Consider the following 229842-nt stretch of genomic DNA (forward strand, 5'->3'; position numbering starts at 1 on the left):
CGGACAGCTCGATTTGGTCGTGCACCGCAAAGAAATGAAAACGATGCTGGGCAAACTGATCGGCATGCACAGTAAAAAGGAGGAGCTCTAGACGAATGGCGGGAGAATTAGCGTTTGAGCAGCCTCTGGTAGAGCTGCGCAAGAAGATCGACGAGCTCAAACAGTTCGGACAGGAAAAAGGAATCGATTTCGGCGACGAAATTTCCCGCCTGGAAGAACGTTATGCCGAGCTGCAGCAGGATATTTATACGAATGTCACCCCGGCGCAAAAAATGCACCTGGCGCGCCATCACCAGCGTCCGACCACGCTCGATTTGATTCCGTACGTATTCAGCGATTTCGTCGAACTGCACGGCGACCGCATGTACGGCGACGATATGGCGATTGTAGGCGGTATCGCGCGTTTCGGCGGCCGTCCGGTTACGGTCATCGGCCACCAGCGCGGCAAAGACACCAAAGACAATATCGCCCGTTTCTTCGGCAGTCCCCATCCGGAAGGCTACCGCAAAGCACAGCGCCTGATGAAGCAGGCCGAGAAGTTCGGCCGTCCGGTCGTGACTTTTATCGATACAAAAGGCGCTTATCCCGGCAATACGGCGGAGGAACGCGGGCAATCGGAAGCGATCGCCCGCAGCATGATGGATATGGCCATGCTCAAAGTTCCCGTCATCTGCATCGTGATCGGAGAAGGCGGAAGCGGCGGAGCGATAGCGGTCGGCGTAGGCAACCGCGTGCTGATGCTGGAAAATGCCATCTATTCGGTTATTTCTCCGAACGGAGCCGCTTCGATTCTGTGGAAAGACGCTTCCAAAGCCGACCAGGCGGCGGAAGCGATGAAGATCACCGCACCCGATCTGCTGGATTTCAAGGTGATCGAAGAAGTGATTCCCGAACCGAGAGGCGGCGCACACCGCGACTATGAAGCGACGGGACTTGCGATCCGCGAAGCACTGGAACGCCATCTGGACGAGATCGGCCAACTGGATGCCCAAACGCTGATTGCCCAGCGGTATGAGAAATTCCGCCGGATGGGGCAGTATGCGTCCGGACCGGCTTTACCGAACTCTTGAGCAGTTTTTACCTTAAAAACCTATACAAAACCGTGAATTTAGTGTAGATTTAATTGTTGGTGAGGATTTTATAACTATCCGAAAAACCGACTTCCACACGCGGATTACAGAGGTCGGAGCACCGCAAACCGGCCTCTTTTTGTGCGGTGACGCGGAAGGGTGCGCATGTATTTCCTTTTTGGAACATGCTAGTACCTTGTCAACACTAAAGGTAAGGTTACGCTCCCCTGAATCGCACCTAAAGCGTGTGCGTTTCAGGAAAACGTAAACCTCGGATGAAGAGTTGAAAGGGTACTAGTCGACAGAGAAAGCCTCCATCGAGAGGCCAAGCAGAGATCACAGAGATCAAAAAACGGAGGAACCCAAATGCGTAAAACAAAAATCGTATGTACAATCGGTCCGGCAAGTGAGTCGCTGGAGAACACAAAAAAACTGATCATGGCGGGCATGAACGTCGCTCGAATGAACTTCTCCCACGGTGATTTCGAAGAGCACGGCAACCGCGTTAAAAATATTCGTCAAGCCTGCCAGGAGCTCGGCAAGAGCGTTGCCCTGCTGCTGGACACCAAAGGTCCGGAGATCCGTACCGGCAAAATCGCAGTCGAGCCGCTCGACCTGGTCGAAGACGAGTTCATCACGCTGACGACCGAAGAAATCGCCGGCGACAAAAACCGCCTGTCCGTTTCTTACGTCGATCTCCCGAAAGACGTATCGGTCGGCTCCACGATCCTGATCGATGACGGCCTGATCGGTCTGACCGTTACCGAAGTCGAAGGCACGGAAATCAAGTGCCGCATCGTCAACGGCGGACAAATCAAAAGCCGCAAAGGCGTAAACGTACCGGGCGTAAGCATCTCGCTGCCGGGCATTACGGAGAAGGACACCAACGATATCGTTTTCGGTATCGAGCAGGGTGTAGACTTCATCGCCGCCTCGTTCGTACGCAAAGCAAGCGACGTTCTGGAAATTCGCGAACTGCTGAAAAAGCACAACGCCGAGCATATCCAGATCATCTCCAAGATCGAAAACCAGGAAGGCGTCGACAACCTTGACGAAATCCTTGAAGTTTCCGACGGTCTGATGGTTGCCCGCGGCGATCTCGGCGTGGAAATCCCTGCCGAAGAAGTACCGCTGGTACAAAAGCAAATGATCGAGAAGTGCAACCGTGCCGGCAAACCGGTTATCACGGCTACGCAAATGCTCGATTCGATGCAGCGCAACCCGCGTCCGACACGCGCCGAAGCGAGTGACGTGGCAAACGCGATCCTCGACGGTACAGATGCGATCATGCTGTCCGGCGAAACGGCTGCCGGCAAATATCCGACAGAATCGGTACTGACGATGGCCCGTATCGCGGAAAAAGCGGAGTCCGCCATGGCTAACCGCGAGATTCTGAAGAAACAAAGCGAAGCGCAGCAGAAATCCGTAACCGAGTCGATCAGCCAATCGGTCGCCCACGCGGCATGGAACCTGGACGTCAAAGCGATCGTGACTTCGACCCAATCGGGTACGACGGCTCGCATGATCTCCAAATACCGTCCGATCGCTCCGATCATCGCGGTAACGACGCAGGAACAGACGCTTCGTCGTCTGGCTCTGGCATGGGGCGTTATCCCGGTCAAAGGCGAAGTGGCCGAAACGACCGACGAACTGTTCGAAAGTGCTATCCAGGGCGCCAAAAAGTCCGGTATCGTGCAAGAGGGCGATCTGGTCGTGATCACGGCGGGCGTACCGCTGGGACGTTCCGGTTCGACGAACCTGATCAAAGTCGATCACGTTCACTAGTACCCTTTCAACTCTTAATCCGAGGTTTACGTTTTCCTGAAATAACAATTCCGTCGGAGACTTCGTACACGCTTCAGGTACGAAATCTCAGGGGAGCGTAACCTTACCTTTAGCGTTGACAAGGGCCTGGGCTAGGCCGTACCCGCAGTTCCCTTTTTTGATAAAAGCCGCCTTCCGGCCGTTTGGTCCGTCGCTTTATTCGACGTTCCAAGCCGCCGTACGGGCGGCTTTTTGTTTTGCCAAGGCAGCGACGCGGGACATAGGCCCGGGTTGGCAATCGGGTCCTCTTTTCGTATACAATGAATAGACAAGGCTTAAGGCGGAGGACGAAAGATTCACTTTTCGGCTTCTGTCCGATAACAAGGAGTGGAAAGGCATGAGCAGAAGCAATCCGGGAACGAAAAGTTCCGACTCACCAAGCCGCTGGTTTCGAACGGGCTTGAATGTACGCTACCAGGAAACCGACAAAATGGCGGTCGTTTATCACGCCAATTATTTGAACTGGTTTGAAATTGCGCGGACCGAGATGATCCGCACGATCGGGTTGTCCTACCGGGAGATCGAGGAGCAGGGAATCTATCTGCCTGTGCTCGAAGTTCGCTCCCGCTTCGTCAGCCCGGCGCGGTACGACGACCGAATCTGGGTCTACGCGCGCATCCGCGGATTTTCGCCGCTGCGTCTGGAGTACGAATACGAAGTCCGCCGCTGCGAAGATCCGGCGGCGTGGAGCGTCGAAGCGGCCAAGTTCGGCCCGGAAGAAGACCGTCCCGGCACGCTGCTGAATACGGGAGAGACCGATCATGTCTGGCTCAGCTCCGAATGGAAGCCGGTTCGCTTGAACAAAGCCGCTCCGGATATCTACGGACGAATCGGCAGTTGGCTTTCCACGGATACGAGTATACAAGGAGGAGACCCCCATGAAAAATAGAATGGCTATCCTGTTCATTCTGGCCGTCATCCTCGAAGCGGCCGTGTTCGCCTGGCTGATCGAATATTTCGGCTTTTTCAAGACTTTCGTTCTGGTTCTGGCCACGACGGTAATCGGGATTGCGATGGTACAGTTCGAAGGCAGAAAAGCGATGAACGATCTCAAAGCTCTTGCCGAGAGCGGTCAGCCGCCCGGCCGCAAACTGGTCGACGGCGTCTGCATTATGGCCGGAGGCGCCCTGCTGATCGCACCGGGATTTCTTACCGACCTGATCGGTTTTACCCTGGTCTTTCCGCTGACTCGCCCGCTTTATCACCGGGCCGCCATGCGCTGGATCGAGAAACGGATGAAAAAAGGCGGCGGCATTACCTTTTACCGGCGTTGATTACAGACTTCCTTTCCAAGCCGTTCGCCTTAGGCGAACGGTTTTTGACATTTTACCGAACTTGCAAACGCTTGCTCACTCCTGTAACATATATCACTGTAAGGGGTTTCAAATGTATTTTATCGCCCTGATAAAACAATTTGATTCCTCAGCGATTCATAGAAATGTTCAAAAAAATGACAAAATCCGGTATGATGGCTAAGAGTGAGGTTACATGTCTTGTTGTTTTCGACAAGATATCGAGACCGGGACCCAAACGTTTGTAAGTCGCTAAAAACGGTTACAAATGTCTGGGATGTGTTCCAAACCCGAAGGCCTGCCAAAGTCTGCGGGTTGCAAACACATCGTGTGCTCCCGAGAATTACCGCCTGCATTTATCCGTTCCATTTTAAAAGGAGTGATGTACGATGACAGCGACTAAAGGTCTGGAAGGCATTGTAGCCGCAACTTCTTCGATCAGTTCGATCGTGGACGGCGTGCTTACATATCGGGGGTACAACATCGACGATCTGGCTGAAAACGCTTCGTTCGACGAAGTGGCCTACCTGCTATGGCACGGTGCGCTTCCGAATGAGGAACAGTTGGCGAAATTGAGAAGCAATCTGCAGCAGTATTCGGCCGTTCCGGCGCAGCTGATCGAGCAGATGAAGTTGTATCCAAAAGATATGAACATGATGGCTGCGCTGAGAACCGCCGTATCGGGTCTTGCCCTGTACGATGCTTCGGCGGACGAAATGACCCGTGAATCGAATCTGACCAAAGCGGAGCGCCTGCAGGCGCAGCTGCCGACCCTGGTTGCCGCATTGGCCCGGATCGCCGAAGGTCAGGAGCCGATCGCGCCGAAGGAAGGCCTGGGACTTACCGAGAACTTCCTTTATATGATGAGCGGCGAGCTGCCGGAACAGACAGCCATCGAAGCTTTGGACAAAGCGCTTGTGCTGCACGCCGACCACGAGCTGAATGCTTCGACATTCGCTTCCCGGGTTACCGTGGCGACACTGTCGGATATTTATTCCGGGGTGACGTCGGCTATCGGCGCACTCAAAGGTCCTCTGCACGGCGGAGCGAACGAAGCCGTCATGCGGATGCTGGAAGAAATCGGTTCCCTCGAAAAAGTGGAGCCTTACGTTCAAGACAAGCTGGACAACAAAGTCAAGATCATGGGCTTCGGCCACCGTGTCTACAAGAACGGCGATCCGCGCGCGAAACACCTGATGGAGATGTCGCGCCGCTTGGGCGAGGCCAAAGGCGATTCGTCGCTGTACGAGATGTCGATCAAGATCGAAGAACTGGTGACTTCGCAAAAAGGCCTGAAACCGAATGTCGACTTCTATTCGGCTTCCGTGTACACGCTGCTGGGCATTTCCCGCAAGCTGTTCACTCCGATCTTCGCGATCAGCCGGGTATCCGGATGGACCGCGCATATTCTCGAGCAGTACGAAGACAACCGTCTGATCCGTCCGCGTGCCGAGTATGTCGGCGAGCTGGATCTGACGTACGTGCCGATCGCGCAGCGTTAAACGATTTTTGTCGGGTACCGCCCGGAAGCTTTATAAGCCACGGGCGGTTTTTTTCGGCAAAAGATTCACGTTTTGTTCAAAATTTATCCGTCATAAGCTACAATAGAAGAGATTGCGGGCGCAGGTTGTCCTTATACGGCATGCCCCGAAACCGTACCAACACTTCGAAGGAGGAATTCCATTCATGTCTAAATTTGAAAAATTCACTGCACCGACTGAGGGAGAACAAATTCAGATCGAAAACGGTACACTCGTCGTTCCGAATAACCCGGTTATTCCGTTTATCGAAGGCGACGGCACAGGCCGCGACATCTGGAAAGCTTCCAAACGCGTATTTGACGCAGCCGTTGAAAAAGCCTACGGCGGCAGCAAAAAGATCGCCTGGTATGAAGTGTTTGCGGGCGAAAAAGCTTTCAATACATACGGAGAGTGGCTGCCGGCCGATACGCTGACTGCAATCCGTCAATATATCGTAGCGATCAAAGGACCTTTGACGACGCCAATCGGCGGCGGCATCCGTTCGCTTAACGTAGCGCTGCGTCAAGAGCTCGACCTGTACGTCTGCCTGCGTCCGGTTCGTTACTTCACGGGCGTACCTTCGCCGGTTAAGCGTCCCGAGCTGGTCGACATGGTTATTTTCCGCGAGAACACGGAAGATATCTATGCGGGCATCGAGTATCAGGAAGGCACCGAAGAAGTCAAAAAAGTGCTGGAATTCCTGAAAAACGAAATGGGAGTCAACAAGATCCGTTTCCCGGAAACGTCCGGAATCGGTATCAAGCCGGTATCCGAAGAAGGCTCCAAGCGTCTCGTTCGCGCAGCGGTTCAATACGCGATCGACAACAACCGCAAAACGGTTACGCTGGTGCATAAAGGCAACATCATGAAGTTCACCGAAGGCGCCTTCAAGAACTGGGGCTACGAAGTGGCGGAAGCGGAATTCGGCGACAAAGTGTTCACTTGGGCGCAATACGACGAAATCAAAGAAAAAGACGGTACCGATGCGGCAAACGCGGCTCAAAAAGCGGCTGAAGACGCAGGCAAGATCATCGTGAAAGACGCTATCGCGGACATCGCGCTGCAGCAGGTCCTGACCCGTCCGACCGACTTCGACGTTATCGCCACGTTGAACCTCAACGGCGACTACCTGTCCGATGCCCTGGCGGCACAAGTCGGCGGTATCGGTATCGCACCGGGCGCCAACATCAACTATGTCACAGGTCATGCCATCTTCGAAGCGACCCACGGTACGGCTCCGAAGTATGCGGACAAAGACGTGGTCAACCCGGGTTCGGTGATTCTGTCCGGCGTTATGATGCTTGAGCATCTGGGCTGGCAGGAAGCGGCAGACCTGATCTACAAAGGGCTGGAGTCGTCGATCAACAACAAAACGGTTACTTACGATTTTGCCCGTCTGATGGAGGGCGCAACCGAAGTGAAATGTTCGGCGTTTGCCGACGAAGTCATTCGCAATATGCAATAAGAGCCTTACCGCGTACGGGCGGAAAAGGAGCCTGGAACGGCTCTTTTTCCGCCCGTTCTTTTTTTGGCCGCTTTTGGCCGTGGAACCGATTTATCCATTTTCGAAAAGGGAGGCACAACCGCCATGATCCATACACGCAAAAAAATCACGATCGTCGGGGCCGGCTTCACCGGCGCGACGACCGCATTGATGATCGCGCAAAAAGAACTGGGAGACGTCGTGCTGCTCGATATTCCGCAGTTGGAGAATCCGACCAAAGGCAAAGCGCTCGACCTGCTGGAAGCTTCTCCGGTGCAGGGCTTCGATGCGCGCATCACCGGGACGTCCAACTACGACGAAGCGGCGGACTCCGACCTGGTGATCATTACGGCCGGTATTGCACGCAAGCAGGGGATGAGCCGTGACGATTTGGTAAGCACGAATGCGGGGATCGTCCGTTCGGTCTGCGAACAGATTCGCAGGGTCGCTCCGGAAACCACCGTGTTGATTCTGAGCAACCCGGTAGACGCGATGACCTATGCCGCTTATCAGACGCTCGGCTTCCCGAAGAACCGCGTAATCGGACAGTCCGGTGTACTGGACACCGCGCGGTACTGCACCTTTCTCGCCGAAGAATTGAACGTGTCGGTCGAAGACGTACGCGGTTTCGTACTCGGCGGGCACGGTGACGATATGGTACCGCTGGTCCGCTATTCCAGCGTCGGCGGAATTCCGATCGAGTCGCTGATTGCCAAAGAGCGGATTGCCGAGATCGTCCAGCGCACGCGCGTAGGCGGAGGAGAGATCGTCAATCTGCTGGGCAGCGGCAGCGCCTATTATGCGCCGGCCGCTTCGCTTGTCCAGATGGCCGAAGCCGTATTGAAAGACAAGAAGCGGGTGCTGCCCGTTATTGCGCGGCTGGAAGGCGAGTACGGCTACCGGGACCTGTTCCTCGGGGTACCGGCGGTGTTGGGCGGAAACGGCATCGAGAAGATATTCGAGCTCGAATTGACGCCGGAAGAGCAAGCGGCACTCGACAAGTCGGCCGATTCGGTTCGCGGCGTGATTGCGATTGCCGCTTCGGGACTGCCGGAGTAAACAAACGGTCGAGGAGTCTGCCGCAGGGCGGAACCGGCCTCATGTCTAATTTTTGGCGTCCACAGCGGCAGCGGCAGCGGCGGTGTGGACGTCTTTTTGCCGTAGGCCGGCATAACGCGAAAATCCTATTTGAAAATTGGGGATTTGCTCCTTTTTTTGGATTGAACTGTTTGGCCGTTCGTGCGGGGTGGTAAGTATCCAACGGAAGCTAAAGACAGCTCAAGACCTACACGAAAGGAGTTTTCGATAATGCCAACCAACGAACAGCAAGCCAATGAACAGAGACCCAAAAGTCCTCCTGCCCAACAGCTTGACGGACATGGAACGGAATCGGAAATGACGCCGAGACCGGAGTACATTTCTCCCACTTACAAAGCGGCAGGCAAGCTTGAAGGCATGACCGCCGTTATTTCCGGAGGCGACAGCGGCATCGGCCGCGCAGTAGCCGTCCATTATGCGCGCGAAGGCGCCGACGTGGCGGTTCTGTATTTCAGCGAACACGAAGACGCGGAAGAAACGAAGCGTCTGATCGAAGCGGAAGGCAGACAGTGCCTGCTGATTGTAGGCGATTTGGGCGACGAGTCGTTCGCGCAGGAAGCGATCAAGCGGACGATCGACAAGTTCGGCAAACTTGATATCGTCGTCAACAACGCGGCAGAGCAGCATCCTCAAGAATCGCTGATCGATATCACGGCCGATCAGCTGGAGCGGACATTCAGAACGAATATTTTCAGTATGTTCTTCCTGACCAAAGCGGCGCTGCCGCATCTGAAGGCGGGAAGCTCAATCATCAATACGACTTCGATCACGGCTTATCGCGGCAGCCCGGAACTGCTCGATTACTCGTCGACCAAAGGAGCGATCGTCAGCTTTACCCGTTCGCTGTCGATGAGTCTGGCGGAGCAGAAGATTCGGGTTAACGGCGTAGCGCCGGGTCCGATCTGGACACCGCTGATTCCGTCGACTTTCCCGGAAGAAAAAGTCGAATCGTTTGGCGAATCCCAGCCGCTTGGCCGTATGGGACAGCCTTCCGAACTGGCTCCGGCTTACGTATATCTGGCTTCGCCGGATTCTTCCTACGTCAGCGGACAAGTTATCCACGTTAACGGCGGCGAAGTCATCAACGGGTAAAGCCGCAGCGGCAAAAAAAGATTTTTTTCCTGTACGCCTTTGTTTTCCGAGTACGGCAAAAGCCGTTTCACCCCGCGCAGACGCGCCGGGTGAAACGGCTTTTTTTGTTATTTTTTCGGGAATCGATCCTGAATCCTGCCAGGACTGCGGAAGCGGCAGCCGAAAGCGGATACGCCCCGGGAAACGGTCCGGTTGGGTTCAGCGGACTTCAGGACGCTGCGTTTCCTCGCCGAGCTGGGTCGACAACTCGTCGAGCGTCATTTCGAAAGCCGGGGCCAGATGCTTGAGGAAGTATTCCACTTCCGGCATTGCCGACTCGGCCAGCTTTTCTTCGGTCTGCTGCTTGGCTACCGCAAATTCGCGATTGCCGGCGGCAACTTCCCACGCGCACTTGAGATAGGCGTCGATCCGGTCGGCCGCTTTGACATAGGCATGCAGAACTTTGTCTTCTTCATTGGGTTCGGTCGTGCCGATCAGGGAAGCATAGACCGGCTGCAGCGCTTCCGGCGCCATATCGTTCAGACGCTGGGCTCCCATTTGTTCGATCAGACGGAAGTTGGTCAGCAGCGTCTCGTTGTGATGCTTGACGGGGGTCGGAATATCTCCGGTAAACACTTCGGGAGCATCATGGAACAAAGCCAGCGAGGAGGCGCGGTCCGCGTTGAGCGACTTGCCGTACAATTCGTTGCCGATCGTGCACAGCAGATGGGAGAGCAGCGCCACATGATACGAGTGTTCGGCGACGTTCTCGGTCATCGTACTGCGCATCAGGCTCCATCGTTTGATATGTTTAAGACGGTATAAATAAGCGGAGAACGGATAAATGGTCAATGCAGGCACCCTTCCTTTTGCGCGTTTCGCGACTTTCGGTCTCTAAACTTTGTGGTAAGATGAAGAAGACACGGTATCCATTATAGCAAACCGGAAAGGAAGGAACGCAAGTGAAAATCGCAGGATTGAAGCGGGAGCGGGAGATCCGATGAGAAACGGGGCTCTGGCGTTCAGCGGTTGGGTAGACCGGAATCTGTTCTGGTTGACTCCCTTCATGCTGGCGGCGGGCCTGGCCTTCTCCAAGCCCCTGCTGCCGCTGGTTCCCTCCATCGCCTATCTGTTCGCCTATATCACGTTTGTGATGGGCGTGGGCTGCGGCCGGGATCATCTCAAGCAGGTGTTCGCCCGTCCGCTGCCGATTGTACTGACGCTGGCGCTGAGCCACCTGGTCGCTCCTGTCGCCGCGTTTGGCCTGGGATGTGCGCTGTTCGGCGCCGATTCGCCGTATACGGTAGGTCTGGTGCTGTTTACCGTCATCCCGCTTGGCGTGTCTTCCGTACTCTGGATCGAGCTGTCCGGAGGCAGCTTGGCACTGGGGCTGGCCATGGTTCTGCTCGACTCGGCGCTCAGTCCGATTGTCGTGCCCGGATTGATCCGGATCTTTTTCGGCGCGGAACTGGGTTTCGATACGATCGGGCTGATGCGGGATCTGCTGCTGATGGTCGTTGTGCCGACGGCGCTTGGGGTCGTCATCTACGAACGTTCCGGCGGAAAGTTCAAACAGCGCGCCGCTCCCGTTCTGCTGCCGATTTCGAAAATCTTTTTTATGCTGGTGATTTTGCTGAATGCGGCGGGGATCGCTCCTTACGCCTATGAGCTTCGCGGCGACCTGGTCTCGGTGGTGCCGGCGGTTCTGGTGCTGGTCGCTCTCGGGTATCTGCTTGGCTATTACGCACCGCTGCTGCTTCGCGAACGCACGCCCGAGCTCTCGGTCACGGTCTCGTTTGCAGCCGGGATGCGCAACAACTCGCTCGGACTGGTTCTCGCCCTCGGTTATTTCTCGCCGCAGGCGGCCGTTCCCGTCGTGCTGGCCATTCTGGTCCAGCAGCCGCTTGCGACCCTGCATCAGTTTGTGTTAAGAAAATTCAAACCGTATCCGCTGAAGGAGAACTTTCACTCATGAAACCATTTCGTTCCCGCCTGACGCTGATTCTGCTGGTGCTTGTCGGCGTTTCGGTGCTGGCCGCCGGCCTGACGATGGCCAAAGTATTTCGGGATTCGCATATTCATTCCCTGGAAGACTATATGGGCCGGGAAATCGCTCTGCTGGAAGAGCTGCTGAAACTGCCTGCCGTTCCGCAAAAAGGCGAGTCGATCGCGCCCCTGTTCAGTATCGAAGCGAAGCGGCTTGCCGATCTGACCGATTCCCGGGTGACTTTTATCTCAAAGGACGGAAGGGTCATCGGCGATTCCCAGAGCGAAGCGGCTTCGATGGACAACCACCTGGATCGCGAAGAAATCCGTACATCCGGTCCGGGCACTCCCGGTCATTCCGTACGGTACAGCCAGACGCTTGGACGGGATATGCTCTATGTGGCGGCCCCGATTGTTTCTTCCGACGGCTTCGAAGGGTATATTCGTCTGTCGATGAGTCTGGGCATCGTGGAGGAAGGGCTGCAGCGGGGCTGGATCATCATGGGCAGCGCGTTGGCCGTCCTGTTCCTGTTCGCCGCCGCGGTCAGCTACCGTCTGGCCAAAGGACTTACCCGCCCGATCGAACATATCATGGATACGGCCAACCGGATCTCCAAACTCGATTACGATGCGAGAGTCGGTCCGATGCGCCGCGACGAGATCGGCCAGTTGGGCGCTTCGATCGACAATATGGCCGACAGTCTTCAGGCGCAGATGCATACGATCCGGGATAATGAGAGCCTGCTGCAAAACGTGCTGGACAATATGACCGGCGGCATTATTATGGTCGACGAAGCGGAGAAAATCGGGCTCGTCAACCGCCAGGCGGAGCGAATGCTCGGGATTCGTTCCGACCGGGTCGTGGGACGCCCCTACGTGGAGCTGAAGCGGTTCTACGAGCTGACCCGTTTTATCGAGGAAGGGCTGCATCGCAAGATGCGGATGCACGACGAATTGACGCTGTTCGTGCCGGAAGAAAGGCTGATTACGCTGGACGGAGTACCGATGACGGTCCGGGACAAGTCGTATCACGGCATGCTGTTTCTGTTCCAGGACATCTCGGATATCCGGCGCCTGGAGCGGATGCGCAGCGAATTTGTGGCGAATGTGTCCCATGAGCTTAAAACGCCGGTCGCCGCGGTCCAGGGTTTTGCCGAGACCCTGCTGGCCGGCGGCGTAAAAGACGAAGACACGGCACGCTCTTTCCTCAAGATCATCTACGACGAAGGAGAGCGGCTGAACCGGCTGATCGGCGATATCCTTGATTTGTCCAAAATCGAATCCCGCCGTATCCAGCTCGATTACGCGCCGGTCCATGTGCTGACGCTGTTCCAGTCGGTCAGCAAGGTGCTGGAAGGAGCTGCCGAACATAAACGGATCGAGATTCGACTGGAGGTGCCGGAAGAGCTGTTTATCGAAGCGGACGAAGATCGGCTGCGGCAAATTTTTATCAACCTGGTCGGCAACGGAATCAGTTATACGCCCGAAGGCGGCCGCGTATCGATCAAAGCGGAAGAATTCGCGGACGGGGAATATGAAGACGAGAGGGTCCGGTTCAGCGTATCGGACAACGGGATCGGAATTCCCAAAAAGGATCTGCCGCGGATCTTCGAGCGCTTCTACCGGGTAGACAAGGCGCGTTCGCGCAGTTCGGGCGGTACGGGGCTTGGGCTGTCGATCGTCAAACATCTGGTGGAACTGCACCGCGGATCGATTTCGGTCGAAAGCGTACTTGGCGTCGGAAGCACTTTTAACGTGGAACTGCCGGTGCTTCAGGAAAATCCTTAATTTTTTACACAGCGTTAACAATGCCATGATATGCTGATGGAGGTCAAAACAAGGCGAGGGCATAAACCTGTCGATTCATGCCGAAAAACGGTGAATCCGCTTGCGGGAATTACACCGGATAAACAAACAAGGCAAGAAAGACAGCGGTCTTGTGCAAGCGCCGCAGGCAAACGAAATGGGGGATCGAGCCAATGGCTAGGAAATTGCTCGTCATCGAAGACGAGCCGACGCTGTCCCGGTTGATTTCTTACAATCTGTCGCAGGACGGTTACGAGGTCGTGCTTGAAGAGCACGGAACGGGCGGGTACGAACGGGCTCGCAGGGAAGCATTCGATTTGATTTTGCTGGATTTGATGCTGCCCGGCATGAGCGGAATCGAAATTCTCGAGAAGCTGCGCGCTTCCGGCGTCAAGACGCCGATCGTGATCCTGACCGCAAAAAATGCGGAAGAAGATATCGTGCTGGGATTGAAACTTGGCGCGGACGATTATGTCACAAAACCGTTTGGCGTATCGGAAATGCTGGCACGCGTCGGGGCGGTCATCAGACGTACCTCCGGCGAAGAATCGGAATACGCGGCTCCCGCCGTGTCCGAGTCGAAGATCAGCCTGGGTGCGCTGACCATTTATCCGGATAAATATGAAGTGACGCTCGGCCAGCAGTCGATCAACCTGCGGCCGAAGGAATTCGAAGTTCTGCTCTATCTGGCGCGCAAACCCGGCGTCGTGATGACCCGCGACGATCTGATGAACGCGGTGTGGGGCTTCGATTATATCGGCGGACAGCGCACGGTTGACGTTCATGTCAGCTCTTTGCGCAAAAAGCTGGAACTTGACCCCGGTTCGGTACATATCGATTCCATCCGAGGTGTCGGCTACAAATTGGTCGTGGCTCAAGCGAAAGCGGACTCCCGTTCTTCCCTGTAAGGGGGGACCGGAGTCCTTTTTTTTGCGCATTTTTACCTCGGCTTAACGGGGCGTTAACATCCGTCAAACGCGGACTAGGTATAATGAAGGAAAAAAGACAGGGGAGAAACGTGAATGCCGGGAGCGGGCACGCTGGAAAAGGAAAGTTTGGGTCTGGAGTCGCAAAAGGTTGCCGAGGAACGGGAAGGACAAGAAGAGGAGCGGCTGCCGTTCGAACAGGAAAGCGGCGGCGAGAACGGACCGCTGCTCTCGGATTACGCCAGGCAGGTTCCGATCATAGGTCCCGAACTGACCTGCTTCGAAGCGCTGCAGGTATTCAAACGGGAACCGGGCGCTCCCTGCATCGTGGTCTGCTCGCCGGATGGACGGCCTCTGCTTCTGCTGATGCGCGATGCTTTCTACCGCAAGCTGACCGGCCGTTTCGCTCCCGAACTGTTCTACGACCGTCCGGTGATGGGAACGTCGGGTACCCTTCCGCTGACGGCCGAATCCGTCATGTGTCCGGCCGAACTGATCGATACCGCGCTGACAAGAGGAGACGAGTCCTTCTCGGATTGTGTGGTTCTGACCCGGCAGGGCCGCTGTGAAGGCGTATTGACCGTGCGCGATCTGATTCGGCTGTCCCGGGATCTGCAGGGACGTTCTGCGCTTGAACGCCAGAAGCAGGTCGCCGGCAGCCGCCGGATGCTGGACGGCGTATCGGGCTCGCTTGCCGAGATCCACGATGCGGCGGGCAGCGTGGTGCGGGAAGCGGAGACCATGAACCGCCGCACTAAGGAAGGCCGACGCGCGCTGTCGGAAGCCGAAACGGCTTTTGCGCAGGCTTCGGAAGCCATTGCGCAGCAGCGCGGTTCGATCGGCAGCCTGGTCGCCTGCGCCCGGGAGATCGCGGAAGCGACAGGTTCGATCCGGGGGATAGCCGGAACCAGTTCGCTGCTGGCGCTGAACGCTTCGATCGAAGCGGCGCGGGCGGGAGAGTCCGGCCGCGGATTTGCCGTGGTGGCCGGAGAAGTCCGGACTTTGGCCGAGTCTACGCGTCTGCTGTCGGACGAGATCGCCGCTCTGTTGGAGCGCATGCATACGCTCAGTCTGAATGCGGCGAGCGGTATGGAGGAGGCCGAGACGCGAATCCGGGGAGCGGCAGACCGGATGGGGGCGGCCGACGAAGAGTTCCTTAAGGTGTCGAGATCGGCCGACGGTTCCGAACAGGGAGGGCGGTTTACTTACGGATTGACGGAAAGCGCCCTGCAGGAGATCGGAGCGGTTCGAGAAACGCTGGAAAACTCGCTCGATTCCGCATAAACAGACGCAATAAGCATGTATCGGACAAATTTTACGCTGCGTTTACAATTCTTCTTAACGTCTTTAACATTCCGGGGCTAAACTGGCTTGAGGAGAACCGCGAAGGAGACTCAGAAGAATGGAACCGATTATTCGTACCGAAAAGCTGGATCTGTATTACGAGCAGTTTCATGCACTCAAGAACGTTAACCTGGATATTCCCGAAAAAGCGGCAACCGCCTTTATCGGACCTTCGGGCTGCGGCAAGTCGACGCTGCTTCGGACGTTGAACCGAATGAACGACCAAATCGCCGGCACCCGGATCGAAGGACTCGTATCGCTCGCGGGCGACGATATTTACGATAAAAACATGGAAGTCGAATCGCTGCGCAAACGTGTCGGCATGGTATTCCAGCAGCCGAATCCGTTTCCGAAGTCCATTTACGAGAACGTGGCTTACGGCCCGCGCCTCAAAGGGATCAGCAAAAAGCAGGAGCTGGACGAGATTGTCGAGGAAAGTCTGAAGCAGGCCGCGCTCTGGGATGAAGTGAAAGATCTGCAGAAGCATTCGGCATTCGGACTGTCCGGCGGACAGCAGCAGCGCCTGTGCATCGCACGCGCTCTTGCGGTCAAACCCGACGTTCTGCTGATGGACGAATCCACTTCCGCGCTCGATCCGATTTCGACGGCGAAGATCGAAGAACTGATCCGCGAAATCAAGCACCGCTACACGATCGTCATGGTGACGCACAATATGCACCAAGCGGCACGTGTGTCCGACAAAACGGTCTTTTTCCTGAACGGCGAAGTCATAGAAGCGGCGGAGACGAAAACTTTATTTTCCACGCCGGAAGATTCGCGCACGGAAGATTACATTTCCGGCCGGTTTGGTTAATCACAAATAAAGGAGGTCGTTTCCATATGGTCCGCAGAACAGATTTTGACATGGGATTGAACCAGCTTCGCGAACTGCTTATCAAGATGGGTACGCGCATGGACGAAGCTTTGAAGGAAGCGGTAGAGTCGCTCAAGACTGCCGATCTGGTCAAGGCGGAAGAAGTAATCCGACGTGACGGAGAGCTTAACGTACTCGAAGAGGAAATTCTGGAACTCGGTTCGCAGCTGATTATCACGCAGCAGCCGGTTGCCAAAGACCTTCGGCGCATTATCGTGGCCTTCAAAATTTCGAGCGACCTGGAGCGGATGGGCGATCTGGCCCGAGATATCGCCAAAGTGACCGTACGCCTGGATGGGCAAACGACGGTCAAGCCGCTGGTGGATATCCCGCATATGGCAGGCATCGCTTCGTCCATGATCTCCGAATCGCTTCGTTCTTACATGGACGAGAATACGGATCTGGCTTACAAAATGGCCAAGGACGACGATGAAGTCGATGAGCTGTACGGCTCCATGCTGCGCGAACTGTACGCCCTGCTGCTTGAAAAGCCTGAAGCGGCACCGCAGATGATGCTGCTCCAGATGGTCGGCCGCTATATCGAGCGGATTGCCGATCACGCGACGAATATCGGCGAGAACGTGGTTTTCCTCGTGACCGGACACCGTCCGGATTTGAATTCCTGATCGTCCCTGCATGCTGTTCCCGTAACTTTGTTCAGGAGGCATCCCCCGCCAATTTTCGAACCTGATCGAAACAAAGTCCGCGTACTGCCCGGAGCGCCGCCGCTCCGGGCATACAAGGGCTTTTTTGCATGTTTGGGGATCGAAAGCCCGGCTTTGCCCAATGCGGCGACAATGTCACGCTTATTTCCCCGTCCGGCTGATCTATCTGATCCTCGCCGCGTTGTCGGTAAGAGGCTGCCGGCGAATGATCCGCGAAACCGCGGAGCGCGATATGGTATGATAATCTGCAGACAGGCCCAAGCCGGGCCGATGCGAAACCAAAAGACGGAGGATGGACATGCGGGAAAACAAAGCGGATAACCGGAGCGAAAACTGGCGCTGGTACCGGTTTCGGGATATACAGGAAGCGTCGGAGCATGCGGACTTCGGAGCTTCGGTGAAAGAATGGCTGACGGAAAGCGTAAGCCGTGTACATAACCGGACGCGTGCCGTTTCGCATCTGCAGGAAGGTCCTGTATTGAGCGGAACGCTGGCGCTTGGCATGAACCCGGAGAAGCAGGGCCGGAGGCTGCTGCTGCATTATTATGTGACGGAACGGCAGCTGATGACGATCGGCTCCCTGGACGAAATGCCGGTCCGGATGAATCTCTCCGGGCTGTACGAAGCGGTAGAGCGCTGCCCGCACCCGGTGGAAGGGCTGCTTACCCTTGCCGGCGAAGTGCTGGAGACCTTTTTTATCAAAGTGGACGAAATCGAAAAGCGGGTCACCGAAGTGGAAGAAGCGATGAGCCGGCGCAACGACAAATTCATGCTCAAACGGATCATCGGCCTGCGCAGCGATCTGACCTACTGGAACTCGCAGGCCGTTCCGGTCAAGGAAATCCGCTTTGCGGCGGAAGAAGTCTTTCACGAAACGCTGGGCGAATCGGGAATTATGCACCGTCTGCAGCTGCGCCTGAACCGGGTCGGCATGCTGCAGAAGGAATACGGCGACGAGATCGATTCGCTGCTGCGGGTCGACGACAATCTGACCAACTACCGTTCGAACGATATCATGAAAGCCCTGACCGTCTATACGGTGATGCTGACTCCGACCACGGCGCTGGGCGCGATCTGGGGCATGAATTTCGAACACATGCCCGAGCTCGGCTGGAAGTGGGGATATGCCGCGTCGCTGCTTTTTATTTTGGGTTCCACGGTGGCGACCTACCTCTGGCTGAAGCGCCGTCAGCTGACCGGCGATCTGCTTCGGATGGATATGCGCAGCGGCAAAGACGACTCCGATTTTTGATCGGGATTGGGCAGCGGCGGGTTTCGGCGCACAGCCGGGCGAACGCAGCGAAAAGACCGAACCCTGTTCGGTTTTTTTGTCGTTTGATGGTATCATATAAATACGAAGATTCCAGCGAAACGAGGTTGCGAAGATGACGAAATTGATGATGCTCGATGGCAACAACCTGATTTATCGCGCTTTCTACGGCATTACCGCTCCGTTGACCACCGCCGACGGCAAACCGACCAACGCCGTATACGGGTTCATGCTGATGCTCACCCGTTTGATTGCGGACGAGAATCCGACACATATCATGGTCGCGTTCGACGCGGGCAAAGTTACTTTCCGGCATGGCGATTATACCGCCTACAAAGCCGGCAGACAGAAGACGCCGCCGGAGCTGTCGGGACAGTTCCCGATGCTCAAGGAATTGATCGATGCGCTCGGCATTGCCCGCTACGAACTGGACAGCTACGAAGCCGACGATATCATCGGAACGCTCGCCGCGAGAGCCGAAAGCGAAGGGATCGATACGGTCATCGTCAGCGGCGACCAGGATATGCTGCAGCTCGCTTCGGAACGGGTCCGCATCAATATGCTCAAAGGCAAAGGTGTCGGCGACGTCGTTTCCTACGGCCCCGAAGAAATCATGGAACGCTACGGACTGAAGCCGCAGCAGATCATCGACCTCAAGGGACTGATGGGCGATACGTCCGACAATATTCCGGGCATTCCCGGCGTCGGCGAGAAGACGGCGCTCAAGTATCTGCATGAATACGGCAGTGTCGAGAGTCTGCTCGAACATACAGCGGATATCAAAGGCAAGATCAAAGAAAAGATCGAAGCCCATGCCGAAGACGCCAGACTCAGCAAGAAGCTTGCGACCATTTTCCGCGAAGTGCCGTTGACCCAGTCGCTGGACGATCTGGCGTTTGAGGGAATCAAGCGTTCGACGGCGGTTCCGGAACTGCAGAAACTTCAGTTCGCGTCGCTGATCGACAAACTCAAATATGCGGCGGACGGTGAAGAAAGCGATCCGTTCTCGGATCCTAAACCCGAAGCGGCGCCGATCGACGTGCGGATTGCCGATGAAGGGAATATGGAGGAGCTGGTGGGATTCCTGCCGCAGATCGATATTCTGCATGTGGAGAGCCGGGGAGACAATCCGCACCATGCGGCCGGAATCGGCTTGATTCTGCATGGGGGCGACCGGTATTATTATCTGCCGTTCGAACGGCTCAAATCGCCGGAAGCCGCTCCGATCGTCGCATGGCTGGCCGACGCGGATGTGCCGAAGACCGGCTACGATCTGCATCGGGCCGACCTTGTGCTGCATTGGCACGGCGTACCGTTCGCGGGCGCGTCGTTCGACGTGCAGCTGGCCGCCTATCTGATCGATCCGACGGAGACGGCGCAGAACGTCAGCGGGCTTGCCGCCAAGTACGAACTGCCTGCCCTGACCGACGACGAACAGGTCTTCGGCCGCGGAGCGCGGTTTGCCCTGCCGGACGAGCAGACGCTGAGCATGCATCTTGCGCGCAAAGCGGAAGCGATCGCGGCGATCGTGCCGAAGCAGCGCGAGCTGCTGGAAGAATACGAGATGAACGGCTTGTTCTACGATCTGGAGATGCCGCTGTCGCGTATTCTGGCCGATATGGAAAAGCAGGGAATCACGGTCAATCCGGAAGACCTGCGTGCGCTCGGCCGGGAGTTCGAAGAAGAAATCGCCCGGTTGACGACGGAGATCTACCAGATGGCGGGGACGGAATTCAATATCAATTCGCCCAAGCAGCTCGGGGAGATTCTGTTCGAGAAAATGGGACTGCCATCCGGCAAAAAAACCAAAACCGGTTATTCCACCGACGCCAAAGTGCTGGAGGAACTGGCCGGACACAGCGACATCGTGCGCCTGATCCTGCACTACCGCCAGGTCTCCAAACTGCAGTCGACTTATATCGAAGGGCTGCTCAAGGAAATTCGCGAAGAGACGGGCAAGGTCCATACCTACTTCCGTCAGGCGCTTACCGCGACCGGCCGGCTGAGCAGCCAGTTCCCGAATCTGCAAAATATTCCGATCCGGCTCGAAGAAGGACGCAAGATCCGCAAAGCGTTCGTCCCTTCCCAGCCGGGCTGGAGCATCCTGGCCGCCGACTACTCGCAGATCGAACTGCGCGTGCTCGCCCATATTTCCGACGATGAACGCTTGAAAGATGCTTTCCTGCACGATGCGGATATCCATACCCGTACCGCGATGGACGTTTTCGGCGTATCCGCCGAAGAAGTCGACTCCAACATGCGCCGTTCGGCCAAAGCGGTCAACTTCGGGATCGTCTACGGGATCAGCGATTACGGGCTGTCCCAGAACCTGGGCATTTCGCGCAAAAAAGCCGGCGATTTTATCGATCAGTATTTTACCGTCTTCGGCGGAGTGCAGAAATACATGCACGATATCGTCGAACAGGCGAAGTTGGACGGCTATGTCAAAACCCTGCTCGAACGCCGGCGCTATCTGCCCGAGATCCGTTCGTCGAGCTTCAACCTGCGTTCTTTCGCCGAGCGCACGGCCATGAATACGCCGATCCAGGGCACGGCCGCCGATATCATCAAGCTGGCGATGGTCAAAGTCGATCACGAATTGTCGTCGCGCGGACTCAAGAGCCGCATGCTGCTTCAGGTCCATGACGAATTGGTATTCGAAGTGCCGGAAGACGAAATGGAACTGATGAAAACTCTTGTACCCGAAACGATGGCCCGGGCGCTGCAGCTGGCCGTTCCGCTCAAAGCGGACGTGAGCTTCGGTTCCAACTGGTACGAAGCCAAGTAACCCGTTTTGCAGGCTGCGTTTTCGCGGCGCTTCAAATCCGGTATAATCAAACGGGAACTTCTGCATAAGCCCTCCCGGCCCGATTCGGCCGGGACGAGGCGGGAAAGGTGAGTACGCGCTATGCCCGAATTACCCGAAGTCGAAACCGTCAGACGGACTTTAAATACATTGATCGCAGGCAAACAAATCCAGCGGGTAACCGTCTCCCTGCCGCGTATCGTGCGCCGCCCGGAAGACCCGCTGCTGTTCGCGGCGCTGCTCGAGGGGCAGACGATCCGCGGCATCGAGCGCAGCGGCAAGTTCCTGCGCTTCAATCTGGACGGATGGGTGATCGTTTCCCATCTGCGGATGGAAGGCCGATACGGCCTCTATGACTCGGACGATCCGGTCGAGAAGCACACGCATGTCATTTTCCATTTTACCGACGGAACGGAACTTCGTTATCGCGACGTCCGGCAGTTCGGCACGATGGATCTGCTGCCTTCCGGCGAAGAGTTTGCGGGAGCGCCTCTGCACAAGTTGGGGCTTGAACCGCTGGCGCCGGAATTTACGGCCCAGGCGCTTGGCGCCAAACTCGCAGGCAAAAAGACCCGGCTCAAAACGGTACTGCTCAATCAGGAAGTGGTCGCCGGAATCGGGAATATTTATGTCGACGAAACGCTGTTCCGTGCGGGACTTCATCCCGAACGTGCGGCGGGAAGTCTGAGTTCTGAGGAACTCGAGCGGCTGCACCGGTGCATAGTGGATATTCTCACCGAAGCGGTTGCGGCGGGGGGATCCTCGGTCAAGTCGTACGTGAACGGCCAGGGCGAGTCGGGCTCCTTCCAGGATCAGCACCGGATCTACGGACGCAAAGGGCAGCCCTGCCATAACTGCGGCACTCCGATCGAACGGATGGTCGTGGGCGGCCGCGGCACGCATTACTGCCCGGAATGCCAACGTCCCGGACAAGGAGGGGACGAAGCATGAGGATCGGACTGACCGGCGGGATCGCCACGGGCAAGAGCACCGTATCGAAACTGCTCGAAGCCCGGGGCGTGCGGATTGTGGACGCCGATGTGATTGCTCGCGAAGTGATGAACCCGGGACAGCCGCTGCTTGCCGCCGTCGCCCGGCGGTTCGGAAGCGAATTTCTGCTGCCGGACGGCGGGCTGGACCGCCGCCGGATGGCCGAGCATATATTCAACCGGCCGGAAGAGCGGCAGGCGCTTAACGCGATCGTGCATCCGGCGATCCGCGCGGAGATCCGGCGGCAGGTCGAAGCCTGCGAAGCCGCCGATCCCGAAGCGGTCGTAGCGGCCGATATTCCGCTGCTGTACGAATCGGGGCTGGAAGAGCTGTACGAGCAGATCGTGGTGGTCTATGTGCCGCGCGAAGTTCAGCTTGCCCGTCTGATGCTGCGCGACGGACTGTCGCCGGAGCAGGCCGAAGGACGGCTGAATGCCCAGCTCGATATCGAAGACAAGAAGCGCAGGGCCGACTGGGTGATCGACAATTCAGGATCGCCGGAAGAAACGGAGCGCCAAGTCGATCTGCTGCTGAAGAATCTGGGGCCGCGATGAGAATGTGGAAAAAAAGATTCGCGCTGCCTTTGTTTCTGCTCGTACTGGCCGCCCTGTTCTGGAACAGCGGCTGGATGGCCTGGGTGTATCCGATCGGCTACAAAGAAGATATTCGCGAGCAGTCCGAATCGTACGACATCGATCCGTTTCTGATCGCTTCGATCATTCGCGTCGAGACGAACTTCAAGCCGAGCAAAGAATCCAGAGTCGGTGCGCTGGGCATTATGCAGTTGATGCCGGATACGGCAAACTGGGCAATCGAGCAGGGGCGTCTGCCGCAGGCGACACCCGAGCGGATCAAGCATGAACCGGACACGAACATCCGGATCGGCACCTGGTATCTGCGCAATTTGTCCGATCAGTTCGGCGAGAACCGTCTGGCGGTCGTAGCCGCCTACAACGCCGGGCCCGGCAACGTGAAGAAATGGATAAGGGAAGGGACCTGGGACGGAACGCTGGAAGACGTACGCAGCATTCCGATCGGGGAGACCCGGCACTATATACAGCGGGTCGTTTATTATTATAATCAGTATACGAAAGTTTACGAGACGTTCTGAACCGGAGGAAGAGGCGCGCGGCGCCTTGGCTGCCGATAGAAGGGAAGTGAAGAGATTGAAATGTCCTTATTGCGATTACAGCGGTACCCGAGTGTTGGATTCAAGACCGGCTAACGAAAATAAGTCGATCCGCAGAAGGCGCGAATGCGAAAGCTGCGGCCGCAGGTTCACGACGTTCGAGATGGTGGAAGAAACGCCGCTGATTGTCATCAAAAAAGACGGCAGCCGCGAGGAATTCAGTCGGGACAAGATTCTGCGGGGCCTGATTCGCGCCTGCGAGAAGCGTCCGGTATCCGTCGAGCAGCTGGAGACGATCGTTTCCCGCGTCGAACGCTCGCTGCGCAATACGGCGGTCGCCGAAGTCGAGAGCCGGGGCATCGGCGAACAGGTGATGCAGGAGCTGTATCCGGTGGACGAGGTTGCCTATGTGCGCTTTGCCTCCGTATACCGGCAGTTCAAGGATATCAATATGTTCATGAAAGAACTCAAGACGCTGCTGTCCAGAGACGGCGGTCTGGAACGGTAAACAGCCGCGCGATCCGGCTCATGCCTATTTTTCGAAACGTCTGTTTTTCTCTCGAGGGAGAAGCAGACGTTTTTTGTTTTGCAAAAAAGGTTTACAAGTTGTGTGTTTGTGTGTACTATTTAAGTATAACACTAGTACATGGAGGTTGAGCACATGACTTTGACGCAGCGAAATATGTCACAGGAGACGGAGCGCGCCGATGGGGCCGAAACCGTCCTGCAGTTGGAAAACCTGACCAAGCGGATCGGCCGAAAAACGATTGTAGACCATCTCTCGTTCGAAGTGAAGCAGGGCGAAATCGTAGGTCTGCTCGGTCCCAACGGAGCGGGCAAGACGACGGCGATCCGGATGATGACCGGTCTGATTCGGATAAGCGGCGGCGACGTGCGGATTGCGGGCAAAAGTATCCGCGCTCAATTCAAGGAAGCGATCGTGCATGTCGGCGGAATTATCGAGAACCCGGAATTTTATCCGTACATGAGCGGTTTCGACAATCTGAAGCAGGCGGCCCGGATGACCGATTCGGTGACCGATACCCGTATCCGGGAAGTGATCGCGCTGCTTGGACTAGAGGAAGCCCAGTACAAGAAAGTCAAAACCTACTCGCTGGGGATGCGGCAGCGGCTCGGCATCGCCCAGGCTCTGCTTGATCGGCCCAAGCTGCTTATTCTGGACGAACCGACAAACGGGCTCGACCCGGCAGGCATTCGCGAAATGCGGGATTATCTCAAGCAAATCGCTTGTTCCGAAAGGATTGCCATCCTCGTGTCCAGCCATCTGCTGTCGGAGATCGAGCAGATGTGCAGCCGCGTCGTCGTGATCCAAAACGGCAGGTTGGTGACGGAGCAGTCGGTCCGGCACCGGACAGACTCGCAGCAGCCCGCAATCCGGATTCGGGTAGACAAGCCGGAACAAGCGCAGGAAGCGCTCCGGACGCTGGGACAGGTTCAAGTGCAGGAAGTTCGCGAAGCGGAATCCGAGCTGCTCTGCCGGGTATCCGATACCGATATCCCCGGTATGATCGATACGCTGCGGCTTGCCGGCGTTGCCGTGTACCGGATCACCGAAACAACCAAATCGCTGGAAGACGAATTCCTGCAGTGGACGGGAGGCAGCCAAATTGCGTAATTTCACAAGATTGATCCAGAACGAATGGCTGAAGCTGACGAAAAAAAGAAGTTTTTGGGTACCGGTGGCGATGTTGGCCGCGATTTCGGTCTTGGTGACGGTCATGCTGTACAAGTTTTCGACGAATGTCGCAGAGGTAGACTCGGCTGCGCAGTATCTGGCCTCCATGCTCGGCGCTTCGGGGCTGGGCCAGTTTGCGGCAATCTTGGCGGTTGTCGGGACAGCCGGAATAGTCGCCCAGGAATATTCGCAGGGAACCATCAAGTTTCTGCTGATCCGCTCGCGCAGCCGGGGAGAGATTCTGGCTTCGAAATACATCGCGGCGGCCGGCTATACGCTGATGATGACGCTGGTAGCGGGCGTATCGCTGTATGCCGCGGGCGGATTCGCGTTCGGCTTCGGAGGTACGGGTGCGCAGTGGGCGGATGCCTTGCAATCGGGGATATACGGGTTCGTTTATTCGCTCGTGTACGTAACGCTAAGCTTTATGATGGGGGCGCTGACGCGCTCGACCGGCGTGGCGATCGGGGCGGGACTTATGGGCAGCATGTTCGGCGGAATCGTCATTTTCAAAGACTTTTATAAATACTTCCTGTTTCCGAATGCGGATCTTACGATTTATGAGAAGGTGGGACCGCCTCTGCCCGGCATGTCAATCGGGTTCTCGTTGACCGTCCTGGGGGTGTACATGGCGCTGTTTCTGGCCGCAGGGTATACTGGATTCAAACGCCGCGACGTGGCCGGATAAGGAACGATCGCGGCAGCAGCGGGCGCAGGGCTAGGAGCGCACCGGCAGCGGGAAAGGTGTGAACGTCAGACGTGACTATCGAATTCGACAACAATATGCCGATCTATCTGCAGATTATGAACTATATCAAACTGCAGATCGTAACCGGTAAACTCGGCCCCGGCGAGAAGATTCCTTCCGTACGCGAACTGGCTTCCGAACTGAAGATCAACCCGAATACGATTCAGCGAACGTTTCAGGAACTGGAGCGCGAAGGGGTGGCGGAGAGCCGCAGAGGACTGGGACGGTTTGTGACAAGCGAGGATGAGAAGATCATGACGATCAAAAAGGAAATGGCGGCCGATCTGCTGGAGCGGTTTATCGGCGGAATGCGGGAGCTGGGGTTCGACAACAGAAACATTGTGAAGATCGTGTCCGATTCAGTAGAAGACGGACCGCGGGAAACGGAGGGGAATCAAAGTGGACCAACTGCTTGAGCTGGATTCGGTCAATAAACGCTACGGAAAAAAAGCGGCGCTGAAAGACGTCTCGCTGTCTGTCGGCCCCGGCCGCATCATCGGTCTGCTCGGCAGCAACGGCAGCGGCAAATCGACGCTGCTGCGGATCGCGGCCGGGCTGCTGGTACCCGAGTCGGGCAGCGTGCGGATCCAGGGCCGGCGTCCCGGACCGGGTTCCAAAGCGCTTGTATCGTTTATGCCGGATCGCCCGCAATTCGAATCGTGGATGACCGTAGGCGATGCGCTCGATTTCCAGCGGGATTTCTTCGCCGATTTCGACGTCGACAAATCAAAGCGAATTCTGGAGTTTATGAGACTGTCCCGTGCGGAGAAGACCCTGTCTTTGTCCAAAGGCATGCAGGAACGGCTGCAGCTTGCTTTGGCGCTGTCGCGCCGGGCTTCCTTGTATCTGCTGGACGAACCGATCGGCGGCGTCGATCCGGTGGCCCGGGATCATATCCTGGATGCGCTGGTGGAGTTTTACGAAGAAGACAGCAGTGTGATCGTATCGACCCATCTGATCGCCGATATCGAACGGATCTTCGACGAAGTGCTGATGATCCGGGAAGGAAGTCTGATCCTGCAGGAAGAGGTGGAACAGATTCGTCTGAATTCCGGCAAAAGTATCGATCAGCTGTTCAAGGAGGTCTATGCCGAATGCTGAAATTGTTGAAGTACGATCTGAAGCGCGATTCCTTCATGCTGCTCGGAGCGGCCGCGGCCGTGGTTCTGCTGCAGCTGTGCGTGGAAATCGGCGGCAGGTACTGGGAAATGGGCACCGGTGTCCGCTTCGTATTGAGCATGTTGACGTATATGTTGACGGCTGTCCTGGTCCTGGTTGCAGCGTGCCGGAGTTTTCGCGAAAACATTCGCTTATCCAGCCGCCGGCTTCTTCCTCTGGGCAGTCTGAATTATATCGGCTCGTCGGCTCTGTACACCCTATTGAACGGCTTGGTGTTGATGCTGCTTGTAAGCCTGCAATTTTTGTATTATCGGCAGAGCGGACTTTTACACGAGATTCAACATTTCGGCAAGCTCGATATAAGCGGTGTGAATATGTATAATCCTGCTGCATGGACGGTTTTCCTGGCTGTTTTGACCTTCTTGTGGTCGGTGGTCCTGCTGCTGTCTGTATTGTTTCTGGTCATTTCCGTGATGGAAAGCCTGCAGGTCAAAGCCAAAGGGTTGATCGGGATTCTGCTCTTTTTTGCGATCGGCTCGGTTATGTCCTGGATCGAGGAAGCTTTTTTCGGCGGAGGAGGCAGCCAGGCGATTCCGAGATTGCAAGTGCAAAGTCAATCTTCGCTTACGATGCAGGTGCGGGGGTTGGATGCGGGATGGGGAGCTTTTCTGTTCGAGCTTGCCGTCATGGCAGGGTTCGTCTGGCTGACCGTCCGGTTGATCGACCGCCGGGTACGGATTGCCTGACGCCGCGTGTTCAAACGGCGTCCTATATTCAAATAAACGCGCTTCGAGGTCCGTATGGACTTCGAAGCGCGTTTTGGGTTTGCGGGAAAAGCGATTTGGCGGCTGCCGGACAAGCTGTATCCGCGCATGCGTCCGATTGAACGGAGGCGGGGAAGGGTAAGCGTCTAATGTAAACGAATGAAATAAAAAACATCTTTCGCGGTTGATTTTCACCGAAAAAGATGTTATACTAATAGCTGTCCGTAATTTAGCTGTTTATAAACAAATATATTAAAATCATAGCACGGATTGATTTTATTGTCAAATAATATTTGCGATGAATATGTGGGGATAAAACCCCGAAGAGCAGAGAATCAGACCTCAATTTCTATTGGGAAGGGGAAAATATATATGGATCGAAACATTGAAACCGAAACCGCCCAGATTCCGGAAGAAGCCGTTCTCACCGGTGCCGGAAGCGACGACTCCGTACGCATGTACCTAAAAGAGATCGGGCGTACGCCCCTTCTGTCCGCGAACGAAGAAATTTCCCTTGCGGAACGCATCGTACAGGGAGACGAAGAAGCAAAGCGCAGATTGGCGGAAGCGAACCTTCGTCTCGTGGTCAGTATCGCCCGCCGTTACGTAGGCCGCGGCATGATGCTGCTCGACCTGATTCAGGAAGGCAATATGGGCCTCATCAAAGCCGTAGAGAAATTCGACCATACGAAAGGCTTCAAGTTCAGTACGTATGCGACCTGGTGGATTCGCCAGGCGATCACCCGCGCGCTGGCCGACCAGGCCAGAACGATCCGGATTCCGGTGCATATGGTCGAAACGATGAACAAGTTTATGCGCGTATCGCGTCAGATGCTGCAGGAACTGGGACGCGAACCTTCGGTCGAAGAACTTGCCAAAGCGATGGAGATGACCGAGGAGAAAATCCGCGATATCATGAAGATTGCCCAGGATCCGGTCTCGATCGAGACGCCGATCGGCGACGAGCAGGATTCCAAGCTCGGCGATTTTATCGAAGACAAAGAAGCGATCGCTCCTTCGAAGTTTGCGGAAGCCGGTCTGCTGCGCGAGCAGTTGGAAGAAGTGCTCGACACGCTGACCGAACGCGAGGAAAACGTGCTTCGTCTGCGTTTCGGTCTCCAGGACGGCCGTGCCCGTACGCTGGAAGAAGTCGGCAAGGAATTCGGCGTAACCCGCGAACGGATTCGTCAGATCGAAGCCAAAGCGCTGCGCAAGCTGAGACACCCGAGCCGCAGCAAGATCCTCAAAGGTTACTTGGAGTAGTCTTCGGACCGCTTCCGATTCGGCAGGCACAGGCAAGACCGGGACGAGCCGTCCCGGTCTTTTTGTGTGTCCGGAAGTCCGGGAGCCGCAAGAAGGTTGCGAAAGGTGCAGAAATGTTGGAGATGTGACATAGGCCAAGGAGCGGCAGCGCATCTACAATAAAAAGGAAAGGATTTCAATTTCGGGGAGGGAAAGAGTTGGGAAAAGGAAAATGGGGAATCAAAGTGGGCTTACTCGCGCTGTGCGCCGGGCTGGTGCTGAGCGGATGCGGGGGAGCCGGCGGAGAAAAAGCGGCGGGAAGCGCGGATACGCCGATTATTGAAAACGCATACAAAGAAAAGTACGAGCCGCCCGTTCCGATTACGACCGCTTGGGGTATCAATCCGATCGCCAAATTCAAGAACGGCGAGAGTATCGAGAACAGCGTAGCGACCCAATGGGCCAAAGAGAAATTCGGCATCGACATCAAGTCGCTGTGGTCCGTTACCGATACGAACGGGGCTTTTGTGACCAAAATGAGGTTAGCCATGTCTTCGGGTCAGGAAATGCCGGAGATCGTAACGGTTGGCGACGAACTGCTGGCGCAGGATCTGATCGACTCCGGCATGTATCAGGAAGTCGGACCGCTGTTCGATAAATATGCGTCCGACACCTGGAAAGCCGCGATGGCGCAGGATCCGAACATCTGGAACTCCTACAGCCGCGACGGCAAAAAAATGGGGATTCCGATTCTCGATTATGCGTACAACAACGATTATCTGCTCTGGATTCGCCAGGACTGGCTGGACAAGCTGAAGCTTGAAGCTCCGAAGACCCTGAGCGAGCTGGAGACCGTCATGGAAGCGTTCAAGAACAACAATCCCGACGGTCTGGCACCCGATGAGGTCATCCCGCTCAGTCTAGGCTTCAAGACTTCGATGAATACCTGGATGGGCGATCCCTCCTGGATCTTCGGCGCTTACGGTACGCTGCCGCAGCAGTGGAATATCGGCGCGGACGGCAAGCTGGAATACGGTTCGGCCAATCCGGCAATGAAGCAGGGGCTGACCAAACTGAACGAATGGCTGGGCAAAGGCTATATTCCGCAGGAAGCGGCGCTGTGGGACGAGAACAAAACGGCGGAGCCGGCGGTGGCCGGAACGGCCGGCATCATTCCCGGACCTTACTGGATGAGCGGCTGGCCGCTTCAGGATACCGCCAAAAATGTCCCGGATGCGGTCTGGAAACCGATCGCGATTCCGACCGGCCCGGACGGCACGGCAATGCGGCACGGCACCAAATACTCCAACGGCGTTATTTTGATCAAAAAAGACATGCGGCATCCCGAAGCGTTCTTCACCTACCAGAATTATCTGTTCGACAACTATGCGGACCCCAAACCGGGCAGTCCGTACGATTACGGCCTGTTCGAAGGCTACGACTACCAGCTTGACGAGAAAGGCCAACCGATTCCGGGCGAGAAAATCGACGGCGGTTATGTCAATGTCACCTTGTATCTGCTGGTACACGACGGCGCACGGATTCCGGATGCCCAGATGAAAGCGCTGATGAATCTGGCCGACGGCAAAGAACCGGTAACCAAGCTTGAGAAAGATGTAGCGCTCAACTATGGCCCGGAAACCCCGGCGGCGGCGAAAGTGCTGCTGAGCCAAGAAGAGATTTCCCGCAAAAATCAATTTACCGGACCGACCACCGAAACGATGAAGTCCAGACTCGATTACCTGAACAAGATGGAAAATCAGGTATTCAACGAAATTATTTACGGGAAAAGCCCGATCGACGCTTTCGATACGTTTGCCGAATCGTGGAAATCCGGCGGCGGCGGCAAGATCACCGCGGAAGTCAACGCCTGGTATGACAGCGTCAAGTAATTCCGCAAGCCCTGCCCCGAAAAGCATACAGCTGAATCCGGTACACAAGAATGGAGGACTTACATGTTGACTGCCCGAAAGGCGACATTTATTACGGGAATGGATCTTTCTTTTATGGATGAAATCGAACACGGAGGCGGACGTTATTACGATGCGTCGGGCCGGGAAAGGGAGCTGCTCGAACTGCTTGGGGAAAAAGGCGTCAACGCCGTACGCCTGCGGATCTGGAACGATCCGGCGGGCGGATTCTGCAACCTGGAGCGCACACTTGCCGTCGCCCGGAGGATCAAACGGCAGGGTATGGGCTTTTTGCTCGATTTTCATTATTCCGATAAATGGGCCGATCCGGCCAACCAATGGAAACCCGCGGCATGGGAGAGTTTGCCCGACGAAGAGCTGGGTCAGGCGGTCTACGATTATACGGCGGAAGTGCTGGATGCGCTCAAGCAGGTCGATGCCCTGCCGGATACGGTACAGGTCGGCAACGAGATTACGCCGGGGATGCTGTGGAACGAAGCACGCGTCGACGGCGACGGGTTCGATACGGATGAGCAGTGGAGCCGGTTCGCCGGATTGGTCAAACGAGGCATCGAAGCGGTGCGGGCGGCAAGCCCGGACATCGCGGTCATGATCCATATCGACCGGGGCGGCGACAACGCCTCCAGCCGGAAGTTCTTCGACCGGTTCGCGGAACTCGGCGTCGAGTACGATGTGATCGGCCAATCTTTTTATCCCTGGTGGCATGGCACCCTGGAAGATCTGCGCGGCAATCTGCACGACCTCGCCCGGCGTTACGGCAAGCCGATCAACGTGGTGGAGACCGCCTATCCCTGGACGCTGGAAGAGCCGGAAGGTTCGAAGTGGGTCATGAACGGCAGGGAAAAGCTGCTGCCGCTGCCGGAGTACCCGGCTTCCGTCGAGGGCCAGCGGCGTTACCTGGAAGAGCTGATGGCGATCGTGCGCGAAGTGCCGGGCGGCTTGGGCGAAGGTTTCTATTATTGGGAACCCGCATGGATTCCGTCACAGCAGGAATGGTCGGTCGGCCATCCGAACAATTGGGCCAATCTGACCCTATTCGATTTTGAAGGCCGGGCGCTGGCATCGCTGGACGCTTTGAAGCGGCCGGCGAGATAAGAAGGGTGCGTAATGATCGATGTCCAATAACGGGCAGTCCATGTTTGTAAACGAATTTTGCCTCGGGGAGGATCATACATGAACAACAGAAGATGGCTCAAAACCGCTGCGCTCACGCTGCTGTGCATCCTGCTTCTGCTGCCGGCCTGGACGGTTGGCGGAGCGAACAGAGTTTCGGCCGCTGCGCCGGCTTTTGCCAAAGGAGCCGATATCAGCTGGGTTGCGGGGCTGGAAGCGAAAGGGCAGGCCTGGAAAGACAAAACCGGCAGGCAGAAAGACATTTTGCAAATTCTGCGCGACGATTACCAGATCAACTCGGTTCGGATCCGCGTGTGGGTCAATCCGAATATGAGCGACTACGCAAGCGGATATCTCAATGCGGAGAAAGCGGCCGAACTTGCGGCACGTGCCAAGAAACTCGGCATGAGCGTCATGCTGACGCTGCATTACAGCGATTCGTGGGCCGATCCGGGGCAGCAGACCAAACCTTACGCCTGGCGAAACCTGAATTTCACCCAACTGATGAACGCGGTATGGAGCCATACGGTCTACGTCATGAACACGATGAAAACTAAAGGCGTCACGCCGGATTGGGTACAGATCGGCAACGAGACGAGCGACGGCATGCTGTGGCCCGACGGAAGGGCTTCACAGGGCGGGATGAAAAATTACGCCTGGCTGGTGAATACGGGTCATAACGCGGTCAAATCGGTCAGCAGCGGCACTAAAACGATCGTGCACCTGGCGAGCGGCCACGATTCGGCGCTGTTCGAATGGAATATCGGTGGCCTGACCGACAACGGCGCCGCGTTCGACATGGTCGCGATGTCGCTCTATCCGGCGACGTCCGACTGGGAGGCGAAAGTCAATCAAGCCGTCCAGAATGCGAACAATATCGTCGCCAAGTACAACAAAGACGCGATCGTCACGGAGATCGGACTGGAATACGACCAGGCCGCCGTGACCAAAAGCTTTATCGCGGACATCAAACAGAAGATCCGCAGCCTGCCAAACGGACGCGGCAAAGGCGTGTTCTATTGGGAACCGGAAGCGCCTCCGGGCTACAACGGCGGTTACAACAAAGGCGCTTGGGGAGCCGACGGCAAGCCGACGCAGGCATTGGAAGGATTCCTGAACTAAGATAATCCGTCACAAGAAAAGCGCACGAATCGACCCGATGCGAGAACGGGCGGTTTGTGCGCGCTTTTTGGCTTCCAGGCAGGAGTCACTTAATCAGATCCGCAAAAGACGCCTGCGCCGCCGAAGCCAGATCGCCGGGTGCAAGCTTCACCTGCAGTCCGATCTTTCCGGCGCTGACGGCCAGATATTCCAGCATTTCGCCGCTTGTATCGATAAAGGTCGGGAAATGCTTTTTCATGCCGATCGGCGAGCAGCCGCCGCGTACGTAGCCTGTCCATTTCTGCAAATCTTTCAGCGGCAGCATTTCAATTTTCTTTTCTCCCGCGGACCGGGCCGCTTTCTTGAGATCCAGTTCTTCGCCGACCGGGATCACGAAGACGTAACCGTTGTTTCCCGCATGGGCGACCAGGGTCTTGAATACCGTTTCCGGGGCCAGCCCTATTTTTTCCGCGACGGCCGTGCCGTGGATCTGCCCGTCCTCGTTGTCGTAACTGAATGTTTCGTAACCGTTCCCCAGTTCTTCGAGCCTGCGCATCGCATTCGTTTTGTGCATTTTGGGTGCGGCCATGCCTTATTCCTCCTTCATTTTTCTCTATATCTATTGTAGCCAACCCGTTAGGGCTGCGCAAAAAGGTTTCCCGGCGCCGCGTTTCTTGACATGAAATTTCAACAGTGCTATAAATGGAATTGGATTAGCACTCCGTCAAAACGAGTGCTAACAACGGGGAGTACATCCTAAAGGAACCGGCTCGCCTGTCAACCTATACTTTCGACCCAACGGAGGGGAAATCACGCATGGAAAAGAAGCAGTTCCAGGCCGAATCGAAACGCCTGCTCGAAATGATGATCAACTCCATTTACACGCAAAAGGAAATCTTCCTGCGCGAACTGATTTCGAACTCGAGCGACGCTATCGACAAAATCTATTATCGGGCGCTGACCGACGAGAATCTCTCGTTCGATCCGGAAAATTACTACATTAAACTGTCCGTCGACAAAGAAAACCGTACGCTGACGCTGACCGACAGCGGTATCGGCATGACCCGCGAAGATCTGGAGAACAATCTCGGCGTGATCGCCAAGAGCGGATCGCTTGCTTTTAAAAAGGAAAACGAAGCCAAAGACGGCCACGATATCATCGGCCAATTCGGCGTGGGCTTCTATTCGGCGTTCATGGTCGCGGACCACGTCGCCGTAACGAGCCGCGCGCTCGGCGAGACCCAAGCTTACAAATGGGAATCCGACGGTGCCGACGGCTACACGATCGAACCGGCGGAGAAAGCCGAAGTCGGTACGCAGATCGTCCTGACGATCAAGACCAATACGGAAGACGAGAGCTACGACGAATTCCTCGAAGATTACCGTCTGCGCTCGATCGTCAAGAAATATTCCGACTTTATCCGCTACCCGATCAAAATGGACAATACCGTCCGGGTATCGAAAGAAGACGCCGAAGGCGAATTCGAAGAGCGGATCGAAGAAGAACAAGTGAACAGCATGGTGCCGATCTGGCGCAAAAATAAAAGCGAGCTGACCGAAGCGGACTACGAGAACTTCTATGCCGAGAAGCATTACGGATTCGACAAACCGCTGTCGCACGTACACATCAACGCCGACGGCGCCGTCGTGTACCGCTCGATCCTGTTTATCCCGGAAACGCCTCCGTTCGACTTCTATTCCCGCGAATACGAAAAAGGGCTGGAACTGTATGCGAACGGCGTGCTGATCATGAACAAATGCGCCGACCTGCTGCCGGATTATTTCAGCTTCGTCAAAGGGATGGTCGATTCCGAGAGCCTGTCGCTGAACATTTCCCGGGAAATGCTGCAGCATGACCGCCAGCTCAAACTGATCGCCAAAAATATCGAAAGCAAAGTCAAAAGCCAGCTCAAATCGCTGCAAAAAGACGACCGCGAGAAGTACGACAAGTTCTTCGAAGCGTTCGGCCGCCAGTTGAAATACGGAGTATACAGCGATTACGGCACGCACAAAGACGCCCTGCAGGATCTGCTTATGTTCTACTCTTCGACCGAAAAGAAGCTGGTGACGCTGGACGAGTACGTATCCCGCATGCCGGAAGAACAGAAGTATATCTACTACGCGGCAGGCGCTTCGCATTCCCGGATCGAGAAGCTGCCGCAGACCGAAATGGTCGCGGACAAAGGCTACGAGATTCTGTACTTCACGGACGATATCGACGAATTTGCCGTGAAAATGCTGATGAATTATAAGGAAAAAGAGTTCCGCTCCGTATCTTCGGGCGACCTGGGTATCGAAGAGACCGAAGAAGAGAAGCAGGATGAAGCGGAAGCGGCGGGCGATCAGGAGCTGTTCAGCTACATGAAAGAACGCCTGGCCGGCAAAGTATCGAACGTGCGCGCTTCCAAACGGCTGCGTTCGCACCCGGTCTGCCTCAGCTCCGACGGCGAAGTGTCGATCGAGATGGAGAAAATTCTCAGCATGATGCCGGACAATCCGAACGTCAAAGCGGAGAAAGTCTTGGAAGTGAACGTCAACCACGACGTGTTCGCTTCGCTCAAGTCTTCGCTTGAGAGCGACAAGTCCAAGCTGGATCTGTACACGGACCTGCTGTACAATCAGGCGCTGCTGATCGAAGGACTGCCGATCGAAGATCCGGTCGAGTTTACGAATCAGATGTGCAAAATTATGATTTAAGGGGGAAAAGACCGGGCGGCTCCGGGAAAGATCGGTTCCGGCCGCTGTTTCGATCGGGAAGCTGAATTAGGTTTCGAAGGAGGCTTCCCGATCTCAAAGGCGAACACTGTCGTTCCTGCACCCGATCTTTCCCTCCGCCGCCCGATCTTTTCTTGGATTGGAAAGGGAAAAGAGAAGGGCGGAAGAAAAAAACGGACCGGTTTCCTTCGGGAAACGGTCCGTTTTTTTGTGGGAAAGATATTGTATGGAGGGGCTCCAAACCTGCCTTCGGTTCGATTATCCCGGGAATCCGTAACCAACCGGGCATTTTTGATCGTTTTTCGACAGCAACCCGGACGTAAGACCTCGACAATTCGATCAAACGAGCAAGCTTTGGGACCAAAGCCCGTCGGCCGCGAGGAACTTCTTTTCCCTGGTTGTTTCCCCTATACTGGAAGCAATTAAGAGACGAATGGAAAAGAAGGAGGACAATCCGCATGAGTTTGATGAGGCACGCGATGCTGGGACCGCAGGAATCCCGGATCACCGGTTCGCATTTATCGGCGGCGCAGCGGCTGATCGATTACTATTTGCTGCCTGTCGAAAAAGAAAACTGGAACTTCAGCAAGCAGATGATCCATCTGGAACGGTACGCGGGCGAGGTGGGATTCGAACGGGCGGCTTCCCGGCTGCGCCTGGCGGATTATGCGCTGCACGGATTGTCCTTGTCGATTCTGTTTCTGATTCTGGGCACGGCGGGGCTGGATCTGGTCTGGCCTGCTCTTGAACTGCGCGAGACGGTATTTGCCGGAGTCGCGGCCAACCTGGAAGCGGCCATGCTCGCGGTTGCGGCGCTGCTGATGCTGGTTGTGGCTTTGATGGGTCTGCGCCGTTCCCTGGGCAGGGAACAAGAGAAGCATCTTGTGCTGCTGTGGCAGCGTGTGCTCGAAGTCGTCAATCCCGCGCTCGATATGCCTGCGGATTCGCCTTACGAATTGTCCCAGGCGCTGAACGACTGGATGAACCGTCAGACGGCCCGGGACGAAGTCGCGAACCCGGACAGTCTGTTCTGATCTGTACATCTCTATCGGAATCGGTCACGGCGCAGGCGCGTCCGATTTCGTCGAAGCCTTAAGCGGTTTTCGAACGGGAGCTCCCGTCGGAAGCCGCTTTTTGCCGCGCGGAAACAGAAAAAGACACCCGCTTCCCGGAGCTAAAACAGGCATATGGGCTGCACAGGATGATACGAACACGATGCAAACAGTTTGTTCTTCTGGTACACTGGGACTCAGACTAAACGCGATGGGGGAGAAGCCTTGAGAGAGCGGGCATCGGAAGAACGATGGAACGAAAAGATGATCAAATCGTTGTGCGGGGCAGGTCCTTATCGCAAAGGCGAGACCCTGTTTCAAGCGGGCAAAGTGGAGCTCTGCCGGCTGCCCGAAGAAGGCCCCGGCGTATACGAGGCTTTTGTCCGCGACGGAGAACTTCTGCATATCACGATACGCTTCGGAGCGGACGACGGGTTGTTTGCGGAATGCGAATGTTCGGCGGGATTCGCTTTCGATCGCGGCTGCAAGCATACGGCCGCGGCTTTGCTGCAGCTGCTGCATTTGCGTAGGCAAGGCAAGCCGCCGGGAGCACTCCGAAAAAGCGAAGGCGATTCCGGGCAGGCCGAAGATGAAGAAGCGGATCGGACAGACGATTTCCCGATCCTCCCGGAACGTACGGAGATGCTGCCCGCAGCCGCCCGGACTCCGCAAACCGGTCGGTCCGGATCCGCCGATGCCGACCGTCCCGAAGACCGGCTGGTCGGCCGCGTCATGGATTTGTTCCGTCAGCAGCCGAGAGCGCTGGCCGGCTCGCGTTCGATCTTCGAGTCGCGGCGGGAGCTGACGGCGGAATTCCGGATCTCGCCTTATCCGCACGGACCGCGCCGGGGACTGCTCGGTATCGAACTGCGGGTCGGCTTCGAACGGACATATGCCGTGCCGGATATCCGCGAGTTTTTGGTCCGATTCGAACGGGGAGAAATCTATACGTTCTCGCGCCATTTCACGTACGATCCGTCGCGCGACTGCTTCGGTCTGCGCGACGATGCCGTGCTGCTGCGGTTGGCCGAGATTCGGCGCAGCGAGAAGATGCAGCGCGCTTCCGCAGGTGCGCTGTATACGGGCGAGATCGGCGATCCTCCGTCGCTGCCGCTGCCGCCGCATGCCTGGGACGGACTGTTTCCGCTGCTCGAAGCGGCCCCTTTGTCATCGATTCGAAGCGGCAGCCGTACCTATCCCGGTGTGGAACTTTCAAGCGACCCGCTGCCGCTGCGCTTTGAGTTCGAACGCCGCGGGGCAGAGGACCGATCGCTGCGCATGACCGCACGCGGCATGGCCGATACGCTTGTGCTGGAATCGTACGGACTGACGCTGCATGCGGGGCAGTTTTACCGGTTGGGGACCGCGGAAGCCCGCCGTTTGGCCGATCTGCAGCAGATTCTGCGCATGGAAGAAGAATCGGGAGGCGACGCGGAACGCGTGACGATTCCCCAAGCGCAGGTCGAAGCTTTTATGGAGAGGGTTGTACCGGGCCTGATGAAACTCGGCGACGTCTTCATGGATCACAGCGTGTCCGATCAGGTGGTGCGGATTCCGCTCGAAGCCCGCGTTTATCTGGATCGGGTGGCCGATCGCCTGCTTGCCGGATTGGAATTCCAATACGGCGATATCGCGATTAATCCTCTTGAACGCGGAGGAGACCGGCGCGGGGAGAGACGTATTCTGATTCGCGAAGGCGGCAAAGAACTGCAGATTCTCGAACTGATGGAAAATGCGGGCTTTACCCGGACGGAGAGCGGCTACTATATGCAGGAAGAAGAGCGGGAATTCGCTTTTTTGCATACGATTGTTCCGCATCTCGAACGGCTGGCGAAAGTGTACGCGACCACATCCGTCAAGGAACGGGTCATCCGCGTCAACCCGCCGCCCAAGATCGCGGCGCACTTTGACGAACGCACCAACTGGCTGGAATTCCGCTTCGAGATCGACGGGATCCCGGAAGCGGAAATCCGCGATACTCTCGCGGCCCTGCAGGACAAACGCAAATATTACCGGCTGCGCAGCGGGGCCCTGCTGCCGCTGGAGACGCAGGCTTTCCGCACACTGTTGGAGTTTCTGAACGGAAACCGGCCTTATCTGTCCGAAGAAGATTCGGCTGTATTTCGTCTGCCGGCTGCGGAAGGACTGCATCTGCTGGCCGAAGCATCCGGCACGGCAGACAGCCTGATCCGGGCCGATCGCGGACTGCGGCGGCTGCTGGACAGCCTGCGCAGTCCCGACCTGCTCGATTTCCCCGTGCCGGAATCGATGCTTCCGGTGCTGCGCGATTATCAGCAGACCGGCTACCGCTGGCTGAAGACGCTGGCGCATTACCGGCTCGGCGGCGTACTCGCCGACGACATGGGGCTAGGCAAGACGGTGCAGAGTATCGTCTATCTGCTGTCGGTGCTGCCGGAGATCCGGCAGGGCGGCCGTCCTGCCCTGGTCGTCGCACCGGCTTCGCTGCTCTACAATTGGCGCAGCGAACTGGAACGCTTCGCGCCGCAGATCCGCGCCGCGGTCGCCGACGGAACCAAGGCCGAACGCGAAGCGGTGCTCCGCCTGGCCGGAAGCGGGGAGACGGATGTACTGATCGTCTCCTATCCGCTGCTGCGCCGGGATCTGGCGCAGTATGAGCGCCTGGATCTGCACACGCTGGTGCTCGACGAAGCCCAGGCGATCAAGAATCCTGACACGCAGACGGCCCGCGCGGTCAAAGCGCTGCGTGCCGGCTTCCGCTTCGCGCTGACCGGTACGCCGATCGAGAACTCGCTCGAAGAGCTGCGCTCCGTATTCGATTCGGTCCTGCCGGGGCTGTATCCCGACCGCAGAAAGTTTGCGGAACTGACGCGCGAACAGATCGCGAAGCGGGCGCGTCCGTTTCTGCTGCGCCGGCTCAAGTCGGACGTACTGGGCGAGCTGCCGGAGAAGATCGAGTCGATTCGGGTGACCGAACTGCTGCCCGAACAGAAAAAGCTTTATGCGGCCCATTTGGCGAAGCTGCGCTACGAGACGCTGGAGCATTTGGACAACAGCGAAGAACTCGGCCGCAGCCGGATACAATTTCTGGCCGGGTTGACCCGGCTGCGCCAGATCTGCTGTCATCCTGCGCTATTCGTAGACGATTACGCCGGCCGATCGGCCAAATTCGAGCAGCTGCTGGAGACCCTGGAAGAATGCCGCCGCGCCGGACGGCGAGTCTTGGTCTTCTCCCAGTTTACCGAGATGTTGGGCCTGATCCGGCGGGAACTGGGATACCGCGAGATGCCGTTTCTGTATCTGGACGGCAGCACGCCTTCCAGGGAGCGGGTCGAACTGTGCGATCGGTTCAATGAAGGCGAGCCGGACATTTTCCTGATCTCGCTCAAAGCCGGAGGCACCGGACTCAATCTGACCGGCGCGGATACGGTCATTCTCTACGACCTCTGGTGGAACCCCGCCGTGGAACGGCAGGCCGAAGACCGCGCGCACCGGATGGGACAGACGAAGGTGGTCCAGGTGATCCGCCTGGTCGCCAAAGGCACGGTCGAAGAGAAGATGCACGAACTTCAGCGGAAAAAGACGGCTTTGATCGGCGACGTAATCCGTCCCGGCGAAGACAGCATCACCTCGCTGACCGATGCCGACCTGCTCGATCTGCTGAATACGGACTAACAAAAAGGACGGCGCATAAACGCGCCGTCCTTTTTTGATTCGGTTGAGAGCCATTCGCCTGGCAAAAGGGCCGCGATCAGATCTTGAAGCGTTCGATCGAGGTTTGCAGATCTTGGGCCAGTTTGCTGAGATAAGCGGCGGAACCGGTCACTTCCTGGACGGAAGCGAGCTGTTCTTCGGTGGCGGCCGCCACGCTTTGAGCCATGTCTTTGGAACCCCCGGCGATTGCGGCGGACGATTCTACGGTAGCCAGTACCTGTTCCGAGCTTGCGGACATCTGCTCGGTTACGGCGGAGACTTCATGCAGCTGTACGGACAGGTTGCGCGTGCTGCTCATGATTCCGTCGAATACGCGGGAAACGTCGTTCATGACGACCCGGCCGTTCTCCGCCTGATTGCGGCTGAGCTCCATGCTTTGGAACGCGATTTTGGTCTCCGATTGAATATCATGGATGAGGCTTGAGACGCCGGATGAAGATTCCTGGGTTTGTTCGGCCAACTTTTTCACTTCGGCCGCGACGACCGCGAATCCGCGACCTTCTTCGCCGGCCCGGGCCGCTTCGATTGCCGCGTTCAGCGACAGCAGGCTGGTCTGATCGGCGATCGCTTTGATGGTATCCGTGATCTCGCCGATACTGGTCGATTTTTCGTTCAGCGAAGTGACGACTTCGGACAGGCTTCCGATCGAGCGGTGGATTTGTTCCATTTCGCGAATAGCTTCTTCCAGCTTACGGTGGCCCTGCATGACATTGGCTTCCGAATCCTGGGAATCCGATGCCAATTCGGTCGCCGACTCGGCAATCCGCTGGATCCCTACGTTCATTTCTTCCATCGTGCGGCTCATTTCGACAGTGCCGCGCGCCTGGGCCTCGGTTCCGTCGCTGATATCCTGGATTTGCGAAGAAATATGTTCCGTGGCCTGGGCACTTTGTTCGGAACTTGCGAGCAGCTGCTCCGAGCTTGACGCGAGCGTCACGGCGTTCTCCGAAATTTGCTTGACCAATGCGCCCAGCGATTCGACCATCGTGTTGTAGGACTGGGTCAGGGCTCCGGTTTCATCTTTGTACAAGTGAGTGCCGACGGCCGTAAAGTCTCCGTCCGCCGCCTGCTGCATCAGCTCCTGCAGTTTGCGAATCGGACCGGTAATGGAACGGATAATGATCAGAGAGAGCAGGATCAAGATGATAACCGCCGCAGCTACGCAGACGATGCTGACCGTTTTGGATACGGCACCGGCCTGGATATTCTTTTCATTGCTCTGCTTCGCGGAATCTTCGGCCAGGTTGGCCAACTTGATGTACATGGCTTCGGTCTCGTTCTTTTTGGGCTGCAGTTTAGTCAGATAAAGCTGGTAGGCTTCGGCGTTGCGGTTGTCCAGAGCCGCGTTTGCGACTTCGTCTTCGAACGCGCGGAGTTCTTTGCGGGAACCCATGATCGTGTCGTAAACGGTCTGCTCTTCCGTATTCAGACCGAAATCTTCGTATGAGGTGAGGAGTTTGGAATTTCTGTCGAACGTTTCTTGGAAATGCTGGTTGAGGAGCAGGTTTTGTTCCGGGTCTGTATTTATCATGAGCTGAAGCATGTCGTTCATGATGCTATTGAAATTTGTCATGACCTGGTTGATCGATTTGACTTTCCTCAGGCTTTCTTCGTACATGGCACGCGAATTGGCCGCCATCTGATTGACGTATACAAAGCTCACCGTACCGATCACCAGCAGAAATACGATAGCCGCCGCATTCAAAATGAAAAGCTTGGAACGAAGCTTAAGGTTGCGAAACACATTCATCTTGTCACTCTCCATTGTTTTAAAGTAGGCCGATCCGCAGGCTAACCCCTGCAGACTGCCGGGTTTATTCTCTTATGTCATATTTATCGGTATATACGGGTAACAGGTTAGCGAGGAAGATAGGAGGTTTTTCTTAATTTTGCGAAACGGAACGGACTATTTTTTGGAATCCGGCCATGCAAAAAAAGACGCCGATTGGCGTCTTTTCCGCAAAAACGATATTCTTCATCGTTTATCCGCTTGTCGTCGGTCTGCATCAAAAGAAGAAAGTCCGATCCGCACCGAACAAGATGCCCGCATCCAGGCGAGCCTGCTCGGCCGCTTCCATGACGACAACGGAACGACGCAGGGCTTCCAGGCCATGTTCCCATTGGCCCCCGTGGTACATGGCGGCGAACGCCCGGAATTCTTGGCTCATATGATTGTCCGGCACCTCGAACGCAAACGTTTCTTCGCGGTCTTTCGTTTGGAGGGTGACCGAACTGCACAGATTGGGCGGGCCGTATGCTGCCGCTCAGATAGTCGTCGTAGCGGCCCGAGCGTTTGGAGAAGCGGCTCTGCACAAGGCGGATCGGCCCGATCTGCGGCAGCAGCTCGCGGACGTGCAAATAATCCGGCGAATACGGAGTAACCACGGCTTCGAACACATACAGGGCACGGCTTTCCGCCAGGCGCAGCAGCTCCCGCCGCAAGACTCTGCTCGCGTACGCAGACGGCGGTGACGTTAATCTCTTCGATATACCGCAGGGCATCCAGAGCCACCCGTACGATCATTCCGCTGTCGGTGATTCCAATTTTCATTATGTGTTCCTCTTTTCCAAGAATGGGTGTAGGACTGTCATACTTGCGCGAGTGATCCCGTCTAATCTATTAAAGGAGCGATTGGCCCGATTTGGACGGCCATCTGCGTTCCCAATCCCCTATAGAGGAGTGTTTTCCCATGAAATCCATCCGCAAAATAGTCGCGCTGACCGCTTCTGTGATTCTGGCCGCGCCGTTCGTTTCTTCCGATTCCGGTTTGTTCGCAAATCGGGCCCAAGCCGCGGTGCAAGCCGACTCTTCCGCATCCGTCAGCTCGCGTCCGGAGACCCAATCGTTTTCCTTAATGATCAAAGGGAAAAACGTGGCCCGCAAAGCCCAATTGAAACAAGGAAACGGCTATTCGCTGTATGTGGCCGGGGGATACACGTTCAGTCCCGCGAAAAACAAGCTGTACCTGACCGATTATCCGGCCTACCAAGCGCAGATCGAACCGCTGCCGGCGGGATTCGATATCGACAAGCTGCGTAAGCAGGGCCAAACGGAATTGAAAAAGTACGGCAAAGTCAACAGCTATGCAAACGATCAATTGTTCGAAAGCCCGATGGCTTCGGCGGCTCTTTTTTTGCAGACGAGCGGCACGAAAGGCATTCATAACTACATCGTCTGGACTTCGGCAAAAGGGGATTCGTATCTGCTGCGCGTCAGCGTACCGGAAAGCGGATTTGCCGGAACGTTTAATCAGATCGCTTCGACGTCGCTGTCCACCCTTTTGCGGAACTAACCATCCGCTGTAACCGTCCGTCGGCGCACAAAAAAAGCTGTTCCCGAACCGGTTACCGGTCAAGGAACAGCTTTTTGGTAGGCAGCGGCAGGCTGCTCGGCAGGCCGCTGGTTTATCGAATTTACATTTCTTTGCGGAGGACGGCGGACATCTCTGCCGGAGCGTCGTCAGCGCGGCTCACGCGAATACGGTCTTCGTCCAACGTAACGCGGACAGCCGTCACTTCTTCTTCGTCCAGCAGCAGATCGGTAATACCGTCTTCGACATGCTGCTGAATCATGCGGCGGAGAGGGCGGGCGCCGAAAGCCGGATCATAGCCGAGTTCCGCCAGTTTGCGTTTGGCTTCGTCCGTCACTTCGAGCGAGATGCCGCGCGTCGACAGATTGGCCGAGATCTCGCCCAGCATATTGTCGACAATCACGATCAGATCTTGCTCCTTGAGCGAAGCGAACGGTACGATGCTGTCGAACCGGTTCAGGAACTCCGGACGGAAGTAACCGCCGAGCGAGCCGAGAATCGAACGCGTTTCGTCGGTCTTCGCCGTAAAGCCCATGGTGATCTTCTTCTCGGCGGCCGAGCCGGCATTGGAGGTCATGATGATGACCGTATCTTTGAAGCTGACCGTACGGCCCTGGCTGTCGGTCAGGCGGCCGTCTTCCATCACCTGGAGGAACATATGCTGCACATCCGGGTGGGCTTTCTCGATCTCGTCGAGCAGGATGATGCTGTACGGATTGCGGCGGACTTTCTCCGTCAGCTGGCCGGCTTCTTCATGGCCGACGTAGCCCGGAGGCGAGCCGATCAGTTTGGACACGGAATGGCGTTCCATGTATTCGCTCATGTCGAGGCGGATCATCGATTCGCTGCTGCCGAACAGCTCGTCCGCGAGCGCTTTGGACAGTTCGGTTTTGCCGACGCCGGTCGGTCCGACGAACAGGAAGGATGCGATCGGTTTGCCGCTGCTGCGCAGGCCGGCCCGTCCGCGGCGAACCGCTTTGGACACTTTGTCGACGGCTTCGGTTTGACCGATGACGCGGCTTTCCAGACGAGCGGACAGATTTTTCATTTTGCCGCGTTCGTCCGCCTGCAGTTTGCCGACCGGAATACCGGTTTTGCGTTCGATGATCGCTTGAATATCTTCGACGGATACTTCAAGGACTTCTTCGCCGGAAGGTTCGCCGCCGAGACGTTTGTTCAGGACGGTTTCTTCGTCGCGCAGTTTGGCGGCGCGTTCGTAGTCTTCTTCGCGGGCGGCGGCGTCTTTCTCCAGTTTGATCTGCTCCAGGCGGGCCTGGATCTCGTCGCTGCCGCCGGTGGAAGCGCGCAGGTTCAGCTTGGCGCCGGATTCGTCGAGCAGGTCGATCGCTTTGTCGGGCAGGAAGCGGTCCTGCACGTAGCGGCTCGACAAACGCACGCAGGCTTCAAGCGTCTCGTCGGAATAGCGGACGCCGTGGAACTGTTCGTATTTCGGACGCAGTCCCTGAAGGATCAGGAACGTTTCTTCGGCGGTCGGTTCGTTGACCATGACCGGCTGGAAGCGGCGTTCAAGCGCGGCGTCTTTCTCGATATGGCGGTATTCCTTGAGCGTGGTGGCGCCGATGACCTGGAGTTCGCCGCGTGCGAGTACCGGCTTGAGAATATTGCCCGCGTCCATGGAGCCTTCCGCGGAACCCGCGCCGACAAGCAAGTGGATCTCGTCGATGAACAGCAGGATATTCTGGCGCTGTTCCAGCTCGGCGATCAGCTGTTTGACCTTTTCTTCGAATTGTCCGCGAATGCCGGTTCCGGCGACCAGCGAAGCCACGTCCAGCGAATAGACTTCTTTGTTCAGCAGCTTCGAAGGCACCCGGCCTTCGGTGATCCGCAGCGCCAGTCCTTCGGCGATCGCGGTCTTGCCGACGCCCGGTTCCCCGATCAGTACCGGATTGTTCTTGTTCCGGCGGTTGAGGATCTCGATGACGCGGTCGATTTCTTCATCGCGGCCGATTACGGTATCGATCTTGCCGTCCCGCGCGGCATCGTTCAGATTGCGTCCCAATTGGTCCAGCAGGCCGCCGCGTTTGCCGCCCTGAGCGGAAGGCTGCGGACGCTGCGAAGCGCCGTTCGACGCTTGATTCGACTGCATGAAGCCGCGGAACATTTCTTCGAACGAAGACGGACCGGAAGGACCGAATCCTGCCGTGAACGGTACGCCGCCGTTGACTTTGGCATAGCAGTCTTCGCAGAGAAACATTTTTTCGGATTTATTGTTAACGGTGAGGCTGAGACCGACGGTCGCTTGATTCTGGTTACAGTGTTGACAGCGCATGAAGGCATGCCCCTTTCAGGTTTGGATTTATAAGTGGATGTGTGTGAACCTATCTCGAAAAACGGCCGCTTCCTCCGCAAAAGAAAAAGAAGCAGCCGGAGTAGGGGGAAGCGAAAGTCAAAGGGGGAAGCGAACGAAGATCAGACTCGAACAGACTCGAAGGGTTCTTTTCAAGGGAAGAGTTTGATCTTTCGCTCTGACTTTGACTTTCTTTGACCTTATTATACCGCAATAAAAAGCAGAGTCAATAGTTTTTCGGTTATTTTTAGTAAGTTTATTGTGAAAGGTGGGTTAGGCTTTGAAAAAGGCTTGACCTTAGGTCTGACCCAACCTTTATAGTGAAAGCAGAAGGTCGGCGAAAGGGGTTCGAACATGAGCGACTTTTTGAGTATTCGGGAGTTTGCCGAGATGATGGGCGTATCGATTCATCAGGTGCGTTATTTCGAGGAAAAAGGGCTGCTGCTTCCCGCTTATGTCGAGCGAAACGGATACCGCCGCTACGGGACCGGGGAAATGTACCGGCTGGCGCATATCCTGCTGCTGCGCGAGCTGGACGTTCCCGTGGCGGAAGCCGGCCGGGCACTAAGCGAATACGGGGAGGAAGAATACGAAGAGCTGATCGGAACTTCGCTTGAGCGGGTTCGCGGAGAAATCGCCAGGCTGCGGCGGCTGGAACGATTTACGGAGGAACTGCTGCAGGAACGAAACCGGAGCAGGGTTCCGCAGACCGAGGGAGAGCTGAAGTTTCGTCCGCTTCGGCGGCTGCGGCGCTGGGCGACGCTTGCTGCGGACGGACAGGGGCCGACGGCAAGAGAGCTATTGGAGGCGTCCGAACGTCCGGAGCGTTTGTTCGAGACGGATTTGTTCTATGTAAGGCAGGGGCTGGAAACGGCATTGTATTTCGAACCGACAGACGGCGCTCCGGGCCAAACGGACGATCTGCTGCTGGGAGAAGGGTTATACTGGTGCGAAACTTTTGCGGCGGCGGACGACAGCGAGGTCGAGCTTCGGATCGAAGCGGCCTGCGGGCAGGTCCGCGAACGGTTCGGCCTGCAGCCGGACAGACTTATCCTGAAGGAGAAATCCTATCTTTCCCTGTTCGGAGGCGAAGCCGTGCAGATGGAGCTGGAGATTCCCGTCGGAGCGCGGAAAGGCCAGGAGGAATCGGATCATGGAAACGAATAAACCGTCTGCCGGCAGGGAAGAAGGGCTGTCGGAAAAGGAGCCGACCGGATGCAAGCTTCTCCGCCGCGAATCCGGTCCCGGAGACCCGCCGGCGATGCCATGTATTCGGATTGCGGCCTGCGACGCCCGGAGCCACGAAGAGATCTGCGCCTTGTTGGCCGAGGCTTTTCACGCCAAGTTCCATACGCTGCTGCGTCTGGATCACCGGCGCACGGCGCAGCTGCTCGAGCGGGCTTGGCCGTTTGAACAGACGAACGGAACGCGGCAGTTTGGCGTGTTTGACGGAAGTTCCCCGCCGGAGGACGGAGGAACGCCGCTCGGCACGATCGCACTCAAACGGCACCCTGACAGCCTCAAGGGCGGCAGGCAGGACTTTGTCAAACAACCGGACCTGCTGCCTCTGCTGCGGGAATTCGGACCGGTCGCCGGACTGAGGTTTGCAGCCGGGATGGCGGCACTCACTTACGAACCTCCGGCGGGAGAATGTTATATCGAACATCTTGCCGTACGGCCGGACTGCCGGGGTCTTGGATTCGGAAGGCTGCTGCTGGAACACGCTGCGGATTTTGCCGAAACGGCCGGATTCGGCAGCTTGTCGCTGCATGTGTCGCAGCGGAGCGAAGCCGCAGTCCGGCTGTACGAGAAAGCCGGCTTTGAATCCGTGCGCACCGAACGGCGGAGGTTGTGCGGGTATCTTTTGGGGGAGCCGGAGTGGAAGTTCATGATTCGCGGAATAAGAAAAGAGGAGAGTTGAAGCATGAAGAAAACCGGGAAAAAGAAGCTGTGGATCGCAGGCGCTTCCCTCCTGCTTGCCTTGGCGGCGCTTGCGGTCTGGGCGGTCGTCGGAAATACGTACCGTATGGAAGAACGTCCGGTCGTGATCGAGACGCCGCAAGGCCGTCTGACCGGCACGCTTGCCCTGCCGGAATCGCCGGACGGCCCGGTGGGGCTTATCGTGTTCGTACATGGCGACGGCCCGACGAATTCGACTTACGACGATGGATATAAGCCGCTGTGGGAAGCTTTTGCCGCGGAAGGTTATGCTTCGCTGTCGCTCGACAAACGCGGAGTAGGCGGTTCGGAAGGGGATTGGCTGGATCAGGATATGGAAGACCGGGCACAAGACACGCAGCTTGCGATCGACTGGGCGCGTTCGCAGCCGGAAATAGACCGCTCGAGAATCGGTCTATGGGGCGCCAGCCAAGCGGGGTGGGTGATTCCGAAGATTGTGCGAGGCGAGCCGGATCTGGCATTCAGCATTCTGGTCGCACCGGCGGTGAACTGGATCGAACAAGGGCGTTACCACACGCGTCGGACGATGGAGCGCAGCGGATCTTCGGCGGAAGAAATCGCGGCAGCCGAGCGGAAGAACGCCGACGTGCTGAAGCTGCTGCGGCGCGGGGCTTCTTACGAGGAATATCTGCGGGAAGCCGCTTTGAAGGATACGGAAACTTTATCGAGAGAGCGCTGGACGTTCATTTTGAAAAATTTCGAGTCGGATTCCGCCGCAGAACTGTCCGCATTCAAACATCCCGTGCATCTGGTACTCGGCGGACAGGATCTCAATGTCGATTCCGACGATACCGAAACGGTCTACCGGGCGCATATCCCGGCGGAGCTGCTGAGCGTGACGCAGCTGCCGGAAGCCGATCACTCGATGCTCAAACGCGGCTTGGCCGAGTCGGAGACGCTGACGACCCTCACCGCGATCTGGATGCCAAAAAAATTGTTCGACGACGGATATTTGAGCGATATGCGGCAGTTCCTGCGTACAATGGAAAAAACACAAACCAACTAAACCAAAAAGTATGCCGGCCGGAAAAGCGGCGGCATACATCCTGCTGCTCAAGCGTCAAAATACAGGGCATCAAGACGGACAATACGGTCTTCCCGCGGGCAAAACGGAAGCAGGAGAACGACCGGGCGATGCCGCGCTGCGCGAAGTATACGAAGAATGCGGCGTACAAATTCGGCGTGAAGATTTACGAATGACCGGGGTCATGCAGATCGGTGCGTCGGAACCAAGTCAAGACGAACGAATCGACTTTTTTTTCGAAGCGGAATGCCGGAGCGGAACCCCCGTCAATTGTGAACCGGACAAATGCTCGGAGCTGGCCTGGTTTCCGGCCGAACTTCTGCCTGAAAATACGATACCGTTCGTACGGGAGGCTTGGAATCGTGCGCGCCGGGGCGAATGGTACGGAAGTTACGCAATGGGCAAAAACCTTCCGGGCGAGTCCGGTCAGGAACCGATCGAACCGGGAGGAAGCGTAAAGTAGGCCGATGACTGCTGAAGCCGCGCGGTTAATTCGGGCTCGGCGGCCGGACGGCCGATCAGGTAACCCTGCATTTCGCTGCAGCCGGCCTGTTTGAGGAAATCGAACTGCTCCCGTGTCTCTACGCCTTCGGCAAGCACTTCGATATTCAGACTCTGACCCAGCCGGATAATGGCCCGAACCATATCGTCGGCTTCGCTGTCCTGCTTTCCGATCGGTCCGATAAAGCCGCGATCGATTTTGAGCAGCGACGGCTTGAAGCTCCTCAGATATTTCAACGAAGCGTAGCCGCTGCCGAAATCGTCGATAGCCAGCTGGATTTTGGCCCGGCGCAGCCGGTTCACTTTGTCGATCACCGCGGGAGTATCGCTTACGGCAAACGTTTCCGTCATTTCCAGCACCAGCATGCGGGGATCGATCGCCGTCGATTGGACAATGCCTAGGATCCGCTCGACGATATCGTCGCTCTGCAGCTGGCGCGGCGAAAGGTTGACGCTCATGCGCAGATTCGCAAAGCCCGCCCGGACCCAGCGCTTCTGCTGGCTGCAAGCTTGGCGCAGTACCCATTCCCCGATCGGGTTGATTGCACCGGTTTCTTCGGCAATGGGGATAAAGTCGGCGGGAGAAATCAATCCTTTTACCGGATGCTTCCAGCGCAGCAGCGCTTCGACCCCTGTGATTTTGTGGGTTCCGGCATCGATTTGCAGCTGATAATGCAGAGACAGTTCATTGCGTTCCAGAACCGTGTTAAGGTCGTTTTCGATTTCCATCCGGTGTTCCAGATCGCTTCCGATCGAAGAATCGAAAAATACGACTTTATGATTGTTTTCTTTTTTGGATTGATACATGGCCGCATCGGCGTTTTTAAGCAGTTCGTCTGTGGTGCTTCCGTTGGCGGGATAGACCGCTACACCGATACTGGTCGATACGTGCAGCCTATGATTTTCGATCGGTATCGGCTTTTCAAAACTTCGTCCGATCTCTTCGACTACGAGATCCATCATGGGTCTGCCGGCGGGAGGAGGAATCAAAATCACGAATTCGTCTCCGCCCAGTCTTGCCAAAAAGCAGAATTCGGGCAGGTTTTGGGCGAATCTGCCGGCGGCCTCCTGAAGCATACGGTCTCCGACGGCATGTCCCAGCGTATCGTTGATATATTTGAAGCGGTTGAAATCCATGAACACGACGGCGAATTCCTGCCGATCCTGCTGGGCCTGAAGGACGGTTTCCTGAAGCTTCAGATTAAAAAAGCGGCGATTCGGCAGCCCCGTCAGCTCGTCGTGATTGGCGTTGTGGTCGCTGACTTCCAAATACGTCCCCAGACGCGTCAGCAGTTCGTCGTTTTCGGCCAGCGTCAGAATTTGCCGGACAATAACCAACAGGATGCCGAACAGGCAGCACAGTACGATCATGTTGAAGTAAGGCAGCTGCAGCAGCATGACGACCATCAGCATGCCGAGACTTACATAAGGAAGCATGCGTCTGAACCATCCCCGGTTTTTCGTTTCATCCGATTTGCGGGCGATTTTGGTGAAGACCCGGGGATTGAGAGACTCGATTCCGGCACAGGCAATCGCGATCAGCGACATGCTCCATAAAGGATCGATAAAACTTCCGATTTGGTACGCTTCAATCGAAAGCAGATACAGATAGACCGAGTCGGCCGCGATAAACAGCAGTACGGCGCCTAGCAGCATCTGCTGGACTTTGGCTGCGATCGCATGACCGCTGGACAGCATCAGCAGGGTCAGCAGAAACAGAAAGCTCAAGTCCTGGACCGGATAACTGATATTCAAAATGATGAAAATCAGATCCCCGCTGGCGACGGCCTGCGTGTACAGAGGCTCGATCAACACAATCCAGCTCAAAGCAATCGCGGTCGTCATAAAGATGGAAGCATCCAGAAGAAGACGCAGAGCATGGAGTCCTTTCAACTGACGGTAATTCAACAGCAGAAGGGCGGAAAAGATCAGAAGGCCTTCAATGAACCATAGATAATCCGCCGGTCCCGGCAGGCCAATCTCGTAAGCGGGACTGAGCGCATCCCAAAGCCAAAACATCATGGCAAGCGCATAAGCGGCGCAGCTCAGCAGCATCAGCATCCAGAACGTTCGCAGCGAAGCGGCCGACTTGCGAAAGACCAGCCAAAGAACAAAAGCTCCGACCGCGGCCGGAATCAGATTCAGCAGATTGGCGAGCCAGCCCATGACGGACTCGTTGTGCCGGAACACGTCCAGCAGTACATAATAAGCGGCTAGGTAGCATAAGGTTCCCGCGTAAAAGAAGCGGCGATTTTGGTACATGCGGCGACCTCCGATAGTAGAAATATAGTGAATATGAACCTATGGCCTATATATCGTCATTTGGGAGCCTGAAAAACAGTCTGCTTCCCGACCATTGGCAAGCGGTGCCCTAAGGAAAAACGCACAGAAAAAGCTTTATCCCGACGGACAAAGCTTTTTCTGTGCGTTTAAAAAGGAGATCGACAAACGGCGGGGAGCAAGAAGCGGCCTTTTTTTTCCGTCTCCGACGTATTATCGGACCGGGGATGCGCCAAGTTCCAACGTTTCGCCGTTGCTTGCGATGACCTGCTTGTACCAGTGGAAGCTGTCTTTGCGGGAACGGTTCAGCGTCCCGCGGCCTTCGTTGTCTTTGTCGACATGGATAAATCCGTAGCGTTTCTTCATCTCGCCGGTGCCCGCGCTGACCAGGTCGATACAGCCCCAGGGAGTGTAGCCGATCAGGTCGACGCCGTCGATAATCGCTTCTTTCATTTCCTTGATATGCTCGCGCAGATATTCGATCCGGTAATCGTCATGAATCGAACCGTCCGCTTCCACTTCGTCCACCGCGCCGAGGCCGTTCTCGACGACCATCATCGGCAGCCGGTAGCGGTTATAGACGTTGTTGAGTACCCAGCGCAGGCCCTGCGGATCGATCTGCCATTCCCAGGCGCTCGCTTTGAGATACGGATTTTTGAGACCCATCGACATATTGCCGCCGATTTTCTCCTGCTCCGGATCGGCGCTGACGCATACCGAAGAATAATAGCTGAACGTGTAGAAGTCGACCGTGCCTTCGAGCAGCGTTTGTTCATCGCCGTCTTCCCAGACAAGCTCCACGCCTTTTTCCGCAAAATAGCGTTTCGCGAAGCCCGGGTATTCGCCTCGTACCTGTACGTCGCCGCAGAGGAAGTTGCCGATATTGTCTTTTTGCTGTGCGAGCAGAACGTCATCCGGATTGCTGGTCAGCGGGTACGAACACATATAGGCGATCATGCAGCCGATCTTGAAGTCGGGATCGATGGAATGACCCAGCTTGACCGCTTTGGCGCTGGCGACGAACTGATGGTGCAGCGCCTGGAAGCGGTCCTGCTCGGTGCTGGAATCCGGGTTCGTCAGTTCCATGCCGCCTTCCGGAATCATCGCTCCCGCGAGGAAAGTGCCGAATGGCATCGTCATGATATTGATTTCGTTGAAGGTCAGCCAGTATTTGACGACGCCTTTGTAGCGGTTGAACAGCGTCTCGCAGTATTGGACATAAAAGTCGACCAGGCGGCGGTCCGACCAGCCGTTATAGTTTTTCGCCAACGCGAACGGGGCTTCGTAGTGGGAGATCGTGACCAGAGGCTCGATTCCCTGCTTGCGAAGCTCCGCGAAGACGCGGTCGTAGAACTTCAAGCCTTCTTCGCTGGGCTCCTTGTCGTCGCCGTTCGGGAAGATCCGGCTCCAGGCGATCGAGAGGCGGAACACTTTGAAGCCCATCTCGCCAAACAGCGCAATGTCTTCGGCGTAACGGTGATAGAAATCGACGGCTTCGTGGCTCGGATAATTTTCTTCGGGCAGCAGTTCCGTCGTGATGCGGCGGGGTACCGTATGCGTGCCGGCCGTCATCATATCGGATGTGCTGAGTCCTTTGCCGCCTTCGTTGTAACCGCCTTCGAGCTGATTGGCGGCTGTCGCGCCTCCCCACAGAAATCCTTCGGGAAAACCGGTCGGAACCTTGTTCATATTTGTAATCCTCCTTGGATGAGTTTAGACCACAACGGTCAGCAGATTGTCGGAGTATCCGATACTTTTCTTTTCCGTCTCGATTACGTCCAGATAGCTGCCCGTGTTCGAGATGATGATCGGGGTCGTCAGGACGTAGCCTTCTTTGCGGATCGCGTCCATATCGAATTCCATCAGCAGATCGCCTTTTTTGACCGTATCGCCTTGTTTGACTTTGGGAGTGAAGTGTCTGCCTTTGAGCTTGACGGTGTCCTGGCCGACATGAATCAGAATCTCGACGCCGGTGTCGCTGGTGATGCCGATCGCGTGTCCCGAAGAGAACAGCGAGGTCAGCACGCCGTCGACCGGCGAGTAGACTTTGCCTTCGAGCGGTTCGATCGCGACGCCTTTGCCCATGGCTCCGGTCGAGAACGCTTCGTCTTTGATCGTGGACAAAGCGATGACATTGCCTTTCATCGGGCTGCCGACGGTTTCCTGCTGGATCACGGAATCGGTCTTTTTGACCGGCGTGTCGCCTTCCGCAACCGGATCGTCTTTGAACGTGAACAGGGTAATGGCGACGCCGAGCACGAAGCTGACGATGATACCGATGATCGCGCCGTAGAAGCCGGCATCCAGTCCGTTCGGACCGATATAGGACGGAATGCCGAAGATGCCGAGGCCGCCGATGCGGTAGCCCTGCGTGCCCATGGCGCCGATAATGCCGCCGCCGACCGCCGCCGCGATACAGCTGACGATGAACGGCTTTTTACGAGGCAGGGTAATGCCGTAGATAGCCGGTTCCGTGACGCCGAAGATGCCGGAGATGACAGCCGGGATCGAGAGGGATCTGAGCTTTTGATTTTTCGTTTTGAGCAGGATGGCCAACACGACGCCGGTTTGGGCGAAGGAAGCGCCGAACATGCCCGCGAGAACGGGGTCTTTGCCGAGCAGGGTCAGGTTGTTGATCGCGATCGGAACGAAGCCCCAATGCAGGCCGAAGATGACGAACACCTGCCAGAAGGCGCCCATGATGATTCCCGCCGCGATCGGGCTGAAATTGTATATGGCGAGCGTGCCGTTGCCGATCAGCGTGCCGGCCCAGGTGGCAATCGGTCCGATCAGGATAAAGGTGAGCGGAACGATGACGAGCAGGGTGCAGAACGGAACCAGGAAAGTCCGGACGACGCTCGGGATGGTTCTTTTGAAGAACTTCTCGATCTTGGAACCGACGAAAGCCGCGATAATGATCGGGATGACGCTCGACGAGTAGGTCATCAGAATGACGGGAATGCCGAGGAACGTGATGTAGACGGGCGATTCGAACAAGGTTCCGCCGAATAACGTATACAGCGGCTCGGCTCCCGAAGACGTGATGCCGGAGATATTCGGATACACGAGCGCCGCGCCGATCGCCATGCCGATAAAGTGGTTGCCGCCGAATTTCTTCGAAGCGGTGAAGCCCAGGAAGATCGGGAAGAAGAAGAACAGGCAGTCGCCGATCGCGTTCAGAATCTGGTAGGTGCCCGAAGCTTCGGTCAGCCAGCCCAGTGTCAGGAACAGGGCGTTGAAGCCTTTGATCATGCCGGTTGCGGCCAGCACGCCGAGCGTCGGTGCGAATACGCCGGAGATCATATCGACAAAGCGGCTGAACAGGCTTACTTTTTCGCCGGAACCCGAACTTCCGCTGTCGCCGGATTCGGCGGAAAAGCCGCCGGCGGCGTTCACTTCGGCATAGACGTCCGGAACATGGTTGCCGATCACGACCTGATACTGCCCGCCGCTTTTGACAACCGTAACGACGCCGTCCATATTCTTGAGCACATCGGTTTGGGCTTTGCTCTCGTCTTTCAGTCTGAACCGCAGCCGGGTCACGCAGTGTTCCAGGCTGCTGACGTTTTCCCGGCCGCCGACGTTCTGGATAATGTCCTGCGCCAATTTTTCGTATTTTCCCATTGTTCTCGCTCCTTATTAGGCAGATGGTCATCAAGGAAAAAGATATAAAAAAGGCGAGACCAAGAAAGCGCGCGCTCCGGAGGAGCCTGCTTCCTGTGGGTCTCGCCTGCATAACCAGTCACGATCCGTCATTTTATGAAATTGAATACGCTTACGGGATAGAAAACACTTGCTGCCGGGCAGGAACTTCTTAGGGGACCGCTTCCCGGGTTACGCGGTGGATATGCAGGGTCAGATAGAGCTTTTCCTCGTCGGGCAGTTCGATCTGCAGATACTTCTCGACTTTGAGCATGCAGCCGTACGCCCGCTTGTACTTCGATTTGACCTGTTTCAGCAGAAAGTCGTCTTCGAGTTCGCCGCGCGCCGGCTGGCCGATCCGCTGGAAGAAAAAGCGCAGATGGGTGATAAAGCGTTCATAGCTCAGCGAACTTTCGTCCGGAGCCGAGCCGTAGGTGTACTTGACGATGTTGAGAATATCGCTGATCTTGCCGGTCTGGGCGGAAATGTTCTCTGTCTGCCGCGAGGGCCGGTCGATCTGTGCATTGATCAGATGCATGGCGACGTTCGCCGCTTCGTCTTCCGGAAGTGTTTTGCCGAGCGATTCTCCGATGAATTCCAGAGCTTTTCTGCCGATCCCGAATTCTTTCGGGTAGATGCGCCGGATTTCCCAGCTCAGCGGATTGGTCGTGGTGATGCCTTCGTCGAGCAGCTTCAGCGCATTGTTCATGTGGTCGGTCAGCGTCACATAGATGTAATCGCTCAGCGGCACATCGAGCATGTTCTTGCCGTATTCGATAATGTCGTAGCACAAGGAGATATACTCGGGCGGCACATCTTCCAGCAGCAGTTTGAATTTCTCCGACGCTTCTTTTTGTTGAAGGACAAAAATCTTCTCGACCAGACTCTGGTCTACCGGTTCTCCGACTTTTTTCTTGAATGCGATTCCGCGTCCCATGACCACGAATTCGCTTTTGCCTGTATCGCTTGCGATAATGGCGTTGTTGTTGAAAATTTTACCGATAATCATATGCCGCCCTCCTTATCCAGCGAGATTGCGAAACGGGCAAGATAAGCGTTCACATCGTGAATTGAAAAAAGGGAAAGTTACGAAAAGAAGGCAAAACCCAGCACATGTACTTCTCGTACACGCAGTGGGTTTTGCCTTCTTCAGTAACAATCCCAACGTCATCATAGCAGGAATTGCATCGCTTAACAAGAGAAAAGTATGCGCTTTCTTGAAGAATTTATCGAGAGCGTTTTCGACGGCTTTTGATGCGAAAAAGAACGAAGCGGCGAATCTATGCGTGTTTGCCTTCGTCCATCAAACGCCGAAGTTTGGCTTCGGTGGAGGTGCCGGAGGCCGGGGTATAGATGCTGAGCCGCAGATCGTCCTGCCCGGATGTACTGAGCGAAGTCAGTTCGTAGACCATTCTGCCCGCTTTGGCATGGCGGAATTCGAGATGGACTTCGGGAGCGTAGCTGACCTGCCCATGTTCCCACATCTCCCGGAATTCCGGATATCCGGCCATCATTTCCTGCAAAAAGCGATCGTACCATCCGTCGCCGACATAACGGCCGTAGTAAGAGCGGAACAAGGACAGGAAACTGCCGGCGAACTGCGTCCAATTGACGGCCAGACGCCGGAACTCGCGGCGTTCGAACAGCAGCCGGATCATATTGCGTTCTTCGGCGGGGATCCGCTCGAAGTCCAGGAACACGAACGAAGCGGCCCGGTTCCACGCGACGATATGGCACGTCCGGTCGGAGACGATGACGGGGCAGTCCGTCAGTTCGCCGATGATTTTTTGCAGGGAAGGAGGAATCGGCGAAGCGGCCCGCTCGACCGGATGGGCATCGGAGCCTCCGTCGGATGCGAGCGAATACAAATATTTGCGCTCGTCGGCGTTCATGCGAAGCGCAGCCGCCACGCAGTCGAGGACGGAGGGGGAAGCCTGGATATCGCGGCCCTGCTCGAGCCAGGTGTACCAGGTGGTGCTGACCCCCGCGAGCTGGGCCACTTCTTCCCGGCGAAGGCCGGGGGTGCGGCGCCTTGTTCCGGCAGGAAGACCGACCGATTCGGGCGAGATTTTGGCCCGCTGGCTTTTGAGAAAAGCGGACAGCGCTTGAAGACGGGCGGCGGAATTCATGGACGATTCTCCTCTCGGCCGTCTATACGGGCAGTTCTTATACCCGTATAAACGGTAACTTGTACTAGGATATTTTCCATGCCATTATAGCGGTAAAGGAAGCCTGCGACAAGAAAACGAGAGGAGAAACAGAAGATGGAGAATAAAAGGGAACGGGTTGTAATTACGGGAATGGGCGTGGTAACGCCGCTCGGCAGCGGGGTGGAGAAGTTCTGGTCGCACCTGGTCGAAGGGCAGTCGGGAGTCGGTCCGATCGAAGCGTTCGATACGGCCAATCACAAAGCGAAGATTGCGGGAGAGGTTCGGGATTTCGATGCGGCGGCGCTGCTCGGAGCCAAAGAAGCGCGCAAGCTGGACCGCTTCTGCCAGTTTGCGTTGGCTGCGGCCGACGAAGCCGTCGTCCAATCGGGACTCGATCTCGGGCAGACGGACCGGGAACGAATGGGCGTCTATATCGGATCGGGAACCGGAGGAATCGGCACGCTGATGGAGCAAAGCGAAACGCTGGCCGCACGCGGGCCGGGGCGGGTCAGCCCTCTGCTGGTGCCGGCGATGATTGCCAATATGGCCGCGGCGCTCGTCAGTATCCGCTACGGGGCGCTGGGCCCTTCGCTTGCGCCGATCACGGCGTGTTCGATCGGCAATACGGCAATCGGCGAAGCGTTCTACCAGATCCAGGCCGGTCGTTCGGATATCATCCTTGCGGGCGGCAGCGAAGCGGCGCTGACGGAGATCGCATTGGCAAGCTTCTCGAATGCGACGGCCTTGTCGACGCGTAAGGACGAGCCGCAGCGGGCCAGCCGTCCGTTCGACGCGGAGCGTGACGGATTCGTGATGGCGGAAGGAGCCGGCATTCTGGTGCTGGAATCGCTGAGCCATGCGCGGGAGAGGGGGGCGGTCATTCTGGGCGAAGTGATCGGATACGGAGCAAGTTCGGATGCCTACCATATGGTGGCGACGCCGGAAGACGGAAACGGGGCGGCCCGGGCGATGCGGACGGCACTCCGGGAAGCGGATATAAGCGCGGCGGAGATCGATGTGATCAGCGCCCATGCGACCAGTACGGTGATCGGCGACCGTTCGGAAACGGCGGCGATCAAGACCGTGTTCGGCGAAGACGCGTACCGGATCCCGGTGACGGCAAACAAGTCGATGACCGGGCATATGCTGGGCGCTTCGGGAGCGGTGGAAGCGGTGGCGCTGGTCAAGTCGCTGCAAACGGGACTCATTCCGCCCACCATCAACCTGGAACAGCCCGATCCGCTGTGCGATCTGGATTATACGGCGGGCGAAGCGAGAAAAGCGGAACTGCGGATCGCTATCTCGAACTCGTTCGGATTCGGAGGACATAATTCGGCGATAGTGCTGAAAAAGTACGAAGGATAGCAACATGCGGAACATGAGCACGTAAAGAAAAGTCCAGGAAGTCGGCCCTTGGCCTGACTTCCTGGACTTTTTGCATAGAACGGTTCTGTCGCTTCAACGTCTTCACGCGCGTGCGCGAAGCATCCGTCCGACGAGGAACAGCATTTGTTTGCGGGTGAAAAACCGGGACAGCTGGGAAGAGACATAGTTTTGAAAACCGGGAATGACGTAGACCCGGTTTGCTTGAAGCGAACGGAGAGCCGCCCGAACGACACCGGCGGGCGTGCCTCTTTTGCCGACGGAAGCTTCGTTCGTACCGACAACGTTGAAGAATTCGGTTTCCGTAGCTCCCGGGCACAAAGCCAGAAACTGTACGCCGCGTTTTCGGTTTTCTTCCCACAGCGCCTGCGTAAACGACAGGACAAAAGCTTTGGTTGCGCCGTAGACGGCCATATTCGGCAGAGGTTGAAAAGCTCCGGTCGAAGCGACATTGATGACGACACCGCTTTTTCTTTTTAACATGTCCGGCAAAAACAAGTGCGTGAGATCGACGACGGCCAGCACGTTGAGTCTGATCTCTTCATGCTGCCTCGCCCCAGAGAGCTGTTCGAACAGTCCATAAGTAGCGAATCCTGCGTTGTTGACCAGAATATCGACATTTAGGCCGCGCTCCGTACATTGTTGATACAGGCGAGCCGGTGCATCCGGTTGGGACAGATCGCAGACGACCGCTTCCGCTTGAACGCCGTATTGGTTGTGCAGCTTGGCTGCCAGGTCGATCAGTTTGGCTTCGGAGCGCGCGACCAGAATCACGGCGTTTCCTCTTTTTGCAAATTCATGCGCGAAAGCTTCGCCGATTCCGGAAGAAGCTCCTGTAATTAATACCTGCTTGTTTGTTGTCGATTTCACGAAATGATCGCTCCCCGTATCCATTTTTGAAACAGTGTTTCTATAAGAATCATTGTATTGGAGCTTGTTTTTAAAGTCAATCTAAATATTCGAGTGCCTGAAACTTTCCGAAAGAAGCCGGGCTGGCCGGGTGCAATCTCTTTGTTCGTTGGCATTTTGCGGGAACAGCCGCTAAAATAAAGAGCAGACAAAAATCGGTCTTGGAAAATCAACAAGCTAAGGGTGTGAAATCTTATGCAGGATCCGTCGACGGCGCTTTCCAAAAAGGGACGTACGCTGACAACCTATCAAAAAGCCAAACTTCAGCATACCGAGACATTGAAGTTCAGCATGATCGAAGCGGCGGCGTCCATTTTGCAGGAATCCGGCGCGGAAGCCGTTACGATTCGCAAAGTCGCCGAAAAAATGGAATGTCCGACCAAGGTGATCTACAATTTGTTCGGAAGCAAGGAAGGTCTGGTCAAAGAGTTGTTCCTGGAAGGGTGTACGCTGCTTGCGGCTGAGTTTCAAGCGGTTCCGGAACAGCCGGATCTCAAGCGGTACCTGTATGGCCTGGGCCAGGCTTATTGGGACTTTTCACAGAAATATACCAGCTATTATAGAGTCATGTTCGGCGGGGCATTCAGCGAATTCAAGCCGGAAGAAGAAAGTCTGCAGACCATGGTGACGGCGCTTGAGCAGGTGAACCGCATAGTGGCCGAAGCGACGGAGCGGGGTCTTATGAACGAAGAAGATCCGAAGCTTGCCGTGGAACTGATCTGGGCTTCGCTGCACGGGGTGATCGATCTGTATCTGGGCGGACATCTTCCCGGTGCGGCGGGCGCCCGGGCTTTGTACGACAAATCGATATCCGGCTTGATTCAAACGTTGTTCGTCCAAGCAAACTGAAAAGCGGTGCGAATAAAAGATTCCCTCCAATGCCGCCTTTGCAGGTTCGGATAAAAGGCGGCCTATTTGAGGTGAAAAGAAGTATTGACTCGGTAAACGTTCTATGATATATTATTTCTTGTGAGAAAAATCAGATGCGGGGCCTTAGCTCAGCTGGGAGAGCGCGTCGCTGGCAGCGACGAGGTCAGGGGTTCGAGCCCCCTAGGCTCCATATAAGCAGTGCAGGAATAAACGGCCGTCGAAGGGTGCCAACCTTTCGACGGCCGTTTTTATTTGTGCCGAAGACTGGATAAACCGGTTTCGATCTGTCAAAATAGACAGAAAGGGTAACGCTTTCAGGCTGCCCATCCGCTGCAGATGAACCATTCCGTTTAAAAAGGAGAATTACACGTATGGCACAATTCGATCACCTGTCCGCGCTGCTTCAATCTTTTCCCGAGACCGGTCCTGCCGGCGGCGCCTGCATGATCGCCAAGAACGGCGAAGTGGTCTACGAACATTATTTTGGACAAGCCAATCTGGAAAAAGGTATCGACACGGGACCGGATACGGTATTCCGTCTGTATTCGATGACGAAAGTCATCGTCTGCGCCGCGGCCATGATTCTGTTCGAGCGGGGCAAGTTCCTGCTGAACGAACCACTGCACCGGTATCTGCCGGAGTTCAAAGACGTACGGAAAACGGTGACGGGTCCGAACGGCCAGGTGCATACCGAGCCGGTGCAGAATCCGATCCTGATCCGGCACGCATTCACGATGATGACCGGGCATCCGTATCCGTACGGCGAATCGCTGTCCGTCCGCGAGATCAACCGGCTGCGGACCGAACTGCGCGAACGGACCGGAGGGCGCTACACGCTGCGGGACGAGATCCGGGCGACGGCGCAGGCTCCGCTTATGTTCGAACCCGGCACGCATTGGCTGTACGGATACGGACACGATCTGGTCGCGGGCCTGATCGAAGTCATCTCGGGCCAAAGTATCGGAGAATTTCTCCAAAACGAAATCTTCGGACCGCTCGGCATGACCGATACGGGTTACCGCTACCAAGGGGATATCGAAGAACGCATGGCCGTTATGTATGAACGGGCGGAAGACGGTACGCTGACGCCCGCATCCGAGGAGATGGACGCGCTGCATCGTCCCGATTCACTGCTGGAATACGGGGGACAAGGGTTATATGCGACTACGCGCGATTATCTGAGATTCGCCAGTATGATGGCGCAGGGAGGGACGCTGAACGGGGTTCGCATCCTGGGCCGCCATACGATCGACCTGATGCGCACCAATCATCTGGACGCCGCGCAGATGCAGGACTTCGGAGGTTCCTACTCGGCCGGTTACGGCTATGGACTGGGTGTCCGGACGCTGATCGACCGGGCGGCGGGCGGCAGCAGCAGTCCGCTCGGCGAATTTGGCTGGACCGGCATGGCCGGCACCTGGACTTCGATCTCGCCCGAAACGAATACGGCGATCGTCTATATGCACCAGATGCTGCCGAACATGGAAGAGCACTATCACCTGCGCGTGCGCGCGGCGGCTTACGGAGCGCTGTAGCGGAAGCCAAAGCGTACGCGGCTTGAGCGCGCTCTTTTATCCAAACTTCATCGAGGCTTCAGATTGTTTTCAGGTTGGAGGCTTAAGATGTAATCAATCCCCTCTAGTCATAGAGCTTGACCCCGGCGAAGCCACCTCGCCGGGGTCCTTTTTTGTCTGCTTACGATTCGTTGCAGTCCGGCATGGAAGCGAAGCCGCAGACAGACCAAAAAACCAAACCGCGAAAATGCGGCTCGGTTTTTTCTTGAAAAGGATGCGTCCGATGAAGCCTCGGCGACTCCATCGATTACTATTGAATCGTAGGCGGCATGGCCGGCGGTTCGTTCTTCTTGGCCGAGGACGCTTTGCCGCCCGGTTCAAGCGGAACTTCCAGGATATCGAGCAGGAAGACGAAGATCGGCACACCGACGATCAGGCCCCATGCGCCGAGGAAATGCTCGCCCAGCAGCAGGATCAAGAACGTGAAGAAGATCGGCAGATGCGTCTTGTTCGACATGAATTTCGGATTGAGGATATAGGCTTCGATCGCATGCAGAACGACGATCATGACCAGGATGTAGATGATCATCTTGAAGCCGCCGATGTTGAAGGCAATCGCGCACAGCGGAATCAGCGAGATGACAACGCCCATAACCGGAACAAGGCCCAGTACAAAAATCATCAGCCACAATGCGAACAGATTCGGGAAACCGAGAATCCACAGGAACACGAGCGACAGCAGCGAATTGGTCAGCGAGATCATGAACTGTACCTCGATCACCTTGCCGAACGAAGTCACGAATTTGCGTCCGAAGTACTCAAGTTCCGTGAAGAAGTAAGCGGCTTTGCTGTAGCGGAATTTGGACATCAGCGATGTGACTTTGTCTTTTTCCAGATTGAAGAACAAACTCAGGATAAAAGCGATAAACAGATTCAGGCTCCATTTGCCGATATCGCTCAGCGTGTGCAGCAGGAAATCGAAACCGCCTTCGACGTAACTCGCGATATCGAATTCCTTAAGGGAATTCATGATATAACGGGTGAATGCGTTATCCGGCAGCGCCAGGTTGGACAGATTGTTGTAGAACGAGATGACCTGATTGATGAGCTGCTGGATTTCGTAGATGAATACGGGAAGATAGCGGTAAATCCCGAACCCGAGTGCGAATACGAGCAGAGCGTAAGTCAGGATCAGCACCACTTTGTTGTTGATCTTGATCCGGTCCGTACCTTTGCGAACAAAACGGTGCAGGCGGTTCATCAGGTAAGTAAGGATAAAAGTGATCAGCAGCATGCTGAGCATGCTCCGGAGCATAATAAGCAGCACGACAGCCAGAATCAGCGCCAGCGCCCTGCGAATTCCCGGAATGTAGAAAAAATCTCTGAGGGCCTTCATGAAATCGCGGTTCTCTCCTTCGGAATCAGACTTTTCAATGCCCCGGCGACGCTTCGCCAACAGCAAACACATACCTATAGTTTAGAGGCTGGCGCCCTGTAAAAGCAAGGTCGGAAAGCAGGCGATTTGGCATCGGCAAAAAGAAAAAAAGAAGGATTGACCGTCCGGGCGGAAATGTCTTTATAATAGTCGTATAAACCTTAAATATTTGTATGGATATAACGGATATAACGGATAAAACGGTCAAAGCGGAGAGGAGAACGGCGAATGCGAGAAAACAACCGAATGTGTCGAAGCTGCGGCGACGAATTTGCGGTGAACGAACGTCAAATGGAAAGGCTGCTGGCTTCGCCGGCGTTTGCACCGGAACTCAGAGTGAATCAAGCCGAATATGAAGCGAGGCTGCAAGCCTGCGGCGGCTGCCCCAAATTCCAGGGCGGCACCACCTGCATGCTCTGCGGCTGCCTCGTTCCGGTGATCGCCTACCTAAAAAGCAAAAGCTGCCCGTTTCCCGGGTTGGACCGGTGGGCAGCTTCGGCGGGTTCTTAACGAACGGAGTCGTGATAACGGGTCAGATTGCCTGCCAAATCCTGCATGGATTCGCCGGTCTGCTGCAGACGTTCGATCACATCGGTGAAGGTCGTTACGAGATTGGCTTGTTCCTGGGAAGAAGCAACAATCTGGGAGATCTCGTTTTCCATGACGCGGATCGAATCCTGAACGTCTTTGAGTGCGATTTCGATATCGGCGGTTGCGTTTTTGGAATGGACGGCCAGCTTCCGTACTTCGGTAGCGACGACGCCGAAGCCTGCACCCAGCTCGCCGACGCGTGCCGCTTCGATAGCGGCATTCAGGCCGAGCATATTCGTCTGATCGGAGATTTCCTTGATGAGTGTCGCGACACTGTTGATCTTGAGCGATTTTTGCACGGCGGTCTGCGTATTGGTCAGGATTTGTTCGCTTGTGGCTTGAAGTTCCTGGGCATGGGCGGCCACGTGCTGCACCATATCGACCAGATGGCTTGCGATCGAATGGTTGTCGGCCGCGATACTCTTGAGCTTTTCCTGGTTGGTCTGATCGTATGTTACGGTCAGGACGGCGGCGACTTCGTTTTGTTCAATCAGCGGGATAATCACCGCATGAAGCGGATAGCCGTAACCGAACATATCGGCCGGGTATTCGGCGAGCGAAGGTTCTTTGCGGCCTTTGAGCGCACCGAAATCCTCGAAACCGGGATAAAGTTTGTCTCCGGTCTTGATACCGAGATCGAAATTGCCGGATTGGACATAATAGAGGATGTGGGAATGATCGTAGATCGTGATGGCCGTGTTCTCGCGCATCATTTGACTCAGGTAAGGGACGACCTGCATCATGGAATCGACTATAGTCATGCTTGGGTTCACTTTCCTTTCTGTAAGGGCAAACGGGAAAACAGAGTCTGTCAGTCGCAAAACAATAAATCAAGCTTATGTTCCTAAGCCCTTCGTATCACTCGAATATAGAGACAGCGGACGGAAAATACCATGTAAAAGCTGGAAAAAGACGAAAATTAGTGACAAAGAACTAATTTGGTTACAATTCGAAAGCGTTTCAGTCAAAAAAGAGACCTCCAATGCGCAGCCCGCACGGAGGTTTTTGGTTCGGAGAACGTTCGATTTAGGAAGCGGAACGCGTCTCGTTTGAAAGCGTGCTTTGCGATTCCTGGGAAGACTTGTGGACCGGAGAGATGGTCCAGTAAGCGGCACCCACGAAAAACGCTCCGCCGACGATATTGCCCAGGGTGACCGGAATCATGTTGTGCAGCCAACCGGCGAGCGTGATCGTTGCCGGGTGGCCCGGCAGCAGAAGCGCCGTGCTGAGCAGCGTCATATTGGCCACGCTGTGCTCATAGCCGCTTGCGATGAAAGCGAACAAGCACCACCAGATCAGCATGATCTTGGCTGCGTCGTTCGTGGTCCGGCTGGCCATCCAGATCGCCAGGCAGACGAGCCAGTTACAGAGAATGCCGCGGAAAAACAGTTCCATAACCGGCAGGCTCATTTTTTTGGCGGCCGCGGCGAAGATCAAATGCTCCGGTGCGATGCCTTTGAACAGTCCGGTTCCAAGCACGAGCAGGCTGAGCACGATGGCCCCCGCCAGATTGCCGAAAAAGACGAGCGTCCAGTTTTTGCCGAGATCTTTCATCGAAGTGCGCCGGGCCAAAGTCGAAGCGGTGAAAAACATATTGTTGCCGGTAAACAGTTCCGAACCGGCAAAGATGACGAGGGTGAGGGCAATTCCGAACGAAGCGCCCATCACCAGCGGCTGAAACGGCGACTTGATCGCGGCCAGCGGAGCACCAAGCGAGAAGATCAGGATAATGCCGAGACCGACGAACGCACCGGCCAGCATGGCGCTGATCCAATAACGCAGCGGATGCTCGTTCATGAAATCTCTTTTTTTGACTGCGGCTTCGACAACGGACTTTACGCTTTCGGTAAACATAGGGGTCAGCCTCCTGGGCATGGGAATGGACAACATGGATCAAACGGTGAGACGGACCGGCCGCCGAATCTATCCTCGGCCGGTCCGGGTCAATAGGTAGGGCTACTTGAATACGGCGACCTGGTCGCTCTGCACCTCGACGCGGAACGTATTCACTTGACCGGAATCCGGTTCCTGCACGAGACCTGTTTTCAGATCGATTTTCCAATCGTACAGCGGGTCGTAGATGTAATGGCCGGATACGATCGATTCCGCGAGCGGGCCGCCTTTCGGATGCGGATTGCGGTTCTCGACCGCATAGAATTCGTCATCCGAAGTGCGGAATACGGCAATCTCGGTCTCGTCGAGAAGGAAGACGCGTCCGATCCGGCTCGGAAAGCCGTCGATAGAGTCAAGCGCGATAGGCGCGGCGTTGAAAGATTGAGTCATGGTCAAGCTCCTCTCGAAATCTGTTTAGGCTTGCGGCACGGCCGGTTTGGCCGTTTCGAACAATTCGCTGCGCAGTTTTTTGTCGTTCAATACTTGTTTCCACGGATCTTCGACGAAAGTCAGGGCATGTTCGATGCTGTCGACCAATTTTCGGCGATTTTCGGCGTCGGCAACCGTTTTGGCGTAGATATCTTCCAGCCCGATCCGTTCTACCCATTCCGATGTCCGCTCCAGGTAGTTGCCGGTCTCCCGGTAGTACTGCATCACGGCGGCGACCGTGTCGGTCAGTTCCTCGTCCGTTTTCACTTTGCAGAGCGAGTCGGCCAGGCGGGCTTTGATCCCGCCGTTGCCGCCGACGAAGATTTCCCAACCGCCGTCATTGCCGACGATGCCGATATCCTTGGTGCACGATTCCGCACAGTTCCGCGGGCAGCCGTTGACGGCGATTTTGAATTTGGCCGGGAAGTCGAGCCGTTCGAATTTGCGTTCGAGCATCGCGCCGACCGCCATGGAATCCTGCGTGCCGAAGCGGCAGTACTGCGAACCGACGCATGTTTTGACGGTCCGCAGCGATTTGGCGTACGCATAACCCGAAGGCATATCGAGTTCTTCCCAGACTTTCGGCAGGTCTTCTTTTTGGACGCCGATCAGGTCGAGACGCTGTCCGCCGGTGACTTTAACCGCTTTAACATTGTATTTGACCGAAACGTCGGCGATTTTCTTGAGGTCTTCCGGAGTCGTGACACCGCCGTACATTCTCGGAACAACCGTGTAGGTTCCGTCTTTTTGGATATTGGCGTTCATGCGTTCGTTGACGAAGCGCGATTCTTTCTCGTCTTTATGTACGCCCGGATAGATGACGCCCAGGTAGTAGTTGACGGCAGGGCGGCACTTCGAGCAGCCTTCCGGGTTGTGCCAATCCAGAACGTGCATGACTTCTTTTGTCGTGCGCAGGCCTTTTTCCTTGATGCTGGCCACGATCTCCTGGCGGCTCATCGGCGTACACCCGCAGATACCGGTCTTGACCGTTTTCTGGAAACCGTCCCCGAGAACGAAGCTGAGGATTTGTTCGACAACCGGTTTGCAGCCGCCGCACGAGCCGGTCGCTCCGGTGCAGGCTTTGATTTCGTCGACAGTCGTCAGGCCTTTTTCCGTAATGGCGTCGACGATGGTTTTTTTGGTGACGCCTTTGCAGCCGCAGACGATTTCGTCGTCGGCCATCTTCTCAACAGCCGCCGTCTTGGACTTGCCGCCGCAGTGGCCGCCCGTACCCATCAGATCGCCGTAGATTTCGTCGGTCATCTCCGCGGCTTCACGAACGTATTTTTGCAGCGAAGCCGATTCCGTGACATCGCCGAACAGGACGGCACCGACGATTTTGCCTTGATCGAGCAGGATCTTTTTGTAGGTGCGTTTCCATTCGTCTTTGGCCGCGATAACCGTATGCCGGGGACCTTCGATAAATTCGCCGGCCGAGAAAACGTCCACGCCGGAGATTTTAAGTTTGGTCGAGGTGATCGAACCGTTGTAGCCTTCCGTTTCGATGCCGCAAATATGTTTCGCAAGCACGCTGCCCTGCTCGAAGAGCGGAGCGACAAGGCCGTAGCACATGCCGCGGTGCTCCGCGCATTCGCCGACCGAGTAGACGTCGGGAGCCGAAGTGCGCATAAAGTCGTCGACCAGGATGCCCCGGTTGGTCTCGATGCCGCTGACTTCGCCGATCTGTTTGTTCGGACGAATGCCGACGGCCATGACCACGAATTCGGCTTCGATTTCTTCACCATCCGTGAATACCAGTTTGCGTACGCGGTGGTCGCCCTGCATTTCCGCTGTCGATTTGCCCATCGCGAATTTGATGCCCCGGCGTTCCAGCTCGGTCTTGAGCATGGCGGAAGCCTGGCTGTCCAGCTGGCGTTCCATCAGATCGTCCATCAGGTGGACGACGGTGACGTCCATGCCGAGACCGACGAGGCCTTTGGCCGCTTCGAGACCCAGCAGTCCGCCGCCGATCACGGCCGCTTTCTTGTACTGCTTCGCGGCGTCGAGCATCTGGTCGCAGTCCGCGATATCGCGGAATCCGACGACGCCTTCGCGTTCGCTGCCGGGAATCGGAAGCATCAGCGAATTCGAACCTGTGGCGATCAGCAGCTTGTCGTAAGACCGCGTCAGGCCTGTATCGGTAAGAACCGTTTTGCCCGCCGTATCAATATGAGTCACCGTTGTGCCGGTATGCAGCGTAATGCCGTTCTCCTTATACCAGCTCCAGTCGTTCAGCACGATATCTTCGAGGGATTTGCTGCCTTCGAGAACGTACGACAGCATGATGCGGTTATAGTTGGGATAGGGTTCGCTGCCGAATACGGTAATCTCGAAACGGTCGGTCAGTTTCAGAATTTGTTCCAGCGTGTTGATGCCGGCCATGCCGTTGCCGATTACGACGAGTTGTTCTTTTGCGGTGTTCATAAGAAAAGGCCTCCTTGGCGTTTGAATTCGGTGAGAAGGAGAGACGCTTCCGTAGGAGCAAGCGATTCGCCGGGTTAATGTGATAATCTTCACAAGTTAATTCTTGGGAAACGGCGGGGCCGGAAGATCCGGTAAGCCGCCGCTATTTCAAATTTGATCGAACTTACAATCTTATTATATTTAATTAAAATTCAAAAGATTTGTGATTGTAATCACATTTTTTGTGAATTTTTCTACTTAAAATTGTCACAACTTTTTTGAGTTCCGTCAAAGTCCGGTTTGAAGCGGGATTTACCGGGTATTTCGGACAGAGTTATTTCTAATTTTATAGGTCGGGATCTTTTATAAATTGTTTAAGGGAAACGGATAAAAAATCCCCCTTCTGCCTAAAGCGCTTAAACCGCGGATTTCGCTTGCATTATCAAACAGGCGGCTTTAAAATTTGATTGTACGTACAACTGGGCGGAATCCAGAGTCTGCTTTGCAGATCGACTTGGCTTGCCTAAGCAGGGTTGTTGTCGAAAAGAAGTTCGAACCGCAAATACAGACCGAGGTGAATGAAGATGAACAAGCGGCTTCCCAAATATATGATCTTAAAAAATGAACTCTTGAGCTGGATCGAAAGCGGAAGGCTGTCGCCCGGAGGCCAGGTGCCGTCGGAAAACGAAATCGCTGAACAGTTTTCACTCAGCCGCCAGACCGTTCGCCAGGCCTTCTCGGAACTCGAGCGCCAGGGTCTTCTTGAACGGGTGCAGGGCAAAGGGACGTTCGTCCGAAGAGCCGGCGTTCGGGACGAAGCGGCGCAGCCGAGAACCATCGGTATCGTAACCACGTATATTTCCGACTATATCTTTCCGCATATCGTGCGCGGGGCGGAAGCCGAACTGCGCAGCCGCGGTTACCGGCTGCTGCTGGCCAGCACGGACAACGACAAGGAGAAAGAAATGGAGTGCCTGCGCCTGATGCTGAGCGAACCGCTCAGCGGCTTGATTATCGAACCGACCAAAAGCGCCGAAGGCAATCCCAATCTGCCGTTCTACCTGTCGATGCAGTCGAAGAATCTGCCGTTCCTGATGATCAACGAAAGCTACCGCGAACTGGAAGTGCCGTGTCTCAAAGTGGACGACGAGCTGGGCGGTCTGACGGCGGCCCGTTATCTGATCAAACAGGGACATACGCGGATTGCCGGCTTTTTCAAGACGGACGATCTGCAGGGTGTCAACCGTCTGCGCGGATTCATGCATGCGCACCGGGAAGCGGGCATCCCGCTGGCTCCCGATCATGTCGTCACGTATACGACGCCGCAAAAAGGCGATCTGCCCCTGAAGCGGGCAAGAGAACTGCTCAAAGGTCCGGATCGTCCGACGGCGCTTGTCGCCTACAATGACGAACTGGCCGTTCCGCTGATCCATGCCGCGCGGGAGCTGGGCCTGTCGATACCCGGCGACGTGTCGGTCGTCGGCTTCGACGATTCGGCCCTGGCGCTGGCCTCCGGCATTCCGCTGACGACGCTGACCCATCCCAAAGAAGAGATGGGCCGCGAAGCGGCGAGGCGGCTGATTGCCATGATCGAAGGCGGATCTTTGTACCCGGCAGGCGGTGCGGAAGACAAGCTCTACATTCCGGAATTGATCGAGAGAAATTCGGCGGCGCAGCCGCGGCGCGGATAGAAGGCGTGCCCGGGTCATCGATCGGCATCTGCAGGCCGCCGTTTTCTTGCTTGTCCGATCCCGGTCCCCGTCCCCGCATCGGGCAGAATTCGCTCCCGACAGAGTTCCCTTTGGTAGGAGAAACGATTTTTCTTGCCAAAAGGCTTGCCATCCGCCTGCCGTCTGTGTTATATTATTCGGGCAGGGCAAAACGCCCGGTTCACTATTATGCGGTCGTGGCGGAATTGGCAGACGCGCACGGTTCAGGTCCGTGTGGGCTAACCCCCGTGGAGGTTCGAGTCCTCTCGACCGCATCACGTTTGATCGAAAGCCGTCGGTTTCCTTTTGGGAAATCGGCGGCTTTTTTTGTTTTTTCAGATGGGATGCGGCGGTCCGCAGGCGCCGGCTGATTTCCTTTCCGGCAAATGAGGTAAAGATACCAAGGCAACGGGATCGACTGTCGATCCCGCCGGAGTATGAATCAAATTCGCAGTGCGAACCTTCATTAAGATGAAGCGCCAAGCACCAAGGAGGACCGCCAGCATGAGTGTATCCCATCGTTCCCATTTATCCGAATCCGATCGCGATCCCCTCGATATGATCCGCGTCCGCGGAGCCAGCGAGAACAATTTGAAAAACGTCGACCTCGATATTCCGCGCGATGCGCTCGTCGTGTTTACCGGCGTATCGGGCTCGGGCAAATCGTCTCTCGCGTTCGGCACGCTGTATGCCGAAGCGCAGCGGCGCTATCTGGAGTCCGTCGCACCGTACGCCCGCAGGCTGATCCAGCAGGCCGGAACGCCGAAAGTCGAAAGTATCGAAGGACTGCCGCCGGCGGTCGGGCTTCAGCAGCAGCGCAGCGTTCCGCAGGAGCGCTCCACCGTGGGCAGTCTGACTGCCATCTCCAATGTGCTGCGCATGATGTATGCGCGTGCCGGCGATTACCCGGCGGGGCAATCGGTGCTGTACGCCGAAGATTTCTCGCCGAACACGCCGCAGGGAGCCTGCCCGAAGTGTCAGGGGCTCGGCCGGATCTATGACGCGACCGAAGCTTCCATGGTCCCTGATCCGAGCTTGAGTATCCGGCAGCGGGCGATCGCTTCTTGGCCGGGCGCGTGGCACGGACAGAATCTGCGCGATATCCTGATCTCGCTCGGCTACGACGTGGACAAGCCGTGGCGCGAACTGCCGCAGCAGGACCGGGACTGGATTCTGTTCACCGAAGAGAAGCCGTCCGCTCCGGTCTACCCGGATCTCGATTACGCAGAGATCCAGGCAGCGATCGCAGCCGGGCGGCGGCCGGATTACATGGGCAATTATACCGGCGCGCGCCGGCAGCTGCTGCATATGTACGCTTCCGCCGACAATCCGGGACGCCGCCAGCGGCTCGAACCTTATCTGGTCGTCGGTCCCTGCCCGCTCTGCCACGGAAAAAGATTGAAGCAGGAGGCGCTGTCCGTAACGTTCGGCGGACTGGACATCGCCGATCTGTTCCGGCTGCCCGTCACGGAACTGAAGGACAGACTGGAAAAAGCGGTGTTGGCCCATGAAACGCCGCAGCCCGATGCCGTACACCCAAGAGCGACGGAAAAAGCGCTGATTGCCCGGCGTCTGGTAGAAGACGCGGCGGGGCGGCTGGATCGGCTGATCGCGATCGGCGTCGGCCATCTGTCGCTGGACCGTCCGGCACCGACGCTGTCTTCGGGTGAACTCCAGCGGCTGCGCCTGGCGACGCAGCTGATCTCCAAGCTGTTCGGGGTTGTGTACGTGCTGGACGAGCCGTCGGCCGGTCTGCACCCCGCCGACGGCGAAGCGCTGCTGGAGTCGCTTGCGGCGCTGCGGGACGCGGGCAACTCGGTATTTGTGGTCGAGCACAATCTCGACATCATGAAGCATGCGCAGTGGCTGGTCGATATCGGACCGGAAGCGGGCGAACGCGGAGGACGGGTGCTGTACAGCGGGCCGCCCGCCGGCTTGGCCGACGTGGACAACTCGGTCACGCGGCATTATCTGTTCGCGGAGTCGGCTTCGGCGCTCAGAGAACGCCGGACGCCGGAAGGCTGGCTCAAGCTCAAGGGAGTTTCTTATCATAACCTGAACGGATTGGACGTCGAGATTCCGCTCGGATGCCTGACGGCCGTCACCGGCGTATCGGGTTCGGGCAAGTCCAGCCTGATTTCCGGCGCGCTGCCGGCGCTTCTGGCGCCGCATCTGGGCAGCCTGCCTGCCGAATCGGCGGAAGAAGAGGAAAAAGAAGAACCGGGTGAAATTTCGGGCGAAGTCGGAGGAGACCTGAATTCCCTGCGCCGCCTCGTGCGGATCGACCAGAAGCCGATCGGCCGGACGCCCCGCTCGAACCTGGCGACCTATACCGGATTGTTCGATCACGTCCGCAAGCTGTTTGCCGCCGCGCCGCTCTCCCGGGAGCGGGGGTACAAAGCGGGCCGTTTTTCTTTCAACGTGGCGGCCGGACGCTGCCCGTCCTGCGAAGGGCAGGGCTTCGTCCAGATCGAGCTGATGTTCCTGTCGAGCCTGTACGTGCCCTGTCCGGAATGCGGGGGAGCGCGTTATAATGCCGCGACGCTCGAAGTGACGTGGAACGATTTGACGATCGCGGACGTGCTGGCACTCACCGTGGAGGAAGCGGTAGACGTCTTCGCGGAGCAGCCGGCCATTTCGCGGCCGCTGTCGGTGCTGCTCGATCTCGGACTCGGCTATCTGAAGCTCGGCCAGCCCGCGACGGAACTGTCCGGCGGCGAATCCCAGCGGATCAAGCTTGCGGCCGAACTGCAGCGCACGCAGCGCGGCCGGACGCTCTATCTGCTGGACGAGCCGACCAACGGCCTGCATCCGGTCGATGCCGACCGCCTGCTGCGCCATCTGGACGCGTTGGTGCGCGCCGGACATACGGTGGTCATGGTCGAGCACAATATGCGGATCGCGGCCCAGGCCGACCGGATCCTCGATATCGGTCCCGGAGCGGCTGCGGAAGGAGGGACGGTCGTGGCGGCCGGTACGCCGGCAGAGGTGGCGGCGTCCACAGGCAGCCGGACCGCTCCTTACCTGCTCGAACATCTCGCGGCGGATTCGCCCGCAAGCTGAAGCCGCGCAGCAAGAAGGCGCCCTGTTTTTCGCGGATTCGCCACCTTGTGATACAAGTTAGCTTCTTCGGGGTAATAGAGTAAGGTGAAGACGAAGGAGGGCACGGCCTGGCCGGTGCATCATCCCTTTCCCAAGTCGATTTGTCCAATTCCAAGGAGGTCGAGTAATATGAGTAAAGCACTTGAAGCTGAGAAAAGAACCGGTTTTAAACGTTCCGATATGAGAGTACTGCGCGAGAGCGGACGTGTTCCGGCTGTCGTATACGGCAAGAAAGCGGACGGCATCGCCGTTCACGTTGACGGCAAGGATCTTCTGCGCCACGTGCAAAGAGGCGGCGCCGACATCTTCTCGCTGAATGTAAAAGGCGGTTCGGCATCGCAGGTCATGATCAAAGACGTGCAGCGTCTGAACGGACGGATCATTCACGCCGATTTCATTCAGATCGACAAGAATACGCCGGTTCGCGCATCGATCGCGATCGATTATCAAGGCGAAGCGAAAGGCTCGAAAGAAGGCGGGATCTTCCAGATTCAAGCCAATGAGCTGGAAGTCGAAGCGCTTCCTGACGATCTCCCGCAATCGCTCGAAATCGATGTCACGCACCTGGAAATCGGCGACAAACTGACGGCGGCCGATCTCAAGCTGGACGATAAGGTCAAGCTGGTTTCTTCCGAAGACGAAATTCTGGCTTCCGTCGTGGTACCGCAGGTCCTCGAGGAAGACACGGAAACCGCAGGCGAAGAAGCCGAAGTGGCTCCGGAGCGCGTAGGCGACGAAGAGAAAAGCGAATAACACGAAGGCTGGGGCGGATCGATCCGCCAAGCCGTCTGCAATCAAACGGAGAACCGTTTTCCCCCGGGGGAAAGCGGTTTTCTGTTTTGGCGTACGTTCTGCAAGAAGCCGGGCGCCCCAGCAGGTTTTGCGAGGCCGGCCGCTTTTTTCGGGAAATCGCTTTCCCCGTTTTTGGCTGTAACCGCTCACCTTATGATATAGTTTCTTTGTGAGCTTTTTCTGAAGCCTGAACAGCCCTATACTGCATCGGGAGATGAGAAAATATGATCAGACATATCGTTTTCTTCAAATTGAAAAACCGTTCGCCGGAAAGCGTAGCGGAAGCGGCGGACGTGCTGCGCAGCATGGAAGGCAAAATCGAGCAGGTCAAAACGCTGGAAATCGGAACCGATATTTTGCGTTCGGAGCGTTCGTTCGATATTGCGCTGACGGCAACCGTCGATACGCTGGACGATCTTCAGGCGTATACGACGCATCCCGTCCACCAGAAGATTATCGAATACATCAACGGCGTCAAAGAAATCTCGCTGGCGGTCGACTACGAAGTCTAGTCGGCGTAAGCGTGAAAGACACGGGGGGGACCGGTAGTGTATTACGTGAATCGGGAACAAATCGAAAAAAGGCTGCTGTCGCTGCCGCAGACGATCGAAGCGATGCGTCTGGTCGCGGCCGAATGGGAAGGGTCCCTGCTGCAGGGACTTGCCCAGGAACGGGCTCTGCATCTGGCGCTTGAAGCGGTAACGGACATCGGAAGCTATCTGATCGACGGCTTTATCATGCGCGATGCGGGCAGCTATGAAGATATTATCGATATTATCCACGGGGAGTCGGTGATCGACGACGGGCTGCACGAGCAGATGCGGCAGCTGGTCCGACTGCGCCGCCCGCTGGTACAGGATTACTACGAGTGGGACCGGGCGGCGCTGCATCCGCTGACGATGGAACTGCCCGCCGCACTCGAACGGTTTGGGGACCGGGTCAACCGGTACCTGCTCAGCGAGCTTGCCTAGAAATGCCCGCATTGAGCATGCAGACCCGACAGGACACGGAGGAGGAAGCTGGACTATGGCCGATTCGGCAGGACAACCAAGAGAAGGCAAACGAATGAAACCGGGGTTTCTTCCGGTGTACGCGGTAGAGCTGCTGTTCCGCGAAGAACCGAAGCTCGATGTTTCGAACATTTTGCATAATATTCATCACCGCATCAAAAGAACCGCCATCAATACGGGACCGTTCCGCGAAACGGAACAGGTGGAGAACGAAGCGCTGCAGCGCAAAGAAACGACGGGCAGCGACAATTTCGAGCTGGCGGCCGTTTTTTACCATCCCGATTATTCTATCGCTTTCACCGATGCCGAAGTTCCGGCCCAGACCCGGCTGTTCCAGCCGAGGCCGATCCGCGAAGAATTGAATTGGGACAGCGTGCTCCAGCAGAGTTGGAAATGGGAAGGCGGAGCGAAGCGGCTGGGAGAATACCGCTACGCGGTTACGCTGTGCGACTGGTATGCCGCCATGCTGCCGTTTGTCCGGCGGATGGAGATGTTCCAGGCCGTACTTGCAAGCGTCATCGAGACGACGGGCTGCGACGCCGTGTACTGGCAGCCCAGCGGGCAGCTGGTCGACGCGGGCGCGTTCCTCACGGCCTATCCGACCGAGCCGCTGTACGGGGCGCTTAACGTGCGGGTGTACCAGATGCAGCGCCAGGACGAAGTGCTGGTCGATACGCTGGGCCTGAGTTCGCTCGGGATCCCGGATATTCAATGCCGGGTCGTGGGACTGACGCCCGACCGGGTCATTCCGATGATCTACGGCGCTTCCTATTATCTGTACGGCAGCGGCGGCGAAGTGGCGGACGGCCAACTGCTCGGCGGAGCGGGACTGCGGTGGCTGTGCGAACAGCAGCCGTCCGTATTGGCACCCGAGCGGATCGTCGTCGATCTGAATCCGGGGCACCCGTATTACGCGGGAACGCAGACCGAAGATCCGGTCGGTTTTGAACCGGAAGAGGAAGAAGAAGACGAGGGATCGGGTTACCGGCTGCGCGAAGAAGACGGCACCGAGTTCCGTTCCGAACGCGAATACCGGATACAGGAGCAGAAAGCGTCTCCCCCGGGCAGCCGGAATTCGGAAGAACGGGAAGAAGCGGGCGCTTCGAACGGAAACGACGGACGGCAGTCCTAGATATCCGGCCGCGTCTTCGAACGTTCTCTACTGCGGAGGACTTGGATTTCGTCCGCTTCGCGATAAAGAAAACCCCAAAAAGCCGCTTGCGGCAGCAACAGCGCTTCGCTATGATAGGGATTAGACTTAATTTCAACCCCGGTCCGGACCTGGCGGCAAGGCTGCGCGAAGTCCGGATGCCCGGGAAAACGATATGAAGGAAGCGTGTACTCGTGCAGCAAGCTATTGCGATAATGGATTCGGGAGTCGGCGGCCTGACCGTGGCCAGAGAGGTCATGCGTCAGCTGCCGAGAGAGCAGATCGTCTATTTCGGGGATACGGCGCGTACGCCTTACGGCCCGCGGAATCTCCAGGAAGTTCGCGCATTTACGGAGCAGATCGTCGATTATTTGATGACGTTCAATCCCAAGATGATCGTCATTGCCTGCAATACGGCTACGGCCGCGGCGCTGGAGACGATTACGGCGAAAGTCGATATTCCGGTCGTGGGCGTGATTCATCCGGGAGCGCGCGCGGCCATCAGCAAAGCGAGCAGCGGCATGATCGGGGTAATCGGGACCAAAGGAACGATCGACAGCGGGGCCTACGCCCAGGCGCTGAAGCAGATTTCGCCGTTCGTCAACGTGGTGAGCCGCGCTTGCCCGCCGTTTGTCCCGTTGGTCGAACAGGGACATTTCAGCGGCCGCGCCACTTACGAGATCGTCAAGAACGAGCTGCTGCCCCTGCGTGCCCTGCCGCTGGACTGCCTGATTCTGGGCTGTACGCATTATCCTTTTCTCGCGGACACGATCCAGCGGGTCATGGGGCCGTCCGTCAGCCTGATCAGTTCGGCCGAAGAGACGGCTCGCGAAGTCAGTACCCTTTTATATGAAAAAGGACAGCTGGAAACCGGAGACGCCATTCCCGTACATCGGTTCCTGCACAGCGGCGAATCCGATATGTTCGAGAAAATCGCGCAAAAGTGGCTCGCCGAGTATATCGCAAGAACCAAAGCCATCTGGCAGGTCGCGTCGTTCTGATGCCAAGCTGCCGGATCGGCCTTATTCCATTGCAAGCCTCGGCTGCGGCCGCAGGCGGAAGGAGACTGTCATGAAAGTCAAAATCACGCGCAACGCCGCGAAGAAACTGCTGGAAGAACTGAACAAGGAAGAGAACAAGGATATGAATATCCGCGTTTTCGTGACGCATTCCCACGGCGACCACGCCCACTACGGCATGGATCTCGACAAGCAAAAAGACGGCGACGAACGCGTTTCGACGGACAAGGACATCGACGTGCTGCTGGACGCCAGCGAACCGATGCTCGACGGAATCAAGATCGACTATCTGTACAGCGCCCAGGAAGAAGGGTTCGTGATTACGAATCCCGCCATGGGCAACCACGGCGACCACTAGGGTCTGCCATAGAAGAAGGGAACAATCATGGCCAACGATATTCGCGTTTGCGATAAATGCCAGCATGTACGCATGAAAACGATCGTGCCGAAGCTGAAAAAAATGGCGCCCGACGCCGAGATCAAAGTCGGCTGCAAATCGTACTGCGGTCCCTGCGGCAAGCGGGCGTTCGTCTTTATCAACGGACGCTATGTGAGCGCTCCGACGGAAGACGAAGTCCTGGCGAAAGTGGCTCCTTTTATCAAAAAAGCCTGACCGATTCGGCGCTTGGCGCCGTTTGGTCCGCCCGAACCTACAGCAAAAGCCCCGAAATCCGTTTAGACGGAATTCGGGGCTTTTGCTATAGAGGTTAACAGGGATGAACGGAATCCGGCAGGCCGCCGAAATCGCCGTCTGTCCGCTTAACGGACGGCTTCCCGGTCGCTTTTCAACTCCGGAATCAGATCGCGGGAGATCACATCGTCGGAAATGGACAGCCGTTTCGAAGCTTCTTCGAAGCCCTCGCGTGCCCGTTCGACATCAGTCTGCTGCCGCTTCTTCAGATCGTAGCAGATCCCGTTCTCGAATACGCCGTCCGCGGAAGGGGTGTAATAGATCTCTCCGTCGGTAAAGGCGCCGCTGCGCAGCACGACCAGTCGATTCCCGTCGGCGCGGCGGTCAAGCAGATCGTTGCCCATCAGGAAATAGTCTCCGGCGTCGATCCCGAGCAGCGGGAGCAGCGTCGGCATCAGATCGAGCTGCCCGCCCGGTTGGTCGTACGTGCCGGCCAGCGCGCTGTCCGGCAGATGGACCAGCAGCGGAACCTGTGCCATCAGCTGTCCATAATCGAATTCGGACAGCTCGCGGCCGAGCAGCCGGCCCGCCGCTTCGCGGTCGTCCAGCGAATAATCGTGGTCGCCGTAGAAGACGAAGATCGTGTCGTCCCAGAGTCCGTCCTCCTTCATTCGGTTCACCGTATCGCCCAAAGCCGAATCCACATAATGCACGGACTGGAGGTAGTCGCCGAACGTTGTGCCCGCATATTCGCCGACATCGAGCTTTTCTTCTTCTTTCAGCGCCAGGTTATACGGATGATGGCTGGACAATCCGATCAGGAACGAGTAGAAAGGCTGCGGCGTATCTTCCATAAAGCCGACCGACTGGTTCAGGAAAGAACGGTCGCCCAGCGACCAGCCGAGCGGTTCGTCGATCTGATAATCTTTTTCCGTATAAAAGCGGTCGTAGCCCATCTCCTTGTACATGCGGTTGCGGTTCCAGAAGCTGCCGTCGTAGGCGTGGTAGACGTTGGCCGTGTAGCCGTGCTCCTTGAGGATCGACGGCATCGTATCGAACGCGTTGTCCGCATAGCGGATAAAGACCGAACCCGAAGGCAGCGGATGCAGGGAGAAGTTGGCGGCCAGATCGGCATCGGAGGTGCGTCCCTGACCCGTCTGATGATAGAAATTGTCGAAGTACAGACTGTCGCTCCGGAGCGCATCCAGATTCGGCGTGATCGGCTGCCCGTTTATTTTTTTGCCGACAAAAAAGTTCATAAACGCTTCGCCCTGCACCGTGACGACGCTGCTGCCCGCATATTTGCCGAAAAGTTCGCCCGAATGCGAGCGCTGCTGCCGGCTGGCGGCATACCAATCGCGGATTTCGTCCAGGCGTTCCGCGGGTAGATCCCGGCCTTTGCCGATGGCCGTCTGTGCGTACCGGTAAGCGTCGATCCCGTGAAAAGCAAACAGACCCGTTACGTTGTACAGGGACATGTTCCACCAGTTGTTCTCCAGCAGATTCTTGGCCCAGGTCTGGGAAGCGTGGCGGATCGGGAAAAAGGCGGCGGAGAACCCGATCGCAAGCACCAGCAGGCCGGCGGCGAAGCGCTGCAGGAGCCGCACGCTGCGGCGCGAACGCGTCTGCGTGCCGGCTCCGACAGCGGCAGAGGCGCCGGAGAAGTTCCTCCGTCCGCGGCGCCGGCCCGACCAAGCCCACAGCGCGGCCGCCAGCAGAAACGGCCAGTCGGCGAACAGCCACAGATCCCGCCAGCGCAGCAGTTCGGCGATACTGCCGCCCAGCGATTCGACCTGCCCGGCCTGAAGCAGCACCGGAACGGTCAAGAAGTCGCCGAAGTAGCGGAAGTAGACGAGATCGGAGAAGATCAGCGCCGTCAGCAGCAGGTCGAGCAGGGCCAGGGCAAACAGACGTCCGCCGGGCATCAGCCAGAATACCCAGAACGACAAAGCAAGCAGGCTGCCGGCCGCGATCAGCGTGTCGGTCCCGTTCATGTCGATATAGGGCAGCTGCAGATTGCCGTGCAGCAGGCGCAGCTTGCCGAGCATCAGCAGGACGAACAGGATATAGGCGGCGGAGATATAGAGAAAGCCCGGCTTAAAGCCGGGCTTGTTCCGAGTGTCTCGGATATTCGTTAGGCGCAATGAAAGACCTCCTTGCTCTTAACGGCGCGGAGGCAGCGGTCCCAGGAACTGCAGGAACTGGCACTCGATGCGTCCGTTGTACAGCTTGCGGCGTTTATCGGCTTTTTTGCCGAAATTCTGTTCGAAGTTTTCCGTCGGCGTGATCGCGAAGAACGACCAGTCCTGCAGATCGAGCGCAGCGCGTCCGAGCTGGCGGATCATCTTCTCGACTTCGTCTTCTTCGCTCAGCCGTTCGCCGTAAGGCGGGTTGGTGATGACGCAGCCGTATTTGCCTTCGGCTTTGAAGCGGGCGACCGGCTGCGCGGTAAACGTGATCTCGCTGCCGAGCCCGGCGCGCTTGGCGGAAGCCCGGGCGATCTCGATCGCTTCCGGGTCGATGTCGCTGCCGCCGATGTTCAGCGGGATATCGTCGCGCACGGCGTCGAACGCTTCTTCGCGCGCCTGCGCCCACATCTCTTCGGGCACGAAGTCCCAGCGTTCGGACGGGAAGCTGCGGCGCAGTCCCGGCGCGATGTTCCAACCGATCAGCGCGGCTTCGATCGGCAGGGTACCGGAACCGCAGAACGGATCGTAGAACGGACGGTGCGGACCCCAGCGGCTGAGCAGGATCAGCGCGGCGGCCATCGTTTCCTTGAGCGGCGCTTCGACGGTCGTCTTGCGGTAGCCTCTCTTATGAAGCGAAGGGCCGGTCGTGTCGAGCGTGATCGTCGCCACGTCGCTGAGCAGCGAGACTTCGAGCGTGTACAGCGGGCCGTCTTCGTCGAACCATTCGGTGCCGTACGATTCTTTCATTTTTTCGACGACGGCTTTTTTGGTGACGGATTGACAGGCGGGCACGCTGGACAGCTGCGATTTGTACGAACGCCCGTTGACCGGGAATTCGCCGTATTCGGGAATGAAGCCCGCCCAATCGACGGCTTTGACGCCCTGGAACAGATCTTCGAAGGTCAGCGCGGGGAACTCGGCCATTTTGATCAGGACCCGGTCGGCCGTGCGCAGCCACAGATTGGTGCGGCAGATGTCGGCGGGTGTGCCGGTAAAGGTGACGCGGCCGTTCTCCGTACGTGCGTCGGCGTAGCCGAGGTCTTTCAGTTCGCGTGCGACAACCGCTTCGATGCCCATCGGGCAGGTGGCGATCAAGGTTAAAGTTTCTGGGATTCTCATAAATTCAGCTCCGTTTAATAATAAAGATAAGAGGCTTCGGTCAGCCGGTTCCGGGCAAAAATCATCGGTTCCGCGCTTGTGCAGCCTGCAGGAAAATCGTACAATCGTTAGATGGGAAGTCGGAGGACGCCAGCGATGCGGCCGGACGCGGATACGCGTGTCCGGGGCATTCGCGCGCTCAATGCTCAATCTAGTATAGGGGAACAAGGTTCCCGTTACAATAACGGATACCCACAAAGCTTAAGGGAAAATGGAGAGTGGAAAAAATGAACGACCCGCATATGAACGCCGAAGCGGCCGAGGCTTATACGGAAAGTTTGGCGAACGAAGACGAGCTTCTGCTCAAAATCAAGCAGGCGATCCACGATGCGCGGATGCCCGACGTGTCGGTAGCGGCCGGTTACGGGAAGATGCTGACGCTGCTGGTGACGCTGTCCGGTGCCAAACGCATTCTGGAGATCGGGGCGCTGGGCGGATACAGCGGAGTCTGCATGGCCCGCGGCATGGCGGAAGACGGCACATTGACCTCGCTCGAATTGAAAGCCGAGTACGCGGAGATGGCCGCCGGCCATTTGGAGGAAGCCGGTTTCGGCGGGCGGACCCGTTATCTGGTCGGCCCGGCGCTGGACAGTCTGAAAAAGCTGCGCGAGGACGGAGAGACCTACGATTTCTTTTTCATCGACGCGGACAAACTGAATTACGTCAACTACCTCGACATGGCGCTTGAAATGGCGCGGCCGGGTGCGATTATCGTAGCCGACAACCTGCTGCTGCGCGGCCGCACGCTCAATCCGGAGCGCAACGGTCCCGCGATTCTCCGAGTGCGCGAATTCAACCGCCGCATCGCGGAAGATCCGAGACTGATCGGAACGCTGCTGCCCGCCTATGACGGATTTTCGGTCGCAATGGTGAAGAAAGCGTGAACGTTGGATGATAAAGCCGCCGAACCCGTTTCCAAATGTCCGGTTGGGGTGGATAATTAAATAGGTACAAAATCGTCAACGAATCGACGCAAACTCGCCTTGAGAGAAATGTCTTAAAGGCGCATAATTAAAATTGAATGCTTTTACGAAGAGCGATTATCCGGTATTGGAGGACCCCATCGACATGACTTATAACGATCGTTTTATCCGGGCCTGTTACGGCCGGGAGGTAGACCGTCTGCCTGTGTGGTATATGAGACAGGCCGGCAGATACGATCCGGAATATCGCAAGATCAAGGAAAACTATTCGCTGCTCGAAATCTGCCGGCAGCCGGAACTTGCGGCCGAAGTCACGCTGATGCCGGTGCGCAAGCTGGGCGTGGACGCGGCGATCCTGTACTCGGACATCATGAATCCGGTCGCTTCGATCGGCATCGACTTCGATATCGTGAAGGACGTCGGTCCGGTGATCGACAATCCGATTCGCAGCGCGGCCGATGTGGAGCGTCTGCGTCCCATCGACGTGGAAGGCGATCTCGGCCATGTCCTGGAGACGATCCGTATCCTGGACCGCGAGCTGGACGTGCCTCTGATTACGTTCGCCGGAGCTCCGTTTACGATCGCAAGCTACCTGATCGAAGGGCGACCGTCGAAAAATTACATCCGCACGAAAACGATGATGTACAGCGAACCCCAGCTCTGGTTCTCCCTGATGGACAAATTGGGAGACATGGTGATCGCTTATCTGCGCGCGCACGTATTAAACGGAGGGAAAGCATTCCAGCTGTTCGACAGCTGGGTGGGCGCTTTGTCGCCGCAGGATTTCTCGCATTACGTCCTGCCGACGATCACGCGCATCTTCGACGAGTTGTCGGCGATGCCGGAACTTGCGGACGTGCCGAAGATTTACTTCCCGGGCGTCAGCTCGGGGGAACTGCTGCCGACGCTGCGCGGACTGAAAGCGAACGTGATCGGACTGGATTGGAGAGTCTCGATCGCGGAAGGCCGCAGACGGCTCGGAGCGGGCTTCGCGGTGCAGGGCAACCTCGATCCGTTCGTCCTGACCGGACCGCAGGAACTCATTCATGAGCGCGCCGCCCGAATTATCGACGAAGGCGTGCAGGAGCCCGGCTTTATTTTCAATCTGGGGCACGGCCTGTTCCCGGAAGCTTCGCTGGAGAAGCTGCGCGAGCTGACCGGTTATGTGCATGATTACTCCGCGGAAGCTCTGGCTGTCCGAAGCGCCCGGAGCTGAACGGATCGCGCCCGCCGTTTGCTTGACGCGTTGACAACGAAGCCTTGAACGCAAGAACGAGATCGCGAAGGGAGACACGAACATGAAGAAGAAAATCGGGGTACTCGTCCTGTCTTACGGCACGCCGAAGAGCCTGGACGACGTCGAAGCCTACTATACGCATATCCGCCGGGGCAGCCCGCCCGCGCCGGAGCAGCTCAAAGAACTGAAAGACCGCTACGAGGCGATCGTGGGCGGGGTATTCCCGCTGCGCGAAAACACGGATCGCCAGGTGCAGCGCATGCAGGAAGAATTGAACAAGTTCAATCTGCCGGACGCGGAATTCGTCTGCTACCAGGGCTTGAAGCATACCGATCCGTTTATCGAAGACGGCGTGCGGAACATGGCGGCGGACGGCATTAAGGAAGCGGTCGGCATCGTACTGGCGCCGCATTATTCGACCATGAGCGTCGGCACCTACATCAAGCGCGCCAAAGCGACGGCGGAAGAAGTGGGCGTGCAGATGAGCTTTATCGAGAGCTACCATCTGCATCCGAAGCTGATCGAAGCGTTCTCGCAGCGCGTATCCGCGAAGCTTGATCTGTTCGAAGAGATCGGCGCCAAGCGGGACGAAGTCAAAGTGCTGTTCAGCGCGCACAGCCTGCCGGAACGCATCTTGACGATGGGCGATCCGTACCGCGACCAGCTGCTGGAGACGTCGGAAGCCGTCGCGGCCGCGGCCGGCGTGACGAACTGGCAGTTCACCTGGCAGAGCGCCGGACGGACGGCGGAGCCGTGGCTCGGTCCGGACGTGCTGGAGACGATGAAAGACCTGTCCGAACGCGACGTGCGCTACATGCTCGTATCGCCGCTCGGCTTCGTGTCGGACCATCTGGAAGTGCTGTACGACCTGGATATCGAAGCCCAGGAAGTCGCCGAAGAACTGGACGTGCGCGTGATGCGGATCGATTCGCTCAACACGGACCCGCTGTATATGGAGACTCTGGCCGAATGCGTATTGGCCGAATGCCGCAAGGAGGCGCTTGTTCATGGCTGAACCGCGTAAAGTCGTCATTATCGGCGGAGGCCTGACCGGGCTCAGCGCCGCTTTCTATACCCGGAATTTGCTGCGGGACGCGGGCTTCGAGCCGGTCGTGACCGTGCTTGAAAAAGGGAATACGTGGGGCGGCAAGATCGAGACGCTGCACAAGGACGGCTTCGTCATCGAAAAAGGCCCGGATTCGTTCCTGGCCCGCAAGACGGCGATGGTCGACCTGGCCAAAGAACTCGAGATCGATCATGATCTGGTGACGACCAACCCGGAAGCCAAAAAGACCTATCTGCTTCACAAAGGCAAACTGCACGCGATGCCTCCGGGCCTCGTGCTCGGGATCCCGACCCAGATCAAGCCTTTTCTGGCCAGCAAACTCGTCTCGCCGGCCGGCAAGCTGCGCGCCCTGATGGATTACGTCATGCCGGCCCGGCGCAGCGAGGAAGACGAGTCGCTCGGCGACTTCATCGAGCGCCGGCTCGGGCATGAAGTGCTGGAGAACGTCACGGAACCTCTGCTCGCGGGCATCTATGCGGGCGACACTAGGCATCTCAGCCTCAAATCGACGTTTCCGCAGTTCGGCACGGTCGAGCGCGAACACGGCAGCCTGATCCGGGGCATGACGACCGGACGCAAGCCTGTCGAGACGCATACCGGCACCAAGAAGAGCATGTTCCTGACGTTCCGCCAGGGGCTGCAAAGTCTGGTGCACGCACTCGTCAACGAGCTGTCGGGCACGGTCGATCTGCGTGCCAACACGAGCGCGGCGTCGATCGTCAAGCTTGCGGAAGGCGGCTATACGCTGACGCTCGAAGACGGCGGTACACTTGAAGCGGATTCGATCATCGTCACGACGCCGACGTTCGCCGCGTCCAGGCTGCTCTCGCCGCATGTGGATACGGCCGCTCTCGACGCGATCAACTATGTGTCGGTCGCGAACGTCGTACTGGCTTTCGATAAAAAAGACATCCGGACGACCTTCGACGGCTCGGGATTTCTCGTGCCGCGCAAAGAAGGACGGAACATCACGGCCTGCACCTGGACGTCGGCCAAATGGCTGCACACAAGCGCGGACGACAAAGTGCTTATGCGCTGCTACGTCGGCCGCGCCGGCGAGCAGGAAGCGCTCAAGCAGGATGATGCCGGACTCGTGGAACTGGTCCGCAAAGACATCCTCGATCTGATGGGCATCGACGCGCAGCCGCTGTTCACGGAAGTGACCCGGCTGAACCAGTCCATGCCGCAGTATCCGGTCGGCCACCTGCAGCAGATCGAAGGACTGCGCGAGCAGTTGGCGGAGCGGCTGCCGGGCGTATATATCGCCGGCGCCGGTTACGACGGCGTGGGTCTGCCGGACTGTATCCGCCAGGCCAAAGCGATCTCCGCGGAACTTGCGGCAGCGGCGGCTCCGGCCGCAGCTGTCTCCGCCTTGTAAACGGATCTTATTCTTCTTCGCAGCCGCTTCAGCCGTTCCCGTGATCGCAAGATACGGGAGCGGCTTTTTGCTGTGCCTGCCGATTTTGTGTTCCCGGCTTCTCCTTCTGCCGGATAACCTGCTATAATGAACAATAGTTTTCCCAAGAACGGCCGCAGCAAGTCCGCGGACCGAATGAGCGGAAGGAGATTTTGCATTTTGACTGTTCCTGTCCCTTCAAGAACGACCCGGGCCCGTGCCGCCCGCAAGCACAGGCGCCGGGGACTGCTCGTTGTGAATTTGACGCTGTTGATCCTGATCCTGTCGGGCGGGACGCTGCTCTATGCGCGGGAACAAGCCGCGGATGAAGGGCGTACCGCGTCCGCCCTGCGCGCCGCCGCAGCCCGCACGGAAGCGGTCGCGGCCGAAGCGGCCGGCGAATCCGCTCCGGGTACAGCGCCAAGCTTCGAAGAAGCGGATTCGGCCCCTTCGCATCCGGAACTGACCGCCGGGTCGGCGGTAGGCGCGGCGGTTCCGGCCGCCGGCGGACTCGCCGCGGCGGTCGCGGAGCCGACGGCAGGCGGAAGCAAGTCCGTCAGCTTGAACTTCGCCGGAGATGTAATCTTCTCGGGCAAAGTGCAATCCCTGCTGGAGAAAAAAGGCTACGATTATCCGTACGTTTACGTGCGCGACCGGTTTAAGAACGACGATTTGACGGTTATTAACCTTGAAACGCCGGTTACGGCATTGAACACCAAAAGCGCCGACAAAAGCTTCGTTTTCAAATCCCCGCCCAAGGCACTGGGCCCGCTCAAGAACGCGGGCGTCGATGTCGTCAATCTGGCGAACAATCATACGCTCGACCAGGGAATCCGCGGTCTGCTCGATACGATCGCCAACCTGGACAAAAAAGGCATCGCCCATGTGGGAGCGGGCAGAGACGCTTCGGCCGCTTACGCTCCGGTCATTGTCGAGCGCAAAGGCATCAGGATTGCGATCGTCGGGGTCAGCCGCGTGCTGCCCGAGAGCGATTGGGCGGCCGGGACCGGACATGCCGGTGCGGCCAGCGCTTACGATCCGGAAGCCGCGGCGCGCGCCGTGAAAGCGGCCAAACGGAAGGCCGATGTGGTGGTGGCCGTCGTGCATTGGGGCAAAGAGCGGGTCGACAAACCGGATCCCAACCAGACGGTGCTGGCCCACCGGATGATCGATGCCGGAGCCGACCTGATTATCGGCGGCCATGCGCATGTGCTGCAGGGATTCGAGCAGTACAAAGGCAAGTGGATCGCTTACGGCACGGGCAACTTCATCTTTACCCGCTCGGGCAATGCCAAGACCTGGGAGACCGGCGTCTTCCAGGCGGAATGCAAGAAGAACGGGGACTGTTCGCTTAAGCTTGTTCCTTACTGGGCCGAGCTCGGACAGCCCGTTCCCATGAAAAAAGCAGACGCCCAAAAGCTGCTGCGGCGGATCGACGAATTGTCCCCGGGCGTCCGGATCGGCGAAGACGGGCAGGTCCGTGCGCAGAAATAACGTCTGTTCGGATCGGGAGATGACACCATGTTGGACAATCCTTGCGTGGCCCATCGGGGCTTCTCGGGAATAGCCCCTGAAAATACGCTGGCCGCGATCCGGCTGGCGATGAAGATTCCCGAAGTACAGGGGATCGAGATCGACGTTCAGCTGTCGCGCGACGGCGTACCGGTCGTGATTCACGATTTTACGCTCGGCCGCACAACGAACGGCAGCGGAACGGTCCGGGAACATACGTTAAGCGAACTGAAGCGTCTGGATGCCGGAAGATGGAAAGCGAGAGCGTTTGCCGGAGAGCGGATTCCGACACTCGACGAAGTGCTGGAAGAAGTCCGGGGCCGCCTCCGCGTCAATATCGAACTCAAGACGAACAAACAAACCTATGCCGGACTGGCTTCGGCTGCGGTGGAAGCGGTCAGGCGGTGCGGGATGGAAGAGCGGGTGTACTTCACCTCGTTCGAACCGGGGGCGCTGATCGAGGCGCGGCAGGCCGCCCCTTATATCCGGCGCGGGCTGATCGTCGACACGCGTTCGGCGGATCTGGATCGGCGGCTGGACGAATACGGCTGCACCCTGCTGTCGATCAAGCACGGCAGGGTCGATCCGGTCTTCGTCCGTTCCACTCTGGAAAGCGGGATCGGGATAATGGTCTGGACCGTGGACCGGATCCGCCGCATGCGCGAATTGGCTTCCATGCATCCGGAGCTGATGATCTGCACGAACCGGCCCGACCGCTGGCTGCTGGCGCGCAGGCTGCCGCTTCTGAACAGGCCGAATACCCGGCGCCGCTGGCTGGGATTTTGAAGAAACGTTCCGCTCGACTATACTAACGAGAAGGTGGGCCTTGTCCATGATCGCTGTAACGAACGTATATTGTGTAGGACGCAACTACAAGAAGCATGCCGAAGAGCTGGGCAACGACGTACCGACCGAACCGATGATTTTCCTCAAGCCGTCCCATGCCGTCTGCGCGATGGACGACGAAGTGGTCGAACTGCCGCGGGATCGCGGCGAGATTCATTACGAGGCGGAACTGGTGCTGCGGATCGGCCGCGCGTACACGCCGGGCATCCGGGTCGAAGAGATTGCGGCTTCGATCGCGCTCGGCATCGACTTCACGCTGCGCGATGTGCAGTCCAAGATCAAAGCCAAAGGCCATCCGTGGACAGCCGCCAAAGGCTTCCGCAATTCCGCTCCGCTGACCGGCGAGATCGAATTCCCGGAAATGGGCATGCTGGAAGAAGCCTGGTTCTCGCTGCGCAAGAACGGCGAGACCGTGCAGCGGGGCAGTATCCGCAATATGATCTTCGATCTGCAGACCCTGATCGATTATATCGGCGAGCATTACGGTCTCGGAGAAGGAGACCTGATCTATACCGGCACTCCGGAAGGGGTCGGCCCTGCCGTGCCCGGCGACGTGCTGGAATTGTATTGGAACGAAGAAAAATGGGGCGGCTGCACCGTCGGATAGTACCTTGTCAACACTAAAGGTAGGTTTACGCTCCCCTGAGATTTCGTACCTGAAGCGTGTACGAAGTCTCCAACGGAATCGCACCTAAAGCGTGTGCATTTCAGGAAAACGTAAACCCATGATTAAGAGTTGAAAGGGTACTAGACGGATGCCGCCTGCGTCGGGGAGGCGTATCATCAAGTGGATTGGATCATCGGAGCGGCCGGCGCCTGTCTGGTGGCGGGGGCGGCTTATGCCAAGCGTTCCCTGTCGGCTTCCGGGGCGATCGCGGCCCTTATTATGGGTACGGTATATTACGGAGCGGGCGACCTGTTCTGGTTCGGGCTGCTGCTGCTCTTCTTCGTTACTTCAAGCGCCCTGTCCAAAGTCAAACAGGCGGAGAAGCGTCAGGCGGAGCAGATGTACGAAAAATCGGGCCGGCGCGACGCGGTGCAGGTGCTGGCCAACGGCGGCATCGGCATGCTGCTGTGCCTGGCTAATTATATCTGGCCTGCGCCGGTCTGGTTCGGTCTGTTCGTCGGCGTGATGGCGACGGTAACGGCCGATACCTGGGCGACGGAATGGGGCAGTCTCAGCCGCAGGCCGCCGCGTTCGATCGTGACGGGCAAGCCGCTTCCGGCGGGAACGTCGGGCGGCGTATCGCTGCGCGGGAGCTTGGCGGCGATCGTCGGCGCGGGCATGATCGGCACAGCCGGATCGGTGCTGCTGCTCTGGATGGACAACGGTCCGGATTGGCCGCTGTGGGCCTGGATTCCGGCGGGAGCGATTGCGGGTACCTTCGGCGCTTTTGTCGATTCGTATCTGGGCGCCACCGTGCAGGTCATGTACCGCTGCCCGTCCTGCGGCAAGAGCGTGGAGAGCCGCATCCACTGCGGAACGTCCACCGTTCGCTACCGCGGCTGGCCGCTGATGAATAACGATGCGGTTAATCTGCTGTCTTCGGCGGCCGGCGGAGCGCTTGCGCTTGCCGTGATGATTCTGGCGGGGAGGTGGTTCGGATGAGCGGAGCGCAGCGCGAGAAGCACGAAGTGATTTTGGATTCGGCTTTCGAGATTTTCGGTCAAAAAGGCTTCTACGAAACCAAAATTTCGGATATCACCGAACATGCCGGAATCGCCAAAGGCACCATGTATCTGTATTTCAAAAGCAAAGAAGAACTGTTTATCGCCGTGACCAAACGGGACTGGGAGAAGTTCCTGCGCGATCTGCAGTTCCGGATCAAGCAGGCGGACGGCCTGATGCCCAAGCTGCAGCAGGTCGCCGAACATCATCTGGAATATTATTATGAGCGCAAAGCGCACGGCAAGCTGTTTTTTCATGCGCCCAATAACGATCCCGAGTTGATGCGTCTGATGCACGGTTTTCTGACCCGGTATATGGCGGCGGTCAAGGAAGTGCTGGAAGAAGCGGGCATGCCCGATCCGGACTTCTATGCCAAAGCGTTTATCGGGATGCTCGACCGTCTCAAAATGGACATTTTGTTCGAAAGCGAGTTCACGCGAGAAAAACTGCAGCAGCGGGTGGACCAGACCGTTCGGCTGTTCCTGCAGGGCAGCGAACGAGAATTGAGTTGAAAAGACGTCCGGGCTTCCGCGGACTGCGGGAGTCCGTTTTTGGATAAAGCAATAGGATCGACGAAAGGGGAACAACCGGCAATGAATATCATGACCGTTGAACAGGTATCGAAAAGTTACGGGGAAAAGGTGCTGTTCGACGAAGCTTCGTTCGGTATGGAAGATCAGGACAAGATCGGATTGGTCGGCGTCAACGGCACGGGCAAATCGACGTTTCTCAAGATTATCGCGGGACTCGAACAGCCGGATTCCGGCCAGGTCGTCAAGAGCGGCGGCGTCCGCGTCCGCTACCTCGCCCAGAACCCGGATTTCGATCCGGAACTGACCGTTCTGCAGCAGCTGCTGCACGGCGAAGGCGAAGAACTGGCGGCGGCGCGCGCGTACAGCGAAGCGACTTTGCTGTTCGATACGGACCCCAATTCCGAGAAATTCCAGCAGCTGCTGATGGATGCGGGCCAGGAACTGGATCGTCTGAACGCCTGGAGCCTCGAAAGCGAAGCCAAGAGCGTGCTGTCGAAGCTTGGACTCGATATTTTTGACGCCAAAATGGGGACGCTCTCGGGCGGGCAGCGCAAACGGGTAGCTCTTGCAGCCGCTCTCGTGCAGCCGTCCGAACTGCTGATCCTCGACGAGCCGACCAACCATATCGACTCCGAATCGGTGGCCTGGCTCGAGACCTATCTCAAAAAGCGCCGCGGCGCCCTGCTTATGGTGACCCACGATCGCTACTTCCTGGATCGGGTCGCCGACGTGATGCTGGAGCTGGATTACGGCAAAATGTACCGCTACACCGCGAACTATTCCCGTTTCCTGGAACTCAAAGCGGAACGCGAAGAACGCGAATCCGCAACCGAAGACAAGCGCCGCAACCTGCTGCGCAAAGAGCTGGCCTGGATCCGCCGCGGCGCCAAAGCCCGTTCGACCAAGCAGAAAGCACGGATCGACCGCTTCGAACAGCTGCAGGACGACAAGCCGCAGCAGAAGAGCGACAATCTGGAAATGGCGAGCATGTCTACTCGATTGGGGCGCAAAGTGCTCGAGATCGACCATATCAGCAAAACGCTGGCCGGACGTCTGCTGATCGACGATCTGCATTATATGACCGTGCCCGGCGACCGGATCGGCATCGTCGGTCCGAACGGACGCGGCAAGTCGACCCTGCTGAATCTGATCGCGGGCGATCTGGAACCGGACAGCGGCCAGATCGACCAAGGCTCGACCGTGCGGATCGGCTACTTCCGCCAGGAACCGGCCGAGATGGACCCAAGCATGCGGGCGATCGACTATATCAAGGAAGGCGCCGAGACCGTCAAGACGGACGAAGGCAGCGTAACCGCGTCGCAGATGCTGGAGCGCTTCCTGTTCACGCCGACTGCCCAGTGGACGCCGATCGGCAAACTGTCCGGCGGCGAACGCCGCCGTCTGTACCTGCTGCGCATCTTGATCACGGCGCCGAACGTCCTGCTGCTGGACGAGCCGACCAATGACCTGGATATCCAGACGCTGACCGTGCTTGAAGATTATCTCGACGATTTCCCGGGCGTCATGATCACCGTCTCCCATGATCGCTACTTCCTGGATCGGGTCTGCGACAAACTGTTCGCCTTCGAAGGCGGCGGCAAAGTCGCGATCCACGCCGGCAATTACAGCGAATACATGGAACGTACCGGCGGCAGTTCGCTGCAGGACGGCATGTCCGCAGGCGGCAAAGGCGGCCTTGCCACCTCGGCCGATATGAGCGCCGTCAAAGCGCCGGCGCCTGCCGCGGCGGCTCCCGCAGAACCGGCTGCTGCCGCTTCGGGGAAAAAGGTTAAGTTCACCTACGGCGAGCAGCGCGAATACGACGGCATCGACGCTTCGATCGAAGCCGCCGAGCAGAAGATCGCCGACCTCGCCGCAGAGATGGAACGCTCCGCCAGCGACTCGGCAAAGCTGCAGGAATTGATGCAGCAGCACGCCGCTGCGGAAACCGAGCTTGAAGGACTGATGGAACGCTGGGCTTACCTGAACGAGCTGGCTGAGCAGATTGCGAAGCAGGGGAAGTAAGGGCTGAGTGTGACGGATCGATAGGTCGTTTGGGCAGACGGGTAGGAGCGGAAGGATTAAGGCCTTTAGATGGGTATCCATCTAAAGGCCTTTTTTGATATGGAAATGTGTATACCTTCTTCCATATCGATGATAAAATGGGGGATCAAGCGACTGAGCTTGGAAGATTAAAATAGTCCGGGAATATTCGTAGGGGATATTGGTTATAGGAAGTACGGAAATAAGATATTAGCTGAAATCACTGCAAAATCAATATTTCGAGAAAGTTATTACCTGGAGATAAACCCAGAAATAATAAAAATTTTATCTAACATTCAGTGGTTTAGTAAATGTGGAATAAAAGATTATGAGAGTAATAACATTATATATACTAATAGAAGAAATTGAGCGTAACGAACAGAAGCGAGGCTGCGTTTACCTTTTAAGCAAAGAAGCCTTCCATGAAGCCCTACCTATTCGCTGCTGAACGTAAAAAGGAGGTCCATCCATGTCCAACCATATGACAGCAATCGGCTTCAACGTGCAGTCCGCGGAAGATTTCGAACAGGTGGCCGAGTATGCGTACGAGACGGGCGAGAGCATCGAAACGGCGCGGGGGATTTACCTGCTGGCGCAGGCCGGCTCGGGTATCGAAATATGGCTGCAAATGAATACGGAGAATCAGGTGATCGGGCTCAATCCGCATTACTTCGGTTCCTCCCGCTTCAAGGTCAAACTCACGGATGAAATCATCCGCAGCGAAGGCAGCGAATTGGATGGGACTTTTCATGTCTGGGCGGAATTCGATGGGGAAACGGAGGAGTCGGACTCATATCCGTTTGTATTCGAGATGCCGAACCGGGCCGTGTACCGAGACGTACAGCTGCCCCGGAGCGTGACCATTCAGTTGACCGCTTTTGCCCACGAACTCAGCGTATTTGACAGTGAGGAACAATTCCATGAGTCCCAGCAGCACGAGGAAGTGAAGTTTGCGGCGGAAGCGTTTATTCCTACCGGGTTATTCGTCGAGGAAGGCGAACCGGGTTCGATGGCGATGTTTACGGGTCAAGTGCAGCAGAGTGCCTGGATCACGAACGAATATACCGGAAAATCGTTTCATTGGGCGCTGGTGAGAACGTTGGGCGGCGAGATCGATGTGGTGGCAGATCGGGAGACGTTGGACGAAGAGATCCCGGTAGGCGGAATCGTCTCCGGTACTTTCTGGCTAAGCGCCAAAATCATCGAAGAATAAGCGGGCACAACGATCGGCGGCAAATCCTCCGTATCCACAAGGAAGTAGGAACTTACGATGAAAACACTGTACAGGCCCGTCGGGCTTACCGAAATGCAGTTGATTCTGGATCGGGATCTTAAAGGATTTCCGCCGCGCCTGCCGGATCAACCCATCTTCTACCCGGTGCTGAACAAGCCGTATGCGGACCGGATCGCCAGGGAGTGGAACACGCAGGACCGCTTCTCCGGATTTATCGGGTTCGTGACGGAATTCCACGTGAACAGTCCGTTTATCGATCGGTATGAAGAGAAGATCGTAGGAGCGAGGGAGCACGCGGAGCTGTGGATTCCGTCCGGCGAGTTGGAAGAGTGATCGGTACGGCTCCCATTCTTAACCCAAATCTATCCCGGGAAAAGAGGCCCTCATGAAACGGAGTAACATGATCCTTAATCTGGTTCTATCTTTTCTGACAGGACTGCTGGCCTACTATCTCGTTGCACGGACGATCACGGCAGCTGCCATACTGGTTTGCTTGGGAGCAGTAGGTATCTTGGCGCTGGGATACCTGGTTGTTTATTTGTTTGTGAAAAGATCCAGACCCAAGACGAAGTAACGCGAATCGGATCTTCGCCGAATCCAACAAAAGCTCCGGTCCTACAAGGCTCCGGAGCTTTTTTTACAAACCAATCTCAAACGATCTTTCTCTAACAAATCGGCAATTCCACCGATTTCCTTACAGCTCAATCCGCAGCGTTCCCGGCATCGGCCAACAAGATCCTGTCCCACTATCCGAACAGCAAGGAGGAATGATCATGACCGTCGAATCCGAGAATGGATATCCGCATATTAATGCCGCTGCAAGAACGGTACACATTGGCGGATTAACCCGCTCGCAGCTCAGACAGAGTTTGCAGACGGCCGGTGTTGCCCTGAATGCTTATGCGGAAGAACTGTTCGCAGACGAACGTTTCACGACTTCCGATCAGCCTCATACCGTCGAGACGGTCGAACTCACAGTCGGTGAGCTGGGATTCATGGACGGAGCAGCGGCAGGCGAGCTTTTCAAGCAGGCGAACGCACTCGGTCTTGCGGCGTGTCCGCTGGAACTGGCTCCGCATCTGCGGCTGCAGTACACCGATCAGCCGGAAGGAAGTGCGAAGCGTTCCGTGCAGCATGAGGCGCCGCACGCTTCGATCACGGTAGCATCGGAACCGCTGAGTGACCGCGACGATTTCCCCAAAGGCTTTTACCTGCGAAATATCGACGGCGTATTGTGGCTGCGCGGCTATCGGGCCGATGCGGTTCATGTGTGGAATGCGTGGGACCGGTTTGTTTTTGCGAGAAAGACAGAATGGCAGAGAAATCGTCATGAGTAATAACCGCGTGATCCGAGCATTGGCTAAAGTGACGAGAATCGTGCAAAAAATCGTGAAATTCGTGCTGGTATCCGTACTGGTTCTTTTTCTTGCTTTTTGCTCGCTGTACGTCCTGTTCCCGATATGGAACGAGATTCATGCGTATACGTTCAGCCGACAGTTGAAAAAAGTTCCGCTGCCGGAAGATACCGTCTTTGTCGAAATGGAAACGGCCGTAGGCAAGCTGAACGGCAACGGAAACGGCATCGACTTTTTTGCGGGGATGCTGGTTCGAAGCGATCTCGGCTTAATCGAACTGATCGATTATTACGAGTCGGCTTCTTACTCCGGCGCCAAAGATAAGGATCATACGGTCGAGGTCGAAGTCTTGAAAGCCAAGAGCGACAAAATGGACTCGTATTACGTGGAACATCGGGACCTTAGATTCCATAAGCTGCGATCGACCGAAGATTTCTCCGGGTATTACTTCGTGAACCTGTACGATGGAGGGTATGAGGCGGTATTCGATCTAAGAGGGAATTGAATGCCTCGGCAAATCGGCGCACGACAAAAAACCTTCACTCCCGCCCACAGCGGAAGTGAAGGTTTTTTGGATAAAGACTCTGCCGCGCGCCGCGAAGCTTACTCCTTCGCCGACACCGCGATCATCTGCACGACCATCCGTCCGTCGCCCGGCAGCAGGACTTCGTCCGCGTTCATCTGCGAAGAACCGTCGCCGTCGAGGAAGATGCCTTCGCGTCCTTCGCCGGGAACACCCGCCAGCAGCGCCGCCCGGAAATCGGCAGCGGTGCTGAGCTCCGGGGTGACGACCAGCCACAGCTGCCCCGCATCGTTGTAGACGAGAGCGGAGCGCATGCGTTTATCCCCGGCAAAAGGCAGATACTCCCGCGCACTCCGGTCTTCCCAGACGTCTTCGTCCGCCAGGTTCAAGCTGATCCCGCCTTGGGCAAAATAGTTGCCGCGGTCGGTGACCTCAAGCTCGTCCGCCGACGACACTACCTGAACCGAGAACTTGTGCTTCGCGCCGTCCCAGACGAGCGTACCGCGCGCATATTTGGCGTTGAACCAGCCCGAACCGTAAGCGCCGCGCTCGCCGTTGGCCGGCTTGTCGTCGGTGACGGCGAGCGAGAGCAGCGACTCTTCGTAAAAGAATCCGCCGTTAATTCCGTAAGCCGGAATCTGCTTGAGCGGAAGTTTGTCCGCGCGCAGCACGATATCATCCGGCGATACGGCCATTAGATGCAGCTTGGGCAGTCCGGGAGCCTCGGCTTCCGCGTACGTGTAGCGTTTCGGCAGACCGTTGAACGGCTGCGGAGACTTCGAAGGGAGGAAGAGCAGCCAGGCGGCCGCGGCCGCAGACAAAGCCAGCAGCGCCAGCAGCGTTCCGATCAGACGTCTGCGCAGCCTGCGCCGGTCTCCGGGATTCGGAGGCCGGCGATCCGGATTCTCCCGAATTCCGCTTGGCCCGGCTTTTTGGGATGCGCCTGCGTCGTTACGCCCGGACATACGCGCACAGCAGGCGCGCCGTGCCGATCACCGCGCGCGTATGCGTACGTTCCATCGAATGCGAGGCATGTACGCCCGGACCGATCAGGGCGGCGCGGATATTGCTGCCGCCGCGCAGCGCGGCCGAAGCATCGGAGCCGTAGAACGGGTAGATGTCTACCGCATGTTCGATCTGCTGCGCTTCGCACAGTTCGATCAGTTTGCCGGTCATGTGGTAATCGTACGGACCGGACGAGTCTTTGGCGCAGATCGAGACATCCGTTTCTTTGCACGTCAGGTCTTCGCCCATGCAGCCCATATCGACGGCAATCAGCTCGGCAATATCGGACGGGATATATGCGGTGCCGTGACCCACTTCCTCGTAGTTGGAGATCAGGATCTTGACGTTCCGCTTCGGTTTCCATCCTTCGCGCTTGGCGGACTCCAGCAGGCCGAACAGTGCGGCTACGCTCGCTTTGTCGTCGAGGTGGCGGGATTTGATATAGCCGCTCTCGGTGACGACGGCGCGCGCTTCGAACGAGATATAATCGCCGGTGCGAATGCCCAGCTTCTCGACGTCTTCGCGCGAAGAGACCAGTTCGTCGATCCGCACTTCCATATGTTCTTCCGAACGCTTGAAGTCGCGGGCATCGGCGTACACATGCACCGAAGGATGCTGGGTGAGGATGGTGCCGGTATAGGTCTTCCCGCTGCGCGTATGGATGACGCAGTATTCGTTCTCGATACTGGACATGGCGAATCCGCCGAGCGAAGTGAGTTTCAGCGTGCCGTGCGGCGTGATCGAGCGGACCATGGCGCCGAGCGTATCCACGTGGCCGCTCAGACCGACGGTATACGCATCGTCTTCGCCTTCCATGCTGATGATCGCGCCGCCTTTTTCGTTAAACGTGACCGGGAACCCGAGCGCTTCCGCTTCTTCGCGGATCAGATCGATAATATGATGGGTGTAGCCGGTCGGACTCGGGGTGTCGAGCAGTTTCTTGAGCAGGGTGACCACGTATTGTTCGTCGATATGTACCGTCATGATAGACAAACCTCCATATAAATAGAATGAGAGTAAAATGAGAATAAAATGGGTGCGGCGGCCCCGGAAACGCCGGGCCGCCGCCTTACGTTCAAGAACAACAAACAATCAAGAAGAAAACCGCTCCCTGTAGCGGGCGGCGGTTTTTTTCTTGAAGCGGTTCGACGCTTGTCGGGAATCGGAAGACTTACAGCTTGTTCAGCTTGTCCGAACGGAATCCGCGGGATTCCGGTTCGCGGTCGAGATCGTCCGAGATCGGTTCGAGCGGAGTCGGGTCCGCCGAGACGGTCGGCTCGTTGTAAGCCGGCGGCGTGACCGAAGAAGAGACGGAAGGAGCCGAAGGCTGCGTCCGCAGCTGTTCGTGCTCCAGGCGAAGCTTCTTCAATTCGCGCCGTGTCTGGAACAGGCGGTACACGCCGAACATGCCTACAGCCAGACCTCCGAAGAGCGCGCTGCCCAGAATGAGCAGGACCAGCGGAACATCCGCGTAGCCGAACAAGAAGTTGACTTCGACCGGGTTGACGTTGATGACCGCGAATACGGCCACGATCACGGCGAAGACCAGCATCAAGATCAAAGACCATTGAGCTTTCATGAATGAATAAGTCCCCTTTCAAAACGTTGCTTATTAGAATCATTAGCCGAAAGGAAGAACTTTGACGCAGGAAGCGGTGTCCTTATTCGGACAGCTGTTCCATTTGTTCGATGAGGGCTTCGAATACGCTCATCGCTTCGCGTACCGGCTCCGGAGAAGACATGTCGACGCCCGCTTTTTGCAGGATATTGATCGAATAATCGCTGCCGCCGCTCTTGAGGAAGCTGAGGTAGCGTTCGACCGCCGGTGCGCCTTCTTCCAGAATCTGCTTGGAGAAACTGGTCGCGGCGGAGAAGCCGGTCGCGTATTTGTATACGTAGAAGCTGTTGTAGAAATGCGGGATCCGCGCCCATTCCATCTCGATATCCTTATCGACCACCATGTCCGGGCCGTGGTACTGCACGTTCAGGTCGTAGTAGATGCCCGACAGATCCTGGGGCGTGAGCGATTCTCCGGCTTCGGTGCGCGCGTGAATGATCTTCTCGAACTCGGCGAACATCGTCTGGCGGAACACGGTCGTGCGGAACTGATCGGCGTAATACGTCAGCAGATACATTTTTTCTTTGGGATCGGTCGCTTTTTTGAGCAGGTAGTCCATCAGCAGCGCTTCGTTGGTCGTCGAGGCCACTTCGGCCAGGAAGATCGTGTACTGCGCGTCGCGGTAGGTCTGCGTATTGTCCGAGTAGTACGAGTGCAGCGCGTGTCCCATTTCGTGGGCCAGCGTGAACATGCTGTTCAGGTTGTCCTTGTGGTTGAGCAGCACGTAAGGATGCACGCCGTAAGCGCCGGAGGAATAAGCGCCCGTCCGTTTGCCTTCGTTCTCGTAAATGTCGATCCAGCCTTCCTTGAAGCTGCTTTCGAGCACCTGGAGATAATCGGCGCCGAGCGGCTGCAGACCGTCGATCACGGTTTGTTTGGCTTCGTCGTACGTGATGTCCATTTTGAACTCGTCGACGAGCGGAGCGAACAGATCGTACATATGCAGCTCGTCCACGCCCATGAGCTTTTTGCGCAGGCGCATGTAGCGGTGCAGAATCGGCAGGCTTTCATGGATCGAGCCGACCAGGTTGTCATAGACGGATACCGGAACGTTGTCGCCGTACAGCTTCATTTCCAGCACGGACGGATATTTGCGCGCGCGGGCGTAGAAAATGTTCTTGTTCACGTTGGCCGTGAGCGACGCGCCGATCGTGTTCTTGAGCTTGGCGTACGTGCCGTACACGGCCTGGAACGCCCGGCGGCGCACGTCGACGTTGGCGCTCTCGAGAAATTGAATATAGCTGCCGTGGGTCAGTTCGACTTCATTGCCGTGCTCGTCCTCGATGTTCGGGAACTTGAGATCCGCATTGTTGAGCATGCCGAAGATGTTCTGCGGAGCCTGCGACAGATTGCCGACCTGGGCAAGCAGCGCTTCTTCGGCCTGCGACAGCACATGCGCTTTCTCCCGCTTCATTTCCTGCAGGGTGAAACGGTACGGCTTGAGCGAAGGAGCGTCGATCAGTTGGTCGAGCTGCGCGTCGTCGAGCGACAGGATCTCCGGCGTGATAAAGGACATCGCTTCGCCGGCGTCGACCAGCAGTTTGCGGCCTTTTTGCGTCAGCGCCTGGTAAGTCGGGTTGGCGGTATCCTGGTCATGGTACAGATGCGTGTAGACATAGAGCTGCTCCAGCTTGAGCGAGACTTCGTCTTCGAACTTGAAGCAGGCTCCGATCTGCTGTTCGCCATTTAACTTGCCGCGGAATTGTTCGAATTTCTTAAGCTGTTCCTTGGTCTCGTCGTAGGTCTTGTCCCAGGAGGATTGGTCCGCGAACAAATCTTCCAGCTTCCATTGATGCTCGGCGGACACTTCGCTTCGTTTCGGCAGGGTTTTGGGCGTTGTACTCATTATTCTCATGACCTCCTCGGGAATGTTGGATCGCAGCAAAAAGGCCCGGTTAGGAGCCCATGCTAAACAGCGTATAGGCTGTCAGGATAAAAGAAATCAGCAGCATCAAGGCGGCGGCGGTCGCAAGACCGCGTCTGAGCTTCGGCGGGATGGAGTCTTTGTAAAAAACGACGACACCGCCGAGCAGAAGCGTCAGGATCAGCAGGGCGGCGATGTTGGTCGTGTTGTTCATCGGAACCTACACATCCTTGAGGGCATTCAGAATAGTCTGCCGCTCTTCTTCGCTGCCTTCGAATTTCTCGGCGTCAAAACGGCGTTCCGCCCACTCGATCATGGCCGGACGGCTCATGAAGGTGTGCGTTTCTTCGCCCCATTGGTCGGAGATTTCGCGCAGGACCCGCTGGCGGCCGTGAACTTCGACCGTCATCATGTTCCAGTTGTCGGTTTTGTAGATGGTGTACTTTTTGATCATATCAGCCATTCCTCGTTTCAAATCGTTTCTTATCTAAAATCATACCCTACCCGTCCAGGCAAAAGCAACGCTGAAACAGGGTCCAGTTTTCAATTGCCAAAGGTTTTTTGTTGCAGTATAATAACGGTACTCACCACAGATGGTGATATTTTTAGGAGGTTGTTCACTTGAAAGGTACAGTTAAATGGTTTAACGCAGAAAAAGGTTATGGTTTCCTGTCCGTAGAAGGCGGCGAAGACGTATTCGTACACTTCTCGGCAATCCAAGGCGACGGATTCAAGACGCTTGACGAAGGTCAAGAAGTCGAATTCGAAATCACCGACGGCAACCGTGGACCGCAAGCAGCTAACGTAATCAAACTGTAAGAATTTTTCTTGCCTGATTTGATGACATAGCAAACCCAGGCACAGCTCCTATCCGGAACTGTGCCTTTTTGCATTCGTATACATGGAGAAGCGGCAGAACCGGCCCGGGAATACGCCGCTGCTTGGAGCGTCGGCGCGTTCCCGGGCGAGCATGGACTTCCGGCATAAGCCGTTAGATCTTAGGCTGGCTCAGCTTGGGTTCCCGTCCCATCCGGCGTACCACGAGGAAGATGATAACGGCTTCGGCCAGCAGGCCGACCGACTGCGCCAAAGCGCCGATCATGCCGTTCCAATGCGGCACGATCGCCACAAGCAGGAACAGAAGAGCGATCGTGCAGATCGCGTTGGCCAGCTGGGAGCGCAGCATGACTTTGGTCTGCCCTTCGAGCAGGATCAGGCCGTTGCCGTAGTCCAGCCAAGGCATAACGAGCGGATACAGGATAAAGGCCCGCAGGGTGCGCAGACTTTCTTCGAGCAGGATGCCGTCGACGTTCATGATATGGCCGAATACCCAGTAGCCGAGCGGCGTATAGGCGATCAGCGCGACCAACGTGACCGGAATAAAGCCGATCGCCAGCGAGAACCGGCGCACCATGACCGGATCGATCCGGTAATAATTGAGTACGATCTGGTGGATATACATAAAGAAACTGAGCATCAGCTGCATCAGGCTGCCCGCGACCGCGAATGAAGAAATGGCGAGCGCAACCCCGTCCGTTTTGCCCAGCATGATGTTGAGCGCGGGACCGATAAACATGGCCACGAAGGACGAATACAGCAGCGGCTTGTAGAACCGGAACACGTCGCCGCGCGTTTCCACGGGATGGCCTTCCTTTTTAAGCGGCATGCGTCTTGCGATATTGCGCCCTTCGAGGAAACTGACCGATGCTTCGATCACCATGCCGAAGACGAAGATGACCGCGCCGACGACGCCGCTGTGGACCCCGGCGATATGTACGAAATAAAGCGACATCAGATACATGCCCGACAGACGGATCACCATTCCGATCGTCAGCCACTTGGTCCGGTTGTTCGTGATGATGATGCCCTGGTAAATATTGCGGATGACCGAGAAGACACTGACGAACATCAAGACGCCGTAAACGGCGAGGACGCTCGGCAGAAGTTCGCGGTCCACGCCGAACAGAATGCCGAAGATACCGTTGCCGACCGGCGTGTAGGCGATTACAAGGCCGATCGCCATGACGCAGACCAGGAAGACGTAGGTCACGAAGGTGAGCGCCTTGAACGAGATTTTGTCCCGTACAAGCGCCGAGCAGGTCTGCCTCAGCAGAGTGGACGGGCGTTCGGTGATCGCAAGCAGACTTCCGGCCAGCGCATAGCTGGCGATCACGGTCTCCGGCGAATCGGCATAGGCCAGCGTCCGGTTGATAATGACATGGGACAAAGTGACAAGGGAAGCGGATAAGCCGAGCGGCACGAAGAAGAGCAGCAGGCGTTTCCAAGACAGCGGAACATCGGACATGACGGACTCCTTTCCCGAAAATAAGGTACAGGCACGGACACGTTCAAAAAAATGGTCATTTTCCAGTATAGCATGACTGAAATTGTTTGAAGCCGGCGGCGGAAAAGTTTCCCGAAATTGAACGTTTTTCGTACGCGGCCCCGTCCAAAAAGGAAAGAAGGCGTAAAGCGCCGCAATTTTTGCAGAAAAACGTTGAAAAAAACGCCGGAATATGACGAAGGTTATTTGTATAAAGTAGACCCCTCATATTATAATGGAAGTGAATTTGGGTAGATCTAAGACTGGTATTGGAGGTACGCTTTGAATCGACTCAGAACCGCGCACAACGTTCCCGAAAATCCGATCCGCCTTATGCGATTGGTGTACAAAGTGGTGCTGCCGGACGTCAAGGACGCACTCGGGGGCTGGAAGAGCCGTGCCGAGACCATTCCCGACCCGGAACTGCGTACCCAGGCACTGGCGAGCATCGCCGACAAAGAGTTCCATTGTCAGGGAGGCTCGGTCTACGCGGCCATCCATTTGGACAAAAAAGACGTGATTATTCCGCTGATTGTGGCTCTTCAGACCATCAGCGACTATCTCGACAATCTGTGCGACCGAAGCACTTCGCTGGATCCTCAGGATTTTCGTCTTTTACATAAGTCCATGCTGGATGCGATCGACCCGGATGCTCCGACGGATCACTATTACCGGTTCCGCGATGAGCAGGAAGACGGAGGATATCTGAACGCCCTGGTTGCCACCTGTCAGGACAAGATCAGACAGCTGCCGGGTTACGTTCACGCCCAGCCTTATGTACGCCGCCTTGTCGGACTGTACGGCGACCTGCAGGTTTACAAGCATATTTCGCACGAACTGCGCGAACCTTCGCTGACGGCCTGGAGAGCGGAACACGCCGATCTTGCGCCGGACCTGTACTGGAACGAGTTTGCCGCCGCGACCGGTTCGACGCTCGGCATGTTTATGCTGTTTGCCGGAGCGAGCCGCGACGATTTTGGTGCGGAAGACGCAAGGTCCGTGTACGAAGCTTATTTTCCATACGTATGCGGTCTTCATATCATGCTCGATTATCTGATCGATCAGGAAGAAGACCGCGTCGGAGGCGACCTGAATTTTTGCAATTATTATGAGAGCGGGGAGGCTATGCTCGCACGTGTCGAAGAGATCGTAAACGGCGCGAGGCGGGACGTGGCGGGGCTTCCGCATGCCGCTTTCCACCGTATGATCATCGAAGGGCTGCTTGCGCTGTATTTGTCCGATCCCAAAGTCAGCCAGCAGAAGGACGTGCGAACCGTGTCTAAACGGTTGATGAAGAACAGTCCGCTGATGCGTATGTTCTTTTTCGTCAACAGTGTATGGATCCGCAAACATAAGCAGGACTAACAAGGAGGAAGCAACATGTCAGCAGTAAAAAAAATCGCCGTATTGACCAGCGGAGGAGACTCCCAGGGAATGAACGCCGCGCTCCGCGCCGTTGTGCGCAGCGCGCTTTATCACGGAATCGAAATCTTCGGTATTCAGCGCGGCTATCAGGGTCTGCTCAATAACGATATTTTCTCGATGGATCTGCGCAGCGTCGGCGACATCATTCAGCGGGGCGGCACCGTGCTGCAATCGGCGCGTTCCAAAGAGTTCTACACCGAAGAAGGTCAGCGCAAAGGGGCGGAAATTCTTCGAGGTTACGGGATCGACGGCCTTGTGGTCATCGGCGGCGACGGTTCGTATCACGGCGCGAACAAGCTGAGCAAGCTCGGAATCAACACGATGGGCCTGCCGGGCACCATCGATAACGATATTTCGTTCACCGACTATACGATCGGATTCGATACGGCTGTCGGCGTTGTCGTCGATGCGATCAACAAACTGCGCGATACCATGTCTTCGCACGAACGCGCTTCCGTCGTGGAAGTCATGGGCCGCCACTGCGGCGATATCGCGCTGCACTCGGGTCTTGCTTCGGGCGCGGAAACGATCCTCGTTCCGGAAGTGCCTTATGATCTGGGCGAAGTGGCACAGCGTATGACGCACAACTTTGCCATGGGCAAACGCCACAGTATCATCGTGGTGGCCGAAGGGGCAGGCAAAGGGGAAGATATCGCCAAAGAACTGTCGCGGCATTCGAAACAGATCGATGCGCGCGTCACCGTTCTGGGCCACATCCAGCGCGGCGGCACGCCGACTCCGTTCGACCGCAATCTGGCCAGCCGCCTCGGCGATTTCGCCGTACGCTCGCTGATCCGCGGCGAAAGCGACAAAGCCTGCGGGATCATCAAAGGCGAATTGACGCTTACCGATATCGACAAGGTCGTCAACACGAAAAACGATTTCGACCACGAAATGTACGAACTGGCTCTGCGTTTGTCGCAGTAATCCACTTGTCCGGATACGCCATGAACGCGGGCCGGGCCCCAACCGAACCTTCGCACCGAAACGGCAGACGTTATGCCGTTTCCGCCGCGAAGGTTTGTTTGTTTGCGGGAGCGGAGCCGGGGTAAAAAAGAACGACAAGGAGGGCTGCGTATGATTACGATCGGCTTGACCGGCTGGGGCGATCATGATTCCATCTATACGACCAAAGAAGCGGGCAAACAGAAACTTACCGCCTATGGCAGGCTGTTCGGAACCGTCGAGGTCGACAGCATGTTCTATGCGGTACAGTCCAAGCGCAATATGGAAAAGTGGACGGCGGAGACGCCGTCCGGTTTTCGATTTATCGTCAAAGCGTTCCAGGGCATGACAGGTCACTCGCGCGGAAAAATCCCGTTCGACAGTGAAGAGCAGATGTACGAAGCGTTCCGGCTGTCGATCGGCACGATGGAACAGGCACACAAATTGAAAGCGGTTCTGTTTCAGTTCCCGCCCTGGTTCGACTGTTCGAAAGAGAACGTAGCCAAGCTGCGCGAGATTCGGAAGCGGATGGAAGAGGTTCCCTGCGCTTTGGAGTTCAGGCACCAGAGCTGGTTTCAGCCGGTGATGAGGGAGCGCACCTTGAAGTTTATGCGCGACGAGCGCTGGATTCACAGCGTCTGCGACGAGCCGCAGGCAGGAACCGGTTCGGTGCCGACCGTCGAGCAGGCGACAGACGACGAATTGACGATCGTGCGGATGCACGGACGCAACGAATCCGGCTGGCAGTCGGCCAATCAGCCGAATTGGCGGGAAGTTCGTTATCTGTACCGCTACAATACGCAGGAGCTGGAAGAATGGGCGGAGCGGCTGCGGCGTTTGGAACAGCAGTCCCGGGAAGTATTTGTCGTGTTCAACAACAATTCCGGCGGCGATGCCGCAGACAATGCCCGTGAACTGATGGCGATCCTTGGTCAGCCTGTACCGAAGCTGCCGGGTGAAGACGAGCCGCGGCAGCTGGATTTGTTCGAATTTTGAACAGGCATGCCTGCTCTAACCCGAGGAGTCGAAAAAAGCCGTTTCCCGGAACCGCGGCATGCGGTTCCGGGAAACGGCTTTTGGGTGAAGGCAAGCACAGAGCGGATAGGATCGGCGGCGGCAGCTTCCTATTCGGGCAGGGTACGGTAAGACCGCTGGACTTTGAACAGTCGGAGCAGCAGCAGCACCGCTCCGGCCGCCAATCCGGCGATCAGGCCGAGCCAGTAACCGAAGGGTCCAAGCGGCGTATAGACGGCCAGGCCGTATCCGAGCGGCAGGCCAATCACCCAATAAGCGACCAGCGTAATAAAGAACGCGGGAGTCACATCCTTGTAACCGCGCAGCGCTCCCTGGATCGGTGTAGCCAATGCGTCGGACAGCTGGAAAAAAATCGCGTAGCCAAGAAACTGGACGATCAGCGCCGTGACGGCCGGGTCGGTCGAATAGATCAGGGCGACTTTGTCGGCGAACAGAAGCAGCACGACCGCCGTGACGGCCGCCATGAATACAGCCGAGCCAATGCCGATCGAAGCGTACTGCCGGGCGTCTTTGGTTCGGCCGGCTCCGGCTTCGTAACCGACGAGGATCGTCAGCGCCATACAGATCGCGAGCGGAATCATGTAGAGGGTGGAAGCGAAGTTGATCGCGGCGGAATGGGCCGCTACCGCATTCGTTCCGAACCGGTTCATGAGCAGCGTAACCGCGGCGAAGATCGAAGTCTCGAAAAAGGTTGCGAAACCGATCGGAATGCCGAGTTTGAGCAGTTCGCGCTGTTTGGGCCAGGAAACCGCATGCCAGCGTCGGAAAAACCCGAAATCGGCGAACGGCTGCGTCCGATGCAAGACGGCCAGCGCAATCAGGAAAATAACCCAATAGGTGACGGCGGTTGCCACGCCGGCACCGACGCCGCCGAGCTTCGGAAACCCGAAATTGCCGAAGATCAGCAGGTAGTTGAGGATAAGCTGGACCGGCAGCGAACAGAGCGTGATCGCCATCGACACACGCGTCTGGCCCATCGCATCGATACAGCCGCGCAGCACGGTGTAGCCGAACAGCGGCACGACGCCGAAGGCCAGGCAGATCAGGAATTTGCGGGCGGTATCCGCGACTTCGGCTTCGGCGTTCATGAAGGCGAGCGCCGGATCCAGCAGCAGGCCGCCGACTAGCAGAACCGCCGCGGAGAACAGCAGGGACAGGAGCAGGCCCTGAAACAGATTGAAGCGGATATCTTGTTCCCGTCCGCCGCCCATCAGTTGGGAAACGATCGGCATAATGCCGTTTAGGACGCCGTTCAGTCCGGTCTGGATCGGAATCCATAAGCTGACTCCGATCGAGACGCCGGCCTGTGCGGCCGGACTGACATGCCCGGTCATACTCGTATCAAAAAAAGCCATGGCCGACAGCGCGATTTGGGTGACGAAAATCGGCAGAAAAACGACGAAAAACTGCGAGAATTTTTGTTTGAACGTAGTAGTGGCCTGCATCGGTTCGGGAGATCCTTTCGATAGGCGCGCCGCGCAAAAAGCGCAGGCAAAAACCCGGCCAGGGAAGGCCGGGTTGTCGCCGTAATCAGCAGCCGCGAGAACGCGGCGCTGTCAATCCTGGAAACGGCCGGCTGGACCGAATCAGTCTTTCGGGCCGTAGTTGCCGTCTTTGGTATACCGGTTGGACGCGTTCCAGAGCAGATACTCGTCCACGCCCATATCGGCCATGGCTTTGATCTGGGCATCCATTTCGGCTTTGCCGTATTTGGTATAATGCCCGCTTCCCAGCCAACTTGCCGTGAAGTCCTGAATCCAGGGACGCACGATCGGACGCTGCGATTCCTCTTTGATCTCGTCGAGCTTCTTGAACGTATCGACCATGGATCCTTTGATCGTGACGTAAGGTTCTTTATCCGGATCGGTGGCGCCGAACCAGCCGGTCGAATAATGGCTCGGATAGACCATCGGCGCGATGACGTCGACATTCTCCGAAATTTTGGTGAAGTCTTGTCCGATGCCGTCGGCTGCCGGTACGGAAGCGGCGTAGCCGAAAATGTCGACCGAGACGCGGACGCCAAGCGGAGCCAGTTCTTTGCGCGCGTATTGAACGAATTCCGATACGGCTTCGGTACGGGTGGATTCGCTTTTCTCGTATTTCAGCGTATCGGCGCGTTTCTCGAATCCTTCCGCGAAACGTACATAGTCGAACTGGATTTCTTTGAAGCCCATAGCGGCCGCTTCTTTGGCGATCGCTACGTTATAATCCCAGACTTCTTTGCTGTACGGATTCACGAAAGCGTCGCCGCCGCCGTTTTTCCATACACTGCCGTCGCCGTTTGTGAACGACAATTCCGGATGGTTCTCGGCCAATACCGTGTCCTTGAAGACAACGATTCGGGCGATCGGATAAACGTTATGCTTTTTGAGTTTGGCCATCAGGTCTTTGATGTCCGGAATGAACTTCTGGGCGGTGCCCATCTTGAGCAGTTCTTTGTTTTCCGTTTCGTACGTTATGTACCCCAGGTCGTCTTTGATATCGATGACCATCGAATTCAGCCCGGTGTTGTCGAGCAGTTCCAGCAGTTCTTTCATTCGGGCGCCGCCTGCGCTGTACGCCGTCACGTAGATGCCTTTGACTTTGGGTGCGTCCGGCTGCGGATCGATCTTGACCGGCGGGTTGTCCGCGTCGATGACCACGCTGTCTTTCTGCGCGGTAAGTGCGCTCAGGTTCCAGGCCGATTCGACCGCTACCGTGATCGGATTGGCGTTCACCTGTGCCGGCGGTACGCTTTCCGGATTGTGACTGCCTACCGTAAGAGCAAGCAGGCTCCATAAGATGTCCATTTCATTCTCTCCTTCGTCTGTGCGTGATTCCCGGCTGTAAAGGCCGTTACCAGTATAGCGTTTTTGAAGCTTCTTCGCATAACAAAATTGTCATGAATGCCTGATTATTCCGTTTTGGCACACCTTGTCCTTTTAACCGCACGGAAGCGGGTCGAATCCGTTTGTGTCCAATCCGGCGGTCATAGGTAGGGCCGCCCCTTCCGTTGGGAAGAGAGCGGCCTATGGAGAACTCTTTTGAAAAAGACCAGGCAAATTACTGTAAAATATCCGGAGACTGATGTTCCAAAATGCTGTGGTGGATAATGTCGAGCGCATCTTCGGCTTCGAGAATGCCCATGCCGTCACGAAGGACGATCACGGAATCAAGCTCCTGCTGCTTCAAGAACGAAAGCATGTCGGGGTACCATCTCATCACGATTTGTTCAAGTTTTACGGCTTCCATTTCCATAGTCGTCACCCTTTCTTTTCCGGAATCGTACGTCATTGTCTGACTCGAATACCTGAGAAAAGCAACCATGCGCTGTCTATGAAGCTGAAGCGTGAATCTTGCAACACCGGGAGTCCGGGGAATCCCGGCTGCGGTACGGATTTATTATATCACATCGAATTCCTATTCGCGAAACCGTCCTTTTACATACAATAAAGAAAGCGCCCGCGAGGGACGCATTTTGGGTGGGCATGGGGTCTGCCGGGAAAACGAAGCGGACTTTACCGCAGCCGCAGCGTTCGGTTTTGCGAATAGGAACTCCATGAGAACCAAACAAGTTTCACAACGAGCGCTTCCGGAACGAGCCCATAACGCCGACCGTTTCCACAATATTGACGAAAGCCCGCGGATCCGCTTCTTTAATGACGCGTTTGAGTTCGGCCAATTCGTACATCGTCGTGACGGTCATCAGCATATCTTTTTTCGTGTGGGAAAAAGCGCCTTCGGCTTGAATCCTCGTTACGCCCCGCTCGATTTGAAGCAGACGCTCGAGCAGCGCCTCGGTATCGTCCGTAATAATGAACAGCGTGACTTTGATATGGCTGATATGGATCATGTCGACCACTTTGCCGGTAATATAGATGGAGACCATCGACAGAAGCGCCAGATTCCAGTCGTTTTGCAGATAGCCCATCGCCAAAATGACGAGAGCGTTCAGCGCGACCAGGATGTTGCCGACCGGGAAATCGCGGTAGCGTGTCACGATAGAGCCGAGAATATCGAATCCGCCGCTGGAACCGCCTACGCGAAACGAGATGCCCGCTCCGATCCCGACGAGCACGCCGCCGAATACGGAAGAAAGGATGGCATCGTTGGCCACCATTTTCTCGGGAATCACAGCGATCATGGCCGTGACGGCGGCAACGGATACGATACTGAGCAGAATAAACCGCCGCCCCAGCAGGAACCAGCCGGCGATCAGCATCGGGATATTGTACACGAAGTACAAAACGCCGATACTCAGCGGTGTAAAGTAGCCCGTAAGCATCGACAAACCGGAGACGCCGCCGCTGAGCAGCTGATGGGGAATCAGGAACAGGTTGAAGCCGGCCGCGATCAGCAGGGCACCGATCGCGATCGTAAATAAATGGCCGATACGAATAAACAAAACCACCACTCCTGAAAAACAAAATGAAAAAACCTATTATAAATGAAAAACGTGAAAAAATGTGACAAACCCTTGAAAGGTTTACTGGCTTTTTGATAGTCGCTTATGGTATAATGATTTAGATGTTCTTGAGTAGATCTTTCTCGTCTCCGTAATAACCGTCACCGGCTGAGCGGAAGAAGCGCGAGTAAAAGGTTAAACGGTATATAATAAAGCTTCGGCTTTTTGGCTTCGGCTTTGAAGAAGCTCCTCCCTTGGCCAAGTGTTGTGGTACAGAGAACTTGGCGTTAACAGCATATGAGGAACCCTTCGGTTATCGATCGGTTGCGGCTACTTAAGAATACAGAATCCAGAAGCGGCTTGTCCACAGATAAAGTGGCAGCCCGCCCCTAATAAAAGGAGCATGAATCTATTGGCAAATTTTGCAGACTTCGATTTGGAACCAAAGGTATTACAGGCAATTACGGAAATGGGCTTTGAAGAGGCGACACCGATTCAGTCGCAGGCGATTCCGATCGCTCTGAGCGGAAGCGACATGATCGGTCAAGCACAGACCGGTACAGGTAAAACAGCGGCATTCGGTATTCCGATGATCAGCAAGATCGCCCGCGAAGAAGAGAAAATTTCGGCTCTGATCATGGCCCCGACTCGCGAACTGGCGATTCAGGTTGCCGACGAAATCGAGAAGCTTGCACGTTTCAAGGGACTTCGTTCCCTGGCAATCTACGGCGGACAAGATATCGTTCGTCAGATCCGTGCACTCAAAAGAAAACCGCAGATCATTATCGGTACGCCGGGCCGTCTGCTTGACCACATCAACCGCAAAACGATCAAGCTCGACGACGTTCACACGGTCGTATTGGACGAAGCGGACGAAATGCTCGACATGGGCTTCATGGAAGACATCCAGTCGATCCTGAAGCTGGTTCCGGAAGAGCGTCAAACGCTGCTGTTCTCGGCTACAATGCCGGCTAACATCAAGCGTCTGGCCGAACAGTTCCTGAGAAACCCGCAGCATGTATCGGTCATTCCGAAGCAAATCAGCGCACCGCTGATCGAGCAGGCTTACATCGAAGTGCCGGAACGTCAAAAGTTCGAAGCATTGACTCGCCTGATCGACATGGAATCGCCTGAGCTGGCGATCCTGTTCGGACGCACCAAGCGCCGGGTCGACGAGCTGGCGGAAGCGCTGCAAAAACGCGGCTATTCGGCTGACGGTCTCCACGGTGACTTGTCGCAGAACCAACGCGACGCGGTTATGCGCAAATTCCGTGACGGCAGCATCGAAGTTCTGGTAGCTACCGACGTTGCGGCACGCGGTCTCGACGTATCTGGCGTGACGCACGTAATCAACTTCGACCTTCCGCAGGATCCGGAAAGCTACGTTCACCGGATCGGCCGTACGGGCCGTGCAGGTAAAGAAGGCAAAGCATGGTCGTTCGTAACGCCTCGCGAGCTGGATCACCTGAACTTCATCGAACGCGTAACCCGCCACAAAATCGCACGCAAACCGCTCCCTACCATGAGCGAAGCGATCGAAGGCAAACAACGCATCCTGGCCGAGCGTCTGCTCGAAGTGGTACAGGACGGCGAACTGAACGAATACAAAGCGATCGCGATCCAAATGCTGGAACAGTACGATTCCGTTAACCTGCTGTCGGCAGCGATGAAGCTGATGACCGGGGAGAAGAAAGATTCGAAGATCGAATTGACTCCGGAAGATCCGGTTCGCGCAAAACGTCGCAAGCCTTCGGGCAGCTACGGCGGCGCTCGCAGCGGCGGCGGCGGTTACAAAGGCAGCGGCGGCTACAAAGGCGGAAGCAGCAGCGGCGGCCGTACAGGCGGATACCAAGGACGCAGCAGCAGCGGCGGCGGTGGTTACAAAGGTTCGAAAGAAGGCGGCGGCTATCAAGGACGCAGCACCAGCAAACCTTCGTACCAAGGCCAAAGCGACCGCCCAAGCCCGAAACGCGACAGCTTCGAGTAAGGAAAGTCCGCATTAAACGAATATTCAAGAAGGCGGCGCATCCATGCGCCGCCTTCTTTTTTTTGCGCGGACGGCGGCGAAACGTCGGATAAACGTTTCGAATGCCTTTTCGCAAAGGGTGGTTTTTGCAAGGCGGAATCGGTATAATTGAACTATCAGTCGACATACGGCGTGCCGAGGTACGGCCGAATGGGATTATGCGATTTTTCGAGGAGGAATACCTGTTGGAATTTAGGGGGCTTACGGGGGGGATTTACCGCCTGACCGAGTGGATTATGCGCATCTCGGGAACGAACTTGCTCTGGGTGCTGTGTTCGGCGCCGTTTTTGTTTATCTTGTATATGCGTTTGGCGATCGATCCGCAGTACGTTAATGAAGCGCTGACCTTGAACTGGGCGTTGGGAATTCTGGCACCGGTTACATTGTTCCCGGCCACCTCGGCCATGTTTACGGTCGCCCGCAAATGGGTGATGGGAGAACCGGACGTCAAAATCGCCCGTACTTTCTTCCGGGGATACAAAGAGAATTACAAACAAAGTCTGGTCGGCGGCATTTTCTACACGATCTTGTTCGTCGTCATGTACGTGGATATCACCGTCTATATGGTGCAGTTCCGCAATCTGCAGCTGTTCGGCATTCTGATGCTGATTCTGATGATTCTGCTGTTCGTTTCGCTGTTCAACTTCTTCTCGATGGTGACCCATTACCATATGAAGATCGGCGGCATTCTCAAAAATGCGATTCTGCTGACGCTGCTGCGTCCGTTCCGCGTCTTCTCGACGTTGATCGGAGCGATCGCGATCGTGTACATCTGCTGGCAGATGCCGGTCCTGTATGTAATCGCCGCAGGAAGCGTGATGGCCTGGTTCGCTTTCTTCAACTTCTATGCGACCTTCCTAAAAATGCAGGAGCAGGCCAAGAAGCGCGAAGAAGCCCAGAATGCGGACGGAGAAACGGAACTGATCGAGCTTGGCAAAGAGAAAAAAGAAAAGGGATCTTTTTTGAATAAAAAGAATCGGTAGAGTTTACAAGTGTGGTCGTAAGCGCTATAATAACTCTACATCCTGCGATGCCCGTTTCGGTTTTTCGTTGTTTTGAACCAATGAATAAGTCTCGGGAGACCTATATCGAACGCCGCAATGAAACGCCCTGTCTATATGACATGGGGACTTCAAAGCCCGTTTTGCGGTCACCCACCTGCGATAGCAGGTTCGAGGCAATGTGATCGGACGGCAGAGCGGGATCCCTTTTTGCATGATAATGGAAGTCGGCCGGATAGCAGGCTTGGGCTTCTTGGAACCCGATAGGGATATGACGTCCCCATACCGGAAAACTTCCGGGTATGGGGACGTTTTTGTTCTGTTTTTCTTTTGTTCTGAATCGAACAATGCTACACTAGAAGTAGAAAGATGGGCAACGTTAAAGGAGGAAAGATCTTGTCGTTTAAACGTACATTGGTCGGGATTATTCGCAGTCAGGAAGGTACGAGCGACCGCGCGACCGATCCTAACATGAAAACGAGATATTACAGCCTTTCCAGAGATAAAGCGTGGGAAGAGGTCAGTTCGACGCTCAAGAAAATTCCTGGCTACAAGGTACTGCACGAAGTGGCGGGCGTAGGGGAAATTACCCTGGAGAAGCGCACGAAGTTCGGGCGGACGATGGATATTACCGTTTCCGTTCTTGCGGTGAGTCCGGTCAAGAGCGCAGTCGATATTTATTCGGCATCCCGCGGATCGCTGGGCGATCTCGGCGCCAACTATCGGACCATTATAAGCCTATTCGCCATTCTCGACAAAAAATTGGCCGCTTACAAAACAACAAGCTGAAGCCGGTTTTCGGCTTTATGTAAGCGCACCCGCTACGCGGAACTCCGCGTGCGGGTGCGTTTTTTCGTGTAGGTGTTAAAAGATTGCCGTTACAGCAGCGCTTTGACCGCCGCAATCGCCTGCTCGTAATTCGGAGGGCTGCTCATTTCGCCGAGATATTCCACATAAGCGATACGGTCGTTCTCGTCGAGAACGAAGATCGCGCGCATATCCAGCTGAAGTTCTTCGATCAGGACGCCGTAGGCTTCGCCGAACGAACGGGTCTTGTAGTCGGACAGTGTCACGACCTGATCAACGCCGGCGGCGCCGCACCAGCGGGCTTGAGCGAAAGGCAGATCGACGCTGACGGTCAAAATGACGACATGTTCGCCCAGGTCGGCCGCTTCCGTGTTGAAACGACGCGTTTGCGCATCGCAGGTTCCCGTATCGAGCGAAGGAACGACGCTGATCAGTTTGACTTTGCCGGAAAAGTCTTGCAGAGAAGCTTCTTCCAGCAGGTTACGGTTGAGTTTGAAGTCCGGAGCCGTGTCGCCCACCTTCAGTTCGGGACCGATCAGGGTAATCGGGTTTCCTTTGAACGTGGCTACGCCGGTTCTTTGTTGTGCCATGGTAAATAACCTCCTCGAATTCTCGTACAGCAGCGGGAATTTGGATTTTCCCGTCCCGTTTCATTATAATATTGGGTAGAGATCGTTTGCAAAAAAGAGCATAGCGGAAAAGAGGATAATCATGATTTTTGTACGCTACGAAAAATGGAACCAGTATCTGAAGTTTTATCCGATTACGGCGCTGATGGTCTTGATCAACGTCGTGATGTTTATTGTTCTTGCGGTGAACGGGGCTTACAGCCGAGACGCTTCCGGATCCATTCTGCTTCAGTACGGCGCGCTCTCGAACGTAGTCGGCGTTCCGGGAATAGCCGATGTCGATGCACCCTGGCGGTATCTGTCTTCGGTCTTTCTGCATGGCGGCTTCGAGCATTTGTTGTTTAACTGTTTTGCCATTCTCGTCTTCCTTCCGCCGCTCGAGCGTCTGCTTGGCCATGTCCGCTATGCTTTTTTGTATCTGGCCAGCGGGATCATTGCCAACCTGATCAGCATCGGGGCGTATAACCGTGCCGGCGAATACTTCATTTCCGTCGGCGCTTCCGGCGCGATCTACGGCGGATACGGAGCTTTCCTGTACATGGCGCTGTTCCAGCGTCAGAAAATGGACAAAAATTCCCGTCAGACCGTATACATTCTGCTGTTTATGGGGCTGCTGCTCAGCTTTGCTACGCCGAACGTGAACATTTGGGCGCATTTCGGCGGTGCGATTGCCGGATTCTTCCTCTATGGACTGCTGGTAAGACTTCCGCTTGGCAAAAAAATCGGAGAGTAATCGGCGGTATACAGATTCTTTGCAGAGGTGAAGAATACAATACAGTCGATGCTCCGTATCAAAAAGCCGCTTCCCGGTTGGGAGAGCGGCTTTTTTTGGCACAGAAGAAAAGTCAGCGATAGAACTGCCATACAAGCAGGAGCAGGAGCAGAATCAGCCAAAGCGAAACGGAAAGCAGCAGATTGATTTTGGAGCGTAAGGGAAGGGCCGGGCGGCGTTTGAGTTCAAAAGCGATCAACAGCAGAGCGATCAATCCGGCAGCGGCCAGTACGCTGTTCAGGATAAGCTGCGGCTGAACATCGCTGTACGGGCGTTCGTTCTGGGACAGCATCCGGTAAGCCAGCAGCAGATTGTTGACGGCCAGCAGCAGTCCGCTCCATTGAAGCGCCAGCGTCTTTCTGCGAAGACCCGGCGTACCGTTGCGGGAACGGCGTCTGAACCGGGCAGCCAGAAACGAAACGGGCGGTACGATCAGGAAGAAGAGCAGGGCGATTCCGGCCGCGGCCGCTTGGGCCGTCAACAGCGGCATGGAATGAAGCCCGGACAGAGGCAGGTAATCGGTTGTATAGACCGAAATTCGCTGGATGCGGTCGTTTTCCATATCGATATGCAGGAACGGCCAGGCGCCCAGCTCCGCATCCCCGCTGATTCGCTCGTACAAGTACGGCCGGATCTGCCGGTATTCGCCTTCGAAGCCCGCCAACTTGACGCTCAGGCGGTTGGGCGCTTCGGAGGAGAGATGCAGCATGGACAGATAAGGATAGACGCCCATGAATCCCTGCCCGGCTCGACGGGCCGCGATGAAACCTTCGGAGATCCGGGAAGAGTCGGGTAGAATCGAGTCGGAAGCCGGAATCTGAGGGCTGCCGAGCAGCGCTTGGGCAAGCCCGTGCACCAAGTGGGCTTCACCGGACTGATTCGTCAGGATAACAACGGCAAAATGCTGATCGGGTACCAACTGCAGCGTACTGGAGAAAGCCATCGTATTTCCTCCATGCCCCAGCGTTCGGGAAGCGCCCGGATATTCCCAGAAGCCGTGGGCAATACCGGGCATATACCGATCCGAAGGACGAGAAGGACTCAGCAGGGTCGACAGAGTCTCGGGTTTGTCGAACAGCGGGGTCGCCTGACCGTCTTTCGGCATAAAGGCTGCGGCAAACCGGGCCAGGTCTTCCGCCGTTCCGTTCGCTCCTCCATTGGGATACATGGACATGTAATTCCAGGAGCCTTTGACAAAGTTCCCGGGATCGCCCGACAAGTACCCGAGCGCTTTACGCGCCTGCAGATCGGGACGGCTGCCCAGAACGGATGTGATCTCGGTCTGCTTCATATCCAGCCGCTTGAGAATATGTTCGTTCACATATTCGTTGTAGGGTTGACCGGATATCCGCTCCACGATATAGGCAGCCAGCGAATTGCCGTAATTCGAATACGCGACATTTTCGCCGGGGGGGTAGATTTGCTTCGGTTCGGCCAAGCGAAGGCCTTGTTCGAGCGTCTGGACCTGACCGGGCGAAGTATAGGCCATATCGAACATATACTCTTCGAAGCCTGCGGTATGATTCATCAAATCCATAAAGGTAATCGCTTCGGGATAGGCCAGCCGCTTCAAGAATCCGTCCGGCAGGTAACTGCGGATATCGGCTTCCAGGTCCAGCTTGCCTTCTTCCGCCAGCTGCATCGCCGACGTCCATACAAACAGTTTGCTGATGGATCCCCATTCGAAAACGGTGCCGGGCTCGGCGGGAACCTGCTGGCCGATATCGGCGAGGCCATAGCCTTTGGACAGAATGATCTGTCCGTTCTTGACGACGGCGATCGAGGCGGCGGCTGTCGTCTTGTTGATATAAGGTTCGACAAAATGATCGACGTACGCCTCCAATTCATCGAGGCGGATTCCCGAAGGCATCGTTTCGGCTGCCGGGAGGCTGGCCCCTTCCGCTGAGGATGAATGGGGCATCAGAAACGGCAGCAGAAGCAGCAGCGGCAGGGCAGAAACAAATCTCCGAATCGAACCCCCGGATTTAAGACGTGAGAACATGGACGGACTCCTTTTCAAGGCGGACCGAAATTCGGCGTCCGTCCCCTGGTTGGTTGGTTATGTAACTAACCATATAGCCTTTACCGAATACTGTCAAGGATGTTTCTGCGGCGAATACAAAAAAAGGCACGGCAGCCGGGGTTAAGGGCTGCTGTGCTTTTGGTCAAAGCCGGGAAACCTTAGAGAAAGGTCGGGGAATAGAGAATGAAATCGAACAGTTCGCTCCCTTATCCTGAAATTTGGCGAATCGTGGCAAACTCGATCCGGTTCCGGCCGTTTTTCTTGGCTTCGTAGAGCGGTTTATCGACTTCGGTAAACAGCTGTGTCAGGAAATCTTCCGAATTGTCCGGAAGGCGTTCCTGCTCGAAATCCTCGATCGAGAGAACGCCCAGACTGACGGTGACGCTCACCGGAGCGGGCGCATGTTCCAGAGAAACAAGGTTCGATTCCACGGCGAAGCGTACCTGCTCGGCAATCTGCCGGGCTGTATCCCTCCCCGTGCAGGGCAGATACAGAATGAATTCTTCGCCGCCGTACCGGGCCAGAATGTCCGTGCTGCGAATATGTTTCTTGACGATCTGGGCGGTACGGTACAGCATCTCGTCGCCGGCGACATGGCCGTAACGGTCGTTGATCGATTTAAAAAAGTCGATATCGAACAGCACGAACGAAAAAGGAATCCGCTGCTGCACGTTGTCGATCATTTCCTGCTCCAGCCGCTGCGTCAGGTAATGACGGTTATAGCACTCGGTCAGGCTGTCGGTCAGCGCCATTTCTTCAAGGCGGCGGTTGGCCTGGGACAATTCGAGCCGTGTACGGTCCAGGGAGCGGTTGCGTTCCTGAAGGACGTCGTTCTGCAGATTCAGCTCCCGCACCAGACGCCGTTCATGGGAGACGTCTTGAAAGGTGAGAATATGGCCGATCGGCAGACGCGAGGCATCGAGAATCGGCGAAGCCTGGAGGATGCAGTGCAGGTGGTTTCCCCGCAGAGCCGACCATTCGACCTGGAACACGTCGCTGTCTTTTCTCTTATAGTGTTCGAGGAAGTGCTGGGCGTTGCCGATTACCCGGACGGAAGACAGGAACGCTTCGACATCGAATACATCTCCCGCCTCGATCTCGAGAAACAGACGAAGGGCCCGGTTGGCTTCGACGACCTCCTGCTGTTCATCCAGGACAAGAATGCCGTGCGGAATCGTATTGATGATGTCTTCATGCGCAATCGAGACCAGATCGAACACTTTGTACCGGGTAATGACGAAAACAAAAAACAAATCCGCGATAAAAATGCCGAGCGAAGTCAGACCCGGAATAATAGGCAGAACCTCACGCAGGACCACATTGAGCAAAATATCGAGCAGCGCAAAAAAAGCGAGAGCGCAAATGCCCCAAAGTACGATCCGGATTTGCTTTTTGAGACTTGCGGAAGAAGAAGCCGACCGCAGGGCGCGCAGCAGTACAAACAGCGAAGCGGCAAAATAAACGGCGACCAGAGCCATGACCAGCCAGAACAAAGGACCGTAGAAACGTTCTACGTAGTTGTCGGATGCCGGGCGGGTGAACAAATGGAACGGATTGGAGAAAGTCAGAAGCGAGGCGGCGACCGCGGGCAAACAGATAAACGAGATGGATTTGGGACTCAGCCGCTTATCGTTGCCGGTGAGAAACAAGGTGAACAGCAGCCAGCCGCTGACCAGCATAAGAGTGGCGACGAAAGAGAGCGAAACGTAGAGGAGCTGTCCTTGGGGGGATTGCACGATATGGGTGGCGAATTGGCAGAGCGGCCACAGCACCATGAAAAAGTGGAAAACGAAGTAGACTTTATGCAGATTGGTGATACGTACCGCAAAAAAAATGTAGACGAGCAGGACGGACAATAGAGCGAATAGGAAGAGATCATACCACACTGATAGGCTCACGAACCTTCTCCTTTTGTATGCGAAAGCGGCAGTCGGCTGCAATGCTAAAGTAGATGTATAGTACCATAAAATGAAGAGAATTAGCCAGCATTTATCTGGAGGATCGAAGCTTTACGCGAAAAAGAATGCGTTTATGCCGTTTTACAGCAAAAAACCGGCACGGCGTTACTGCCGGTGCCGGTTGGAGGCAAGAAAGGAATAAGGCCGCCTGCCGGGTAAAGTAGGCTTTTTTATCAGCTGCGGTTATTGAACAATCCGACCAGACGGAGCAGTTCCAGCAGCGAGACCAGCGCGGCGGCTACGTAAGTGAGTGCGGCGGCGTTCAGGACTTTGCCGACTCCGCGTTCTTCTTCGTTCGTAATGTAGCCTTCCGATACCATGACTTCGCGTGCCCGGCTGCTTGCGTTGAATTCGACCGGCAGCGTGATCAGCTGGAACACGACCGTAACGGCGAAGAACAAAATGCCGAATCCGATCAGGTTCGTGAAATCGAACAGGAAGCCGCCAAGAATGAGGAAAGGCGCGACGCCCGACGCGAAGTTGACGACCGGGAAGATCCGGTGGCGCAGCGACAGCATCGGATACGCTTCTTTGTGCTGGATGGCGTGGCCGATCTCGTGGCAGGCGACCGATACGGACGAGATGCTGCTGCCGTAGTAGACGTCTTCGGACAGCGCGACCGTCCGGTTGACCGGATTGTAATGGTCGGACAGCATGCCCGGCACAGGGACGATCTGGACTTCCTGCAGTTCGTTCGTATCGAGCATATGGCGAGCGGCTTCATAACCGGTCATGCCGCTGTGTACCGGGACTTCGCGCCATTTTCTATACGTGCTTTTGACCCGGAACTGAGCCCAGATCGTCAAGATGAACGCGGGAATGATCAGCATATACATCAAAAAATTGAAGCTCATATTCGTTTCCCTCCATATAAGTGTAAGAACATTACATCATCGGGTTTTGTCCAAGCAGAAGTTTGATCGCTTCCATACAGGCGACTCCCTGCGGGACGATTTGGGAAAAGGTTTTGCGGGCCTGCGCAGGATCGAGATCCTGGAGCAGCGGCTGCAGTTCTTTCAATTCTTTTTCCACCTGGGCCAGATGGCCTTCAAGCAGGGTAAGCTTTTCCGATACCCGATCGTCTCCGGTCGCTTCGCTCCATTTGTCGAGCCGCTCGCGGATTTCGTCCAGAGTAAACTTTTCATTTTTCAATTCGTGAATACGTTTCAGCCGCAAAAGCGTCTCGGGACCGTACAGCCGATAGTTGGTCATCGACCGGTCCTGCGGGCAGATCAGGCCCAGCTTGGTATAATAATCGATCGTTCGCTCGCTGGTACCCGCGGCCTTGGCCAGTTCGCCGATTCGGAACAGTTTCATATCCCCATCACGGTCTCACCCTTTCCCAAGTCCCTCATTAAAGTAAGTAAATATAAAAAGATAGTATTGACAAATTCAATTATATCCAATCTAAAGCGTACAGTCAAACGTTATACTTTTTATGAAAACGCGTACTTTGCCGCATTAACGCGCGTACAGCTTTATCGGAAAAAAAAGTCCGAAATAAATTCGATTTTTTTTGGCAAAATCACTTGTCAGCTTTCTTGCCGCGGTCTATAATGACATCAAGAGTTTCACATAATGTTAGATAAAATTACATGAAGAGGGCGTGGGGAATTTGAGAAAGAAGTGGTGGGCAGCGTTTGGAGCACTGACGGCAGCAGCGGCTTTTCCGGTTAGCGCCTATGCGGCGGAAGCGGTAGACGGCGAGGCGTTGACGAACGGCGTGAACATGGCTTTCGTCTTTATCGCGGCGGTACTGGTTATCTTCATGCAGGCGGGTTTCGCTCTGCTTGAAGCGGGGTCGGTCCGGATGAAGAATGCCGGTCACGTAGCGGGCAAGACGATTCTTTCCTTCGGCGTCGCGAGCATTGCCTTCTGGGCTTTCGGTTTTGCTTTCGGTTTCGGCAACGGTAACGGCTTCTTCGGTTTCGAAGGTTTCTTCTTCGGCGGAGAAGGACAAGCTTCTTCCTTCGATTCCGTGAACGGCTTCGGTCTTCCGGTTTCGCTGATGTTCCTTTTCCACCTCGCCTTTGCGGGCGTCTCGCTTGCGATCGCCGGCGGCGGTCTGGCGGAACGCGCCAAACTGAGCGTATATATTGTGTTCGGCGCTTTGTTCACCATCATCATCTATCCGGTTATCGCGCACTGGGTATGGGGCGGCGGCTGGCTCGGTTCGATGGGCATGCAGGATTTCGCAGGCTCGACGGTTGTCCATCTGACGGGTGCTACGGCGGCGTTGGTTGCGACGATTATGCTCAAACCCCGTTTGGGTAAATACGGAAAAGACGGCAAACCGAACAGCATCCTCGGTCACAATCAGGTTCTGTCGGTACTGGGCGTTATTATCTTGTGGGTGGGCTGGTTCGGCTTCAATCCGGGCAGCGCCCTGTCGGTTATGGACGGCTTCTTCGCCTACGTGGCGCTGACGACGAATATCGCGGCGGCAGCGGGCGGCGTAGCGGCTCTGCTGATTTCCTGGATGGTGTTCGGCAAAGCTGACATCCCGAGTATGCTTAACGGCGTATTGGCGGCTCTGGTCGCGATTACGGGTTCGTGTGCTTTCGTCGAGCCTTGGGCAGCGGTCGTAATCGGTCTGGTTGCCGGCGTACTGACGTTCTTCACGGCGCAGTGGTTTGAAAAAGCGGGAGTCGATGATCCGGTCTTCGCTTTCTCGGTACACGGGATTGCCGGGATCTGGGGCGCTTTGAGCACAGGATTCTTCGCCACTCCGGAATTGGCTACCGACAAAGGACTGGGTCAAGCGGGCCTGTTCTACGGCGGCGGTCTGCACCAGCTGGGCGTTCAGGCACTGGGCGTTGTCGGCACGCTTGCCTTCGTAGGCGCCGTGACCTTCATCATCTTCTATGTCATGAAAGTCACGATGGGCATCCGCGTTACGGAAGAAGAAGAAATGATGGGTCTGGATATCAGCGAACACGGCAACTACGGATATCCGGAACAAATGAAGATGGCGGGCGAAACGACTTTCAACGGTCCGACAAACCCGGAATCGGGCAGCAAACGTACACCGGCAAACGCTTGAGGTCGGTAAAATAATCAGGCGGGAAGCGAAGGCGTACCGGCACCGCAGCGGCGGCCGGGCAATGAAAGGGGGAATCCGGTGAAACCGAGGGGCTCGTACACGGACCAAGTATCCGTACAGCGTGAAGATTTATCGCAGATCCGTTCCCCCGAAGCGCTTCGTGCGAAACGGATTGTCATGCAGCGCAGGCTGATCGAAGCGCAGGCCGGCACGGATCCTTTGGACTGGAACGCTTCGGTCAACGAAATGCACGACGATCTGATGCGGCATGCGGTCGAATTATGCGAGCGGGAGATGGGGGAGGCGGGCTTCGGCCAGCCTCCCGTCTCTTATGCTTTCGTTGTTTTCGGCAGCGCGGGCAGACAGGAACAGACGCTTTGGAGCGATCAGGACAATGGATTGGTACTGTCGGATATCGAGCATGAAGACAAAGAAACGTATTTTGCGGAGTTCGGACGTCGGTTGACCGATATTCTGGAGTCGGCCGGGTATGAGAAATGCGAAGGGAAAGTCATGTGTTCGGAGCCGAGATGGCGCCGTACCGCTTCGGAATGGTCGGCACAGCTCCGGGCCTGGAGAAGCGATCTCAGCTGGGAGCCGGTCCGATATTTGATTATCGCTTCGGATTTTCGCTGGATAGCGGGCGACGAACGGCTGGCCGAAGACTGGAAACGCGATTTCTATGACGGACTTCGCGGAAATACGGAGCTGCATGCCGCCATTTTGCGCAACACTGTAAGGCACAAGAAAACGCTGAACGTGCTTGGACAGGTCGTGACCGAACGCTTCGGCGACCATGCGGGAGATTTCGATGTCAAATACGGCATGTATATTCCTCTTGTCAACGCCGCCCGGTTTCTGGCGATCCAGCACGACGTGGAAGAGTCGTCGACCCTGCGCAGGCTTCAGAAGCTTATCCAGTTCGAGGCGGCTTCGCTGCCGCTGCTGGAGCCGGTCTATGAATCGTTTGTCACGGCGCTGCGGCTGCGCGGTATGACGGAATCGACGGAGAAGAGCGGACTGCTGCAGAGCAGCGGTTACTTGACTCAGGAAGAGCTGAAGAAGAAAGAACGGTTTTACGAACTGCGGAGTGGGCTGATTCGGGTGCGCAAGCTGCATCGTGAACTTCAGCGTCAGCTCAGATTCGCGGAAAGGAGACGTGCATGAAGGAACCGGCTGGGTCGAGAAGCGGATTCTGGAACATGCTGCGCAGTGGAGGGGTTCCTTCCGCGGTAGCCTCGGTATTCGGGGGACAAAGTGCCCATCAGATGGCGTTCATCCGCTCGCTCAGCCGGGAACAGCGCAGACCGGAAGCGCTGATCACTCCGCTGACGGAGCTTGAGACCGTCGTGTTCGATCTGGAGACGACAGGGTTCAACTGCCAGAAAGGCGACGAGATTTTGTCGTTCGGGGCGGTCAAGATGCGGGGCGATCAAGTGCTCGAGCGCGAAACGTTCTATACGCTCGTCAATCCGCGGATAGAGATTCCGCCGCATATTACCGATCTGACCGGTATCACGCCGGAGATGGTGGAACAGGCGCCTTCGCTGATCGAAGCGCTGCATGGCTTTATGGCTTTTATCGGCCATTCGGTACTGGTCGCCCATGCCAGCGCGCACGACAAAGCGTTTCTCAATACGGCGCTGTGGAAAACGTCCAAAGCCCATCTGACACATCGGGTGATCGATACGATGATGATTGCCAGGCTGCTCAACCCGGCGAGAGGCGGTTACGGACTCGACGAACTGCTGCAGGAAGAAGGAATCGAGATCAAGGAACGCCATCACGCCCTGGGAGATTCGCTGATGACGGCGAAATTGTGGGGCGGGTATATGAACCGGGTACGCGAAGAACAAATCTCGACGCTGGGCGATCTGTATGCCCGGCTGAGCAATGCTTGATTGGCCGCGGATGGCTTTAACCGGATATCCGCCCAAATTAAAAAGATCCCGCCCCGCAGAAGGGGACGAGATCCGCTTTATATGTAGGGTACATGGGGAAGATCCGGATGTCCCAAGGGGCAAGCGGCGGGTCTGGCGCTACGCGGTAGACCGGGGCTGCCTTCCGGTCTGCATGCCGCCCGCTGCGTTTTACCTGCAGGCCGAGAACGGACGCGTGCTTCGGTGCGCCCCTCAAAGCCTGCTGCCCATGTTTACCCCTCCCATACTGGGCTTTTCGCTGCGGCGGGAAGCCGCTTTTTTTTGTCGTTCGTTTACCGGTTAATGATTGAGCAGTCCCGGACGCGGTTCCAAAGCTGCCGCGCCTGCGGCAGGTTCCTGTCCAAGCAGCGCATAACGCATACTGTCGACAAGGGCTTCCCAGCTGGCTTCGATGACATTGCCGGATACGCCGACCGTACTCCAGGCATTTTCGGCGTCGCGGGATTCGATCAGCACCCGGACTTTGGAAGCGGTAGCTTCCTTGTCGTCGAGCACACGGACTTTGTAGTCGCTCAAGTGCATATCGGTCAGCTGCGGATAATAATGGAGCAGGGCTTTGCGCAGCGCGTTGTCGAGCGCATTGACCGGTCCGTTGCCTTCGCCCGCCGTATAGAGGCTTTCTCCGCCGATCCGAAGCTTGACGAACGCTTCCGAAACGACGGGCTTCCCGGCGGATTTTTCCACCAGCATCTTGAACGATTCGAACACGAACAGTTCCCGGACCTCGCCGCCCGCTTCTCGCAGCAGCAGCTCGAGCGAAGCATCGGCGCCTTCGAACTGGTAGCCGCGGTGCTCGAGATCTTTGATCCGGCCGATCGTTTCCGCGGCCTGCGGGCTTTTGGGATCAAGTACGACCCCGAGTTCCCGCGCTTTGGAGACCAGGTTGCTTTGGCCGGCAAGTTCCGACACCAGAACCCTTTGTTTATTGCCGACAAGTTCCGGGGCGATATGTTCGTAGGTTCGGGAATCGCGCAGAATCGCGGAGACATGGATCCCGCCTTTGTGCGCAAACGCGGCGGTGCCGACGTAAGGTTGACCGGCCGGCATATGGACATTCGCGATTTCGCTTACATAACGCGCCGCAGGCACGAGCTGGGCAAGTTTTTCGTCCGGAAGACAAGGCAGTCCCAGTTTGAGTTGGAGATTCGGAATGACGGAACACAGATTGGCGTTGCCGCAGCGCTCGCCGTAGCCGTTGATGGTTCCCTGGACCTGCAGCGCACCGGCCGATACGGCGCTGAGCGCATTGGCTACGGCCAATTCGCAGTCGTTGTGCGTATGGATTCCGAATTTCGCTTCCGGCATCGCTTCTACCAGCGCGGCCATCGTACTGCGGATCTCGCCTGGCATCGTACCGCCGTTCGTATCGCACAGCACAAGCCAATCCGCGCCCGCTTCATGGGCGGCTTGCAGCACCGAACGGGCATAACCGGGATTGTGTTTGAATCCGTCGAAGAAATGTTCCGCGTCAAAAATGACTTCGAGTCCTCGGCGCTTCAGATAGCGGATCGAGTCTTCGATCATCGCCAGATTTTCTTCGAGCGTCGTCTGCAGGGCGGTATGAACATGGAAGTCCCACGATTTCCCGACAAGCGTTGCCGCCTGGGCGCCGGATTCCGCGATTCGCTGCAAATTTTCGTCCTCGTCGGCAGAGCCGCCTTTGCGGCGGGTGCTGCCGAAAGCGGTGATCTTCGCTTTGAGCCCCAGCTCCTGCACGCGGCGGAAAAATTCGATGTCTTTGCCGTTGCTGCCGGGGTTGCCCCCCTCGATATAATGCACGCCCAGCTCGTCCAGCCTGACGGCGATCTTCAGCTTATCGTCGGCCGAGAGGCTGATTCCTTCCCCCTGTGTGCCGTCTCTCAGTGTCGTATCGAAAATCGTGATGGACCGTGTCATGGAACTGCTCCCTTCCGACCGTATTAATTGTCGATTATAGCATGAACGCGTTAAACCGGTATAGTGGGCAGGTTAACAATTTTGCGTTAAAATAAGGAAACAAACGTTTGGCGCTTGCGCGGGAACAGGAGGGAAGACGGTGACGGGAGAGGTGCAGAGCTATTACCCCGCCAAAGGGCGGGTCATTTTGCATGTCGATATGAACGCTTTTTATTGTTCGGTACATGAAGCGGAAAGTCCGGAGCTGTACCGCGGAAAAAAGACGGCGGTTGCCGGCGACAGCGAGAAGCGGCGCGGCATTGTCGTCACCAGCTCCTATCCGGCCCGCAGCCAGGGGGTGCGAACCGGAATGACGGTCAATCAGGCGCTGAAGCTGTGTCCGTCGCTGATTCTGATCAAGCCGGATTTCAGGCTGTACCGCGCTTACTCCAGAGCTTTCCGCGAAATTCTCTACAGTTATACGCCGATGATCGAAGCGACATCGATCGACGAGTGTTACATGGATATTACCGGTTCCAAGCAGTTCGGTACCCCCCTGGATATCGCGGAAGAGATTCAGCGGCGGATTCAGAGCGAGCTGTCGCTGCCCTGCTCGATCGGAGTGGCGCCGAACAAGCTGCTTGCCAAAATGGCATCCGATATGAAAAAGCCGAGCGGCATCTCCGTACTGCGGATCCGCGATCTGCCTTACACCCTGTGGAGCCGGCCGTGCGGGGAACTATTCGGAGTCGGCGAGAAAACGGCGGAGAAGCTGGCCCGGCTCGGGATCCGGACGATCGGGGAACTTGCGCGAACAGACGAAAAACGGCTTCAGGCCTCATTTGGGGTATTCGGCGCCTGGATGAAGCGGGCGGCGAACGGCCAGGACTTTTCCGAGGTGCAGTCGGTTCCCGAACCGAGCAAATCGGTCGGACACACGACAACGCTGCCGTACGATGTGACCGAGTCGGCCGAAGCGCTGCGGGTTATCTTGAACCTGAGCGATCAGGTCGCAAGGCGCATGCGCAGGCAGCATCTGCTGGCGGGAACGGTGCAGATCACGATCCGTACGCCGGAAATGAAAACGATCACGAGGTCCCGGACGCTTGCCACCCCGACAGAGACGGCCGACGAAATTTACCGTCAGGCGAAAGAGCTGTATCTCAAACACTGGGGCGACGGAAAGCCGGTCCGGCTGCTCGGCGTAGCCGCACAGAGCCTGACGGACAAGAGCGAATCGGTCATCCAGCTCGATTTGTTCGATTACGAAAAGCAGCCCAAAAAAGAAAAATTGACCGAGATTATGGACCAACTGCGCGACAAATTCGGCGAAGATGCCCTGATGACGGCCGGCATGCTCGAAGAAGACGGGACCAAACGGATGAAAGCGGGACGTACGCCCGGGATTTCTTTTCACGGAGAGCGCGGTTCGGGCCCGGAAAACGATTGAAAAACGAATGAAAATGAAACGTAAGAGTGATTGAAATCAAAAAACGTTTATATTATAGTTAGAGGGATAAAGGCTCTTAAAAGAATAAGTTTCTTGACAAGAGAATCGGCGAAGCCGATAGAACGCATATAGGAGGGAACAACGATGAGCAAATATACCTGGGTCGACAAAGATACATGCATCGCATGCGGAGCATGCGGCGCGACCGCTCCGGATATTTACGATTACGACGATGAAGGTCTGGCCGAAGTTATTTTCGACGGCGACGGCAACCACGGAGTCAAGGTCATTCCGGAAGACATGCACGAAGACATGATCGACGCATGCGACGGATGTCCGACCGATTCGATCATGATCGCGGACGAACCGTTTAACAAAGAAGGCTGATTCGACTCGCAAGCGCCGAATACAGGGCAGATCCGAGAAGCGTCTCTCTCCTGAACGTACAGGCGGGAGGCGCTTTTTTACGGAGGCGGAGCATTGGGCGTATGGTTGTGACAAAGGAGCGGAAGAGCCGTGACGCGTTTTCCCCACTTGAAAAAGTATGTGCGCGAGCATCCGGACAACAAAATGGCCTGGTATCTGCTCGGGAAAGAATACGAAGCGGACGGCCAGCCGGGCAAAGCGAATTATTGTTTCAACCAGGCGCAGGAAGTCTACGAAGCCTACGAGCACGCGCATGTGCCCGAAGATATTCTGGTCGAATACGAACAGAAGCTGCATGAAGCGGCAAAAAAGCGCGAAAAACGTACCGCAAGGCGGCGGAAATGGCTGCTGCTGGCGGTTCTGCTTTTGCTTGCCGGCTTTCGGTATGCGGAAGCGCCGGGGATCGACGCGCCCCGTTTCGCGGCGCAGACCGATGCCTCGGCGGGCGCTGCGGCCGGGCTTCCCGCTGTCGTCTTTACGGCGGCGGAACAAGGAAGACCGGCGGCGCTAGGGACGGCCGCGGCGGATTATCTGCGCGACGGGCGCAAGGTGCGCGCGTCGGTACTCGGAATGGAGCGTCAAGGGAAGTGGCTGATCTGGCGGGAAGGCATGCCGGTGGCGGCCGAAGTGGAACCGGGCGAAAAAGCGGGAGAAAGCGTGCTGCGCAGTTATGACCCGAAAGTTTGCGACTGCAAAGCCTCGACTTCTCCGGCGCAGCGCAAAGCGGCCAAAGCCTGGATGTCCGAACAGGAAAGTCTGGCGGCCCTGTCTTCCGCCATCGGCAGCTACCGCTCGGACGGAGGCAAGATTCCGAAAAATCTCAAAGATTTGAATCGTCCGTTCCCGGACAATGTACTGTCGGGTTCCACGCCGGCGATGAGCCGTTCGTTTGCCGCGTTGACGGCCGCCATGAAACGGGAAGCCTACGGGCAGGAGGAGCTTCCGCTCTCGTCTTCTTCCGGCGGCCCGGCTTCGGCTTCTACGCTCGGCGGCAGTCCCTATTTGGAGAAGCCGCTCGAGATTATCGTCGACCGAAGCCGGCACCGGCTTGCCATCGTCAGCGGCAGCGTGCTGCTGCGCAATTACGAAGTAGGTCTTGGCGGCAGCAAAACCCCGACGGGCACCTACGCCATCAGCGACAAAGTGGTCAATCCGAACGGCCGGTCAAACGGCGAATTCGGCAGTCGGGGCATGCAGCTGTCGGATACCGATTACGCCATTCACGGCACGAATGATCCCGGCAGCATCGGCGGCGACGAGTCGCACGGCTGCGTGCGAATGAACAAAAGCGATGTCGAGGAATTGTTCGATCTCGTTCCGGCCGGCACCAAAGTGACGCTGACGGACGATGTGCTGCCGGAAGAACTGTTGATTCCGAAACAGCGCTTCCGCTCGGGAGACCGGCAGGATCAGACAAACGACCAAAAAGTTTATAAATGGCTGAACTGAACGGTACATCTGCAGCCCAATCAGCCGGGATCGCTGCCGATTAGACCGCAAAAAAGCCCCGTACCGGCCAAAAGGCCGGAACAGGGCTTGGTTTCGGGAGGGAGCCGAAACGGTAAGCGATGACCGTCAGAGCTGGGCCCAGACGATCAGGGCGCTGACGACAAGAACGAACAGAGCAAGGCTGCCGCCGATCCAGAGCGCGGCTTTGCGGTTGATCTCTTCCTTTTTCTGTTTTAGGGCGGGAGGTTTGCGTTTGACAGCCATCGTCATCTGCTCCTTTCGAATTATCGGTATCCTCATAATTGTAAATCTCTTTTTGCCGGATTGTAAGAGGGTTTTTGCATTGCGGAATGCTTTCCTTTTAACCGGCTTCCGGGTAAAATCAATAATGTTAGCAGAGAAGAATGGGAGTGAGCCTCTTGCTGTATGAACGCTTTGCCAAACCGCTGTTTTTCCGGATGGATCCCGAAAAGGCCCACCATCTCGTCATTGACGGCATACGCCGCGCAGCTGCTGCGCCCGGCGGTCTTTCTTTGCTGAAGGGACTGTACGGCGTGCCGCGCGACGAATCGCTTGCGACGGAGCTGTCGGGTCTGTCTTTCCCGTCTCCGGTCGGATTGGCTGCGGGACTGGACAAAAATGCCGAAGCGGTACCGGGATTTTCGACCATCGGTTTCGGATTTATGGAAGTCGGGACGGTTACGCCGGCCGGTCAACCCGGCAATGAACAGCCGCGGCTGTTCCGTCTTCCGCCCGACGAAGCGCTGGTCAACCGTATGGGGTTCAACAACAAGGGAGCGGAAGAGATGGCGGTCCGTCTGGCGGCTCTTCGCAGCCGTCCGGTCCCGATCGGCGTGAATATCGGCAAAAACAAGATCACACCCAACGAGGAAGCCCATCTCGATTACGAACGCTGTATCCGGGTACTTTATCCGCACGCGGACTTCTTCATCGTTAATATCAGTTCGCCGAATACGCCCGACCTGCGCAGTCTGCAGCACGGCGAAGAGCTGCGCAGACTGCTCTCCGCCGTGACGGCGGAACTGGCCGATCAGGCGGGTTCCGCCCGGCCGAAGCCGGTGTTTGTCAAGATCGCGCCGGACTTGACCGACGAAGAGCTCGGGCAGACGGTAGAAGCCATTGCGGCCGCCGGCGTATCGGGGCTGATTGCGACCAATACCACGTTGTCGCGGGAAGGACTGGCGCATGACAACCGCAGCGAAGCCGGCGGACTCAGCGGACGGCCTCTGACTTTCCGTTCGACCGAAATTGTCCGGCAGGTGTATGCGCAAACCCGGGGAAGCCTGCCGATCATCGGCAGCGGAGGCATTTTCACGGCGGAAGACGCTTATGCGAAGATTCGTGCCGGCGCCAGCCTGGTCGAGATCTACACGGCTCTGATCTACAAAGGACCGGAAATCAATCGGCAGCTGCATACGGGTCTCAAGCGCCTGATGCAGACAGACGGGTTCACCCATATCTCCCAGGCGGTAGGCGCCGACCACCGCTAAAAGGGTGAAGGAAGACAAGGAGGCACATAGCATGGACGGTAGAAACTGGGAAACATTTTTGCTTCCATATGAACAGACGGTCGAAGAGCTGAAAGTCAAGTTCAAAACGATGCGATCCGAACTCAAAAAGCGCGAGGAATACGCACCGATCGAGTTCGTGACCGGACGAGTCAAACGGATTACCAGCATTTTGGAAAAAGCCGAACGTCTGGATGTGCCGATGGACCGGCTGGAGGAAGGGATCGAGGATATTGCCGGAATCCGTATTATGTGCCAATTCGTGGAGGATATCCGCCGCGTAGCCGAGTACATCCGAGCCCGCAAAGATCTGACCGTTCTGTACGAAAAAGACTACATCACCAATTATAAGGAAAGCGGCTACCGCAGTTTCCATATGATTATCCGCTATCCGGTGCAGACCGCGCTCGAACAGAAAATCGTGTTGGCCGAAATCCAGATCCGCACGCTTGCGATGAATTTCTGGGCCACGATCGAACATTCGCTCAATTACAAATACCGCGGCGGTCTGCCTGGCGATATGCGCCTGCGCCTGCAAAAGTCCGCTCAGGCGGCTTCGGTGCTCGACAGCGAGATGTCCAGTATCCGCGAGGAGATTCTCGATGCGCAGAAGCTGTTCGAAGACGACGCGAATATCGTTTCGACGCTGCTCAAAATGATTCACCGGCTGTATTCCTACCATCTGGTCGGCGAAGCGATCGCTTATCAGGCTTCGTTCGGGGAACTGTTCGCGCGGCGCGACTACGACGGGATGAAAGCGATGCTCGAAGAAATCAAAGCCATTATCGCATCCAAGCATGAGGAAGATCCGGAAGATGACTTTTTATGAGCCGAAGTACGTCGAATTCCTGATTTATTTCAATCGGGACCAAGACTACTTCGAATGTCACGAGGTGCTTGAAGAGCTGTGGCTCGAACGCGGGCGCGATCCGCTGTATTCCGGTCTGCTGCAGATCGCCGTGGCGCTGTACCATTTCCGCAACGGCGGCGTCACGCAGGCGTACGACAAGATCGAGGGGGCGCGCAAAATGCTGCGGACCGCGATACGCAAGCTGTCCGGGTATCCCGCCGATACGCTGGGTATCCGCTTGGACAAGCTGGTGTCGGATGCCCGGCTGTACCTGGATCGATTGGAACGGTACGAGCAGGAACCGTTCGGTTTCTATCCGCTTCAGATCGAGCTTGCCGATCCCGCCTTGACCGAGCGGGTCCGCCTCACAGCCGAGACCCTTGCGCCCCATATCCCGCAGCGTACCGGTTATTCGCGCGGTCCCAAAGCCAAACCGGGAAAGGCGCCGTCTGCCGATCATGATGCCGAGGGCGGATCATATGCCGACTAAGAAGGCCGCGCCGCGCGGAGTGAACGCGATGTTCCCGCCGCGCCCCGCCCGATCGGATCGCCGGCTTCGGCTCCGCTGAGGATTCCTTGAACGACAGGCCCGCTCCGCAGGGCCGCGGCGAACAGCCGCGGGGCGGAGCGGGCCGTTTTGCGCCCGCAAGTCCGGGCAGAGAAGAACGGAGGACAATTGTATGGGCATTCAGCTTCCGCCGCTGTTCGAGTCGCGTATGCGGCAATGGCTCGGCGGCGAATATGAAGAATTTATCGCCAGCTACGATCGTTCCCGCTATGCGGGACTGCGCGTCAATACGCTGAAGATCGGTCTGGACGAATTTCGGGCATCCAGTCCGTTTGCTTTGAGACCGATTCCCTGGTGCGAGACGGGGTTCTACATCGACGAGAATGAACGGCCGGGCAAGCATCCTTATTACCATACGGGACTGTATTATATCCAGGAGCCGAGCGCCATGGAGCCGGTCGAAGCCCTGCGCGTCTCTCCGGGCGACCGGGTACTGGATCTGTGCGCCGCTCCGGGCGGCAAATCCACGCAGATCGCCGCGAAGCTGCGCGGCGAAGGCGTGCTGGTTACCAACGATATCAGTATGGAGCGCACCAAGGCTTTGGCCAAAAACATCGAAATGAGCGGGGTACGCAATGCGGTTGTGCTGAACGAAACACCGGAGCGGATCGCGGAGAAATTCCCTGCCTATTTCGACAAGATTCTGGTCGATGCGCCGTGTTCGGGCGAAGGCATGTTCCGCAAAGACCCCGACGCGGTCCGTCAATGGGAGAAGCATTCGGTGGAAGTCTGCACCGTCATGCAGCGCGATATTCTCGATACGGTCGCTTCGATGCTGGCGCCCGGCGGACGGATCGTGTATTCGACGTGCACGTTCTCGCCCGAAGAGAACGAGGCCATGATCGCGCTGTTTCTCGCACGCCATCCGGACTTTGTCGTTGGCGAGCTGCCGCACTCGCCGCTGTTTGCGCCGGGGCGGCCGGAATGGACGGCCGGGCTGATCGAGAGCGGCGGCGGGCTGTCGCCGCTGCTGCACCAGGCGGCCGAAGACGGGGAGCCGCCGCTTTCTTCGCGGCCCGAAGCGCTCGCGCAGACGGCGCGGGCGGCGCGCATCTGGCCGCATCTCGCCGAAGGCGAAGGGCATTTCGTGTGCGTGCTGGAGCACACGGGAGAACAAGCGGCGCTTTCCGGCAGCGCCGCCGCTTCCCCCGGCCCGGTGATCGGGGCCGGGGAACCGCGGCCGGCCGAGTCTCCGGCCGGCCTGCGCAGAACCGGCGGCCCCGCGGCGCCGGGCCGCACAAGCGACCGCGGCGCTTCGCCGCGCCGCGAAGACAAGTCCGCGCGCCAGGCTCGCGGACGACGCAAGGACGCCTATATCCGCGAGGAGGCGTCCGAAGAAAGCGTGCGCCGCGTATGCCTCGACTTCCTGGCGGCGCAGTTGACCGCGCCGCTGCGCGGCACGCTGCTGATCTCCGGCGGCTATGCGTACGCCTGTCCGGTGGAGCCCGAGCGGCTGCGCGGGCTCAAAGTGCGCCGTTCCGGTTTTCAGCTCGGCATGGTCAATGCGGGCGGACGGTTCGTGCCGTCCAACGCTTTGGCCGCCGCACTGACACCGGGTGAGTCGGTCCGTTCGGTAAATCTGTCTTCTTCCCTGCCCGAAGCCGTCTCGTACCTCAAAGGCGAGACACTGACTTTCGGCGAAGAACGGATATGCCGCGCCGACAAGGCGGACAGCAAAGGTTATGTGCTTGTGGCGATTGACGGCTGTTCCGCCGGTTGGGGAAAATGGGCCGCGGGCGTACTGAAAAACGAATATCCGGCAGGATGGAGATGGAACGGATGAACAAGGAAACAAACCAAAAAAGCGGCAAAAAGCTGCGTGTCGACAAAATTTTGTCCCATCTGGGTCTGGCTACGCGCAGCGAAAGCAAGAAGCTGGCCAAACAGGGACGCATTACGGTCGACGGCCAGCCGATCAAAGACACGGGACTGCAGGTCGATCCCGAAACGGCGGCAATCGAGCTTGACGGTCAGGCCGTGCGCTACCGGGAGTTTGTCTATCTGCTGCTGAACAAACCGCAGGATGTCGTCTCGGCTACCGAAGACAAATGGGATCGGACCGTTATCGATCTGCTTGATCCCGAATATCTGGCTTTCGAACCGTTCCCGGTCGGCCGGCTGGACAAAGACACCGAAGGCCTGCTGCTGCTGACCAACGACGGCCAGCTGGCGCATGAGCTGCTGTCTCCGCGCAAACACGTGCCCAAGACGTATGAGGCGATCGTGCTGGGCGCGGTCGACGAAGCGGATGCGGAAGCGTTCAAAGCCGGCGTTACGCTGGATGACGGCTATCAGACGATGCCGGCGGAACTGGAAATCGTACGGCGCTACGAATCGGAAGGCGAAGACCACGCCGAGATTCGTCTGACAATCAAGGAAGGCAAGTTCCATCAGGTAAAGCGGATGTTCGAAGCCGTAGGCAAACAGGTCGTTTTTCTCAAACGGGTCTCGATGGGCACACTCGTACTCGATCCGCAGCTTGAGCCGGGAGAGTACCGCGAACTCAGCGAAGAGGAGCTTGCGAGCCTGCGCGGGGAATAAGCGTTTGGGAAACAGGTCTACGCCTGCTTACCCTTTACCTTTGGCTTCCTTGTGGGCTATCATCAATAGAAGGAACGCGTGACGCGCGGAAGGGGGAGACTGGCTGTGAGATTGCTTCAAGCTTTATTTTTTCCGCCCGAACAGCCGGGGGGCGTATCATCGATGATCCCGCATCTGCAGGAGAAGTTTTCTTCGGCCCGCTGGGAAATGGAGATTTTTTCGCTGCCCAAGCGGATTCGGGGCAAAGGGCGGGAAGAGGTCGTATTCGAAACCTTCGATTGGAAGCGGTACGCTGACAGTCCCGTCGTGCAGAAATATATGCAGACGTACCGCGATTATTTGTGGTGGACGCGTCTCAGACTGCAGAAGCCTTACGATTTGATCCATGCGCATCATCCGATTGCCGCGCTTGTCATGAAGACGGTATTTCCCGATACGCCGGTTCTGCAGACGACACACTCCAGCTACGAGCGGGAGCTGATCCTGAACGGCAAGATCGAAGAAGGCGGGATCGAACATCAATTTCTGGTTTCCATCTATCGGGAACTTGAGGTCAAGACGCAGCAGCTGATTACCGTATCGGAAGCTTTCCGGCGTTATATGGGACTGTATATCGATCACCCCGAGCGGATCAAGATTATGCCGAACGGGTACGATGAGCGCCGGTTCAAGCCGGTTCCGCACGAGAACGAAGTGCCGCAGCTGATGGCTGTCTGCCGCCTCGTGCCGGCCAAAGGGCTGGATGTGCTGCTTCGGGCCTGCGCGCTGCTTAAAGAGCGAAACAGTCCGTATGTGCTGCATCTGATCGGAGACGGTCCTTCCAGGCAGGAACTGGAGAAGTTGGCCCAGGAACTGGGTGTTTATGACGATACGATTTTTTACGGATACACGCTGCACCCCGAAGAGTTCATGCCCTTTTTCGATATTTTTGTACTGCCGTCGCGGGCGGAAGCTTTCGGTTCGGTATTTGCCGAAGCGGCGCTCTGCTGTCTGGCGCTGGTCGGAACGAGCGTCGGCGGCGTGCCCGAGCAGATCGAACACGGAGTCAACGGGCTGCTCGTGCCGCCGGACGATCCGGAGGCGCTGGCCGATGCGCTCGAGCAGGTCATCGGCGATCCGGCTTATCGCTATGAATTGGCCCGTACAGCCTGCGAAAAAGCCAAATCGCATTATTCGCTCAACCGGGTGGCGATCGAACTCAAACGTTTGTATCTGAGCTACGAAGGACGCAGCCGTCAGCCGATGTGAAGCGCAAAGACACGGATTTCCGGACCGGACATGCGGTGTCATCTTGAAAAAAGTAAAACAAAATGCTATTTTTACGAAAACATATGAAAATGCAGGACCGGGAGGGTTGAGGCTGTGGAAGAGTTAAAAGAACGGATCAAGCGCGAAGGCGTAATTGCCTCGCAGCAGGTGCTGAAACTGGATGCGATTCTGAATCATCAGGTCGATCCCGCGCTGACGATGGAAATGGGCCGGGCGTTTGCCGCCCGCTTTGCGGCAGAAGGAGTAACCAAAGTCGTAACGGTCGAATCTTCCGGCATTCCGGTAGCTTTTGCCGTGGCGCTTGAACTCGGGGTGCCGATGATCTTCGCCCGCCGCAAGAAAACACTGTTGGCGGACCCCGATTCCTATGTGGAACGCGTCCCTTCCTTTACAAAAGGAATCGTGACCGATTTAATGCTGCCCAAACGGTTTATTAACACAGAAGATAAGGTTTTGCTTATCGATGACATTATCGCCAACGGCGATGCTGCACGCGGACTTGTCAAAATTATCCGCTCGTCGGAAGCGACGCTGGTGGGTGTGGGCATTGTAGTGGAGAAGTGTTTCCAATCCGGCGCTCAAAGTTTGCGCGATCAGGGAATCCGCTTGGAATCCTTGGTGCGAATCCAGTCGCTGGGAGAAGACGGGATCGTTTTTGCGGACTGAAGAAATTTGGACCGAAAGCTACATTTCCTGCTTTACCCCTCCGATAATGTTACGTATAATATCTTGTAAGTAGGGAGAGGAGGAAGACGAAGATGAGCGATCAAACGGTAAATAGCGAATTTTTCATCCAAAAAGTCAATGAAGCCAAGGTACATTTCGAACGAGCTCTCGACTGTAAGCATACGGAATTTGATGACCTTTATCCCTATATGATTGAACATCCTCAATTTTTCTGGTACAAGCGATATGTCGCCTGGTCCGAACTTCTTACACTTGCCGATCTGTGCGAAGAACTATCTTTCCCATGGAGAGAAGAGTTTACGACGCAGCAGGTCGAATATGTCGAACAGCGCGTGATGTCGGCCAAAGTGCTTGACTTCTGGTTCGAAAATACGGATTCCAAAGAACATGCCCAGCGCTAACGAACTTTAGGTTCGGGGCTGAAATTGCGGTACGTTTTGTAGAACGGCCCGTTCGCGCCCTGTGCGCGAACGGGCTTTTTGGATTGAAAGAAAAAGTGCGATACAAAGGAGGAATGCACCATGCTCAGCGACGAGCAGTTGAACGCTTACCGGGTGTCCGGAGAGAAAGTGCGGGTCGTACGCGACGGATTAAAAGAAAACGATATCCGGGGCATCGTGGTAGCCTGGGACGATACCCATGTGTTGATTCGCCGACCGAACCGCAATGTGGTCAAGCTGGATCGGAACTATGCGATTCAACCGTCGAAGGAAGAGCGTATCGACCTGCTGGCAGAAGATCCAAAGCCGGGAAAGAGCGAATAGACCCGTCCCGCGTTCGGAGATCGGCAGACGGAGTCTGAGCCGATCTCCGAACGGATGCGATAGATCCACAAAAGCCCGCCTTGCGCCGAAAAATCCGGTACAAGGCGGGCTTTGTCTGGTGAAAAAGGGAGTTTATCTATCATTCCCGTCTGCCGGCTGGCCGCCGGGGGGCGAAGCAGATCGGCAGGCAAGAGAGGGGGATAAGTTTAAGCGTACGCTCCGGCTGAATAAGGGCGGGCAGGTTTCTTGATGCCCTTGGTTCCAACTGCGGAAGAATGGGCATAACTTCGGGTCGGAGCCGCCGAATGGCGGCCGGAATCGGTTACGATCGGAGCCGATTCGAGTCCCATATAAGCCCGCATGCGCAGATCGGCTTCCTGCCGGAAAGGCTCGCGGTCGATATGCATGGCGCCGTGAAGGCCGCGGCAGAGATAATCGGCGTCGACGCCGCTGTCCGTATGCTTGATTTCGCAGATACGGATATGACGTTTCTTGAATTCGCGCCGGATTCCCGATAACAGCACGGCCGCGCATTTCGAAGCGCTCCGGATCATCTCGGTATATAAAGGGGAAGCCTGCATCGGTGCATCGGACTCCAGCTTCTTGGCATCGTTGTCGAATACTTTCAAAATATGAGTCAGCAGCAGATAACTTTTGATCAGTGAAAGTTCGTCTCGGGTCGTCTGTGCAGCGGTCATGCTCTTCACCACCTTGTAGGAACTTGTGTTCTGTTTTCATTATAACCGAACACATGTGCGCTTGCAAGCGAATGTGGTTTTTTTATACATTGACTTTTATTAAAAAGGCATGTTATGATCTGACTTGTCGCCGTAACAGGCGCCATTGAATAAGCGGTCGTGGCGGAATTGGCAGACGCGCACGGTTCAGGTCCGTGTGGGCTAACCCCCGTGGAGGTTCGAGTCCTCTCGACCGCATCACGAACAGAAAGGTCCGTATTCCATGCTTCGGCAGAGGATGCGGACCTTTTTTTGCGCATTTTTGATTTTTGGCCTTTTTTGGGGCGCAGTCCTGTAAAATTCGTCATCTTCCGCCTTCTTCTTTGTCGTATAATAAAAGAAGTTAAAATTCATGCAAAGTCACGAGGTGCATAATGAGCGAGCGCATAATGGAATTGAATCGGATGGTCCGGGTATCTGCCGGCGGACATATTCTATACCTCTACGACGATGCGGAAGCTTATGCCGATAATGCGTCCGCTTATTTGATCACGGGAGCGCAGGGCGGAGACCTGGCCATTTTGATCGACAGACCGGACCGGATCGAGCAGATCCGCAGCCGGGTATTCCGTGCGCTTGGCAAAGAAGAACGGGAACGGGTCGTGTTCGTAGACGCCGAATATTTTTATGGCGTTCACGGCAGCTTCCATCATAAAAAAGTCGTGAAACATTCCGAAGAGCTGCTGGGAAGTTATACGGATCGAATACCGTCGATCCGCACATGGGCTCACGTCGTCTGGAAAAACGAAGAAGGCGTCGAATGCGAGCTGGAGCATTTCGAAGAACTGGCTGACCGGACCGTGCACGATCATCGCATGATCTCGGTCTGCGCTTACGGCAGCGGTTCGATCAGTGCGGCGCTGCAGATCAAAATGCTGCGCCGGCACGACTACGTGATGACCGACAGAGAGCTTACCGGTACGGATCTGTCGGGCAAAAGCACGGGTGCGGTGCTCCCTTCCCTTTCGGCCCAGCGCGAAATGGACGAACGCAATCTGGATGCCCGAAGGCGCCTGGAAACAACGGTCCGGCAGCTCGAGAATGTGATTGCCAACAATCTCGACCCGGTGGCTCTTTTTGACGAAGAGAACAGGCTGGTCAATGTCAACGCCGCTTTCGAGCGCGTGTTTGGCTGGCCGGCCTCGGAGTTTGCGGGAGCAAGCGAACCGGAGCTTCGGGAGAAGATCGGGCTGCGGCTTCTTGATGAAGTCGAAGACCGACAAGCTTTCAACGAGGTGATCCGGCCGGCAGCATCGCTCGATCCTTCCAAGCGGACCGAAGCGAAAGGCTGCACGCGCAGCGGAGGCTCGCTCGATCTTCTGCTGACCGCTTTTACACTCGGCGAAAACGGCCGTCCGGGCGGTCATGCGGTGATTTATCGCGATATTACCGCTTTTCGCAACTCCGAGCGTCTGCTGCAGGAATCGGTCGAACGGTACACGTCGCTCAAGAAGCACAATCACGATGCCGTGTTTTCGATCGACAGGGAAGGGCATGTGATCAATACGAATCCTTCGGCCCAAAATTTGACGGGACTGACGATCGAAAAGATGATTGGCAGACGCTTTGACGAATGGATGTCCGAAGGGACGCTGGAAGATATCCTGGGCGAGACGCCCCCAAGCGAAGAACGCGGCCGCGCTTCGGTGCGGATCCGGCATACGGACGGCCGCGAGTCGGAAGTGCTCACCTCCACGGCTCCGATCATCGTGCGCGGGGAACGGGTAGGTTGTTATATTTTGGCCAAAGATATTACGGAACAGAAGCGGCTGCTGATCGAGAAACAGGCGGCGGAACAAATGAATCGAGCCAAAAGCGAGTTTCTTGCCGTCATGAGTCACGAGATCCGTACGCCGATGAACGGCGTAATCGCGCTAACGCAGCTGCTGCTGGAGACCGAAGGCCTGAGCGACGAACAGCGCGAATACATGGAAGTGATCCGGCGCAGCGGCGACTCGCTGCTCAATATCGTGAACGATATCCTCGATTTTTCCAAGATCGAAGCGGGCAAATCGGAACTTCAACTCGAGCCGATGAACCTGAGGGAGGACGTGGCACGTTCTTTCGATATCCTGCTGGCCGATTCGCGCGCGAAAAATCTGGAGCTGGGTTTGTCCTTCGCTCCGCGAGTGCCCGAAATCGTGGTCGGCGATCCGAACAAACTGCGCCAGATTCTCGTCAACCTGGTCGGCAATGCGATCAAGTATACCGAGACGGGCGGCGTATTCGTTTCCGTGGATCAGGAAGACGACGCGCCAAAAGGAAGCCTGAGGCTCGTTTTCCGGATTCGCGATACGGGAATAGGAATTCCGGAAGAGCAGACGGAACATCTTTTCGATCCTTTTTACCAGCTGGACAACTTTATGACGCGCAAGTCCGAAGGGACCGGATTGGGTCTTGCGATTACCAAGAGACTGATCGAGCTTATGAACGGAAGGATCGGCGTCCGCTCGAAGCTTGGCGTCGGTTCCGTATTCCGGTTTACGGTCGAAGTCGGTCTGCCGGATTTCGACGCCGCCGAATCGGCCGAAGAGTCCGCTGCGCTTCCGGTTCTGCCGGATGACGAAGAACTGGCTCCGCTGCGGATTCTGGTTGCCGAAGACAACAAGATCAACCAGCTCGTGATGGAGCGGCTGCTCCGAAGGCTCGGTTACCGGGCGGATCTGGCCGAAGACGGCCGCCAGGCGGTCGAAGCTTTCGGACGTTCGGGGTACGATGTGATCCTGATGGATGTGCGCATGCCCGGAATGGACGGATTCGAAGCGACGAGGGAAATTCGGGAACGTTCGGCGGAAAAAGGACGTCCGTACATTATCGCGGTGACGGCCAACGCGCTTCGGGGAGACCGGGAACGCTGCCTGGAAGCCGGAATGGACGAGTATATGAACAAACCCGTCGATGCCAAGCGTCTCTCCGAATTGCTCACGGAAGCGGAAAAGTGCGTTCGGCATTCCGGGAAAAATAATGGTAAGATAGTAGGCGAATCGTAAAGCTTGTTAAACGGATAGACACCTTGAGGAGGACAGACGGATGATCGATTGGCAAAAAGAAGCGGAATCCCGGAGAGAAGACCTGCTGCGCGACCTGGACGGCCTTCTGCGCATACAAAGCATCAAGGACCTCGGCAGCGCATCGAGAAAACGCCCGATGGGCTCGGCAGTCGGCGAAGCGCTGGACTACATGCTGAAGCTGACGGAAAGCCTCGGTTTGGATGTTAAAAATGTGGACGGCTATGCCGGGCATGCGCAGTACGGAAACTTCGATCCGGAAACCACGATCGGCATATTGGGTCATGTGGATGTAGTCCCGGCCGCGGGCACATGGACCAGTCCTCCGTTCGAACCGACGATCCGCGGCGGAAAGCTGTACGCACGCGGAGCCATCGACGACAAAGGCCCGACGGTCGCCGCTTTGTACGGGCTGAAAATCGTCAAGGAATTGGGTCTTCCGCTCAGCAAAAATGTCCGGCTGATCTTCGGGACCGACGAAGAAAGCGGCATGAGCTGCATGCATTACTATGCGGCGAACGAACGGATGCCTACCGAAGGATTCGCGCCGGATGCCGAGTTCCCGATGATCTATGCGGAAAAAGGACAGTTTAATCCGACCATCGTGCCCAAGGAACAGCCCAAAGAAACCAAGTCGCTCGTCAAGCTCGAAACGTTCGAGTCGGGCCTGCGGATCAATATGGTACCCGAACGCGCACAGGCTGTCCTGAGCGGCGATGTCCGTCCGTTAGTCGAAGCTTTCGAAGACTTCTGCCGGGCTCACCGGGTAAAAGGCGAAGCGGAGATCAATGCGGGACAGGCCATGTTCACGGTGACCGGCGTATCCGCGCACGGTTCGGAGCCTGCGGCGGGCATCAATGCCGGAACGACGCTTGCCCTGTTCCTTCAGGACGCTTCGCTGCAGCCGGAAGGCAAGTCGTTTATCGGCCTGCTGAACGCCATGCACGAAGATTTTCACGGCGATCGGATCGGCATCGCCTGCAGCGACGAAGTAACGGGTCCGCTGACGGTTAATCCGGGTGTACTGCGCTTCGGCATGGAGGAAGGCGATACGCAGATCGGGCTGACGGCGCGCTGTCCGGTTCAAGCCGATTACGGATGGATCAAAGCGCAGCTGGAAGAAACGATCGACGGATTCGGGTTCCGGATCTCGGAGGTGCGCGAATCCGGTTCGCATTACGTATCCAAGGATGAACCGATTATCCGGGCGCTGCAGACCGCGTACGCCGAGATGACCGGCGACGAACCGACGCTTCTGACGACCGGGGGAGCGACGTATGCCCGGTTTATGGAAAAGGGGGTCGCTTTCGGAGCCTGCTTCCCGGGCAAAGAAATGACTGCGCATCAGGCGGACGAGTATATCGAGATCGACGATCTGCTGAAAGCGACGGCAATCTATGCGCGTGCCATTTACGAGCTTGCGAAATAACCATCTTATTACAGAAAGAAGAGATTAACCGATGTCGCAGGACGTAGAAGTTACCCGTGGCGAGTATACCGAGAGCAGCCATAAGATTCATGCGGCGGTTGTGGATCGGATCGGCCGCCTGCTGTACAGTGTCGGCGATCCCGAACGCCTGACCTTTCCCCGTTCGTCGATGAAGCCGTTCCAGACGGTGCCGCTGATCGAATCCGGCGCGGCCGATGCCTACGGCTACGGCGATGCGGAGATCGCGCTCAGCTGCGCTTCCCACAGCGGCGAACCGATTCATCGGGAAACGGTGCTGGATGTACTCTCGAGAGCGCATTTGTCCGAAAAGGATCTGCAGTGCGGCACGCATGTTCCGCGCGACGGCGAAAGTTACCGAGAACTGATTCGCGCAGGCCGCGAACTGACCCCCGTGTTCAGCAACTGTTCCGGCAAACATTCCGGGATGCTGCTGACCGCGGCGCATCTGCATGAAGATACGGACACCTATCGCGAGATCGGACATCCCCACCAGCAGCGCATTCTGTCGGTCATTGCCGACGTATGCGATGTGCCCGTCGAAGAAATCGGGATCGGGGTAGACGGCTGCGGCGTGCCGGTGCATCGGCTGCCGCTCCGCGGGGCGGCTCTCGGTTTCGCCCGGTTGGCCAAACCGGAAGGGACGGTGTCTGCGCAGCGCGCGGACGCTTTGAACCGTATTCGTTCCGGCATGACGGCGCGCCCCGAGATGGTGGCGGGCAAGAACCGCTTCGACACCGATCTGATGCGCGTGTTCGCGGGCCGGCTGGTCGCCAAAGTCGGCGCGGAAGGCGTCCAATGTATCGGAGTAGCCGATCTGGGGATCGGGATCGTGGTCAAAGTCGAAGACGGAAGCGAGCGTGCGGCTTCCGTTGCGGCGATGGAAGTGCTGAAGCAGCTCGGCATCGGAACGCCCGAGCAGTTCGAACAGCTTGCGGAACATGTTCATGCTCCGGTACTGAATGCGCGCAAAGAGCGGATCGGCGAGATCAGACCCCGCTTTGTGCTGAATTCCCGCGCCGAGTAGAGATAGAAAAGGCAGCATGGGCCATCGACCCGTCAAATTCAGGAAGGAGCGGTAGCGGCGATGAATCAGCATTCTCAAGGCTTCGCACAAAATGCGGGCGAAAACACAATCGAAAAGGCTACCTTTGCCGGCGGCTGCTTCTGGTGTATGGTTACACCTTTTGAAGAACAGCCGGGGATTCACGGAATTGTGTCCGGCTACATGGGCGGCACGGTAGAAAATCCGACGTACGAGCAGGTGAAGACCGGCACGACGGGACATTACGAAGTGGTGCAGATTACATTCGAACCTGATGTGTTTCCATACGCCCGGCTGCTTGAGCTGTATTGGCCGCAGACGGATCCGACGGACGGCGAAGGCCAGTTCCAGGACCGGGGGCCGCAGTACAAACCGGCGATCTTTTTCCACAACGAAGAACAGCAGCAGGAAGCTCTCGCTTCCCGGCAGGCGCTTGCGGACAGCGGGCGTTTCGATAAGCCGATCGTGACGGATATTTTGCCTGCGCAGGACTTTTACGAAGCCGAAGATTACCATCAGGATTACCACAAGAAAAATCCGAAGCATTACAAAGAAGACCGCGAGCAGTCGGGACGGGACGCCTTTATCGATTCCAATTGGTAAAGGCGCCGATCCGGCCGATTTCTCCAGCTAGACCAAAAGACGCGCCTTGGGCGCGTCTTTTTTGATGGATGTGTAAAATCCGTCCAACTCCTTTATAATAAAGCGAAGCCTGCCCGCAATGGGACCAACTTCGCATAGGCGTCGGTTCAAAGGTCGGCAGAAATAGGAAATAGCGGGCTTCTCAGTTTTTTGGGTTACCGATAAAATAAAGGCATTACATACCAAAGGGGAATGAACATGCTGATTCCGGACAACGAACTGACGTTGGAGCGGCTGAAAGCTTTTATCTGCAAGTGGGCCGGACCCGCAAAACCGGAGTACGGCATTCGAACCGAAGAGATTCCGGCGGATCTGCCTTTCGTCCTAAAAGATTTCTACAGGTTCGCCGGCAACTGGCCCAATCCGTCTTTCGGAACGGGCAGCGACCCGGGCGGGCTGCGTCCAAAATTATTTGAAGCGCAGGATATCTGGATGGATGCATCCGGATTGAAACGCGAGGACGGGCGGATTACGTTTCTGCTCGAAAATCAAGGGAGTTGGAGCTGCGAGGTCGATGCCGGCCGCGACGATTCGCCGGTATACAGCGATGCCGCGCGGCTGTGGGACGATTATCTGGAAGAGAGCGAAATCGTATGTCCTTCGCTTCCTCATTTTATGACGACATTCTGCCTGCAGGAGCTGGTCTTCGGGAGCCGGTATTTCGGCAAGCTGCAGGGGGGGCTCGATCCGGCCGTATTCCGCGACACATTGAATCCGATCTGGCTGGACGGTTATTATGTCTTCAAGGAACCTTCGCATTCGTTCTATCTGTGCGGCGATAATCTGCTTATCATGGATTATTACTCGGACGTCTGGTACGGGTGTCTCGAAGAGAGTGCTTTGTCGCTGATCGCCGATCCGACCATGGTCAATCCGATTGAGCCCTGAACGTCCGACGTTTTTCAAAGCCGTTTTCCCGGTATGCCTAGGCGTGTATACCGGGATTTTTGCGTATACCGGATCCCTTCCGTGTAATACCGCGCGAGATCATAGGAAGTCTGCGGCGTCTGGAATCCGGCCAGCATGACGGAAGGCAGCGCCAGTACGCCAACCCAACACAATCAGCATCACCGGTCCCCCAATCCAGAGGGGCGGGAGCCGTTTGAACAGGGAAGAGAAGCTTTTTCGGAGTACGGGATTTCCCTTTTTTGTTTTGTAACTCTGACTGTGCGGCTTGTTTTTATTGGTGCGCATGGCAGGCAACTTCCTGATATCCGCCGCTTGGCGTATTTGCCGCAAATGATTTTATTGTAAAAGAAAACGGATCCGAAAAAAAGGAGGCTTCGGCTGTATGGTCGTCATCAAACCGCATACGGAAAAAACGATTCCCCCGCTTCAGCTCATGCGTCTCTATGAAGATGTCGACTGGTGGCCCGAACGCACCAAAGAAGGAATCCGCAAGCTGCTGGCACACGGAATCGTACTCGGAGCCTGGGAAGACAAGCAGCTGGTCGGATTCTGCCGGGCCGTGTCCGACGGCGTTTACCGGGCTTACGTGGAAGATGTGGTCGTGCTCCGCACACACCGGGGGCAAAAGATCGGCCGGCAGCTGATCGACAAAATGATCAAGGAATTGAGCGGAATCGAAGTCGTGAGTTTATTTTGCTCGACCAAGCTTACCGATTATTACGAGAAAAGCGGATTCAAGCCTACGCGGCAGGTGGTCATGCACCGCAGCAGGCCAAGCGGTCCTGCGCGGACCGAACCACCCGAGAGGAGGTGAACCCATGATTCCGATCCGAGTGCCCAAAGAAGACAAAGACGAGATGATCGCCGACCTGCGGAACTTTTTCTATGAAGAGCGCGGGGAAGAAATCGGAAGTCTTGCGGCGGAACAGCTGCTCGACCATATGATGAAACAGTTTGCCCCGTACATATACAATCAGGCCGTTCGGGATGCCAAAGCGGCGGTGAACGAAAAGATGCTGCAGATCGAAGACGAACTGTATGCGCTGGAGCGTCCGGTCAACCGGAGATAAAGGCCGCAGGAACGGCGGAAAAAGGTGAGCGATGAACAAGGATTTGTGGAGTAAAATCGGAGACGGAGGCACGGCCGAGATTTACCTTGACGAATCGGGCCGTGTCGTGAAGCTGTTTCGGGAAGGGTTCTCCGAAGCAGCCGCAGCGTCCGAATATCAAAAAAGCGAGTGGGCTTATGCGGCAGGCCTGCCTACCGCCAAACCGCTCGGGTTGACGAACTTGGAAGGCCGGCAGGTTCTGCTGCTGGAACGCCTCGAAGGCGAGTCGCTGCTGCAGCGTCTGCATCGCAGCCCGGAGACGGCCGAAGAAGCGGCACATAAATTTGCCGCGTATCAGGTTCGGCTGAACGAACGGAAAGCCGCTGACCTGGACGACGATCAGCGCATCCGCCTGGTACAGCGGATCGGCTGGGCGGACCGTCTCAGCGGATCGGAGCGCCGCCAGGTTCTGGAAGCATTGGAGCTTCTGCCTGATGGACAACAGTTCTGCCACGGCGATTTTCACCCGGGGAATATTATGGAGAACGGGGAAGACTGGCAGGTCATCGACTGGATCGATGCCAACTGCGGCCATCCTCTGTACGATGCTGCACGGACCCTGCTGCTGCTTGGGTTCGGCACGGACGAAGGCGGTGCCAGAGGACGCATGGAAGAAGCGGCGGCCGTATTCCGCAGTGCCTATCTGCAGACGTATTCGGAACAGTCGGGCTTTGCCAGGGCGGAGATCGAGCGCTGGATGCTGCCTGCGGCGGCCGCCCGTCTGGTCGAACCTATCGCGGAGTCCGAGAAGGACAAGCTGGTCGAATTCGTTAGGAGCCGTCTCCTATAGACGCAAGCTTGTCCGAAAGCGGTTTTCGACCTCGGTTCGAGCCGGGTTTGGGTTCGTCTACCGCTTGAGCGGGAAAAGAAGAAGGGAAGGCGCCGTTTTAGAGGCGCCTTTTTTGCGTGGCGATCCAGAAGATCAATCCTGCCAAGCTGACGCATGCCCCCAGCAGGCTGACACCGCTCCAGCCGTAATGCGCATACGCCTGGGTGGACAAGAATGCGCCCAGTGCGCTTCCGATCGAGTAGAAGACCATGTAAGCGCCGGTCAGACGACCGCGTGCTGCCGGAAGCGCGGCAAACAGCAGGCTCTGGTTCGTAACGTGCACCGCCTGCACCGCGAAATCCAGCAGCAGGATCCCGACGACAAGCAGCGGCAGCGAGTGATGCAGCAGGCCGATCGGCAGCCAAGACAGCAGGAGGAGGACCAAAGCGATACCGGTTGTACGTTCGCCCCATCCCCGGTCAGCTAGGCGTCCGGCTCCCAGAGCGCCGAGCGCTCCGGCCGCTCCCGCCAGTCCGAACGCGCCGATTGCCGACGGGGACAAAGACAGCGGGACACTGCCAAGCGGCAGGGCAAGCGGCGTCCACAGAATGCCAAAAGCGGTAAAGACGAAAAAGGCCAAGGCCGCCCGGGTCCGCAGCAGACGTTCTTCCGCGAACAGCCGCAGTATCGACAGCAGCAGCCGTCCGTACGACAACCGGGACTTGTCGGCAGAGTCCGGCGGCAGCACGGCCAAGAGGGTGAACGCGGCGGCGGCCGTCAGCAGCGAAGAGATCAGATACACGGCGCGCCAGCCGGCCAGATCGCTTACGACTCCGGCAAACGTGCGGGCCAGCAAGATACCGACGACTACGCCGCTCGTGACGATGCCGACGATTCGGCCCCGTTGTTCTTCGGCCGCGAGCGCCGAAGCCAAGTTGACGAGTACCTGGGTCACAACGGCTGCGAGACCGACCAGAGCCAATCCGGCCAGCAGCATGAAAAAGCTCGAAGCGAGCGAGGCGGCCAGCAAACCGGCGGCGATCAGCAGCAGTTGGATGACCGTCATGCGTTTCCGGCTTCGCAGATCGCCGATCGGCACGATCAGCAGCAGACCAAGCGCGTAGAACAGCTGAACGACCATCACGATCGAGCCGATGGCGGAGACCGAAACGCGGAATTCGTCCGCCAGCAGGCCAAGCAGCGGCTGCGTGTAATACACGTTCGCCACGGCAAGGCCGCAGGCGGCCGCAAGCAGCAGCGGAATTTTCGGTGAGAGTTCTGTCGAAGAACGGGATACGGACATGATAAGCCTCCTTAGGTGCATGTTTTGTACCGATCGGTATGTAATGGGTGCCCGCCTACTATATCGGTTCCTTTTCGATCTTGTCAACCCTTTGCCAATTCGGCGGACAATGATTTATACTGATCGGTACAGAGTTGACAGAACCCTATAGGCGAAGGAGGAAGAACATGAGGCCGCGTGCTTTTGACGAACGGGAAGCGCTCGAAGCCGCTCTGCGGGTATTCTGGGAAAGAGGGTACGAAGCCGCTTCGCTCAACGATCTGACCGAGAGAATGAATATCCGCAAGCCAAGTTTGTATACGGCATTCGGCGATAAGCGGGAGCTGTTCGGGAAAGTTCTGGATCTGTACATGCGCAAGCATATCGCTTACGTGGACGAAGTATTGGGCAGGGAATCCGCAGTAGCGGCGGCATTCGGCTGCCTGCTGCGCGATCTAGCGACCGCCGGTTCGGGCGGAGACCCGACACTCGGCTGCCTGGCGATTCTGACCATCGACGAGCTGGCGCGCCGCGAACCGGAGTGGACCGCGAAGACGCAGGCCCATCAGCTGAGATTGGCCGAACGATTTCGACAGCGGATCGAACAGGGCATCTCTTCGGGCGAATTGGCACCGGACCAGGATGCGGCCGCGCTGGCCCATGCGCTGCTGGTAGCGGTGATCGGTCTGACCGTGATGGTCAAAACGAGGCCGGATGCCGCTTTTGTCGACTCGACGATCGCGGGGACATTGACCTTATTCAAGGAGGCGCAATCATGACAACCGTTCAAGTGTTTCATTACGAGGCTTTTTCGTCTGTCGCAGGGCAGGGCAATCCGGCAGGCGTGATGCTGGATGCGGATTTTTTGACGGATGCGCAGATGCAGAAGGTTGCGGCTGCAGTCGGTTTCAACGAAACGACGTTTATCTGCCGTTCGGAAGAAGCGGACGTCAGGCTGCGCTATTTTACGCCGGGGAATGAAATGGACCTGTGCGGACATGCGACCATGGCGTCGCTGTACGCGCTGCATACGAGAGGAAGGCTGGACCGAACCGAGGCGCTGATCGAGACCAAAGCCGGCCTGCTGCCGGTGCAGCTTCGGTATGGGGCGGACGGCGGCGGGGAATCGCTGTTCATGCGCATGCGCCAGGCCGACCCGGCATTTGTTCCGTTCGAAGGCGATCGGGACCGTCTGCTTGCGCTGATGGGACTGTCCGTAGACGATCTGGATGACCGCTATCCGATCGTCTACGGCAGTACGGGCGTCTGGACGCTGCTGATTCCGATCCGGAATCTGGAAGCCTTCTCGCGTATGACTCCCGACAATGCCGCTTTTCCGGGGGTGCTGACGCAGCAGCCGCGGGCGTCTTTGCATCCTTTTTGTATGGAGACCGTCGATCCCGCAGCCCGCATGCACGCGCGTCATTTCTCTTCGCCGTTCTCCGGCATGGTCGAAGACCCGTCTACGGGCACGGCGACCGGCGTCATGGGCGCTTACGCACTGACTTATATGGAGCCGGAAGCGGATCGCGGCGAATTCATGGTCGAGCAGGGAATCGAGATGGGACGCAGCGGCCGGATTCGGGTAGAAGCGGCGCGGACAGACGATGGCGGCATGGATATCCGGGTATCCGGACAGGCGGTGTTCGTCGGGGAATTGGAGATCGAATTGGATTGAATAGATGCAAAAACCCAACTTCCTTCGCTTCCGGCGCGTTTAAGGGATAAGAGGAAGGGGGCGGATGATCATGGAAAAGAAAACGTACCGGGTACGCAGTGTCTATTCGGTCGGAATCCTCCCCAAACGATTATAAAAAAGGAACACGTTGGCTATGAACGCCTACAAAAATAAGGGATGCCCGAAGGCATCCCTTATTTTTCGCAGGCAATAAAATCTTTGTCGCGGTCTTTTTTCTGGTTTTCTTCGTACAATTTCGCGGAAACGAACGGTTTGTGCTTCGTTTTGCCGCCTTTGTTTTTGACGGATGCGGATTTGGCGACGCCGCCTTTGTAATCTTTGTTCAGTTCGGAGCAGTTTTGATACTTTTGGGCGGCGTCGACAGGCTGCGGAGATGCGGGAACGGCCACGGCAAGCAGCAGGGCGAAGCTCAGGCCGTAGGCCAGTCTTTTTTTCATGGGGAAAGCCTCCAGTTCATCAAGGGATAGTCCCGTCCTCGGGGCGGAACGAATGTCGTCTGAGGTTTATATCGGAAGAAGAAGCCAGGGGTTTAATAGAGGGTAAGGAAATAACAAGGACATTAGGCACAAGATTCAGTAAAAGGAGATGAACGAATAACAAGAGGAGGAAAACAGATGGCCGAGCGCAAAAAGAGATTTTTTAACGAGGAGCGGGAAGGATTGGCCGGGGAAAAGGTGGCGCTGCTGTATATCAAATATGCCTACTGCCGGACCGCCCAATGGATCATTCGAAAAAAATCGCCGCTGGATTCCCGTTTCACGGACAGGTTGAAGCAGCTTCGCGCGGCTATCGACGATTCCAAAAAGATTCGTTTCGATTACGGCATAAGCTGAACGACAAGAAAACGGAGCTGGGCGCTTAGGCGAAGTGTCCGTTTCGGGAGGACTGATGTCCGTGGTTATCATCAGCGAAGAAATCCGGCTGAATGCTCCGATCGAGGTCTGCTACGATGCCGCACGCGATATCGGACTGCATCCGCAAACCGTCCGGCCCCGAACGAAAGAACGGACCCTGCCTGGCGGAAGAAGGGACGGCCTGATGGAAAAAGGCGAAAAGGTCGTATTCGAAGCGGTTCATTTCGGTGTGCGGCAGAGATTGGAGTCGGTTGCGGAAGAAATGGAGCGGCCGGACTTTTTCGTCGATCGGATGAGCCGCGGCGCGTTTCGGCACATGAGCCACCGGCATGAATTCGAGACAAGCGGTCAAGAAACGATCGTGCGCGATATCCTGCAGTTCGCTTCTCCGCTGGGACCGTTCGGCCGTCTGTTCGACACGCTCGTTCTGAAACGTTATATGCGATCTTTTATCCGCTACCGCCAGCGGCAGCTGAAAAGAGCAGTAGAGCAGATGTACACGTTGGAAGGACAATAGTCCGCTGCGGGAAAAGCTCCGTTTAAGCTCGCCGACTGTTTTTTGGAGCGAAAAGCAAAAAAAGACTGTCATCCGATGTCGGTTTCGGGGTATGATTATTGAAATATTCTCGATCACTGGGGGCTTACGATGAACTACGTCAGTACAAGAGGTCAAGTTGAACCGAAAGGCTTTATCGATACCGTTCTGATGGGACTGGGCGAAGACGGAGGGCTGATGATTCCGCAGCAGATCCCGACCGTATCGGCCGGGACGCTGGAACAATGGAAAGGGCTGCCTTTTCGCGAGCTGTTTATCGAAATTTTCTCGCTGTACGCCAACGGAGAAATTCCGGAAGCCGATCTGAAGCAGTTGGTGGATGCCAGCTACGCTTCGTTCCGCGAACCGGAAGTGACGCCGGTGCGCAAGCTGAACGATTCCCTCTATATTCTGGAATTGTTCCACGGCCCGACGTTTGCATTCAAGGACGTAGCGCTGCAGTTCATGGGCGAATTCTATTCGTACGTCTCCCGGACGCGCGGCGAGATCATCCATATCCTCGGCGCAACGTCCGGCGATACCGGCGCGGCGGCGATCCAGGGCGTGCGCGGCAAGGAAGGCATCAAGATCTGTATCCTTCACCCGCATGAAAAAGTCAGCAAAGTGCAGGAACTGCAGATGACGACGGTAAACGACGGGAACGTGCTGAACCTGTCGGTCAAAGGGAACTTCGACGACTGCCAGCGCATCATCAAGGAACTGTTCTCCGATCTGTCGTTCAAAGGCGAACATCATCTGCGCGCGATCAATTCGATCAATTTTGTCCGGATTCTGGCTCAGACGGTCTATTACTTCTATGCGTACTTCCGCGTGAGCGAACAGTTGGGTGCCGACGCGGCCGCCAAGAAAATCAACGTCAGCGTGCCGTCCGGCAACTTCGGCAATATTTTCTCGGGCTTCCTGGCGAAAAAGATGGGCCTGCCGATCCACAAGCTCATCATCGCGACGAACGAAAACAATATTCTGGAGCGCTTCGTGACGACTGGCGAATACCGTCCGGGCGAGTTCCGCAAGACGCACAGCCCGTCGATGGACATCCAGGTGGCGAGCAATTTCGAACGCTACCTGTATTATCTGCTGGACGAAGATTCCGAGAAAGTATCGGCGTACATGGCGAAGCTTGCGAGCGAAGGCGGCATCACCGTCGAAGGCGAACTGCTGGAGCGCGTGCAGTCCGAACTGCATGCGCTCGGCGCCAAGAACGAGCAGGGGCTGGAACTGATGGGCCGTTACAAAAAAGAGTACGATTATCTGCTTGATCCGCATACCGCGTGCGGCGTGGCGGCGTACGAAGCGTTCAACGGGGAAGGCGAAGTGACCGCCGCGTTCGCGACGGCGCATCCGGCCAAGTTTGACGAAGCGGTACGCCTGCTCGATATCGTGCAGGACTTCCCGGTCGAGATCGCCGAGCTGGTCGCCAAAGAGCAGTTCCAGACCGTGATCGACAACGACAAAGCGGAAGTGACGCGTCAGCTCGAAGCTTTTTTTGCGGGTGACGCGGTAAGCCGCTCTTAAACGGTTGACCCAAAGGAACGCCTTCCGTAAGGGAGGCGTTTTTTGCTGCGGCCGAACGGGAGGCGGACATGACTCTCCGCGCGGATTGCGGTATGCTGGCTGTAGAGCAAAAAAATAGCGAAGCGGGAGCGTGGAACAATCATGAACAAATTGGCCTGGATCGGAACGGGATATATGGGACTGCCGATGGCGCGCAATCTGCTGCAGGCGGGTTACCCGGTGCGTGTATATAACCGGACGGAAGACAAAGCGCGTCCGCTGACGGAAAACGGAGCGGTACTTGCCTCTTCGCCGCGCGAAGCCGCGCAGGGCAGCGAAGTCGTCTTTGTCATGCTGACGAAAGGTTCTGCCGTGCAGGCTGTATTCGAAGGAGAAGAAGGTCTGCTTGCAGGGATTGAAGCCGGCAGCGTCGTCGTAAACATGAGCACGATCGCGCCGGAAGAAGCGCAAGGGTTCGCGAGGCAGGTGGAGCAGTCGGGCGGGCATTACGTGGATGCGCCGGTATCCGGTTCCGTGGGTCCGGCGGAGAAGGGGCAGCTGGTCATCCTGGCCGGAGGCCGTGCGGAAGCGGTGACGCGGTGTCAGCCGTTTTTCGATATTTTGGGCAAAAAAACGATCCGGTTCGGCGAGGTCGGCGCAGGCAGCTCGGCCAAACTGTCGATCAACCTGCTGCTCGGCGTCATGGCGCAGGGCATCTCCGAATCGCTGCTGATCGGCGAACGGGCGGGACTTGACCGCGCGCAGCTGATCGAAATGATCGGCGAATCCGCCGTCAACACGCCGATGCTGGCCGGCAAAAAAGACATGTGGATGAACGAAGAGTTCCCGGCGGCGTTTATGGTGAGCCTGCTGTCCAAAGATCTGGGGCTGCTGACGGCGGAAGCGAAGCGGCAGGGTCTCGAGCTGCCGCTGGCCGAAGCCGCGGACCGGACTTATGCCGACGCGGTGCGCAGCGGCAGAGGCGAACTGGACATGGCCGCCGTCTGGCTCGAACTCAAAGAAAGAAACGAAAACCGATAAGGAGTTTTGCTTATGAAAGCCCGAAATATCGCCGCGAAACTGCTGGCTGCGCTGGTGCTGCTCGGTTACGGATCTCTGCTGCTTTATTGGATGTTCTGGGGATTCGGACGTTCTTCGCATATCGCGTTGGGAGGCGATTTTCGTTATAATCTGGAACCTTTCGAGACGATCCGGCTGTTTACCCGCTCGGCGGGCTGGAACAATCTGCGTGCGCCGCTGATCAATCTGGCGGGCAACGTCGCGCTGTTTGTTCCGTTCGGCGTGCTGTTTCCGGTCCTGTTTCGCAGATGCCGGCGTTATCCGGTATTCATCCTCCGTTTCCTGGCTCTGATTCTGCTGCTCGAATTGGTACAGGGTATTTCGGGAGCGGGCGTGGCGGACGTGGACGATCTGATTCTGAACGGAGCCGGAGCGACGATCGGCTACATCGGATACCGCTTGGCCGTCGGACCGGAGAAAAAGCGCGGCGGTCGAAGAGACGGGCGCAAGTCTTCGGCGGCCGGACGCGGTCGAACCGCGCAGGAGCGAAGACAGTAAGATCCGTTGGAGCAGAAACAGAAAGGGAAGTGCAACATGCGCTTCCCTTTTTGCGTTTAGAAGATAACTCGGAAGGGAAATAAAGGAGGCGAATAAAGTGAAGCGAAAAGAAAACGGACGGCTACGTACCGGCATGATGCGCGCGAAAATCCGGCTGCTGGCTGCCCTGCTGATCGTATTGGCCGGGATCGGAGGAAGTTTGGCGGTCAAGCCGATACCGGCTTATGCCTGCACCTGCGCGATTATCGATACGGAAGAAGCTGCCGGTTATGCGGATACTATTTTCTCGGGTACCGCTGTCGACCGTCGCGAAAGCCCGATTGGTTCCGATGGGGGACGTTCCAGCGCGGATCCCGTTTATTACCGGTTCGAAGTCGACACAGCCTGGAAAGGGGAAGCGTACGAGAAGATGACGCTTTCCACGGAAATGAGCAGCGAATCCTGCGGAGCGGATTTCAAGATGGGAGAGAAGTATCTTGTATTCGCACGCAAAGACGGAAACATGCTGACGACCGGCCTTTGCTCCGGCAATCAATCGTACGCGGCGGGCGTCGACCCGGCCGCCGTGCAGCAGCTTGGCGAACCGGTTGAACGGAAGGCCGGTTCTTCTCCGGATTGGCCGGAAGAAGGCTCGGCCATCCCGATCTATGTGTGGGCAATCGGCGGTGTGCTGGTGGTGGTGGTGGTGGTCGTGGCGCTGGCACTTGCCCGCGGGCGCCGGCACGCAGCGAAGCGAAACCGGTGAGAGCATATTTTAAAATAGTTCTAAAACCAAAAAAGGATACGGCCGCGCGGGCCGTATCCTTTTTTGCCGGGTTTTATACTCTGCCCGATTTGCGCCGCTTCCCGTTAACGGGTCGGCTTGCCGCCGAGCAGTTCGAAGATAATCTTCGCGTTATCCGTGTTGTCGATCAGACCGGCAAAACGCTGGCTGCTCGGTCCGTACGCGTAGACCTGTACGTCTTCGCCGGTATGGCCGCCTGTTGTCCAGCCCGTGAACGAACGGGTATTGAAGATCGCTTCGATCGCATTGTCGATCGTAGTGACGTCTTTGCTTGCCGCCGCCGTTTTCACGGAAGCCCGTTCTTCGGCCGTCAGTTTGAGCTTGATGTTTTTCTTCAGCACGCTGTCGACCGACTCGCCGGCAGCGATCTTGGCCGCCATGTAGTCGGGCGTACGCACGGCCGCTTTGATCGGTGCCACGTCGAAGTTGTACTCGCCGTTTGCGCCGAGACTCAGACCTCCCGTGGAATGGTCGGCTGTCGCGACAACCAGCGTATTGCCGTCTTTTTTGGCAAAGTCGATTGCGGCCTGGAAGGCGCCTTCGAAATCTTCCATCTCGCTCATCGCGCCGACGATGTCGTTGTCATGGCCGGCCCAGTCGATCTGGCTGCCTTCGACCATCAGGAAGAATCCTTGGTCGTTGTCGCTCAAGCGGTCGATCGCGGCATTCGTCATTTCTTTCAGCGACGGCGCTGCCGAAGTGCGGTCGATCATTTTGTCGAGGCCGCCGTCCGAGAACAAGCCGAGCAGCTGCTGATCTTTGTTGGCCAGCAGGCTTTTGCGATCGGTCACGTAACCGAAACCGGCTTTCTTGAATTCGGCGGTCAGATCGCGGTCTTTGCGTACGAAGTTGCTTTTGCCGCCGCCGAGCAAGACGTCGATCTTGTGTTTGCCGCCGATCATTTCGTCGAAGTAATCGTCCGCGATCGCGTCCATGTTTTTGCGGCTGAGATCGTGTGCGCCAAAAGCGGCCGGTGTGGCATGCGTAATTTCGGATGTGGCGACGAGGCCTGTGGACATCCCGTTTTCTTTGGCCTGCTCCAGAACCGTTTTCACTTCCGTCTTGTCGTTGTCGACGGCGATCGCCGCATTATAAGTCTTGACTGCCGAAGACATGGCTGTCGCGGCCGAAGCGGAGTCGGTAATATTCTGGTGTTCGTCTTCCGGATACGTCGTTTGGGCGCCGACCAAATACGAATCGAACGCCGTTTTTTCCATCAGGGGAGTAGACGGCTTGTCTTTCATATACCGGTAAGCCGTCGTGTAGGAAGGACCCATCCCGTCGCCGATCAGGAAAATGACGTTTTTGGCTGTGCCCGCGGCCAGTGCTGCCGCTGCGGTTGGAGCGTTGGCCGGAGCCGCAGGAGCTGCCGGAACGGCTGCTCCGGTCAGGGTCGGGGCTGCCGCCAAAGTCAGACCCAGTAAGGCGGGAAGTCCTTTTTTAAACAAGCTGTGCATGTACATGTCCTCCTTCAAATATGTATCTTGGCTAAATCTGCGTTCACGCCGACTCACGGGGAGATTAGGGAGGCCTTAATGATTGAATATATGCTCAAGTATAGTCGCCAATATAAAATGAAGATCCGAGTTATGTAAAAAATATGAAAAAACAAAAGAAGGCGTCGCGCTGACCGGGCGGTTCGCGTACCCGAGCAAGCAGGCTTTTGGGACAAACGGCGCTTCCTTTTTCCGACGGGGAAAGGTAGAGTGAAAGCAGGCCCGGTCGGGCGGAAGAAACGTGCGCAAAGCGTGCCGGCATGGAGCATACAGCCGCAGGCGGCGCCGCGGAAAGGTGAGAGGACGTTGACGACTTTTTATTTGATCCGGCATGGAGAGCCGGACTGGGATACGTACAAACCGCTTCATCTCAAAGGGAACGGGCGCGATCTCGTACCGCTGACAGACAAAGGCGTGAAGCAGATCGTCGAAGCCTCGGCAGATTTCCGGCTGCGGGAAGCCGAGCTGATTCTGAGCTCGCCCTATACGCGCGCGATGCAGACCGCCGCTATCTTGTCGAGGAAGCTCGACCTTGCGCTGCAGGTGGAATACGATCTGCGGGAATGGCAGCCCGATCTGACATTCGAATACGATACCGAGGAACGCATGCGGGAACTCCGCGACGATTACAATCGCTGCGGCGGCATTTACCCGGCCGGTGAGACAAGATTATGGGAAAGCCGGGACAGACTGCTTGAACGTTTGGAGGGCGTGTTGGAACGCTATTCGCAACATTCAAAAGTCATCGTGGTCGGGCACGGGACCTTATTCGGGACCCTGGTCGGGCGAACGGATATCGAGCAGGGCGAGATCGTGGAATACGAGAGCCCGGACGGCGCCCGATGAGAAACGTGCGCAAGCGCCGGCACCGTCGGCGTCTCCGGCTGTACAAACGCTCCCTGTATCTCGCGGCAGCGTCGTCGTCGGCCCTGCTGGGACTGGCATCCCGGGCCTGTGCGTCCGCCCTGCCGGAATTTCTGGCGCGGCATGCGGGAGATGCCTTGTGGGCCGCCCTGGTCTATCTGCTGTTTCGGTTCGTATTCCCGGATCACCGGCCGCTTGCATGTGCGATTTATGCGGTGATATTCAGTTTCGGCATCGAATTCAGCCAGCTGTACCGGGCGTCGTGGATCGAAGGACTGCGCTCCACGACGCTTGGCGCACTGGTGCTGGGCCGAGGCTTCCTGACGGTCGATCTGGTGCGCTATACGGCGGGAATCGCAGCTGCTTGGGCCGCCGATCTGATGGTGCTTCGTCTTCCCGACCGAAAAAAAACCGAAAATAGCCATAAGGAGGAATCCCGATGAAAAAAACGTTGATCGGCTGCGTGCTTACGCTTGCGGGAACATGGATTGTCGGCTGCATCTTCGTGGCTGCCGCACTGTTCGTGCCGAATATGTCTTCCTGGGAAGGCACACGGTTGTGGTACGCCATCTTCGGCGGCAGCCCGTACGAAGCGGATCTGAAACAGAGCATGGCGCTCGGTCTGCCGTTCGCGATCGGGATGCTGATGTTCGCCGCGGGCATCGTGATTTTGGCCGTCGAATACTTCCGTCCGGAGGCGCGGGCCGACTCGTTGCCCGTGCCTCTCCGGGCCGCGGCCAAATCTCCTGCCCCTGTTTCCTCGGCTCCGGGTCCACGTCCGCTTCCCGCGGCCGGAGAGCGCCCCGCCGGCGATAACGAAGAGATTCCGACGATGAGGGAAGTCCGTCCATGAACGATCGGTCCGCATCGCGGCACATCCCTTGGAAGAAAGCCTGATTTTCGAAAAATAAATACCCGATTCAAGGAGGAACTCCCTAAGCCATGATCCAAATTCGCACTCTGCAGGAAACCGACCTGCCCCGGCTTGCCGTGCTGTACGAACAATTGGTCGAAGAACCGTCGTCGCCGCAGCGGATGCAGGAGACGTTCGCCAGGCTTGCCGCCGATCCGAATTACCGGCTCCTCGGCGCGTTTGAAAACGAACGGCTGGCCGGGAGCGTAATGGGCGTCGTCTGCCACGATCTGATCGGAGACTGCCGCCCGTTTATGGTGATGGAAAATGTCATCGTATCGGATGCGTTTCGCGGCAGGAGAGTCGGAAAACTGCTGATGGAAGAGCTGGAGCGGATCGCGCGCGAGAGCCGCTGCGCCTATGCGCTGCTTGTCTCGAGCGGCTTCCGGACCGAAGCCCATGCTTTCTATGAAGCGTTGGGGTATACCGAAGACGTAAGAGGCTTCCGCCGCAGACTGACGCTTTGAACTTGACCCGACTTTTAGTCCGGCCAGGCTGTCTAGAAAGTCCTATTCGTTGTAGAAGTTCGTCAGCTGCGGGAGAATTCGTTAGCGGATGCTCACGATGTGCCTTTCTTCGAAAGGCTTTAGGTCGCGTGGTGAAATCGGGGAAAAAGATTGAAATTTAGCGGAATTTCCCCAATTAACGGTGCAAGTTCATATCCCGATTTTGGATGAATTTGCACCACAAAGGCGAACACTAGCATAGGCTTTCGAAGTGCATTTCTTCGAAATGCTTTAGTTCCTTCACTGAATTTCTCCCTCTGCCTCCTCGCTTCATTTGGTTTCAGACTTTCTCGACGCGCTAACCGGACTTTCAATCCGGTTTCTTTTTTTGAGAAAAAGTAAGTAACATCTTGTAATCGCTTTATATCCTATGCTACAATGATTCAGACAACAGGATTGTGACCGGTAACGCGGGCAATGCCTAAGTTAACTCAAATGTTATTAATTCGGAGAGAGCTCTGCCGACTTGATGATATTTGCATTAACTTAGGCTTTTTTTATAGGCTGACAGCTTCGGAGCAGGGAGCGGAGCGTCGGACATGTGCGATTGCAGTCGGGAGTGAAAACGATGATTATCGAAAAAGTGCTGAACAATAATGTGCTGCTGACCCGCAACGCCAAAGGGAAAGAAGTAATCGTCATGGGACGGGGCATTTCTTTTAACAAAGTGATCGGCGACGAAGTGGACGAGCACAAGATCGACAAAATTTTTATGCTGAATACGAATGAACTGACGGCACGGCTGACCGAGCTGCTCAACGAGATTCCGGTCGCGCATCTGGAGACGGTCAAATCGATCGTCGAACATGCGGGTACCGTGCTCGGCGAAGAATTAAACGATAATATTTACCTGTCGCTGACCGATCATATCTCGTATGCGATCGAACGCCACAGCAAAGGCATCGATTTCAAAAACGCGATGCTGTTCGAAATCAAGCGTTTTTACAAAAAAGAATACGGGATCGGACAAGATGCGCTTCAGATGATCGAAGATCAGGTCGGCGTGCGGCTCCCGGAAGACGAAGCGGGCTTTATTGCCCTGCATATCGTCAATGCCCGTACCGACGGGGCGGAGATGCGCCTGACGATGGAGATGACAGAGATCGTGCATCATATCCTGAACATCGTCACTTATCATTACGGTATCGTGCTTGACGAGTCTTCGCTGAGCTATTCGCGTTTCCTGACGCATCTGCAGTATTTCTCGATGCGGCTGCTGCGCAAGGAAGTGCAGGAGAGCGGAGAAGATTTCCTCTACGAGCAGGTGCGCCTCAGCTACGCCAAAGCGTTCGAATGCGCGAAGAAAATCGACGATTATCTGCAAAACACGTATCATCAGTCGCTGAGCAAGGACGAATACGTCTATCTCACGATTCATATTCAACGCATCACGACGCGCGGGGAGGAGTAAGGCTGCTCGGGTGCAGCCTTTTCCGGACCATTCGGGCGTCGGCAACTTCATACACACATTTTCTATCGGATACAGGGTGTAACTGGTCATGCAGGCAAAACCTGAACTGGTGAGAGAACGGACTTTTTTCGGCGGGAATTTCCTGCGCGAATCGGGTCCGCTTCCGTCACGAGTTCAGGTTTTTCTGCGTTTTACAGAGACGAAAACCGGCAGCCGGCGCCGTTTTTGCCTTCAGTAAAGCGCACAACTCCGGGCTCGGCCTGTTCCAATCAAGCATGTACATTCAGCAGGGAGGCTTAACCATGAACGCAAAAGACCAAGAGATTGCCAAAAAAGTCATCGAAGGCGTAGGCGGGGAAAGCAATGTGAGTTCCGTCTTCCATTGTGCGACGCGCCTCAGATTCAAATTGAAAGATACATCGAAAGCGGACAAAGAAGCATTGAGCCAAACGCCTGGCGTTGTCACGGTCGTCGAGAGCGGCGGACAGTTCCAGGTGGTCATCGGCAACAATGTACCGGAAGTATTCAAAAGCATGATGCAGCAAAGCAATCTCAAAGACGCCGAATCGGCGGACAGCAGCGAACAGCCCGAAGAAAAAGGCAGCCTGCTGAACCGCGCGGTGGATATGATCTCCAGCATCTTCTCGCCGCTGCTCGGCGCGCTGGCCGGAGCGGGGGTACTCAAAGGCCTCGTGGCCCTGTTCCTCGTCCTCGGCTGGATCACGGAGGAATCGGGTACGTATCTGATTCTCAATGCCGCGTCCGACAGCGTATTCACGTTCCTGCCGATTTTCCTGGCCATTACGTCTTCGCGCCGCTTCAAGACGAATATGTTCGTCTCCGTCGCGATTGCGGGCGCGCTGGTCTATCCGGCCATCGCGGCTGCGCAGGGCGCCGGAACGGCTCTTACCTTCCTCGGGATTCCGATCGTGCTCGTCACGTATACGACGTCGGTCATTCCGATCATTCTGGCGGTATGGGTGCAGTCCTATACCGAAAAGTTCTTCTCGTCGTTTATCCACCAGTCGGTTAAAAATATCCTCGTGCCGATGTGCACCCTGCTCGTTGTGGTACCGCTGACCTTCCTGGCTTTCGGTCCGGTCGGCAACATCATCAGCGAAGGATTGGCCGACGGCTACACTTGGCTGTATAACCTCAGTCCGATCGTTGCGGGCCTGATCGCCGGCGGTCTCTGGCAGGTCTTCGTTATTTTCGGCGTTCACTGGGGCTTCGTGCCGATCATGCTCAGCAATCTGGGCACGATCGGTTACGATACGATGCTGCCGATGCTGGCCGCTCCAGTATTGGCTCAAGCCGGCGCACTGTTCGGCATTTTCCTCAAAGCGAAAAACCGCGATCTCAAAGCGCTCGCAGGTTCCGCGACGCTTGCCGGTATCTTCGGCATTACGGAACCGGGCATTTACGGCATTACGCTGAAATATAAAAAACCGTTCATTCTGGCCTGCGTCTCCGGCGCGGTCGGCGCAGCGATCATCGGCGCCGGCGGCGGACGCGCGATCTCGTTCGCGCTGCCGAGCGTGCTCGCCATTCCGGCCTATGTCGGAACCGGATTCGCGACTACGGTGATCGGGATTGCCGTCGCGTTCGGACTTGCCGCCCTGCTGAATCTGTTCCTGTTCAAGGAACCGGTCGCGGAAGCCGCCAAAGCGTCGGCAGTCACCACCGACGGACAGCGGGTCTCCGCCCGTCCGGAAGAAGCGGTCTCGGCTCCGGCCGACAGTCTGCTCAAAAAGGAAATCATCGTCAGCCCGCTGGAAGGTACGATTCAGGCGCTGGATAGCCTCCCGGATCCGGCTTTCTCGTCGGGTGCGATGGGACAGGGCATCGTGGTCGATCCGACGTCGGGCCGTCTGACTTCGCCTGCTTCCGGCACGGTTACGACCGTATTCCCGACGGGACACGCCATTGGAATTACGACGGACGGCGGCTCGCAGCTGCTGATTCACGTCGGCGTCAATACGGTGCGTCTCAAAGGCCGATTTTTCGATAAAAAGGTGAAAGAAGGCGACCGGGTGGAAGCCGGGCAGCTGCTGCTCGAATTCGACCTGGAACAGATCAAGGCGGCAGGCTACATTACGGCCACTCCGGTCATCGTGACGAACTCCGCCGAGTATCTGGATGTACTCAAGACAACGGAAGCTGCCGTCAAGAACGGCGATTACCTGCTGACGACGGTCGTCTAAGCGGCCCGGACGCACAGCTGGGTGCTTCATTTTTGCGTAAGCCGAACGTTTTGTTCGAAGTCCAAAGCGCCGAAATCCTGGTTCCAGGGTTTCGGCGCTTTTTGTTTTTTTGCCAAATCCGGAGGCTCCTGCAGGCTTAAAAGGATAGTTATTTGTGAAACAAACGTGAAAAAAGCCCGAATTGGACATTTTCCGTTTGAAAAAGCCCCAGCCGTGTAATACTGGTTAGCAGCATATTTCGTCTACATTTGGGAGGAAGCCTTACATGTTCAAACGCATGGAAGAGATTATGATCGAGATTCCGGACGTCGAAAAGCCCGATCCGAATGCGGCAGCTGCCGTGCAGGAACTGCTGGGCGGCAAATTCGGCGAAATGTCCACGTTAAACAATTATCTGTTCCAATCGTTCAACTTCCGTTCCAAATCCAAGCTGAGACCGTTCTACGATCTCGTGATGAGCATTACCGCCGAAGAGCTGGGCCACGTCGAGCTGGTGACGCACGGGATCGGCAAGATTCTGCAGGGTTCCACTTCGCCGGGAGATCCCGACAAGAGCCCTCTGGACGCCGTAAAAGACGCCAGACTTTCCTATCCGTTCCTCGCGGGCGCACAGGGCGGCATGCCGATCGATTCCATGGGCAATCCGTGGACCGGCGCGAACGTGTTCAACAGCGGCAACCTGGTCGAAGATCTGCTGCATAACTTTTTCCTGGAGTGCGGAGCGCGTACCCACAAGATGAAAGTATACGAAATGACCGATCATCCGGCGGCGAGAGCCGTAGTCGGATTCCTGCTTGTACGCGGAGGCGTACACGTCGTCGCTTATGCCAAAGCGCTCGAAGTGGCAACCGGCGTCAACGTGACCAAACTCATTCCGATTCCTTCGCTGGACAACCGCAAGTTCAACGAAGCGCGCAAATACGAAGAGAAAGGCGTACATACCAAGCTGTACACCTGGAGCGACAACGATTTCAACACGATCGACCAGATCTGGAAAGGCACGCACCCGGAAGACGGATCGCCGCTTGAAGTGATCGCCGGCGTGCCGAAAGGCGTACCGATTCCGGAAGCTCCGCCAATCGACGAAGAGTTCGCACCGGGCATTTCCGCCGCCGAATTCAAAGAAATCGCCAAGCGTCTCAAACAGGCCGGCAATATCAACGAATAACTTCTATCCGGTTCCGAAGCCAAAAGCCTCCGCCGCCCTTTCATGGGCGGTGGAGGCTTTTCCGATGAAGCCGCCCGGCGGTTCGCTGCGGAAACCCGCCTGCGGGCAGAAGGGAATTCAGAAGCGGCCTTCGCTCAGCTTCGCCGTAAAGACCGGTTCTTCATTGTCTTCGGCGCCCGGACCCGATAACAGCATGCTGCCGTCTTCAAGGCCGATCCGTCCGTCGAACCCCGATCGGTACCCGCATACAGGATTCGCAGCCGGGCATGGCTACGAAGCGTTCCGCATCCGATTCCGAACACAGACCCGCTTCCGCGCCGATCCCGAGGAAGAGTGCCGCCGCGGCGATCCATTCGGAATCGGGCTCGCGGATATTGACCGAGACGTAGTCGGGAAGGGCCGTCCAGGACCGCATCAATTTTATCCTCGTACCGCTGTCGGAGAGGATGGAAGCGGCGGTGGAGATGCCGATCGGAACCCCGCCCAAGCGTTCGCGCACGGTCAGCGGCGTCCGGGCCACGTCGGCCGCTTCCAGGGTTTCGACGCCCCCGGCATCGCGGATATGAATATGGAGCTCGGCCGCGCCGGCACGAACCGTTTTTTCGGCATCCAGCGCGATTTCTTCCGGTGTGCAGGGAACGGCCGGGTGATCGTTTCGGCTGCGCGAGCCGTTTAGGCAGGCTTGAAGCATACGGCATTCTAGCTCGGAGGAATATAGGATAAATTCTAGTATATTCCAGTCGGCGGAAGATTACTGGTTTTTTAAGAGACGGCCCATAATATATAAACATTACTCATAAACATTTATTTACAGTAACATTCATAAGCGAGTAGGTGCTAGGCCTTATTTATCCGGTTTTTTGCCCGACTAAAGTCGTCTTTAACGCTTGCTTTCTAATAAAAAAAACTTTGTATCCGATACCTTTTATAAAAGAAGTTATTTACATACATCTAGGGAGGTTGTCCATTGCGAATCCATGTAACGGATCTTCAACACGGCGATATGCTGAAGGAAGACGCGTTTAACCCGGCGGGACTGCACGTCCTTCCGCGAGGAACGGTCATCAAGACCGAAGAAACGGATCTGCTGAACCGCCACAAGATCGATTACGTCGAGATTGAACCGCACCATTCGGAGACGGCTCCGGACATTCTCAGTGCCGCGATGCAAAGTCATATCGAACTTGCGATCCGCGGGTACCAGTCGATTTTCCTTGAAGCGCTCACCAGCGGCAAATTCAACGAAACAACGGTCGATTTGCAGCTTGAACCGCTGCTTCGGACCGTGGACGAACATCGCGATGTCGTGTCGCTGCTGCTTGTGCTCGAGCGCGAGGACGTCAGTTTGTACAACCATTCGATGCAGGTCGGCATGCTGTCCTATTACATGGCAACCTGGCTCGGTTACTCCAAAGAAGAATGTTACGCGATCAGCAAAGCCGGTTATCTGCACGACATCGGCAAGAGCAAGATTTCGCCCACGATCCGCAACCGGACGGATTATTTGACGGAGTACGACATGCAGGAGCTGCGCAAACACGCGAAGCTTGGCTACGACGTGATCCGCAATTCGATGGATGACGAGACGACGTCGCTTGTCGCCTGGCAGCATCACGAGCGTGAGGACGGTTCGGGTTACCCGCAGGGATTGACCAAGGCGGATATTCATCCGTATTCGCAGATTGTGGCGGTTGCCGATACTTACCTGAGATTGTCGGAAGGCAAAAAAGGCGAACCGAAACGCCCCCTGCTCGATATTTTGCGCGAAATCAACGAAATGGGATTCGGCAAGCTGAATGAAAAGCCGGTCCAGGCGCTCGTCCAGCATCTGATGTCGAACCTGATCGGCAAAAACGTACGGTTGAACAGCGGCGAGACGGGGACGATCATTCTTAACAATCCTTCGGACATTTTCAAGCCGCTGGTACGGGTAGGCGATCAATTTCACGACTTGTCGCGCGAGCGCAACCTGATTGTCGACGAAGTCTTTATTTGACGAAGGCCGGGCTTTTTTGGGATTTCCCAGAAAAGCCTTTTTGTATGCATCGGACAATCGGGATACGGCGGCAGGCAGGAATCGAAGTTTTTTTCCCGAACTTGTTACAGCGGGCTCAATGGATTGACGAGCAAAAAGGTGCAGCGAGGAGGACAGACGATGGAGCCGAAGTGGCTGGAATGGGCCAAAAGAATTCAAGCGATCAGCCAGGCCGGATTGGAATATTCCCGGGATGTTTACGATCTGGAACGGTTCGAAATGCTGCGAGCGCTCAGTCTGGAAATCGTACATGAACATACGGGAGTAGGGACGGAGCGGCTGCGCGATCTGTTTGCGGGCGAGACCGGTTACGCGACGCCGAAAGTCGACGTTCGGGGAGTGATTTTTCGGGACGAACGGATTCTGCTTGTACGCGAACGATTGGACGGGGCATGGTCGCTGCCGGGAGGTTGGGCGGATATCGGACTGTCGGCCAAAGAGAATGTCGTCAAAGAAATCCGTGAAGAGACGGGATACGAAGCGGAAGCGGGCCGGCTGCTCGCTGTGCTCGATAAAAAATTCCACGATCACCCGGTCTCGCCTTTTCACGTGTACAAAATGTTTTTCCGCTGCGAGATTATGGGAGGAGAAGCGGCGGCGGGTCTGGAGACCAGCGAAGTCGGCTTTTTTGGCGAAAATGAACTGCCTCCGCTGTCGGTCGAACGCAATACGGAGAAACAGGTACGCCGAATGTTCGATTTTCGGAGAACGCCGGACCTTCCGGCCTGGACCGACTAAACTCTTCCTATATTTAAAATTCAACATATGAAAAATTCATGATAGAATATACCGATTGATTGAACCGGTAAAAAGGCCGACAATAAAAAGAGCTGGAAATTCATTACAAGAAGTATGGGGGATGAATGGCAATGATAGAATTATTGGTCGTGCGGCACGGGGAGTCGCAGGCGGATCTGGAAGACCGGCACGAAGGGCGTGCGGACTTTGAGCTGACTCCGCTCGGCGAACGCCAGGCAGGGCTAGCCGCCGCCTGGATCGCCAAAAGATACCGTCCCCACGAGATGATAGCCAGCCCGCTGAAGCGCGCTGCGCGTACGGCGGAAGCCATTGCTCAGGAATGCAAACTGACGGTGGCTTACGACGAGAAATTGACGGAATGGAATAACGGTCTGCTGGCCGGAATGAAACGGGAGGAAGCGCATCGCCTTTATCCGCTGCCCGCGTCCGGCAGACAGCCTTTCGATACGCTCGCGGAGTCGGAATCGGAGATCCAGTTTCGTGCCCGGGCGGAAGCCTTTTTGTCGGAGCTGCTGTTCAGGCATCGGAGCAAGCCCGATCTGCACCGGATCTGTATCGTTTCGCACGGCGGGATGATCAATATGCTGTTCCACAGTCTGCTGAATCTGCCCTTCCAGACCGAGTTGTCGCTGGCGACGGGAGATACGGGGATCCACCTGTGGCGAATCGACCGTTCCCGCAAACGGATCGTATTTACGAATGCGCAGGAGCATCTGCGAAGCTGAATCTTCCCGCCCGGGCCTACACCGCCTTCGGGCGGTTTTTTGCCGTTTTCCCTGTGCCGCTCTTTGCAACTGTTTTCCGTTTGCGCTACGATAAAAAGAGAGCGGTGCGTTAAAGGAGGAAAGAATGTGGCAGCGGTAATCGAATTGAAGAATGTTTCTTGGAGACGCGGCGAACACGAGATCCTGCACGGGATTGAATGGACGGTCGAAAAGGGACAGCATTGGGCGATCCTCGGGCTAAACGGCTCGGGCAAGACAAGCATTCTGAATATGATCAACGGGTATATGTGGCCGACGACCGGCGAAATTTCCGTGCTCGGACACAAATTCGGGACAATCGATCTGCGCGAACTGCGCAAGTCAATTGGTTGGGTCAGCTCCTCGCTTCAGGAGAAGATCAGACCCAACGAGCAGACGCTTGATATTGTCGTCAGCGGACGACATGCTTCGATCGGGCTGTATGCCGGTATCGAAAACCGCGATCGGGAAAAAGCGGAAGAACTGATGCGGGATCTGGGCTGCGCCCATCTGCTCGGACGCACCTATCAGACCTGCTCGCAGGGAGAGAAGCAGAAGCTGCTGATCGCGCGGGCACTGATGGCGTCGCCCCGGCTGCTGATTCTGGACGAAGCCAGCAACGGACTCGATTTTATCTCGCGGGAAGCGCTGCTGCAGAGTATCGATCGGCTGGCTTCAAGGCCCGACGCGCCCACCCTGCTCTTGGTCACGCATCATACGGAAGAAATTTCTCCGGTATTCTCGCATTCGCTGCTGATCCGGAGGGGACGCCTGTTCGCCCGGGGGCGTTCGGAAGAAGTACTGAACGAAGAGACGCTTGGCGAATTTTTCGAAATGCCGGTCGGCGTCGAATGGCGGGGCGGCCGCGCCTGGCTGTCGGTACGCTGAACAAGCATTCAAGCGGATCTTACGGATCCGAGGCCTGTTTGTTTATTCGCCCAGCGGGTAATGATACGTTGTCGAACGATATCATACCTTTTGAGGAGGAAACAACATGAGCAATCCAAACGAAGATCCAAATCAGAAAAGCGCAGGCGAAGATACTTTGATGGAACAGACCCGCAAAGAAAAAGGAGCAAACGTCGAGACGCAGGCGGATGATTGGGCCGGCAAATCGGCTTCGCAGTCTCCGGACGACAATAAAGACCAGTAAAACCTAACGTTTTTCTTTTCTTTGCATGGGGCATTTATAAAAACAGGGGCTGATTTCCCCGCGAACGGACACCGGTTAAACCGGTGTCCGTTTCTGCTTATGCGGAAAAACTCCACTGTGTTCCGGTTTGCCCAATAAACGGAATTCCAGTAGAATGAATAGCGTCAACGATGGAACGATAAATAAAAGAGGAATTTACAGCAGACGGGAGCAGATACGATGAGCGAGCTGATTATGCGCACGGCCAGAACGGACGATATCGGGCAGTTGGCCGAGATGCGTTACGATTCGACGATAGAGAACCACCCGGAACTGATGATTACCGACGAGCAGCACCGGGATTACACGGATGAAATGCACGAGTTTTTGGAAGAAGCGATCGGTTCCGAAAACTGGGTAGTCTGGCTTGCGGAGTACGGCGAAGAAATTGTGGGGCATGTCTATTTGGAAATGGTGCGGAAAGTTCCGCGGCCCGGACGGATAACCAAGCCGTTTATTTACATGACCAATGTGTACACCCGTCCGCAGCATCGCGGTCTCGGCATCGGAAGCCGGCTGGCGCAGGTGGTCGAGCAGTGGGCGCGCGAACTGGACCACGATTTTATCATGGTCTGGCCGAGCGGCCGCGGTGAAGAATTTTATACGAAGAACGGGTATTCCGCCTGCTCCGTGCCGATGGAACTGAAATTGTAGAGCGAATAAACCTTTATAAACGGTCGAAGATCGGCAGATTCCAGGCCGCGCATGTCTGCAATATTCGAGCGCGCGGTTATATCCACGCGTCTTTTTTTCGTCTAGTCTTAAAGGCGAAAAGGAGGGGATCTTATGAGTGAAAAAGAATCCGAAAGCCCAATTGCGGAAGCGGTGATCCGACCGGAACACGTAGGCGATTCACGGCAGGCAAGCGAACTGTTGGAACAGTTGGGATATCCGACGGAACCGGGCGAGCTTGCGAATCGGCTGAAAGCCCTGCGTGGAAACGATGAATATTCGGTTCAAGTCGCGGAAAGGGAAGGGCGGTTGGTCGGCATGATCGCCCTGCATCTTGAACGACCTCTGCTCCACTGCGCCTGCGAGGTCAGAGTCATGGCGCTCATCGTTTCGGAACAAGAGCGGGGATCGGGGATCGGACGCCGTCTGCTGAAGGCGGGCGAAGAATGGGCACGCGGCTTGAACGCAGCTTATATCTGTCTGAACAGCGGTAACCGGTCAGAACGGCAGGCCGCCCATCATTTTTATCGCCACTGCGGCTATTCAAGCCTATCCACCGGCTTTTCCAAACCGCTACAAGATCAAAAAGAACAGGAAAACGTTCTTTAGGCCGGATGAATGCGTATAAAGCCGTTTATTCGTTTGAAAAAGCCCCAGGAGAACTTTGCCAGCGCGCCGGGATCCTTTTATAATGAAGCTGCAAGGTCAATAAAGGTCAAACAAACTTCGCATGAAACGATCGTCGGCAGTCCGATTTCGAGAGGAGAATGGAAGATGTTTGAACAAGGTCCTTTTGGCAGAAATGCGGAAGAAATGTTCAGTCAGCTGGCAAAGACGTTCGGAGATACGTTCGGCGAAGATTTTGCCGCTCCGTTCCGCGAACGGATTCTATCGTTCCGTACCGATATCCATGAAGACAACGGCCGTTATCTGCTTGAGGCGGAGCTCCCGGGTTTCCGGAAAGAAGATATCGATATCGATTATACGGCTCCTTATCTGACCATTCGTGCCGTTCGGCATGAAGACCGGCAGGAAGAAGAGCAGGAGCGCCGCGTCGTTCGAAGCGAACGGCGTTACGGCGAATTCGTCCGGCGCTTTTATATGGAAGACGCGGACCGCGAAGGCATCCGTGCTTCCCTTAAGGAAGGCATGCTCAGACTGGACATCCCCAAAACAGAAAATACCTTCGGCAAGCGGATTTTGATCGAAGGAGAAGATTGACCCGCCCAAGCGGCTGCGCTTGAACAGCGGTTTGCTGGGGTTTTGCGCAGCAGACTGCGAACCCAAAAAAAGACACCGGATTTTCCGGTGTCTTTTTTGAACCGTTCCTTTTTAGGGACGCAGCGTCGACCGGAATTTCAGCACGGCTTCGGCCAATGCGGCGCGCGAAGCTGCCAGTTGTTCCGGAGGAGACGCTTTCGACAGGACCGAAGCCGACTTGTTGATCGCCTTGCGCAGTTCGCCGAAAGCCGAGCTTGGATACTGACCGGAACGGATGCCTTTCGGAGAATCGAGCAGTTTGGACGCCTGGTCCAATTCGCCTGCAAGCTGCAGACCTTCGGTCAGCGCCGTGTAGGCATTCTGGACGCAGAGTGCTGCGCATTCAATCGGGAGCAGTCCCGAGCTACCGGCAAGCAGGGCTTCAAGTCCGTTCGCCTGCGCATGGAAAGCGCTCAATAACTTGGAGTAATCCGCCGTGTTCGGCAGATCGGCCGAGATTTCCGCAATCGTCTGACGCTGTTGATTCAGTTGGCCGAGCCGCTGCGAGCGGTCCAGGTTCATGGAATCGCGAAGCACAGCCGTGCCTTCGATATATTTCAGATACTGTTCGCGGAGCCGAGGAACCGTGGTGTCCGGATCGTAAGCCGCAGCTTGCGCTTCGTCAATAATCGCCATCATGGTATCGGCCGCTTCCTGCGGATAAGTGCCCGGCGCGGTGCCGATCGAATCGTTAAGCATTCTTGCAGTCTGGAAAGTTTGTCGTTCTAGAATGGAGGCATCGCGGATGTAGTCTTCAATGTAAGCGCCAAGCGCGGAATCGAGGGTATGATAAGCTGCATTAAGTTTGAGGGAAGAAGTATTGGGATCGAGCAGTAAAGCGCGTGCTTTGTCCGAGGCGGCTTTTACGGCCAGATAGCGGGCATTGCCGGGATCGCTGTAAAAGTCGTCGGCCGCTTTGTCGCACATGGCGAGCCGCTTGATCAGCGCTGTCCGTTCCGCGCTGTTCCAATTCGCGATGGCTGCGGCCTGCTCGGCGGAAGCGATCGGCGCGATCGGTCCGAAGACGGGAATGCTCCATCCGCTGCCGAAAGTTACACCGACAGCCAGTGTCGCCGCCATCCATTTCCCGGGAATTCTGGGTATATTCAAAAAGAACTCCTCCTTATGTCCTGATGTCAACGTGCAAATTTTGTTCCTCATTTAATTAAACCTCTCCCCGAAAACGAAACGCCTTTTTGAACAGAATCCCGGAAAATTGCGATAATTCGCGGCTTTGTTCGTAAGTTTGGTGCGGATTTACTGATTCGGGCGAACTAAGGCGGAGATTTCTGCGGAATTTCGAAAGATTTCGACAGAAAACGATGCGTCCGCGGCTTCCGAAAAAGCCTTATCCGAAAACCGGAGCGAAAAAGATGCGTAAGCCCGCCGCCTCATATAAAATGAAAGAGATCGGGTAAACTATCAAAAAGAGGGCGTACAGCCCGGCCCATAAGGAGAGGAAGGCTATGCCGGACAAAAACCATTACGACGTACTCGGAGTCGAAGCAAATGCCTCCCAGCCGGAAATCAAGAAAGCGTATCAAAAGCTGGCCAAACAGTGGCACCCGGACGTAAACAAAACGGACGGGGCCGAACGCCGGTTCAAAGAGATCGCCGCCGCCTATGAAGTGCTGGGCAGCGAAGAGAAGCGCCGCGAATACGACGCTTCGAGACTTCGTCCTTCCGGCGGAGGGTATCGGGGAGCGGGGGCCGATTACGGTTCCGCGGGCACCGGATTCGGCGGTTCGGGCTTCGATTGGGTGAACGACCTGCAGCAGGAAGATATTTTCGACATGTTTTTCAATGAACGGGTCGGCGGATTCGGGACCAGAATGGCGGGTTCCGCTCCCCGGCCTCCCGGCCAATCCACGCTGGAAGTCACGCTCGAACAGGCGTATCGGGGCGAGACGGTCCGGATTGTACTCGGAGGCAAGACGATCGGACTGAAGCTGCCGGAACGTTCCCGCAGCGGCAGTACGATCCGTATGACGGGAAGCGGCAGCAACGGACTTGCGGCCGGCGAAGAACTGCATATCGTTCTGAAGATCGCCGATCATCCGGTCTACAGTCTGGAAGAAGAGGATCTGGTCGCGGTACTGCGGATCGCGCCCTGGCAGGCCGCTCTCGGCGGGCAGGCGCGAATCGGACTGCCGGACGGAGCGATGGTCAATCTGAATCTTCCGCGCGGTTCGGCCGCAGGCAAAAGGCTGAGGATTCCGCGCCGGGGATTAAAAAAAGCGAACGGAACCTACGGGGATTTGTTTGTCGAACTCGAGATTACGGTTCCCGATCCGGGCGAGGCGGAAGAAGAGCTGTACCGCCGCCTGGAGAGCCTGTCGAATTTCCGTCCGGAACTCGGCAGACGCAAATCCCGATAACCGGAAAGAAACGAGGGAACAACGACGATGGATGCTGACCGTTTGACGAAAAAACTGGAAGAGGCGATCCTGGCCGCGCAGTCGCTTGCGGTTTCGGGCAGGCACCAGGAGATCGATACGCCCCATCTGCTTCAATCGCTGCTGCGGCAGCAGGGAGGTCTGCTGCCGAGACTGCTGGAGCGTCTGAACGTGGCGGAAGACGAAGTGGCGCGTACGGTCGACAAGCTGCTGCGCCGCAAAGCCCGTGTCGAAGGCGGCGTACAGCCGTATTTTTCGTCGGATCTGCTTGCCGTGCTGAATCAGGCCGGTCGGGAAGCGAAGCAGATGCACGACGAGTTTACGGCAGTCGAGCATGTGCTGCTCGCTTTCGAACATGATAAACGCGGAGGCGCGGGCGAGCTGCTGCGAGCCCAAGGCGTGACTCGCGAACGGCTGCTCGGCGTACTGAAGGAAATCCGCGGCAGCCAACGCATTACGGACCGCGAACCGGAAGGGACCTATGAAGCGCTGGAGAAATACGGCCGGGATCTCGTTTCGGAAGTGCGTGCGGGGCGGATCGACCCGGTCATCGGCCGCGATGCGGAAATTCGCCGGATCATCCGGATTCTGTCGCGCAAAACGAAAAACAATCCGGTGCTGATCGGCGAGCCCGGCGTCGGCAAGACGGCGATCGTCGAAGGGCTGGCGCACCGCATGGTACGGCGGGATGTACCGGAAGGCCTACGGGGCAAAACGATTTTTGCGCTCGATATGAGCGCCCTTGTCGCCGGCGCGAAATACCGGGGCGAATTTGAAGAACGGCTGCAGGCGGTACTGCGGGAAATCAAGCAGGCTTCGGGCCGGATTCTTCTGTTTATCGATGAACTGCACACGATCGTCGGAGCGGGCAGAGCCGAGGGGGCGATGGATGCGGGCAATATGCTGAAGCCGATGCTGGCCCGGGGCGAGCTGCACTGTATCGGAGCGACGACGCTTGACGAATACCGGGAGCATATCGAGCAGGATCCGGCACTCGAGCGCAGATTCCAGCAGGTCCGGGTCGGCGAACCGGGCGTGGAAGATACGATCTCGATTCTTCGGGGACTGCGGGAGCGCTTCGAAGTCCACCACGGCGTCCATATCCGCGATAGCGCCCTGGTAGCGGCCGGTGTGCTGTCCGACCGCTATATCTCCGACCGCTTTCTGCCCGACAAAGCGATCGATCTCGTCGATGAAGCCTGCGCCATGATCCGCACCGAGATCGATTCCATGCCGAGCGAGATGGACGAAGCGGCACGCCGGACGATGCAGCTGGAGATCGAAGAAGCGGCGCTGCGCAAAGAGAGTGACCCCGCCAGTCTGCGGCGTCTGGATCATCTTCAGCGCGAACTGGCCGATCTCAAGGAAAAGTATCTCGGCATGAAAGAGCGCTGGGAACGGGAAAAAGCGTCGATCGAGCGTGTGCGGGAATTCCAGCGTGAACTGGAGCAGGCGCGCAAAGATCTCGAAACGGCGCAGGAAGCCTACGATCTGGAAAAATCGGCCGAACTCAGCTACGGTATCATTCCCGGCTTGGAGCGCGAATTGAAGCGTGCGGAAGAAGAAGTGCAGCGGGGCGGAGAAGAGAGAATGCTGCGGGAAGCGGTCACGGAAACGGAAATTTCGGATATTGTCTCCAAATGGACAGGCATTCCGGTCAGCCGCCTGGTCGAAGGCGAGCGCCAGAAGCTGCTTCGGCTCGAAGATACGCTGCGCCGCCGCGTCGTCGGCCAAGATGAAGCGATCGGACGGGTCGCCGATGCGGTACTGCGCGCGAGAGCCGGTATCAAAGATCCGAATCGCCCGATCGGCTCGTTCTTGTTCCTCGGTCCGACCGGTGTCGGCAAGACCGAACTCGCCAAGGCATTGTCTGCGGAACTGTTCGACCAAGAAGACAATCTGATCCGGCTCGATATGTCGGAATATATGGAGAAGCACAGCGTCTCGCGTCTGATCGGTGCCCCGCCCGGTTATATCGGATACGAAGAAGGCGGCCAATTGACGGAAGCGGTGCGGAGGCAGCCGTATTCCGTGATTCTGCTCGACGAAGCGGAGAAAGCGCATCCCGACGTCTTTCATCTTCTGCTGCAGCTGCTCGATGACGGGCGGCTGACAGACTCGCGCGGCCGAAAAGTCGATTTCAGAAATACGATTGTGATTCTTACCTCCAATATCGGTTCGGCTTATTTGACCCGGAATCCCGATTTCGGCGAAACGGACACCCCTGCGGTAGACGAAAAAGCGCAGGAGCGCGTCATGCGCGAACTGCGTCTGCATTTTCGGCCCGAATTTCTCAACCGGATCGACGAGGTGGTCCTGTTCGGCCCTCTCGGCCTGAAAGAGATCGGCCAAATCGTATTCAAGCTGGCCGAAGAACTCCAAGCGCGCTTGTCCGGGCGCCGGATCGAACTTGAACTGTCCGAACGTGCCGCGCGGCTGATTGCCCGGGAAGGGTTCGATCCGGTCTACGGGGCGCGTCCGCTCAAAAGGTATATCCAGCGTTCGCTCGAGACGCGGGTGGCCCGGGCGCTGATTGCCGGCGAAGCCCAGGACGGCGACCTTCTGCTTGTGGATGAAGAGAACGGCAGGCTTGAGATGCGGATCGTATCGGGAGAACCGGGCGGCGTACCGCCGATCGACGAAACGAAGGAGCGTACGAGATGACAGAAACAGGCAGGATAGAACCAAACGGACAGCAGGAAGCCGTGCTGCGCGCGGCGGCCGCTCTGGCCCGTCAGGAACACGAACACGAAGGCAGCGGACACGACTGGTGGCATATCTACCGCGTGACGGAACTTGCGAAGCGGATCGCGGCCGAAGAAGGGGCGGACCCGTTCATCTGCGAGCTGACCGCGCTGCTGCACGATTTGGCGGACGAGAAACTGGTCGACGATCCGGCAGCGGGTCTAAGGCGGACTTCGGCATGGATGAAGGAACACGGGGTGTCCGCCGAGGATAACGCACATGTGATGGACATTATCGGGACCTTGTCGTTCAAAGGAGGATCCGGTCATCCGATGTCCACGCTCGAAGGCCGGGTCGTCCAGGACGCGGACCGGCTCGATGCGATCGGAGCGATCGGGATCGCCCGGACCTTCGTCTATTCCGGCAAGAAGGGCCGGCCGATGTACGATCCGGAAATTCCGGTGCGTCAGGAGATGACCCCCGAAGAATACCGCAGCGGCAACGATACGGCGATCAATCATTTTCATGAAAAACTGCTGAAGCTGAAAGATCTGCTCAATACGGACTCGGGACGGCGGATTGCGGACAGCCGCCATGCCTTTATGAAAGAGTTTCTGGAGCGGTTCGAACGCGAATGGAACGGCAGTGACGGAATGTGATTTGGATTAAAAGGGAGTGGAAACCAAGATGAGTTTGAATGTGGATCCGATTATGCTGGAATTCCCCGAGCAGTTCGAAACCGAACGGCTGATCGTTCGGGCGACGCGTCCCGGCGACGGAGCGGAATTGAATGCGGCCATTCGGGAAAGCCAACAAGAACTGGCTCCGTTTATGCCTTTCGCCCGAGTACTGCCCGAACCGGAAGCCACGGAAAAGCTGATGCGGCAAAAACGTCTGGAGTTTCTCGGACGGACCGATTTGATGATGTTGATGACGGATCGGGAAACGGGGCGGATTCTCGGCGCAAGCGGTCTGCACCGCTTCGATTGGGAAGCGCGCCGTTTCGAGATCGGTTATTGGGTGCGTACCTCCTTTGCGGGGCGGGGGCTGGTGACCGAAGCGGTTCACGGTCTGACCCGTTTTGCCGCCGATGAACTGGGAGCGAACCGGGTCGAGATCCGCTGCGACGACCGCAACGTGCGAAGCGCGGCGGTTGCCGTCCGCGCGGGCTTTGCCCTTGAAGGCGTTCTGCGCAGCTGGCGGAGAGAAGAAGACGGAACGCTTGTCAGTGACAAGGTGTTTGCAAAAATTCGCGGTGTCGATTTTTAATCGGCCGACTGCATAGAGCAGCGAAAAACAGAAAGGAACGGAGGATTATCGATGACCAAAATAGCTATTCTCTCGGATCTTCACGGCAATCTTCCGGCTCTGGAAGCGGTGCTGGACGATATCGACAGCCGAGGGATCGAAGAGATTTACTGTCTGGGGGATCTGGTCGGCAAAGGGCCGAGCTCCGATCTTGTCGTGGATTTGATCCGCCGGCGTTCCCGCCATACGATCCGGGGGAACTGGGATCAGTTTCTGCCGCGGCCGACAGATTCCGAGACGCTGCTGTGGCATCAGCGGCTTCTCGGCGAAGAACGGCTCGATTATTTGCGGGCGCTGCCTTTTTCGATCGAGTTTCGCTTAAGCGGCCGGTATGTGCGGCTGTTCCATGCTTCTCCGCGCAGCGTGTTCGAACGGGTGCAGCCGTGGGACGATTACCGGGAGAAGCTGAGTTTATTCGAAGCTTCGGACCTCAGCGTCGAACCGGTCGCGGCGGACATTGCGGGTTACGGAGATATCCATAATGCCTATATGCAGCATATGGACGGCCGTCTGCTGTTCAATGCGGGCAGCGTAGGCAATCCGCTTGATACGACCCAGGCCTCGTATGTAATCTTGGAAGGCGACCTTGGCGAGCGGAAGAAAACGCGGTTCGATCTGACTTTCGCGCGGATTCCCTACGATATCGAACAGGCGGTCCGCCAGGCGGAAGAGTCGGGAATGCCCGAGCTCGCTCCTTACGTGCGGGAACTTCGGACGGCCCGCTACCGCGGTTTGCCGGATTAAACCCGGTACGGTTTGGACCATGAACTTCTTTTTTGGCCCGGTTATGAGCCCCTGCACGGATGCGGATCTTCGCGCCCGTACGGAAAGTGCTCATGGCGGGTTATTTTTTCGTCCAGCGGGTAATGAACAGCAACGGCGGCCGAACGCACGCTTCCTTTTTTTGTTCGGCCTCAAGGAGCGTTCGAAGTCATTCCCGGAAAATCCCAGACGAAGAAGGTGTTCACATGGAAGAAACGACAGCGATGAAACAAGAACGTCCAAAGGTCATTTTGACCGGGGCCAGCGGATATATCGGACATAATTTGATGCAAAAACTGAAAGAAGACTACGACGTAATCGCCCTTTCCCGTCACGGAAGCTCGCATGAAGACGAAGAGCATGCGGAATGGAGAAGCTGCGATTTCTATTCGATGGACGATGCGTTGGAATCGCTCCATGGAGCGGATTACGCTTTTTATTTGATTCATTCGATGATGCCGACGGCCAAGCTCACCCAGGGCAAATTCGAAGACATGGATGCGATCTTGGCCGATCATTTCGCCCGCGCAGCCCGAAAAAACGGAATCCGCCATATCGTTTATCTGAGCGGTATTCTGCCCGACGGCGTACCGGAAGAAAATTTGTCGCGCCACTTAAGAAGCCGCCTGGAAGTCCAGCGGATCCTTGAGTCGTCCGGCGTACCCGTTACCACCGTACGCGCCGGGTTGATTGTCGGACCGCAGGGTTCGTCCTTTCCGATTCTGCACAAACTGGTCGAACGGCTGCCGGTGATGCCCCTTCCGAGCTGGACCCAAACCCAGACCCATGCCATTGCGCTGGACGATGTGCTGAACGCACTCAAGAAAAGCGTCGGCAACGAAGAAGTCAAAGGCCGGGCGATCGACGTGGGAGGCCCGGACGTGATGAGTTACAAGGAAATGATGCAGCAGATGGCCGAAGTGATGGGCGTCAAGCGGCGCTTTATCGATCTGCCTCTGCTGACGGTCAATCTGTCCAGACTGTGGGTCACCCTGATCACCCGCGAGCCGCGCGAAATGACGTATCCGCTGATCGAGAGTCTGATCCATCCGATGGTCGCCCATCCGGAGAACAAAGTGGAAGGGATCAGCGACGGCAAGAAAACGTTCAAAGAAGCCGCCAAAGAATCGCTGGAAGAAGAAAAACGCAAAAAAGAAGAACAAGCCGCTCAAAAAAGCGAGTCTTCCGGCGGCAGCTCCAAGTCGGCAGCGGAACGCACCCAAAAATCCGACGTTCGTTCGGTTCAGCGGGTGACGCTGCCCGAAGGCAAAGATGCCCAGTGGGCCGGCGAGTATTATCTGGAATGGCTGGGTCGGGCAATGGGGCCGCTGATCCGGGTGCATAAAAGCGAAGACGGCGTCACGCAGGTTTTTATCCGCTTTTTCAGCCGGCCGATTCTTGAATTGAGCTACGATCCGGTTAAAAGCGGGGAAGACCGCGCTGTCTACCGGATCACGGGCGGAATATTCGCCAATTCCAAAGACGCCCATACGGGCCGTCTTGAATTCCTGATGATCCCGGGTTCCAGCGACTGCGTCGTAGCGATTCACGATTATATGCCCGCGATGCCGTGGTTTTTGTACAAGTATACCCAGGCCAAGCTGCATCTGGCCGTCATGTTCTTGTTCCGCAAACATCTGGAACGCAAAGGTACGCTCGGCAAATCCAGCACCTCCAAAAAGTCCGGGGGTTCCGTCGGTACGCCTTCGTCTGCGGAGGCGGGAGTTTAAGCGGCTGCCCGCAGCCGTATCAATCCACACAAGCGCCTGCACGGGATCCGAGTTCCGGATTTGCCGCCAGGCGCTTTTTTGTCCGCCAAGACCGCAGCGGCAGGCCTTCCCAAAAGATTGTCGGTGCAGTGTGATAAAAATCTTTGCGCATTCTACAGCTTTGCGTTATTATTAAATTATAATCATTCTAATTAAACGAAGCAGCTTCAGCCGCCCAAACGGCGAATAAGCAGCCCGGAAGTTCTAAAGGAGGTTCGAAACCCTTGATCAGCGTAGAAGAACAACTTAAATCCATGAAGCAGCAGATGATCGCCAAAGGATATAAATCGACGGTTCAACGGGAAGCGACCATGCGCGTTCTGCTTGAACACGAACGTGACCATATGAGCGCCGAAGATGTATATATGCGGGTAAAAGAACGGTTCCCCGAGATCGGGTTGGCCACGGTATATCGGACTCTGGAATTGTTGACCGAACTCCATCTGGTGGAGAAAATGAATTTCGGCGACGGGGTATCCCGTTTCGATTTGCGCAGCAAAGACCGGGAGCATATGCATCATCACATGATCTGCTCGATCTGCGGCGAAGTGGAAGAAATTCAAGACGACTGGTTGATCGAGCTGGAACAGCGGGTCAAGCGCGAATACGGATTCAATGTATCGGATCATCGGCTTGATTTTATCGGAACATTCTCGTCCTGCAAACACGGCGAGTGCCGAAAACACTGCGAAACGGCTTCGTGAAAAGATGAATCGAATCTCTGCTTTCCCCGAAGAGGCTGCATGCCGCAGCCTCTTTTTTGTTCGCCCAATATTGACAACGTGCATTTGAATGAATACATTTGTATACATCAGCATACAAAAAGGAGATGTCGCCATGCGTGAGGAAAACAAAGACGGACAAGAGCATCAAGCGATCGAAACGGCAAATAAACCCCGTAGGGAAAAAGAAGAAAGCGGACGGCGCGGCCGCTCGGAAGGAGCCCAGACGTTTCGCCGCGGGCGGGCGCTGCATTTTCTGGAGCGTCTGGAACTGCGCCGCAGCACACTGGCCGGGCAGTTGGAAGAGTCGGCGTTCGAAAGTATCCGTCCGGTGATCGCGGGCGAACTGAAAGCGGTAGACGGCATTATTCGGGAGTTTGTACAGGTTTTTGAACTGCATGGGAAGCCCGAAGGGTGCGAACCCGGCGAGGGCCGGCATCGGGGGCACGGAAAAGGAAGAAGGGGCGGAGGAAGGAAGAATGAATCCGGAGCGGAACTCCCGGCAGGCGAGCGGACGCTTTCCTTGGACAAGGAGTAAGACCGCTGAATGTGGCGTTTAAGAACCTACTTGAAACCGTATGGGCTGCCGGCGCCGCCCGATCCTCTTAAGCCGGGCTTTTTTATAAAAAAAGCAGGTCGAGAAAAAAATCACAAGACGAATAAAAGAATTTGTGTTATATTTGTTCAAATATCATTCTTTCGCACTCTTGCGGTAGGGTTTCAAAAGCGGCGGCGGAAGGAGTCTTCTCATTCGGTGGAAGGTTGGGACGTCGAAAAGCAAGACCCGATTATTGGATAAGAGGAGGATGTACGCATGCAAATCATTAGATGCACGGAAGAGAACAACGATCGGTTGACGGAAATTTGGATGCTGTCGGTTCGGCGGACCCTGTCCGATCTGGACCCGGGAGATGTTCAGTTTTATGCCCGGCTGTTCCGGGAAGAAATTCTTGAGCGGTTGGAGCTGCATGCCGTGCAGAGCCGATTCGGCGGGGAACTGACCGGATTTATCGCCATGAACGGTTCGAAAGTCGAGCTGCTTGTCGTTCATCCTCATTATCAGGGACAAGGAGTCGCCGGCATGCTGCTCGATCACGTATCGCAGCGGGGCGAACTTGCTGTCGACGTCGGCGAACAGACGCCGGATGTATACGATTTCTATCAAAGTGTCGGTTTTATCGAAACGGGCCGTTCGGAATCGGATGCATCGGGCCGGTCGGTCGCGACCGTCCATCTGCTTCGTCCGGAGTTCAAAGCGCAGACCGGAGCTTCCTGATTCGTTACGTTTCCCCGACTGCCGCCTCAGGTGCGCCAGGGTTTTCAAGTCCTTCGCGGGTTCGTCCTTACCGGACGGCCGCGGAGGGCTTTTTTGCATGCCCGGACAGGCCCGATATCCGTTTGGGTAAAGTTCCGAATCGTTTTCCAGAAAATTATAGAAAATGGATACCGATAAAGCGGCAGGCAGAGTGGAATTCCCGCAAAAAGAAAGCGAAACGCATCGAATACGCGCCCCGCTTTTTATTTTAATAAAAAGATAAAAAAATTTTACCGTAGTATAAATTTCCATATTGACAAGATATATAAAGAGGAGTACAGTGGAAGCAAGCACAATATGTCGAATAATATCGAATAACGACGATCTTTTGTCGACAATTATCATTTTAAATGAAATGGGGAGTTATAGCAATGAAAGCAACAGGGATCGTAAGACGCGTAGACGAACTGGGACGGGTAGTTATTCCGATTGAACTGCGCAGAACAATGGGCATCGATATCAAGGACGGACTGGAAATTTTCGTGGACGGCGAACGTATTATTTTGAGAAAATACGCACCGACCTGCATCTTCACGGGCGAAGCCGAAGATCTCGTCTACTTCAAAGGCAAAATGGTCAGCAAAACCGCAATCGAAGAATTGATCGAAATGTACCAAGCCGAAGCCAAGTAATTTCTTGAACATTCGCGCCTGAGCGCTTCTCATAGAGCCCGCCGAATCCCTGTAGAGGGAGACGGCGGGCTTTTTGACGGGCGGAGGAGGCAGGGGCATGGTAGAGTAGATAAAGAAAAGGAGGGCTAAATATAAACCTGACAAATGAAAACTCTAGAAACGCCCTGTATAACAGACTGGGTGAGCTGCGCCAATCTTCTTGCCTGCCGAAACCCGAAGAGTTGGAAAGCTTGATCGAAAATATGTTGTTACATATCGGCGATCCCGATCCCGTTCTGCGCGATGAATTGATCTATGGTTCATTTTCGGAGTGGATTCAAGACGGAGTGTTTGCGACCGAGCAGCTGCGGATGTTGATGGATACCGCCTTGGACGAAAACCATCTGTTCTATCGGATCGGAGAAGCGGGAACCGACTCGGTCTTTGTTCGTTCTTTCTCGGTGCTTCTGCTTCCGCTCATCCTGTCCGCCGAGCGGGAAAAACCATTTCTGGACGAAACGCAGTGGAAAGAACTTTTCAAAGCGGTACTGCGTGTTCTGAAAGAAGAACGCGATCTGCGCGGTTATGTGACGGAAAGCGGCCGGGGCTGGGCGCATGCCACTGCGCATACCGCCGATGCGCTGGAAGATCTGGCACAGTCGAATCGGGCCGGTACGGTTGAGCGCCAGCTTATCTTGGAAGCTATCCGCCTGCGGCTGCTGACCGCCGATCGGATCTTTGTCCATGACGAAGACGATCGGTTAGCCGCGGCGGCCGAAACCGTTCTGATAAACGAATTCGGCAGCGAAGCGGAATTTGAATCTTGGCTGAGCCGTTTCGCAAAGCAGCCTTCCGCCAGGGAAGCCGAGCCTTTTGCCGGAGAATGGAGGGTGAACGCCCAGCTGTTCCTGCAGCGTCTGAGTGAGCGGCTGGAGAAGCACCCTGCCCAAAGGGTTCGCTCCCAAACGGTAAGGGAATACGCGGCAGATTTACGGATGTGAACGGAGGCATCCCCTGTTAATCGAAATCGCAAACAGAGGCTTCCTAAAGGGAAGCCTCTGTTTGGACTATACCTATTTTCCAACTTTATGTTGATCCGCCGAAGTGTCAGTCCTGCGCCTTGTCGAGGCTTACTTCGTACTCCGCCCGGTCGTTCTTGAGCGCGATCCGGTTCTCTTCCTGGCCGAGAATCTCCAGATCGTTCAGCACGATCTCATACGTGTCGCCGGGCAGCGGCACGGATTCGTCTTCGGCATTCAAGATACGGCCCGAACCGCGCAGCAGCAGGGCGCGTTCCAGATAATCGTCGACCGGATTGTCCTGGGGCCGTTCTCCCAGATCTTCAAGTTCGAAGTGAACGACATCGGTATCCCCGTTCTCTTTTTTTTCGATCTTCAAAGTTTGCCCGGTTTTTCCGTTCAACCATTCGCTTAAGGTTTCGATAGATTTGTCCATGGCGTTCCACCCTTTCTTCCGGCAAAGCTTCCCGCTTCGCCTGCGTACTCTCCATTTACCCCGCCAACCCTCCAAGCAAACGGGAACACGCGTCTAACGGTCTCCATCGGCGTGGGTCGACAAATCGTCGGCATTTTGGAAAAAAAAGCGGTAACCCGCGTAAACGGCGAACAGAAACCCCGCATAGACCCCCAATACCGTCAGGGTTCTCGGCAGATCGGTAAACAAACTTTGTCCGACAAAAGCAAATACGAGCATCGCCGGGATTTTACCGAGCGCGGAAGCCGTGACATAAACGAGAGGGCGAATATTCAAAAAGGCGGGATACAAATTTACGAGCGCCTGGGGCAGCAGCGGAACGAGGCGGGCGGCAAGAATCACTACAAACGGCCGGCGTTCCATCAGCAGACCGATCCGTTCCAGACCCGAAAACCTGGCGAGTGCGGCGCGGCCCTGCTCCCGAAAGTAACGGCGGGCGAGTACATACTGCAGCAGGGAAGCCGTAGTCACCGCAAGCCAGGCCAACAAGGCGCCCGGCAGCGGACCGTACAGAAACCCCAGCGAACCGATGACCAGTTTGTAAGGCAGCACCGGGAAAAAAGCAAACAGGAACCCGAGCGCGTAACCGGCGGCGGCCGGGAGCGAAACGTCTTCCATCAGTGCTCTCAATTCATGGCGATAGATCAAGATCGGCAGCAGCGCCGCGGCATAGACGGCAAGCGTGATCCATTTTTTCATACGGCGTCGCAGCTCCTTTCCGTCGGGATTCGGCAATCGGGTTTGATTCGGTCCGGACCTGTACTCCGATTGTATGCGATGCGCCCGGAAGAAGTCGAGCAGCGGAGGCGCACGGAGCAGTTCGGCGGCATATTTCGGCAGTGGGCGCCTCTTCATTTCACGGGCTGCCGAGTAAAAGGGTAGGATTGGAAGAATGCAATTCAAGACAAATCCATGAAGGAGAGAGAACATGAATACACCCGGAAAAATGTCCGTCCGAGATGGACGATGGCAGGGCCGGTACGGACAGATGGCGGACTCCGACGTTCTGCTGGATCCGCTGTGGGGAACGGCGACCGAGCTCGGCGCGGCGGAAACCGCGCTGCTGCGTACACCCGCGCTGCGCCGTCTGCATTATGTGCGGCATGCGGGGCCGGCGGCCCTGCATACGCAGCATACTTCGACGCGGCTTCAGCATACGCTGGGCGTGTTTGCCTTGATCGCCCACTTTGCGCCGGACTGGCCGGAACTGCGGGCGGCGGCTCTGCTGCATGACGTGGGACACGGTCCGTTCAGCCACGCGCTGGAAAGCATCGGAGGATTCGACCATCATCGCCGATCGGAAGAAGAACGGAATTCTCCCGAGATTCGACAGGCGCTGCGCGGTTTGAACCTTGTTGAAGTCTTCGATCTGATCGAAGGGTTCCATCCCAATCCGCTGCGAAGCCAAGACGGGGCGCTGCATGCCGATCACCTCGATTCCTGGGTTCGCAGCGCGGCCGCGTTCGGCATTCTGCCCAAGCCCGCGCCTGAACTGCTGTCCGGGTTTGGCTTGTCGGATTCCCGGCTCGAAGCCGATCCGGACACCGCCGAGCTGATTTTGCAGCTGGTCCTGCACGAAGCCCGGTATCATGCTTCGGCGGAAAATATCGGTCCGGCGGCCGTTCTGCGAGCCCTGACGATCCGTTTGATCGAAGCCGGCGGGCTGCCGCCTTCGCAGCTTGGAGAACTGACCGACGAAGAACTGCTGGTTCTGCTCCGGCAGCACGGGGCTACGGCCGAAGAGACGGCGAGGCTGCTCTATCGGCCGCATGAACTGCGCGTCGTCCGGGCGGACGGAGGTGCGCCTTCGCACGCGTATCGGCACAAACTGAGCAAGCTCTATCTGGCTATGCCCCGTATCTCTAACGGGCAGGAAGCAGGGAGCCTGCCGTCTTACCCGCTCATTGCCGAAGTCGAGCGTCTGATCGGGGAGTATCTCGTTTTCTGGGGAGAGGAAGAACGATGAGCGGAACAGCGCCGAACGAAGAGACCCGGCTGTATTTTGTCCGGCATGCCCATTCGCCTTATGTTCACGGCAGGGAATTGGAACGCGGATTGTCCGCCGCAGGAAGAGCGGATGCGGAGAACATACGGCTTCGTCTGGAGCAGGAAAACATCGGCATCTTCGTATCCAGTTCGTACCGCCGGGCGATCGATACCCTCGCGCCGCTTGCCGAATCCGCGGGTCAGCCGACCCTGCTTTTCGAGGGTCTGCAAGAACGCCTCGTCTCGGGAAGTCGGGATCTCGGTGCAGCCGGTTTTCTGGAAGAGAAAGCGCGATGTTACGCGGATTTCGATTACTGCCCGCCGGGCGGCGAGAGCAGCCGGGCAGCAGCGGGAAGAGCGATGCCCGTTCTTCGCGAACTGCTGCACAACCATGCCGGGCAGCGGATCGCGATCGGGACGCACGGCGATATTCTGACGCTTATGCTGAACGGATTCGCTCCGGAATTCGGTTTCGAATTCTGGCAGCGGCTGTCCATGCCCGACGTATACTGTGCGTTTTTTAACCAAGGCCTATACAGCGGGGTCGAACGGATTCGCTGCGATTGAAGACATACGGGTTCGGATTCTGCATAGACTGCGCGATAGGCCCCGGGCCCGCCCCGCTGCCATTGACGCAAACGGGAAATTTGCTATACTGGCGTAAACGCAAAGGGGATGAGCGCCATGATTCTGGAATCGGCCATGCTTCAAGTGAAACCTGGCAGAACGCAGGCGTTTGAACGCGATTTCCGCCAAGCGTCGACTTGGATCAGCCAGATCCCGGGCTACGAGGGACACGAACTGCAAAAGTGCCTGGAAGACGATCATAAATATCTGCTGCTTGTCCGCTGGGCGAAGCTTGAAGACCATACCGAAGGATTCCGCGGTTCCCCGCAGTATCTGGAGTGGAAAAAGCTGCTGCACGGCTATTACGATCCTTTTCCGACCGTAGAGCATTTCGCCCGCGTGTATCCTTGATAAGCCGAACCTCAAGGGGAAATCGGGGTTGACAGACTTCTTGAAACCGGATTACAATGGCACCAAATCAAAACGCAATGAACGGGATCAGTAACCGGAACAGCCGTCCAGAGAGCTGCGAACCAAGGTGCGACGCAGCCGGCATGAACCGATGAACTCACCCGGAAGCGGTCGGGCCCAGCGGTCCTATGCGGCGAGAAGCCGTGAAGGAGACGCAAGCGCGAACGGATTCGCCCACGTGAGAGGGCCGACGAGCGGATTTGCGCTTCGTCCGAACCGGAATCGGCAGCAGCCGAGACCAAGACGGGCGGGCAATAATCAACGAGAGTGGTACCGCGACAGCAAAGCCTGTCGTCTCTTGAACAAGAGACGACAGGCTTTTTTTGCGTACGCCGCATTGGAGAAGCATGGAAGCAAGGCGTATCGGAAACGATCGAATACGAAGAAATGCGATGAACGGGAGCAGTAGGAGACGGGCGTTTTGCAGAGAGCCGCAGAAAAGGTGCAATGCGGTATTCGCCCGATCCGAACTCGCCCGGGAGCGAGGAAGCCGAATTCCGGCCTGAAGTCCAAAGCGGACTTCGCCGGATTCAAGCCGACCGGCCGGCCCCGCCGTTATCGGGGGTTCAAGCGGGTCTTTGCGCAGCGCGAAGATCAACGAGAGTGGTACCGCGGCGGCCCAGGCCCGTCGTCTCTTGATCCAAGAGACGACGGGTCTTTTTGCATACATCGAACATGCACGCAAGGGACGTGAAACACCCCAATATTCCGGCCGGAAACGGTCCAATCGGAGGCGAAACCAGATGACAGAACCAAGGAAAGTCAAAATTTTCGACACGACGCTCAGAGACGGAGAGCAGGCGCCGGGCGCTTCGCTTGATGTGGAACAAAAGGTAAAGCTGGCCCACCAGCTGGCACGCCTGGGCGTCGATACGATCGAGCCGGGGTTCCCGATTTCGAGTCCCGGCGATTTCCGGGCGGTGCAGCGGATTTCGCGCGAAATCGGCGGTGTCGAAATTTGCGGTTTCGCCCGGGCGGTCAAAGCCGATATCGATGCGGCGGTCCGGGCGACGGAAGATGCGCAGCGCAGACGGCTGCATCTGTTTTTGTCGTCGTCGACGATTCATTTGGACTTCCAGTTGAAAAAAACGCGTGCGGAAGTCGTCCGCTTGGCGAGGGAAATGGTCGCTTACGCCAAAGGATTCGCGGACGAAATCGAATTTTCGCCGATGGATGCGACACGGACCGGCGACGAATTTCTGTTCGAAGTGCTGGAGGCGGTGATCGAAGAAGGGGCGACGATCCTGAATATTCCGGATACGGTCGGTTTCGCGCTGCCGGAAGAGTATGGAGCGATGTTTACCCGGGTGATGCAAAGCGTACGCGGCAGCGACCGGGTCGAGTTCAGCGCCCACTGCCACAACGATCTGGGATTGGCCGTAGCCAACAGCCTGGCCGCGGTCAAGGCGGGAGTCACGCATGTCGAAGTAACGGTGAACGGGATCGGCGAGCGTGCGGGCAACTGCTCGCTGGAAGAACTGACGATGGCGCTGGCCACGCGGGGGGAACAATTCGGCGTTGCAACGGGGATTCGGCTGGAAGAGATTTACGCGGCTTCGCAGATGGTCAGCCGGATGACGGGTTCGCCGATTGCGTTCAACAAACCGATCGTCGGCCGCAATGCGTTCCAGCACGAAGCGGGGATCCATCAGGACGGACTGCTCAAGAACCGCAGCACGTATGAGATCATGGATCCCGAACGGTTGGGAATTCCCCGCAGCATGATCGTGCTGGGCAAGCATTCGGGACGCCATGCGCTGCGCCACCGGGTAGAAGAATTCGGGATCGAACTGAACGCCGAGCAGCTGGAAACGTTCTACGCCGCATTCAAGGAAAAAGCCGACGCCCAAAAAACGGTCCACGATCACGAACTGCTGCAGTTGGCCGGGCAGGCCGTAGATCGGGCACTCGAGCCGTACACGCTGGGCGAAGTTCAGTTCGCAGCCGGCAGCGGCACCCATCGGGCCGCTTCCTGCAAAATTCGCGACAATGCCAGCGGACGCGAAGAAGTCTATACGGGCAGCGGCGAAGGACCGGTCGAAGCGGCGGTCGATGCGATCCGCAGCGCCGTGCCGGAACCGATCGAGTTTGCGGATCTGGAGCTGTATTCCGTTTCTTCCGGCGAGACATCGGCCGGAGAAGCCGGAGTCACCGTCCGCTTGGGCGGCCTGCTGCATCGAGGCACGGCAACGAACCGCGACATTTTGCTGGCCGCGGCCGAAGCGTATATGGCCGCCTGCAACCGGGCGGTCAGAGAAGCGAGGTCGCAGGCCAGGAAGGGGGCGGAAACGACCGTTTCCTAGAGGCGAACGGCCGGCCCGCTTTTATCCGGGAGGCTGCGCTGGCACCGGACAAAAGAAGCGGCGCCGAATCGGGGTTTAGAACAGACTCCAGTCCATCCGCTGCGAGAGCCGTTCAAGCAGGTGCACACCCGCGCTGCTGTTGCCTTTGGCGTTCAGGGCGGGGCCGATGACGCCGATGCCCAGTGCGCCGGGGACAAAAGTCAGAATACCGCCGGAAACGCCGCTTTTGGCCGGCAGTCCGGCTTTGATGGCGAATTCGCCGGAGGCGTTGTACATGCCGCAGGTAATCATGAAGGTCTTGGCGATCTGGACGTAGCGGCGGGGAATCAGTTCTTCGCCGCTCAACGGATCGGTGCCGTCATCGGCCAGCACAAGCGCCATCCGGGCCAGGTCGCGGCAGGTGGCTTCGATCGAGCAGTGGCGGAAATAAACGGACAAGACTTCTTCCACGCCTCCGTCCAGCACGCCGTTCTCTACAAGAAAATAGCTGATGGAACGGTTGAGGTTGCCCGTTTCGAATTCGGAACGGTAAACCGCTTCATTGACCTGCAGCGCACTTCCGCCCGACAGACGACGGAAAAATTCCAGGATGCGCGCGGATTTCTCTTCCGGCGAAGAGCCTTTGATCATGGAAGAAACGGTAATGGCTCCGGCATTGATCAGCGGGTTGAACGGAATGCCCGGGCGGACCAGTTCCAGCTTGAGCATCGAATTGAAGTTGTCTCCGGTCGGTTCCATGCCGACACGGCCGAATACGGCTTCTTCTCCGTTATCCATCAAAGCCAGAATAAGCGTAAATACCTTGGAAATGCTCTGCAGCGTAAAGGTTGTGCCGCAGTCGCCGGCCGAAGCGGATTCGCCGCTGAGATCGAGCAGGTGAATGCCCAGTGCATCCGCCCGCGCTTTGGACAATTCGGGGATATAGGAAGCCACTTCTCCGAGATCAGCCTGCTTGCGGCTGTGTTCCAGCCACTCCGGCAGAAACTGCCGGACTTCCGCCAATCGCGCTTCTTTGTTTATCATGGACATCTCTCCTTGGAATCGGTTCGATTTCGGCCGTCGTTTTCCGGCTGCTTCCGTCGTGGTTTTATCATACCGCAGTCTCTCGGGCATAGACACCTGACATCTAATGTCTGCTTGACTGCCAGTTATCCGAGCAGTTACAATATTATATACGGTTTCGTGGAACAATGTTCCGCAAATCAGACCCAAACGTTCGGAAAAGCGGCGTGCGCCCAGGCGGACAACTCTCAAGAACGATATGCGAAAAGCGACAAACCGCCCGTTCCTTCGCGAACGGGCTTTATAGGGAGTGGAGATAATGGAGAGACTTCTCGAAGTCAAAGATTTGGCGATTTCATTCAAAACGCGCGCCGGCGAAGTTCAGGCCATCCGAGGCGTTAACTTCCATCTGAACAAAGGCGAGACGCTGGCAATCGTAGGCGAATCGGGTTCGGGCAAAAGTGTGACGTCCCAAGCGATCATGAAGCTCGTACCGGAACCGCAGGGTCAGTACAAACGCGGACAAATTCTGTTCGAAGGCCAGGATCTGATCAAAAAAACGCAAAACCAAATGCAGAAAATGCGCGGCAAAGAGATCGGCATGATCTTCCAGGATCCGATGACTTCGCTGAATCCGACCATGAAAGTCGGCAAGCAGATCACCGAGGTACTGTTCACGCACGAGAAGATTTCCGGAGCCGCCGCGCGCGCGCGCGGTCTGGAACTGCTGAAACTGGTCGGCATTCCGAACGCGGAAAAACGCTTCACCCAGTATCCGCACGAATTCTCCGGCGGTATGCGTCAGCGTGTCGTCATTGCCATGGCCCTTGCCGCCAATCCGAAGCTGCTGATCGCCGACGAACCGACGACGGCACTCGACGTTACCATCCAGGCGCAGATCCTCGAATTGATGAAGGATCTGCAGGCGAAGATCGGTACGGCCATCATCTTCATTACCCACGACCTTGGCGTTGTTGCCAAAATGGCCGACCGCGTAGCGGTTATGTATGCCGGCCAGATCGTGGAAATGGGAACGGCTGCCGAGATCTTCTACGACCCTCGCCACCCGTATACCTGGGGACTGCTCTCCTCGATGCCTGCGCTCGACAGCAACGGCGAACAGAAACTGAACGCCATTCCGGGCACGCCTCCGGATCTGCTGCACCCGCCGATCGGCGACGCGTTCGCTTTGCGCAGCAACTACGCCATGAAGATCGACTTCGAGAAGGAGCCTCCGATGTTCCAGGTATCCGATACTCATTTCGTCAAATCCTGGCTTCTCCATCCGGATGCTCCGACGGTTACGCCGCCGGAAGCGGTACAGCGCCGCCAGCGGAAGCTGGATAACGCTTATGCCACTCCGGTTCTGGTCCAAGCCTAAGACCGAAGCCGTACCGATCATGCACGAACAAAAGGGATGAAACCGAAAGTCTTCGGTTTCATCCCTTTTTTGCTTGGAAACAGGCGGCAGGGCAAAGGCCGGCCCGCAGGCAGGCGGAAAAGCGAGCCGACTTAACGGAGCGCAGTCTTCGCCCGGCGGGTTCCCGGTTCTCTGAACTTGAAGTAATACAGCAGCGAAGCGCTGACATACAAAGCGCCGGTGATGCTGAATGTAATCGCATATCCCCAATAGTCGCCGTACGTTGTGACGAGATAAGACTGCACCGGTCCCATACTGGCCCATCCGAGCATAAAAGCCGTCTGGGTCAGCGAGTTGGCCAGACTGCGCTTGCTGTCCGGAATCCGGTCGACCATGACGGCGGACTGGATCGGGTTGGCCGCATTCATCAGCGCCTGTCGGAACAGGAAAGCGACAGAAGCGATCAGCAGTATGTTCGTGAATCCGGTCGTCAGCAGGAACGGCAGCGACAGCATCTGGAACAAGACGACCGCACGGACCGGACCGACCTTTCTCGACAGAGACGGGCCGATCAGCATGGAAATGATCGTCATGATCTGGCCAAGCGAGATCAGCAGGCTCATGGCGGTCAACGACACATCGAAACGGTTGGTGAAGTACAGATTCAGGTAAGGAACGACCAGCCCCGAGCCAAGGCCGATCGGAAGCTGGGCGAGAACAAACCAAAAGATGATCCGCCCGCTGCGCTCCTGCGCTTCGTCCACCTTGGAGGAAGAAACCGGCGAAGCGGCCGGCTCGGAACCGGCCGAGCCGCCGCTTCCCGCCGCAAGCGGAGTCTTCGGCGGTTCCGACTGCCTGCGGTCTTCGCGGATAAACAGCATGGGGACAAAAGCGGCAAGCGTTGCGATCCCTCCCGCAAACAACGTGAAGCGCAGGCTGGCTACCCGCTCGAAACCTGCATGCTGCAGGGAATCGGCAAGCACGCCGCCGCCCATGCTTCCGAGTACCTGCGCGGCCAGCATCAGCGACGAATAGGCACTGAATAGGGCCAGCCGCTGCGACTTTTTAACATTTTCGGCCAGGAACGGAATAGCCAATACCTGGAAGAAAGCGGCGAATATACCGGAGCAGACGGCAAGAACCAGCAGCAGCGGCTCCGCTTCGGCCAAGGCGCGCAGGGCAAAGAAGACGCCGCTGAGCAGGGCTCCGACCACCAGCAGCATCTTGCGGCTCAAGCGGTCGCCGAACAAGCCGATCGGAATGAAAATGCAGGCCGTCGCCAACGACTGGATACTGACGACGCGGCCGTTCATGGCATCGCCGTAGCCGATTCCCTGAATATAAAGGTTGTACAAGACGGAAAACATGCCGCCTCCGATCTGATACAGCAGGTTGGCGGCGAAAAACAGTTTGACGTTGCGCGGCCAGCCGGCAATTCCGGCCGTCATGCGCCTGAACGATTCCAAGTGAGGACCTCCTTTTTTGAACATGACTTTTCTATTTTACCAGTTCGGGAGAAAAGGGGGAAGGAAGCGCGGAGATCCGTAAGAGCTTTAAAGCACTTACGGATCGGACTGTCGGTTAGATTTCCCGCTTGTCCATCGTTTATAATGGGAAAGAAATCGGAACGAACGAAAGTGGGGATGGAAGATGGGACTGACCGAGCACAATCGCAGCCGTCTGGAACAGGCGATCGAAGAACACGGTTTTGCGCATGCGGCCGATTATCTGCGCCGCACAATCAAACAAACGGTCGTATGGACGAAGACCGGACCGGAACCGTATGCACAAACAGGCGGTTCGCGGGTCGGTGGAGAACCGGATCTGCCGGATTCGCTGGAATGGCCGGTCGATTCGGACGGTCTTCTGATGTCGTTCGTGCTGCAGCTGAATCTGGCCGAGCTGCAGGATGCGGAGAACCGCCTGCCGGCCGACGGCATGCTGTTCTTTTTTGTCGGAGATTACGGGCTGGAAACCGAACACCGCGTGCTGCACGCGGCGGCGGAAGAAATGGGAAGCGCAAAGCGCACCGCGGCTCCTGGAAAACTTTCGTTTGAAGAAGACTTCGGGCCTTATCATCCCTACCTGCTGAAAGCGGGCGCTTCGCTGCAGCTGCCGAGTTACTCTTATGTGGACGAAGAGGCGGTCGAAGACGACGAGCACGGTTGGGAAGAATACGAAGAGATCAGTTTCAGTATCCGGGGAGACTCGAAAAAAGAAGTGGTCCGTATGTTCGGCTATGCCGAAGGCCAACACGGCGACGACGAGTATCTGGCCGCGCTGTCGCTGTTTGGCTGCGAAGAGACCTACTCTCCCGACGAAGCGATCGCCCGTTTGACCTTGACGTTGGGCAGCGAAGAGCTTGCGAGGCGCGAGGTGGCCGATATCGTGATGCTGGCGGAGATCGAATCGGACGACGACATCGGCTTTATGTGGGGAGACGCGGGCGTGCTGCATTATTTTATACGCAGGGAGGATCTGCTGGCCGGCCGCTTCGACCGTACGTATTGTGCTTATTATTCGAGCTGACCATTCAAGGAGGAACGCAATATGACGAATCCGCACGAACCAGAGGCAGAACAAACCGGAGACGGGATGAATACCGAGACCGAAGCGATGCTGGCGGCTGAAAAAGACTTCGGATTTGCCCGCGTGTACACGATCGAGCTGAAGTACAAAGAGAAGCCCGACTTTTCGCGCAAACGCCTCTACGAGAAAATGCAGCTGTATACGGGCACGATCGAACAGCCGGAAGAACAAAAGCTGGAAGACCGTCTGGTCGTCTGGGAACCGTCGGACCGCTCGGAGACCGATATGCTGCACTTTTTCCATCTGAACTATCCGGTAAAATTCGCCGACGGCGAAATGCCCGCGCAGACTTCGCTGATGCCGATGCCCAGCCGTCCGGCCGAAGAATACGAGACCGCCATCCAGCAGGCTTGGCATTGGGCCGATGCGGGAGCGGTTGTTGCGCAGTGCCGCTACTCCGTCCGGTTGATCGATATGATGGCTTCGGGACTGGCTCCCCAGGATCGGCTGAGACTTCTGACCGGCGCGTTGCGCGCCGTGCTGGAGACGGCGCCGTGCGACGCCGTTTATTTCCGCGAAAGCGACAAACTGCTGGAACCGGGCGACTATCTGACGGCGATCGAAGCGGGCGGCATTCTGTACGGAGCGATGAATGTAAGGTTCTATAATGTGGAAGGCACAGGCAGCGGCAGAAACGAAATGCTGATGGATACCCTCGGACTGGCCGCGCTGGGCATTCCCGACGTACAGTGCCATTTTTTTGATCTGGAGCCGACCGGAGTGGCCCAACAGGTCACGAATCTGGGGTATTACCTGTTCGACAGCGGCGATGTGATTCAAGATGGAGAAACGTTCGGGCCGACCGAAGATGTCCGCTGGCGCTGTGAGCATCAGTATGCGCTGTCGCCTCCCCACCGCCTCGTGCTGGACATCGATCCGGGTCAGCCTTATTACGCCGGGCATCATAAAGCGCCGGTCGAAGAGTAAAGGCGGCTTCGCTCCGGCAGCGGGCCGGCGAAGATAAGTCAAAATTTAAATAAGTAAATTTTAGCATAAATGTTTCGAATTTGTGTAAGCTGTACAGGGTCTGTATACTGGAGAGGACAGCTTGAACAAACACTTCGTCTGCGAGCTTTGCGGCCGGCGTGGGCTGATTGGACACAGGAGAGTGACGCATGCGCAAAATCAAAGTGGTTACGGATTCGACCGTTGATCTGAGCGATCGGGTATTGGCGGAATACGGAGTTGAAATGGTTCCGCTCTCTTTTACCATCGACGGACAAAACTATACGGACCGGGTGGACATTACCCCGGAAACGTTTATCCAAAAAATGATCCATGCCGCCGAACTGCCGAAAAGCTCACAGCCGGCTCCCGGAACGTTCGTCGAATTGTATGATCGCCTGGGGGCGGAAGGTTACGACGTAATCTCGATTCATATGACCGGAGGAATGAGCGGAACGGTTCGCTCCGCCGAAATGGCGGCGGACATGACCGAAACGAACGTGACCGTGGTCGATTCGAAATATATTTCCAGAGGATTGGCTTTCCAGGTTGTCGAAGCGGCCGAAATGGCCGCGGCAGGGCGGACAATGGAAGAGATTCTGGTGCGTCTGGACGAAGTGCGCGCGGCAACCCGGCTGTATGTGGTTGTCGACACGCTGGAGAATCTGGTCAAAGGCGGACGGATCGGCCGCGGCAAAGCTCTGATCGGATCGCTGCTGCATATCAAACCGATCGGCATCCTCAAAGACGGGGTCTATACGCCGGAGTCCAATCCCCGCAGCCACGCCCAGGTCGTCAAACACCTGGCCCGCGAGTTTGCCGAAGACGTCAAAGGACGGACGGTCAAAGGCGTGGGTCTGGTACACGCCGAAGGCAGCAAGCTGGCGGAGAGCCTCAAAGCCAAAATTCACGAACTGACCGGATACACGCAGATCGAGATCGATTATACGACGCCCGTCATCAGCACGCATACGGGACCCGGAGCGATCGGTTTTATGTATTATTACGAATAAACGCCGCGCCTATACAAGTCCGAAACACCAAAAAGCCGTTCCCCTCGGGGAACGGCTTTTTCTTTATTGGACCGTCTTCAAATACTGGACGAGCGTCAGGAGACCTTTGTCGAAATTCTCCAGATTGAAATGTTCGTTCGGCGCGTGCAGATTCTCGTCCGGCAGACCGAAGCCCATCAGAACGACCGGCGCTTCCAATACCCGGGAGAACGCTTCGATGATCGGGATCGAGCCGCCGTCTTTCGTGAACAAAGCGCGTACGCCGTATACGGTTTCGTAGGCGTCCGCCGCTTTTTGCAGGAAAGGATGGGACGGGTCGATATTGAAAGCGAACGCTTTCTCGCCCGGTACGAGCGTCAGCTTGGCCCCGACAGGGGTATGGGCATGCAGATGGCGTTCGATTTTGTTCAAGATATCCTGCGGGTCCTGATTTGCGACCAGGCGGCAGGTGATCTTGGCATGCGCTTCTTTGGGGATGACCGTCTTGGTACCTTCGCCCTGGAATCCGCCGTAAACGCCGTTCAGTTCGAGCGTAGGGCGTACGCCGGTACGCTCGAGGAAAGAATAGCTTTCTTCGCCGAACAAGGAATCGAGACCCAGATCGGTTTTGAGTTTTTCTTCGTCGTAATCCATTTTGGCCAGCTCGCCGCGCATGTCTTCGGTCAGCGGAAGCACATCGTCATAGAACCCGTCCACAAGCACGCGGCCCGTCTTCTCGTCGTGCAGCGAGTTCAGCAGACTGACGATCGCGTGCAGGGCATTCGGAACGCCGCCGCCGAACGAACCGGAATGCAGATCCGTATTGGCCGTGTTCAGCGAGACTTCGATCGAACACAGTCCGCGCAGACCCGTGCTGATCGCCGGCTTGCCGCGCTCGAGCAGTGAAGTGTCCGAGATGAGAACGGCATCGGCCGCAAGGGCTTCCGCATGCTTGTCCAGGAACTCGACCAGATTCGGGCTCGAGACTTCTTCTTCGCCTTCGATACACAGTTTGACATTGACCGGAAGTTTGCCTTCCTGGTTCAGGATCGCTTCCAGCGCCTTGACATGCAGCAGCACCTGTCCTTTGTCGTCCGTCGCGCCGCGCGCATACAGTTTGCCGTCGCGCTCGGTCGGTTCAAAAGGAGGCGTCTCCCACAGATTCAGCGGATCGACCGGCTGTACGTCGTAATGACCGTAGATCAGAAGCGTCGGCGCGCCTTCCGCATGCAGATGGTCGGCGGTCAGAATCGGATGACCTTCCGTTTCGTTCAGCGTTACGTTCTCGAGTCCGGCGCGTACGAGCGCATCCTTCAGCCATTCGGCCGCACGGCGGACATCGCCTTTGTGCGCGGACAGCGCGGAGATGCTCGGAATAGCCAGCCATTCCTTGAGTTCGTTCAGATGCTTCTCGCGGTTCTGTTCGAAATAAGTTCGGTAATTGTTCATCGGGTAAAAAAAAGCCTCCTTGTACGATCGTCTCGGGGGTAATTGTACTACAAAAAAACGCATGCCGGAAAGGCATGCGTGTCACGGGCGGGACGCCGGGGCGGTTCTTGGGACATCTCCGGGCCTGCCGCCATGCGGCTTGACGCGCCGCTTCTTCGCTTATTGGTGCAGAGAAAAATTGATGGAACCGACCATGGTGCCGCTGCGCGCGAAGGTCAATTCGTAGATGCCGGGTTCCCAATTCGTATTGTCGAGGTCCATCCGGATCTGCTGCGTCGAATCGTCTTCTTCGACCTTCTGCTGCTGGACAACCTCTCCCGTACTTTCGGAAATGACCGACAAGATCGCCGTGTGATCGCGGGTGATGCCGGTTTCGGGATAATCGGCGATCGCGTAAATCGGCTTGGTGCGGCTGAACGAAGTCCCGCTGTCGGTGACACCGGTCTCGTCGCTGTTCAGCGTTTGTCCCATTTGAAGTCCGAACGGACTCTGCTGGGGATTGGACCTTGCATACACGAGGAAAATGACGACGGCGACGATCGCGACTACCGCGACCAGGCCTCCGATGATCCCCAACGCTTTCTTTTGCCCTGCATTCATCTATTTGTTCCTCCTCGGAATTCGATTCCGTTACCCAGTATACGCCATGCTCCCCGGTGCCCGCAAAAAAGATTCAAAACAAGGCCGGGCAAAGAAAAGAACCTGTCCGGTTGGACCAGGTTCAGCAAGCGGAACGCCGGCTTGGCGTTTCGCCAAAAATGTCTGGGACGGCTGCCCGGCTTCAACCCGTTCTGCGGCGGCTTCTTCTGCGAAGCAGATAAACCTGGTTGTGCAAGGCAAGATGGAATCGAATACTGTTCATCAACTCCGGGTTATCCTCCCGTTCGACTTCTCGGATGCGCTGCTCTTTGACGGAGTCCGGACTGAGTAGAAACTCGGTCATCCACAAAGAGTAATTCGGTCTGCCTGTCATAACGGTCCCTCCTCGAAATTTGGGGTGAGGTGCGGTAGGTCTTATTTCCATTATACGCCTCTCGCGGAAAAAAAGATGAGTCCCGGATTAAAATTGTGCGCGGAGCGCCGCAATGATTTGCTGGACAGTCCAAGCCGTGAAACGGCCGTCCGCGGAGCCGGCATAGACGGTCTCGCCGTCGGTGTTCAACAGTCCGTTCTGAACGAGGCGTCCGTTATTTTCGGTATAAGCGGCGGAGAACCCGTCGATTCGCCGCGTGAGGCTGCCGGTCCGCGCATCGAAAGCGAGCAGGTCGCTTCCGTAGGGCAGCAGCAGAAGGCCGTCGATCCGGACAAAGTCCCCGGCTTGCAAAAGACTCAGCTGACCCGCCCGTGCAAACTCCGCCGTCTGCGTCTTCCAGCGTATCTGTCCGTCTTCGGTCGACAGCGCTGCGGGAATTCCGTTCAGCAGCACATAGAGGACGTCTTCATCCATCAGCGGATGGGAAGCCCGGCCCGGAACGGACCAGACTTCGCGTTCGGCTTGAACATCGTAGAGCGTCGACTCGAACAGCGAACCTTCCGCGTAGACCGGACTGTCCATTGCCCGGCGGATCAGCAGATACCGGCTGCCGAGCATATCGACTTCTTCATTGGAGCGGATCGCGCGGCGTCCGAGAATTTCGCCGCTTGCCGCATCGAGGCGGATCCAGTCGCTTCCGAGCGTCACCCAGCGGGCGCCGCTGCTTGGGGCGAACGGTCCGCTGCGTTCGCCTGCCGGGAACCCGGAATCGAGATAGGGGTTCGGCAGCGTATCCGCTTCCGATTTGAGACTCCATACCGCCCGTCCGGTGAGCGGGTCAAGCGCCTGGATCCAGCGGCCCTGCTGGATCAGGACATAGGGATCGTTCGATCCTTCGTTCAAGACGACATAGGGATCCGCGAATTCTTTGGTCCAGAGAAGATTTCCCGAGCGCTGGGAACGCACGGTCAAGATCCCTTTCTCCGCCCCATCGGGCTGAAGCGCCACAATCGCGGCGGTGCCGGCGGCGAAAACCCGGATTCCCGGCGAATCCGAAGCTTCTCCGGCTTCCCGGCTCCAGCGCACGGCGCCGTCGCTCAGGCGGATACTGCGGAGCATGGGCCGGTTTTCTCGGTCCGGATCGGCTCCGGTGAAGACAAGTACGGAACGTCCGTCTTCGCCGGGAAGCGCATCAAGGCGGCCGCCTCCGGCATCCCGCTCCCACAGCTTCCTGCCGCTCGAACGGTCGAGCGCATAAATGCCGCTCTGCGGATGGCCGCCGGAAACATCGTCGCTTCGCACCAGCAGGACGTTATCCGAAGCATCCAGCAGGTATTGGGCATCCAGCGCCGATTGCGACTGCCAGACCGGTTCGGGAGAAACGGAAGGAACGACCGGCAGCGTTCGGAATTCATATTTGAACGTATAAGGAGGCTGTTCGGAATGGATTCCCGTCTGCGGGGCTTCCGAAGTTGCCAGAATCCAGTTCCATTCCAGCAGCGCGCCCCCGGAAGAGAAAGAGATCGTCAAATGCGCGCCGTTTCGTTCGTAACGCCACAATTCGCCGCGTGTTTCCGCGTTTGCTGTTCCGGCTGTTCCGAGATGCGGAAGCGGCGAACGGGAGTAAGGTTCGCCCAACAGTTCAAGTACCCGCTTCTTTGAAACGCCTGCCGTAAGCGACATTTCCGTCAAGCTGCGCACGCTGTCTGTCGACAAGGTGGAATTCGCAGCGAACAGCCCGCCTTCGGGAGGGACGGCACTTTGCACTTCGGCGCTTGCGACCCACAGCAGAGCCGGCCTTACAACGGTCCCATTGGCATAACCGGGATCGGACGGAAGAGAAATACCGTACCAATCTCCCCAGCGGAGCGCCGATAAAGCCCCGGATTCGGCATATTCGGCAGGCCAGGAAAGCTTGCTCTCCGGAAACAGATGCAGCTTGGCATCCGGCTTCAGCCGGATCGTCAGCGGTTTTGCGTTTTGGGCCGAAGCCGCCGCGCTTTCTGTGTACCAGACCGGTATGTGAACTTTTTCGCCGAGCGGGGTAATGGCTTCATAGAGTTCGCCGCTGCGGCCGGTCACGTTTAGGTCGGTGCCCGGATTTTCGTAATAACTGACCCCCAGGGAAGAACGGCTGCTTTCGCTAGGACGCATTTTGAAATAAGGGGCGGACAGCCTTAGGTGGACGTTTCCGTTCTCGGCCGCAGGCTGTCCGGCTGCGAAGACCGGAGGAGCGGGCAGTGCGGCCGTCAGCAGAAGCAGAGGCATGCAGAGGACGAGACCCGCACGGATCGCCGGGGTTCGCAAGGATCGGATCCGCTGCCGGTTCTGCCGGATTGCAGCGGGCTTTTGGTGCGGTGGGTACAGGGAAAAACGTTTCATGGATCATGACCTCCCGGATTGCGTGAACTTCGGATGCTGTCTTTCTTATTTATTGGACGGCTGCTGCCTCTTTAGACGCTCGGGCAGGCAAAAAGTTTGCCCCGCGCACAAAATAAGAAAGACGTTACCGGCCCCAAGCAGCGGCCCGGCAGTCGGCAAATTCGTCGCCGGCTGCCGGCCGTAGTATAATAGGGGAAATCACAACATGACGAGAGCGGATCCAGGTCCGTTTTCGTCCGCAGGGGGAGAGGCGATGAAGAAGCAGGTCACAGGGGACCCGTCCCTTCCCTCGGGACAAAAGATAGAAGGGCTGCATGCCGTGCTTGCCGGAACGGCCGGCGAATATCCGCCTGTCGTATTCGAGCACGGATGCGGCGTATCGTCCGAGGTATGGTCGCTTGTGTATCCGGAAATAGCCGAGCTGACCCAGACGCTTGTCTATGACCGCGCCGGCTACGGATTCAGCGACCCCGGTCCGCTTCCCCGAACGAGCGACCGCTGCGTGGAAGATCTGCGCAGACTCGTCGAACGACTGGAAATTGCGCGGCCGTTTATTCTGGTCGGACATTCGCTTGGCGGATTCTACGCCCGGCTGTATACCGAAAGATATCCCGAGGATGTCGCGGCACTGGTGCTGATCGATGCTTCGCACGAGGACGAGATTCGGGGAGCCTTCCCGATTCCTTATCTCAAGCGGCAGAAATTGAGTGTCCGGCTGTATGGTCTGGCCAAATATGCCGCCCAAATCGGGCTGCTTCCCTGGTTGGCCGCCAGACGCTGGATTCCGGGCTTCGGCAGGTTTGTCGCGAAACTGCCGCGGCGGGCGAGCGACGCCATGTGGGACCGCGTATTCAGTGCCGAGAGCCTGGCCGCGGCCGAGAGCGAATACGAATGTTTCGTAGGCGAGACGGGCAGCGTTCCGGGTTCGCGATTTGTAAGGCTTCCGTTGGCTGTCGTAAAAGCCGGCATCTACCGTCCTTCCGCTTCGACCAGACGGACGGTCCGGCAGGAAGTGGAGCGCACGCTGTACAACACGGCGGTCAAAATGAAGGACTTGTCCGAAACGGGCCGCCTGCTTGAAGTGGACGGCAGCGGACATCACGTGCAGGTAGACAAACCCGGCACGGTGATCGGCCTGCTGAAAAGACTGCTGGACATTCTGCATGCCCGAAACGCGGGCGGCGCCGGAACGTATCCGGAAAGAACCCGGTAACAAGCAACCATAAACGGCTTCGGCCGAAGGAGGAACAGCGTAAATGAACACGATCCCGTTGAATGCAAGAGGAATTCCGGCCAGCCGGCTGGTGCTGGGCTGTATGCCTTTCGGAGGAGAGTGGGATCACTCCCCTCTGACGGAGGAGCGCGCCGCCTTGTCGGAAGCGGCTGTCGAAGCCGCGCTCTCGATCGGAATCAACATGTTCGATCACGCGGATATTTATACGCGCGGCAAATCCGAAGAAGCTTTCGGCCGGATTCTCAAGGCGCGACCGGAACTGCGGGATGAGATCGTGCTGCAATCCAAATGCGGAATCGGTCTGGCCGACGAAGAACTGCCGTCGCGCTTCGATTTTTCGCGCGATCATATCCTCGCTTCGGTCGAAGGCTCGCTTGCCCGGCTGGGCACCGATTATCTTGATATTCTGCTGCTGCACCGACCCGATCCGTTGATGGAGCCGGAAGAGATTGCCGAAGCGTTTGCCCGGTTGAAAGCTTCGGGCAAAGTCCGTTATTTCGGCGTTTCGAATATGAACGTTTCGCAAATCCGTTTTATCGAGCGTGCGCTGTCGGACCGTCTGGTCGTCAATCAGCTGGAAATGGGACTCGGACGGCTCGATTTTGTCGAAGAAACGGTTCGCGTCAATCAGACCCAGGGAACCCATGTCCATTTCTCCGAAGGCTTGATGGAATTCAGCCGAACCGGGAATATTCAGCTGCAGGCCTGGGGGCCGCTGGCCCAGGGCAAGTTTACGGGTCGCGATGTCGGCGGCGAACCGGAGCCGATCCGCAAAACGGCCGAACTCGTCGCCCGGATGGCCCGCGAACGGGAAACCACGCCGGAGGCTGTCGTGCTCGGCTGGTTGATGAAGCATCCGGCCGGTATTCAGCCCGTGATCGGGACGATGAATCCGAAGCGGATCAAAGCCTGCGCGGACGCGGAGCATCAGGCCAAGCGAATGAGCCGGGACGACTGGTACCGGCTGTATATGACGGCCCGGGGAGACTGAATATCCTCCGCAGCCCATTGGAGGATCGTATCGATGATAAACAAACTCAGACCGCTCCAGTATCCGCAGAAAGCGGTGCTCTGGGCGGTACTGCTGCTGCTGACCCTGCTGGACCTCGCCGTACTGCTCGATATCCGCAGCGCGGCGGAAGGCCGCCCTTACCGGTTTATGATCTGGAACTTTTTCCTGGCCTGGATTCCCGCCGCCGCGGCGGTCGGACTGGATCTGCTGTCCCTGCTCCGGCGCGGACCGCTGCGTATCATTCTGCTGGCCGGGACAGGACTGCTCTGGCTGTTCTTTTATCCGAATACGGCTTACCTGCTGACCGATCTGCTGCATGTATTCCGCAGCTATCCGATTGATCCGCAGCAGCGCTTCCGGGGGGACATCGGCTTCTGGCACCATCTGCTGCCGATGCTTCTGGCCGCGCTGCTGGGGCTGCTGATTGCCGGAGCTTCGCTGTATTCGGTACACCGGCTCGTATCTCGGGCGTTCGGGCGTCTGCCCGGCGCGCTATTTGCCGGCGCCGTGCTGCTGCTGTCGAGCTTCGGGATCTATATGGGGCGTTTTATCCGCTGGAACAGTTGGGATGTCGTCTCGAGTCCGCTTATGCTGCTCAAAGACATGCGGGATCTGTTAATCGATCCCGAATGGGTTCGGCATTTGGTGCTGTTCGGCGGCGGTCTGTTCGTCCTGCAGGCCGGTACGTATGTCGTGCTGGTTCTGTTTACCCGGATGAATGCGGGAGGATCGGAACATGAACGCTGATGAGAACGCAAAAATGACAAAGCCGCAGCTCGTGTTCGATGTCGGAGGAGTGCTCGCGGACAATCTGGACGGTTTCTGGAGCGGGTTGGCGCAAAGCGGCGGGATCGAGCGCCGTACGCTGCGCCGGCGTTACAAAGAAGAAGTCGGAAGCCGGCTGTGGTCGGGCTTGATCACGGAAGACGAATTCTGGGCATGGCTGTCCAATGTCTGCCCCGGTATCGAACCCGCCCATGCCCGAGCGCTGCTCCGAGAGACGCTTGTTCCGCTGCCCGCTTTGGGACGGCTGGAGACCTGGAGCCGGCAGGCCGATATTCATATTCTCAGCAACCACTTGGCGGCCTGGATTCAACCCCTTTTTGCCGGACGGACCCCGCATATCGCAAGTTTTACCGTCTCGAGCGAAGCCGGTTTCCACAAACCGGATCGCCGGTTGTTCGAATACGCCGCAGCCAAGCTGAAGGGGACGGATATCTGCTTCGTGGATGACAAGGAAAATAATTTGGAAACGGCACGCCTGCTGGGATGGGAGACGATCCTGGCAGACTCCGCCGGCTGTTGGATCCGCGAGATCGACCGCCGTCTTTACGGGGAGGGAATAACGGATGTTTAATTTTGTAGCCGGAATAGCGGGGCTTGCGATCGGGCTGAAATTTCTGCACGGGACGCTCAGCCGCGGGAAGTCGCAGGTGACGGGCCGGATTCTGGGCCTTGCGATTCCGATTCGCTGGATTCAGGTCGGCATGTCGCTGCTGCTGATCGGCTCGGGACTGTATCTGCTGATTCGCTGAGGGCGGACGTACATAACTTAGGACATGGGGGATCGGAATGGGAGAACAAACGGAATCGTTGATTGCAGGCGCGAACACGGCCTTGGGGCGTTCAGGCATCGCCCGGGTCAAGCTGGAATGGGAATCTGCGCCTTCGATGCCCGATGCCAGCTGTTTTGTATTGGGGCCGGACGGGAAAGTGCTTTCGGACGATTATTTTATTTTCTACAATCAGCCGAGCAGCCCGGGAAGCGGCGTCACGCTGAGTTCAAGCGGGGAGCATTCGGCCGTATTCGAAGCGGATCTGGGCGGTATCCAAGCCGGCGCTATCGAAAAATTCGTGTTCGCGGCCGTGCTGGAAGGTCCGGGAACCTTCGCGGATGTCCGCGGGTTAACCCTGACAGTGGAATATGAAGGACGGACTGTTGTGTGTGCCTTGTCCGGAGCGGGGCGGGAAGCGGCACTTGTGCTGGCCGAAATTTACGCGTATAAAGAAACGGTAAAGCTTCGTTCGATCGGACGCGGATTCGACGGGGGACTCGGTCCGCTGGCGGAATCGTTTGGAGTCGACGTCGAAGCGGAGTCTCCGGCCGAGGATTCTCCTTCCGAATGGGCTGCGAAGCCGTCTGTGCGGCCTGCGCTTGGACGGATCGATCTGCTGAAAAAGAAAGTCGCCGTATCGCTGGAGAAAAAACGGATTGCACGGGTGAAAGCGAAGGTTGCCGTCGTGTTCGATGCTTCCGGGTCGATGAACAAGCTCTACAAAAACGGAACCGTCCAGCGCGCATTCGAGCGGATACTGGCGATTGCCGCCAGTCTGGACGACGACGGGATGCTCGATGTCTGGATGTTTGCGCTGGAATTTGTGCGCGCAGAGCCGGCAACCGTGCACGGGTACGAAGATTACGTAAGCCGCGTCTACCCGTTCAAAGGAGCGGGAGGACGCAATAACGAACCGGCGGTCATGCAGGACGTGATTCATAAGTTCACGGTGGAAGATTCGGACCCGTCCGTACCGGTCTATATCGTCTTTTTCAGCGATGGGGGCGTATCGGAGACGAAGAAAATTTCGCGTCTGCTGACGGAAAGTTCGCTGCATCCGATATTCTGGCAGTTCGTCGGGTTGGGCGAAGCCAATTACGGCATCCTGCGCAAACTGGACGATCTGCCGGGGAGGCTGGTCGATAACGCCGGGTTTTTCTCGCTTGACGATATCGATACGGTGAGCGACGAAGAGCTGTACGACCGTCTGTTCGAACAGTTTCCGGGCTGGCTGCAGGAAGCGCGCGCCAAAAATATCCTGCGCGCAGGTTCCGGCGGTTAGAACCGACAGTAAACAAAGCCGTACAAGTTCGGAACAAAGCGAGTGGAGGGGATTTCGTGAATTTGCAGCAATGGATCGATGCCGCGCTGCGCGGAGAAATCGCGGAGGATGACGTTCAGCATACCTTATGGCTGCTGTCGAATACGCCGATGCTGTATGACAGCGGCGAGAAAATCGCCGTCGAGGATTATTTGCGGGGATTGGAACATCAGCCGTCTGCCGCCGAAGCGGAGGCGCTGGGCGAACTGTTCGATCACGCGGTAGCGCTGAGTCGGCGATTCGCCGAACCGGCCCAGTATGACCGGATGCAGGATGTACTGAGTCTGCAGTTTGATCTGTGGGCGCGAGGCGTGCTGCGGCTCGAAGACTGGATTGCCTGGATCGAAGGTGCAGCTAAGGGAACAATCGAGCTGCCGGAATACGATTTTGACGAGATTCTGGGCAGTGCGCCCGAAGGATTCATGATCCAGGATTTCCACGACGAGTTAAATTACAGATTGGAAGACGCACCCGAAGACGAATGGGTATTGTCGCATCTTGGCGAATTGCACCGCCGTGTCGGGGTCACCGGAAAAGCATGAAAATGCGGATAAGGGTTGACGCTGCATAGGAAAGCCGATATGATGGTTAGCAACGAGAGACGAACCGAAAACGGTTTGTCTCTCGTTTTCTTTTTGCCTTTACCCGACAAATTTCGACCCCAAATGATTTTTTTCTGTTTATCGGATCGACGTCTTTTTCTGGAAAGACGCCTTTTTTGTCGAAAAACGCTTTTTTTTGCGTAAAACTCGTATCGTTTTCCTCTAATTGCCTTCAAAAACGGCCTTATTCGGCGTATAATCAAGCACAATCTCAACAATTACGGATGCGGAAGCTGCGGCGGCGGAAAGGAGGAGAAGAGGTGAGCGGCATCGACGAAATGAACGATCCGAATAGAAGGCATCAGGAAATTTTCGAACTCCCGGGACGGGTGATTGCTCCTCTGGGCAAGATCATCGAAGCTTACCCGGTAACGGGAGGTCTGTCCACAGACCGGAAATACAAGGTTCATTTCTACGGATACGACGGTGCATATCTGCTTCGGCTGTTCGACGAAGATTCGCTTGCGCTCAAGCGGGCCGAATACGAAGCGTTGAACCGGATGCAGGCGATGACCGTACACTGCTCTCGCCCTATTGCGATCGGACGCTGGGAGCCGGACGGACCGTTCTTTCTGCTCGTTTCCTATATCGAAGGGACCGATGCGGCGCAGCTGCTGCCTCTTTCTCCCAACCCCCAACAGCTGCGTATCGGGATGCAGGCGGGCGAAGCGCTGAGCCGAATCGGCTGTTACGAAGCTCCCGAAGGCATGGAAGCCTGGGGAGAGCGCTGCCGGCGCAAAGTTGAACGGGAACTGGCCGCTTTGCAGACGTACGGGATCCGTACCCGCGCAGCGCAAGCGGCAGCGGAGAAGATTCGCCGGGATCTGCATCTGGCCGAAGGCCGGCCTTCTGTCTTCCTGCACGGTCGTTTCGGGCCGGAGAATCTGATCGTGCAGATGGGGAGGCTTGCGGGCGTGATCGGCTTCGAACGTTTCGGCTGGGGAGACCCCCTTTATGAGTTTGCGGGATTGGGCCTGCAGAGCCGCCAAGCCAGCCCGCTTTTTTGTACCGGCCAAATTCTCGGCTATCACGGCGGACAGGAGCCGGAGCCGGCGTTTTGGCGCTTGTACGGTCTGTATGCGGCAGTCGGGGCGATTGCGCTGTTGGCGGAAGCGGCGGAAAGCGGTATCGAACACCGGAAAGAGCGTCTGGAGCGGGCGATCGGGCTGACGGATAGACTCGAACGCGACCACGAAGGATTTGCAAACGATCGTCCTTCCTGGTTCGCCGCATTTTGAATGCAAGCCTGCCGGCAGACCGCGCGATTCGCCAGGCAGGTCTTAAGGGTATGTGAGAAGTAGAGATTTCGCATGTGTTAAGTTATACTTATGATATATCGCTCGGTAAGCCGAGCCGTCGGCGGACGCCGGAGACAAGGGCCGTATCCGCGGAAGGCACGGCTTTTTCATGTCCGGCGCGGATACGGCGAATGACGACCAGGAGGAATAAACATGACCCAACCACAAAAAATGTTCGTATTTGTCGGCTCTTATGCCGAATCCGCTTCAAGCGGCGTGTATACGTACGAATTCGATGAAACCGAAGGCAGCCTCAAGCTGCTCGACCAGACCTCGGGTCTGAAAAATCCGACTTTTCTCAATGTGGATGTCGAACATTCCCATATTTACGCGATCGGCGAAGTCGAAAGCGAAGGCGGGAAATCCGGCGAAGTCATGATGATCCATTTTGACGAGAACGGCACACTGACCCGCTTCAACCGGACGATCACGACTCCGAACACGACCTGCCACGTTCAGCGCGATTCGGAGAACCGTTTCTTGGTCGTATCGAGTTATCACGGCGGAATGGCCGGGCTCGTCTCGTTAAAAGAAAACGGTCATGTCGGCGAACTGCTCGATGTGGCGGCTCACCGCCCGGAAGACGGAGCCGCGCCGCATGTCCATTCCGCGTTCTTCAGTCCCGACGAGAAGTTCGTGCTGGTACAGGATCTGGGACTGGACTTGATTCGTACCTATTCGATCGATCGCGAAGCCGGCAAGCTGGTCGCTCAAGGAGATACCCGGACGGCCAAAGGCGCAGGTCCGCGCCATCTGGCTTTCCATCCGGGCGGGAAATTCGCTTTCGTTATCAATGAATTGAACTCGACGATCGCTTCTTACCGCTATGAAGCCGAGAACGGCTCGCTCGGCGAGATCGAAGTCGTACCGACGCTTCCGGCCGATTATACGGGCGAGAACGGCTGCTCGGAGATCACGCTTTCCGCAGACGGACGTTTCGTTTACGGAGCAAACCGCGGTCACGACAGCATCGTGGTCTACGCGTTCGACGAAGCGCGGGAGAAGCTGACGCTCGTTCAGCATATTCCCACCGAAGGCGGTCACCCGCGTCATTTCGCACTGACTCCAAGCGGCAGCCATCTGCTTGCGGCCAACCGCGATGCCAACAATATTGCCGTGTTCCAAGTTGACCAAGAAAGCGGACGCCTGAGCTTCACCGGCAATACGGTCAGCGTATCGAAGCCGGTATGCGTACGTCCTTATTACGTATAAGCCGATTGGACGGGCTGTGCGCCTGAACGATTGATCAAAAGCGGTTCTTTCCTATTTAGGGGGAACCGCTTTTAGTGTCTTGAAGCAAGTCGGGATAGCAAAAAACCTTATCGGTATGATACGCTGTCTAAAGTTTGAATTTTAACTGTTTCGCCGGAGCGAATCAGAGGAGGGAACGGAAAGATGAGTGATTTGCCTGCGTCCGGTCCGGACTGGACGCACATCATCGGGGAGCTTCGTTCGTCCGTCACCATTACGGACGCAGCCGATCCGGAACAGCCGCTTGTTTTCGTCAACGATTATTTTTTGCAGCTGACCGGTTATTCGCGCGAGGAAGTCATCGGCCGCAACTGCCGCTTTTTGCAGGGCGACGGTACCCGCAGCGAGACGGTCCGGGAAATTCGGGAGCGGCTGTCACAATGCCTACCCGTACGCACGGAGATTTTGAATTACCGAAGTGACGGGAGCCCTTTCTGGAACGAACTGAATATTGATCCGATCTTCGACACCGAAGGGCGCTGCGTCCTGTTTGTCGGTCTGCAGTACGACGTTACCGATCGCAAGCTGCTCGAGGAAGAAGCGGCTCATGCGGCACGTTCCGCCCATCGGCAGAGCCGGGCGTTGATGGAGTTTATCGGAAAACTCAACCATGAAATGCGAAACAACATGAACGGCGTGTTGGGCCTGCTCGATATTGTACTGATGGATGAAAGCCTGCCGGACGATGTGCGGGAATACCTCGAACTGGCCAAAGGGAGCGGAGATACGCTGCTCAATATCGCCAACGATGCACTGGATTTGGCCGGCGCGGCCAACGGCCGAATGAAACTGGAACGGATCGAATTCAATTTGAGGCAGGTTCTCGAATCGATTCTCAAGACGCATAGTGCGCGCGCGGCGGAGAAAGGTGTGGAGCTGAAACTTGCGATCGGCGGAGATTTGTCGCAGCGTACCTACGGCGACCCGCATCGACTGCGCCAGGTGCTGGACAACCTGATCGGCAATGCGATGAAGTTCACCGAGCAGGGGAGCATCACGCTGTCCGCGGAATCGCTGCCGCAGCGGACGGAATCGGGCGAACAGCAGATTCGGTTCACCGTTCGGGATACCGGAATAGGCATCCCGGAAGAGCATATGGACAAGCTGTTCAAAGCGTTCAGCCAAACCGATGTGTCGCATGCGCGTTTGTACGGCGGTTCCGGACTCGGACTCAAGATCTGCGAGGAATTGGTGGGGCTGATGGGCGGACGGATTTTTGCCGAAAGCCGCGAAGGCGAAGGCACCGCTTTTCACGCGGATATTCCTTTTTCGACCGAAGGATAAGCGGGTGCCCAAGCTTGATGTCATGAGAAAGAGCCTGTCCTTAAGGACAGGCTCTTTCTGGGTTGGGTCGAAAGGGGAAGCTTCCTGCCGGGCGATTACGGCGCGGTCCAGGCGAGCAGCAGCGGCAGCATGAGGAAAGACGCGAGCGTGGTCCACAAGATGCAGCGGGAGACGAATTTCGGCGAAGCGCCGAACTGTTCCGCCAAGATGACGGCGTTGACCGCGGTCGGCATCGAAGCCAGTACGAGCAGGACGCCCAGCAGCAGCGGTTCCGCGCCGAGCAGAATCAGGATCAGCCAGCTCAGCAGCGGTGCTGCCAGCAATCGCAGCGCAAGGCCTGCTTGGAACGCGCGCCGCAGATTGGGCTGCCATTCGCCGTGGGCCGCTCCGATCATCTGCGCGCCCAAGATGACGAGCACTACCGGCGAGTAAGCGTCGGCCAGCAGATTGACGCCCGTCTGCACCACGTCCGTCAGTTCGGTTCCGGTCAGACGCAGCAGTCCGGCCAGCGCCGCCACGTACAGGGCCGGCAGCTTGAGCATGGCCTGACCGGCTTTTTTGACCGAAAACTGCGATCGTGCGGCAAAAAACACACCGATCGTATTGACGATGATAATCTGCATGACGACATAGACGGCCGCTTTGTCGAGCCCGGCCTGTCCAAAAGCCAGCAGAACGAGCGGCAGACCGTAATTTACGCAGTTCGTAAACGAAGCCACCAGCGTAAGTCCGGCTTTCTCCGAGTCTTCCAGCCGCAGCAGCCGGCCGAGCAGAGCCGCCGCCGCCCACATGGCCAGGAGGTTGATCAGGCTGAATGCGATCGTAATGCCCACATCGTTTGCGGATACGCGCGCATTCAATAAAGTGGTGAAGATAATGGCCGGACTGAGCAGATAAAGCGAGAGAACGGACAGCGGTTTCGTGTCGAGCCCGCGGAAGCGCCGCAGCAGAAGGCCGGCGATCACGGGAAAAGACAGCGGAAGAAAAACGTGGTACATCGTAGCCAAAACGGACAGCAGCATAAGAACCTTCCTTCGCCTGCCGGCGCTGGGGTTTCCGGGCGGGACGACAATGCGCCGAACGCCGCCGGGGAAATCCCGAGCCCCGCGTGATACAGACTACTTTATCGCAGCGGCGCCCGGGCGTCCAATACGCGGTGCCTATACGCTTATAGGCGTTTGCGTTCCACGAAGCGTTCCAGCTGGTCCAGCAGTCCTTCGCGCCGCAGAATCTCCGCCTGTTTGGGGCCGATCAGATCGAAATGCGGATAGCGGTCGCGGCGGTGGATATGGGCAGGGCTCAGTCCGTTCCGAAGACACCAGCCCGACAGTTTGCCAAGATCGCTGCAGCCGACTTTCGTGACGGAAGTGATGCCGGGAAAGCGGGGGTGCAGCCAGAAATGCGTCAGATAAGCGATCTCGCCGCGCTCCACGGCTTCTTTCCAGCGGGTAAGTTCCTGCCTATTGATTCCGAATGCCATGGGTTTGCCTCTTTTCTTCGAAGGTTTCTTCATTATAACAGCTCGGAGCGATCTCCCGCCAAAGCAGCCGGATGTGACCGAACGCGCTTGTCCGCAAGGCATTTAGCGCGTAAACTGGAAGAAGCTTGATGATAGCGCGTTCAAAACGGGACGGATCTCGGCTGCGGCGGCGGATACGAAGCGGCGGAGAGTACGGGGAGGAGACAAACGGAAATGCAGGACAACAAGGTGGATGTAGTCACGCTCGGAGAAAGCATGATTTTGTTCCAATCGTACAACCAGGGGGCTTTGCAGTACGAGCCTTTGTTTACCAAATCGCTTGCGGGGGCGGAATCGAACGTGGCGATCGGGCTGTCCAGACTCGGCAAAAAAGTACGCTGGGTCGGCAGACTCGGCAGCGATCCGTTCGGCGATCTGGTACTGACGACGCTTGCGGGCGAAGGTGTCGATGTATCGCATGCGCTCCGAGACCCCGAGGCGCCGACAGCGGTTTATTTCAAAGACTTCAAGCGCTGCGGCGACCCGGCGGTTTATTATTATCGAAAAGGATCGGCGGCGAGCCGCCTGGCTCCGGATATGATCGACGAAACATGGCTGCAGGGTGCCGGCCATCTGCATGTGACGGGGATTACCCCTGCGCTTGGCGAACACACGGCGGCGGCGGTACGCAAACTGATGGAGCTGGCAAGAGAAAAAGGGCTGACGGTTTCTTTCGATCCCAATTTGCGCCGCAAGCTGTGGAGCGAAGAACAGGCCCGGGAGACGCTGCTGTCATTGATTCCGCTGTGCGATATTTTCATGCCGGGAGACGAAGAAGCGGAATTCCTGCTCGGTCCGCAGGAGATCGAAGCTTACGGCCGGGCTTTTCTGGATATGGGTCCCAAAGTCGTGGCGATGAAGCTGGGCGCGGAAGGATCGATCGGGTTTACGCAAGAAACGGTCGTGCGCGCGGATCCGTTCCCGGTCGAACGGTTGATCGATACGGTCGGGGCGGGTGACGCATTCGCTTCCGGGCTGCTCTCGGTCCTGCTCGACCGGAGGGAAGAACTCTCGACGGGACTTGGCGAAGAATCGCTGCACGAAGCGCTGTGCCGGGCCAATCTGCTCGGTTCGATGGCGACGCAGTTCAAAGGCGATTGGGAAGGTCTGCCGACGCTTGCCGAAGTTCGAACGATTCAAGGCGGACAGAAACAGGTTACACGTTAAAAGGAATCGATCAACGAACGGGAGGCCTACAGGATGACGCAGAATATGCTGGTACTGGGAGGAACGCGTTTTTTCGGTAAACTGCTGGTCGAAAAACTGCTGGAAGCCGGACATACGGTGACGATTGCCACCCGCGGCACGACGGAAGATCCGTTCGGGGATCGGGTGAAGCGGATCCGGGTCGACCGTACCGACGAAAGCGCGCTTGCCGCGGCGGTGCAGGGACAATATTGGGACGTGGTGTATGACAACATCTGTTATCAGGCGGACGAAGCCCGGGCGGCGATCCGCGTCTTCACGGGCAGGGTCGGTCGTTATGTGCTGACCTCCAGTTTGTCCGTATACGAAACCGGTTCGGCGGAGGTGAAAGAAGAACAGGTGAATACGGCCTCGATGGAGATTCCGCCGAGTCCGGTCGGCCAAGTCCCGTACGGCGAAGGCAAAGCGCAGGCGGAAGCGGTATTTTTCCGCGAGGCTCCGTTTGCTGCGGCGGCGGCGCGTCTGCCGATCGTGCTCGGACCCCACGATTATACGAAACGTCTGCATTTTCATATCGACCGGATCCAAAACGGCACTTCGTTCGTTATGCCCAATACGCAGGCGCGTATCTGTTTCATTCATGAAGAAGAAGCGGCGGATTTCCTGAAATGGCTGGGCGAGAGCGGCGTGACGGGACCGTTCAATGCCGCTTCGGCAGGCCGACCGCGACTGCGCGAACTGCTGGCTGTCATCGACCGGGAAACCGGAGGACGCGCTATCGTGCTGCCGGAAGGACCCGACAGCGAAGGCTCGCCGTTCGGTATTCCCGGAGACTGGACGATGGATACGTCCCGCGCCGAGGAGGCGGGATTCGTGTTCCGCAATCTGGACGACTGGCTGCCGGATCTGGTGCGCGAACTGGCGGGGCGGCAGGATTGATTCCTGCACCCGAAGGCAGAAGTTAATCGAAGATACAGCCCAAAAACGGCGATCCCTGAAGCGGACTTCAGGAATCGCCGTTTTTTCTTTTTTGAAAAGAGAGTCCTGCCTAAACGGATACCGCCGCTCGAGCGAACAACGGACATGCCGGAGCGGCCAAGATCAGGAGTTGATTCTTCCGGGCAGCCCGGTCGAAGCCGGAGCGGAAGAAGCGAGTCCGCCTGCGGCAGCCCAGGTCGTACGCCATCTGAGCTGCATAACCACGAGAAGGCCGAGGGTAAGCAGCACAAATCCGCTCAGGCAGACAAATCCCGGCGTGTAGCTGCCCGTCATCTGATAGAGCTTGCCCAGCAGCATGGGCAGCGCGTATCCGCCCAGGCCGCCGGCGGCGCCTACAATGCCGGTCATCAGGCCCAATTCGCTGCCGAAGCGCTGCGGGACGAGCTGGAAGACCGCGCCGTTGCCGGCTCCCAGACACATCATGCCCGCGAAGAGGAAGATCACGACAGCCGTGAGTGGAGGCATGGACGCGACGAAGGCAAGCATGAGGCCGGCCCCGCAGAACAGGATCGTCAGCATCCGGATTCCTCCGAGCCGATCGGAAAGGAAGCCGCCCAGAGGCCGGAAGAAACTGCCCGCGATCACGCAGATCGTCGTAAAGTCGGCGGCCCGGACCGCGGACAGCCCGTACTGGGCATTGAAGAAGATCGTCAGATAGTTGGAGAGGCCGACAAATCCGCCGAAAGTGACCGCATAGAACATGCAGAATACCCAAGCGTCGCCCTGACGCAGGACGGAGGCGTAATGGGACAGCTTCTTGGGGGCGGGACGGTGCGGACTGTTTCGGGCAAACAAAGTGAAGATCACGAAGACGACGGTAATCGGAATGATCGCCAGTCCGAATACGATTTCCCAACTGCCGAAATGCTGGGCGATCCGGTTGGCGAACAAGGTGGAGAGTACGGTGCCGCTGTTGCCTGCCCCCGCGATGCCCATCGCCAATCCCTGGTGTTCTTTGGGATACCACTGCCCGGCAAGCGGCAGCGCCGCCGCGAACGAAGCGCCGGCGATGCCGAGAAGCAGAGCGACAATATAGAGCTGGTCAAGCGAGTGGACGAACTGCCAACCGATAATCAGGGGAACGAGGGTGAGCAGCATCCCGATCTGTCCGGTCAGCTTGGGCCCGATATAATCGGTGAGCGCTCCGAGCACAAGCCGGAGAATCGAGCCTCCGAGAATCGGCAGGGCGACGAGCTGCGCTTTTTGCAGAGGGTCCATCGGGTAGTCGGCCGCGATAACCACGGCCAGCGGCCCGATCATCACCCAGACCATGAAGCTCATGTCAAAGTACAAAAAGGCGCTCAACAAACTCGGCGTGTGGCCGCTTTTCCAAAAACTCTTTTTTTCCGTTTCCATCTTGTCTCATCTCCTCGCAGGTCGGTTGAAAATGTAGGGAAATCCGAAAAGGCCGCAGCTCGTTCTTTGAAGAAAGAACGAACCGCGGCCTCGTTGCCGGATGCAGACCTCACAGCGTTGTGTGGTCTTTGACTAAGCAAAGTATAAAAATTTAAGTTTTATATGTCAACATATTTGACTCAAATTTTTTTAAAAGTCTTTAAATTTACTTTTTTCATAACTTTAATGTTAGATAAACTATCATAAAGGTTGACTTAAACTTTCTATTCCCCTAATCTATGAATAGTCATTCGGTACAATGGAGTACCGCTTTGCATCGGCAGCGCAGCCTATTTTTCTTTCTAAGGCGGAAGAAGATAGGCTTTTTGTGTCCTGAATTTTCGGCAGGCGAATCTTGAAAGGCAAGAAAGGATGAGGCGGATATGCTCAAGCAAAAGCCGAAGCTGGTCGTGATCGGAAACGGAATGGCGGGGATCCGCTGTCTGGAAGAAATTCTGAAGCTTGATCCCGACCGGTTCGAGATGACGGTGATCGGCGAAGAACGCTATCCCAACTATAACCGGATGATGCTCTCCAAAGTGCTGCAGGGCAGCTCTTCCTTCGAGGAAATCGTACTGAATCCCTATGAATGGTATAAGGAACACGGCATTGCCCTGCATACGGGCGAACGGGCCGTGCGGATCCGAACCGGCGAACACCGGGAAGTCGAGACCGCTTCGGGACTGTGTCTGCCCTGGGATCATCTGATTATCGCTGCCGGTTCTTCCGCGTTCGTTCCGCCGATTCCCGGTGCCGACAAAAGCGGCGTCATTTCGTTTCGGAATCTGGAAGACTGTGCGGCCATGATCCGGGCTTCCGGCAGCGTGCGCCGGGCCGCGGTAATCGGGGGCGGCCTGCTTGGGCTCGAAGCGGCACGCGGCCTGCTGAATCTCGGCATGGACACACAGGTTGTTCACAATGCGCCTTTCCTGATGAACCGACAGCTGGACGAGACGGCGGCCCGGCTTCTGCAAAAAGAATTGGAAAGGCAGGGCATGCGGTTTCGGCTGAATACCACGACGGACAGTATTACCGGTCTCGGCCGGGCCAAAGGTCTGCTGTTTGCGGATGGAGGACGGCTGCAGACGGATCTGGTTGTTCTGGCGGTAGGGATCACGCCCAATACGGAACTGGCGGCAGCCAGCGGCATTTCCAGCCGGCGCGGAATCCTGGTGGACGACGGTCTGCGGACGAATATGCCGGACGTGTACGCCGTAGGCGAATGCGCCGAACACCGGGGGATCGCTTACGGCCTGGTCGCTCCGCTCTACGAACAGGCCAAAGTGCTGGCGAACCGGCTGTGCGGCGCTTCCGACGCATCGTATCGCGGCTCGACGCTGTATACCCGGCTCAAAGTTTCCGGCGTCGACGTCTTCTCGGCCGGTGAAATCCGTGAAGACCAAGCGGAAGTCGCGCAGCGGACCGAAGACGGCATCCGCGGTCTGTACCGCAAAGTGACGATGAGGGAAGGGCGGATCGTCGGTGCGATCCTCTATGGAGATACGGCGGAATCGGGCTCGCTGCTGAAACTGATCGGGCAGCGGGCTTCCATCGAGAGTCTGTCTTCCGGCGCGGGCGCCGGAGGAGGCCTGCAGGCGGCCGCCGCATCGCTGCCCGAATCCGACGCGGTCTGCGCCTGCAACGAGGTCAGCAAAGCCGCTATTATGCAGGCGGTGATCTCGGAAGGTCTGACCTCGGCCGACCAGGTCAAGCGGGCTACGGGAGCTTCGGGTTCCTGCGGAGGCTGTCGGCCGATGGTGGAAGCTCTCGTCGAATACGCCAAATCGGGAGCGGGCTCCGCTCCGGGTGCCCGGTCTGGTCGGGAAGAATCGGCGGAAGAAGCGCTGTGCGGCTGTGTGCCTTTTGGCCGTACCGGGCTCAAAGCCGCGGTTCAAGCGGCAATACTCGAACTTTCGCCGAGCGAACGGGCTTCTGCGCCGATCGGTCTGACCGGCCGGGGATTTCGTCTGATCCCGGGGCGGGAGTGGGCAGGCGGCTGCGAAATCTGTCGGCCGGCCGTGCTCTATTACCTGCAAACAAGAAGCGGGGCCTATGCGGACAAATCGGAAAACACGGAGCGGACTCGCGTCTGTAAAGCGCTGATTCCGGCGCGGGAGGAGCCGTCCGATAGACTCGCACCGGCGGATGCGGTGCGCGGGATCGAGGCGCGTTTGGCTCGGAGCCTGCGGTCGGTGAGACTTCCCGGAGCCGTGGACGCAGCGGTCTCGGCCGGTCCGCACGATCCGCGGGGCATTGCGGTCCGGGATATCGGCTTGGGGCGCTGTCCGGCCGGATGGGAACTTTACGCCGGCGGACATGCGGAGCATCCGGTCCGCGCCGGCGAATGGCTTGGAGTCGCGGAAAACGCGGAAGAGGCGATCTTGTTCGGGGAAGCGCTGCTGCAGCTGTACCGGGAACAAGCTTTTTACGGCGAGGCGCTGTGGGAATGGTTCGAACGGGTTGGCCTGAGAGCCGTCCGGGAGATTTTGCTGGATCGCGCGCTTCGGGAAGAACTGGCTTGGCGTTTGGGGGAGGAAGTGGAGGAGGCGGCCGTCCGGGCGGAAGACGTGATTCGGATTGCCGCTCCGGACGCGCCGGGACCGAAGGTAGAATTGAAATCCGTTTCCCATTAATCGATCGAGAAGGAGGAGGCTTATGTCCAGTCCATTAACCGAAACAGAGGCCGGCGGCAGAGCATTTGCCGCCGGACAGACCCAATGTCCGTTTTGCAGCGTACAGTGCAAGATCAAACTTGAAGACGCACCGACGCCGGAAGGAGGAGCAGCACTGCGCGCGCGGGGAGACGACAATGCCGCTTCCGAAGGCCGTTTGTGCGTCAAAGGGCAGCAGGCGCATCAGCATGCGGTAAGCCGGGAACGCCTTCGGTATCCGATGATTCGGCGCGAAGGCCGGTTGGTTCGGGCATCTTGGGCGGAAGCGATGGAGGCGGCGGTGAAGCTGTTTGCGGATTCGTCCGAACGATACGGTCCGGATTCGGTCGGCGTATACGGCGGGGGTTCTTTGACGAATGAGACGGCTTATTTGCTCGGCAAGTTCGCCCGGCTGGCTCTGGGAACGAAGTATATCGACTATAACGGCCGATTCTGCATGTCCGCCGCCGCTTCCGCCGGCAGCAAGACATTTGGCCTGGACCGCGGGCTGACTTTTCGATTGTCGGATATTCCGCAGGCATCCTGTATCGTTCTGGCGGGAACCAATCTGGCGGAATGCCAGCCGACGCTTATGCCTTATTTCAACCGGGCCCGCGAGAACGGCGCTTCGATCATCGTCATCGATCCCCGGGCGACTTCCACGGCAGCCGCTTCGGACCTGCACCTGGCGGTCCGGCCGGGCACGGATGCGGCGCTTGCAGCGGGGATGCTGCAGGTGCTGCTCGAAGAAGGACTGATCGACGAGACGTTTATCGACAGCCGCACCCGGGGGTTCGAAGAACTGAAGCAGCGGACGCTCGGCCAGATGCCGCTTGCGCAGACGGCGGCGTTCTGCGGAGTGGACGAAGAGTCGATCCGGCAGGCGGCGAGACTGTACGGCCGGGCTCCTACAGGAATGATCCTGACGGCCCGGGGCGTCGAACAGCAGACGGACGGTCATCTGGCCGTGCGGGAATTCCTGAATCTGGTGCTGGCCACAGGCAAGATCGGGCGTGAAGGCTGCGGATATGGCGCCATTACCGGGCAGGGCAACGGGCAGGGCGGACGCGAGCATGGGCAAAAAGCGGATCAGCTGCCGGGATACCGTTCCATTACGAATACGGCCGATCGGGCTTATATCGCTTCGGTCTGGGGGGTGGAACCCGAACGAATTCCCGGAGCCGGCGTCTCGGCCTACGAAATGATGGAGCGGATTCACCGGAAAGAAATCCGGACGCTGCTGGTGATGGGCTCGAATCCCGTGGTGTCCAATCCCAATATCGTTCTCGTGGAAGAAAGTTTGGCCAAGCTGGACGGATTGATCGTAGCGGATCTGTTTTTGTCCGAGACGGCTCTGCTGGCGGATATCGTGCTGCCGGTTACCTCGTATCTGGAGAACGAAGGCACGCTGACCAATCTGGAAGGCCGTGTCCTGCTGCGGGAAGCCGTTCGTCCGGCGGTCGGCGAAGCGCGCCACGATTGGATGATCCTGTGCGAAGCCGCACAGAGACTCGGGCACGCGGACGGTTTCCGCTTCCGATCCGCCGAAGAGATCTTCGACGAGCTGCGGTTGGCCAGCCGGGGAGGACTCGCGGATTATTACGGCATTACGTATGAGCGTCTGCGCCAAGAAGAAGGCGTCTATTGGCCCTGCGGCGAACAAGGCGGAGGCGGCGGGCTGATGTTTGAACAAGACTTCGCCCATGAAGACGGCCGGGCCGTCTTTTCTTCGCCGCCGCAGACGGTATCGGATACCAAAGCGGTCTCGCCTGCCTATCCGCTGATTTTGACCAACGGGCGCGTGCTGTCGCACTACCTGACAGGCGTGCAGACTCACCGCAGCCCCGTGCTGGAAGCGCGGGAAGCGGCCGCTTTTCTCGAGATGCATCCGTTCGCCGCCGGACGAATCGGAGTGCGCGAAGGGGAATGGGTACGGATCGAGTCCGAGGCCGGTACTTTCTATGCGCGAAGTCGCCTTACGTCCAAGATTCGGGAAGACACGGTATTTGCTCCGATGCACTGGGGCGGCGCGCAGAATGTCAATCGGGCTACCCTGCCCCATCTGGATCCCCACTGCAAGATGCCCGGATTCAAAACGACGCCGGTTCGCGTGACTTCCTGCGCCGCCGCTCCGGAAGAAGCGGTCCGGCTGGGCAGATCGCTGGTGCGGAGCCCGCAGGGTCGAGCGACCAGGGAATAGACAAAAAGCGGCGCCGTTCCTGCCTATTAAGGCAGGGCGGCGCCGCTTGGCAGGGACGTTCGAGGGTTCAGGCGGCCGTTTCCCGGCGGCGCAGCATCTGATTCAGAACTTCGGACAGCACCAGTCCCGCGGCGATCGCGCCTGCGATCATCAGTGTCTGTGCGCCGATCTGAAGAGCTTCATCGTACCGGTTCTCCACGAAGCGGCGCATGGCATTGTAGGCCATGCCGCCGGGGACAAGAGGGATGATGCCCGCGACGCTGAAAATAATCACCGGCGTCCGGTAGATTTTGGCGAACAGCTGGCAGAGGATGCCGACCAGCAGCGAAGCGGCAAGGGTTGCCGGGGCCTCGCCGATTTCGCCGCGGATCGACACATAGAGCACCCAGCCCAGCATGCCGACAAGTCCGCACAGCGGCAGCGATTTTCGGGGGGCGTTAAACAAGATGACAAAAGAAGCCGCAGCGAAAAAACTGGTCAGAAAATGGGCCCACATCGAGGTTCTCCTCCTACTCTAATGGAAAAAGATAAGCGCTACGGCGATGCCGGCTCCGATCGCAAACGCGGTCAGGCAGGCATCGGCGCCTTTGGAAATGCCGGATACCAGATGGCCGGCCATCAGATCGCGGATCGCATTCGTAATCAGCAGGCCCGGTACGAGCGGCATGACCGAACCGACCGCGATCCGGTCGAACTCGTATCCGAAGCCGCCCCAGATAAAGAGCAGCGCCAGCAGGCCGACAAGCAGCGCGGCCGAAAATTCGGCGAAGAATTTGACCTGAACGACCCGGTGCAGCCAGACCGAAGCGGCGAAGCCGGCACCTCCGGCGATAAAAGCGGCCGGGAAATCGGGCCAGCTGCCTCCGAACATAATCAGGAAGCAGGCGCTGGTCAGGGAAGCGGCCAGAATCTGGATCGGCAGCGTATAATTCAAAGGCGCGGACTCCGTCTGAAGCAGCAGCGCTTTGGCTTCATGGGCGGACAGTTCGCCGGAAGCGATCTGGCGAGAAATGGCATTGACTTCGGCGATCTTGTGCAGATCGGTCGTCCGCTCCTCGATCCGGATCAGCTTTGCGGGCTGCTCGCCGCTTGTCGAGAAGATCAGAACGGTCGGCGTGACATAGCTGTGGCTTTCCGTCAGGCCGAAAGCCGTGGCGATCCGAACCATCGTATCTTCCACCCGGTACGTTTCCGCGCCGTTTTGCAGCATGATTTTTCCGGCCAGCAGGCACAGCTCGATCGTTTCGTAAATGGATGTTTTTTGGCTCACCGCGGACTTCTCCTTCGCTCGTTCGTTCATGGCAACTCATTGTAACATAACTGAAATCTGTTTTTCAGCTTGTCTTAAGCTTTCGTGGTTAAACTCTAAATACAACCCCCCCTTTGTAATAGATACTTTGGACCGCAGGCGCCGTACGGCGCTGCGGTCCCTTTTTTTGCGGCCGGGCTTTGCATGGATACCGGCAGAACGGTTATACTAGGGAATCGGACCTGCCCGGCAGCTCCCGCCCGCCGGCTTGGAACCGGTGTGTAGGTCGGGGCATAAAGCGGGTAATATGGGAAATGGAGCGAATCGGAACTGATCCGGACCCGCCGGAACGAGCGAGGCGGATGCCCGGCATCCGCAGGTTCGAAGCAGGCGAACAAAGGAGGAATCGGCGTGAATTTCGGCGCACGGATGCTGAAAACGGGGATCGCGGTCACCCTGGCTTTATACCTGACTATGCTGCTTAACCTGACGCCGCCCGTTATTGCGGCTATTGCGGCCATTTTTGCCATGCAGCCTACCATTTACAAATCATGGACGTATTTTCTCGATCAGCTGCTCACAAACACCCTGGGCGCCGTTATTGCGGTTACGGCCGGCCGGCTGCTGTCCAGCGAGCCGATTGCCGTCGGGTTGACCTGTATCGTCGTGATCATGATCTGTTTGAAGATGAAGCGGGCCGACACGATCGGGCTGACGCTCGTTACCGTTATTGCGGTCATGGAAGCTTCGGGTCAGTGGGACTTTGCCCTGAATCGTTTCTTGATCAGCGTGATCGGGATTTTTGCCGCGTTTATTGTCAACGTGCTGGTGCTGCCTCCCAAACCCAAAGAACAGTTTATCGGACAGATCCAATCGACGTTCAACCAGCTTTCGCTGCTGATGCGCACCGCGGTATCGGACGAAATCAAGGAAAGCGTGTTTCGCGACGAACAGAAGGCGCTCGAAGGTTCCATCCAGTCGCTGACGGAAAAATACAATCTGCTCGAAGAAGATCAGCACAAGCGCAAACGTCCTTCCTACACGGAAAGCCGGCATCTGGTCGTCTACAAACAGATGCTGCGCACTTTGAACAAAGGCAGCGAAGTCGTGCAGGCGGTGGAAGAGCATTATTTTCCCGCGGCCCGGACGTTCCGGTTGGATCAGCTGTTCGACGAGCAGTTGGAGTATATGATCAAATATCACGAACATGTCCTGCTGAAGTTCGAAGGCAAGCTCAAGCCCGACGATCAGCCGTGGCAGAACCTCGAAGAAGAGAACGAGCGTTTCGCCGCCGCCATGAAAGAGTATTTGCAGCAGCAGGAAGGCAGCACGATGCGCCTGACGATTGTCGCCGCGGAAATCCATGCTTATGGCTATCAGCTGGAGCGGTTGAACCGTCTGGTCGAGCATTACGGCGACAGCGGAAGAATCGACAAGAAATCGTGGAAGCAGCGGCTGAATCCGAAGAATTGGCACAGCTCCAAATCGTAAACCATTTGAGGAAATTCGTTTACGCAAAAAGCCGGAGGGTAATAAGGGAAGACGCGATCCGCACGGGCGGCTGCAAAAAAGGGAAGGAAGACCGGATGTCCGGCGCTCCTTCCTTTTTTGTATGACTTCCGGTTTCCAAAGCTGCGGCAGACGGAAGAATGGGGTAAAATGGGCATAAAAAAACACCTTGCGGAACCGGTTGAAAGTTGATTTCCCCGGGCGGCAGGCGTACAATGATATTCTGTCTGTATAGAATAATTCGAAAATACTCAACATGAAATCATAACATGGATCCAGATAGATGTCAATAGATGAAAAGGGGATGAACCTATGGATATGACCGATATGGAATGGAAGCGGGAGCAGGAGCGCGTCGATGACGTCACGGACAAAGTCGTCCGCCGTATTCGCGGGCTGGAAGCGCAGGTAGGGGAGATGCGCGGAGATGTCGTCGGACTGCGCAAAGAGTTCTGGGACGAAGTCACGATGAACTTTGCCGAGCCGGACGATCTGGGAGAGACGTCGACCAGTATGCGTCAGCAGTCGCAGGTGCTGGCCGAGCGCGAGTTCGGTCACAAGCGTGCCTATTCGCAGCTCGGGAAGCTGCGCCGGCTCAAGAATTCGCCTTACTTCGGTCGGATCGATTTTCGGGAGGAATCGGATGCGGCGGCCGAGCGGATCTATCTCGGCATTTCTTCGCTGCTGGACGATAACGAGCAGGAGTTCCTGATTTACGATTGGCGCGCGCCGATCTCGAGTCTGTACTACGACGGCGCCCCGGGCGACGTATCGTACCGGACGCCGGGGGGCAGCGTCCAAGGCGAGATGGAACTCAAGCGCCAGTATGTCATTCGCGACGCGAAGATCCGGGTCATGTTCGATACGGGGATGACAATCGGTGACGAGCTGCTGCAGGAAGTGCTCAGTCAAAGCGCCGACGATCGGATGAAAAGTATCGTCTCGACGATTCAGCGGGAGCAGAATGCGATTATCCGCAACGAGCAGAGCCGCCTGCTGGTCGTGCAGGGCGCCGCGGGCAGCGGCAAGACCTCGGCAGCGCTCCAGCGCGTAGCTTATCTGCTGTACCGGTACCGCGATACGCTGAGCGCGGACCAGTTGGTGCTTTTCTCGCCCAACTCGCTGTTCAACAGCTATGTCTCGACGGTTCTGCCGGAACTGGGCGAGGAAAATATGCTTCAAACGACGTTTCAAGCTTACCTTGAGCGGCGAATAGGCCGTGAATTCGAACTCGAAGACGCGTTCGACCAGTTGGAATATCTACTCGGAGGCGACGCGGAGGAAGACGGTGAATATGAAGCGAGACTGGCCGGTATCCGCTACAAGTCGTCGCTGGATTATCTGCAGGTGATCCGCGCCTACCGCGAATATTTGTCGGAGCAGGGCATGGTGTTCCGTCCGATCCGCTTCCAGGGACACGAGATTGTGTCGGCCGAAGCGATGCGGCGCCGATTCTACGCTTTCGATCCGACGATCAAAATTCCGAGCCGGATCGAACAGATGGGCAAGTGGCTGCTGAAGGAAGTGAGCGAATACGGCAAAAGCCAGCGGGACGAAGAATGGGTGGACGAACAAATCCAGCTGCTCGACTCAAGCGCCCTGCACCGGGCTTACAACCTCATGCGCCGCAAGCAAAAAGGAGCGGCGGACACGTTCGACGATTTCGACCAGCAGCGCGAAGCGGCCGCGCGCATGATCGTCAACGATTGGCTGAAGCCGGTCCGCAAATGGATCAAGCGCCAGCGCTTTGTCGATGTCAAAGGCATGTACCGCCGGCTGTACAAAGACGAGATTCTGTTCATGACGCTGTCCGGCGGTCGTCCGCTGCCGGCCATGTGGCACGAATTCTCGCGGCAGACACTTGACCGGCTCGCCAAGTCGGAGCTGATGTTCGAAGACGCTACGCCGCTTCTGCTGCTGCGGGAGCTGCTGCAGGGATTTATTACCAACACGGCGATCCGGCACGTGATCGTCGACGAAGTGCAGGATTACACGCCGTTCCAGCTTGAATTCCTCAAACGTTTGTTTCCGCGCGCCCGGATGACGGCGCTCGGCGATCTCAACCAGGCGATCTACGGGCATGACTCGGCGCTGGACGATTACGATCCGCTGCTGAATCTGTACGGGCGCGAAGAAAGCATGGTTCTGCGCCTGACCCGCAGCTACCGCTCGACACGCGAGATTACCGAATTCACCAAAGCGATGCTGCCGGAAGGCGAAGAAATTCTGCCGTTTACCCGCAGCGGCGAGAAACCGGTCCTGCGCCGGTTCGCTGCCGCGGAAGAGGGCCGCATGGAAGACGCGCTGGTGGCGGACATTCAGGATCTGCGCGAACGCGGACTCGATTATATCGCGATCATCTGCAAGACGCAGAGCGAATGCGGCGAGCTGCACAAGCGGTTGAAGAGCCGTCTGGACACGCGCCTGATTACCAAAAATACGCCGGCGTTCGAGAAAGGAACGGTTATCGTGCCGGCCTATCTCGCCAAAGGCGTCGAGTTCGATGCCGCGCTGCTGTACAACGCGTCGGCGGACAGCTATTCGCGCGAATCGGAACGCAAGCTGTTCTATACGTCCTGTACGCGGGCCATGCATGTGCTGCATTTGTACGCGGCGGGGGAAGCGAGTCCGTTCGTGACCGGCGTGGACGCGAAGCTTTACGACGTTCGGTAAAAAAGCCGTGCCGGCAGAATCCGCTGCCGGCCGCAGCAAAAAGCTCCCCCGAAGCAACCGGGCGATTCGTTCGCCTGTTCTTCCGGGGAGCTTTTTGCGTTGTCCGTTTATGCGATCTTGAACTGATCGAGCAGGTTCTGCAGTTCCTGCACCATGCTGCTTAACGATTTGGCGGAGTAGGAAACTTCTTCCATAGCCGCCTGCTGCTGCTCGCTGGCTGCGGCCACGTTCTGCGTAGCGTCCGAAGCCTGTCCCGAAATCCGGGCCAAATCTTCCATGGTGGCGCTGATCTGCTGCGAGCCTGCGGACATTTGTTCCGACACCGTCGTGATTTCGAGAATCTGGGTGACGATCTGCTGGATCTCCGAGACGATGCCGGTGAACGCTCTGCCGGCGTCTTCCACAAGCGCCGTACCGGAGAAGACGGCCTGGGTACCGGTTTCGACCGATTTTACGGCGGATTCAGTCTCCACCTGCATTTCTTCGATAATTTCCCGGACTTTCTGTGCGGAGTCTTTGGTTTTCTCCGCGAGATTGCCGATTTCCGAAGCCACGACGGCGAAGCCTTTGCCATGTTCCCCGGCACGCGCCGCTTCGATGCCCGCGTTCAGGGACAATAAATTGGTCTGCGTGCTGATCCCGCTGATTACGTTGATGATATTGCCGATGTCGATCGAGCGGCTGTGGAGCTGGATCATATGCGTCGAAGTGACCGAGACGGACCGGTTGGCTTCGTTCATATCGCGGACAGCCTGCTGAATGATCTCGTTCCCCTGCGCAGCCTGCCGCGAAGTATGCTGCGAAGATTCGTAGAGAGTGGAAGACGATTCCGAGATGCGCTGAATGCCCGCCGCCAGTTCTTCGAGGGAAATCGCGCTTTCCCGAGTTCCGGTAAGCTGTTTCTCGGCGCCGGCCGCCACTTCCTGGATCGTATGGGCGATATCTTCGGCTGCGGTGTTGGTTTCGTCCGCCCCGGCTGTCAGTTCTTCCGCGGTAGAAGCAACATGCAGGGAGTGCTCGGTAACCGTCGCCATCATTTTGTTCAGCATCTCGCTCGTACCGTTCAGGTTTTCCGCCATTTTGCCGAATTCGTCTTGGGTAGTCACCGGTATGGAATACGTGAAATCCCCTTGCGCCAAATGTTCGGCCATCGAATTGACCCGCGCCGTATGCGCGGTCAGGTTGCGGGTATACAGCAGAATGACTCCGACGACGAGAACCAAGCCGATCGCCACAAACAGAAGGGTTTGCAGCAGCAGGGCATCGATTTTTTCTTTGAGTTCATGTTCCGGCAGCGCCAGGGCCACGATCCAGTCGGTCTGGTCCAGTTTGGAAAAATACACATGGACGGGACCTTCCGGAGAATCGTAGACGGCGGAGCCTTCCCCGTCGGCCAGAATCTGTTGGGCCAGGGCGGCTGACGCCGGGTCGGCATCTTCCTGCAGCTTGACTTGCATAATCTTGTCCGTCTCCGGTCCGGCGAGATAAGTGCCGTCTTGACCGAGCATGAATGCCCAGCCGCTTGTTCCGACAGCGGTGTCCGAGACAATCGTTTGCACGGTGTCCAGATTGATATCTCCGGTTGCAACGGCAACGAACCGTTCTTCGTCGTCATAGACGGGAACGGAAGCCGTGACCATGGTCGATTTCGTCGTTTCATCATAGAAAGCGGGGGCATACCGGATTTCTTTTTGATCGACGGCAATCTTGTACCAGTCCTGCGACGGGTAATCGTAACTTGGATCGCTGTAATCGTGGGTCACGACGACTTGGTTTTGTTCATGAAAAGCATAGGAAGAAACATATTTCGCGCTGGATTGATAGACTCCGGGTTCGAAGTAAAGGCCGACGCCAAACGTATCGGGATTGACTTCCAGCGCATCTTCGAGCACCGCGTCGTAATCCGCCAGCGTCAACTTTTTGTAGTGGCCCTGAATCGACTTCGCCAGCGTTTCCGGTACCCGGCCATGCGAAATAATCCGGTTCTGGATACTTTGGCGGGTATTGCCGAGCTGTTCGTGCATGCTGCTTTCGGTCTGATCCAGCAGCAGCCCGTGCGACTTGAAAATAACGGCACCCGAGACGCCTATGACAATGACCAGCAGAAGCGGCATAATCAGGAGCAGGGTTTTGGCTTTGATGCTTCTTAGTTGTATGAGTAACGCCCCATTTCTCAAAAAAATAAACGTGTACGTAACTATATCGACTCCGAACGCCTTTTTTTGGAGAGAAATACGCATTTTGCGGTTTTTCTTCGGAAGTCGGAGTCGACTCTGACGCAGCGTCATCCTGTAAAGCGAAAGCGAAAGCGAATCGGAAAGGGGAAAACGGATGCGTATTGCAACGCTGCGTTCCGACGACGTATAACCGCAGGATCATGCAGGCGCCGGAGCGGGAAAAGCGCAAGCTGTACCGAACCCACACGATGGGGCCTTTCCGGCCCAAATGGGAAATCCAGCAGATTCCGTTTCAGGCGGCGGAACCCGGCGGGTTCGACGTACTGACGCTGAGCGGCCTGATGTATATGCCGCCGCAGGCGGTCGGCAAGCCGCTGCGCGAACAGCTGGAGCCTATCTCGACGGACGATTTCTGGAGAGACTGCGAAGCGGTCGTGCGCGGCAGCCTTGAAGCCTTCTCGCGCCGGGGCGTTCGGCTGCCGGTCCGGGACTAACTGTTCACGGTGCTGCTCGGCAATCCCGACAGCCGCGTATTGGAATCGAACGCAGCAGGCGGCATTCGCAGCAGGCGATTACGCTTCACTGCCGCCGACCGCCGGTTCAATCCGGGCAAACGTCGGAGAATGGGAAGCCTCGGCGGCCGCTTTGAGTCGTTTGCGGTACTGCGAAGGCGTGCAGCCCTGGTGCTGCTTGAACACCGAAATGAAATAGCTCAGACTGTCGAAGCCGACTTCCATCGCAATCTCCACGATCTTGTGTCCGCTCGTTTCGAGCAGCCGGCAGGCCTGCTGGGTCCGGTAACGGTTGAGATAATCGACAGGGCTTTTATGGACCATGCTTTTGAAAAAGCGGCAGAAGTGTCCTTCGCTCATATTCAGCAGACCCGCCAGATCGCTAAGCTTGATCGGGGACGGATAATGCTGATGCATATAACCGAGAACCCTTTTGAGCCGCTGGATTTTCTCGCCGTCACCGCCGGAAGCCGCCGGAATATTCTCGCGCATATGCCCCTGCAGCAGCGCGAAAATCTGGCACAGCCGGGCTTTGGTCATCAGCTGGTAAGCGGGAACGGAACGTTCGTTGTCCGAGATGATCGCCGCAATCAATCCCAGAATATCGCGCTCCCAGTCTTCGCGTCCGGTCAGATGCGAAGGCGGGAGCGATTTTTTTTGCAGCAGAGGTTCGATAAACCGTTCCTGCAGCGCGTCGTAACCCCGGCTGGACAGAAAATCCCCGTCGAACACGACCGCCGAGAACGCGCACGGTTCGTCGCCGATCCGGTGGCCCGCATGCAGCTCGCCGCCGTGGACGAACAT

213 protein-coding genes, 3 tRNA genes and 1 other RNA gene (2 of these 217 only partly in view) are annotated in these 229842 nt (G+C 56.8%); 160 read left to right on the forward strand and 57 right to left on the reverse strand.

Going from position 1 to position 229842, the window contains the following annotated elements:
* From accD to HOP44_RS08375, 9 genes are all read left to right on the forward strand, one after another.
* Window positions 1–91 carry the final stretch of an acetyl-CoA carboxylase, carboxyltransferase subunit beta gene (gene accD, locus HOP44_RS08335; RefSeq protein ID WP_172252337.1) on the forward strand. It extends 803 nt beyond the left edge of the window, so 91 of the gene's 894 nt are visible here — the last part of the coding sequence; the start codon falls outside the window, past its left edge; its stop codon occupies window positions 89–91.
* Window positions 92–95: 4 nt separating this feature from the next.
* Complete coding sequence (locus HOP44_RS08340) at window positions 96–1070, forward strand: acetyl-CoA carboxylase carboxyltransferase subunit alpha (RefSeq protein ID WP_172252339.1); 975 nt, start codon at window positions 96–98, stop codon at window positions 1068–1070.
* Between the two features lie 366 nt (window positions 1071–1436).
* Window positions 1437–2855, forward strand: coding sequence for a pyruvate kinase (gene pyk / locus HOP44_RS08345; protein ID WP_172252341.1), 1419 nt, complete (start codon window positions 1437–1439; stop codon window positions 2853–2855).
* Between the two features lie 376 nt (window positions 2856–3231).
* Window positions 3232–3783, forward strand: a complete 552-nt coding sequence (locus tag HOP44_RS08350; protein ID WP_172252343.1) for an acyl-CoA thioesterase — start codon at window positions 3232–3234, stop codon at window positions 3781–3783.
* Window positions 3773–4168: an FxsA family protein gene (locus tag HOP44_RS08355; RefSeq protein ID WP_172252345.1), complete on the forward strand. Its 396-nt coding sequence runs from the start codon at window positions 3773–3775 to the stop codon at window positions 4166–4168. The genes HOP44_RS08350 and HOP44_RS08355 overlap by 11 nt, the downstream gene beginning before the upstream one ends.
* A 407-nt stretch (window positions 4169–4575) precedes the next feature.
* Window positions 4576–5688 carry a citrate synthase gene (gene citZ, locus HOP44_RS08360; protein ID WP_172252347.1) on the forward strand — a complete coding sequence of 371 codons (1113 nt, stop codon included), beginning with the start codon at window positions 4576–4578 and terminating at the stop codon, window positions 5686–5688.
* Between the two features lie 184 nt (window positions 5689–5872).
* The gene (gene icd / locus HOP44_RS08365) at window positions 5873–7171 is read left to right on the forward strand and encodes an NADP-dependent isocitrate dehydrogenase (RefSeq protein WP_172252349.1); all 1299 of its coding nucleotides are present in this window, start codon (window positions 5873–5875) and stop codon (window positions 7169–7171) included.
* A 123-nt stretch (window positions 7172–7294) separates the two neighbouring features.
* Entirely contained in the window at window positions 7295–8248 is a 954-nt protein-coding gene (mdh, locus tag HOP44_RS08370) for a malate dehydrogenase (RefSeq protein WP_172252351.1), read from the forward strand.
* A gap of 249 nt (window positions 8249–8497) precedes the next feature.
* Window positions 8498–9379, forward strand: coding sequence for an SDR family oxidoreductase (locus HOP44_RS08375; RefSeq protein ID WP_172252353.1), 882 nt, complete (start codon window positions 8498–8500; stop codon window positions 9377–9379).
* Between the two features lie 198 nt (window positions 9380–9577).
* Here the strand turns inward: HOP44_RS08375 and yfbR are convergent, their stop codons facing one another.
* Complete coding sequence (yfbR, locus tag HOP44_RS08380; RefSeq protein WP_172253011.1) at window positions 9578–10204, reverse strand: 5'-deoxynucleotidase; 627 nt, start codon at window positions 10202–10204, stop codon at window positions 9578–9580.
* Window positions 10205–10358: 154 nt separating this feature from the next.
* On the opposite strand from yfbR, the gene HOP44_RS08385 reads away from it, so the two are divergent.
* The 21 genes from HOP44_RS08385 to HOP44_RS08485 all read left to right on the forward strand — a co-directional run bounded on the left by HOP44_RS08385 (window position 10359) and on the right by HOP44_RS08485 (window position 32889).
* Complete coding sequence (locus HOP44_RS08385; protein ID WP_172252355.1) at window positions 10359–11333, forward strand: bile acid:sodium symporter family protein; 975 nt, start codon at window positions 10359–10361, stop codon at window positions 11331–11333.
* The gene (gene pnpS / locus HOP44_RS08390; protein WP_172252357.1) at window positions 11330–13132 is read left to right on the forward strand and encodes a two-component system histidine kinase PnpS; all 1803 of its coding nucleotides are present in this window, start codon (window positions 11330–11332) and stop codon (window positions 13130–13132) included. The genes HOP44_RS08385 and pnpS overlap by 4 nt, the downstream gene beginning before the upstream one ends.
* A 191-nt stretch (window positions 13133–13323) precedes the next feature.
* Entirely contained in the window at window positions 13324–14058 is a 735-nt protein-coding gene (locus tag HOP44_RS08395) for a response regulator transcription factor (protein ID WP_172252359.1), read from the forward strand.
* A gap of 114 nt (window positions 14059–14172) precedes the next feature.
* On the forward strand, window positions 14173–15360 hold the full coding sequence (locus HOP44_RS23000) for a methyl-accepting chemotaxis protein (RefSeq protein WP_172252361.1): 1188 nt from the start codon (window positions 14173–14175) through the stop codon (window positions 15358–15360).
* Window positions 15361–15478: 118 nt separating this feature from the next.
* Entirely contained in the window at window positions 15479–16234 is a 756-nt protein-coding gene (pstB, locus tag HOP44_RS08405; protein ID WP_172195496.1) for a phosphate ABC transporter ATP-binding protein PstB, read from the forward strand.
* Window positions 16235–16260: 26 nt separating this feature from the next.
* Window positions 16261–16920: a phosphate signaling complex protein PhoU gene (phoU, locus tag HOP44_RS08410; RefSeq protein ID WP_172252363.1), complete on the forward strand. Its 660-nt coding sequence runs from the start codon at window positions 16261–16263 to the stop codon at window positions 16918–16920.
* Window positions 16921–17257: 337 nt separating this feature from the next.
* Complete coding sequence (locus HOP44_RS08415) at window positions 17258–18211, forward strand: magnesium transporter CorA family protein (protein WP_172252365.1); 954 nt, start codon at window positions 17258–17260, stop codon at window positions 18209–18211.
* Window positions 18212–18344: 133 nt separating this feature from the next.
* Complete coding sequence (polA, locus tag HOP44_RS08420) at window positions 18345–21017, forward strand: DNA polymerase I (RefSeq protein ID WP_172252367.1); 2673 nt, start codon at window positions 18345–18347, stop codon at window positions 21015–21017.
* Window positions 21018–21137: 120 nt separating this feature from the next.
* Window positions 21138–21986 carry a DNA-formamidopyrimidine glycosylase gene (gene mutM, locus HOP44_RS08425; RefSeq protein WP_172252369.1) on the forward strand — a complete coding sequence of 283 codons (849 nt, stop codon included), beginning with the start codon at window positions 21138–21140 and terminating at the stop codon, window positions 21984–21986.
* Window positions 21983–22579, forward strand: a complete 597-nt coding sequence (gene coaE, locus HOP44_RS08430) for a dephospho-CoA kinase (RefSeq protein ID WP_172252371.1) — start codon at window positions 21983–21985, stop codon at window positions 22577–22579. Before mutM ends, coaE begins: the two co-directional genes overlap by 4 nt.
* The gene (locus tag HOP44_RS08435) at window positions 22576–23136 is read left to right on the forward strand and encodes a lytic transglycosylase domain-containing protein (RefSeq protein ID WP_172252373.1); all 561 of its coding nucleotides are present in this window, start codon (window positions 22576–22578) and stop codon (window positions 23134–23136) included. Before coaE ends, HOP44_RS08435 begins: the two co-directional genes overlap by 4 nt.
* Window positions 23137–23191: 55 nt before the next feature.
* Window positions 23192–23662: a transcriptional regulator NrdR gene (nrdR, locus tag HOP44_RS08440; protein ID WP_172252375.1), complete on the forward strand. Its 471-nt coding sequence runs from the start codon at window positions 23192–23194 to the stop codon at window positions 23660–23662.
* Between the two features lie 153 nt (window positions 23663–23815).
* Window positions 23816–24790, forward strand: coding sequence for an ABC transporter ATP-binding protein (locus HOP44_RS08445; protein WP_246369689.1), 975 nt, complete (start codon window positions 23816–23818; stop codon window positions 24788–24790).
* On the forward strand, window positions 24783–25538 hold the full coding sequence (locus HOP44_RS08450) for an ABC transporter permease (protein WP_172252377.1): 756 nt from the start codon (window positions 24783–24785) through the stop codon (window positions 25536–25538). Before HOP44_RS08445 ends, HOP44_RS08450 begins: the two co-directional genes overlap by 8 nt.
* Before the next feature lie 71 nt (window positions 25539–25609).
* Window positions 25610–26014 (forward strand): GntR family transcriptional regulator, encoded by a 405-nt coding sequence (locus HOP44_RS08455; protein WP_172252379.1) that lies wholly within the window; start codon window positions 25610–25612, stop codon window positions 26012–26014.
* Window positions 25998–26699 carry an ATP-binding cassette domain-containing protein gene (locus tag HOP44_RS08460; protein ID WP_172252381.1) on the forward strand — a complete coding sequence of 234 codons (702 nt, stop codon included), beginning with the start codon at window positions 25998–26000 and terminating at the stop codon, window positions 26697–26699. The genes HOP44_RS08455 and HOP44_RS08460 overlap by 17 nt, the downstream gene beginning before the upstream one ends.
* Window positions 26693–27463: a hypothetical protein gene (locus tag HOP44_RS08465; RefSeq protein ID WP_172252383.1), complete on the forward strand. Its 771-nt coding sequence runs from the start codon at window positions 26693–26695 to the stop codon at window positions 27461–27463. Before HOP44_RS08460 ends, HOP44_RS08465 begins: the two co-directional genes overlap by 7 nt.
* A 390-nt stretch (window positions 27464–27853) precedes the next feature.
* Window positions 27854–28744 carry an RNA polymerase sigma factor RpoD gene (rpoD, locus tag HOP44_RS08470; protein WP_172195480.1) on the forward strand — a complete coding sequence of 297 codons (891 nt, stop codon included), beginning with the start codon at window positions 27854–27856 and terminating at the stop codon, window positions 28742–28744.
* A 197-nt stretch (window positions 28745–28941) separates the two neighbouring features.
* Complete coding sequence (locus HOP44_RS08475) at window positions 28942–30615, forward strand: type 2 periplasmic-binding domain-containing protein (protein WP_216667505.1); 1674 nt, start codon at window positions 28942–28944, stop codon at window positions 30613–30615.
* Between the two features lie 63 nt (window positions 30616–30678).
* On the forward strand, window positions 30679–31749 hold the full coding sequence (locus HOP44_RS08480) for a glycoside hydrolase family 53 protein (RefSeq protein ID WP_172252385.1): 1071 nt from the start codon (window positions 30679–30681) through the stop codon (window positions 31747–31749).
* 78 nt (window positions 31750–31827) lie between these two features.
* Window positions 31828–32889 (forward strand): glycosyl hydrolase 53 family protein, encoded by a 1062-nt coding sequence (locus HOP44_RS08485; protein WP_172252387.1) that lies wholly within the window; start codon window positions 31828–31830, stop codon window positions 32887–32889.
* 85 nt (window positions 32890–32974) lie between these two features.
* On the opposite strand, the gene ybaK is transcribed toward HOP44_RS08485, so the two are convergent.
* Window positions 32975–33457: a Cys-tRNA(Pro) deacylase gene (gene ybaK / locus HOP44_RS08490; RefSeq protein WP_172252389.1), complete on the reverse strand. Its 483-nt coding sequence runs from the start codon at window positions 33455–33457 to the stop codon at window positions 32975–32977.
* A gap of 227 nt (window positions 33458–33684) precedes the next feature.
* On the opposite strand from ybaK, the gene htpG reads away from it, so the two are divergent.
* The 3 genes from htpG (at window position 33685) to HOP44_RS08505 (ending at window position 40289) form a co-directional block, all read left to right on the forward strand.
* Complete coding sequence (htpG, locus tag HOP44_RS08495; RefSeq protein WP_172252391.1) at window positions 33685–35565, forward strand: molecular chaperone HtpG; 1881 nt, start codon at window positions 33685–33687, stop codon at window positions 35563–35565.
* A gap of 476 nt (window positions 35566–36041) precedes the next feature.
* Window positions 36042–36617: a DUF6097 family protein gene (locus HOP44_RS08500; RefSeq protein ID WP_172252393.1), complete on the forward strand. Its 576-nt coding sequence runs from the start codon at window positions 36042–36044 to the stop codon at window positions 36615–36617.
* 282 nt (window positions 36618–36899) lie between these two features.
* Window positions 36900–40289 carry a DEAD/DEAH box helicase gene (locus tag HOP44_RS08505; protein ID WP_172252395.1) on the forward strand — a complete coding sequence of 1130 codons (3390 nt, stop codon included), beginning with the start codon at window positions 36900–36902 and terminating at the stop codon, window positions 40287–40289.
* A 76-nt stretch (window positions 40290–40365) separates the two neighbouring features.
* Here the strand turns inward: HOP44_RS08505 and HOP44_RS08510 are convergent, their stop codons facing one another.
* The gene (locus tag HOP44_RS08510) at window positions 40366–42078 is read right to left on the reverse strand and encodes a methyl-accepting chemotaxis protein (protein WP_172252397.1); all 1713 of its coding nucleotides are present in this window, start codon (window positions 42076–42078) and stop codon (window positions 40366–40368) included.
* Between the two features lie 256 nt (window positions 42079–42334).
* A complete protein-coding gene (locus tag HOP44_RS08515; protein ID WP_172252399.1) occupies window positions 42335–42496 on the reverse strand; it encodes a hypothetical protein in 162 nt (53 codons plus the stop codon).
* Window positions 42497–43018: 522 nt separating this feature from the next.
* On the opposite strand from HOP44_RS08515, the gene HOP44_RS08520 reads away from it, so the two are divergent.
* A complete protein-coding gene (locus tag HOP44_RS08520; protein WP_172252401.1) occupies window positions 43019–43621 on the forward strand; it encodes a hypothetical protein in 603 nt (200 codons plus the stop codon).
* A gap of 121 nt (window positions 43622–43742) precedes the next feature.
* Here HOP44_RS08520 and HOP44_RS08525 read toward each other — a convergent pair whose 3' ends face one another.
* Entirely contained in the window at window positions 43743–45929 is a 2187-nt protein-coding gene (locus HOP44_RS08525; protein WP_172252403.1) for an ATP-dependent Clp protease ATP-binding subunit, read from the reverse strand.
* 372 nt (window positions 45930–46301) lie between these two features.
* Between HOP44_RS08525 and HOP44_RS08530 the strand changes: the two genes are divergently transcribed.
* Genes HOP44_RS08530 through HOP44_RS08545 form a run of 4 tightly spaced genes read left to right on the forward strand, consistent with a single transcriptional unit; the run spans window position 46302 to window position 49393 of the window.
* On the forward strand, window positions 46302–47114 hold the full coding sequence (locus HOP44_RS08530) for a MerR family transcriptional regulator (protein ID WP_172252405.1): 813 nt from the start codon (window positions 46302–46304) through the stop codon (window positions 47112–47114).
* Window positions 47101–47868 (forward strand): GNAT family N-acetyltransferase, encoded by a 768-nt coding sequence (locus HOP44_RS08535; protein WP_172252407.1) that lies wholly within the window; start codon window positions 47101–47103, stop codon window positions 47866–47868. The genes HOP44_RS08530 and HOP44_RS08535 overlap by 14 nt, the downstream gene beginning before the upstream one ends.
* Window positions 47869–47871: 3 nt before the next feature.
* A complete protein-coding gene (locus HOP44_RS08540) occupies window positions 47872–48912 on the forward strand; it encodes an alpha/beta hydrolase family protein (RefSeq protein ID WP_172252409.1) in 1041 nt (346 codons plus the stop codon).
* Window positions 48913–48922: 10 nt separating this feature from the next.
* A complete protein-coding gene (locus HOP44_RS08545; RefSeq protein ID WP_172252411.1) occupies window positions 48923–49393 on the forward strand; it encodes an NUDIX domain-containing protein in 471 nt (156 codons plus the stop codon).
* Here the strand turns inward: HOP44_RS08545 and HOP44_RS08550 are convergent.
* From HOP44_RS08550 to HOP44_RS08570, 5 genes are all read right to left on the reverse strand, one after another.
* Window positions 49357–51693 carry a putative bifunctional diguanylate cyclase/phosphodiesterase gene (locus tag HOP44_RS08550; protein ID WP_172252413.1) on the reverse strand — a complete coding sequence of 779 codons (2337 nt, stop codon included), beginning with the start codon at window positions 51691–51693 and terminating at the stop codon, window positions 49357–49359. The genes HOP44_RS08545 and HOP44_RS08550 overlap by 37 nt on opposite strands.
* A gap of 231 nt (window positions 51694–51924) precedes the next feature.
* On the reverse strand, window positions 51925–53400 hold the full coding sequence (locus HOP44_RS08555) for a glycoside hydrolase family 1 protein (protein ID WP_172252415.1): 1476 nt from the start codon (window positions 53398–53400) through the stop codon (window positions 51925–51927).
* 24 nt (window positions 53401–53424) lie between these two features.
* Window positions 53425–55335: a beta-glucoside-specific PTS transporter subunit IIABC gene (locus tag HOP44_RS08560; RefSeq protein ID WP_172252417.1), complete on the reverse strand. Its 1911-nt coding sequence runs from the start codon at window positions 55333–55335 to the stop codon at window positions 53425–53427.
* Between the two features lie 190 nt (window positions 55336–55525).
* Window positions 55526–56362, reverse strand: a complete 837-nt coding sequence (gene licT, locus HOP44_RS08565) for a BglG family transcription antiterminator LicT (protein WP_172252419.1) — start codon at window positions 56360–56362, stop codon at window positions 55526–55528.
* A 271-nt stretch (window positions 56363–56633) separates the two neighbouring features.
* Window positions 56634–57482, reverse strand: a complete 849-nt coding sequence (locus HOP44_RS08570) for a helix-turn-helix transcriptional regulator (protein WP_172252421.1) — start codon at window positions 57480–57482, stop codon at window positions 56634–56636.
* 135 nt (window positions 57483–57617) lie between these two features.
* Here HOP44_RS08570 and fabF point away from each other — a divergent pair, with 135 nt between their 5' ends.
* Entirely contained in the window at window positions 57618–58868 is a 1251-nt protein-coding gene (fabF, locus tag HOP44_RS08575) for a beta-ketoacyl-ACP synthase II (protein WP_172252423.1), read from the forward strand.
* Window positions 58869–58970: 102 nt separating this feature from the next.
* Here fabF and HOP44_RS08580 read toward each other — a convergent pair whose 3' ends face one another.
* Window positions 58971–59756 (reverse strand): SDR family NAD(P)-dependent oxidoreductase, encoded by a 786-nt coding sequence (locus HOP44_RS08580; protein ID WP_425501832.1) that lies wholly within the window; start codon window positions 59754–59756, stop codon window positions 58971–58973.
* Window positions 59757–59990: 234 nt separating this feature from the next.
* On the opposite strand from HOP44_RS08580, the gene HOP44_RS08585 reads away from it, so the two are divergent.
* The 3 genes from HOP44_RS08585 (at window position 59991) to HOP44_RS08595 (ending at window position 62200) form a co-directional block, all read left to right on the forward strand.
* Entirely contained in the window at window positions 59991–60644 is a 654-nt protein-coding gene (locus HOP44_RS08585) for a TetR/AcrR family transcriptional regulator (RefSeq protein WP_172252427.1), read from the forward strand.
* Between the two features lie 138 nt (window positions 60645–60782).
* Window positions 60783–60855, forward strand: a tRNA-Ala gene (locus HOP44_RS08590).
* A 181-nt stretch (window positions 60856–61036) separates the two neighbouring features.
* Window positions 61037–62200, forward strand: coding sequence for a serine hydrolase domain-containing protein (locus HOP44_RS08595; RefSeq protein WP_172252429.1), 1164 nt, complete (start codon window positions 61037–61039; stop codon window positions 62198–62200).
* A 289-nt stretch (window positions 62201–62489) separates the two neighbouring features.
* On the opposite strand, the gene HOP44_RS08600 is transcribed toward HOP44_RS08595, so the two are convergent.
* Window positions 62490–63575, reverse strand: coding sequence for an AI-2E family transporter (locus HOP44_RS08600; RefSeq protein ID WP_172252431.1), 1086 nt, complete (start codon window positions 63573–63575; stop codon window positions 62490–62492).
* Window positions 63576–63842: 267 nt separating this feature from the next.
* Between HOP44_RS08600 and HOP44_RS08605 the strand changes: the two genes are divergently transcribed.
* The gene (locus HOP44_RS08605; RefSeq protein WP_172252433.1) at window positions 63843–64124 is read left to right on the forward strand and encodes a DUF6171 family protein; all 282 of its coding nucleotides are present in this window, start codon (window positions 63843–63845) and stop codon (window positions 64122–64124) included.
* Here the strand turns inward: HOP44_RS08605 and HOP44_RS08610 are convergent.
* The 4 genes from HOP44_RS08610 to nirB form a co-directional block, all read right to left on the reverse strand.
* Entirely contained in the window at window positions 64121–64966 is an 846-nt protein-coding gene (locus tag HOP44_RS08610; protein ID WP_172252435.1) for a methyl-accepting chemotaxis protein, read from the reverse strand. The two genes, HOP44_RS08605 and HOP44_RS08610, sit on opposite strands and share 4 nt — an antisense overlap.
* 265 nt (window positions 64967–65231) lie before the next feature.
* Window positions 65232–66059, reverse strand: a complete 828-nt coding sequence (locus HOP44_RS08615) for a formate/nitrite transporter family protein (protein WP_172252437.1) — start codon at window positions 66057–66059, stop codon at window positions 65232–65234.
* Window positions 66060–66161: 102 nt separating this feature from the next.
* Window positions 66162–66488, reverse strand: coding sequence for a nitrite reductase small subunit NirD (gene nirD, locus HOP44_RS08620; RefSeq protein WP_172252439.1), 327 nt, complete (start codon window positions 66486–66488; stop codon window positions 66162–66164).
* Between the two features lie 24 nt (window positions 66489–66512).
* Window positions 66513–68951 (reverse strand): nitrite reductase large subunit NirB, encoded by a 2439-nt coding sequence (nirB, locus tag HOP44_RS08625; RefSeq protein ID WP_172252441.1) that lies wholly within the window; start codon window positions 68949–68951, stop codon window positions 66513–66515.
* A 557-nt stretch (window positions 68952–69508) separates the two neighbouring features.
* Here nirB and HOP44_RS08630 point away from each other — a divergent pair.
* The 10 genes from HOP44_RS08630 to HOP44_RS08675 all read left to right on the forward strand — a co-directional run bounded on the left by HOP44_RS08630 (window position 69509) and on the right by HOP44_RS08675 (window position 78325).
* A complete protein-coding gene (locus HOP44_RS08630; RefSeq protein WP_172252443.1) occupies window positions 69509–70621 on the forward strand; it encodes a GntR family transcriptional regulator in 1113 nt (370 codons plus the stop codon).
* A 209-nt stretch (window positions 70622–70830) separates the two neighbouring features.
* Window positions 70831–70914, forward strand: a tRNA-Leu gene (locus HOP44_RS08635).
* Between the two features lie 229 nt (window positions 70915–71143).
* On the forward strand, window positions 71144–73702 hold the full coding sequence (locus HOP44_RS08640) for an excinuclease ABC subunit UvrA (RefSeq protein ID WP_172252445.1): 2559 nt from the start codon (window positions 71144–71146) through the stop codon (window positions 73700–73702).
* Between the two features lie 168 nt (window positions 73703–73870).
* Window positions 73871–74494 carry a 50S ribosomal protein L25 gene (locus HOP44_RS08645; RefSeq protein WP_172252447.1) on the forward strand — a complete coding sequence of 208 codons (624 nt, stop codon included), beginning with the start codon at window positions 73871–73873 and terminating at the stop codon, window positions 74492–74494.
* A 263-nt stretch (window positions 74495–74757) separates the two neighbouring features.
* Window positions 74758–75045 (forward strand): Dabb family protein, encoded by a 288-nt coding sequence (locus HOP44_RS08650; protein WP_172195447.1) that lies wholly within the window; start codon window positions 74758–74760, stop codon window positions 75043–75045.
* Window positions 75046–75081: 36 nt separating this feature from the next.
* Complete coding sequence (locus HOP44_RS08655) at window positions 75082–75504, forward strand: HepT-like ribonuclease domain-containing protein (protein ID WP_172252449.1); 423 nt, start codon at window positions 75082–75084, stop codon at window positions 75502–75504.
* Window positions 75505–75559: 55 nt separating this feature from the next.
* Window positions 75560–76675, forward strand: a complete 1116-nt coding sequence (locus HOP44_RS08660; protein WP_172252451.1) for a DUF4261 domain-containing protein — start codon at window positions 75560–75562, stop codon at window positions 76673–76675.
* Between the two features lie 212 nt (window positions 76676–76887).
* On the forward strand, window positions 76888–77694 hold the full coding sequence (gene racE / locus HOP44_RS08665) for a glutamate racemase (RefSeq protein WP_172252453.1): 807 nt from the start codon (window positions 76888–76890) through the stop codon (window positions 77692–77694).
* A gap of 70 nt (window positions 77695–77764) precedes the next feature.
* On the forward strand, window positions 77765–78070 hold the full coding sequence (locus HOP44_RS08670) for a HesB/IscA family protein (protein ID WP_172252455.1): 306 nt from the start codon (window positions 77765–77767) through the stop codon (window positions 78068–78070).
* Between the two features lie 27 nt (window positions 78071–78097).
* Window positions 78098–78325, forward strand: coding sequence for a YuzB family protein (locus tag HOP44_RS08675; RefSeq protein ID WP_172195442.1), 228 nt, complete (start codon window positions 78098–78100; stop codon window positions 78323–78325).
* A 146-nt stretch (window positions 78326–78471) separates the two neighbouring features.
* On the opposite strand, the gene HOP44_RS08680 is transcribed toward HOP44_RS08675, so the two are convergent.
* Both HOP44_RS08680 and HOP44_RS08685 read right to left on the reverse strand, forming a co-directional pair.
* The gene (locus HOP44_RS08680) at window positions 78472–80487 is read right to left on the reverse strand and encodes an LTA synthase family protein (protein WP_172252457.1); all 2016 of its coding nucleotides are present in this window, start codon (window positions 80485–80487) and stop codon (window positions 78472–78474) included.
* Window positions 80488–80505: 18 nt separating this feature from the next.
* A complete protein-coding gene (locus HOP44_RS08685) occupies window positions 80506–81651 on the reverse strand; it encodes a THUMP domain-containing class I SAM-dependent RNA methyltransferase (RefSeq protein ID WP_172252459.1) in 1146 nt (381 codons plus the stop codon).
* A 266-nt stretch (window positions 81652–81917) separates the two neighbouring features.
* On the opposite strand from HOP44_RS08685, the gene HOP44_RS08690 reads away from it, so the two are divergent.
* From HOP44_RS08690 to HOP44_RS08755, 14 genes are all read left to right on the forward strand, one after another.
* Complete coding sequence (locus HOP44_RS08690) at window positions 81918–82574, forward strand: O-methyltransferase (RefSeq protein ID WP_246369690.1); 657 nt, start codon at window positions 81918–81920, stop codon at window positions 82572–82574.
* A 184-nt stretch (window positions 82575–82758) separates the two neighbouring features.
* Window positions 82759–83829 carry a uroporphyrinogen decarboxylase gene (gene hemE, locus HOP44_RS08695; RefSeq protein WP_172252461.1) on the forward strand — a complete coding sequence of 357 codons (1071 nt, stop codon included), beginning with the start codon at window positions 82759–82761 and terminating at the stop codon, window positions 83827–83829.
* A gap of 82 nt (window positions 83830–83911) precedes the next feature.
* Window positions 83912–84865: a ferrochelatase gene (gene hemH, locus HOP44_RS08700; RefSeq protein ID WP_172252463.1), complete on the forward strand. Its 954-nt coding sequence runs from the start codon at window positions 83912–83914 to the stop codon at window positions 84863–84865.
* Window positions 84858–86294, forward strand: coding sequence for a protoporphyrinogen oxidase (gene hemG, locus HOP44_RS08705; protein ID WP_172252465.1), 1437 nt, complete (start codon window positions 84858–84860; stop codon window positions 86292–86294). The genes hemH and hemG overlap by 8 nt, the downstream gene beginning before the upstream one ends.
* A gap of 198 nt (window positions 86295–86492) precedes the next feature.
* On the forward strand, window positions 86493–87806 hold the full coding sequence (locus HOP44_RS08710; protein ID WP_246369691.1) for a CapA family protein: 1314 nt from the start codon (window positions 86493–86495) through the stop codon (window positions 87804–87806).
* A gap of 27 nt (window positions 87807–87833) precedes the next feature.
* Window positions 87834–88610 (forward strand): glycerophosphodiester phosphodiesterase, encoded by a 777-nt coding sequence (locus HOP44_RS08715; RefSeq protein WP_172252467.1) that lies wholly within the window; start codon window positions 87834–87836, stop codon window positions 88608–88610.
* 46 nt (window positions 88611–88656) lie between these two features.
* Window positions 88657–89277: a fumarylacetoacetate hydrolase family protein gene (locus HOP44_RS08720; RefSeq protein WP_172252469.1), complete on the forward strand. Its 621-nt coding sequence runs from the start codon at window positions 88657–88659 to the stop codon at window positions 89275–89277.
* Between the two features lie 180 nt (window positions 89278–89457).
* Window positions 89458–90279, forward strand: a complete 822-nt coding sequence (locus HOP44_RS08725; protein ID WP_172252471.1) for a DUF92 domain-containing protein — start codon at window positions 89458–89460, stop codon at window positions 90277–90279.
* Window positions 90276–90851 (forward strand): TetR/AcrR family transcriptional regulator, encoded by a 576-nt coding sequence (locus tag HOP44_RS08730; RefSeq protein WP_172252473.1) that lies wholly within the window; start codon window positions 90276–90278, stop codon window positions 90849–90851. The genes HOP44_RS08725 and HOP44_RS08730 overlap by 4 nt, the downstream gene beginning before the upstream one ends.
* An 81-nt stretch (window positions 90852–90932) precedes the next feature.
* A complete protein-coding gene (locus tag HOP44_RS08735; RefSeq protein ID WP_172252475.1) occupies window positions 90933–92897 on the forward strand; it encodes an ABC-F family ATP-binding cassette domain-containing protein in 1965 nt (654 codons plus the stop codon).
* Between the two features lie 487 nt (window positions 92898–93384).
* A complete protein-coding gene (locus tag HOP44_RS08740) occupies window positions 93385–94128 on the forward strand; it encodes a hypothetical protein (RefSeq protein ID WP_172252477.1) in 744 nt (247 codons plus the stop codon).
* Window positions 94129–94185: 57 nt separating this feature from the next.
* Entirely contained in the window at window positions 94186–94482 is a 297-nt protein-coding gene (locus HOP44_RS08745; protein WP_172252479.1) for a hypothetical protein, read from the forward strand.
* A 440-nt stretch (window positions 94483–94922) separates the two neighbouring features.
* On the forward strand, window positions 94923–95486 hold the full coding sequence (locus HOP44_RS08750) for a helicase (protein WP_172252481.1): 564 nt from the start codon (window positions 94923–94925) through the stop codon (window positions 95484–95486).
* Window positions 95479–96009 carry a hypothetical protein gene (locus HOP44_RS08755; RefSeq protein ID WP_172252483.1) on the forward strand — a complete coding sequence of 177 codons (531 nt, stop codon included), beginning with the start codon at window positions 95479–95481 and terminating at the stop codon, window positions 96007–96009. The genes HOP44_RS08750 and HOP44_RS08755 overlap by 8 nt, the downstream gene beginning before the upstream one ends.
* A gap of 98 nt (window positions 96010–96107) precedes the next feature.
* Here HOP44_RS08755 and HOP44_RS08760 read toward each other — a convergent pair whose 3' ends face one another.
* From HOP44_RS08760 to HOP44_RS08785, 6 genes are all read right to left on the reverse strand, one after another.
* On the reverse strand, window positions 96108–96992 hold the full coding sequence (locus tag HOP44_RS08760; RefSeq protein WP_246369692.1) for a hypothetical protein: 885 nt from the start codon (window positions 96990–96992) through the stop codon (window positions 96108–96110).
* Window positions 96979–98016 (reverse strand): M42 family metallopeptidase, encoded by a 1038-nt coding sequence (locus HOP44_RS08765; protein ID WP_172252485.1) that lies wholly within the window; start codon window positions 98014–98016, stop codon window positions 96979–96981. Before HOP44_RS08765 ends, HOP44_RS08760 begins: the two co-directional genes overlap by 14 nt.
* 187 nt (window positions 98017–98203) lie before the next feature.
* Window positions 98204–98611 carry a lipopolysaccharide assembly protein LapA domain-containing protein gene (locus HOP44_RS23140; RefSeq protein ID WP_172252487.1) on the reverse strand — a complete coding sequence of 136 codons (408 nt, stop codon included), beginning with the start codon at window positions 98609–98611 and terminating at the stop codon, window positions 98204–98206.
* 82 nt (window positions 98612–98693) lie between these two features.
* A complete protein-coding gene (gene pepF, locus HOP44_RS08775) occupies window positions 98694–100496 on the reverse strand; it encodes an oligoendopeptidase F (RefSeq protein WP_172252489.1) in 1803 nt (600 codons plus the stop codon).
* A 49-nt stretch (window positions 100497–100545) separates the two neighbouring features.
* Complete coding sequence (locus tag HOP44_RS08780; RefSeq protein WP_172194256.1) at window positions 100546–100728, reverse strand: hypothetical protein; 183 nt, start codon at window positions 100726–100728, stop codon at window positions 100546–100548.
* Between the two features lie 6 nt (window positions 100729–100734).
* Entirely contained in the window at window positions 100735–100968 is a 234-nt protein-coding gene (locus tag HOP44_RS08785) for a hypothetical protein (RefSeq protein WP_172252491.1), read from the reverse strand.
* A 167-nt stretch (window positions 100969–101135) separates the two neighbouring features.
* Here HOP44_RS08785 and HOP44_RS08790 point away from each other — a divergent pair, with 167 nt between their 5' ends.
* Window positions 101136–101333 carry a cold shock domain-containing protein gene (locus tag HOP44_RS08790; RefSeq protein ID WP_018975236.1) on the forward strand — a complete coding sequence of 66 codons (198 nt, stop codon included), beginning with the start codon at window positions 101136–101138 and terminating at the stop codon, window positions 101331–101333.
* 172 nt (window positions 101334–101505) lie between these two features.
* On the opposite strand, the gene HOP44_RS08795 is transcribed toward HOP44_RS08790, so the two are convergent.
* Window positions 101506–102819: a multi antimicrobial extrusion protein MatE gene (locus HOP44_RS08795; protein ID WP_172252493.1), complete on the reverse strand. Its 1314-nt coding sequence runs from the start codon at window positions 102817–102819 to the stop codon at window positions 101506–101508.
* Window positions 102820–103119: 300 nt separating this feature from the next.
* Here HOP44_RS08795 and HOP44_RS08800 point away from each other — a divergent pair, with 300 nt between their 5' ends.
* The 3 genes from HOP44_RS08800 to HOP44_RS08810 all read left to right on the forward strand — a co-directional run bounded on the left by HOP44_RS08800 (window position 103120) and on the right by HOP44_RS08810 (window position 106203).
* Complete coding sequence (locus HOP44_RS08800) at window positions 103120–104202, forward strand: tetraprenyl-beta-curcumene synthase family protein (RefSeq protein ID WP_425501836.1); 1083 nt, start codon at window positions 103120–103122, stop codon at window positions 104200–104202.
* 15 nt (window positions 104203–104217) lie between these two features.
* Window positions 104218–105189 (forward strand): 6-phosphofructokinase, encoded by a 972-nt coding sequence (pfkA, locus tag HOP44_RS08805; protein ID WP_172252495.1) that lies wholly within the window; start codon window positions 104218–104220, stop codon window positions 105187–105189.
* A gap of 150 nt (window positions 105190–105339) precedes the next feature.
* Window positions 105340–106203 carry a DUF72 domain-containing protein gene (locus tag HOP44_RS08810; RefSeq protein ID WP_172252496.1) on the forward strand — a complete coding sequence of 288 codons (864 nt, stop codon included), beginning with the start codon at window positions 105340–105342 and terminating at the stop codon, window positions 106201–106203.
* Between the two features lie 128 nt (window positions 106204–106331).
* On the opposite strand, the gene HOP44_RS08815 is transcribed toward HOP44_RS08810, so the two are convergent.
* From HOP44_RS08815 to HOP44_RS08830, 4 genes are all read right to left on the reverse strand, one after another.
* Window positions 106332–107687 carry an MATE family efflux transporter gene (locus tag HOP44_RS08815; protein WP_172252498.1) on the reverse strand — a complete coding sequence of 452 codons (1356 nt, stop codon included), beginning with the start codon at window positions 107685–107687 and terminating at the stop codon, window positions 106332–106334.
* 141 nt (window positions 107688–107828) lie between these two features.
* A complete protein-coding gene (locus HOP44_RS08820) occupies window positions 107829–109031 on the reverse strand; it encodes a putative glycoside hydrolase (RefSeq protein WP_172252500.1) in 1203 nt (400 codons plus the stop codon).
* A 253-nt stretch (window positions 109032–109284) separates the two neighbouring features.
* Window positions 109285–109479: a hypothetical protein gene (locus HOP44_RS08825; protein ID WP_172194517.1), complete on the reverse strand. Its 195-nt coding sequence runs from the start codon at window positions 109477–109479 to the stop codon at window positions 109285–109287.
* Between the two features lie 319 nt (window positions 109480–109798).
* Window positions 109799–110626: a YitT family protein gene (locus HOP44_RS08830; RefSeq protein WP_172252502.1), complete on the reverse strand. Its 828-nt coding sequence runs from the start codon at window positions 110624–110626 to the stop codon at window positions 109799–109801.
* 412 nt (window positions 110627–111038) lie between these two features.
* On the opposite strand from HOP44_RS08830, the gene cshA reads away from it, so the two are divergent.
* From cshA to HOP44_RS08850, 4 genes are all read left to right on the forward strand, one after another.
* Window positions 111039–112613, forward strand: a complete 1575-nt coding sequence (gene cshA / locus HOP44_RS08835; RefSeq protein WP_172252504.1) for a degradosome RNA helicase CshA — start codon at window positions 111039–111041, stop codon at window positions 112611–112613.
* A 224-nt stretch (window positions 112614–112837) separates the two neighbouring features.
* The gene (locus HOP44_RS08840) at window positions 112838–113635 is read left to right on the forward strand and encodes a YesL family protein (protein WP_172252506.1); all 798 of its coding nucleotides are present in this window, start codon (window positions 112838–112840) and stop codon (window positions 113633–113635) included.
* 36 nt (window positions 113636–113671) lie between these two features.
* Window positions 113672–113861, forward strand: a non-coding RNA gene (gene ssrS, locus HOP44_RS08845) — 6S RNA.
* A 188-nt stretch (window positions 113862–114049) separates the two neighbouring features.
* Window positions 114050–114442: a DUF1499 domain-containing protein gene (locus tag HOP44_RS08850; RefSeq protein ID WP_172252508.1), complete on the forward strand. Its 393-nt coding sequence runs from the start codon at window positions 114050–114052 to the stop codon at window positions 114440–114442.
* Between the two features lie 89 nt (window positions 114443–114531).
* Here HOP44_RS08850 and tpx read toward each other — a convergent pair whose 3' ends face one another.
* The gene (gene tpx, locus HOP44_RS08855; protein WP_172252510.1) at window positions 114532–115050 is read right to left on the reverse strand and encodes a thiol peroxidase; all 519 of its coding nucleotides are present in this window, start codon (window positions 115048–115050) and stop codon (window positions 114532–114534) included.
* Between the two features lie 121 nt (window positions 115051–115171).
* On the opposite strand from tpx, the gene HOP44_RS08860 reads away from it, so the two are divergent.
* The gene (locus HOP44_RS08860; RefSeq protein WP_172252512.1) at window positions 115172–115822 is read left to right on the forward strand and encodes a rhomboid family intramembrane serine protease; all 651 of its coding nucleotides are present in this window, start codon (window positions 115172–115174) and stop codon (window positions 115820–115822) included.
* A 112-nt stretch (window positions 115823–115934) separates the two neighbouring features.
* On the opposite strand, the gene HOP44_RS08865 is transcribed toward HOP44_RS08860, so the two are convergent.
* The 4 genes from HOP44_RS08865 to HOP44_RS08880 form a co-directional block, all read right to left on the reverse strand.
* Complete coding sequence (locus HOP44_RS08865; protein ID WP_172252514.1) at window positions 115935–117863, reverse strand: serine hydrolase domain-containing protein; 1929 nt, start codon at window positions 117861–117863, stop codon at window positions 115935–115937.
* Between the two features lie 227 nt (window positions 117864–118090).
* Window positions 118091–119782, reverse strand: coding sequence for a diguanylate cyclase (locus tag HOP44_RS08870; protein ID WP_172252516.1), 1692 nt, complete (start codon window positions 119780–119782; stop codon window positions 118091–118093).
* Between the two features lie 233 nt (window positions 119783–120015).
* Complete coding sequence (locus HOP44_RS08875) at window positions 120016–120696, reverse strand: zinc metallopeptidase (protein ID WP_172252518.1); 681 nt, start codon at window positions 120694–120696, stop codon at window positions 120016–120018.
* A 31-nt stretch (window positions 120697–120727) separates the two neighbouring features.
* Window positions 120728–121159, reverse strand: a complete 432-nt coding sequence (locus HOP44_RS08880) for a MerR family transcriptional regulator (protein ID WP_172194274.1) — start codon at window positions 121157–121159, stop codon at window positions 120728–120730.
* 298 nt (window positions 121160–121457) lie between these two features.
* Here HOP44_RS08880 and HOP44_RS08885 point away from each other — a divergent pair, with 298 nt between their 5' ends.
* The 3 genes from HOP44_RS08885 (at window position 121458) to HOP44_RS08895 (ending at window position 124786) form a co-directional block, all read left to right on the forward strand.
* The gene (locus HOP44_RS08885; RefSeq protein ID WP_172252520.1) at window positions 121458–122885 is read left to right on the forward strand and encodes an ammonium transporter; all 1428 of its coding nucleotides are present in this window, start codon (window positions 121458–121460) and stop codon (window positions 122883–122885) included.
* Between the two features lie 78 nt (window positions 122886–122963).
* Window positions 122964–124052, forward strand: a complete 1089-nt coding sequence (locus HOP44_RS08890; RefSeq protein ID WP_425501837.1) for a DUF294 nucleotidyltransferase-like domain-containing protein — start codon at window positions 122964–122966, stop codon at window positions 124050–124052.
* Window positions 124049–124786: an exonuclease domain-containing protein gene (locus HOP44_RS08895; protein WP_172252522.1), complete on the forward strand. Its 738-nt coding sequence runs from the start codon at window positions 124049–124051 to the stop codon at window positions 124784–124786. The genes HOP44_RS08890 and HOP44_RS08895 overlap by 4 nt, the downstream gene beginning before the upstream one ends.
* A 318-nt stretch (window positions 124787–125104) precedes the next feature.
* Here HOP44_RS08895 and cimA read toward each other — a convergent pair whose 3' ends face one another.
* On the reverse strand, window positions 125105–126721 hold the full coding sequence (cimA, locus tag HOP44_RS08900; protein ID WP_172252524.1) for a citramalate synthase: 1617 nt from the start codon (window positions 126719–126721) through the stop codon (window positions 125105–125107).
* A 199-nt stretch (window positions 126722–126920) separates the two neighbouring features.
* Between cimA and HOP44_RS08905 the strand changes: the two genes are divergently transcribed.
* The 3 genes from HOP44_RS08905 (at window position 126921) to HOP44_RS08915 (ending at window position 130025) form a co-directional block, all read left to right on the forward strand.
* The gene (locus HOP44_RS08905) at window positions 126921–128150 is read left to right on the forward strand and encodes a DNA polymerase IV (protein ID WP_216667538.1); all 1230 of its coding nucleotides are present in this window, start codon (window positions 126921–126923) and stop codon (window positions 128148–128150) included.
* Window positions 128151–128294: 144 nt separating this feature from the next.
* Window positions 128295–128537, forward strand: a complete 243-nt coding sequence (locus HOP44_RS08910) for a ferredoxin (RefSeq protein ID WP_172252528.1) — start codon at window positions 128295–128297, stop codon at window positions 128535–128537.
* A gap of 129 nt (window positions 128538–128666) precedes the next feature.
* Complete coding sequence (locus HOP44_RS08915) at window positions 128667–130025, forward strand: L,D-transpeptidase family protein (RefSeq protein WP_172252530.1); 1359 nt, start codon at window positions 128667–128669, stop codon at window positions 130023–130025.
* A 126-nt stretch (window positions 130026–130151) separates the two neighbouring features.
* Here HOP44_RS08915 and HOP44_RS08920 read toward each other — a convergent pair whose 3' ends face one another.
* Entirely contained in the window at window positions 130152–130289 is a 138-nt protein-coding gene (locus tag HOP44_RS08920; protein WP_172252532.1) for a hypothetical protein, read from the reverse strand.
* A 155-nt stretch (window positions 130290–130444) separates the two neighbouring features.
* Here HOP44_RS08920 and HOP44_RS08925 point away from each other — a divergent pair, with 155 nt between their 5' ends.
* The 9 genes from HOP44_RS08925 to HOP44_RS08965 all read left to right on the forward strand — a co-directional run bounded on the left by HOP44_RS08925 (window position 130445) and on the right by HOP44_RS08965 (window position 138233).
* A complete protein-coding gene (locus HOP44_RS08925) occupies window positions 130445–131536 on the forward strand; it encodes a quinone-dependent dihydroorotate dehydrogenase (RefSeq protein ID WP_172252534.1) in 1092 nt (363 codons plus the stop codon).
* Between the two features lie 31 nt (window positions 131537–131567).
* Window positions 131568–132383 carry a GTP diphosphokinase gene (gene yjbM / locus HOP44_RS08930; RefSeq protein WP_172252536.1) on the forward strand — a complete coding sequence of 272 codons (816 nt, stop codon included), beginning with the start codon at window positions 131568–131570 and terminating at the stop codon, window positions 132381–132383.
* A complete protein-coding gene (locus HOP44_RS08935) occupies window positions 132370–132894 on the forward strand; it encodes a DUF309 domain-containing protein (RefSeq protein ID WP_172252538.1) in 525 nt (174 codons plus the stop codon). Before yjbM ends, HOP44_RS08935 begins: the two co-directional genes overlap by 14 nt.
* Window positions 132895–133084: 190 nt before the next feature.
* The gene (locus tag HOP44_RS08940) at window positions 133085–134755 is read left to right on the forward strand and encodes an RsmB/NOP family class I SAM-dependent RNA methyltransferase (RefSeq protein WP_172252539.1); all 1671 of its coding nucleotides are present in this window, start codon (window positions 133085–133087) and stop codon (window positions 134753–134755) included.
* Complete coding sequence (locus HOP44_RS08945; RefSeq protein WP_172252540.1) at window positions 134752–135513, forward strand: pseudouridine synthase; 762 nt, start codon at window positions 134752–134754, stop codon at window positions 135511–135513. The genes HOP44_RS08940 and HOP44_RS08945 overlap by 4 nt, the downstream gene beginning before the upstream one ends.
* A 105-nt stretch (window positions 135514–135618) precedes the next feature.
* A complete protein-coding gene (locus HOP44_RS08950) occupies window positions 135619–136761 on the forward strand; it encodes a glycosyltransferase (protein WP_172252541.1) in 1143 nt (380 codons plus the stop codon).
* Window positions 136762–136875: 114 nt separating this feature from the next.
* Complete coding sequence (locus HOP44_RS08955) at window positions 136876–137448, forward strand: xanthine phosphoribosyltransferase (protein WP_172252542.1); 573 nt, start codon at window positions 136876–136878, stop codon at window positions 137446–137448.
* A gap of 92 nt (window positions 137449–137540) precedes the next feature.
* Entirely contained in the window at window positions 137541–137870 is a 330-nt protein-coding gene (locus HOP44_RS08960) for a hypothetical protein (RefSeq protein WP_172252544.1), read from the forward strand.
* 120 nt (window positions 137871–137990) lie between these two features.
* A complete protein-coding gene (locus HOP44_RS08965; RefSeq protein ID WP_172252546.1) occupies window positions 137991–138233 on the forward strand; it encodes a hypothetical protein in 243 nt (80 codons plus the stop codon).
* Window positions 138234–138439: 206 nt separating this feature from the next.
* On the opposite strand, the gene HOP44_RS08970 is transcribed toward HOP44_RS08965, so the two are convergent.
* The gene (locus HOP44_RS08970; protein WP_172252548.1) at window positions 138440–138931 is read right to left on the reverse strand and encodes a YhjD family protein; all 492 of its coding nucleotides are present in this window, start codon (window positions 138929–138931) and stop codon (window positions 138440–138442) included.
* Window positions 138932–139084: 153 nt separating this feature from the next.
* On the opposite strand from HOP44_RS08970, the gene HOP44_RS08975 reads away from it, so the two are divergent.
* The 10 genes from HOP44_RS08975 (at window position 139085) to HOP44_RS09020 (ending at window position 147920) form a co-directional block, all read left to right on the forward strand.
* Window positions 139085–139168: transfer RNA gene (locus HOP44_RS08975), tRNA-Leu, on the forward strand.
* 176 nt (window positions 139169–139344) lie between these two features.
* Window positions 139345–141960: an ATP-binding protein gene (locus HOP44_RS08980; protein WP_172252550.1), complete on the forward strand. Its 2616-nt coding sequence runs from the start codon at window positions 139345–139347 to the stop codon at window positions 141958–141960.
* Window positions 141961–142000: 40 nt separating this feature from the next.
* Window positions 142001–143407: a dipeptidase PepV gene (gene pepV / locus HOP44_RS08985; protein WP_172252552.1), complete on the forward strand. Its 1407-nt coding sequence runs from the start codon at window positions 142001–142003 to the stop codon at window positions 143405–143407.
* Between the two features lie 31 nt (window positions 143408–143438).
* The gene (locus tag HOP44_RS08990) at window positions 143439–144452 is read left to right on the forward strand and encodes an asparaginase (protein ID WP_172252554.1); all 1014 of its coding nucleotides are present in this window, start codon (window positions 143439–143441) and stop codon (window positions 144450–144452) included.
* 108 nt (window positions 144453–144560) lie between these two features.
* Complete coding sequence (msrA, locus tag HOP44_RS08995; protein WP_172253027.1) at window positions 144561–145073, forward strand: peptide-methionine (S)-S-oxide reductase MsrA; 513 nt, start codon at window positions 144561–144563, stop codon at window positions 145071–145073.
* A 237-nt stretch (window positions 145074–145310) separates the two neighbouring features.
* Window positions 145311–146000: a hypothetical protein gene (locus tag HOP44_RS09000; protein WP_172252556.1), complete on the forward strand. Its 690-nt coding sequence runs from the start codon at window positions 145311–145313 to the stop codon at window positions 145998–146000.
* A 135-nt stretch (window positions 146001–146135) separates the two neighbouring features.
* On the forward strand, window positions 146136–146366 hold the full coding sequence (locus tag HOP44_RS09005) for a hypothetical protein (RefSeq protein ID WP_172252558.1): 231 nt from the start codon (window positions 146136–146138) through the stop codon (window positions 146364–146366).
* A gap of 37 nt (window positions 146367–146403) precedes the next feature.
* Entirely contained in the window at window positions 146404–146835 is a 432-nt protein-coding gene (locus HOP44_RS09010; protein WP_172252560.1) for a GNAT family N-acetyltransferase, read from the forward strand.
* A gap of 4 nt (window positions 146836–146839) precedes the next feature.
* Window positions 146840–147091, forward strand: a complete 252-nt coding sequence (locus tag HOP44_RS09015) for a DUF2164 domain-containing protein (RefSeq protein ID WP_172252562.1) — start codon at window positions 146840–146842, stop codon at window positions 147089–147091.
* A gap of 31 nt (window positions 147092–147122) precedes the next feature.
* Window positions 147123–147920, forward strand: a complete 798-nt coding sequence (locus HOP44_RS09020) for a phosphotransferase (RefSeq protein ID WP_172252564.1) — start codon at window positions 147123–147125, stop codon at window positions 147918–147920.
* Window positions 147921–148017: 97 nt separating this feature from the next.
* Here the strand turns inward: HOP44_RS09020 and HOP44_RS09025 are convergent, their stop codons facing one another.
* Complete coding sequence (locus HOP44_RS09025) at window positions 148018–149202, reverse strand: MFS transporter (RefSeq protein ID WP_246369694.1); 1185 nt, start codon at window positions 149200–149202, stop codon at window positions 148018–148020.
* A gap of 167 nt (window positions 149203–149369) precedes the next feature.
* On the opposite strand from HOP44_RS09025, the gene HOP44_RS09030 reads away from it, so the two are divergent.
* Both HOP44_RS09030 and HOP44_RS09035 read left to right on the forward strand, forming a co-directional pair.
* The gene (locus HOP44_RS09030) at window positions 149370–149960 is read left to right on the forward strand and encodes a TetR/AcrR family transcriptional regulator (RefSeq protein WP_172252568.1); all 591 of its coding nucleotides are present in this window, start codon (window positions 149370–149372) and stop codon (window positions 149958–149960) included.
* Window positions 149957–150859, forward strand: coding sequence for a PhzF family phenazine biosynthesis protein (locus tag HOP44_RS09035; protein WP_172252570.1), 903 nt, complete (start codon window positions 149957–149959; stop codon window positions 150857–150859). The genes HOP44_RS09030 and HOP44_RS09035 overlap by 4 nt, the downstream gene beginning before the upstream one ends.
* Before the next feature lie 194 nt (window positions 150860–151053).
* Here the strand turns inward: HOP44_RS09035 and HOP44_RS09040 are convergent, their stop codons facing one another.
* Window positions 151054–151317 carry an excalibur calcium-binding domain-containing protein gene (locus HOP44_RS09040; RefSeq protein WP_172252572.1) on the reverse strand — a complete coding sequence of 88 codons (264 nt, stop codon included), beginning with the start codon at window positions 151315–151317 and terminating at the stop codon, window positions 151054–151056.
* Between the two features lie 177 nt (window positions 151318–151494).
* Between HOP44_RS09040 and HOP44_RS09045 the strand changes: the two genes are divergently transcribed.
* The 6 genes from HOP44_RS09045 to HOP44_RS09070 all read left to right on the forward strand — a co-directional run bounded on the left by HOP44_RS09045 (window position 151495) and on the right by HOP44_RS09070 (window position 156107).
* A complete protein-coding gene (locus HOP44_RS09045; protein ID WP_172252574.1) occupies window positions 151495–151713 on the forward strand; it encodes a hypothetical protein in 219 nt (72 codons plus the stop codon).
* A 61-nt stretch (window positions 151714–151774) separates the two neighbouring features.
* A complete protein-coding gene (locus HOP44_RS09050) occupies window positions 151775–152251 on the forward strand; it encodes an SRPBCC family protein (RefSeq protein ID WP_172252576.1) in 477 nt (158 codons plus the stop codon).
* A gap of 129 nt (window positions 152252–152380) precedes the next feature.
* Entirely contained in the window at window positions 152381–153805 is a 1425-nt protein-coding gene (thrC, locus tag HOP44_RS09055) for a threonine synthase (RefSeq protein ID WP_172252578.1), read from the forward strand.
* 141 nt (window positions 153806–153946) lie between these two features.
* Window positions 153947–154825 (forward strand): NAD(P)-dependent oxidoreductase, encoded by an 879-nt coding sequence (locus tag HOP44_RS09060; protein WP_172252580.1) that lies wholly within the window; start codon window positions 153947–153949, stop codon window positions 154823–154825.
* Window positions 154826–154837: 12 nt separating this feature from the next.
* Complete coding sequence (locus HOP44_RS09065; protein ID WP_172252582.1) at window positions 154838–155362, forward strand: VanZ family protein; 525 nt, start codon at window positions 154838–154840, stop codon at window positions 155360–155362.
* A gap of 97 nt (window positions 155363–155459) precedes the next feature.
* Window positions 155460–156107, forward strand: coding sequence for a hypothetical protein (locus HOP44_RS09070; protein ID WP_172252584.1), 648 nt, complete (start codon window positions 155460–155462; stop codon window positions 156105–156107).
* Window positions 156108–156211: 104 nt separating this feature from the next.
* Here HOP44_RS09070 and HOP44_RS09075 read toward each other — a convergent pair whose 3' ends face one another.
* Window positions 156212–157603, reverse strand: coding sequence for an alkaline phosphatase (locus HOP44_RS09075; RefSeq protein ID WP_172252586.1), 1392 nt, complete (start codon window positions 157601–157603; stop codon window positions 156212–156214).
* A gap of 345 nt (window positions 157604–157948) precedes the next feature.
* On the opposite strand from HOP44_RS09075, the gene HOP44_RS09080 reads away from it, so the two are divergent.
* The 7 genes from HOP44_RS09080 (at window position 157949) to HOP44_RS09110 (ending at window position 164708) form a co-directional block, all read left to right on the forward strand.
* Window positions 157949–158488 (forward strand): histidine phosphatase family protein, encoded by a 540-nt coding sequence (locus HOP44_RS09080; protein ID WP_172252588.1) that lies wholly within the window; start codon window positions 157949–157951, stop codon window positions 158486–158488.
* The gene (locus tag HOP44_RS09085) at window positions 158485–158949 is read left to right on the forward strand and encodes a ribosomal maturation YjgA family protein (protein WP_172252590.1); all 465 of its coding nucleotides are present in this window, start codon (window positions 158485–158487) and stop codon (window positions 158947–158949) included. The genes HOP44_RS09080 and HOP44_RS09085 overlap by 4 nt, the downstream gene beginning before the upstream one ends.
* Window positions 158946–159359: a hypothetical protein gene (locus HOP44_RS09090; RefSeq protein ID WP_172252591.1), complete on the forward strand. Its 414-nt coding sequence runs from the start codon at window positions 158946–158948 to the stop codon at window positions 159357–159359. Before HOP44_RS09085 ends, HOP44_RS09090 begins: the two co-directional genes overlap by 4 nt.
* Before the next feature lie 89 nt (window positions 159360–159448).
* A complete protein-coding gene (locus HOP44_RS09095; protein WP_172252592.1) occupies window positions 159449–159886 on the forward strand; it encodes a GNAT family N-acetyltransferase in 438 nt (145 codons plus the stop codon).
* A gap of 607 nt (window positions 159887–160493) precedes the next feature.
* Window positions 160494–161336 (forward strand): BglG family transcription antiterminator LicT, encoded by an 843-nt coding sequence (gene licT / locus HOP44_RS09100; protein ID WP_172252593.1) that lies wholly within the window; start codon window positions 160494–160496, stop codon window positions 161334–161336.
* Window positions 161337–161638: 302 nt separating this feature from the next.
* Window positions 161639–163540: a beta-glucoside-specific PTS transporter subunit IIABC gene (locus HOP44_RS09105; protein WP_172252594.1), complete on the forward strand. Its 1902-nt coding sequence runs from the start codon at window positions 161639–161641 to the stop codon at window positions 163538–163540.
* Window positions 163541–163805: 265 nt separating this feature from the next.
* Window positions 163806–164708, forward strand: a complete 903-nt coding sequence (locus HOP44_RS09110) for a manganese catalase family protein (protein WP_172252595.1) — start codon at window positions 163806–163808, stop codon at window positions 164706–164708.
* 205 nt (window positions 164709–164913) lie between these two features.
* Here the strand turns inward: HOP44_RS09110 and HOP44_RS09115 are convergent, their stop codons facing one another.
* Complete coding sequence (locus HOP44_RS09115; RefSeq protein ID WP_172252596.1) at window positions 164914–165399, reverse strand: 3-keto-5-aminohexanoate cleavage protein; 486 nt, start codon at window positions 165397–165399, stop codon at window positions 164914–164916.
* Between the two features lie 276 nt (window positions 165400–165675).
* Here HOP44_RS09115 and HOP44_RS09120 point away from each other — a divergent pair, with 276 nt between their 5' ends.
* The 8 genes from HOP44_RS09120 to HOP44_RS09155 all read left to right on the forward strand — a co-directional run bounded on the left by HOP44_RS09120 (window position 165676) and on the right by HOP44_RS09155 (window position 171330).
* Window positions 165676–166704, forward strand: coding sequence for an HD-GYP domain-containing protein (locus HOP44_RS09120; RefSeq protein WP_172252597.1), 1029 nt, complete (start codon window positions 165676–165678; stop codon window positions 166702–166704).
* A gap of 159 nt (window positions 166705–166863) precedes the next feature.
* Window positions 166864–167481, forward strand: coding sequence for an NUDIX hydrolase (locus tag HOP44_RS09125; RefSeq protein ID WP_172252599.1), 618 nt, complete (start codon window positions 166864–166866; stop codon window positions 167479–167481).
* Between the two features lie 131 nt (window positions 167482–167612).
* The gene (locus tag HOP44_RS09130) at window positions 167613–168227 is read left to right on the forward strand and encodes a histidine phosphatase family protein (protein WP_172252601.1); all 615 of its coding nucleotides are present in this window, start codon (window positions 167613–167615) and stop codon (window positions 168225–168227) included.
* Window positions 168228–168353: 126 nt separating this feature from the next.
* A complete protein-coding gene (locus tag HOP44_RS09135; protein WP_172252603.1) occupies window positions 168354–169133 on the forward strand; it encodes an ATP-binding cassette domain-containing protein in 780 nt (259 codons plus the stop codon).
* Window positions 169134–169239: 106 nt separating this feature from the next.
* Window positions 169240–169398 carry a hypothetical protein gene (locus HOP44_RS09140; RefSeq protein WP_172252605.1) on the forward strand — a complete coding sequence of 53 codons (159 nt, stop codon included), beginning with the start codon at window positions 169240–169242 and terminating at the stop codon, window positions 169396–169398.
* A 219-nt stretch (window positions 169399–169617) separates the two neighbouring features.
* A complete protein-coding gene (locus HOP44_RS09145; RefSeq protein WP_246369695.1) occupies window positions 169618–170091 on the forward strand; it encodes a GNAT family N-acetyltransferase in 474 nt (157 codons plus the stop codon).
* A 132-nt stretch (window positions 170092–170223) separates the two neighbouring features.
* A complete protein-coding gene (locus HOP44_RS09150; RefSeq protein ID WP_172252607.1) occupies window positions 170224–170718 on the forward strand; it encodes a GNAT family N-acetyltransferase in 495 nt (164 codons plus the stop codon).
* A 165-nt stretch (window positions 170719–170883) separates the two neighbouring features.
* On the forward strand, window positions 170884–171330 hold the full coding sequence (locus tag HOP44_RS09155) for an Hsp20 family protein (protein ID WP_172252609.1): 447 nt from the start codon (window positions 170884–170886) through the stop codon (window positions 171328–171330).
* A 111-nt stretch (window positions 171331–171441) separates the two neighbouring features.
* Here HOP44_RS09155 and HOP44_RS09160 read toward each other — a convergent pair whose 3' ends face one another.
* The gene (locus tag HOP44_RS09160) at window positions 171442–172479 is read right to left on the reverse strand and encodes a hypothetical protein (protein WP_172252611.1); all 1038 of its coding nucleotides are present in this window, start codon (window positions 172477–172479) and stop codon (window positions 171442–171444) included.
* A gap of 356 nt (window positions 172480–172835) precedes the next feature.
* Here HOP44_RS09160 and HOP44_RS09165 point away from each other — a divergent pair, with 356 nt between their 5' ends.
* The 11 genes from HOP44_RS09165 to HOP44_RS09215 all read left to right on the forward strand — a co-directional run bounded on the left by HOP44_RS09165 (window position 172836) and on the right by HOP44_RS09215 (window position 183938).
* Window positions 172836–173747, forward strand: coding sequence for a DnaJ domain-containing protein (locus HOP44_RS09165; RefSeq protein ID WP_172252613.1), 912 nt, complete (start codon window positions 172836–172838; stop codon window positions 173745–173747).
* A gap of 27 nt (window positions 173748–173774) precedes the next feature.
* Complete coding sequence (gene clpB, locus HOP44_RS09170) at window positions 173775–176429, forward strand: ATP-dependent chaperone ClpB (RefSeq protein WP_172252615.1); 2655 nt, start codon at window positions 173775–173777, stop codon at window positions 176427–176429.
* On the forward strand, window positions 176426–177109 hold the full coding sequence (locus tag HOP44_RS09175) for an HD domain-containing protein (protein ID WP_172252617.1): 684 nt from the start codon (window positions 176426–176428) through the stop codon (window positions 177107–177109). The genes clpB and HOP44_RS09175 overlap by 4 nt, the downstream gene beginning before the upstream one ends.
* Window positions 177110–177137: 28 nt before the next feature.
* Window positions 177138–177719 (forward strand): GNAT family N-acetyltransferase, encoded by a 582-nt coding sequence (locus HOP44_RS09180; protein ID WP_172252619.1) that lies wholly within the window; start codon window positions 177138–177140, stop codon window positions 177717–177719.
* A gap of 51 nt (window positions 177720–177770) precedes the next feature.
* Window positions 177771–178502 carry a metallophosphoesterase family protein gene (locus tag HOP44_RS09185; RefSeq protein ID WP_172252621.1) on the forward strand — a complete coding sequence of 244 codons (732 nt, stop codon included), beginning with the start codon at window positions 177771–177773 and terminating at the stop codon, window positions 178500–178502.
* A gap of 224 nt (window positions 178503–178726) precedes the next feature.
* Window positions 178727–180250, forward strand: coding sequence for an NAD(P)H-binding protein (locus HOP44_RS09190; RefSeq protein WP_172252623.1), 1524 nt, complete (start codon window positions 178727–178729; stop codon window positions 180248–180250).
* 263 nt (window positions 180251–180513) lie between these two features.
* Window positions 180514–180993 (forward strand): ferric iron uptake transcriptional regulator, encoded by a 480-nt coding sequence (gene fur / locus HOP44_RS09195; RefSeq protein WP_281358040.1) that lies wholly within the window; start codon window positions 180514–180516, stop codon window positions 180991–180993.
* A gap of 133 nt (window positions 180994–181126) precedes the next feature.
* Complete coding sequence (locus HOP44_RS09200; RefSeq protein ID WP_181286070.1) at window positions 181127–181549, forward strand: hypothetical protein; 423 nt, start codon at window positions 181127–181129, stop codon at window positions 181547–181549.
* A gap of 276 nt (window positions 181550–181825) precedes the next feature.
* Window positions 181826–182287: a GNAT family N-acetyltransferase gene (locus tag HOP44_RS09205; RefSeq protein ID WP_172252625.1), complete on the forward strand. Its 462-nt coding sequence runs from the start codon at window positions 181826–181828 to the stop codon at window positions 182285–182287.
* Between the two features lie 410 nt (window positions 182288–182697).
* Window positions 182698–182958: an AbrB/MazE/SpoVT family DNA-binding domain-containing protein gene (locus HOP44_RS09210; RefSeq protein ID WP_216667510.1), complete on the forward strand. Its 261-nt coding sequence runs from the start codon at window positions 182698–182700 to the stop codon at window positions 182956–182958.
* A gap of 230 nt (window positions 182959–183188) precedes the next feature.
* On the forward strand, window positions 183189–183938 hold the full coding sequence (locus HOP44_RS09215) for a DUF2785 domain-containing protein (protein WP_172252627.1): 750 nt from the start codon (window positions 183189–183191) through the stop codon (window positions 183936–183938).
* A 106-nt stretch (window positions 183939–184044) separates the two neighbouring features.
* Here HOP44_RS09215 and ymzB read toward each other — a convergent pair whose 3' ends face one another.
* Together ymzB and HOP44_RS09225 are read right to left on the reverse strand one after the other, a co-directional pair.
* Window positions 184045–184392 (reverse strand): protein YmzB, encoded by a 348-nt coding sequence (gene ymzB, locus HOP44_RS09220; protein ID WP_172252629.1) that lies wholly within the window; start codon window positions 184390–184392, stop codon window positions 184045–184047.
* A gap of 93 nt (window positions 184393–184485) precedes the next feature.
* Window positions 184486–185130, reverse strand: coding sequence for a TVP38/TMEM64 family protein (locus tag HOP44_RS09225; protein WP_172252631.1), 645 nt, complete (start codon window positions 185128–185130; stop codon window positions 184486–184488).
* 229 nt (window positions 185131–185359) lie between these two features.
* On the opposite strand from HOP44_RS09225, the gene HOP44_RS09230 reads away from it, so the two are divergent.
* The 4 genes from HOP44_RS09230 (at window position 185360) to HOP44_RS09245 (ending at window position 189758) form a co-directional block, all read left to right on the forward strand.
* On the forward strand, window positions 185360–186397 hold the full coding sequence (locus HOP44_RS09230) for an HD domain-containing protein (protein WP_172252633.1): 1038 nt from the start codon (window positions 185360–185362) through the stop codon (window positions 186395–186397).
* The gene (locus HOP44_RS09235; protein ID WP_172252635.1) at window positions 186394–186984 is read left to right on the forward strand and encodes a histidine phosphatase family protein; all 591 of its coding nucleotides are present in this window, start codon (window positions 186394–186396) and stop codon (window positions 186982–186984) included. The genes HOP44_RS09230 and HOP44_RS09235 overlap by 4 nt, the downstream gene beginning before the upstream one ends.
* Before the next feature lie 117 nt (window positions 186985–187101).
* Window positions 187102–187395 carry an antibiotic biosynthesis monooxygenase family protein gene (locus HOP44_RS09240; RefSeq protein WP_172252637.1) on the forward strand — a complete coding sequence of 98 codons (294 nt, stop codon included), beginning with the start codon at window positions 187102–187104 and terminating at the stop codon, window positions 187393–187395.
* Window positions 187396–188198: 803 nt separating this feature from the next.
* Entirely contained in the window at window positions 188199–189758 is a 1560-nt protein-coding gene (locus tag HOP44_RS09245) for a 2-isopropylmalate synthase (RefSeq protein ID WP_172252639.1), read from the forward strand.
* Between the two features lie 75 nt (window positions 189759–189833).
* On the opposite strand, the gene glsA is transcribed toward HOP44_RS09245, so the two are convergent.
* Complete coding sequence (gene glsA / locus HOP44_RS09250) at window positions 189834–190781, reverse strand: glutaminase A (protein WP_172252641.1); 948 nt, start codon at window positions 190779–190781, stop codon at window positions 189834–189836.
* 298 nt (window positions 190782–191079) lie between these two features.
* Between glsA and HOP44_RS09255 the strand changes: the two genes are divergently transcribed.
* Complete coding sequence (locus HOP44_RS09255; RefSeq protein ID WP_216667511.1) at window positions 191080–192141, forward strand: ABC transporter ATP-binding protein; 1062 nt, start codon at window positions 191080–191082, stop codon at window positions 192139–192141.
* A 131-nt stretch (window positions 192142–192272) separates the two neighbouring features.
* On the opposite strand, the gene HOP44_RS09260 is transcribed toward HOP44_RS09255, so the two are convergent.
* On the reverse strand, window positions 192273–193586 hold the full coding sequence (locus HOP44_RS09260; protein ID WP_425501842.1) for an MFS transporter: 1314 nt from the start codon (window positions 193584–193586) through the stop codon (window positions 192273–192275).
* 184 nt (window positions 193587–193770) lie between these two features.
* Between HOP44_RS09260 and HOP44_RS09265 the strand changes: the two genes are divergently transcribed.
* The 3 genes from HOP44_RS09265 to HOP44_RS09275 all read left to right on the forward strand — a co-directional run bounded on the left by HOP44_RS09265 (window position 193771) and on the right by HOP44_RS09275 (window position 196667).
* Window positions 193771–194649, forward strand: coding sequence for a YwqG family protein (locus HOP44_RS09265; RefSeq protein ID WP_172252645.1), 879 nt, complete (start codon window positions 193771–193773; stop codon window positions 194647–194649).
* A 21-nt stretch (window positions 194650–194670) separates the two neighbouring features.
* Window positions 194671–195636, forward strand: coding sequence for a DUF4261 domain-containing protein (locus tag HOP44_RS09270; protein WP_343059824.1), 966 nt, complete (start codon window positions 194671–194673; stop codon window positions 195634–195636).
* A gap of 188 nt (window positions 195637–195824) precedes the next feature.
* Entirely contained in the window at window positions 195825–196667 is an 843-nt protein-coding gene (locus HOP44_RS09275) for a DegV family protein (RefSeq protein ID WP_172252647.1), read from the forward strand.
* Between the two features lie 63 nt (window positions 196668–196730).
* Here the strand turns inward: HOP44_RS09275 and HOP44_RS09280 are convergent, their stop codons facing one another.
* The 4 genes from HOP44_RS09280 to HOP44_RS09295 form a co-directional block, all read right to left on the reverse strand.
* Complete coding sequence (locus HOP44_RS09280; RefSeq protein WP_172252649.1) at window positions 196731–198095, reverse strand: dipeptidase; 1365 nt, start codon at window positions 198093–198095, stop codon at window positions 196731–196733.
* Between the two features lie 159 nt (window positions 198096–198254).
* The gene (locus tag HOP44_RS09285) at window positions 198255–198695 is read right to left on the reverse strand and encodes a hypothetical protein (RefSeq protein ID WP_172252651.1); all 441 of its coding nucleotides are present in this window, start codon (window positions 198693–198695) and stop codon (window positions 198255–198257) included.
* Between the two features lie 181 nt (window positions 198696–198876).
* Complete coding sequence (locus HOP44_RS09290) at window positions 198877–199068, reverse strand: hypothetical protein (RefSeq protein ID WP_172194353.1); 192 nt, start codon at window positions 199066–199068, stop codon at window positions 198877–198879.
* Window positions 199069–199155: 87 nt separating this feature from the next.
* Window positions 199156–201450, reverse strand: coding sequence for an outer membrane protein assembly factor BamB family protein (locus HOP44_RS09295; protein ID WP_172252653.1), 2295 nt, complete (start codon window positions 201448–201450; stop codon window positions 199156–199158).
* 253 nt (window positions 201451–201703) lie between these two features.
* Between HOP44_RS09295 and HOP44_RS09300 the strand changes: the two genes are divergently transcribed.
* The 10 genes from HOP44_RS09300 (at window position 201704) to HOP44_RS09345 (ending at window position 211008) form a co-directional block, all read left to right on the forward strand.
* Entirely contained in the window at window positions 201704–202663 is a 960-nt protein-coding gene (locus HOP44_RS09300) for an alpha/beta hydrolase (protein ID WP_172252655.1), read from the forward strand.
* A gap of 43 nt (window positions 202664–202706) precedes the next feature.
* Complete coding sequence (locus HOP44_RS09305; RefSeq protein WP_172252657.1) at window positions 202707–203675, forward strand: aldo/keto reductase; 969 nt, start codon at window positions 202707–202709, stop codon at window positions 203673–203675.
* A 33-nt stretch (window positions 203676–203708) separates the two neighbouring features.
* Window positions 203709–204443, forward strand: a complete 735-nt coding sequence (locus HOP44_RS09310; protein ID WP_172252659.1) for a DUF1361 domain-containing protein — start codon at window positions 203709–203711, stop codon at window positions 204441–204443.
* Window positions 204433–205053, forward strand: a complete 621-nt coding sequence (locus HOP44_RS09315; protein ID WP_172252661.1) for an HAD-IA family hydrolase — start codon at window positions 204433–204435, stop codon at window positions 205051–205053. The genes HOP44_RS09310 and HOP44_RS09315 overlap by 11 nt, the downstream gene beginning before the upstream one ends.
* Window positions 205046–205231, forward strand: coding sequence for a hypothetical protein (locus HOP44_RS09320; protein WP_172252662.1), 186 nt, complete (start codon window positions 205046–205048; stop codon window positions 205229–205231). The genes HOP44_RS09315 and HOP44_RS09320 overlap by 8 nt, the downstream gene beginning before the upstream one ends.
* Before the next feature lie 37 nt (window positions 205232–205268).
* Window positions 205269–206534, forward strand: coding sequence for a VWA domain-containing protein (locus HOP44_RS09325; RefSeq protein ID WP_172252663.1), 1266 nt, complete (start codon window positions 205269–205271; stop codon window positions 206532–206534).
* 56 nt (window positions 206535–206590) lie between these two features.
* Window positions 206591–207115: a hypothetical protein gene (locus HOP44_RS09330; protein WP_172252664.1), complete on the forward strand. Its 525-nt coding sequence runs from the start codon at window positions 206591–206593 to the stop codon at window positions 207113–207115.
* Window positions 207116–207435: 320 nt separating this feature from the next.
* Entirely contained in the window at window positions 207436–208413 is a 978-nt protein-coding gene (locus tag HOP44_RS09335) for a phosphotransferase (protein ID WP_172252665.1), read from the forward strand.
* 213 nt (window positions 208414–208626) lie between these two features.
* Complete coding sequence (locus tag HOP44_RS09340) at window positions 208627–209685, forward strand: lactonase family protein (protein ID WP_172252666.1); 1059 nt, start codon at window positions 208627–208629, stop codon at window positions 209683–209685.
* Between the two features lie 183 nt (window positions 209686–209868).
* Window positions 209869–211008, forward strand: coding sequence for a sensor histidine kinase (locus HOP44_RS09345; RefSeq protein WP_172252667.1), 1140 nt, complete (start codon window positions 209869–209871; stop codon window positions 211006–211008).
* Window positions 211009–211103: 95 nt separating this feature from the next.
* Here the strand turns inward: HOP44_RS09345 and HOP44_RS09350 are convergent, their stop codons facing one another.
* A complete protein-coding gene (locus tag HOP44_RS09350) occupies window positions 211104–212030 on the reverse strand; it encodes an AEC family transporter (protein WP_172252668.1) in 927 nt (308 codons plus the stop codon).
* Between the two features lie 146 nt (window positions 212031–212176).
* A complete protein-coding gene (locus HOP44_RS09355; RefSeq protein WP_172194366.1) occupies window positions 212177–212488 on the reverse strand; it encodes a hypothetical protein in 312 nt (103 codons plus the stop codon).
* A 213-nt stretch (window positions 212489–212701) separates the two neighbouring features.
* Between HOP44_RS09355 and HOP44_RS09360 the strand changes: the two genes are divergently transcribed.
* Together HOP44_RS09360 and HOP44_RS09365 are read left to right on the forward strand one after the other, a co-directional pair.
* Window positions 212702–213694 (forward strand): sugar kinase, encoded by a 993-nt coding sequence (locus tag HOP44_RS09360; protein WP_172252669.1) that lies wholly within the window; start codon window positions 212702–212704, stop codon window positions 213692–213694.
* A 33-nt stretch (window positions 213695–213727) separates the two neighbouring features.
* Window positions 213728–214612 (forward strand): NAD-dependent epimerase/dehydratase family protein, encoded by an 885-nt coding sequence (locus HOP44_RS09365; RefSeq protein ID WP_172252671.1) that lies wholly within the window; start codon window positions 213728–213730, stop codon window positions 214610–214612.
* A gap of 162 nt (window positions 214613–214774) precedes the next feature.
* On the opposite strand, the gene HOP44_RS09370 is transcribed toward HOP44_RS09365, so the two are convergent.
* The gene (locus tag HOP44_RS09370; RefSeq protein ID WP_172252673.1) at window positions 214775–216028 is read right to left on the reverse strand and encodes a nitrate/nitrite transporter; all 1254 of its coding nucleotides are present in this window, start codon (window positions 216026–216028) and stop codon (window positions 214775–214777) included.
* A gap of 422 nt (window positions 216029–216450) precedes the next feature.
* Between HOP44_RS09370 and HOP44_RS09375 the strand changes: the two genes are divergently transcribed.
* The gene (locus HOP44_RS09375) at window positions 216451–218700 is read left to right on the forward strand and encodes an FAD-dependent oxidoreductase (RefSeq protein WP_172252675.1); all 2250 of its coding nucleotides are present in this window, start codon (window positions 216451–216453) and stop codon (window positions 218698–218700) included.
* Window positions 218701–218722: 22 nt separating this feature from the next.
* Complete coding sequence (locus HOP44_RS09380; RefSeq protein ID WP_172252677.1) at window positions 218723–220918, forward strand: molybdopterin oxidoreductase family protein; 2196 nt, start codon at window positions 218723–218725, stop codon at window positions 220916–220918.
* 67 nt (window positions 220919–220985) lie between these two features.
* Here the strand turns inward: HOP44_RS09380 and HOP44_RS09385 are convergent, their stop codons facing one another.
* Window positions 220986–221414, reverse strand: a complete 429-nt coding sequence (locus HOP44_RS09385) for a threonine/serine exporter family protein (RefSeq protein ID WP_172194372.1) — start codon at window positions 221412–221414, stop codon at window positions 220986–220988.
* Window positions 221415–221432: 18 nt separating this feature from the next.
* Window positions 221433–222188 carry a threonine/serine exporter family protein gene (locus tag HOP44_RS09390; RefSeq protein WP_425501844.1) on the reverse strand — a complete coding sequence of 252 codons (756 nt, stop codon included), beginning with the start codon at window positions 222186–222188 and terminating at the stop codon, window positions 221433–221435.
* Between the two features lie 390 nt (window positions 222189–222578).
* On the opposite strand from HOP44_RS09390, the gene HOP44_RS09395 reads away from it, so the two are divergent.
* Both HOP44_RS09395 and helD read left to right on the forward strand, forming a co-directional pair.
* The gene (locus tag HOP44_RS09395; RefSeq protein ID WP_172252681.1) at window positions 222579–223658 is read left to right on the forward strand and encodes an aromatic acid exporter family protein; all 1080 of its coding nucleotides are present in this window, start codon (window positions 222579–222581) and stop codon (window positions 223656–223658) included.
* 330 nt (window positions 223659–223988) lie between these two features.
* Entirely contained in the window at window positions 223989–226349 is a 2361-nt protein-coding gene (gene helD, locus HOP44_RS09400; RefSeq protein WP_172252683.1) for an RNA polymerase recycling motor HelD, read from the forward strand.
* Window positions 226350–226456: 107 nt separating this feature from the next.
* Here the strand turns inward: helD and HOP44_RS09405 are convergent, their stop codons facing one another.
* Window positions 226457–228463 (reverse strand): methyl-accepting chemotaxis protein, encoded by a 2007-nt coding sequence (locus HOP44_RS09405; RefSeq protein ID WP_172252685.1) that lies wholly within the window; start codon window positions 228461–228463, stop codon window positions 226457–226459.
* A 224-nt stretch (window positions 228464–228687) separates the two neighbouring features.
* On the opposite strand from HOP44_RS09405, the gene HOP44_RS09410 reads away from it, so the two are divergent.
* A complete protein-coding gene (locus HOP44_RS09410; RefSeq protein WP_172252687.1) occupies window positions 228688–229020 on the forward strand; it encodes a hypothetical protein in 333 nt (110 codons plus the stop codon).
* 78 nt (window positions 229021–229098) lie between these two features.
* On the opposite strand, the gene HOP44_RS09415 is transcribed toward HOP44_RS09410, so the two are convergent.
* Window positions 229099–229842: the 3' portion of a helix-turn-helix transcriptional regulator gene (locus HOP44_RS09415; RefSeq protein WP_172252689.1), read on the reverse strand. 201 nt of this gene lie beyond the right edge of the window; the window shows 744 of its 945 coding nt (coding positions 202–945); its start codon lies beyond the right edge, outside the window; its stop codon occupies window positions 229099–229101.

Origin of the sequence: Saccharibacillus deserti (genome assembly GCF_013618475.1) — a bacterium.
GTDB lineage: Bacteria > Bacillota > Bacilli > Paenibacillales > Paenibacillaceae > Saccharibacillus > Saccharibacillus deserti.

What these genes read in the sequence shown, in the direction of transcription:
- HOP44_RS08340 (WP_172252339.1), top strand. Translation starts at nt 96, where the DNA reads ATGGCGGGAGAATTAGCGTTTGAGCAGCCTCTGGTAGAGCTGCGCAAG.
- pyk (WP_172252341.1), top strand. Translation starts at nt 1,437, where the DNA reads ATGCGTAAAACAAAAATCGTATGTACAATCGGTCCGGCAAGTGAGTCG.
- HOP44_RS08350 (WP_172252343.1), top strand. Translation starts at nt 3,232, where the DNA reads ATGAGCAGAAGCAATCCGGGAACGAAAAGTTCCGACTCACCAAGCCGC.
- HOP44_RS08355 (WP_172252345.1), top strand. Translation starts at nt 3,773, where the DNA reads ATGAAAAATAGAATGGCTATCCTGTTCATTCTGGCCGTCATCCTCGAA.
- citZ (WP_172252347.1), top strand. Translation starts at nt 4,576, where the DNA reads ATGACAGCGACTAAAGGTCTGGAAGGCATTGTAGCCGCAACTTCTTCG.
- icd (WP_172252349.1), top strand. Translation starts at nt 5,873, where the DNA reads ATGTCTAAATTTGAAAAATTCACTGCACCGACTGAGGGAGAACAAATT.
- mdh (WP_172252351.1), top strand. Translation starts at nt 7,295, where the DNA reads ATGATCCATACACGCAAAAAAATCACGATCGTCGGGGCCGGCTTCACC.
- HOP44_RS08375 (WP_172252353.1), top strand. Translation starts at nt 8,498, where the DNA reads ATGCCAACCAACGAACAGCAAGCCAATGAACAGAGACCCAAAAGTCCT.
- HOP44_RS08385 (WP_172252355.1), top strand. Translation starts at nt 10,359, where the DNA reads ATGAGAAACGGGGCTCTGGCGTTCAGCGGTTGGGTAGACCGGAATCTG.
- pnpS (WP_172252357.1), top strand. Translation starts at nt 11,330, where the DNA reads ATGAAACCATTTCGTTCCCGCCTGACGCTGATTCTGCTGGTGCTTGTC.
- HOP44_RS08395 (WP_172252359.1), top strand. Translation starts at nt 13,324, where the DNA reads ATGGCTAGGAAATTGCTCGTCATCGAAGACGAGCCGACGCTGTCCCGG.
- HOP44_RS23000 (WP_172252361.1), top strand. Translation starts at nt 14,173, where the DNA reads ATGCCGGGAGCGGGCACGCTGGAAAAGGAAAGTTTGGGTCTGGAGTCG.
- pstB (WP_172195496.1), top strand. Translation starts at nt 15,479, where the DNA reads ATGGAACCGATTATTCGTACCGAAAAGCTGGATCTGTATTACGAGCAG.
- phoU (WP_172252363.1), top strand. Translation starts at nt 16,261, where the DNA reads ATGGTCCGCAGAACAGATTTTGACATGGGATTGAACCAGCTTCGCGAA.
- HOP44_RS08415 (WP_172252365.1), top strand. Translation starts at nt 17,258, where the DNA reads ATGCGGGAAAACAAAGCGGATAACCGGAGCGAAAACTGGCGCTGGTAC.
- polA (WP_172252367.1), top strand. Translation starts at nt 18,345, where the DNA reads ATGACGAAATTGATGATGCTCGATGGCAACAACCTGATTTATCGCGCT.
- mutM (WP_172252369.1), top strand. Translation starts at nt 21,138, where the DNA reads ATGCCCGAATTACCCGAAGTCGAAACCGTCAGACGGACTTTAAATACA.
- coaE (WP_172252371.1), top strand. Translation starts at nt 21,983, where the DNA reads ATGAGGATCGGACTGACCGGCGGGATCGCCACGGGCAAGAGCACCGTA.
- HOP44_RS08435 (WP_172252373.1), top strand. Translation starts at nt 22,576, where the DNA reads ATGAGAATGTGGAAAAAAAGATTCGCGCTGCCTTTGTTTCTGCTCGTA.
- HOP44_RS08445 (WP_246369689.1), top strand. Translation starts at nt 23,816, where the DNA reads ATGACTTTGACGCAGCGAAATATGTCACAGGAGACGGAGCGCGCCGAT.
- HOP44_RS08465 (WP_172252383.1), top strand. Translation starts at nt 26,693, where the DNA reads ATGCTGAAATTGTTGAAGTACGATCTGAAGCGCGATTCCTTCATGCTG.
- rpoD (WP_172195480.1), top strand. Translation starts at nt 27,854, where the DNA reads ATGGATCGAAACATTGAAACCGAAACCGCCCAGATTCCGGAAGAAGCC.
- HOP44_RS08480 (WP_172252385.1), top strand. Translation starts at nt 30,679, where the DNA reads ATGTTGACTGCCCGAAAGGCGACATTTATTACGGGAATGGATCTTTCT.
- HOP44_RS08485 (WP_172252387.1), top strand. Translation starts at nt 31,828, where the DNA reads ATGAACAACAGAAGATGGCTCAAAACCGCTGCGCTCACGCTGCTGTGC.
- ybaK (WP_172252389.1), bottom strand. Translation starts at nt 33,457, where the DNA reads ATGGCCGCACCCAAAATGCACAAAACGAATGCGATGCGCAGGCTCGAA.
- htpG (WP_172252391.1), top strand. Translation starts at nt 33,685, where the DNA reads ATGGAAAAGAAGCAGTTCCAGGCCGAATCGAAACGCCTGCTCGAAATG.
- HOP44_RS08500 (WP_172252393.1), top strand. Translation starts at nt 36,042, where the DNA reads ATGAGTTTGATGAGGCACGCGATGCTGGGACCGCAGGAATCCCGGATC.
- HOP44_RS08505 (WP_172252395.1), top strand. Translation starts at nt 36,900, where the DNA reads ATGATCAAATCGTTGTGCGGGGCAGGTCCTTATCGCAAAGGCGAGACC.
- HOP44_RS08510 (WP_172252397.1), bottom strand. Translation starts at nt 42,078, where the DNA reads ATGAATGTGTTTCGCAACCTTAAGCTTCGTTCCAAGCTTTTCATTTTG.
- HOP44_RS08515 (WP_172252399.1), bottom strand. Translation starts at nt 42,496, where the DNA reads ATGAGCCAAGAATTCCGGGCGTTCGCCGCCATGTACCACGGGGGCCAA.
- HOP44_RS08520 (WP_172252401.1), top strand. Translation starts at nt 43,019, where the DNA reads ATGAAATCCATCCGCAAAATAGTCGCGCTGACCGCTTCTGTGATTCTG.
- HOP44_RS08525 (WP_172252403.1), bottom strand. Translation starts at nt 45,929, where the DNA reads ATGCGCTGTCAACACTGTAACCAGAATCAAGCGACCGTCGGTCTCAGC.
- HOP44_RS08530 (WP_172252405.1), top strand. Translation starts at nt 46,302, where the DNA reads ATGAGCGACTTTTTGAGTATTCGGGAGTTTGCCGAGATGATGGGCGTA.
- HOP44_RS08535 (WP_172252407.1), top strand. Translation starts at nt 47,101, where the DNA reads ATGGAAACGAATAAACCGTCTGCCGGCAGGGAAGAAGGGCTGTCGGAA.
- HOP44_RS08540 (WP_172252409.1), top strand. Translation starts at nt 47,872, where the DNA reads ATGAAGAAAACCGGGAAAAAGAAGCTGTGGATCGCAGGCGCTTCCCTC.
- HOP44_RS08545 (WP_172252411.1), top strand. Translation starts at nt 48,923, where the DNA reads ATGCCGGCCGGAAAAGCGGCGGCATACATCCTGCTGCTCAAGCGTCAA.
- HOP44_RS08550 (WP_172252413.1), bottom strand. Translation starts at nt 51,693, where the DNA reads ATGTACCAAAATCGCCGCTTCTTTTACGCGGGAACCTTATGCTACCTA.
- HOP44_RS08555 (WP_172252415.1), bottom strand. Translation starts at nt 53,400, where the DNA reads ATGAACAAGGTTCCGACCGGTTTTCCCGAAGGATTTCTGTGGGGAGGC.
- HOP44_RS08560 (WP_172252417.1), bottom strand. Translation starts at nt 55,335, where the DNA reads ATGGGAAAATACGAAAAATTGGCGCAGGACATTATCCAGAACGTCGGC.
- licT (WP_172252419.1), bottom strand. Translation starts at nt 56,362, where the DNA reads ATGATTATCGGTAAAATTTTCAACAACAACGCCATTATCGCAAGCGAT.
- HOP44_RS08570 (WP_172252421.1), bottom strand. Translation starts at nt 57,482, where the DNA reads ATGAATTCCGCCGCCCGTCTTCAAGCGCTGTCCGCTTTTCTCAAAAGC.
- fabF (WP_172252423.1), top strand. Translation starts at nt 57,618, where the DNA reads ATGGAGAATAAAAGGGAACGGGTTGTAATTACGGGAATGGGCGTGGTA.
- HOP44_RS08585 (WP_172252427.1), top strand. Translation starts at nt 59,991, where the DNA reads ATGCAGGATCCGTCGACGGCGCTTTCCAAAAAGGGACGTACGCTGACA.
- HOP44_RS08595 (WP_172252429.1), top strand. Translation starts at nt 61,037, where the DNA reads ATGGCACAATTCGATCACCTGTCCGCGCTGCTTCAATCTTTTCCCGAG.
- HOP44_RS08600 (WP_172252431.1), bottom strand. Translation starts at nt 63,575, where the DNA reads ATGAAGGCCCTCAGAGATTTTTTCTACATTCCGGGAATTCGCAGGGCG.
- HOP44_RS08605 (WP_172252433.1), top strand. Translation starts at nt 63,843, where the DNA reads ATGCGAGAAAACAACCGAATGTGTCGAAGCTGCGGCGACGAATTTGCG.
- HOP44_RS08610 (WP_172252435.1), bottom strand. Translation starts at nt 64,966, where the DNA reads ATGACTATAGTCGATTCCATGATGCAGGTCGTCCCTTACCTGAGTCAA.
- HOP44_RS08615 (WP_172252437.1), bottom strand. Translation starts at nt 66,059, where the DNA reads ATGTTTACCGAAAGCGTAAAGTCCGTTGTCGAAGCCGCAGTCAAAAAA.
- nirD (WP_172252439.1), bottom strand. Translation starts at nt 66,488, where the DNA reads ATGACTCAATCTTTCAACGCCGCGCCTATCGCGCTTGACTCTATCGAC.
- nirB (WP_172252441.1), bottom strand. Translation starts at nt 68,951, where the DNA reads ATGAACACCGCAAAAGAACAACTCGTCGTAATCGGCAACGGCATGGCC.
- HOP44_RS08630 (WP_172252443.1), top strand. Translation starts at nt 69,509, where the DNA reads ATGAAGATGAACAAGCGGCTTCCCAAATATATGATCTTAAAAAATGAA.
- HOP44_RS08640 (WP_172252445.1), top strand. Translation starts at nt 71,144, where the DNA reads ATGAGTGTATCCCATCGTTCCCATTTATCCGAATCCGATCGCGATCCC.
- HOP44_RS08645 (WP_172252447.1), top strand. Translation starts at nt 73,871, where the DNA reads ATGAGTAAAGCACTTGAAGCTGAGAAAAGAACCGGTTTTAAACGTTCC.
- HOP44_RS08650 (WP_172195447.1), top strand. Translation starts at nt 74,758, where the DNA reads ATGATCAGACATATCGTTTTCTTCAAATTGAAAAACCGTTCGCCGGAA.
- HOP44_RS08660 (WP_172252451.1), top strand. Translation starts at nt 75,560, where the DNA reads ATGGCCGATTCGGCAGGACAACCAAGAGAAGGCAAACGAATGAAACCG.
- HOP44_RS08670 (WP_172252455.1), top strand. Translation starts at nt 77,765, where the DNA reads ATGAAAGTCAAAATCACGCGCAACGCCGCGAAGAAACTGCTGGAAGAA.
- HOP44_RS08675 (WP_172195442.1), top strand. Translation starts at nt 78,098, where the DNA reads ATGGCCAACGATATTCGCGTTTGCGATAAATGCCAGCATGTACGCATG.
- HOP44_RS08685 (WP_172252459.1), bottom strand. Translation starts at nt 81,651, where the DNA reads ATGAGAATCCCAGAAACTTTAACCTTGATCGCCACCTGCCCGATGGGC.
- HOP44_RS08690 (WP_246369690.1), top strand. Translation starts at nt 81,918, where the DNA reads ATGAACGACCCGCATATGAACGCCGAAGCGGCCGAGGCTTATACGGAA.
- hemE (WP_172252461.1), top strand. Translation starts at nt 82,759, where the DNA reads ATGACTTATAACGATCGTTTTATCCGGGCCTGTTACGGCCGGGAGGTA.
- hemH (WP_172252463.1), top strand. Translation starts at nt 83,912, where the DNA reads ATGAAGAAGAAAATCGGGGTACTCGTCCTGTCTTACGGCACGCCGAAG.
- hemG (WP_172252465.1), top strand. Translation starts at nt 84,858, where the DNA reads ATGGCTGAACCGCGTAAAGTCGTCATTATCGGCGGAGGCCTGACCGGG.
- HOP44_RS08715 (WP_172252467.1), top strand. Translation starts at nt 87,834, where the DNA reads ATGTTGGACAATCCTTGCGTGGCCCATCGGGGCTTCTCGGGAATAGCC.
- HOP44_RS08720 (WP_172252469.1), top strand. Translation starts at nt 88,657, where the DNA reads ATGATCGCTGTAACGAACGTATATTGTGTAGGACGCAACTACAAGAAG.
- HOP44_RS08730 (WP_172252473.1), top strand. Translation starts at nt 90,276, where the DNA reads ATGAGCGGAGCGCAGCGCGAGAAGCACGAAGTGATTTTGGATTCGGCT.
- HOP44_RS08735 (WP_172252475.1), top strand. Translation starts at nt 90,933, where the DNA reads ATGAATATCATGACCGTTGAACAGGTATCGAAAAGTTACGGGGAAAAG.
- HOP44_RS08740 (WP_172252477.1), top strand. Translation starts at nt 93,385, where the DNA reads ATGTCCAACCATATGACAGCAATCGGCTTCAACGTGCAGTCCGCGGAA.
- HOP44_RS08745 (WP_172252479.1), top strand. Translation starts at nt 94,186, where the DNA reads ATGAAAACACTGTACAGGCCCGTCGGGCTTACCGAAATGCAGTTGATT.
- HOP44_RS08750 (WP_172252481.1), top strand. Translation starts at nt 94,923, where the DNA reads ATGACCGTCGAATCCGAGAATGGATATCCGCATATTAATGCCGCTGCA.
- HOP44_RS08755 (WP_172252483.1), top strand. Translation starts at nt 95,479, where the DNA reads ATGAGTAATAACCGCGTGATCCGAGCATTGGCTAAAGTGACGAGAATC.
- HOP44_RS08760 (WP_246369692.1), bottom strand. Translation starts at nt 96,992, where the DNA reads ATGTCCGGGCGTAACGACGCAGGCGCATCCCAAAAAGCCGGGCCAAGC.
- HOP44_RS08765 (WP_172252485.1), bottom strand. Translation starts at nt 98,016, where the DNA reads ATGACGGTACATATCGACGAACAATACGTGGTCACCCTGCTCAAGAAA.
- HOP44_RS23140 (WP_172252487.1), bottom strand. Translation starts at nt 98,611, where the DNA reads ATGAAAGCTCAATGGTCTTTGATCTTGATGCTGGTCTTCGCCGTGATC.
- pepF (WP_172252489.1), bottom strand. Translation starts at nt 100,496, where the DNA reads ATGAGTACAACGCCCAAAACCCTGCCGAAACGAAGCGAAGTGTCCGCC.
- HOP44_RS08780 (WP_172194256.1), bottom strand. Translation starts at nt 100,728, where the DNA reads ATGAACAACACGACCAACATCGCCGCCCTGCTGATCCTGACGCTTCTG.
- HOP44_RS08785 (WP_172252491.1), bottom strand. Translation starts at nt 100,968, where the DNA reads ATGATCAAAAAGTACACCATCTACAAAACCGACAACTGGAACATGATG.
- HOP44_RS08795 (WP_172252493.1), bottom strand. Translation starts at nt 102,819, where the DNA reads ATGTCCGATGTTCCGCTGTCTTGGAAACGCCTGCTGCTCTTCTTCGTG.
- pfkA (WP_172252495.1), top strand. Translation starts at nt 104,218, where the DNA reads ATGTCAGCAGTAAAAAAAATCGCCGTATTGACCAGCGGAGGAGACTCC.
- HOP44_RS08810 (WP_172252496.1), top strand. Translation starts at nt 105,340, where the DNA reads ATGATTACGATCGGCTTGACCGGCTGGGGCGATCATGATTCCATCTAT.
- HOP44_RS08815 (WP_172252498.1), bottom strand. Translation starts at nt 107,687, where the DNA reads ATGCAGGCCACTACTACGTTCAAACAAAAATTCTCGCAGTTTTTCGTC.
- HOP44_RS08820 (WP_172252500.1), bottom strand. Translation starts at nt 109,031, where the DNA reads ATGGACATCTTATGGAGCCTGCTTGCTCTTACGGTAGGCAGTCACAAT.
- HOP44_RS08825 (WP_172194517.1), bottom strand. Translation starts at nt 109,479, where the DNA reads ATGGAAATGGAAGCCGTAAAACTTGAACAAATCGTGATGAGATGGTAC.
- tpx (WP_172252510.1), bottom strand. Translation starts at nt 115,050, where the DNA reads ATGGCACAACAAAGAACCGGCGTAGCCACGTTCAAAGGAAACCCGATT.
- HOP44_RS08860 (WP_172252512.1), top strand. Translation starts at nt 115,172, where the DNA reads ATGATTTTTGTACGCTACGAAAAATGGAACCAGTATCTGAAGTTTTAT.
- HOP44_RS08865 (WP_172252514.1), bottom strand. Translation starts at nt 117,863, where the DNA reads ATGTTCTCACGTCTTAAATCCGGGGGTTCGATTCGGAGATTTGTTTCT.
- HOP44_RS08875 (WP_172252518.1), bottom strand. Translation starts at nt 120,696, where the DNA reads ATGAGCTTCAATTTTTTGATGTATATGCTGATCATTCCCGCGTTCATC.
- HOP44_RS08880 (WP_172194274.1), bottom strand. Translation starts at nt 121,159, where the DNA reads ATGAAACTGTTCCGAATCGGCGAACTGGCCAAGGCCGCGGGTACCAGC.
- HOP44_RS08895 (WP_172252522.1), top strand. Translation starts at nt 124,049, where the DNA reads ATGAAGGAACCGGCTGGGTCGAGAAGCGGATTCTGGAACATGCTGCGC.
- cimA (WP_172252524.1), bottom strand. Translation starts at nt 126,721, where the DNA reads ATGACACGGTCCATCACGATTTTCGATACGACACTGAGAGACGGCACA.
- HOP44_RS08905 (WP_216667538.1), top strand. Translation starts at nt 126,921, where the DNA reads ATGAACGCTTTTTATTGTTCGGTACATGAAGCGGAAAGTCCGGAGCTG.
- HOP44_RS08910 (WP_172252528.1), top strand. Translation starts at nt 128,295, where the DNA reads ATGAGCAAATATACCTGGGTCGACAAAGATACATGCATCGCATGCGGA.
- HOP44_RS08920 (WP_172252532.1), bottom strand. Translation starts at nt 130,289, where the DNA reads ATGGCTGTCAAACGCAAACCTCCCGCCCTAAAACAGAAAAAGGAAGAG.
- yjbM (WP_172252536.1), top strand. Translation starts at nt 131,568, where the DNA reads ATGGACGGTAGAAACTGGGAAACATTTTTGCTTCCATATGAACAGACG.
- HOP44_RS08935 (WP_172252538.1), top strand. Translation starts at nt 132,370, where the DNA reads ATGACTTTTTATGAGCCGAAGTACGTCGAATTCCTGATTTATTTCAAT.
- HOP44_RS08940 (WP_172252539.1), top strand. Translation starts at nt 133,085, where the DNA reads ATGGGCATTCAGCTTCCGCCGCTGTTCGAGTCGCGTATGCGGCAATGG.
- HOP44_RS08945 (WP_172252540.1), top strand. Translation starts at nt 134,752, where the DNA reads ATGAACAAGGAAACAAACCAAAAAAGCGGCAAAAAGCTGCGTGTCGAC.
- HOP44_RS08960 (WP_172252544.1), top strand. Translation starts at nt 137,541, where the DNA reads ATGAGCGATCAAACGGTAAATAGCGAATTTTTCATCCAAAAAGTCAAT.
- HOP44_RS08965 (WP_172252546.1), top strand. Translation starts at nt 137,991, where the DNA reads ATGCTCAGCGACGAGCAGTTGAACGCTTACCGGGTGTCCGGAGAGAAA.
- HOP44_RS08970 (WP_172252548.1), bottom strand. Translation starts at nt 138,931, where the DNA reads ATGACCGCTGCACAGACGACCCGAGACGAACTTTCACTGATCAAAAGT.
- HOP44_RS08980 (WP_172252550.1), top strand. Translation starts at nt 139,345, where the DNA reads ATGAGCGAGCGCATAATGGAATTGAATCGGATGGTCCGGGTATCTGCC.
- pepV (WP_172252552.1), top strand. Translation starts at nt 142,001, where the DNA reads ATGATCGATTGGCAAAAAGAAGCGGAATCCCGGAGAGAAGACCTGCTG.
- HOP44_RS08990 (WP_172252554.1), top strand. Translation starts at nt 143,439, where the DNA reads ATGTCGCAGGACGTAGAAGTTACCCGTGGCGAGTATACCGAGAGCAGC.
- HOP44_RS09000 (WP_172252556.1), top strand. Translation starts at nt 145,311, where the DNA reads ATGCTGATTCCGGACAACGAACTGACGTTGGAGCGGCTGAAAGCTTTT.
- HOP44_RS09005 (WP_172252558.1), top strand. Translation starts at nt 146,136, where the DNA reads ATGACGGAAGGCAGCGCCAGTACGCCAACCCAACACAATCAGCATCAC.
- HOP44_RS09010 (WP_172252560.1), top strand. Translation starts at nt 146,404, where the DNA reads ATGGTCGTCATCAAACCGCATACGGAAAAAACGATTCCCCCGCTTCAG.
- HOP44_RS09015 (WP_172252562.1), top strand. Translation starts at nt 146,840, where the DNA reads ATGATTCCGATCCGAGTGCCCAAAGAAGACAAAGACGAGATGATCGCC.
- HOP44_RS09020 (WP_172252564.1), top strand. Translation starts at nt 147,123, where the DNA reads ATGAACAAGGATTTGTGGAGTAAAATCGGAGACGGAGGCACGGCCGAG.
- HOP44_RS09025 (WP_246369694.1), bottom strand. Translation starts at nt 149,202, where the DNA reads ATGTCCGTATCCCGTTCTTCGACAGAACTCTCACCGAAAATTCCGCTG.
- HOP44_RS09030 (WP_172252568.1), top strand. Translation starts at nt 149,370, where the DNA reads ATGAGGCCGCGTGCTTTTGACGAACGGGAAGCGCTCGAAGCCGCTCTG.
- HOP44_RS09035 (WP_172252570.1), top strand. Translation starts at nt 149,957, where the DNA reads ATGACAACCGTTCAAGTGTTTCATTACGAGGCTTTTTCGTCTGTCGCA.
- HOP44_RS09040 (WP_172252572.1), bottom strand. Translation starts at nt 151,317, where the DNA reads ATGAAAAAAAGACTGGCCTACGGCCTGAGCTTCGCCCTGCTGCTTGCC.
- HOP44_RS09045 (WP_172252574.1), top strand. Translation starts at nt 151,495, where the DNA reads ATGGCCGAGCGCAAAAAGAGATTTTTTAACGAGGAGCGGGAAGGATTG.
- thrC (WP_172252578.1), top strand. Translation starts at nt 152,381, where the DNA reads ATGAACTACGTCAGTACAAGAGGTCAAGTTGAACCGAAAGGCTTTATC.
- HOP44_RS09060 (WP_172252580.1), top strand. Translation starts at nt 153,947, where the DNA reads ATGAACAAATTGGCCTGGATCGGAACGGGATATATGGGACTGCCGATG.
- HOP44_RS09065 (WP_172252582.1), top strand. Translation starts at nt 154,838, where the DNA reads ATGAAAGCCCGAAATATCGCCGCGAAACTGCTGGCTGCGCTGGTGCTG.
- HOP44_RS09075 (WP_172252586.1), bottom strand. Translation starts at nt 157,603, where the DNA reads ATGCACAGCTTGTTTAAAAAAGGACTTCCCGCCTTACTGGGTCTGACT.
- HOP44_RS09085 (WP_172252590.1), top strand. Translation starts at nt 158,485, where the DNA reads ATGAGAAACGTGCGCAAGCGCCGGCACCGTCGGCGTCTCCGGCTGTAC.
- HOP44_RS09090 (WP_172252591.1), top strand. Translation starts at nt 158,946, where the DNA reads ATGAAAAAAACGTTGATCGGCTGCGTGCTTACGCTTGCGGGAACATGG.
- HOP44_RS09095 (WP_172252592.1), top strand. Translation starts at nt 159,449, where the DNA reads ATGATCCAAATTCGCACTCTGCAGGAAACCGACCTGCCCCGGCTTGCC.
- licT (WP_172252593.1), top strand. Translation starts at nt 160,494, where the DNA reads ATGATTATCGAAAAAGTGCTGAACAATAATGTGCTGCTGACCCGCAAC.
- HOP44_RS09105 (WP_172252594.1), top strand. Translation starts at nt 161,639, where the DNA reads ATGAACGCAAAAGACCAAGAGATTGCCAAAAAAGTCATCGAAGGCGTA.
- HOP44_RS09110 (WP_172252595.1), top strand. Translation starts at nt 163,806, where the DNA reads ATGTTCAAACGCATGGAAGAGATTATGATCGAGATTCCGGACGTCGAA.
- HOP44_RS09115 (WP_172252596.1), bottom strand. Translation starts at nt 165,399, where the DNA reads ATGCTTCAAGCCTGCCTAAACGGCTCGCGCAGCCGAAACGATCACCCG.
- HOP44_RS09125 (WP_172252599.1), top strand. Translation starts at nt 166,864, where the DNA reads ATGGAGCCGAAGTGGCTGGAATGGGCCAAAAGAATTCAAGCGATCAGC.
- HOP44_RS09130 (WP_172252601.1), top strand. Translation starts at nt 167,613, where the DNA reads ATGATAGAATTATTGGTCGTGCGGCACGGGGAGTCGCAGGCGGATCTG.
- HOP44_RS09140 (WP_172252605.1), top strand. Translation starts at nt 169,240, where the DNA reads ATGAGCAATCCAAACGAAGATCCAAATCAGAAAAGCGCAGGCGAAGAT.
- HOP44_RS09145 (WP_246369695.1), top strand. Translation starts at nt 169,618, where the DNA reads ATGAGCGAGCTGATTATGCGCACGGCCAGAACGGACGATATCGGGCAG.
- HOP44_RS09150 (WP_172252607.1), top strand. Translation starts at nt 170,224, where the DNA reads ATGAGTGAAAAAGAATCCGAAAGCCCAATTGCGGAAGCGGTGATCCGA.
- HOP44_RS09155 (WP_172252609.1), top strand. Translation starts at nt 170,884, where the DNA reads ATGTTTGAACAAGGTCCTTTTGGCAGAAATGCGGAAGAAATGTTCAGT.
- HOP44_RS09165 (WP_172252613.1), top strand. Translation starts at nt 172,836, where the DNA reads ATGCCGGACAAAAACCATTACGACGTACTCGGAGTCGAAGCAAATGCC.
- clpB (WP_172252615.1), top strand. Translation starts at nt 173,775, where the DNA reads ATGGATGCTGACCGTTTGACGAAAAAACTGGAAGAGGCGATCCTGGCC.
- HOP44_RS09175 (WP_172252617.1), top strand. Translation starts at nt 176,426, where the DNA reads ATGACAGAAACAGGCAGGATAGAACCAAACGGACAGCAGGAAGCCGTG.
- HOP44_RS09180 (WP_172252619.1), top strand. Translation starts at nt 177,138, where the DNA reads ATGAGTTTGAATGTGGATCCGATTATGCTGGAATTCCCCGAGCAGTTC.
- HOP44_RS09185 (WP_172252621.1), top strand. Translation starts at nt 177,771, where the DNA reads ATGACCAAAATAGCTATTCTCTCGGATCTTCACGGCAATCTTCCGGCT.
- HOP44_RS09190 (WP_172252623.1), top strand. Translation starts at nt 178,727, where the DNA reads ATGGAAGAAACGACAGCGATGAAACAAGAACGTCCAAAGGTCATTTTG.
- HOP44_RS09200 (WP_181286070.1), top strand. Translation starts at nt 181,127, where the DNA reads ATGCGTGAGGAAAACAAAGACGGACAAGAGCATCAAGCGATCGAAACG.
- HOP44_RS09205 (WP_172252625.1), top strand. Translation starts at nt 181,826, where the DNA reads ATGCAAATCATTAGATGCACGGAAGAGAACAACGATCGGTTGACGGAA.
- HOP44_RS09210 (WP_216667510.1), top strand. Translation starts at nt 182,698, where the DNA reads ATGAAAGCAACAGGGATCGTAAGACGCGTAGACGAACTGGGACGGGTA.
- ymzB (WP_172252629.1), bottom strand. Translation starts at nt 184,392, where the DNA reads ATGGACAAATCTATCGAAACCTTAAGCGAATGGTTGAACGGAAAAACC.
- HOP44_RS09225 (WP_172252631.1), bottom strand. Translation starts at nt 185,130, where the DNA reads ATGAAAAAATGGATCACGCTTGCCGTCTATGCCGCGGCGCTGCTGCCG.
- HOP44_RS09230 (WP_172252633.1), top strand. Translation starts at nt 185,360, where the DNA reads ATGAATACACCCGGAAAAATGTCCGTCCGAGATGGACGATGGCAGGGC.
- HOP44_RS09235 (WP_172252635.1), top strand. Translation starts at nt 186,394, where the DNA reads ATGAGCGGAACAGCGCCGAACGAAGAGACCCGGCTGTATTTTGTCCGG.
- HOP44_RS09240 (WP_172252637.1), top strand. Translation starts at nt 187,102, where the DNA reads ATGATTCTGGAATCGGCCATGCTTCAAGTGAAACCTGGCAGAACGCAG.
- HOP44_RS09245 (WP_172252639.1), top strand. Translation starts at nt 188,199, where the DNA reads ATGACAGAACCAAGGAAAGTCAAAATTTTCGACACGACGCTCAGAGAC.
- glsA (WP_172252641.1), bottom strand. Translation starts at nt 190,781, where the DNA reads ATGATAAACAAAGAAGCGCGATTGGCGGAAGTCCGGCAGTTTCTGCCG.
- HOP44_RS09255 (WP_216667511.1), top strand. Translation starts at nt 191,080, where the DNA reads ATGGAGAGACTTCTCGAAGTCAAAGATTTGGCGATTTCATTCAAAACG.
- HOP44_RS09265 (WP_172252645.1), top strand. Translation starts at nt 193,771, where the DNA reads ATGGGACTGACCGAGCACAATCGCAGCCGTCTGGAACAGGCGATCGAA.
- HOP44_RS09270 (WP_343059824.1), top strand. Translation starts at nt 194,671, where the DNA reads ATGACGAATCCGCACGAACCAGAGGCAGAACAAACCGGAGACGGGATG.
- HOP44_RS09275 (WP_172252647.1), top strand. Translation starts at nt 195,825, where the DNA reads ATGCGCAAAATCAAAGTGGTTACGGATTCGACCGTTGATCTGAGCGAT.
- HOP44_RS09280 (WP_172252649.1), bottom strand. Translation starts at nt 198,095, where the DNA reads ATGAACAATTACCGAACTTATTTCGAACAGAACCGCGAGAAGCATCTG.
- HOP44_RS09285 (WP_172252651.1), bottom strand. Translation starts at nt 198,695, where the DNA reads ATGAATGCAGGGCAAAAGAAAGCGTTGGGGATCATCGGAGGCCTGGTC.
- HOP44_RS09290 (WP_172194353.1), bottom strand. Translation starts at nt 199,068, where the DNA reads ATGACAGGCAGACCGAATTACTCTTTGTGGATGACCGAGTTTCTACTC.
- HOP44_RS09295 (WP_172252653.1), bottom strand. Translation starts at nt 201,450, where the DNA reads ATGAAACGTTTTTCCCTGTACCCACCGCACCAAAAGCCCGCTGCAATC.
- HOP44_RS09300 (WP_172252655.1), top strand. Translation starts at nt 201,704, where the DNA reads ATGAAGAAGCAGGTCACAGGGGACCCGTCCCTTCCCTCGGGACAAAAG.
- HOP44_RS09305 (WP_172252657.1), top strand. Translation starts at nt 202,707, where the DNA reads ATGAACACGATCCCGTTGAATGCAAGAGGAATTCCGGCCAGCCGGCTG.
- HOP44_RS09310 (WP_172252659.1), top strand. Translation starts at nt 203,709, where the DNA reads ATGATAAACAAACTCAGACCGCTCCAGTATCCGCAGAAAGCGGTGCTC.
- HOP44_RS09315 (WP_172252661.1), top strand. Translation starts at nt 204,433, where the DNA reads ATGAACGCTGATGAGAACGCAAAAATGACAAAGCCGCAGCTCGTGTTC.
- HOP44_RS09320 (WP_172252662.1), top strand. Translation starts at nt 205,046, where the DNA reads ATGTTTAATTTTGTAGCCGGAATAGCGGGGCTTGCGATCGGGCTGAAA.
- HOP44_RS09325 (WP_172252663.1), top strand. Translation starts at nt 205,269, where the DNA reads ATGGGAGAACAAACGGAATCGTTGATTGCAGGCGCGAACACGGCCTTG.
- HOP44_RS09340 (WP_172252666.1), top strand. Translation starts at nt 208,627, where the DNA reads ATGACCCAACCACAAAAAATGTTCGTATTTGTCGGCTCTTATGCCGAA.
- HOP44_RS09345 (WP_172252667.1), top strand. Translation starts at nt 209,869, where the DNA reads ATGAGTGATTTGCCTGCGTCCGGTCCGGACTGGACGCACATCATCGGG.
- HOP44_RS09350 (WP_172252668.1), bottom strand. Translation starts at nt 212,030, where the DNA reads ATGCTGCTGTCCGTTTTGGCTACGATGTACCACGTTTTTCTTCCGCTG.
- HOP44_RS09355 (WP_172194366.1), bottom strand. Translation starts at nt 212,488, where the DNA reads ATGGCATTCGGAATCAATAGGCAGGAACTTACCCGCTGGAAAGAAGCC.
- HOP44_RS09360 (WP_172252669.1), top strand. Translation starts at nt 212,702, where the DNA reads ATGCAGGACAACAAGGTGGATGTAGTCACGCTCGGAGAAAGCATGATT.
- HOP44_RS09365 (WP_172252671.1), top strand. Translation starts at nt 213,728, where the DNA reads ATGACGCAGAATATGCTGGTACTGGGAGGAACGCGTTTTTTCGGTAAA.
- HOP44_RS09370 (WP_172252673.1), bottom strand. Translation starts at nt 216,028, where the DNA reads ATGGAAACGGAAAAAAAGAGTTTTTGGAAAAGCGGCCACACGCCGAGT.
- HOP44_RS09375 (WP_172252675.1), top strand. Translation starts at nt 216,451, where the DNA reads ATGCTCAAGCAAAAGCCGAAGCTGGTCGTGATCGGAAACGGAATGGCG.
- HOP44_RS09380 (WP_172252677.1), top strand. Translation starts at nt 218,723, where the DNA reads ATGTCCAGTCCATTAACCGAAACAGAGGCCGGCGGCAGAGCATTTGCC.
- HOP44_RS09385 (WP_172194372.1), bottom strand. Translation starts at nt 221,414, where the DNA reads ATGTGGGCCCATTTTCTGACCAGTTTTTTCGCTGCGGCTTCTTTTGTC.
- helD (WP_172252683.1), top strand. Translation starts at nt 223,989, where the DNA reads ATGGATATGACCGATATGGAATGGAAGCGGGAGCAGGAGCGCGTCGAT.
- HOP44_RS09405 (WP_172252685.1), bottom strand. Translation starts at nt 228,463, where the DNA reads ATGCCGCTTCTGCTGGTCATTGTCATAGGCGTCTCGGGTGCCGTTATT.